A 230,686-nucleotide genomic window follows, 5' to 3' on the forward strand; every position below is an offset into this window, starting at 1 on the left:
CGCCGCCAAGGTCGGGTTCACGAGCACGAACGGCTACATAGTGGCGTTCCGGCGGCACTTCGGGCGCACTCCGGGGGCCTGGACCAAGGAGTGCGCGGAGCGCTCCACGGGGTGAACCGGGCCGGGTCCCGGCCCGACGGGCCGCCGCCGGGGGCGACTTGACACCCACCGTCCCCTAGGTGATTTTAGGTAAGCCTTACCTAAACGCCCAGTTCCCGGGCGCCCCCACCGACCCGACCCACCGGCCCCCCGCCCCCACCCCTCCGGGCGCGGCGCGCGGGGCCGCACCGGCGCGAGGAGAGACCCATGACCGCGACCAACCCCTTCGAGGACGACGACGCCCGCTACTACGTGCTCGTCAACGCCGAGAACCAGCACTCGCTCTGGCCGGCCTTCGCCGAGGTGCCGGACGGCTGGACCGTGGTGCACGGCGAGGACTCCCGGCAGGGCTGCGCCGCGTACACCGAGGAGCACTGGACGGACCTGCGTCCGGCGAGCCTCGCCGCCCGTTCCTGACGTCGCCGCACCCCCGGCCGGTCCTCCGGCCGGGGGTGCCCCCGGTCCGCCGCGTCACCCGAGGGGGCGGACCAGGACCCGGGAGCCGCGCGCGGGGTCGAGCGAGGCCCGCCACGCGGGCGGCGCGTCCTCCTCGCCGCCGAAGGCGAACCCGTACCGCAGGAACAGCAGTCCGCTGCCGGTGGTGGCGGTGAACACGCGGGCGGCTCCCCGCGCGCCGGCCTCGCCGAGGGCGGCGCCGAGCAGGGCGGAGCCGATGCCCCGCCCCTGATGCCCGGGCGCGACGCAGAAGTTGTAGAGCACGACCGCCGCCCGCCCCCGCGCGTCGGTGCGGGTGCGGAGCCCCACGCATCCCACCGGACCGGCGCGGCCGGCCTCCACGACCAGGAAGTCCGTCGCGCGGCGGGCGAGTTCGGCGACCGTCCGGTCCCGCAGGGATCCTTCGCGCACGAACGGCCGGGACAGCCGGTGGACCGCGCCGACGTCCTCGCTCCCGGCGGTCCGGACGGCGGCGGGGACCGACGGGAGTTCCGGGCGGGGCAGGGCAGTGCTCAACGTCTTCTCGCTCTCTGGTGACTGACGGCTCGACGGTTCGCCGTGACGCCACGGCACCCGTTTGACTCCACGATAGTGAGTTAGGTAAGCCTTACCTAACTAATGTTGATCCATCGGACGGGAAGAAGAGGACCCACCCATGGCCGACACGGCCGGACAGCAGACCTTCGCCCTGGAGCGGCTCGTGCGCGACGTCGCCGACGTGCTCTACGTCGAGGCCGAGGAGGTCGACCCGGACGAGAGCCTGCTCGACCAGGGCCTCGACTCCATCCGGCTGATGAGCCTGGTGGAGACGTGGCGCGCCGACGGCGCCGAGGTCGGCTTCGTCGAACTCGCCGAGCGTCCCACACTCCGCGAGTGGGCCGTGCTCCTCGGGCAGTCGGCGGGAGCGTCCCGTGCGAGCCGGTGACCTCCTGGTCGACATCGGCCCGCTGCGGACCAGCCGGGACTTCCGGGCGATCTTCATCGCCCGGATCGTGTCCCTCTTCGGCCTCGGCATGGCCATGGTGGCCCTGTCCAAGCAGGTCTACGACCTGACGGGGTCCACCTTCGGGGTCGCCGTCTCCAGCATGATCATGAGCGTCACCGTCCTGGCGGGCTCCCTCTGGGGCGGCTGGGCGGCCGACCGCATGGACCGGCGCAAGCTGATCCTGTGGGCCCGCGGCTCCGCCGCCCTCGCCTTCGCCGGCCTCGCGGTCAACGCCTTCACGCCCGACCCGCAGCTGTGGGCGGTCTACCTGTGCGTCGCGTGGGACGGACTCGCCACCGGGGTGAGCGTCACCGCCCTGATGGCCGTCGCCCCCACCCTGGTCCGCCCCGACCAACTGCCCGCCGCCGGCGCCCTGATCTCCCTCACCGGCGAGATCGGCTCGGTCGCCGCCCCCTTCCTCGGCGGCGTGCTGCTCGCCCTGGCCGGCCCCGCGCCGGTCTTCGCCCTCACCGCCGCCACCACCGCCGTCACCACCCTGCTGCTGCTCAGGCTCCGGCCGCTGCCCCCGGTCGTGGACGAGGACGACGAGGACGGCGCCGAGGACTCCGGATCGCCGCTCGCGGCCTTCCGGTTCGCCGTGCGCAACCGCGTCGTCGGCGGCCTGCTCGCCCTCGGCGGGATCAACGCGCTGTTCAACATGCCGATGGTCCTCTTCCCCGAGATGGTCGACAAGCGGTTCGGCGGCGGCGACGTCATGCTCGGCCTGCTCTACACCGCCCCGGCCGTCGGCGCGATCCTCGTCTCCGCCACCAGCGGCTGGATCACCCGCGCCGCCCGCCCCGGACGCCTGCTGCTCGTCGCCGCGTTCACCGGCGGCCTGGCCGTCATCGGCTTCGGCCTCAGCGGCAGCGCCGCCGTCGCCTTCGCGATGCTGGCCGTGGGCGGCGCCGCCGGCACGGTGTACGAGATCCTCGAGTACGCCCTCGTCCAGCACAACACCCCGGACCGGCTGCGCGGCCGCACGGTCAGCGTCCTCACCTCCCAGGGCACCACCGGCGACATCGTCGGAGACGTCGAAGTCGCCCTGGTGGCCAAGTGGTTCAGCCCGGCCGGCGCCGCCGTCGTGAACGGCGTGGTGTGCGCCGCGGCCGCCGTGGTCGTCGCCGTCACCGTCCCCGGCCTGCGCAAGGCCACCCTCCCCCGCGAAGAGGAGGAGGAGCCCGGGGACGACGGCCCGCCCGGCGAGGACACCGCCGCCCCGGCTCCCGTGGGCGCGGTCGTCTCCCCCGCGAAGCCCGCCCCCGCCGGGGGCGCCCCGTCGGCCATCGGCTGACACCGACCGGGCGGGGCGCCGCCGGTGCCACCGGCCCGGCACCGCCCCGGCGCCCCGCCCTCCCTCCCCCTTCTCTTCCCTCTCCGTCCCGTCCCGCCGCCGGCCCCGAGCCGCCGCGGGTGACCCCTGGAGCAAGATCCATGACCGAGCGTGCTCTGCGACGCCTCGCCCTGACCGGGGCCCAGACCGGAGTCTGGTACGGCCAGCGGCTCGACCCCGACTCCCCGGTCTACAACGTCGGACAGTACGTCGCCGTCGACGGCGCGCTCGACCCGGACCTCTTCGCGACGGCCCTGCGCCGCGTCGTCGGGGAGTGCGATGCCCTCACCGTCCGCTTCGAGGAGGACGCGAACGGGCAGCCGTCCCAGGTCCTCGCCGACGGGCCCCCGAGCGGCCCCGTCGTGGAGGTCGTGGACCACCTCGGCGCCCCGGACCCGGAGGCCGCCGCGCTCGCCGCGATGCGCGCCGACATGGCGACGCCCGCCGACCCGGCCACCGCCCCGCTGTTCGGCTTCGCCCTGCACAAGGTCGCCCCGGAGCGCACGCTCTGGTACCAGCGCGTCCACCACATCGCCCTGGACGCCTACGGCTTCTCGCTCCTGTCCCGCCGCACCGCCGAGGTCTACACGGCGCTCGCGCGCGGCGAGGAGCCCGCCCCCTCGCCGTTCGGCCCGCTGTCCGCCGTCGTCGAGGAGGAGGCCGCCTACCGGGACGGCGAGCGGTACGCCGCCGACCGCGCGTACTGGCGGGACCGGCTCGCGGACCGGGGCGACCACGAGCCGCTGGCCGGCGCCTCCTTCCCGGCCGCCCCCGACTTCCTGCGCGCCTCGGCCGCGCTCACGCCCGAGGCCACCGCCGGGGTGTTCGCGCTCGCCCGCGCCGCGAAGGCCACCTGGGCGGACGCCGTGACGGCCGCCTTCGCCGCCTTCCTGCACCGCTCGACCGGGCAGCGGGACGTGCTGCTCTCGCTGCCCGCGATGGCCCGCCTGGGCTCGGCCTCCCTCTCCGTCCCGGCGATGGTGGTCAACGTGCTGCCGTTGCGGGTCGCGGTCCGCCCGGAACTCCCCCTGGCCGAGCTGGTCGCCGAGGTCGCCGCCGGCGTCCGGGACCTGCGCCGCCACCAGCGCCACCGCGCCGAGGACATCCGCCGCGACCTCGGCCTCGTCGGCCGCGACCGGGGCCCGCTCGGCCCGATGGTCAACGTCAAGGCCTTCGACAACGCCCTCGACTTCGCCGGCGCCCCCGGCGCCGTGCACAACGTGGCCGCCGGCCCGGTGGACGACCTGACCCTGGCCGTCCGCCACGACACGGCCGCCGGCCGGATCGCCTTCGAACTCGACGCCAATCCGCGCGCCTACGACGCCGAGGGCCTGAACGCCCGCTGCGCCGAGTTCGTCCGCTTCCTCACCGAGGCCGCCACCGCCGGACCCGACACCCCCGTGGGCCGCCCCGACCTCCTGGACGACGCGCTCCTGGAGACGCTCGCCGGGCAGGCCGCCGCGACCGCCCGCGAGGTGGCGCCCGGCACCGTCGTGGAGGCCTTCGCCGCCCGGGTGCGCGAGCACCCCGAGGCCGTCGCGCTCGTCGCGGGCGCCGAGGAGCTCACGTACGCGGAACTCGACGCCCGGGTCCACCGGCTGGCCCGGCTGCTCGCCGCGCGCGGCGTCGGCCCCGAGCGGTTCGTCGGCATCGCCCTGCCGCGCGGTACCGAGCTGATCGTCGCCCTGCTCGCCGTCCTCAGAGCGGGCGGCGCCTATCTGCCGCTCGACCTCGAATACCCGGCCGAGCGCCTGGAGTTCATGGTCGAGGACGCGCGCCCGGTGTGCGTCCTCACCACCCTGGCCGCCGCGGCCGACGCCCCCGACGTACCCGGCACCGAGACCCTCGTCCTGGACTCCCCCGATGCCCTGTCCGCCCTCGCGGACCTGGCCGGCGAGCCCGCCGGGCCGCTTCCGGCCCCGGACGGCGCCCACCCGGCGTACGTCATCCACACCTCGGGCTCCACCGGCCGCCCCAAGGGCGTGGTGATCCCGCACTCCGCGCTCGCCAACTTCCTGCGCATGCAGGCCCACGAGCTGGCCATGGAGCCCGGCGACGGGCTCGTCGCCGTCACCACGGTCTCCTTCGACATCGCCGCCCTGGAGATCCACGTCCCGCTCATCAGCGGCGCGGCGGTCGTCCTCGCGGGCCGCGACACCGTCCGCGACCCGGCGGCCCTCGCCGCCCTGGTCGAGGCCCACCGGCCGACCGTCATGCAGGCGACGCCCTCGCTGTGGCACGCCCTCCTGGAAGAGGGCGCCCCGAGCGCCCTCACCCGCACCAAGGTCCTCGTCGGCGGCGAGGCGCTGCCCGCCGCCCTCGCCGAACGCCTCGCCCGCACGGCCGCCTCGGTCACCAACGTGTACGGGCCGACCGAGGTGACCGTCTGGGCCACCTCCTCCGTCCTCTCCCCCGAACACACCGGCACCCCGGACATCGGCCTGCCGTTCTGGAACACCCGCGCCCACGTCCTCGACTCGGCGCTCCGCCCCGTCCCGCACGGGCGCCCCGGCGAGCTGTACCTGTCGGGCGACCAGCTGGCGCGCGGCTACCTCGGCCGCCCGGCGCTCACCTCGGAGCGGTTCGTGGCCGACCCGTACGGCCCGCCCGGCTCCCGCATGTACCGCACCGGCGACCTGGTGCGCCGCCGCCCCGACGGTGTCGTCGACTTCCTCGGCCGCGCCGACGACCAGGTGAAGATCCGCGGCTTCCGCATCGAACTCGGCGAGATCGAGACCGCCCTGGCGGACCGTCCGGAGGTGGACCGGGCCGTGGTCGTCGTCCGCGAGGACATACCCGGCTCCCCGCTCCTGGTCGGCTACGTGACCGGCGCGGCCGGCTCCGCCCCGGGCGCGGCCGGGCTGCGCGCGGCCGTGGGCGAGCGCCTGCCCGCGCACATGGTGCCGTCGGCCGTGGTGGTCCTGGACGCATTCCCGCTCACCGCCAACGGCAAGGTGGACCGGCGTGCGCTGCCCGCGCCCGACCTGGCCGGGTCCGCCGCGACCGCCGGCCGGACCCCCCGCGACGCCCGCGAGGAGATCGTCGCCGGGGCGTACGCGGACGTCCTGGAGCTGGCCTCGGCCGGTCCCGACGACGACTTCTTCGACCTGGGCGGGCACTCGCTGCTCGCCGCCCGCGTCGCCGCCCGGCTGCGCACCGCGCTCGGCGCCGACTGCGGCGTACGGGACGTGTTCGAGGCCCGTACGCCCGCGGCCCTGGCCGAGCGGCTGGCCGCCCGCACCGCGTCGGGCGCCCGTCCGGCGCTCACCGCCGGGGAGCGGCCCGAGGTCCTTCCGCTGTCCGACGCTCAGCACCGCCTCTGGTTCCTGCACCAGCTCGAAGGCCCCGGCGCCACGTACAACATCCCGTTCGTGGCCCGGTTCCGTACGCTCCTGGACCCGGAGGCCCTGGACGCGGCCCTCGGGGACGTGGTGGCCCGGCACGAGGCACTGCGCACGGTCTTCGCGGAGCGCGACGGCGAGCCGTACCAGCGGATCCTGGACCCGGCCGACGCCGGGGTGCGGCTCCGCGTGGAGGAGACCGCCACGGGCGATGTCGACGCGGCCGTGGACGCGGCCCTCGGCCATCTCTTCGACCTGTCGGCGGAGGCCCCGGTGCGGGTCACCCTGGTGCGCGACACCGAGCGCGGCGCCGACGCCCTGGTGGTCCTGCTGCACCACATCGCCGGCGACGAGTGGTCGATGGGCCCGTTCCTGAACGGCCTCGAACACGCCTACGCGGCCCGACTCCGGGGCGAGGCACCCGAGTTCGCCCCGCTGCCCGTGCAGTACGCCGACTTCGCGCTCTGGCAGCGCGAGGCCCTGGGCGCCCCGGCGGACCCGGAGTCCCCCGCCGCCCGGCAGGCCGCGTACTGGCGCGAGGCGCTGGCCGGCCTCCCGGCCGAGGCGACCCCGCCCGCCGACCGGCCCCGGCCCGCCGAGCCCGACAACGCGGGCGGCATGGTGCACCACGAGGTGCCCGCCGCCCTCGCCTCCGGCATCCGGCGTTTGGCCCGCGAGTCCGGCACCAGCGTCTTCATGGTCGTGCACGCGGCCGTCGCCACCCTGCTCCACCGGCTCGGCGCGGGCGACGACATCCCCCTCGGAAGCCCCGTCGCCGGCCGCTCCGACCCGGCCCTGGACGGCCTCGTCGGCTTCTTCGTGAACACGGTGGTGCTGCGCGCCGACCTGTCCGGCGACCCGACGTTCGCCGCCCTCCTGGAGCGGGTGCGCGGCGCCGACCTGGCCGCGCTCGACCACGCCGACCTGCCGTTCGACTCGGTCGTGGAGGCGGTCAACCCGGAGCGGTCCCTCACCCGGCACCCGCTCTTCCAGACCATGGTGTCGCACAGCACCGTCACCCAGGACGTGCGCGCCCTGTTCGGCCTGGACGCGGCCGTGGACCGCACCGACCCGGGCGTCGCCAAGTTCGACCTCGACATCACCTTCTCCGACGGCGCCCACGGCGACGAACTGGACCTGGAGGTCTTCTACTCGTCCGCCCTGTACGACCGGGCCACGGCCGACGCGCTCGCCTCCCGCCTCCTTCGCCTCCTGGAGCAGGCCGTCGCCGCCCCGGAGACCCCGGTCTCCGCGTACGAGCTGCGCTCCGACGACGAGCGGGCGCTCCTGGAGCGGTGGAACGACACCGCCGTCGACCACCCGGGCGCGACCGTGGTGGAGATCCTGGCCGAGCGCGTCCGGCAGACCCCGGACGCCGTCGCCCTGGTCTGCGGCGACCTGCGCCTCACCTTCGCCGACCTGGACGACCGGGTCACCCGGCTCGCCCTGTTGCTCGCCGGTGAGGGCGTCGGCCCGGACGCCGTCGTGGCGCTCGCCGTGCCCCGCTCGGCCGAGTCCGTCGTCGCCGCCTTCGCCGTCCTGAAGGCCGGCGGCGCCTATCTGCCGCTCGACCTGGACCACCCGGAGGAGCGCCTGGCGTACATGCTGGACGACGCCTCGCCCGTCTGCGTCGTCACCACCCGGGCCGTGGACGGGCGGGTCCCGGACGCGGCCGGCGCGTCCCGGCTCGTCCTGGACGACCCGGAGGTACGGGACCGACTGGCGGCCGCCGAGGGCCCGGCGCCCCGCGCGCCGCAGCCGGACGACCTGGCGTACGTCATCTACACCTCGGGTTCCACCGGCCGCCCCAAGGGCGTCGGCCTGCACCACGCCGGTCTGACGAACCTGTACCGGGACCACGAGCGGCAGCTCTACCGCCCGGTCGCGGACCGGCTCGGGCGGCGCGTGCGCGCCCTGCACACCGCCTCGTTCTCCTTCGACTCCTCGTGGGAGCAGTTGCTGTGGCTGATCGCGGGCCACGAGCTGCACGTCCTGGACGAGTACGGGCGCCGCGACGCGGACGCCGTCGTCGCCCACGTGCGGGAGGCGCGGATCGACGCGCTCGACGTCACCCCGTCGTACGGCCGCCACCTGCTCGACGCGGGCCTGCTCGCGGGCGACCACCGGCCCCCGCTGTTCCTCCTCGGCGGCGAGGCCGTGCCGCCCGCCCTGTGGACGGAGCTGCGCGCGGTCCCCGGCGTGGAGACGGTCAACTACTACGGTCCCACCGAGTTCACGGTGGACGCCCTGGTCGCCCGGGTCACCGACTGCGCGACCCCGGTGGTGGGCCGCCCGCTCGACAACACCCGGGCGCACGTCCTGGACGCCCGGCTGCGGCCGGTGCCGCCCGGCGTGCCCGGCGAGCTGTACCTCGCGGGCGTCCAGAACGCCCGCGGCTACCTGGGCCGTTCCGTGCTCACCGCCGAGCGGTTCGTGGCCGATCCGTACGGCCCGGCCGGCTCCCGCATGTACCGCACGGGCGACCTGGCGCGCCGCCGCGCCGACGGCCTGATCGAGTTCCTGGGCCGCGCCGACGACCAGGTGAAGATCCGCGGCTTCCGCGTCGAACTCGGCGAGATCGAGGCCGAACTGACGGCCTGCGAGGGCGTCGCCTCGGCGGCCGTCCTGGTCCGCGAGGACGTCCCGGGCGTGCCGCGCCTGGTGGCGTACACGACCGGCGGCGCCGACCCGGACGCGGTGCGCCGCGAGGTCGCCGGGCGCCTGCCCGAGTACATGGTCCCGGCGGCGGTCGTCGCCCTGGACGTCCTGCCGGTGAACGTCAACGGCAAGCTGGACCGGGCCGCGCTGCCCGCGCCCGCCGTGACGGCCGCCGCGCCGTCCCGCGCCCCGCGCGGCGAGACGGAGGAGCGCCTCGCGGAGGCGTTCGCGGAGGTCCTGGGCCTGGCGTCGGTCGGTGCCGAGGACGACTTCTTCGCACTCGGCGGGCACTCCCTGCTCGCGACGCGCCTGGTGGCCCGGGTGCGGGCGGCGGGCCGGGCCTGCTCGGTGCGGGACGTGTTCGAGGCGCGGACGGTCGCGGCGCTCGCGGCCCGGCTCGCGGAGCGGACCGCCTCCGAACGGCCCGCCCTCGCCCCCGCCGTACGCCCCGAGCGGCTGCCCCTCTCGTACGCGCAGCGGCGCCTGTGGTTCCAGTACGACATGGACGGCGCCGGCTCCACGTACACCGTCCCGCTGGCCCTGCGGCTGCGCGAGCGGCCCGACGCCGACGCGCTGCGCGCCGCGTTCGGGGACCTGGTGGCGCGCCACGAGGTGCTGCGGACCGTGTTCGCGGAGGCCGACGGCGAGCCGTACCAGCGGATCCTGGCGCCCGGCGAGGCGCGGGTGCCGTTCGCGGTCCGCGAGGCGGCGCCCGGGGCGCTCGCGGACGCGGTGGAGGCGGCGATCGCGGAGCCCCTGGGCCTGGAGGACGAACTCCCGCTGCGGGTCACCCTGTTCGGCACGGCCGGCGACGAGCACGTCCTCGTCGTGCTCCTGCACCACATCGCGACCGACGAGTGGTCCACCGGACCGCTCCTCACCGACCTGGACACCGCCTACACCGCCCGCCTCGCGGGCCGGGCCCCGGAGTTCCCCGAACTCCCCGTCCAGTACGCCGACTACGCCCTCTGGCAGCGCGCACTCCTCGGCGACCCGGCGGACGCGTCCTCCCTGGCCTGCCGCCAGTCCGCCTTCTGGCGCGACGCCCTGGCCGGGCTGCCGGAGGAGCTGGCGCTGCCCACCGACCGGCCCCGGCCGGCCGTCCCGACCCACCGGGGCGACACGGTCACGGCCGAGCTTCCGGCCGACCTCGTGGCCCGCCTCGACCGGCTGGCGGCGGACTCCGGCGCGACCATGTTCATGGTGGTGCACGCGGCCGTCGCGGCCCTGCTGCACCGGCTCGGCGCCGGGGACGACATCCCCCTCGGCACCCCGGTCGCGGGGCGCGGCGACAGCGCCCTCGACGGGCTCGTGGGCTTCTTCGTCAACACGGCCGTCCTGCGCACCGACCTGTCCGGCGACCCGTCCTTCACCGAACTCCTCGACCGCGCCCGTACGGCGGGCCTCGCGGTCCTCGACCACGCCGACCTGCCCTTCGACGCCGTCGTGGAGGCCGTCGCGCCGGCCCGCTCGCTCGCCCGCCACCCGCTGTTCCAGACGATGGTGGCGTACGAGGGCGGCGGCCCGGACCTGTCCCGGCTGCTCGGCACGGACGCCGGGGAGTTCCCGGTGCGGGGCGGCGCGGCCAAGTTCGACCTGGAGATCCTGTTCCGGCGGACGCGGGGTGCGGACGGCGCCGGTATGACCTGCGGTCTGCGCTACGCGACCGACCTGTTCGAGCGGGCGGGCGCCGAGCGCCTGACCGAACGGCTCGTCCGCCTCCTGGACGCCGTGGCGACCGCGCCCGACGCGCCCGTGTCCTCGGCCGCGCTGATGGACGGGGACGAGCGGTGCCGGGTCCTGGAGGAGTGGAACGCGACCGGCCGTGTCGTGGACGGTCCGCAGACGTTGGCGGACCTGGTGGCGGCGGGTGCGTCCCGCGCCGAGGGACCGGCGCTGGTCTTCGAGGACGAGGAGCTGTCGCGTACGGAGTTCGACGCGCGGGTCAACCGGCTCGCCCGGCTCCTGATCGGCCGGGGCGTGGGACCGGAGTCGGTCGTCGCCGTGGCCCTGCCGCGCTCGCTCGACCTGCTCGTGGCGATCCACGCCGTCGTCCGGGCCGGTGGCGCCTACCTGCCGCTCGACCTCACCCTGCCCGCCGACCGCCTCACCCACATGACGGACACCGCGCGTCCGGTGTGCGTCCTGACCGACCTTCCGTCGCTCGGCGCACTGCCGGCCGGCGTGGAGGCCGAGCCGGTGGTCCTGGACGCGCCCGAGGTGCGTGCGGAGCTGGACGACCTGGCCGGCGCCGAGGTCACGGACGCGGACCGGCGGACGCCGCTGCTCCCCCGCCACCCGGCGTACGTGATCTTCACCTCCGGCTCCACCGGACGTCCCAAGGGCGTCATGGTCGAGCACGAGGCCATCGTCAACCGGCTGGCCTGGATGGAGGGCACCTACCGGCTGACCTCGGCCGACCGGGTCCTCCAGAAGACCCCGACCACCTTCGACGTCTCCGTCTGGGAACTGTTCTGGCCGCTCGCCCAGGGCGTGCCGCTCGTCATCGCCCGGCCCGGGGGCCACCGGGACCCGGAGTACCTCGCGGAGCTGATCCGTGGGCAGCGGGTCAGCGTCCTGCACTTCGTGCCGTCGATGCTCCAGGCGTTCCTGGATTCGGTGGACGTGGCGAACTGCCCGGGCCTCCGTCTGGTCGTGTGCAGCGGCGAGGCCCTGCCCACCGATCTGGTGAACCGTTTCCACACCTCCGCCGGGGGCCGGACGGTCGCCCTGGAGAACCTGTACGGCCCCACCGAGGCCGCCGTGGACGTCACCGCCGCCACCGCCCTCCCGGGCGCCACCACGGCCTCGGCCTCCATCGGCTCCCCCGTCTGGAACACCCGCGTCCACGTCCTCGACGGGCGCCTCCAGCCGGTCCCGGTCGGCGTCCCAGGCGAGCTGTACCTCGCGGGCGTCCAGCTCGCCCGCGGCTACCTCTCCCGCCCCGACCTGACGGCGGAGCGATTCGTCGCGGACCCGTACGGTCCGGCCGGCTCCCGCATGTACCGCACGGGCGACCTCGTCGTCCGGCACGTGGACGGCCGGATCCAGTACCTCGGCCGCACCGACGACCAGGTCAAGCTGCGCGGCCTGCGCATCGAACTCGGCGAGATCGACGCGGTGCTCTCCGGAGCACCCGGCGTGGCGCACGCGGTGACGCTGGTCCGCGAGGACCGGCCCGGCGTGCAGCGGCTCGTGGGGTACGTCGTCGGCACCGGCGACGGGCCGGTCCCCGTGGACGCGGTGCGCGCCCACGCGGCCTCCCGCCTGCCGGAGTACATGGTCCCGAACGTGTTCCTGGAGATCCCGGCCGTTCCCCTCTCCCCCAACGGCAAGCTCGACCGCCGTGCCCTGCCCGTGCCGCCGGACGCCGTCGCCGGACCCTCGCGGGCGCCGAGGGACGCGCGCGAGGAGATCCTGCTCGGGATCGTCGCGGCCGTGCTCGGCCTGGAGACGGCCGGGGTCGAGGACGACTTCTTCGACCTCGGCGGCCACTCCCTGCTCGCGGCCCGCGCGGCGAGCCGGATGCGGTCCGCCCTGGGCGTGGAGTGCTCGGTGCGGGACGTGTTCGAGGCGCGGACGGTCGCGGCGCTCGCATCCCGGCTCGCGGAGCGGACCGCCTCCGAGCGGCCCGTCCTCGCCCCCGCCGTACGCCCGGAGCGGCTGCCGCTCTCGTACGCCCAGCGGCGCCTGTGGCTCTTCGACAGCGTCCGGGGCCCGGGGACCGCGTACAACGTGCCCTTCGCGGTCCGTCTCGGCGGGCCCGTGGACGCGCAGGCCGTACGGGCCGCCGTGGAGGACGTGGTGGCGCGGCACGAGGTGCTGCGGACCGTGTTCGCGGAGGCCGACGGCGAGCCGTACCAGCGGATCCTGACGCCGGGCGAGGCGCGGGTGCCGTTCGCGGTGCGCCGCGTCCACTCCGAGGACCTGGCAGCCGAGGCGGAGGCCGCCTCCCGGTACGTCTTCGACCTGGCCCGGGAGATCCCGGTGCGGGTGACGCTGCTCAGCGCGTCCGACGACGAGCACGTGCTTGTGGTGCTCCTGCACCACATCGCGACCGACGAGTGGTCCACCGGACCGCTCCTCGCCGACCTGGACACCGCCTACGCGGCCCGTGCCACCGGCCGGGCGCCCGAGTTCCCCGAACTCCCCGTCCAGTACGCCGACTACGCCCTCTGGCAGCGCGAACTCCTCGGTGACGCCGAGGAGTCGGACTCGACGGCGGCGCGTCAGGCCGCGTACTGGCGGGAGGCGCTTGCCGGGATTCCGGAGGAGCTGGGGCTGTTCACCGACACCCCGCGCCCGGCGACGCCGACGCACGGCGGCGACGTGGTCCCGTTCGACGTGTCCGCCGCGACGGGCGCCGGGCTCGCCCGGATCGCCCGCGACTCCGGCGCGACGATGTTCATGGTGGTGCACGCGGCCGTCGCGGCCCTGCTGCACCGGCTCGGCGCCGGGGACGACATCCCCCTCGGCGCGCCGGTCTCCGGGCGCGGCGACGAACAGCTCGACGGACTCGTGGGCTTCTTCCTGAACACGCTCGTGCTGCGCGCGGACGTGTCGGGCGAGCCGACGTTCGCGGAGCTGGTCGGCCGGGTGCGGGACACCGGGCTCGCGGGCTTCGCCCAGGCCGATCTGCCGCTCGAAGCGGTGGCGGAGGCGGTGGGCGCGGCCCGCTCCCAGGCCCGCAACCCGCTGTTCCAGGCGATGGTGACGTACCACTCGGTGTCCACCGAGGTCTCCTCGCTCTTCGGGGTCGCGGCCCGTGAACTGCCGGTGGAGATCGGCGGGTCGAAGGTGGACCTGGAGTTCGCGTTCGGCGGCTCGGAGGACGACGGGCGGATCGAGGGCGGTCTGCGGTACGCGACCGACCTCTTCGGCCTGCCGGGTGCCGAACGGCTCGTGGAACGCCTTGTCCGGCTCCTGGACGCCGTGGCGGCCGACCCGGGCGCCCCGGTCTCCTCCCTGGACCTGACGGACGGGGACGAGCGGTGCGCCCTGGAGGGATGGAACGCGACCGAGCGGGTCGTGGACGGTCCCCGGACGCTGGCGGACCTGGTGGCGGCGGGTGCGTCCCGCGCCGAGGGACCGGCGCTGATCTTCGAGGACGAGGAGCTGTCGCGTACGGAGTTCGACGCGCGGGTCAACCGGCTCACCCGGCTGCTCATCGGCCGGGGCGTGGGACCGGAGTCGGTCGTCGCCGTGGCCCTGCCGCGCTCGCTCGACCTGCTCGTGGCGATCCACGCCGTCGTCCGGGCCGGTGGCGCCTACCTGCCGCTCGACCTCACCCTGCCCGCCGACCGCCTCACCCACATGTGCGAGACGGCCCGGCCCGTCGCCGTCCTCACCGACGCGGCCTCGGCGCCGGACCTTCCGGCGGGGCTCGCGGCGGAGCGGATCGTGCTCGACTCGGCCGCCGTGGCGGCGGAGTGGGCGGGCGCGGACGCGCACGCGGTGACGGACGCGGACCGGTCGGCCCCGCTCCTTCCCCGCCACCCGGCGTACGTCATCTTCACCTCCGGCTCCACCGGACGCCCCAAGGGCGTCATGGTCGAGCACGAGGCCATCGTCAACCGCCTCCAGTGGATGCAGGGCGCGTACGGACTCACGCCCGCCGACCGGGTCCTCCAGAAGACCCCGACCACCTTCGACGTCTCCGTGTGGGAGCTGTTCTGGCCGGTGGCGCAGGGCGTGCCTCTGGTGATCGCCCGGCCCGACGGGCACAAGGACCCGGAGTACCTGGCCGAGGCGATCCGCGAACGGCGGGTCAGCGTGCTGCACTTCGTGCCGTCGATGCTCCAGGCGTTCCTGGATTCGGTGGACGTGGCGGACTGCCCGGGCCTCCGTCTGGTCGTGTGCAGCGGCGAGGCCCTGCCCACCGATCTCGTGGACCGTTTCCACGCCTCCGCCGGGGGCCGGACGGTCGCCCTGGAGAACCTGTACGGCCCCACCGAGGCCGCCGTGGACGTCACCGCCGCCACCGCCCTCCCGGGCGCCACCACGGCCTCGGCCTCCATCGGCTCCCCCGTCTGGAACACCCGCGTCCACGTCCTCGACGGGCGCCTCCAGCCGGTCCCGGTCGGCGTGCCCGGCGAGTTGTACCTCGCCGGCGTCCAGCTCGCCCGCGGCTACCTCTCCCGCCCCGACCTGACCGCCGAGCGGTTCGTGGCCGACCCGTACGGGCCCGCCGGCAGCCGCATGTACCGGACCGGCGACCTGGTCGTCCGGCACGACGACGGGCGGCTCCAGTACCTCGGCCGCACCGACGACCAGGTCAAGCTGCGCGGCCTGCGCATCGAACTCGGCGAGATCGACGCGGTGCTCTCCGGGGCGCCCGGGGTGGCCCGTGCCGTCTCGGTGGTCCGCGAGGACCGGCCGGGCGTGCGCAGGCTCGTCGCCTACGCCGTCCCGGCGGGCGAAGGACCGCTCGACGCGGACGCGCTGCGGGCGCACGCGGCGACGCGGCTCCCGGAGTACATGGTCCCGGCCGTGATCCTGGAGATCCCGTCCGTGCCGCTCTCGCCGAACGGCAAGCTGGACCGGCGCGCCCTGCCGGTGCCGCCGGAGCCCCGCCGGGCGACGGCACCGACCGCGCCGGCCGCCGCCTCCGAGACCCCGGCCGAGCTGCTCGCGCGGCTCATGGCCGAGGTCCTGGGGCTGCCCGCCGCGGGGCCCGACGACAACTTCTTCGAGCTGGGCGGCGACAGCATCGTCTCCATCCGGTACGTCAGCCAGGCCCGCAAGGCCGGGTTCACGGTGACGGCCCGCCAGGTGTTCCAGCACCCGACGCCGGCCGGCCTGGCCGCCGTCGCCGCGCCCGCCGCCCCGGCGGGCAGGGCGACGGAGCGTCCGGCCGAACAGGCGACGGGCCCGCTGGTCCTGCCGCCGGTGGCGCACTGGTTCGCGGGGCGCGGCGGCGCGTACCGCCGGTTCTGCCAGGCCCGTCTGGTGCTGCTGCCCGCCGGGGTGCGGCACGCGGACCTGGAGACCGCGCTCCAGGCGGTCCTGGACCGGCACGACGGTCTGCGGCAGGTGCTGACCGTGGCCCGGCCCGGGGTGTGGAGCGCCGAAATCGCCCCGGTCGGCTCGCTGAAGGCGGCCTCGCTGCTGCGGACGGTGGACGCGGCCGGGCTCGACGCCGGAGCCCTGCGGGAGCTGGTCTCGCGCGAGTCGGACCGGGCCGCGGGCGAGCTGGACCCGGAGTCCGGGCGGACCGTGCGGGCCGTGCGCTTCGACGCCGGTCCCGGCGAGCCGGGCAGGCTGCTGCTCGTCGCCCACCACCTGGTGGTGGACGAGGTGTCGTGGCAGATCCTGCTGCCGGACCTGCGGGCCGCGTGCGAGGCTGCGGCGGAGGGACGGACGCCCGCCCTGGACGCTCTGAACGCCCTCGACGCCGTGCCGACGGCGCTGCGGACCTGGACGGCGGGACTGCTCGCCGAGGCGCAGAGCGCCCGGCGGACCGCCGAACTGGACCGGTGGCTGGCCGAGTCCGCGACCGGCGGGCGGCTCCTGACGGACCGTGCCCTCGATCCGGCGCGGGACACGGTGGCGACCGCGCGGCGGCTCACCGTGCGGCTCTCCGCCGAGCGCACCGAGCCCCTGCTGACCGCCGTGCCGCAGGCCTTCCACGGCACGGTCAACGACACGCTCCTGACCGCGCTCGCGCTCGCCGTGGGCGACTGGGCGGCCCGGCGGGGGAAGCCGGCGGACGGCCTGACCGTGGAGCTGGAGGGCCACGGCCGGGAGCAGGACCTCGTCCCGGGCGCCGACCTGACCCGTACGGTCGGCTGGCTGACCGGCGTGTACCCGCTGCGGCTCACGGCGGACTCCTACGACGCGCGGGCGGTCGTGGGCGGGACGCAGGACGCCGGAGCGGCCCTGAAGGAGATCAAGGAGCGGATCCGCGGGGTCCCGGACGGCGGGATCGGCGCCGGGCTGCTGCGGTACGCCAACGCCGCCACCGCCGGGCTGTTCGACCCGGAGGACCGCCCGGAGATCCTGTGGAACTACCTGGGCCGGCAGACCGCCGCCCGGCAGTCCGCCTGGGGCCCGGCCGAGGAGGCCGACGCGCTCGCCGTCGGCCCCGAGCCGGACGCCCCGCTCGCGTACCCCCTCCAGGTGGACGCGGAGGTCGAGCACGGCCCGGACGGGCCGGAGCTGGCCGCCTCCTTCCTGTGGGCGGGCGACGCCCTGCCCCAGGACACGGTCGCGGCGCTCGCGGACGGCTGGACGGCCGCCCTCGACGCGCTCGCGGCCTGGGCGGCGGGCGGGGTCACCGCCGGGCACACCCCGTCCGACCTCGACCTGCTCGACCTCGACCAGAACCAGATCACCATGCTCGAAGAAATGTGGAGGGCCCAGCAGTGACGCAGGCTCGTATCGAGGACATGCTGCCGCTGTCCCCCCTTCAGCAGGGCATGCTGTTCCACTCCGTCTACGACGACGGGGCCGCCGACGTGTACACCGTGCAGGTGTCGGTGGGGCTCTCGGGCCCGGTCGACGCCGACCGCCTGGAGCGGGCGGCCGCGGCGCTGCTGCGCCGGCACCCGAACCTGCGGGCCGGCTTCTGGCACGAGGGGGTGCCGCAGCCGGTGCAGTTCGTGCCGGCGGAGGTGCCCTTCGCCCTGGAGCGGGTGGACCTGACGGGGGGCGCTTCCGGTGCGTCGGGCCCGTCCGGCGCACCGGGTGCTTCGGGCCCTTCGGGTGCCTCGGTGGAGGACCGGCTCGCCGGGCTGCGCCGGGCCGAGCTGGCCCGCCGCTTCCAGCTGCACCGGCCGCCGCTCCTTCGCCTGGTCCTGGCCCGGGTGGGCGAGGACGACCACCGCCTGGTGATCACGGTCCACCACATCCTGGTCGACGGCTGGTCGATGCCGCTCCTCGTAGGTGACCTGCTCGCCCTGTACGCGGCGGACGGGGACGCCTCCGGGCTGCCGCCGGTGCGCCCGTACCGCGCGTACCTGAAGTGGCTGAAGGAGCAGGACGGTCCGGCGGCCGAGGCCGCCTGGCGCGGGGCGCTCGCCGGGGTCGAGGAGGCGACGCTGGTCGCGGAGCCCGACCCGGCGCGCACCCCGGTCCGGCCGGGCGTGCGGTCCCTGGAGCTGTCGGAGGAGGCCACCGCCCGTCTGACGGCGGCGGCCCGCCGCCTCGGCACCACGCCGAGCACCCTGGTCCAGTGCGCCTGGGGGCTGCTCGTCGGCGGTCTGACGGGCCGCCGGGACGTGCTGTTCGGTCTGACCGTGTCGGGCCGTCCGGACGAGATACCCGGTGTCGAGTCGATGGTCGGCCTGTTCATCACGACCGTGCCGGTGCGGCTGTCGGTCCGCAACGAGGAGACGGTCGAGGGGCTGCTCCGCCGCTTCCGCGACGAGCAGAACGCCCTCCTGGCCCACCACCACCTGGGGCTGCGGCTCATCCGCAAGCAGAGCGACGCGGGCGAGCTGTTCGACACCCTCGTCGTCATCGAGAACTACCCGGTGGACCCGGCGGCGCGCGAGACCGTCGCCGCCGGGGTGCGGGTGACCGGGGTCGAGGCGGAGGACGCCACCCACTACCCGCTGACCCTCGCGGTGTCCCTGGACGCGCGGGCCACGCTGCGCCTGGAGTACCGCCCGGACGTCTTCGACGACCGTCGCGCGGGCCTGATCGCGGACCGGCTCGCCCACGTCCTGGACCGGATCGCGGAGGAGCCCGGCACGGCGGTCGGGGCGCTGCCCCTGCTGCCCGAGGCCGAGTCGGCGCGGGTGCGCGGGAGCTGGCCGGGGACGGTGCGGGACGTGCCGGCGGGCACGGTCGCGGACGTGTTCGCGGAGCGGGCGGCCCGTACCCCCGACGAGGTCGCGGTGGTGTGCGGCGGGGAGTCGCTGACCTTCGCGGAGGTCTCCGCGCGGTCCGCGCGGCTCGCGTCGCTGCTCGCCGCGCGGGGCGTGGGCCCCGAGTCGGTGGTGGCGCTCGCCGTGCCGCGCTCGGCGGAGACGGTGGTGGCGATCCTCGCCGTCCTGCGGGCCGGCGGCGCGTACCTGCCGCTCGACCTGGACTATCCGGCGGAGCGGCTCGGTCTGATGATCGACGACGCGCGTCCGGTGTGCGTGGTGACCACCGCGCGCGGCCTGGGGCTGCTGCCGGAGGCCGGCGACGGGCCCGAGCGGCTGGTCCTGGACGCGCCGGAGACGGCCGCCGCCCTGGCCGCGGCCCCGGCGGAGTTCGCCTCCCCGGCCGTCGCGGACGGGCACCCGGCGTACGTCATCTACACGTCCGGCTCGACCGGGCGCCCCAAGGGCGTCGTGCTGACCCACGGCGGCCTGTCCAACCTGTACGCCAACCACATCGCGGACGTGTTCGGCCCGGTGGTCGAGGCGACCGGCGGCCGGCGCCTGCGGGCCCTGCACACGGCGTCGTTCAGCTTCGACACCTCCTGGGAGCAGCTGTTCTGGCTGGTCGCCGGGCACGAGCTGCACGTCCTGGACGAGGTGGGCCGCAGGGACGCCGAGTTCGTCGTGTCGTACGTGCGGGAGCACCGGATCGAGACGATGGACGTCACCCCGACGTACGCGCTCGGCCTGCTCGACCAGGGGCTCCTGGACCCGGCCGCGCACCGTCCGGCGCTGCTGCTGCTCGGCGGCGAGGCGGTGCCGGAGGCGCTGTGGTCGGCGGTGCGGGCGGCGACCGGCGTGATGTCGGTGAACCTGTACGGCCCGACCGAGTACACGGTGGACGCGCTCGCGGCGGATCTGGCGGCCTCGGCGACGCCGGTGGTGGGCCGGCCGATCGGCAACACGCGCGCGTACCTGCTCGACGCGGCGCTGCAGCCGGTGCCGGCCGGGGCGACCGGCGAGCTGTACCTCGCGGGGCACGGCACGGCGCGCGGCTATCTGGGCCGGTTCGCGCTGACGGCGGAGCGGTTCGTGGCCGACCCGTACGGGCCCCCGGGGTCGCGGATGTACCGCACGGGCGACCTGGCGCGGCTGCGCGCCGACGGGGAGATCGAGTTCCTGGGCCGGGCCGACGACCAGGTGAAGATCCGGGGCTTCCGGATCGAGCCGGGCGAGGTCGAGTCGGCGCTCGCGGCGGTCGACGGGGTCGGCGCGGCGGCCGTGGTGGTCCGCGAGGACACGCCGGGGGTGAAGCGGCTCGTCGGCTACGTGACGGGCACGGCGGACCCGGCGGCGGTCCGCGAGGAGCTGGCGGCGAGCCTGCCGGACCACATGGTCCCGGCGGCGGTCGTGGTCCTGGACGCGCTGCCGTTCACGGTCAACGGCAAGCTGGACCGGGCGGCGCTGCCCGCGCCGGTGTTCGGCGGCTCCGAGGGGTCGCGGGCGCCGAGCGGGGAGCGCGAGGAGGCCCTGTGCCGGGTCTTCACCGAGGTCCTGGGGCTCGCGTCGGTGGGCGTGGACGACGACTTCTTCGCCCTGGGCGGCGACAGCATCGTCTCCATCCGGCTGGTGACCCGGGCCCGCAAGGAGGGCCTGGTCCTGACCCCGCGCGACGTGTTCGAGCGGCGGACGGTCGCGGCGCTGGCGCTCGCGGCCCGGACGCCGGAGGAGAAGGCGGCGGCCACGGCCTCCCCGGACGCGGACGCCCCGCTGGTGGACCTGGACGAGGCCGGGCGGACGGTCCTGGCGGAGGTGTTCCCGGGCGCCGAGGAGGTGCTGCCGCTGGCGCCGCTCCAGGAGGGCCTGTACTTCCACGCGCAGTACGACGACCGGGCGCTCGACGTCTATCTGATGCAGAACTTCGTGGAGCTGCGGCACGCCGTGGACACGGCCGCGCTGCGCTCGGCGTTCGACGCGATGCTGCGCCGCCACCCGAACCTGCGCTCCGCGTTCTGGCACGAGGGCCTGCCGGGCCCGGTGCAGGTGGTGCCCGCCGCGTGGGAGCTGCCGTGGGAGGTCCGCGACCTGACGGGTCTCGACCGGGCCGCGCAGGACGAGGCGCAGCGGGAGTTCTCCCTCGCGGACGCGGCGACCCGGTTCGACCTGTCGGCGCCGCCGCTGATGCGCGTGACGCTGCTGAAGTTCGCCGAGGACCGCTGGATGCTGTGCGTGACGCAGCACCACATCCTCACCGACGGCTGGTCGGAGTCGCTGTTCTTCGAGGAGCTGTTCGCGCTGTACGGGGCGGGCGGGCGCGAGGAGATCCTGCCGCCGGTCACGCCGTACCGGGAGTACCTGCGCTGGCTCGCGGGCACCGACGGGGACGCGGCACGGGCCGCCTGGCGCGACCACCTGTCGGGCCTGGACCAGGCGACCCTGGTGGCGCCGGCCGACCCGACCCGGCAGCCGGTGACGGCCGAGGTGGTGGACATCGCGCTCGGCGCGGAGACCAGCGACCGGCTGCGGTCGTTCGCGCGGGGCTGCGGCGTCACCCTGAACACGGTCCTCTCGGCGGCCTGGGCACTGTCCCTGTCCGGGATGACCGGCCGGGACGACGTGGTGTTCGGCGCGACGGTCTCGGGCCGTCCGGCGGACGTGCCGGGCGTCGACCAGATGATCGGCATGTTCATGAACACGCTGCCGTTCCGGGTGACGCTGCGCCCCTCGGAGACGCTGCGGGACCTGCTCGTCCGGATGCAGGGCGAGCACGCCGACCTGCTGCCCCACCACTACCTGGGGCTCGGCCCGATCCAGCGGGGCACCGGGATCGGTCAGCTCTTCGACACGCTGTACGTGTTCCGGAACACGCCGCTGGACGACGCGGCGCGCGAGGAGGCGGTGGAGCGGCACCAGATCGGCTGGACGCACAGCGTCGACGGCACGCACTATCCGCTGACCCTGGCGGTCACCCCGGAGCGTTCGCTCGAACTGAGCCTGGCGTACCGGCCGGACCTGTACGACCGGGAGGCCGCCGAGCGGCTCGCGGGCCGGCTGCGGCTGCTCGTGGAGCAGTTCGCGGCGGGCGGGGCGACGCCGGTGGGCCGGCTGCGGACCCTGGAGAACGCCGAGCGGGCGGAACTGCTCGCCCTGGGCGACGACACCGGACACGACGTGCCGGACGTGCCGCTGGTGGACCTGTTCGCCCGGCAGGCGGCGCGGACCCCGGAGGCCACGGCGCTGGTCTTCGAGGACGAGCGGCTGACCTACGCGGAGCTCGACGAGCGGGCCAACCGGCTCGCCCGGGCGCTGATCGCGCGCGGAGCCGGTCCGGAGCGGACGGTGGCCCTGGGCCTGCCGCGCTCGGCGGACTTCGTGGTCGCGCTGTTCGCGGTGCTCAAGGCGGGGGCGGCGTACCTGCCGCTGGACCTGGACCACCCGGTGGACCGCCTTGCCGCGATGGTCGAGGACGCGGTGCCGGTCTGCCTGGTCACCGTGGACGCCGTACGGGGCCGGGTCCCGGTCGTGGACGGCGTGCCGCCGCTCGCCCTGGACGACCCGGCGGTCGTCGCCGAACTGGCGGCGCTGCCCGGCGGTCCGGTCGCGGAGGAGGAGCTGACCGGGCCGCGCGACGGGCGCCACCCGGCGTACCTGATCCACACCTCGGGTTCGACCGGCCGCCCCAAGGGCGTGGTCGTGCCGGGCTCGGGTCTGGTCAACATGCTGCTCAACCACCGGGAGCGGATCTTCGACCCGGCGGTGAAGCTGGCGGGCGGGCGCCGGATGCGGGTCGCGCACACGGTGTCGTTCGCGTTCGACATGTCGTGGGAGGAGTTCTTCTGGCTGGTCGACGGGCACGAGGTGCACGTCATCGGCGAGGAGCTGCGGCTCGACCCGGCGGCCCTGACGGCGCACTACGACCGGGTCGGCATCGACGTCGTCAACGTCACCCCGTCGTACGGGCAGCAGCTGGTCGACGCGGGCCTGCTCGACGCGGACCGGCACCGCCCGGCGCTCGTGCTGCTCGGTGGCGAGGCCGTGCCGGACTCCCTCTGGACGCTCCTGGAGGAGACCGAGGGCACGATGGGCTACAACCTGTACGGGCCCACCGAATACACGATCAACGCGCTGGGCGCCGACGTGGAGGAGAGTGTGTCGTCCTGCGTGGGCCGGCCCATCCACAACACCCGCGCCTATGTGCTCGACAGCGCGCTGCGGCCGGTGCCGCGCGGGGTGCCGGGCGAGCTGTACCTGGCGGGCGCGGGCCTGGCCCGGGGCTACTTCGCGCGTCCGGCGCTGACGGCTGAGCGGTTCGTGGCCGACCCGTTCGGGGAGCCGGGCACGCTGATGTACCGCACGGGCGACCTGGTGCGCTGGCGCGAGGACGGGCAGATCGACTACCTGGGCCGGGCCGACCACCAGGTGAAGGTCCGCGGCTTCCGGATCGAGCTGGGCGAGATCGAGTCGGCGCTCGCCGCCGCTCCCGGGGTGGCCGCCGCCGCGGTGGTCGTGCACACCGGGGCGAACGGCGTGAAGCGGCTCGTGGCGTACACCGTGCCCGCCTCGGAGGCGGTCCGCACCGACCCGGAGGCGGAGGCGGCGGAGCTGCGCGCCCTGCTGTCGGCGACGCTGCCGGAGTTCATGGTGCCGTCGGCGTTCGTCGAACTGGCGGCGCTGCCGGTGACGGTGAACGGCAAGGTGGACCGGGCGGCGCTGCCCGCCCCGGTGTTCGCGGACGCGGGCGGCGGCCGGCCGCCGAAGGACGCCCGCGAGGAGCTGCTCTGCGGGATCTTCGCGGACGTGCTCGGTCTGGATCGGGTCGGCGTGGAGGACAACTTCTTCGAGCTGGGCGGGCATTCGCTGCTCGCGATGCGGCTCGTGGGGCGCATCCGCGACGAGCTGGGCGTGCCGGTGCAGGTGGGCACGGTGATGTCGGCGCCGACGGTCGCGGACGTGGCGGCCCGGATCGGGTCGGACTCGCGCCGGGACGCGCTGCGGGTGCTGCTGCCGTTGCGCGAACGGGGCACGAAGGCGCCGCTGTTCTGCTTCCACCCGGCGTCCGGGTTCAGCTGGCAGTACACGGGCCTGCTGCGCCACCTGGACGCGGACCGGCCGCTGTACGGCGTGCAGTCGCCCGGTCTGGCCGGGGCGCTGCCGGAGGCGGCCGACGTGGCGGAGCTGGCCGAGCTGTACCTGGCGGCGATCCGGGAGGTGCAGCCGGAGGGCCCGTACCACTTCGCGGGCTACTCCTTCGGCGGGACGGTGGCGCACACCCTGGCGTCGATGCTCCGGGAGCGGGGCGAGGAGGTCGCCTTCCTGGCGCTGCTCGACGCCTATCCGCCGGAGCGGGACGACTGGTCGTACCTGGACGGGCCGGACTGGCGCGAGCGCCTGGAGCGGGAAGAGAACGGCTTCCTGCTCTCGGTGGCGGGCCTGGGCGCGGAGGAGTCCGGGCGCGGCGGGGTGACGCGGGAGGAGGCCGTCGCGGCGATCCGGGACAGCCAGGGCCTGCTCGCCGGGTTCGACGAGGAGCTGCTGCGGGCGATCGTGGACACCAACGTGCACTGCGTGCGGCTGCTCTCGCGCAGTACGACCCGTCACTTCGACGGCGACGTGCTGTTCTTCACGGCCTCGCGCACGACCGCGCCGGAGGACGCGCCGGGCACGGTGTGGCCGGCGTACGTGTCGGGGCGGCTCACCGAGCACGTCCTCGACCGGGGTCACGACGAGCTGATGGCCCCCGAGGCGCTGGCGGAGATCGGCCCGCTCCTGGACGGGGCGCTGCGCGCCGTCGCGGAGAAGCGGCCGGTTTCCGTGCGGGCGGGGGCGGTTCGGCGGGTTCCGGAGCCCGAGCGCCTTTGAACGCCCCTCGGGAACCGATGGGCAACCAGTCAAACTTAGGCTAGGCTTACCTAAGTACGAGGAGAGATCGTGACGGATATCAACGGACCGGGCAGACCCGGACCGGACGGAAGCGGGCCGGACGGCCACGTGCCGAACGGCACCGGTCCGAACGGCGAGTTCGCGGGCCGCGTGGCGCTGGTCACCGGCGCCGCCCAGGGCATAGGAGAGGCGGTGGTGCGCGCCCTCTCCGCGCGCGGGGCCGCCGTCGCGGCGACCGACCTCTCGGAGCGGGAGCTCGGGCAGAGCGTCGCCCGGCTGGCCGAGGAGGCCGGCGCGGACCCGGCCGCCGGGCCGGTCGTCCCGTACCGGCTCGACGTCACCGCGCCCGACGACGTGGCCGAGACCGTGGAGCGCGTCTCGCGCGAACTCGGCCCCGTGGACATCCTGGTGAACGTCGCCGGGATGCTGCGGACCGGCCCGGCCGTCGAGACGACGGACCGCGACTGGGCGGACGTGTTCGCGGTCAACACGACCGGGGTCTTCCACCTGTCCCGCGCCGTCGTCGCCGGCATGGCCGCCCGGGGCTCCGGCTCCGTGGTGACCGTCGCCTCCAACGCCGCCGGGATACCCCGCGCGGACATGAGCGTGTACGCCGCCTCCAAGGCGGCCGCCGTGGCCTTCACCAAGTGTCTGGGCCTGGAGGTGGCCGCCCGGGGCGTGCGCTGCAACGCCGTCTGTCCCGGTTCCACCGACACGCCGATGCAACGCTCCCTGTGGGACGGCGACTCCGTCCCCGACAGCGTCCTCGACGGCGATCTCGCCACCCACCGCACCGGCATCCCCCTGCGCCGCATCGCCCGGCCGGAGGACGTCGCGGAGGCGGTCGTCTTCCTCGCCTCCGACCGGGCCCGCCACATCACCATGCAGGACCTGTACGTCGACGGCGGCGCCACCCTGCGCTGACGGCCCGCGCGGCGCGGCCCCCGGGGCCCGAGCCGCCCACCCACCTCACCGAACCAAGGAGCCCACCCGTGTCGACGGTCCCCCAGGTCGCCGCGCACCCGCCCGCGTCCGCCCCCATACCCGCGCCCTCCCCCGCACCCCCGGCCGCTCCGGCCCCCGCGCCCGTCCGCGCCGCCACCCCCACGTCCTCGGCCGTCGGCGCCGCCACCGGGCTGCTCGACGCCTTCCGCGCCGGCGACCGCTTCCTCGCCACGCCCACCCGGACCCTGCTCGCCCACGGCGTCCTGAGCGAGGTCCCGCACGGCACCGACCCGATCGCCGAGCGGGTGGCCGACGCCCTCGCCGAGGCCCGCGCCGGACGCCACGCCGCCCCCGTCGTGATGGGCGCCGTCCCCTTCGACCAGGACGCTCCGGCCGCGCTCGTCGTGCCCGAGACGGTCCGCACCGGACCGGCCCTCGCCTCCGACCCGCTCGTCGCGCTGCCCGCCGACGCGCCCCGCGCCGGCGACTGGACGGTCCGCCCCCACCCGGAGCCGGAGGAGTACGCCAAGGGCGTCGCCGCCGCCGTCGACCGCATGTGGAACGGCGAGTTCAGCAAGGTGGTGCTCGCCCGCACCCTGGAGGTCACCGGACCCGACGAGCTGGACATCGCCGCCATGGTCCGCCGGCTCGCCCGCCGCGACCCCTGCGGCTACACCTTCGCGCTGCCCACCCACCCCGGCCGCACCCTGCTCGGGGCCAGCCCCGAACTCCTGGTCTCCCGGCGCGGCGACCGACTGGTCTCCAACCCGCTGGCCGGCTCCACCCCCCGCAGCGACGACCTCGCCGAGGACGTGCGCCGCGCCGCGGCCCTCCTGGAGTCCGCCAAGGACCTGCACGAGCACGCCGTCGTCGTCGACGCCGTGCACCAGGCGATGGCCCCGTACTGCTCCGCCATCGACGTCCCCACCCGGCCGTCGCTGATCCGCACCGCCGCCATGTGGCACCTGTCCACCACGGTCACCGGCACCCTCGCCCACCCCGAGGTGTCGGCCCTGGAGATCGCCTCCTCGCTCCACCCCACCCCGGCGGTCTGCGGCACCCCGACGCCGCTGGCCCGCGAGGTCATCCGGGAGACCGAGCCCTTCGACCGCGGCTTCTTCACCGGCATCGTCGGCTGGGGCGACGCGGACGGCAACGGCGAATGGGTCGTCACCATCCGCTGCGCCGAGGCCGAGGAGCGCACCCTGCGCCTGTACGCGGGGGCCGGCGTCGTCGCCGCGTCCGTGCCGGAGGACGAGTCCGCCGAGACCGCCGCGAAGTTCCGCACCTTCCTGCACGCCGTGGGAGCCGAGCTGTGACCGCGCCGACCCGTCCCGCGTCCCTCGGGGAGCCGTCCGGGGACGTCCCGTACACCACCCCCACCTGGCCGGCGGAGTTCGCCGAGCGGTACCGGGCGGCCGGCTGGTGGGAGGGCGTCACCTTCGGGACGATGCTCCGCACCCGGGCCGGGGCCCACCCCGACCGCGTCGCCGTCGTCGACCGCGCGGGCCCCGGCGGCGCCCGGCGCGCCTGGACCTACGCCGAGCTCGACCTGCGCGCCGACCGGCTCGCGGCCGGCCTCGCGGCCCGCGGGATCGGCGCCGGCGACAGGGTCGTCGTCCAACTGCCCAACGTCGCCGAGTTCCTCGAAGTGGTCTTCGCGCTCTTCCGCCTCGGCGCGCTCCCCGTCTTCGCGCTGCCCGCGCACCGCGAGTCGGAGATCTCCTACTTCTGCTCCTTCACCGGGGCCGTCGCCTACGTGATCCCCGACGTCCACGGCGGCTTCGACCACCGCGCCCTGGCGACCACGGTCCTCGCCCGCTCCCCCGAGCTGCGGCACGTGTTCGTCGTCGGCGAGGACGCCGGGCCCTTCGAGGCCCTGGCCGACGTCCCGGCCGAGCCGGTCGGGCTGCCCGACCGCGACCCCTCGGAGACGGCGTTCCTCCAGCTCTCCGGCGGCAGCACCGGCGTGCCCAAGCTGATCCCCCGGACGCACGACGACTACGTCTACTCGCTGCGCGGCTCCGCCGAGATCTGCGCGCTCGACGAGGACAGCGTCTACCTGTGCGTGCTGCCCGCCGCCCACAACTTCCCGCTCTCCTCGCCCGGTTCGCTGGGCACCCTGTACGCGGGCGGACGGGTCGTCATGTGCCCGCAGCCGGCCCCGGACGTGGCGTTCCCACTGATCCGGGACGAGGGCGTGACCATCACCGGTCTCGTGCCGCCGCTCGCGCTCGTCTGGATCGACGCCGCCCCCGGCTCCGCGTACGACCTCTCCACCCTGGACGTGCTCCTGGTCGGCGGCGCCAGGCTCGCCGACGAGGTGGCCCGCCGGGTCCGGCCCGCCCTGGGCTGCACCCTCCAGCAGGTCTTCGGGATGGCCGAGGGCCTGGTCTGCTACACCCGCCTGGACGACGACCCGGAGACGGTCGTCACCACCCAGGGCCGCCCCATCTCCCCGGACGACGAGATCCGGGTCGTGGACGACGAGGACGAGGACCTGCCGGTCGGCGCCACCGGGCACCTGCTGACCCGGGGCCCGTACACGATCCGCGGGTACTGGAACGCGCCGGAGCACAACGCCCGGGCGTTCACCGAGGACGGCTTCTACCGGACCGGCGACCTCGTCCGGCTCACCCCGAGCGGCCACCTGGTGGTCGAGGGGCGCGCCAAGGACCAGATCAACCGGGGCGGCGAGAAGATCGCGGCCGAGGAGGTCGAGAACCACCTCCTGGCCCACCCGTCGGTGCACGACGCCAACGTGGTGGCCGAGCCCGACCCGTACCTCGGCGAGCGCAGCTGCGCGTACGTGATCCGCCGCCCGGGGACGGAGGAGGTCGAGGCGCCGGCCCTCAAGCGCTTCGTGCGGGAGCGCGGGCTCGCCGCCTACAAGGTCCCCGACCGGATCGTCTTCGCCGACGCCTTCCCGACGACGGGCGTCGGGAAGATCTCCAAGAAGGACCTCCGCGCCGGCAGCGCGAGCGCCTGACATCCCCTCACCACCCCGCCCCCGCCGTCCCGCCCCTCCGAAACGGACCGTCATGAGCCTCCCCGCCGTCCCGCCCTATCCGATGCCCCGCCCCGGCGACCTGCCGGCCAACCGGGTGGACTGGACCGTCGACCCGGACCGCGCCGTGCTCCTCGTGCACGACCTCCAGAACCACTTCCTGACCCCGTTCGACGACGGCGCCGAGCCGCTCACCGCACTGCTCGCCAACCTGAACCGGCTCCGCGAGGAGGCCGCGCGGCTCGGCGTGCCCGTCGTCTACACCGCCCAGCCCGGCGGCCAGACGCCCGAGCAGCGCGGCCTCCAGCAGGACTTCTGGGGTCCCGGCGTCCCGGACGACCCGCACGCCGTGGCGATCGCGGACGCCGTCGCACCCGAGCCCGGCGACATCCGCCTCACCAAGTGGAAGTACAGCGCCTTCGTCCGCACCGACCTCCTGGAGCTGCTGCGCGAGCAGGGCCGCGACCAGCTCGTGGTCACCGGCGTGTACGCGCACATCGGGGTCCTGATGACGGCCTGCGACGCGTGGATGAGCGACATCCAGGCCTTCGTCGTCGCGGACGCCGTGGCCGACTTCTCCGAGCGCGAGCACCGGATGGCCCTGGAGTGGGCGGCGGGCCGCTGCGCCGTCGTCACCACGACCGAACGGGTGTTCTGACCCGTCGCGTTCCGCGAGGAGGCCCCGCACCTCTCCGTCACCGCCCGCTCGCGCTGCGTCGCCCTCCCGCATGGAACTTCCGGTTCCGGGAACTCGGGGGAGGGGAATGCGGGGGGCACGCGACGGAGAGAGAACCATGGCTTCTGAAGTGTCACGGCCCCCCGCACCGGGGCCCGGGGAATCGACGGTCACCACCGCCGTACCGGCCCGCCTCGACCGCCTGCCGTGGTCGCGGTGGCACTGGATGATCGTGATCGGCCTCGGCACCGTCTGGATCCTGGACGGCCTGGAGGTCACGATCGTCGGCAACGTCGCCGGCCGCATCGCCGAGGACGGCAGCGGCCTCGACATCACCGCCGCGCAGATCACCGGCGTCGCCGCCGCCCTGTACGTGGCGGGCGCCTGCTCCGGCGCGCTGTTCTTCGGCTGGCTGACCGACCGCTACGGCCGCAAACGCCTCTTCATGGTGACGCTGGTCGTCTACCTGGCGGCGACCGCGATGACGGCCCTGTCGTTCGAGTCCTGGTGGTTCTTCCTCTTCCGGTTCCTCACCGGCTTCGGCATCGGCGGCGAGTACGCGGCCATCAACTCCGCCATCGACGAGCTGATCCCCTCGCACTACCGCGGCCGGGTCGACCTCATCATCAACGGAAGCTACTGGCTGGGCGCGATCGGCGGCTCGCTGCTGTCCATCGTGATGCTGGACACCGACATCTTCCCGAAGGACCTCGGCTGGCGGCTCAGCTTCGCCCTCGGCGTCGTCCTCGGGCTGGTCATCCTGCTGGTGCGCCGACACGTCCCGGAGAGTCCGCGATGGCAGTTCATCCACGGCCGCGGCGAGGAGGCGGAGGAGCTCGTCGGCTCCGTGGAGAAGGAGATCGAGGAGGAGAAGGGCGTCCGGCTGCCCCCGCCGGACCGCGAGATCACCATCCACCAGCGCAAGAGCATCGGCTTCGGCCTGATCGCCAAGACGGTGTTCCACACCTATCCGCGCCGGGCGGTCCTCGGGCTCTCCCTCTTCATCGGGCAGGCGTTCCTGTACAACGCCATCACCTTCGGCTTCGGCACCATCCTGATCACGTTCTTCGACGTGCCCACGGGCAGCACCGGCTACTACTTCGCCGTGATCGCCGCGGGCAACTTCATGGGGCCGCTGCTGCTCGGCAAGCTCTTCGACACGGTCGGCCGCCGGATCATGATCTCGTCGACGTACCTGCTCTCGGGCATCCTCCTGTTCGGCACCGCCTGGCTCTTCGACCGCGGCTCGCTGAGCGCCACCACGCTGACCGCCTGCTGGTGCGTGGTGCTGTTCTTCGCGTCGGCGGGCGCCTCCAGCGCGTACCTGACCGTCTCCGAGATCTTCCCCATGGAGACCCGGGCGATGGCCATCGCCTTCTTCTACGCCCTCGGCACGGCGGCCGGCGGCATCAGCGGACCGCTGATCTTCGCCGAGCTCACCGAGTCCGGCGTCGTCGGTGACACGGTCCTCGCCTTCCAGATCGGCGCCGGACTGATGTGCGCGGCCGGGCTCGTCGCCGCCTTCCTGGCGGTGAACGCCGAGCGCCGCTCCCTGGAGGACATCGCGGAACCCCTGTCGACGGCACGGTCCGCCTCTCCCGCGGACAGGTGATGGCGCCGGGGGACGTTTGGATCCGCCGATTCCGCGTATGCGCTCCATATAAGCGTTCTATAAGCGCGGAACGGATCGAACAGCACACGCGAAGGAGACGGAAACCATGGGAATCATCGCCTGGATCATCATCGGACTGCTGGCGGGCCTCATTGCGAAGGCCCTCACCCCGGGTCGCGACCCGGGCGGGTTCATCATCACCACGCTGCTCGGCATCGCGGGCGGCCTCCTCGGCGGCTGGCTCGGCAAGGTGATCTTCGGGGTCGACTCCGTCGACGGCTTCTTCGAGCTGTCGACCTGGATCGCGGCCATCGTGGGTTCGGTGATCCTGCTCCTGCTCTACCGCCTCTTCACCGGCGGTTCGCGACGCCACGCGTAAGGACGTGAGGCCTGCTCATCCGGCCCCACCGACGATCCGCACACGGATCCGCGCACCCCGCGCACACGGCCCGCCACCGGGCCCCGCGCACGGCCCCGCCCTCGATCACGACGAGGACGGGGCCGCCGCACGTCCGGCGACCGACGGCCCGCTCCCCCGGCCCGTCCGCTACCGTGGGGCCCGCTCCACGCCCGGGCCCACCCCGTCCGGGCGCTCCGTCCCGCGCGCCGAGGAGGTCCGCGTGTCCCCCGTCCCTCCCGTCCGCGCGTGCGCGGACCGCGGCGCTCCACTACCGCCCCGAAGGACCGCCGGACGTGCCGGCCGACCCCCGCTTCCCGGATCTTCTCCGGAAAGCCGGGGGATTTCTGTTATCGGCCCGGCGCCCGGCGGTCTCCCATGTGTTGGCCCCCGAGGACGACCGGAACAGGCAGGGTGATTCGAGCATGAGTACACAGCAGCTCACGGAGCTGGTCAGGGCCGCGCAGAGCGGGGATCCGCAGGCGCAGGACCGGCTCCTCACCCACCACCTGCCGCTGGTCTACAACATCGTGGGCCGGGCCATGAACGGCCACCACGACGTGGACGACGTCGTGCAGGAGACGATGCTCCGGGCGCTCGGCGGGCTCGGCGGACTGCGCGCCCCGGACAGCTTCCGGTCCTGGCTGGTGGCCATCGCGATGAACGTCGTCCGCGCCCACTGGCACCGGCAGCAGACCGGGCTCGCCACGGGCGGCCTCGACGACGCCCGCGACCTGCCCCAGCCGGGCGCCGACTTCGTCGGCCTGACGGTGGTTCGCCTGAACCTGTCCGGGCAGCGGCGCGAGACCGCCGAGGCGACCCGCTGGCTGGAGCCGGACGACCGGGCCCTGCTGTCCCTGTGGTGGCTGGAGTGCACGGGCGACCTGACCCGTTACGAGGTGGCCTCGGCCCTCCAGCTCTCCCCGGAGCACACGGCGGTGCGCGTCCAGCGCATGAAGGCGCAGCTGGACGCCGCCCGGGTCGTCGTCCGGGCCCTTACGGAGAACCCGCCCTGCCCCGACCTGCGGTACGAGCTGGGCGGCTGGGACGGGCGCCCCTCCGGGCTCTGGCGCAAGCGAATAGCCAGGCACGCCCGCGCGTGCGTGTACTGCGCCGGCCTGTCCCACGGCCTCTACCCGGCCGAGGGCCTGCTCGCGGGGCTGCTGCTCGTCCCCCCGGCCGGACTGCTGCTCGCCTCCTTCCGCGAGCGGGCGGGCCTCGACCTCGCCACCGCGACCACCCCCGCGTACGGGACGGGCGCGTACGAACCGAACGCGTACGAGCCGGCCGGAGCCTCCGGATACGGGCACGAGTACGGGCACGAGCACGGTTACGGGTACGAGTCGCCCGACACATCGGGCATGTCCGGCTACGCGCAGGAGCCGGCGGCCACGACCGGGTACGCGTACGAGCCGGTGGAGGCGACCGGGTACGTGCAGGAGCCGGCGGAGTACGTGCACGAGCCGGCCGCGTACGCGTACGAGCCGGCCGGGGCGACCGGGTACGAGGCGGCGGGAACGCCCAGCGCGAGCCCCTCCCCCGTCGTCGGCGCCCGCAGCGCCCGCAACGCGCGGCGCCGCAGGCGGCAGGAGCAGCAGCGCGGGCGCCGCCGCGTGGCCATCGCCGCGGGCATGGCGGTGGCCGCCGTCACCGGCGGGGCCTTCACCCTGGTCGACGGCCCCGACGAGGACGAGCTGACGGCCCTGGACGCGCCGCGCGCCTCCACCGTGGACCTCACGGTCTCCGCGTCGGGCCCGGCCTCCTCCCCCACGGCGGCCACCGCCTCGGCCTCCGTCACCCCGACGGCCACGCCGTCGGGCACGCCCCGGCCCAGCAGAACCGTCTCCGCGAAGCCCTCGGCCAAGCCCACGGCGTCGGCCCCCACCGCCGCGCCGACCACCGCCGCGCGGCCGACCGCGGACCGGCCGACCCGCACGCCCACGCAGGCGCCCGCCACCAAGACGCCGACGACCCCGAGCAGCCCCACGGCCACGAAGCAGGACTCCGGTCACACCTCCGTCGAGGAGCAGGTGATCGCCCTGGTCAACGCCGAGCGGGCCAAGGAGGGCTGCGGTCCCGTCACCGGGAACTCCCTCCTGGCGCGGGCCGCCCAGGGCCACTCCGACGACATGGCCGCGCGGGACTTCTTCGACCACACCAACCCGGACGGCGCCGATCCCGGCGCGCGCGTCACGGCCACCGGGTACGGCTGGTCCACCTACGGCGAGAACATCGCGATGGGCCAGCGGACGGCGGAGCAGGTGATGGAGGCCTGGATGAACAGCCCCGGCCACCGCGCGAACATACTGAACTGCTCGTTCAAGGAGCTGGGCGTCGGCCTGCACACGGGCGACGGCGGCCCCTACTGGACCCAGGTCTTCGGCGCGCGCTGACCCGGGTTCCCGCGCCGGGTCCCGCACCGGGGTTACGGTCGGCGGCATGGCTGGTGATCGTCAAGGGTGGCTCCGGTGTCTGCTCGGCGGGGCCGTGTTCGTCGTGGGAATGGCCGGCACCACGCTGCCGACCCCGCTGTACCCGCTGTACCAGGCGGAGTTCGGGTTCTCCGAGCTGATCGTGACCGTGGTGTACGCCGTGTACGCCTTCGGGGTCATCGGGGTGCTGCTCCTGGCGGGCGACGCCTCGGACACGGTCGGCAGGCGCCCGGCGCTGCTGTGGGGCCTCGGGTTCGCGGTGGCGAGCGCCGTCTGCTTCCTGTGCGCCGACGGCCTGGGCTGGCTGTACGCGGGCCGGCTGCTCTCGGGCCTGTCGGCGGGCCTCTTCACGGGCGCCGCCACCGCGTACGTCATGGACCTGGCCCCGCCGGGCGGCGCGTCCCGGGCGACGCTCGTGGCCACGGCCGCCAACATGGGCGGCCTCGGCTGCGGCCCCCTGCTCGCCGGGCTGCTCGCGGAGTACGCCCCCGAGCCGCTGCTGCTCCCGTTCGCCGTGCACCTCGCCCTGGCGCTGCTCTCGGCCGTCGTCGTCCTGCGACTGCCGGAGACCGTGCGGGAGCGCCGTCCCCTGTCCGCCGTACGGCCCCGGTGGCCCGCCCTGCCCGCGCCGGTCCGGCCGGTGTTCGTGCCGGCGGCGCTCGCCTCCTTCGTGGGCTTCGCCCTGTTCGGGGTCTTCACCTCGGTCAGCCCCGCCTTCCTCGCCCGCTTCCTGCACGTGGACAACCACGCCGTGACGGGCCTGGTCGTGGCCCTCGCCTTCTTCTCCTCGACCGCCGGGCAGTTCGCCGTCGGCCGCGTCGGGGTGCCCCGGTCCCTGCCCCTGGGCTGCGCCGTGCTCTTCGCCGGTCTGGCCCTCCTGGCGGGCGCGCTCGCCACCGACCTGCTCGCGCTGGTCGTCCTGGCCGCCGTCGTCGGCGGCACCGGGCAGGGCCTGACCTTCCGCGCGGCCCTGTCCGCCGTCGCCGGGGCCGCGCCGGAGGACCGGCGCGCGGCGGTGATCTCGACCCTGTTCCTGGTCGCGTACACGGGGATCTCGCTCCCCGTGATCGGCGTCGGCCTGCTGACCGGCCCGCTCGGTCTGGAGCGGGCCGGTCTGGTGTTCACCGGCTGCATGCTGCTGCTCGTCGCCTGCGCGGGCGCCTATCTGCTCCGGCGGCCGGTGCGGACGGGGGCGCGGTAGGAGGGACGGCGGGGCCTCACGACAGGAGCTCGACGTATCCGTCGGTCCCGTGCACGCGGATCCGCCGCCCGTCCTCGATCAGCCGGGTGGCCCCGGCCACGCCCACGACGGCCGGCAGGCCGTACTCCCGGGCGATCACCGCGCCGTGGGTCATCAGGCCGCCCACCTCCGTGACCAGGCCGGCGATGCCGACGAACACGGGCGACCAGCTGGGGTCGGTGAAGGCCGTGACCAGGATGTCGCCCGCTTCGAGGTCGGCGTCCTCCATGTCGAGGACGACGCGGGCCCTGCCCTCGACGGTGCCGGCGGAGACCGGCAGGCCGGCGAGGGCGCCGTCCGGGACGTCGTCCCGCCGGTAGGCCCCGTCGAGGGCCTCGCCGTCCGAGGTCAGCACCCGGGGAGGGGTGAGCGCACAGTACGCCCGGAACTCCTCCTCGCGCCGCCGGACGAGCCCCTCCTCCACCCGCCCCGTGCGCACGGCCTCGTGGAACTCCTGGAAGGTGAGGAAGAAGACGTCCTCCGCCTCGGCGAGCACACCGGCCCGCACGAGCCGCCCGGCCTCCTCCATCAGGGCCCGCTTGTAGACGGCGTACCGGCTGACGATGCCGTACTTCGGGTACTCGCGGTATCCGGCGAAGGTCCGGACCCGGTCGATCATCCGCTTGGTCTCGGCGGCCTTCCGCTCCCCGTCGGGCAGGGCCCGCAGACGGGTCAGGACGTCCCGCTCCTTCTCCCGCGCCTCCTCCAGACCCTTCCGGAAGCGCCGCTCGGCGGCGCCCGGTCCGAAGTTCCTGACGTTGTCGAGGATCGCGGGCACGAGCGCGGCGGGGCGCTCGCGCCAGCGCGGCCGCGTGATGTCGATCTCGCCGACGCAGCGCATGCCGTACCGGTCGAGGTAGGCCTCGACGGCGTCGCGCGCCCCGGCCCCGCCCGGGAGCTTGGCCAGCCCGTCCGGGAAGTCGTCGTCCTCGACGCGCTCCAGGAACGCCACCACCTCCGGGTGGGGGCGGATCGCGTCGGCGACGTCGAGCAGGGCGAGGCCCATCTCCGACGTGACGTTGCCGGGGGCGGAGAGCGTGAGCGCGTCGGCCGCGTTCTTCTCGCCCAGCCATGCGAGGAGTTTGTCGTTGAGCCACCAGGTGGCCTCCATGCCCGCCATGAGCGCCCGGAAGCTCAGCGGGTCGGCGAGGACCCGCCTGTGCTCCTCGAAGGCTTCGAGGAGGAAGTCGAACAGCTCCGGCCCGCTCCTGGTCCGGACGTCGCGCTCCAGGGCGGCGACGGACGCCCGGCTGCGCTCGACCAGTGCGGTGACGATCGCCGGGTCGGCGTCGATCGGGGCGGGCGCGGCACCGGGTACGGGTGCGGGTCCGGCGGGGGCCTCGTCCGGGAGCGACGGGACGAGGTCGCCGCGGTCGAGGACGGTCTCCAGGGCGTCCCTGATCAGCGGGTCGCCCTTCCCGACGGCGTCCAGGAGGGCGGCGCGGCTCGCGGGCGAGGCCAGGCGCCGGGTGACGTCCACGAACAGCCGCCCGCCGGCCTCGTGCATCGGCACCATGGCGGTCAGCTGCCACATGGAGTACCCCAGGGGCTTCATGGCGTCGGTCATCATCTGCTGGTGGCCGACCGAGACGTAGACGTGGGGGTCCGTGTCGTCGGCCTCGGGCACGGGGAACAGCGTGGTGATCGGCCGGCTCTGGACGATCCGGAAGTCGTCGTCCACCAGGCACCACTCGATGTCCTGCGGGCGGCCGAAGTGCGCCTCGATCCGCCGGCCGAGCCGCACGAGCCGCACGACCTGCTCGTGCGTCAGCGCCGGGCGCTCCCGCCGCCGCGCGTCGACCTCCTCCTCCCGCGTGCCGCCGCCGGGCAGGGGCCGGAGGGCGCGCGGTTTGACGGCGATCGTCTCGGCGACGACCCGGTCGTCCCGCACGGTGAAGACGTCCGGGTCCACCAGGCCGGAGACCAGGGCCTCGCCGAGTCCGAGGCCGGCGTCCACCGTGGCGGTCCTCCGGTCGCCCGTGACGGGGTCGGCCGTGAAGAGGACGCCGGCCGCGTCGGGGAGGGCCATCCGCTGGACGACCACGGCCATGCGGACCGCGCGGTGGTCGATGCCGTGGTGGCGGCGGTAGGCGACGGCCCGCTCGGTGAACAGCGAGGCCCAGCACCGGCCGACGTGCCGGAGGACCTCCGCAGGTCCCACGACGTTCAGGTAGCTGTCCTGCTGGCCGGCGAAGGAGGCCGTCGGCAGGTCCTCCGCCGTGGCGCTGGAGCGGACGGCGTAGGCGTCGTGCGCGCCGGACCGGGCGAGCGCGCCCGTGATCGCCTCCGCGACGTCGTCCGGGACGGCGACCGCCTCGACGGCCCGGCAGATCTCCGCACTGAGCGTACGGAGCCCTTCCCGGTCGTCCGGGCCCAGGCGGGACAGCCGGTCGAGCAGGCCGTCGAGCAGCGGCGCCCGCTCCACGACCCGCCGGAAGGCGTCCGTCGTCACGCAGAAACCGGCCGGCACGCGGACGCCGTCGATCCGTGACAGCGCGCCCAGGTGCGCGCCCTTGCCGCCGGCGAGCGCGACCTGCGTCTCGTCGATCTCCTGAAGGTCCCGTACGTACCGCGCGTGCATCGCGCTCCTCTTTTCCGCAGGTCGTGGCCGAGGCCGCCGATTCTGCGCCACGACCGGGGCCTTGCCGCAAGCCCCCCGGTGCGCTATACCTTGAACATGGCGAGGAGAGCGATCTCCTCGCCTTCGTCGTTCCCTCTCCGGGCGGGTCAGGACGCCGGGGCGTTGTCAGTGGGGCGCTATAGCTTCGGAGTTGTTCGAGAAGCTGTGCGAGAGGGGCGGACTCGTGGGTGTCCGGCATGCGTTGAGAGTCGTACTGGTCGATGTGAACGCCGGGGTGGTGGCGGCCTGGCGGTCCGCGTTCGCGGACACGCCCGAGGTGGAGATCCGGCGGGGCTCCCTGCTCGACGTGGACGTCGACGCGTGGGTGTCCCCCACCAACGCGAAGGGGCGGATGGACGGCGGTGTGGACGCCGTCGTCAAGCGGTACCTCGGCGCCGGCATCCAGGTGCGGGTGCAGCGGGCGATCCGCGACCGGTTCGGCGGGAGCCTGCCGGTGGGCAGCGCGGTGTGCGTCCCGTCCGGGGCCGCCGTGCCCCGGTACCTGATCTCGACGCCGACCATGCGCCGGTCCTCGCAGGACGTCGGCGAGACCATGAACGTGGCCCTGGCGTGCGCGGCCGCGTTCCAGGCGGTGCACCTGCAGAACAGGGTGGAGCCCGGCAGCATCCGGTCGGTGGCGCTTGTGGGGCTCGGTGCGCAGACGGGGCGGGTGCCCGCGCAGGTGTGCGCCAATCTGATGTGGACGGGCTACACCCTGTTCCAGGACCACGGGTTCGCGGACTACGACGAGTTGAGGGCCGCGGTGCTGGGGCAGCTCGACGACATCCGGGGAGCGGGGTCCGCGCGGCGGGTCCGGATCGACGTGCCGCGGCGGCCTTCCTTTCGCCGCTGACCCGAAGGCCACGCAGGTTCCGCAGGGCGACGCCGCCCCCGCCGCTCCTGCCACCCCCGTCACCTCCACCACCTCCGTACCGAACCCCGGGAGTTCCGCACCCATGACCGAAGCCGGCGTTCCCGCCGACGGCGTTCCCGCCGCGGGCGACCCGCTGAACCTGGCCGAGCTGTTCACCGGCGGCGGCGAGCCGTGGCTGCCGCTGCTCGGGCCGGTGATCGAGGCGCGGCCGGGGGCCGCCGACTTCATCGGCCCGAAGCGGAGCCCGGAGGTGGTGCCGGTGCGGGAGCTGACGTTCCAGGCGCTGAAGCCGCACCCGCCGCACAAGTGGAAGGTGGTCGTCTTCGGTCAGAACCCGTACCCGCGGGCGGAGAGCGCGACCGGCATCGCGATGTTCGACAACACCTTCACCGACTGGAAGGACAGCCGGTTCGGCCGGGTGGTCAGCATCCGCTGCATCATCAAGGCCGCCGCGATGTGGAAGTACGGCATCGCCAAGAAGACGCCGGTCGCCGACGTCCGGGCCCTGCTGGAGAAGGAGGACACGGTCCCGCCGCCGGAGTGGTTCCAGTCGATGCTGGCCCAGGGCGTGCTGCTGCTCAACGCGTCCCTGACGGCGAGCGCGGACGGGGCGGTGCCGACCGACCGGCACACGGCGTTCTGGCGGCCCGTGGCCGAGCAGATCGTGGAGGAGGTCCTCCGGGCCAAGCAGGAGGCCGGGGAGGAGGACCGGGGCGTGGTGTTCGCCTGGTGGGGCGCGCACGCCCGGAGCCTGAAGCGGGTCGTCCAGCGGCTGGAGAAGAAGTACCCGGGGGTCGAGGTCCGGCACCTGGACCACGCGAACCCGGCGGCGCAGGGGGACGTCTTCTGCGAGGGCGACCACTTCGCGCGGGTGAACGACGCGCTGGCGGCGGTGGGGGCCGAGCCGGTCGACTGGCTTCCGGCGAAGGGCTGGGACCGGGAGGCGGCGGGGGCCGGCGGGTCGGAGGGCGGTGGTGTCGCGGAGCGGATGGGGGCGTTCATCGCGACGACGAGGGAGCTGCACCAGCTGTATCTGGAGCGGCTCACGAGCGTCAAGGACGAGGGGCTCGTCCTGCCGCCGATCACCGGTGTGTTCGACACTCCGCTGATGGACTTCCGCAAGGCCGTCGAACCGGTGGCGGGGGTGCTCCGGAACCTGGACGGGTACATCGAGCGGTCGAGCCTCTTCGGGGAGGCGAAGGCCGCGTCGGCGCAGGACTCCGGCGGGCTGTCCGCCGACGCGGTCGCGGCGCTCTACCTGTACACGTGCGAGTCGGCGTTCTACCGCGAGATCAACGCCGTGCTGCGGTCCCCGGACCGGGAGCGGCTGGTGCCGTACCTGCCGTACCTTCGGCTGCTGTTCTCGGCGGTGGCCGAGCTGCCGGTGCGGAAGGAGCCCCTGTGGCGGGGCGTGGCCCTCGACCTGCGGTCGCAGTACCCGGTGGGACGGACGGTGACCTGGTGGGGCGTGTCCTCGTGCACGTCGGAGCCGGCGGTGGCCCGGAGGTTCCTGGGGAGCCGGGGCAGGCGGACCCTGTTCGAGGTGACGCCGGCGCGGGCCGTGGGGATCCGGCGGTTCTCCGCGTTCACCGGCGAGGAGGAGTACATCCTCACGCCGGGCACCCAGTTGGAGGTGACGGAGGTGAAGGCCGAGCGCGGGGGCCTGTGCACCGTGCGGCTGACGGAGCTGGAGGGGACGGGCCCGGTGTCCTGAGCCGCCCGGCCCGCGAAGTCCGTTTCGGAACGGGCCGGTTCAGAGGAGGCCGGTTCAGAGGAGGCCGACGGTCCGGGGCGGGGCGTAGACGTGGCGGGCGAGGTGCTCGCGTCCGCAGCGGAGGTCGAAGTCCCGGTGCGGACCGGGTTCCCGCTCGCGGGCGATCCGCTCCCGGTGACTGGCGCAGGTGTCGCAGTCGGGGTCCCAGTCGGGCAGGAGGTCGGGATGGCGGGCGGCGAGGTGGGCGCCGAGGGCGATCTGGGTGGTGACGGTGCTGTCGAACGGGTCCCAGTCGACGCCGCGTTCGCCGGTGAGGCGGAGTTCGGCGATCCGGTCGCCGACGTTCCGCATGGTTCGGTAGAGGTCGGCGCACTCGTCGCAGTCCCACATCCAGGGCGGAGGCAGGGGCCACTCGTCGCCGGGGTCGATCTCGTCCTGGCTCATGGAAGGCACGATAGTCCGAAGGACCCGGGGCGCCGGGCCCTTTCCCCGATACTGGGGGCTACCGCCCGGTACCGGGGTGCGGCGGCCCCGGGCACGCTATGCCGTGCTTCCCCGGCCGGGCTACAGGTCCTCGCAGAAGGCGCGGGCCCGGTCCAGTTCCTTCTTGACCTCCGCGTTGAACTCGAAGGTCACGGCGTGCCGTTGCCGGGAGCCGCGGACGGCCTGCGCGAGCGGTGCGTACCGCGCGTCCCCCGCCGCCGCCGACGCGGAGAGCGCGTCGGCCGCCGCGTAGCGGTTGAGGGCGATCTCGCCGGCGGGGCCCTTCTCCGTGTACTTCGCCGGGTCGAATCCGTCGAGCGCCCGGCACGCGGCCTGCGCGTCCCCGGCCGGGCCCCCTCCGGCGGAGGCGGTGTCCCCGCTCAGCGTCCAGGCGACGCCCGTCCCCGCGACGCCGAGCACGAGCCCGGCCATGAGGGAGAGGGCCACGGTGCGGGTGCGGTTGCGGGACTGCGCGGGGGCCGCCGGCGCGGGGGCGGGGTGAGGCTGCTGTGGCTGCATCGGCCCAAGGTAGCCCGGCCCCTCACCCCCCGGGCAAGGGGTCGGCCGTCCCGGGCCGGTGACACGGGGAACGGCCTCACCGGAAGGGGGGGCGGTGAGGCCGTTCGGTTCCCGTGGGGGAAGCGGGGAGGGGGGCGTCACTCCATGGGGGCGAGCATGCCCTTGCGGAGGCGGGCGAGGTTGCGGGAGAGGAGCCGGGAGACCTGCATCTGGGAGATGCCGAGCCGCTTCCCGATCTCCGACTGCGTCAGCTCCTCGACGAACCGGAGGTGCAGCAGCAACCGGTCGCGCTCGCCGAGCTCGACGATGAGCGGGGCGAGGGCGTGGAAGTCCTCGAAGAGTTCGAGCGCCGGGTCCTCTTCTCCTATGAGGTCGGAGAGCATGGCGCCGCTCTCCTCCCCCTCGCCGCCGACCGCGGCGTCGAGCGAGGTGGAGTTGTAGCCGTTGGAGGCGATCCGCGCCTCGATCACCTCGTCCTCGGAGAGGTTCATCAGGGCCGAGAGCTCCGCCACGCTCGGCGAGCGCCCGAGGCGGGAGCTGAGCTCCTCCGTCGCCTTGGCCAGTTCCACCCGGGCCTCCTGGAGGCGGCGGGGGACGTGCACGGCCCAGGAGGTGTCGCGGAAGAACCGCTTGATCTCGCCGACGATGCACGGGACGGCGAAGGTGGTGAACTCGACCTCGCGGGAGATGTCGAAGCGGTCGATCGCCTTGATCAGTCCGATGGTGCCGACCTGGACGATGTCCTCCATGTCGTCGCCGCGGGCCCGGAAGCGGCCGGCGGCGTAGCGCACGAGCGACATGTTCATCTCGATCAGCGTGTTGCGGGCGTACTGGTACTCGGGGGTTCCCTCCTCCAGTACGGCCATCCGGTCGAAGAACAGCTTCGACAGTTCACGCGCGTCCTTCGGCGCCACCTTGTCGGGGGCTTCGAGCACAGGAAGGCCCCCCATGGTCCGCTCGGCGCCGGTCTTCGTCTCGGTCAGCACTGTGGTCGGCACTCCGATGACCCCCTCTTTCGTCGACAACCCGTCTTCCCCCGGACGGCCCGCATACCCCGGCCCTCACGGAGCATGCACACCTTCTCGAAAATTTCTCTCCGAGCGCGTGATCGCTTCCGCCGGACGGGTGTCAGACGAGGGAGAGGCGCGCCCTGACCCGCTTCCCGGACGGCTGCGGCTCCACGCTGACGCTCTCGCAGACGGCGACGACGATCTCGACGCCGTGCTGGCCGATGCGGCCGGGGTCGTGGCCCCGGGGGACGGGAGAGGCCTCCAGGCGGTCGAACACCGAGATCTCCAGAGCGTCCTCGAACAGTTCGAGCAGCAGGCGGCAGGGGCCGGGCGCGTGGCGCACGGCGTTGGTCACCAGCTCGCTGACCACCAGGCGCGCGAGGTCGACGCGCTCGCGCGGGACCCGCGGGTGCCCCGATGCCGGGGAGGCGGTGAGGAAGTCGGCGGTGAAGTCGCGGGCGGACGCGACCATGCCGTCGTCGGCGTCCGTACCGTCGTAGTCGACACTCGCGTACAGCAAGGGCCCCTGTGTCGCGCGCTCCGCGGCGATCGCGTCCGTCATCGGCCTGCCTCCCCTCACACGGCTCGGTGCCGTGCTCCGTACCTCATCCTGCGCACCTTCCCTCCTTTGCGATTTCCACACCGTCCGCATCCGAGAACGCGGACACGACCGTACTCATACGGCGGAAGGCCCGGGAAGGGCTTCGCGGTCCCCGTCGGCGACCGCGTGCCGCCCGGCGGGGCGGCGGCCGTGCCAGTCCAGACAGAGTACGAGAACGTCGTCCGGCAGTCCGCCGGGGGCTTCCTCGCGCAGCGTCCGGACGACGGCCCGGGGGGCGTCCGGGCAGGCGGTGTCCCGGGTCCGCTCGATCGCGCGGCGCACCGGGCGGTCGAGGGCCGGGTCGCCGCCGGGCGGGGGCTCGCCCCGGTCGCAGGCGACGAAGACGAGCCGGTCGCCGGGGAGGACGCGGAGGCGCTGGGCGGCGTAGACGGTGTCCTCGAACATGCCGAGGGGCAGCTGGCGCTCCAGGTCGATCCGCTCGGTCGCCTCGCCGCGGGCCCGCCAGACCGTGGGCGAGCCCGCGTCGACGACCTGCACCTCGCCGGTGGCGCGGGCGAAGCTCAGCAGGAGGGCGGAGAGGGACCGCTCGCCCCGGTGCTGCCCGTAGAGGGCCTGGTCGGTGAGGCTGGCCTGGCCGACCAGGTCGAGCCCGGCGCGCCGGGCGTTGCGGATGGCGTTCAGGGCGAGGCTGCCGACCAGGGCGGACGGGGTGTCGGGCCCGGTGCCGTTGGCGACGACCAGGGTGAGCTCCTCCTCGGTGACGTTCCAGTCCAGGACGTGTCCGCCCGAGGTGTAGGAGGGCTCCCAGTAGGCGTGCAGGTCGAACTCGGCGTCCGTGCACGCCCGCCCGGGGAGCAGGCCCCACTGCATCTCCGCCGGGACGCTGAGGGCGCTCGCCCGGCGCGTCCGGCGGTACAGGTCGGTGTGGCGGTCGGCGACGCGCAGGGCGTGTCCCAGCGTCTCGGCGACGTCGGCCAGCTCCTCGGTCGCCCCGGGAGTGGCCAGGTCCGAGGGGAGGACGACCACGAGGACGCCGCACCGCTCGCCGCGGACCGTCACGGGAAGGTACGCGGTCGCCGTGGGCCCGTCACCACCGAAAAGATATGGTTGCTGTGTGGAAAGTGCGCGACCTGCGGGCCCCGACCCCACGGTCACGTGCCGCATCCCGGCCGGAGCCTGCACGGGCTCGACGGGGCGCAGCGACGTGAGCCCGTAGTCGAGGAGCAGGAGATCGGCGGAGAGCACGGCGAACCGCCGTGCCAGATCGACGCGGAGGGAGTCCAGGAGGCGGTGTGGCGGCGCCCCGCGCAGAGCGCGTTCCACTGTCACGTGTCGATCCACCGGACCCGTACCGCCTTCTGGAGAGATGTGGAGATGACCGGAGCGTCGCGAGGCCGACGCCTTCCGCCCCGGACGCCTGAGGAGTGTCGGTAGCCATGGACACGAACCCCGCCCCGTCCCCGCGGGAGCCGCAGGAGACGGCACAGGCAGCCCGGGAGCTCATCGAGCTTCTGGAGGTGCTGTGGGAGCGCGGCCGGGACATGGTGTCGTCGACGCCGGTGTCGGCCTCCCAGCTCCGCGTGCTCTACAGCCTCGACCGCGAGGAGGGCATCAACCTCCGGTCCCTGGGGGAACTGCTCGGTTCCGCGCCGCCCTCGGTGAGCCGCATGTGCGACCGCCTGGAGGCGCTGGGGTTCGTGCAGCGGCTGCCCAGTCCCGTCAGCCGCCGGCAGCTCGAACTGCACCTGACCGTCCGCGGCAAGGCGTACCTGCGCGATCTGCGGGTCCAGCGGGAGGAGGCCCTGCTGGCCGTCATCTCCGAGATGTCCCCGACGAGCCGGAAGGCGCTGCTGCGCGGTCTGACGGGCTTCCAGGACGCACTGGACAAGGAGAGACCGTCGGCGCCCCCGGTGCGCCGGGGCGCGCCGCTCAAGGACGTCCGGTCCGCCTGACCCCCGTGCGCCGCGCGCGCCGCCCGGTCACGTAGCCCCTGTCCCACTTGTCACCCTCTGCCCGCCCATGACGCGTCCACCCCGGACACGAGCCAGGTGTTGCCCCAAGGATACAGTTGCCGCACGGCAACTGTTGACACCGGGTGTGCCGGTGAACCCCGGGGGCGGGTCAGGCGTCGGAGGCTTCCGGGAAGCCGGGGTCGTGCCCGTCCCGGCGTCCGTACCAGTCGAGGCAGACGACGAGCGCGTCGTCCTCCAGCGGGGCGTCGCCGTGGTACGCGGCGAGCTCGCGCAGGACCGCGCCCGGGACCTGCGAGGGCGGCAGCAGCTTCGTGGCGGTGAGCGCGCGGGCCAGCGCCCGGTCTCCGTAGCTCTCCCCGTCGGGGGAGGCCGCGTCGTACACCCCGTCGCTGCCGAAGAGCAGCCGGTCCCCCGGGCGGACCGCGAGGCGCTGCGTCTCGTAGACGGTGTCCTCGAACATGCCCAGGGGCAGCTGGGCCTCGAAGGAGACGGGCTCGACGGAGCGGTCCCGCAGCCGCCACAGGCGCGGCGATCCGGCGTCCACGGCCTCCACCTCCCCCGTGGCGAGGTCGAAGCGGAGCAGGAGCACCGAGACGAAGGCCTCGCCGCGGTACTGCGCGTACACGGCCTGGTCCGCCAGGGCCGCCTGGTCGACGAGGTCGAGGCCGGCGCGGCGGGCGTTGCGGAGGGCGTTGAGGGCGAGGTTCGTCAGGAGGGCGGCCTCGATGCCCTCCCCCATGCCGTTGGTGACCGTCAGGGTCAGGTGGTCGGCCGAGGCCGACCAGTCGTAGTTGTCCCCGAAGATCGCGTAGGCGGGCTCCAGGTGCGCGCCGAGGGCGAACTCGGGACGGACGCAGGAGCGGCCCGGCAGGAGCTGCCACTGCATCTCGGCCGCCAGCGTCAGCCGGGTGGCCCGCCGCGCGAGGTCGTACAGGTCCGTGTCGCGCTCGGCCACCAGGATCTCGTGGCCGAGCGCCTCGCAGACGTGCCGCAGCTCGGGCAGCAGGGGCACGAGGTCGCTGCCCGGCGGCAGGGCGGCGGTGAGGACCCCCATCCGGTCCCCCCGGACGGTGACCGGCAGGTGGACGGAGACGGCGTCGGCGTCACGGGTGACGTACGGCTCCTGGGCGCCGAAGGCGCGCCCCTGCGGGCTGTCGTGGATGAGGACCGGCGGGGTCGTCTGCGGCACGCGTTCGACGAGCTGGAGCGAGCGCAGCGCGTAGTCGGCGAGGCGGAGCTCCACCCGCAGCGCTCCGCACTGCTTGCGCAGGGCGTCCGCCACGACGCCCACCAGCAGGTGCGGAGCGGCCCGGCGCAGGGCCTGCTCGACACCGGTGATCTCGTCCACGTGTTCCGGCTTCTCCTTCTCGTCCCCGCCCGCGGCGCGGCCCTCTAGCCCTCGTGCCCGGCCGCGACGAGCGCGTCCGCCACGTCGGCGTGCAGGGGCGTCGTCATCGTCAGGCCCGTGATCTCCAGGATGCGCCGCACGGCCGGGGTCGGCGCGGCGAGGTGGAGGTCGCCCCCGGACTCCCGCGCGTCCCGCCCCGCCCTGATCAGGACGTTCAGACCGGACGAGTCCATGAAGTCCAGGGCGGAGAGGTCCAGGACGAGGTGGCGGCGACCGTGCAGGAACTGGTTGGCCAGGTGGTGGTGGAGCATGGTGGCCGTCTCGATGTCGAGCTCTCCTCCCACGGACACGACCGCCGTGTCGGCGTCGCGGATCTCCACTTCGACGTCCAGGTTCACTTCGCGCTCGGGCATGCTCCCTGCTTTCCACAAATGAGGTGTTGGTCGGTCGGGCACGGGGTCAGGTGACCCGCACTCCGATCAGGCACGTGTCGTCGTCGGTGTCGGACTTGCTGTGCGTGAGCAGCAGGTCGAGGCGCCGTTCGAGGCCGCCGGCCGGCGCCTGGGCCGTGGCGAGCAGCTGGTCGAGGGAGTCGTGCACGGAGGTGTCCCGCCGCTCGACGAGGCCGTCGGTGTACATCAGTACGGTGTCCTCGGGCTCCAGCTGGATCTCCGCCTCCTCGTACTCGGCCTCGGCGAGGGCCCCGAGCAGCAGCCCCTGGAGCAGCGGCAGCGTGGTGGCCCGGTCGCCCCGTACGAGCACGGGCGGGAGGTGTCCCGCCCTGGCCCAGCGCAGGGTGCGGGTCGAGGGGTCGAAGACGCCGCAGACGGCGGTGGCCGTGACCTGGGCGGTCAGGTGGTGGGCCACGTTGTTCAGCCAGGACAGGAGCTGTCCGGGGCCCGCGCCGGTCACGGCGAGGCCGCGCAGGGCGTTGCGCAGGACGACCATGCCGGTGGCGGCCTCTATGCCGTGGCCCGCGATGTCCCCGACGCACAGCAGGATCTTCTTGGACGGCAGGACGACGGCGTCGTACCAGTCGCCGCCGACCAGGGACTCGGTCTCGGCGGGCCGGTAGCGCACGGCGACGTCGAGGCCCGGGGCGTCGAGCGGGGCCGTGGTCGGCGGCATGATGGCGTGCTGGAGCTGGAGGGCCAGCCGGTTGCGTTCCGCCGACTCCTGCTCGGTGACGGCGAGTTGGTCGCGGGTGGCCGCCAGGGCGACCTCCGTCCAGTGCTGCGCGGAGATGTCCTGGTAGGCGCCCCGCACGGCGAGGAGCCGCTCGTCGGCGCCGAGGGAGGGCTCGGCGATCACCCGGATGTGGCGGGTCACCCCGTCCCGGCGCAGCATGCGGAAGGCGGCCGAGCTCGCCCGCCGCTGGTGCAGCACGGCCTGGAGGAAGCGGCCGATGGCGTCCTCGTCGTCGGGGTGGGCGTGGGCGGTGAGGTCGCGCAGGGAGACCGGGCCCTCGGTGAGGTCCCGCCCGAAGAGGTCGAAGAGCTGCCCGTTCCAGGTGATCTCCCCGGTCAGGACGTCCTCCTCGAAGCCGCCGATGCGGCCGAGGCGCTGGGCGTGCTGGAGCAGACTGGCGAGCCGGGCGGTCTCGTCCTCGATGCGCCAGATGAGGAGCACGCTGTCGCCGTGCCGGCTGATGCTGAGGTCGGCGGCGGACGCGAGCGGCACCTGGTCCACGAGGGCGGTGAGGCGGGTCCGCCGGGCGCGGAAGGGCTCCCCGGTGGCGTAGACGCGCTCGATCCGCTCGAAGAGCTCGTTCTCGCCGGCCGTGCTGGGGTACGCCTCCAGGAGCAGGGCCCCGTCGACGGCGCCGCGCGAGCGGCCCGCCGGGTCCTGGAAGTGCTCGTTGGCGTGGCGGATGCGGAAGTCCCGCAGGCGCCCCTCGCCGTCCAGGTGCGGGGTCAGGACCAGGGCGGGGTCGTAGAGGCCGTCGGCCAGCTCCACCAGCTCCGCCGCCCCGGCGGCCGCGGACGAGAGGGCCCGGGACCGCACCGGTTGGACGGGAAGGGTCTCCAGGGTGTGGGCGCACAGCTCGGCCAGGGCCTCGATCTGGCGCTCCACGGCCTGCGGCTGGGGTTCGAGGGGCCGGGGCCAGCAGATCTCCAGGACCCCGTGGATCCGGCCGCCGGTCCCGGCGGGCACCGCGACCCGGCCGCCGTCGGGGTGGCGGGTGTGGCCGATCGAGGGGAGGCCGGCGGTTCCGAGCGAGGGGAAGCGGACGGTCCGGCGGGTGGTGAGGGCCTCCCGGGCCACGGTGGCCACGCCGGGCGGCACGTAGCGCCAGCGGGCGGGCTCGTCGGCGCCGAAGCCCGCGTGGCCGCAGAGGGTCAGGGAGGCGTCGGGGCCGGTGGTCCAGATGGCGACGGCGCTGGCGCCCAGGGGCGCGAGGGCGTGTTCGAGGAGGGACTCGGCGACGGCCTGGCTGTCCCCGGCGTTGAGCGCGGCGCTCTCGGCCGTGCGCAGGCGCACGGCGACCGACCCGCCGGCCCTCGTTCCACCGGTCCCGTCGGCGCCTGCTTCACCGGTTCCGCGGACGTCCGTGCCCGTCCCGTCGGCCCCGGGGTCCGTTCCGGGTCCGTCCGGCTGCCGTACGGTCCTGACGAAGTCGCCGGCGACCTCGGCGACCCGGTCGTGGGCGGCCTGGTTGATGATGTCCGCGGCCAGCTCCAGCTGGGAGAGCCCGGCCTGGCCGGCCAGTTCGGCGAGCTGCTTCGCGGCCTGCGCCGGGCCGCAGCCGAGCCGCTCGACGATGACGCCCTTGGCGAGCTCGACCAGGGCCCGCCCCTCGGCCGCGGCGTGCGCGGCGCGCACCTCCTCGCGCAGCCGCTCCACCGTGGCGGCCAGCCGGCCGACGGCGGAGTGGTCGTCCGGCGACGGCTCCTCCCGGTCGGGAGGGAGGACCGGTCCGGCCGGTGTCGGAGCGCCGTCCCCTCGGGGACCGACGGCGGGGTCTCCGCCGTGGCGGTGGGGAGCACTCATGACGCGGACTCCTCGGGGACGGCGGCCTGGGCCGCGGGGCGGACGGGACGGGAAGGAAGGGGTGGTGGCACGGGGAGGGGTCGCGGCCTATCCGTCGTGCAGCCACCGGCGGATGCAGGCGATGAGGTCGTCGGCGTCGACCGGCTTGGTGACGTAGTCGCTGGCGCCCGAGGCGAGGCTCTTCTCGCGGTCCCCGGGCATGGCCTTGGCGGTGACCGCGATGACGGGCAGTCCGGCGTGGGCGGGCATCTGCCGGATCTTCGCGGTGGCGGTGTAGCCGTCCATCTCCGGCATCATGACGTCCATCAGGACCAGGTCGATGTCGGGGTGCGCGGCGAGCGCCTCGATCCCCTTGCGGCCGTTCTCGGCGTGCAGGACCTTGATGCCGTGCAGCTCCAGGATGCCGCTCAGGGCGTACAGGTTGCGGGCGTCGTCGTCGACCACGAGGACCGTGCGGCCGTGCAGGGCGGTGTCGATGGCCTGCGGCGCCGGGGGCCGGTGCTCGCCGCGCACCAGGGGCACGACGTCGCCCGGCTGGTCCGCCGACAGGTGCAGGGCGATCCGCTCGCGCAGTTCGTCGAGGCTGGAGAGCAGTTCCAGCGGGCGGCGGCGGGCCCGGGTCTGGAGGGCCCGCTCGTGCTCGGGGGTGAGCCTGCGGTTGTTGTGGGCGAGGACGGGGACGGTGCGCAGCGCCTCGTCGCCGTCCATGGCGTCGAGGAAGTGCAGGGCCTCGCCGTGGGCCATGTCGACCTCGAGGACGACGCAGTGGAACGGCTGGGTGGCGAGGGCGGTCGCGGCCTCCTGCGGGCCGACGGCCGTGATCAGCTCGATGTCCTCCCGGTCCGCGCGGTCCCGGCCGGCGGCCAGCTCCACGACGGCGTTCTCGGCGACGAGCGAGAGCAGCCCGCGCGGGCGCTCCTCGATGACGAGGAGGCGCCGGGTCTGCCGGGCCGGCGGGGCGGCGGGCAGGGCGGGGCGCGCGGCGGGGTCGGCGGCGGCGGAGAGCTCCGCGACCTCCTCGTCCGCTTCGGTCCGGAGGGCCGGGGCGTGGACGGACTGCTCCTTGAAGTCGGCCCGGGCGACGGGCAGGTAGAGGGTGAAGGTGCTGCCCTCGCCGGGCTCGCTGGCGACCGTGAGGGCGCCGCCGAGCAGATAGGCGATCTCCCGGCTGATGGACAGGCCGAGGCCGGTGCCGCCGTACTTGCGGTTGGTGGTGCCGTCCGCCTGCTGGAAGGCGCCGAAGATGGCGTCCAGGTGCTGGGCGGCGATGCCGATGCCGGTGTCCTTGACCCGGAAGGCGACGACGGGGCCGCCGCGGTGGACCGTGGCGGGCAGTTCGTCGTCCGAGGCGGGCTCGATGCGGAGCTCGACGCTGCCGCGCTCGGTGAACTTGACGGCGTTGGAGAGCAGGTTGCGCAGCACCTGCCGCAGCCGGGAGTCGTCGGTGACGAGGTCCACGGGGACGCCGGCGGCGGTGGAGACGGTGAAGGTGAGGCTCTTCTGCGTGGTGAGCGGCCGGAACGTGGCCTCGACGTAGTCGAGGAGGCGGCGCAGCGCCACCCGTTCCGGGTTGAGGTCCATCTTCCCGGCCTCGACCTTGGACAGGTCGAGGATGTCGTTGATCAGCTGGAGCAGGTCGGATCCGGCGGAGTGGATGATGCCGGCGTACTCGACCTGCTTGGCCGTGAGGTTGCGGGTCGGGTTCTGGGCGAGGAGCTGGGCCAGGATGAGCAGGCTGTTGAGCGGGGTGCGCAGCTCGTGGCTCATGTTGGCCAGGAACTCGGACTTGTACTTGGAGGCGAGGGAGAGCTGCTGGGCGCGGTCCTCCAGCTCCTGCCGGGCCTGTTCGATCTGGAGGTTCTTGGCCTCGATGTCGCGGTTCTGCGAGACGAGCAGGGCCGCCTTCTCCTCCAGTTCGGCGTTGGAGCGCTGGAGCTCCTCCTGCTGGACCTGGAGCTCCTCGGAGCGGGCCCGCAGTTCGTCGGCGAGGCGCTGGGACTCCCCCAGGAGCTCGTCGGTGCGCACGTTGGCGACGATCGTGCTGAGGTTGACGCCCACCGTCTCCATGAGCTGCTCCAGGAAGTCCCGGTGCACGGAGGTGAAGGGGGTGAAGGAGACCAGTTCGATGACGCCCAGGACCTGGTCCTCGACGACGATCGGGAGGACGATCAGGCTGCCCCCCGAGGCCTGGCCGAGGCCGGAGGAGATGTAGACGTAGTCGCCGGGCACGTTCTCGGCGGCGATGGTGCGGCGGCTGCGGGCGGCCTGTCCGACGAGGGACTCGCCGAGCCGGAAGCGGTCGCGGCTGTCGGCGGGGCGCCCGTAGGAGCCGACGAGCTTGAGCTCGACGCCCTCCGTGCCGTCCTCGGCGAGGTAGAACGCGCCGTACTGGGCGGACACCAGCGGGGTCAGCTCGTCCATGACGAGTTCGGCGACGACGGCGAGGTCGCGGTGGCCCTGCATCAGCTCGGAGATGCGGGCGAGGCTGGACTTGAGCCAGTCCTGCTCCTGGTTGGCGCGGGTGGTCTCGCGCAGCGAGCCGACCATCGCGTTGATGTTGTCCTTGAGCTCGGCCACCTCGCCGGAGGCGTCGACGGTGATGGAGCGGGTCAGGTCGCCCTCGGCGACCGCGCTCGCGACCTCGGCGATGGCGCGGACCTGACGGGTGAGGTTCCCGGCCAGCTCGTTGACGTTCTCGGTCAGGCGCTTCCAGGTGCCGGAGACGCCCTCGACCTCGGCCTGGCCGCCGAGGCGGCCCTCGCTGCCGACCTCGCGGGCGACGCGCGTCACCTCGGCGGCGAAGGAGGACAGCTGGTCGACCATCGTGTTGATGGTGGTCTTCAGCTCCAGGATCTCGCCCTGGGCGTCGACGTCGATCTTCTTGGAGAGGTCGCCGTTGGCGACGGCGGTGGTGACCTGGGCGATGTTGCGGACCTGGCCGGTGAGGTTGTTCGCCATCGAGTTGACGTTGTCGGTGAGGTCCTTCCAGGTGCCGGCCACGTTCGGCACCCGGGCCTGGCCGCCGAGGCGGCCCTCGGTGCCGACCTCGCGGGCGACGCGCGTCACCTCGTCGGCGAACGCCGACAGGGTGTCGACCATCGTGTTGATGGTGTCGGCGAGCGCGGCGACCTCGCCCTTGGCCTCCACGGTGATCCGGCGGGACAGGTCGCCCCGGGCGACGGCGGTGGCGACCTGGGCGATGGAGCGGACCTGGCCGGTGAGGTTGGACGCCATCACGTTGACGTTGTCGGTGAGGTCCTTCCAGGTGCCGGAGGCGCCCCGGACGGTGGCCTGGCCGCCGAGGTTGCCCTCGGTGCCGACCTCGCGGGCGACGCGCGTCACCTCGTCGGCGAAGGCCGAGAGCTGGTCGACCATCGTGTTGATGGTGTTCTTCAGCTCCCGGATCTCGCCGCGGGCGTCCACGTCGACCTTCTTGGAGAGGTCTCCCCTGGCCACGGCGGTGGCGACGTGGGCGATGGAGCGCACCTGGGCGGTGAGGTTGCCGGCCATCGAGTTGACGGAGTCGGTGAGGTCCCGCCAGGTGCCGGAGACGCCCTTGACGTCCGCCTGGCCGCCGAGGATGCCCTCGGTGCCGACGTCACGGGCCATGCGGGTGACCTCGTCGGCGAAGGAGGACAGCTGGTCGACCATCGTGTTGATGGTGTTCTTGAGCTCCAGGATCTCGCCGCGGGCGTCGACGTCGATCTTCTGGGAGAGGTCTCCCTTGGCGACGGCGGTGGCGACGTGAGCGATGTCACGGACCTGGGTGGTGAGGTTGCCGGCCATCGCGTTGACGGAGTCGGTGAGGTCGGCCCAGGTGCCGGAGACGCCGGGGACCTCGGCCTGGCCGCCGAGGGTGCCCTCGGTGCCGACCTCGCGGGCGACGCGCGTCACCTCGGAGGTGAAGAGGGAAAGCTGGTCGACCATGCCGTTGAAGACGCTGGAGATCTCGCCCATGAGCCCGCCCGCCTCGTCGGGCAGCCGGGTGCCGAAGTCCCCGTCGCGCACGGCGGTGAGGCCGGCCAGGAGCTGGCGCAGCTCCGCCTCTCCCACGGCGGCCGGCCCCGGCCGCCGTGCGGCCGAGGAGCCCTCGATCGTCTTCTCAGACATGCCTCATCCTCGTTCGCTCGCCAGGCACCACAGCGGTCCTGAGCACGGCCACGACCGTGGGCCGGACCACCGCTGCCCCGGTGCGACTCCGACCTGATCGTTGTCATACGACAATAAACGACGACCCTACTCTCCTGTGATCGTCACGAGGAGGGCGACGGAGGATCGGGCGGCCGGAACGCGCCGGTGCGGCGGGGCCGGCCGGTCCCGGGGGTGTCGTCTCCTCGCCAGGGTGCCCGGCCGGCCCGGCCGCATACAACGGGGAGGCCGGGGTATGCGGCGCATCGAACCGGGCGGTCGGCGCCCTGACGGCGAGGGGAGACCCACTGTGTTGATGGCCCATCCCGCGGTGTTGAGCAACCTGATCGAGCAGTACGAGACGCTGAGGGTGCTGCACGCGGAGGACGGAAGCCCCGAGGTGCGGCAGCGCATGGACGACATCGCGTACACACTGTGCGTCTCCACCGGAACGCGCGACGTGGACACGGCGCTGGTCGCCGCCCGCCACCGCCTGCCCGGTGCGCGCCCCGAGGACGACTCGGTGCTGATGGCCTGATTCCGTACGACGGGAACGACGGGAACCCGGCACACCCCTCCGTGGGGCGTGCCGGGTTCCGCCGTTTCCCGGGGCGTCTCGGACCAGGGCCGTTTCCCGGTTCCCAGGGTTCTCCGGCGTTTTCCGGGGGTTCCGGGGTTTTCCGGGCCGGACGCACGGCCGCGCCCGCCACCGGTGTCGGTGGCGGGCGCGATCGGTGTCGTCGGCGAGGTGCCGGTTACCAGCGGTACCAGCGGCCCGTGCCGCCCTTCGGCCGGGCCACGAAGCCGAGCAGCCAGAGGACGAGCACGATCACGGCCACCCACCAGAGGGCCTTCACCGCGAAACCGGCGCCGAAGAGGATCAGCGCGAGCAGCAGAACCAGCAGAAGAGGAACCATTTTCGTCGACCTCCGAATTCTCACGCACCCCTGCGCCCGTTTTCCCGACCGCCGGAAATCCCCGCCCCCATGGGCGGGAATCCGGGTCTTTCCTCACGGCGGCCGGAAAACGGATCCGGGGCACTGGACAAACAGTCAAAGATTGTGGGGAGCGCCTTCGGGGAAGGGCGGCGCTCCACGGGGAGGGACGGCCCCGGGGCTCCGGAGCCGCCCCTCGGCGCGTGTCAGATGCGGCCGCCGGTGAGCCGGGTGAGCGGGCCGCGCGAGCGCGTCCCGGTCCGGCGTCCCAGGGCGTACGCACCGGTGAGCGCGGCCGCGCCGAAGGCGGCGGTGCCGCCGGTGAGCGCCTTGCGGGTGCGTACGGCGTTCCACACGAGGCCGCCGGTGCCCCGGACGGCGTGGACGGCCGCGAGGGTCTTCTCGGCGAGGGGCGCGGGAAGCGCGGTCAGCGTTCCCGCCACCGCTCCTCCGGCCCCTTCGGAGCCCTTTTCCGTCTTTCCGGACGCCGCCGGTTTCTCGTCGTTCTTCTCCGATGCGCTCATGTTCTTCGTGTAGCCGGGCCGGGCGGGAACAAACCCTTTTCCACGGAGTTCGCCGGTCGTACGGCCCGGCCGTCGGCCGAGGGCTTCCGAGAGGCCTTCCTCTCCCTCTTCGAGGAGGCGGCGCACGCCCGGTTCGCCGCGGCGGACGGTCCCGAGCCTCAGGGGGACGGCGGTGGTCCGGCGGCCCGCCGCGGCCAGCACGCCGTGGTGGGCCCTGGCCATCCTCGCGAGCCAGTCCGGGTCCTCCAGCCGTTCGCGCAGGGGCGCCTCGCCGAAGTCGGCCGCCGGAACCGGTTCCACGAGGGCGGTGAGGCCCCGGTGCTCGACGGTGGTGAGCCCCCCGCCCAGGGTCACGTCGGGCGGGGGGTCGGCGGGCGGCCCGTCCACGTCGGCGGAGCGGACGACGGCGTACACGTACAGCAGCGGTTCGTCTCCGGTGAGCGGTCCCACGGGATTCAGGCCTCCTCGACGAAGCTGTACGGGGGCAGTGGCCCCATCACCTGCTCCCGCAGGTGCTCGTGCTCCTGGTGGAGGGCGCGTACGGCCTCCAGGAACTCGTCCCGCCGCTCGCGCTCCACGAGGAACGACAGGTCGGCGAGGCTCCCGGCGCCCTCCGGGCGGCGCACCGTCGCCGCCGCGTAGGGGGCGAGGGTCCGCTCGACCAGGTCGGCGTCGGTCCTCTCGCGGTCGGCGACGGCCCGCGCGAGCAGCTCCTCGGGGGTGCGCCCCTCCTCGTGGGCGCCGTCGCCCGGCGTGCGGCCGGCGGCGTGCCGGGCCATCAGGTCGGGGTCGTCGGCGAGCACCGCGTGGAGCACCGCCTCCTCGTCGTGGTGCACCTTGAGGTTGAACTCGTCCTTGCCGTCGAGCGCCCTCAGGCGTTCCGCGTAGACGTCGTGGTGCTCCTCCAGGATCGCGGCGACCGTCGCGTCGTCGGGGGAGATCCTGCCGAACCGCAGGGGCAGGACCGGGCCCTCCCGGCCGGCCTCGATCACGACGTGCTGGTGGGCGAGGAGGTCGCGGCGCTCCGCCCGCTTCCCGGTCGTCGCGTCGCTGCACAGGGCCACCAGGCCGCCGCCGCGCACGGCGCGCACGGGGCGCGGGGGGTCGCCGATGCCCTCGATGCCGTCGGGGAGCTTCCGGTCGGCCGGGGCGATGCCGTAGACGTAGGTGCTCATTGCTTCTCCTCCCGGTGGGGCGGAGCGCGGCGACGCGGCCCGTCGCCGCTGCTCCTGGTCCGCGTTGCCGGGTGTTCCCGCCCCAAACGGGGCGAAGGGGACCGGACTTGGCGGGGCGGATTCAGTCGAGGCCCTTCACCCGGGTCAGCGCGGCGACGCCGAGGGCGGCGAGCAGGACCTGCGCCAGCCACTCGGTCCAGTCCGGGCCGGAGGTGTCGGCGAGCCCCGTCACCCGCGCGAGCGCGGTCCCGACGAGCGCCGCCGCGATGCCGACGACGACGGTCCACAGCGGGCCGAAGCGCTGACGCCCCGGGACGACGAGCCGTCCGAGGGCCCCGACGACCACCCCGACGACCAGGGCGCTGACGACTCCTGAGATCTCCACGGCCGCCTCCTCGGTTCGCGGACGGTGTCCCGGACCCGTCTGCCCGCCGGGCGCGACTCCACGCCCGGACCGCGGCGGGCGGTCCGTCCGCTCAGTCGTCCGCCGTCTCCTCCTCCGCCTCGACCTCGGCCCAGATCGTCTTGCCCTCGGGCGTGTAGCGGACGCCCCAGTTCTCCGCGAGGGTGGCGCAGATGAGCAGCCCGCGGCCGCCCTCGTCGACGGCCTTGGCGTGGCGCAGGTGGGGCGCGGCCTGGCCGGCGTCGCTGATCTCGCAGATCAGGGTGGCGGAGTCGGTGATGAGGCGGAGGACGATCGGGGCGGCGCCGTAGCGGATGGCGTTGGTGACGAGTTCGCTGACGACGAGGGTCGCCGTGAACGGGTCGACGGGGTGGTTCCACTTCCGGAGCTGTTCCTCGACGTGCCCGCGCGCGATGCCGACGGCGGAGAAGTCGAAGGGGACGGTCCACTCGGCCAGTTCGTGCGACGACAGGTGCCGGGTGCGGGCGACGAGCAGGACGCGGTCGGGGGCGAGGAGCCGGGCGACGTCGTCCGCCATCGCCTCCGGGGAGCGCCCCGGGTGCGCGAGGGCGTTCACCAGGTCCTCCGTGCGCGGGCCGCCCTCGCCCGGCGCCATGCAGAGGGTGCTGCCCTCGGGGAGGACGAGGGAGGCGCAGGCGAAGGGCGGCCCCTCCCCGCCGAGCAGCGGGCCGTCGTCGACCGGCCGGGTGTCGACCGACCCGTCGGGGCGGACGACGGCGAACAGCGAGGTGCCGGCGCGCGCGACGTCGAGCCGTCCCCCGACCGGGTCGTGGACGGCGACCGTGCAGCTCGCCGTCGCGCCGTCTCCCCCGGGTCCGGTCTCCTGCTCCCCGGCGAGCCGGAGGGTCGTGGCGTGGAGGCGGGCGAGCAGTTCGTGCGGTTCGAGGTCGAGGGTGGTCAGGCTGTAGACGGCGGTCCGCAGCCGGCTCATGGTGGCGACGGCGCTGAGTCCGGCGCGGTCGACCTGGCCGACGACGAGCGCCACCCGGGCCCCCGACAGGGGGACGACGTCGTACCAGGAGCCGACGCCGCTGCCGTCGGGCTGGTTGCGCCGGGCGATGTCGACGGCCCTCTGGGTGGCCTCCTCCTGGCGCAGCGGCCAGCTCTGGAGCGCCGTCATGACGATGTGCTCGCGGGTGAACCGCAGGGCGTTCTCCAGGCAGGTCGCCGTGCGGGCGGCGATGCCGTCGGCCAGTTCGAGGTCGTCCTCGTCGTACGGTTCGGCACCTTCCGCGCGCTGGAAGACGACGGCCCCGAAGACCTGCCCCCGGACGAGCAGCGGGGCCACGAGCCGCGTCCCCCCGGCCCCGTCCTTCTCCGGGGAGAGCAGCCGGGGTTCCGTGGGCAGCACCTCCCCGAAGATCCCGGGGAGCAGGAGGGCGCCGGCCGTCGGGATCCGGGGACCGCTCTCCGTCCCGCCGGTCGCGGTGCAGCGCAGCAGGGGCGCCGGGTCGTGGGACCGGAGGCCGGGTTCCCTGCCCCGCAGTACGGCGTCGGTGAGGGCGACCACCACCGTGTCGGCGAACCCGGGCACCGTGACGTCGACCAGTTCCCGGGCCGTGCGCTCCACGTCCAGGCTGGAGCCGATCCGCTCGTGGGCGTCGTGCAGCAGCCGGAGGCGGGCCTGCGCCCGTTCGCGTTCGGTGACGTCCGTGGTGGTGAGGACCACGCCCAGGACCCGTCCGGCGGCGTCGAGGAGGCGGTGGGCCGCGACGGAGAAGACGTACTCGCTGCGCGGATCGGTGAACGGGCGTCCCCGGACGAGGTGGTCGAGCCTCGGCCGGCCGGTGGCGAGGACCTCACGCAGCATCTCCTCGTCGACGTCCACCCCGAGGGGTGCGTACGCCTCCGTGGCGGGCAGGCCGACGATCCGCTCGGACGGGATGCCGCGGACGCCGACGGCGACCGGGTTGACGCGGACGACGCGCAGCTCGGTGTCGAGGACGTGGAGGCCGACGTCCGACTGGGTGAAGATGGCGTCCAGGACCGCCTCGTCCCACTGGTCCGGGGTGGTGGGGCGGGGGGACCGTCCGGGGTCCGCGTTCATGCGTCCCTCTTCCGTGTCGGGCCGGGCACGTCAGGCCAGGGCGGTTCTCAGCGCGGACCGGGCGACCTCCGGGTCGGAGAGGCCGTGGTACATCGGCGGGATCCCCCGGTCGACGCCGAAGTGGTGGTGGACGGCGATCATGGCGGAGCGGACCGCGTACTCGACGGTGGAGACGGCGCCCTCGGGGATCTCGACGAACCGGCCGAGGAAGGCGAAGTTCACGGCGCCGTCCGGGACGACGAGGGGGCGGTCGGAGGCGGCGCGGCGCTGGAACGGGGCGCCGGCGTAGGGCATCTGGACGGTGGTGACCCGGGTGGTCTCCCGGACCTCGTCGGCGATGTCGTCGAAGCCGAGGTGGCCGAGGAGTTCGTCGAGGACCTCGGCGCCGGTGCAGGCGTCCATCGTCTTCGGCACGTGGTCGCCGGGGACGCCGCCGGACAGCGCGTACCCCCACAGGGTGTACGTGTCCTCCTCCTGGTCGCGGAAGTGGGGCTGGGGCGGCACCGCGACCGAGAGGAGCCAGCGGGAGTCCTTCCAGGTCATCAGGGCGCCCTCGCCGGGGACGTTGCCGGTGTACTTCTGGATGCGGTCCAGGAGGAGGCTGCCGGTGGTGGTGAGCGTGAAGGACTCCCGTCTGGTCTCCTCGATGTTCCCGCAGAAGGCGGTGGGGCGCCCGAAGTCGGGGGCGTTCCTGGCGATCGACTCCCACAGGCGCCAGGAGCCGTCCCGTCTGCCGCGGACCAGTTCGGGGACGGTGGTGCTGTCGCCGTAGGCGGTGTCGGCACTCGCCGAGCCGAGGGTCAGGAAGGCGTAGTCGTCCTCGCCCAGTTCGATCGTCCCGGCCTCGGCGCCGTCCCGACGGAGGTGCAGCCGGGAGAGGCGGCGGGCGGCGGGGCCGGAGAAGTCGGCGTCGGCGACGGTGACCCCGAAGTCGGTGCGCACTCCCCGGGCGGTGAGCCACTCCCGGATCGGGCGGACGACGGAGTCGTACGGGTCGTACCTGGTGCGCCGGACCCCGGACAGGGTGTGGAGGCGGTCGAAGTCCTGGACGAAGGCGAGGAGGTGCCGCTTGAGTTCGACGGCCGAGTGCCAGGCCTGGAAGGCGAAGGTCGTGCTCCACATGCACCAGAAGTGGGTGGTGAAGAAGTGCGGCCGGAAGAAGTCGTCGACGCGCCGGGTCCCGATCAGCCGCTCGGGCAGGGCGAGCAGCCGGGTCAGGTCGACGCGGTCGCGGGCGTCCAGGCCGAGTTCCGAGGCGTCGGCGATCGTGCGGTCGCCGTTGACGAGCCGGGCCCTGGCGTGCGTGGGGCGTTCGGCGTTGAAGGCGCGGATCTCCTGCCGTACGGAGACCGCCGGGTCGTCCGGGGTCGGGATCGTCTCCAGGAGGTTCCACAGGCAGACGCAGTGCTCGTCCTCGAACATCGGGTCGTAGCGGGTGACGTGTCCGCCCTCGCGCGTCGGGGCGCGGGCGCCGTCCGCGGCCGGCCGCTGTTCCAGGATGCGCACGTTCTCGCCGGGGACGCCCGCGTCCCGGACGAGGAAGGCGGCCGCGGCGAGCGAGGCGATGCCGCCGCCGACCAGGTGGACCTTGGAGTGCTTCGATGCCGGCACGGGCTGACCTCCGGTTTCGGTGGACGGACGCGACGCGGGCGGTCGGGCGGTCGGGCGCGGCCCTGGTGTCGACCCTGGCCCGGGGCGGCGGGGCGGGCGAGGCGGAAGGGGCCGTACGGGTGAGCCCCCCGTACGGACGGCCCCGCCGCACGGGCGCGCGTGCGGCGGGGCGGGGGCGCGCCGGTTACGACGCCGGGACGGTGTCCTCGAAGGCGGTGCCCGCCGAGCGGTAGGCGGCGACCTTGGCGGCCACCTGCGCCGGGGTCAGGACCTGGTCCTTGACGTGCAGGACGTAGTCGACCTTCTGGTCGTAGGAGCGCGGGGTGGTCGAGGTCTGGCCCGCGAGGTCGATCAGCCACTGGTTGAAGTTGATCGACATCGGGCGCTCGGGCAGGTAACGGGCGTCGTGGCGGCCGAACTCCTGGCCGTCGACGTAGTACACGATGCTGTTGTCGTCGATGGTCAGGACGAGGTCGTGCCAGCCCGCGTAGCTCGCCCGGACCTCGGAGTGCTGGTTGACGGCCTCCCAGGGATCGGGCCGGTAGGTCTCCCACGAAGTGGTGTAGAGGATGTTGGCGGGCTCGCCCCAGCCGCCGTTGGGCAGGTACTCGAAGTCGTACTCGGCGTAGTCGTCGGCCATCGGGGCCTTGAGGTCGTTGATGGTGAAGAAGGTCTGGACGATCCGGTCGCCGTCGGGACCCGACACGGGGGCGTCGGAGAAGCGGACCCGGGCGGCGTAGGTGCCGTTCTTGAACTTGGTGGCCTTCGTCAGGACCTCGGTGTGCCGGGTGGACTCGTTGGTGCCCGCGGTGGAGGACCGCAGGTTCATGATCGAGTTGGTGCCCTCCTTGGCGAAGGTGACGTTCTCGGGGGCCCAGGTGGCGCCGGGCACGCCGGGGCCGCCGGAGTTGGAGCGGACGCTCCAGCCGTGGGTGCCGATCGCCGGATCGGTGTGCCCGGTGTAGTCGAAGTCGTCGAAGAGGGTGGCCCCGGTGGGCGGCGGGGTCGTCGGGTCGGTCGGCGTGGGCGTCGGGGTGGGTTCGTTGCCCGCCGGGGCGGTGCCCCAGACGGGGACGCCGCCGACGGTCGCGGTGACCTTGGTCCAGTCGGTGTACGCGGTCTGCGCCGGGCCGAAGGAGTAGTCGTCGCCCTGGTTGAGCGGCTGCCAGTTGGAGCGGTGGAAGCGCAGCTGCATGTCGCCGGTGTCCGCGCCGGGGGCGAGGGTGCCGGCCCCGGCGGTGAAGCCGACCTCCAGGTAGCGGTCGGCGGTCGCGGTGGGGTGGGCGAGGGTCCCGAAGGTACCGGTGATGTTGGCGCAGCCCTTCACGGCCCAGGAGCAGGCGTAGGTGTACGAGGCTCCCGCGTCGGCCTTGAAGTAGTAGCGCACCTTGACCTGGCTCAGGGGCACGCCGGTCGTCCCGGTGTTGACCACCTTGAGCCAGGGCTCGACCTGGTCGCCGCCGGTGGCGCTCTGGCGGTACTGGACGGCGACGGCCTCGCCGGCGGCGGCGGCCGGGAGGGCGGTGAGGGCGGTGGCGCCGAGTCCGGTCACGGCGGCGACGGCGAGCGCGGCGCGGAGGCGCACGGTGCGCGTCCTGGTCTGGTCGCTCATGGGGTTCCTCTCCTCAGAGGTGGGGGACGGGGGTTGCGGTGGTGGAGAGACGGCGCGGCACCCCGAGGGCGTCGAGCCGGGTCCTGTGGTGGCGCAGGCGCTCCTGGAAGCCGGGCCAGTCGTGGCGGCCGGTCCAGACGACCTCGGCGAGGGCGCAGAGCCGGGGGAAGGTGAGGTACTCGGCGTGCGCGGCGGTGGGGACGTACTCGGTCCACAGCTGGACCTGGGAGCCGAGGACCCGGGCGGCCTCCTCGGGGCTCCAGTCGGCCGGGGCCGGGTCGTTGCCGTGGACGGTCCGCAGGTCGACCACCTCGCCGGCCTGGCCGGGGGGTTCGGCGGGACTGGTGGACTGGGGGTAGTCGAGGTACGTGGTGCGGTGGGGCGCCATGACGACCCGGTGGCCGCGGCGGACGGCGGTGCGGCCGTGGTCGGAGTCGCGCCAGGGCATGACGGTGAAGTACTCCGGGAGGTCGGCGCCGTTCTCGGTCCAGCTGAGCGGCCGGCGCCCGGCCCGCAGCAGGTGCTCCCCGATCCGCCCCATGAACCAGCCGTGCAGGGCGTCGGGCCCGGAAAGCCCCTCCTCGGCGACCCGCCGGAGGGCGTCCGGGGAGGTGTGCCACTCGGTGGTGGGGCACTCCTCGCCGCCGATGTGGACGTACGGGGAGGGGAAGACGTCCATCACCTCGTCCAGGACCGTGCGGCAGAAGTCCATGGCGGTGTCGTGGACGCCGAGGACGGTGTCGCACACGCCCCACCGGTCCCACACGTCGTAGGCGCGGCCCGGGGTGTTGCCCAGTTCGGGGTGGGCGGCGAGGGCGGCGCGGACGTGGCCGGGCATCTCGGTCTCGGGCACGACGGTGATCCCGCGCTCCGCCGCGTAGGTGACGAGTCCGGTGAGTTCGGCGCGGGTGTAGGCGCCGCCGTGGGGCTCGCCGCCGATCTCGGTGAGGCGGGGCAGGGCGGCGACCGGCATGCGCCAGCCCTGGTCGTCGGTGAGGTGCAGGTGGAGGACGTTGAGCTTGTGGAGGGCGAGGAGGTCGACGTACCGGCGCAGGTAGGAGACGGGCCTGAAGCGGCGGGCGACGTCGAGCATGGAGCCCCGCCAGGGGAAGCGGGGGGTGTCGGTGATCTGCACGCAGGGCAGGGTCCAGGCGACGCCCGCGACGGGCTCGTCGGCGAGGGCTTCGACGGGCAGGAGCTGGCGGAGCGTCTGGATCCCGGCGAGGAGGCCCCGGGGGTCGGCGGCCCGGAGCAGGACGCCCCCGGTGCCGACGGTGAGGCCGTAGCCCTCCTCGCCGAGGCCGGTGAGGGCGGGGTCGAGGGCCAGGACGACGGAGCCGTCCGGGCGGGCGGGCAGCGGCAGGCCGGTGGCCGGGCCGAGCAGGGTGCGCAGCAGCCGGGCGGCGCCCTCGGCACCGGGGGTGACCTTGAGGGCGGTCGCGGCGTCGAAGGTGAACCGGCCGGGCAGCGGCGAGAGGTGGGTGGGGTCGGGGACGAGGCGGGGCAGGGGCATCGCGGTGCGTTATCCCTTCACGGCTCCGCCGGTCATTCCGGCGGCGACCCGGCCCTGCAGGACCAGGAAGAGGACGAGGACGGGCAGGGCGAAGAGCGTGGAGGCGGCCATGGTGGCGCCCCAGTCGGTGCCGAAGACGTTGGAGAAGGACGAGAGCCAGACGGGCAGGGTGCGGTCGTCCTGGTTCTTGATGATGAGCATGTTGGCGAAGGCGAACTCGTTCCAGGCGGTGATGAATCCGAAGAGCGAGGTCGCGAGCAGGCCGGGGGCGAGCAGCGGGAGGGTCACCCGGCGGAAGGCGGCGGCCCGGGTGCAGCCGTCGACCTGCGCGGCCTCCTCCAGTTCGGCCGGGACGCCGGCCAGGAAGGAGCGGAGGGTGACGACGGTGAAGGGCAGGGTGATCATGAAGTAGATCAGGCTGAGGGTGGGGAGCCGGTCGAGCAGGTCGGCGTCCCGGGCGATGACGTACATCGGGATGAGCAGCGCCTCCCAGGGCGCCATCTGGGCGACGAACACCATGAGGAGGAAGGCGCGCCGGCCGCGCCAGCGCATCCGGGCGACGGCGAAGGCGGCGGCGAGGGCCACCACGAGGGCGAGCAGGACGCAACCGGCGGTCACGAGAAGGCTGTTGCGCCAGAAGGTCCAGAAGCCGTCCGCCGCGACGGCGCGCTCGAAGTGCTCCAGGGTGACGGAGAGGGGCAGGAAGCCGGGGGTCTCGGACTGGATGTCGCGGGTGGGCCGGAAGGCGGTGAGGACCATCCAGTACACCGGGAAGACGGCCACGAGGAAGGTGATCGCGGCGGCGGTGTTCAGGGGGAGCCGCCGCAGGGCGCGGGGGGTCGTCCGTCGTGCGGGGTTCACCCGTTGTACGGGGGTCACCGGTCGGCCTCCTGTCGGAGCAGCTGGCGGAAGTAGGCGATCAGGACGGCCACGAGGAGGAGGACGGTGAGGGTGGAGACGGCGGCCCCGAGGTCGTAGCGGTGCAGGGACCGGGCCACCCGGTAGGCGTAGACCGGCAGGGTGGTCGTCGCGTCGCCGGGGCCGCCCTTGGTGACGGCCCAGATCTGGGCGAAGCAGCGGAAGACCCAGATGACTTCGAGGCAGAGGACCAGGCCGAAGACCGGCCGCAGGAGGGGCAGGGTGACCGAGCGGAAGATCCGCCCGGCGCCGGCCCCGTCGAGCCGGGCCGACTCGTACAGCTCGGCGGGGACGGTCAGGAGCGCCGAGTGCAGGGTGATGGCGACGAAGGGGACCGACTGCCAGACCACGAGCAGCACCAGGACGGTGAACGCGGCGGGACCGTCGGCCAGCCACGAGTACCCCTCGAAGGACTCGAACCCGAGGCGGACGAGCACCCAGTTGACCACGCCCGTGCGGGAGGCGAAGAGCCACTGGAAGACGGTCGTGGTGGCGATGACCGGGCTGGCCCAGGCGAGGACGAGCCCGCTGGTCACCAGGATCCGCATGCGCCGGCCGAGCCGCTGCGTCATCAGGGCGACCAGGGTGCCGATCACCATGATCAGGGCGACGTTGACCAGGGTCCACCAGAAGGTGCGGCGGACGACCTCCCAGAAGACGGGGTCGGCCAGGACGGTCCGGTAGTTGTCGAATCCCGTGAACCCGGCGCCGCCGCGGATCAGTTCCCCCATGCCGTACTCCTGGAAGGAGATCAGCAGGTTGCGGGCGAGGGGGTAGCCGAGGAGGAGCGCTCCGCCGAGGACGGTCGGGGCGACGAGGAGGTAGGGCCACAGGGCGGGCCCGTGGGGGCGTCTCACGAGCCGAGGGTCCTGGTGATGCTCTCGGACGCGGTGCGCGCCGCGGCGGCGGGGTCGGTGCCGGTGAGCACGGCGGTCATGTACTGCTTGATCGGGTTGGTGGCCTCGACGGCCGCCCACTGCGGGGAGTTGGGGGTCGCCCGGCCCTGGGCGGCGCTGGCGGCCATGACGGCCGTGCCCTCGTCGTCCTGGACGGCCCCGGCGAGGGAGGTGCGGTTGGGGACGTAGCTCATCGTCCTGGCCATGTCCGTCTGCCACTTCTCGCCGGCCAGCGCCTTGACGACCTCGTAGGCGGCGTCGGGGTGGGCGGAGGCCTCGGGGACGATGAGGTCGGAGCCGCCGGTGAAGACCGCGCCGGGCTTGTCGGCCGTGCGGCCGGGGACGGGGAAGAAGGCGAGCTTGCCCTTGAGGGCGGGGTTGATCTCCTCGACGATCTTCGCGCCGCCGGGGACGGCGACGATCTGGGCGACGTCGCCCCCGGCGAAGACCTCGGCCTGCGGGGGCTTGGACTCGTCGGCGTCCTTGGGGCCCTTCCCGAGGGCCTGGAGCTTCCGGTAGAAGTCCATGCCGGCGAGGGCCTGCGGGGTGTCGAGCGCGCCCTTCCACTTCCCGCCGTCCTGGACGGCGAGGTCGCCGCCGGCCTCCCAGACGAAGCCGGAGAGGGTGTACCAGTTCTGGCCGGGGAGGTAGATGCCCTGGACCTTGCCCTTGTTGAGCTTGGCGGTGGCGGCGAGCCATTCGTCCTGGGTCTTCGGCGGGGTGACGCCGGCCCGGGCGAAGAGGTCCTTGTGGTAGATCACGACGCGGTTGGCCGCGTACCAGGGGATGCCGTACTGCCTGCCGTCGACCTTGCCGGGCTCGGCGAGGCCGGGGATCCAGTCGGCGCCGTTCAGTTCGGCGACCTTGTCGCTGAGGTCGCGGACGCCGCCGCCGGCCGCGTACTGGGCGACCTGGGTGTTGCCGACCTCGATGACGTCCGGGGCGTCCCTGCTGGCGAGGGCGGCCGTGACCTTCTCGCCGATGCCGTCCCACTCCTGGATCTGGATGTCGAGGTCGATGTCCTGGTGCTCCGCCTCGAAGCCGGCGCGGAAGCGGTCGAGGAAGGCGTCGGTGACGCTGTCCTTCATGATCCAGACGGTGACCTTCTCCGGCCCGCCGGAGGCCTTCGGGTCGTCGGAGCCGCCACAGGCGGTGGCGGCGAGCGCGACGGCCGCCGCGAGGGCGGTGGTCCTGCTGACGGCGGCGGTTCTGCCGAGGGGGCGGATCTGCACGGGGCACCTCGCTGCATGGTTGACCAATTGGTCAAGTGGTCAGGCGTGTGAGCAGAAGGTGACACGGACCGTTCCGGCCGTCAATCCCCGGTAAAACATGTCCCGTTCACTCGACGACAGGTCAAGTCGCCGGGTTACCATCGGACTTACCAGTTGACCAGTCAGGATCAACTGATCAGCCAGGGAGAACGGGATGTCAGGGAGAACGGGATGAAGGACGGCTCCTCCAGCGGGGTGCTGAAGCGGGAGCGGGTACGGGAGCACCTGCTCGGTCTGATCGAGGCGGGCGGTCCGGGCGACCCCATCCCGTCGGAGCGCACCCTCTGCGCCGCCCTCGGCGTCTCCCGGCCCACCCTGCGCGCGGCCGTCGACGAACTCGTCGCCACGGGCGCGCTCGTCCGGGAGCACGGTCGCGGCATGTTCGTCGCCCCCGCCAAGATCGTGCAGCAACTCGCCCCGGACGAGGCGGCGTTCACCGTCCCCCGCGCGGCGGGCAGCTGGTCCAGCACCGTCCTGGAGTCCGCCACGGTCCGGGCCGGCGCCCGCATCGGACGCCGGCTCCGCCTCTCCCCCGCCGCCGAACTGCTCTACGTCGCCCGGCTCCGGCTGGTCGACGGCTCTCCCATGGCCATCGAGCACCTGCACATCCCGGCGGACCTCGTCGGCGCCGCGCTCACCCCGGAGGAGCTGGAGGCCGGCGACCTCTACGACCACCTGCGGGAGCACCACCGGGTCCGGGTCAAGGAGGCGACCCAGTCGATCGAGCCGACCGTCGTCAGCGAGGACGAGGCCGCGCTCCTGGACGTCCCGGTCCTCTCCCCCGCGCTCCTCATCGAGCGCCTCACCCTGGACACGGCGGGCCGGCCCGTCGAGTACGTCCACTCGGTCTACCGGGGCGACCGGTACCGCATCGTCTCCCGCCTCGACTTCACCCGCGACGGCGTCGTGACCTCCTCCACCGAGGGGGATGCATACTGACCGGCGGACGGCACGGCGGGGAGGGGCGGGCATGGAGCTCAAGCGGGAACGGGTACGGGAGCACCTGCTGACCGTGATCGACGGGCGCCGCCCCGGCGACGCCATCCCCTCCGAACGCACCCTCTGCGCCGCCCTCGGCGTCTCGCGGCCCACCCTGCGCGCGGCCGTCGACGAGCTGGTGGCGACGGGCCTGCTGGTGCGGGAGCACGGCCGGGGCATGTTCGTCGCGCCCGACAAGGTGACGCAGGAGCTGGTCGCCGAGGACCGTGCGGCGGGCGCGCCCCGCAGCCGGGGCGACTGGACGAGCACGGTGCTCGACCTGCGTACGGTACGGGCCGGCGCCCGGATCGGCCGGAAGCTGGCGGTCTCCCCGGCGGCGGAGCTGGTGCACGTGACCCGCCTGCGGCACGTCGACGGCGCCCCGATCGCCCTGGAGCACCTCCACGTCCCCGCCGACCTGGTCCCCGGGCTCACCGCCGCCGACATGGAGGGCGGCTTCTACGCCCACCTGCGCGAGCGGCGCGGCATCCGCACGGCGCACGCGGTGCAGTCCATCGAGCCGACCGTCCTGAGCGAGGAGGAGGCCGACCTCCTCGGCGTCCCGGTCCTCTCCCCCGCCCTGCTCTTCGACCGGACCACCTCCGACACGACCGGCCGCCCCGTCGAGTACGTCCGCTCCCTCTACCGCGGCGACCGCTACCGCGTCGTCTCCCGCCTCGCCCTGGACACCCGCCTGCCCGACCACTCGGAGCCCGGGGCGGGGCGCGCGGGGGCGTGGTGGGGGACGGTGGACTGATCCCCCCGTACCCCGGGGGTGCCCGGCGACCGGCCCCCCGGGCGCCTTAGGGTCGCGTCCATGACCAGGACCACGCCCCCGCGCCCCCTCGACGTCGAGGCGCTCTTCCCGGAACTGGCCGCCTTCCGGGGGACCACGACCCGGCTCCATCCACGGCCCGGCACGCCGGGCCCCTCGGCCAGCTCCGTCGGCGGTCCCCTGCTGTGGCCGGCGGACGAGCCGTGGCCGGTGTGCGACGAGGCACACGGCCGCGGGCGCGGGCGGCGCCCGGCCGACGTCCACCGCTACCGGCAGGTCCTGGACGCTGCGTGGGCCCGCGACCCGGCGTCCGGTCCGACGGCCGAGGAGCGGGACCTCCTGGACGAGTTGCGCCGGGAGCACCGGATCCCCGGAGCCTCCGAGACCGACCCGCTGCCGCTGATCGGCCTCGCGCAGTTGTACCGGCGGGACGTTCCCGACCTGCCGGCGGGGCCGGACGACTGCGATCTGCTCCAGGTGTTCTGGTGCCCCTTCGACGCGCACGGCCCGAGCCGGTACGGCCTGGGGCTGCACCTGCGCTGGCGGCGGTCGTGGGAGGTCGGCGAGGTGCTGGCCCCGCAGCCGCGGCCGCCGGTCGTCGGGTCCGACGGTTTCGTGCCCGAGCCCTGCGTGCTGCATCCGGAGCAGGTGGTCACCTACCCGTTCGCCGGCCTCCTGCCCGAGGAGCTGTGCGCCCGGATCGACGCCTGGGAGGAAGCGCTCGAAGAAGAGGCGGAGGAGGCGGAGGACGAGGACGCGGAGGAGCCGCCCGGCTACCAGTACGACCTGTCCATCCCGCCCGGTTGGCGCGCGGGCGGCTTCGCCTCCTGGCACGCGACCGACCCGTACCCCATGGACTGTCCGGCCTGCGCGACGCCCATGCGCCTGCTGCTGACCGTCGACAGTTCGGAGTGGGACGGCGGCAGCGGCAGTTGGAGACCACTGGAGGACGGGGACCGGTCCGCTCGCGGCGGCGCCACTCCCACACAGGTCACCGTGGGCCGCTGGGGCGAGCTCAACGTGTTCGCCTGTCCCGCCGATCCCGGGCATCCGCACCGCTGGAGCATCCAGTAGCCCGCCGTACGCGAAGCGGCGCGTAGCCGAAAAGAGTCGTCTCCCGTCGGGCGTCGGGAGCCTTCGCGGGTTCGCGCGCGCCCACGGGAACCGTGGTCACCGGTCCCGGCGGTCCGGTGGGGGTCCGCGCCGGCAGGGCCGGTCGTCTCCCTGGACGGCACGTGAGGGGCGGTGGAGCGACCGTTCTTGCCCCTGGTTCATGGAAAGTGCACGGGAAGGACCGTTCCGTTCCGCGAGCGAACCTGTTCTGATGGTGGGTCAGCGATTGTTGGGTGATTGCCGGCCGTTCGCGACGGGCAGGTTTGGAGGGTCGTGGGGCGGGCACGGTCCGGCCTCGCGGCCGGGGCGGTCGTCGTCACGCACGGGCGCGCCGCGCGCCGCCCTCCCCCTGGCAGGCCGCCCGCATGGTGGTCCGCACACCGCGGCGGGCCGAGGAGAGTAGGAGGTCGGTCCCCATGACCGTGCGCACCGTCGAAGACCCGCAGTTGTGGATGCCCCATCCGCTGCGGGTGAACCCCCACCTGTCGGAACTGCACGAGGAGAGCGAGACCTGGGCGCGCGAGATGGGCATGCTGGAGGGGTACGGGGAGGTGCCCGGCCGCCCGGCCATATGGTCCCGGGCCAAGTTCCACGCCATGACCGTCGACCAGCTGACCGCCTGGACCCTCCCCGACGCCTCCCTGCCCGCCCTCCGGCTCAACCACCGGTTCAACATCTGGGCCCTGGCCTGGGACGACCACTTCGCCGCCGCCTTCAAGCAGACCGGTGACCTGGCCGGCGCGCGGCTCTTCACCGCCCGGCTGCACGGCTTCCTGCGGCCCGAGCCCGACGCCCGGCTGCCCGAGCCGGTGAACGCCGTCGAGCGGGGCATCGCCGACCTGCAGCGGCACCTCTTCCCGCCGGGCCTCGCGCACTGGCGGCACGACTTCAACCGGGCCCTGGCGAGATACGTCGACGCGGGGGTCGAGGAGCTGGCCAACAGCCGCACCGGCCGCGTCCCCCACCTGATCGACTACGCGCCGTTCCGGCGGGAGAGCTTCGCCGCCCACACCGCCCCCTACTCCGTCGAGCTGGCGACCGGCGCGCGCATACCCGAGCAGATACGGCACAGCCGGACCGTCCGCGCCCTCCTCGACGCCTTCATGGACTTCATGGGGCTCGCGAACGACCTCGCCTCCTACGAGCGGGAGGTGCACGAGGAGAACGACGTCAACAACCTGGTCGTGGTCGTCGGGACGTCCCTCGGCATCGCCCTCCACGACGCCGTGCCCGCCGCCCTGAACCTGGTGAACGCGCGGCTGCGGGACTTCGAGCACCTCCGGCGGAACGAGGTGCCGCTCCTCGTGCGGCGGGCCGGGCTGCGCCCGGACGAGCGGGCCGAGCTGGAGGCCTGGCTCCGGGGGGCCTGCGGGTTCCTCTCCGGGATCCACGCCTGGTACACCGGGGCGCCCCGCTACACCTCCTCGGACGTCTCGTACCCGGAGTGACGGCGGCGGGGGCCGGACCCCCGCCGCCCTCGGTTCCTACCGCCCGCCCAGCAGGCGCTTCAGGCGCGTCCACCACGAGGCGCGGGCCTCGGACCGGCGCGTCCCGCCGGGGGCGCCCGCCGGCACCGGCGGCACCGGCGGGACCCCGTCGCTCTGGACGGGCGGGGCCGGGAGCGGGGCCGGGCCGTCGTCGGCCCGGGGCGGGCGCGGGGAGAAGCCCACGGGCAGCGCCGTCAGGTGCCGGGCCCAGGTGGTGGAGCGCCAGGTGAGGCTCTCCTCCGGGACGGAGAGGGCGATGTCGGGCAGCCGGGTGAGCAGGATGTCGATGCCGGCGTCGGCGATGATGCGGCCGATGTCCTGGCCGGGGCACTCGTGGGTGCCGGCGCTGAAGGACAGGTGCGCCCGGTTGTGGTGCACGGGGGCCGCGGGGTCCGGGCGGATCGCCTGGTCGACGTTCCCGGCGGCCAGGCCGAGGAGGAGCATGTCCCCCGTCTTGATCTCCTGCCCGCCGAGGACGGTGTCGCTGTTGGCCCAGCGGCCCGGGCACACCATCAGCGGCGGCTCGTCCCAGAGGACCTGCTCGACGGCCTCGGGCAGGGTCATCTGACCGCCGGCCAGCGAGCCGCGGAACCGGGGGTCGGTGAGGACCATCCGCAGGACGTTGGACATGAGGTTGGCGGTCGTCTCGTATCCGGCGAGCAGGATGAGCCGCAGGTGGTGCTTGACCTCCTCGTCGGTGAGGCCGGCGGGGTGGGCCATCAGGGCGGAGGCGATGTCGTGGCCCGGGTGGGCGCGCTTGGCGGCGACGAGCCGTTCGAGGCTCTCCAGGACGAAGGCGTTGCTGGCGAGCGACGTCTCGGTGGCCTTGAAGAGGTCGCGGGCGGCGTGCACGAGTTCGGGCGCGTCCTCGTCCGACATGCCGAGGAGGTGGATGAGGGTGAGCATGGGCAGGTGTTCGGTGAACTGCCCGACCAGTTCCGCGTCGCCCTTCTCGCAGAACCCGTCGATCACCTGGTGGGCGAAGCGGATGACGTGGCGGCGCACCCCCCGGTGGTCGAACTGGCCGAGGCCGGCGGTGAGCGCGCCGCGCAGCCGCTGGTGCTCCTCGCCGTCGGCGCAGACGCAGTCGGGGCGCCAGCCGATCATCGGCATGAGCGGCGAGGTGGCGGGGTCGATCTCCCCGGTGCGCCAGCCGTGCCAGACGCGGGGGTCGCGGGAGAACTGGGTGGGGCGGCTGGCCACGTCGCGGTTCTCCAGGTACCCCAGGACGAGCCAGGCGCGCACGTCGCCGTCGAGGAGGACGGGCGCCACCGGGCCGTGGGCGGCCCGCAGTTGCTCGTACAGGCCCATGGGGTCCGTCGCCGCCGCCTCGCCGTAGAGCCGGGTCGGTCCGTCGGTTCCGGTGGCGGCGTGGGCCGGGCAGCCGGGGGGGCGGGACCCGGCCCGCCTGCGCGGTGGCGTGTTCGGCGGGTGGGAAGGTCATGCGGTCTCCTGGGCGGCGACGAGGGTGTGCAGGTAGTCCATCAGCGAGAGCAGGGCGTCGCGGCAGGACGCCCGGTCCCGTGCGTCGCAGGCGACGAGGGGCACGGACTCGCCGAGGGCCAGGGCGGCGCGCAGGTCCTCCACCGGGTACTGCGGGGCCTCCGGGAAGGTGTTGACGGCCACGACGAAGGGGACGCGGCGGTCCTCCAGGCGGGTGATGACCTCGAAGCAGACCTCGATCCTGCGCGTGTCGACGAGGACCACGGCGCCGAGCGCCCCTTCGAAGATGCCGTTCCACAGGAACCAGAAGCGCTCCTGTCCGGGGGTGCCGAAGAGGTAGAGGACCAGCTCCTGGTTGATGCTGATCCGGCCGAAGTCCATCGCGACGGTGGTGGTGTTCTTGCCCTCGGCGCCGGGGTTGTGGTCGATCCCGACGCCCGCCTGCGTCATGGTCTCCTCGGTGGTCAGGGGCGGGATCTCGCTCACCGCCCCGACCATGGTGGTCTTGCCGACGCCGAAGCCGCCGACGATGACGACCTTGACGCCCCTGGCGCTGTGCGGCAGCAGCATGTCGGTGCCGCGCGGGCCGGGAACGGACGCGGGCGCGTCGGAGCCGACGGGCGCGTCAGAGCTTGCGTAGTCCATGGATCACCGCCTCCAGTAGGCCGCGTTCGGGGTAGGCCGCCACCGGCACGGGTGCGATGGCCTCGACCCGCTCGTCCTCGACGAGTTGGGAGAGCAGCGCGGTGACGACGCTGAACGGAAGGCTGAGGTACGCCGAGACCTCGGCCACCGAGAGCGGGTAGGCGCACATGGTGAGGATGGCCGCCTGCTCGGGTTGCATCGAGGCGTCGGGCGAGGCCCGCGCCACGATGAGGGTGACCAGGTTGAAGCCCTTGGGCGAGGGACCGGAGCCGCCGGTGATGACGTAGAGCGGAACAGGGTTGCCTTCATTCCAGGGGCCCGGATTCTCCGATGTCACATCGCCTGCCTGACGTCCTGCCGGGGCGGGCTGGTCATGTGCTGGCCGATCCGGGCCACCAGCGTCCGCATGCGGTCGCCGAGCAGTCCGGCGTCCACCTCCTGGTCGGCGAGGACCGCGAGGTAGGCGCCGGGGCCGGCCGCCATCAGGGAGAAGTAGCCCCCGTCGGCCTCGATGCCGACCATCCGCGTCGAGCCGTCGCCGTGCGGGAACATCTGGGCGATGGCCCGGGCCAGGCTCTGGATGCCGGAGCAGGCGGCGGCGATGGCGTCGGCGGTGTCGGGCGCCGTGTTCGCCTGCCCGATGCTCAGGCCGTCCGCCGAGAGGATGACCACGTGGCGTACGAACGGAACGCTGCTGACGAGCTCCGTGAGCATCCAGTCCATGTTGGGCAGTGGCTGCATGTTACTCGACCTCATCTGAAGGCTCGCTGGGTGAAGGGGAAGGTTCGGCGGCCGCTCTCTTCTCGCCGTTGAACGCCTCCCACATCAGGCCGGGCTGGGGGGACGGCTTGGAGGAGGACGGTACGGCGGGGGGCGTGGGGCCCGTCACCACGACCGGGATCGGGACGGGCGTCTCGCGCCGCCGCTGCGGGAGGCCGTTGGGGGCCTTCCTGATCTCGCCGGTCTCCATGGCGAGGGCGGGGGACGGCAGGGGCGGGGGCGTCGGCGTGCGGACCGGCGCGGGCCGGGCCGGGCCGCCCGCGGTCCGGTGCGGGCCGGTCGGACCGTTCGCGCGCCTGCGGGCGAAGTCGCTGGGGCGCAGGGCGGACGGGGGCATGGTGGTGATCAGGTTCCGGGGGACGAGGACGACGGCCCGTACGCCTCCGTAGGCGGAGGTGCGCAGGTGGACCTCGCAGTTGTGCTCGCGGGCGAGGCGGCTGACGACGGGCAGGCCGAGCTGGGTCACCTCGCCGAGGCTGGCCAGCTGGATGGTGCGCTGCGACTGCGCCATGACGCGCTCGACGCGCTGCCTGACCTCCTCGGTGAGGCCGACGCCCCGGTCCTCGATCTCGACCACGACGCCGGAGGGCACCTCGTTGGCGGTGACCTCGACGGGGGCGTGCGGCGGCGAGAACGAGGTGGCGTTGTCGAGGAGTTCGGCGAACAGGTGCATCAGCGGCTCGGCGCCGGGGCCGGTCACGGCCACCTCCGCCACCGCCTGGAGCTTGACGCGGGGGTAGTCCACGATGCGCGACATGGCTCCGCGCAGGATGTCGTAGAGCGGGATCGACTTCGACCACTGGCGTCCGGGGCGGGCGTCGCCCAGGACGGCGATGCTGGCCGCGAGGCGTCCGATCAGGGCGTTGCGGTGGTCGACGTCCTGGAGGCCGCGGGAGACCACGATGTCGTTGCCGTGGAGGATCTGCATGGCGTGCAGGTCCTTGGCGAGCTGGTGCACGATCGCCTGGACCCGGCGCGCGATCGCCACGAGGGCGCGCTGGGAGGCGTCCCGGGTGTGCTCCTCGGCCTCCACCGCCTCCAGGAGGGTCCGCAGGGCTCCCTTGAGCGCTTCGGCGAACTCCTTGTCGAGGTGCTTGCCGAAGTCGACGGCGCGCAGGATGTCCGAGGTGGGGTCGCCCTTCTTCAGCCGGGCGACGGCGGCGGGCAGGAGTTCCTCGGCCAGCCAGACGGTGGTGGCCCGCTGGTCGGCGAGCCGCCCGAGCAGGGCGGCCTCGCGCTGCTCGTAGTACCTCTCCGCCTCGGCGGCCGCCCGTGTGTGCCGGGCCGCCTCCGCCGCGCGCAGCCGGCGCGCGGTCCCGGCGGAGGTGAGGGCCGTCAGGAGGACCGCGGCGAGACCGCACCAGGCGACCGGTGTCCGTATCTGTGCAGGGGAAAGGAGGAGCGCCAGCACGGTGGCTCCCGCCAGAACTCCCGGGGGGAGGAGCCATTCCCGGACGACCGGAGTCGGCCGGGCTCTGGAAATCGAACCTGCACGAACCATGAGGAGGGTCCCTAAAGAGTCTGGAATGAGCGGACCGTGGGGGTGTGGTGCGCCGGAAGGAGCGGAGGCGGACCTCATTCGGACACGCGTGCGCATGTCCGAATGAAAAACCCGACGGGCGGAAACCCGGGGGATCGCTCCGGGAATCGCGCTTACGGGCGCTTTCCCTCGCGGCCGTACTCCGTTCACGCGCCCACGGCGTTCATGACTCGCTGTGAGCGCGGCGCAACACACCGGTGAGCATAGTCAGTTCGGGTTCACCGTGTGACTTTGCCGAAAGGACAACCCCCACCGGTCATTCCGGTCGCACAAAGCGACTGACGGCCGTACCTGAAATGCAATAAACCGATCAAATTCTGTCGTTCGATCATCGGGACGCGGGGTGGAAGCGCCCCGTCCGGCGCCGCCGGTTCCGTCGCGGCCATTGACAGGTGCACACCGCCTCCCCATTCTTGAGAGCGCTCTCAAGCGCATCCCCCAGAGCGCGATCCCTCCCGGATTCCCCCCACATGGAGTCCCCCCACCCCCGAGGAGCCCCACGTGTCCGCACGTCACAGGCGCACGCGCGTCCGACTCGTCCCCCTCCTGGTGACCGCCGCGCTGGTCGGCACCGGCGTCACCGTCGCCGTCTCCTCCGACCCCGTCGAGGCCGCCGTCCCCGCCACCATCCCGCTCACCTTCACCAACAACTCCGGCCGCGGGGAGCAGGTGTACGTCTACAACCTCGGCACCGAGCTCTCGACGGGCCGGCAGGGCTGGGCGGACGCGAACGGCACCTTCCACCCGTGGCCGGCCGGGGGCTCCGTCCCCGTCCCCGCGCCCGACGCCTCCATCGCGGGCCCGGCCGCCGGGAAGTCGATGACGATACGGCTGCCGAAGTTCTCGGGCCGCGTCTACTTCAGCTACGGCCGGAAGCTGGACTTCAGGCTGGCGACGGGCGGCCTCGTGCAGCCCGCGGTCCAGAACCCGAGCGACCCCAACCGGGACATCCTCTTCAACTGGTCCGAGTACACGCTCAACGACGCGGGCCTCTGGCTGAACAGCACCCAGGTCGACATGGTCTCGGCGCCGTACTCGGTCGGCGTGAAGCGGCCGGACGGCTCCGTCGCGAACACGGGCCGCCTCAAGCCCGGCGGCTACCGGGGCTTCTTCGACGCGCTGCGCGCCCAGCCCGGCGGCTGGGGCGGCCTGGTGCAGACCCGCTCCGACGGCACGGTGCTGCGCGCGCTCGCCCCGGGCCACGGCATCGAGGCCGGCGCGCTGCCGGCGGGGGTGATGAACGACTACGTCAACCGCGTCTGGAGCAAGTACGCCACGTCGACCCTGACCGTGACGCCCTTCGCGCACCAGCCCTCCGTGAAGTACTACGGGCGGGTCTCGGGCAACGTCATGAACTTCACCAATGGGGCCGGGCAGGTCGTCACCTCCTTCCAGAAGCCCGACTCGGACAGCGTCTTCGGCTGCTACAAGCTCCTGGACGCCCCGAACGACCAGGTGCGCGGCCCCATCTCCCGCACGCTCTGCGCCGGTTACAACCGCTCCACCCTGCTCACCAACCCCAACCAGCCGGACGCCTCGTCGGCCGGCTTCTACAAGGACGCGGTGACCAACCACTACTCCCGCGCGATCCACGAGCGGATGGTGGACGGCAAGGCGTACGGCTTCGCCTTCGACGACGTCGGCGCGCACGAGTCGCTGGTCCACGACGGCAGCCCGCAGCAGGCGTACGTGACGCTCGACCCGTTCGACTAGGCCGTATCCCGGGAACGACGGAAGCCCGTACGACCGCCCCCACCGGGGTGGCCGTGCGGGCTTCCGCGGTGCGGGAGGGTCAGGGCGTCATCTCGTACGCGCCGGACAGCGCCTCGACGCGCTGCCAGACCCGCTCCGAGCGGGCCTCGTCCACGACGGGGCGGCGGACGGCGGCAAGCGCCCAGAGCTGCTGCGGCTCGGTCGCGGAGTCCTTGCCGTGCAGTTCGACGGCGTGCGCGGAGAAGTCGCGGACGAGGACGGCGAACAGCTCGCCGAGGACGTCCTCGTCGAGACCGGTCAGGGCGGCCTGCTCCAGGACCAGCTGTCCGTGGACGACGAGCGCGAAGAGCTGGCCGACGGCGAGGAGCAGGTCGAGGTCGCGGCTCTGCTCCTCGTCCGGGGCGGCCTTGAGGACGAACTCGCAGAGGGCGTCCGCCTGTTCGCGGAAACGGGCGACGTTGGGCACGTGGGCGTACGCGTCGTAGGCGGCGCGCCAGTCGTGGAAGCGGACCGAGCCGAGGCCGCGGGCCGGGCCCTGGCGGAAGAGGAACGCGTCGTCGGCCGCGTCGAGGCGGGTCGGGACGGGCTCGTAGGCGACCGGGTCCAGGAGGTGGTTGCGCATGAACTTGAGGATCAGCGCCAGGTTGACGTGGACGGTGCCCTCCAGCTTCGGCAGGCCCCGGATCTCGACGGCCGCCTCGGCGAAGTAGTTGTCCTTCTCGAAGCCCTTGGCGGCGATGACGTCCCACATCAGGTCGATGACCTTCTCGCCCTCCGTGGTCACCTTCATCTTCGTCATCGGGTTGAAGAGGAGGTAGCGGCGGTCGTCGGGTCCGGCGGTGCGGAAGTAGTCGACGGCCCGGTCGCTGAACAGCTTCATGCCGACCAGCCGGACGTACGCGTCGGTCAGCTCGCGCCGCACGTGCGGGAAGGCGGTGACGGGGCGGCCGTACAGGATCCGGTTCTGCGCGTGGGTGACGGCCTCGTACATCGCGTGTTCGCAGATGCCGATGGAGGCGGTGCACAGGTTGAACTTGCCGACGTTGACCGTGTTGAGGGCGGCGTCGAAGGCGGCGCGGCCGGTGTGCAGGACGTCCTCGGCGGCGACCGGGTAGTCCTCCAGGCGGAACTCGCTGACGTACTTCGAGGAGTCGACGACGTTCTTCACCAGGCGGTACGCGTCGTGGCGGCTGTCGGCGGCGAAGAAGACGTAGCCGTCGGGGCCCTCGACGTCGGTGCGGCGGCCGAAGACGGAGACGAGTCCGGCGGCGTTGCCGTTGCCGATGTAGTATTTGGAGCCGGTGGCGCGGAAGCCGCCCTCGCCGTCGGGCGTGAGCAGCATGTCCGTGGAGTAGATGTCGGCGCCGTGGGTCTTCTCGGAGAGGCCGAAGGCGAACACCTCGCCCTGCGCGAGGAGTTCGGCGGCGCGGGCGCGGGCGGCGGCGTTGTCGCTCTGCCAGACCGGGCCGAGGCCGAGGATGGTGACCTGCCAGGCGTACCAGTAGTCGAGGCCGTAGAAGCCGAGGATCTCGTTGAGGGCGGCGATGCGGGCGGTGTCCCAGCGCTTGTCGCCCTCGTCCTCGCCGGCGGCGGAGGACGGGGTGAGGAAGGTGGCGAAGAGGCCCTCCTCGGCGGCGAAGGCGAGGAAGTCGCCGAGCCAGGCGCGGGTCCGGTAGTCCTCGACGAGCCGGCGCTTGCCGCGCGCCTCGAACCAGTCGACGGTGGCGCGCAGGAGCCGGCGGGTCTCCGGGTCGAAGTGCGCGGGGTCGTAGGTGTGCGGGTTGAACAGCAGCGGGTCGGCCATGACGTCCGCCTTTCCGGCTCGGGATGAGGGTGGTGGTGACAGTGCGAGGAGGGTCGGGAGGGTGCCGGGGTCAGCGCCCGGTCCCGAAGCGGGCGAGCGTGGCGAGGACGTCGTCCAGCCAGGCGATCGTCATGCGTTCGTACGCGATGCCGCCCCGCAGCACGACGTGCTGGAGTTCCCGTTCCGCGTCCGGGGGGCCGTCGGCCGGGCCCGGTGCGCCGAAGTCGCGGGCCTCGCCCGCGAGGTAGTGGGCGAGGCGGTCCGTGTGCGCCGTCCGGTGCCGCTCGACCTCGCCGATCAGCGCGGCCGGGTCGTCGAAGGCGGCGCCCCGGATCTTCACGGCGAGCTCGTGCCGCATGCTCTCGGGCTCGATCGGCTCGCCCAGCCACGCGGAGAGGGCGTCGCGGCCGGACCCGGTGACGGAGCACTCCTTCTTGTCCGGGCGGCCCTGCTGGGGCACGTCCCGGACGTCGATCCAGCCGTCGCCCTCCATGCGCTTGAGCACGCGGTAGATCTGCTGGTGGGTGGCGGTCCAGAAGTATCCGATGGACCGCTCGAAGCGCCGGGCCAGCTCGTAGCCGGATCCGGGCTTCTCCAGCAGGGACACGAGGATCGCGTGGTCGAGCGCCATGCCCCCGATCTTGCTATGCAACGAGTTGCATAGCAAGGCCGTCCGGGGCCGGTGAGACGCGGCTCACCTCCGTGCCGCCGGGGGGCGGACGGGCGGTGGCCCCGCCCCGGGCCTCCCGCCGGGCTCCGCGTGCACGCCCGGTGGTCCGGGGCGACCATCGAGGTATGGCTGGTAACTCCACGGCCACGCGGGACGGCGCTGCCGCCTCGCGTGCGTCCCGCCAGAAACTGGCGCTCGCGGCCATGCTCTTCGCGGTGTCGATGACGTTCATCGACCAGACGATCGTCTCGATCGCCGCGCCGAACATCACGGCCGAGCTGGGCCTCTCCGCCTCCGGGATGCAGTGGGTCGTCAACGCCTACCTGCTCTCCCTCGCCGCGTTCTTCGCGCTCGGCGGGCGGCTCTCGGACATCCTCGGGCACCGCAGGATCATGCTGACGGGCACGCTGCTCTTCGTCGTCTCGTCGGTGCTCTGCGGCTGTGTGCCGTCCGGGGACTTCGCATTGACCTGGCTGATCGTCTTCCGCGCCACGCAGGGTCTGGGGGCCGCGCTGATGTTCCCGGCGGCGCTCGCCGTGGTCATCGCGGTCTTCCCGGTGGACCGGCGCGGCCGGGCGCTCGCCCTGTTCTTCGGGCTCTCCGGGGCCCTGACCGCCCTCGGTCCGCTGCTCGGCGGCTGGCTGACCGCCTGGACCTGGCGGGCGATCTTCTGGGTGAACGTGCCGGTCGCCGTCGTCGCGATCGTGCTCACCGTGCTGGCCCGGGTCCCCGAGAGCCGCCGCCGCGAACGCCTCGACGTCGTCGGCGCCGTCCTGGTCGCCGTCGGCATGGGCCTGGGCGTGCTCGGCTTCCAGCAGGCGTCGTCCTGGGGTTGGGGCAGCGTCGCGACCTGGGCCTGCGTCATCGGCGGCGCGGTCGTCCTGGTGCTGTTCTACGCCTACGAGCGGCGCACCGCGCAGCCGCTGATCAACTTCGACGTCTTCCGGGACCGGGCGTTCACGATCGACAGCCTCGTGCTGTTCTTCGCGATGCTCGCCTTCGTGCCGGTGTTCTTCTTCGCGTCGGTGTACGCCCAGGTGTCGCTGAGCGCCTCGCCGAACCAGGCCGCGCTGTTCCTGCTGTACTTCTTCATCGGCTTCGGCATCGCCTCCCAGTGGGGCGGCAAGATCCTCGACAAGCGCGGCGCCCGCCCGGCGATGAAGATCGGCTGCGCGCTGGGCGCGGTCGGCTTCTACCTGTGGGCCCAGAAGCTGACCGACCTGTCGATGCACGACCAGTGGCCGTACGCGGCCATGGCGGGCGCGGGCATCGGGTTCCTGCTGGCCCCCGCCTCCACGGACGCCGTGAACCGCTCCATCGGGGCCTCGTACGGCGAGGTCACCGGCATCACCCAGACCGTCCGCAACTACGCGGCGGCCATCGGCATGGCCGTCTTCAGCACCGTCCTCGCGCACGTCTCCGCCGACCGGATCACCGACACGCTCACCGGGCGCGGTCTGCCGCCGGCCGAGGCGGAGGCGACGGCCGGGAGGGTCTCGGAGGCGGTCACCGGCCATCCCGACGGCCGGGCGCCCACCGGGGACGGGCCGATCGCCGAGGCGCTCCGGGGCGCGGGCGACGCGATCCGGATGGACTTCGCCGAGGCGAACCAGTGGGTCTTCTACGGCATGGCGATCGCGCTGGCCGTGGCCTTCCTGTTCGCCCTCGCGCACCCGGGGACGCGGGTCACCGGGAAGCCGCCGGAGGACTGAGACCCGCCCTCCCCGGGCCCCACCGGGCCCGCTCCGGGGAAGCGGAACTCGTAGCGGTGGTCCCCCGGCGCCCCCACGGGCATCGGCCGGAAGCCGGAGCCCCACGAGCGGGCGGACCCGTACGGACCGGCTACGCCACGCCGGTCAGCGTGGCGTAGACGACCGTGTTGGCCCGGTAGCCGGTGTCGCCGGACCAGTCGCCGCCGCAGGTGATCAGGCGCAGCTCCGGGCCGCCGGAACCGCCGTAGACCTCGTCGTCGGGGAAGCGGTCCTTGGGGTACTCCTCCACCGCGTCGACCGTGAAGAGGGCCGTGCGGCCGTCCGCGCGCTCGACCGCGATCCCGGCGCCCCGCGTCAGGGCGCCGAGCCGGTGGAAGACGGCCGGCCCGGTGGGGGTGTCCAGGTGGCCCGTCAGGACGGCCGTCCCGGGCGAGCCCGGCGGGGTGCCCCGGGCGTACCAGCCGGCGAAGGCCGGGAGGTTCGGGGGAGGCGGCTCCAGTCTCCCCTCCTCGTCCAGCTCAAGGCGCATCAGACGGGCGTCGACCCCGATGGCCGGGATCCGGACCCGTACCGGATCCGACGCGGGGAGCGGCGCGGCGGCGGGGCCGGAGCGGGCCGGGACGTCCGCCGCGGCGGCCCGCGCGCCCTGCGGCCGGGCCTGCGCGGCGGGCGGCGGGGCGTCGCGGCCGGTCGTCGCGTCGACGAGCAGCAGCGAGCCGGCCAGCGCGGCCCAGACGAGCGGCTTGAGCGGCGGGACGTACCGGGGCCGCGGGCCGCCGGTCCGCGTCAGGCCCGGGCCCCCGCGCCCGCGGCGCGCCGGCGCATCCTGAGCGCCCCGCCCGCGACGGCCGCGCCCGCGAGGAGCCAGCCGAGGCCGAACTCGCCCTCCTTGCCGGCGGCCCCGCCGAAGCCGGCGTCGACGGCGCCGTTCGGGCGGCCGGAGATCCGGTACGTGGCGGTCATCTTCTTCCGGGGCGGGCACTTGAGCGTCACGGTGTCGGTGCCGGAGGCGGCGTCCTTCGGCAGCCGGTACTCGCCCGTCAGGACGCCCTTCCGGTCGCCCGGGAGGAGGTGGAACTTCCCGCCCGCCACGGACTCCCCCTTGCCGTAGGTCTCCTTGCCGCAGGCGGTCGTGCTGACGGTGACGGTGTCGCCGGGCGACGCCGTCCGGGGGGTGACGCGGACGTCCCCGGCCGCCGTGCCGGCGGCTTCGCCCTCGGCGGCCAGGGCAATGGGGGCGGGCAGGACCAGGGCGGCGGCGATCAGGGCGGCCGTGGCACCGGTACGGGCGTGACGCATGGTTTTCTCCTCGGACGGAGCGGTTCCCGCCCGGCTCGTCCGCGCGGCTCCTGTGCTGTGCTCCGAGCACGAGGGAAAGGCCGCCCGGTGATCGTCGCAACGCGAGCGACGCCCGGGGTTGTCGCCCGGTCGGCCGCCCGGCCACCGCCCGTGGCGCCGTCGCCGCAGGTCACGGCGGTGGGGTCGCCGTACCGGAAACGCCGGCGGACGAGGGGCGAACGGGTTAGGGCCCGTCCGGCGGACCGGGGTCGGGGTCTTTTCTTCGCAGCAGGGGCGCGACCCGGCCGTGATCCGTACGGCGGCCCCGGCGGCTGACGGCTCATCACGTGCCCTCCGGCCGGACGGGCGGCGTTCGGGGGACGGGCGGCACGGCCGGGTGATCAGCGGTGGCGGGGCGGTGGGGCCGCTCATAGCTTCGCCCTATGACAAGACGACAGATCGCCCTCGTGGCATGCGCCGTGGCCGCCGTGACGACGGGTCTGGGAGCCGCCCCGCCCACCACCCCCGAGGCCTCCGCCGCCTCCCGGAACGTGCACCGGGTGAAGCCCGGCGAGTCGATCCAGAAGGCCGTGGACGCCGCGAAGCCCGGAGACAGCATCGTCCTCGCCCCCGGCACCTACCGCGAGAGCGTCACCATCACCACCTCGGACCTGACCCTGCGGGGTTCGACCGTCTTCCCCACCGTCATCGTGCCCGGCAAGGCCGCCACCGGCGCGTGCGCCGAGGCCGGCCACGGCATCTGCGTGACCGGCACCGCCCAGCGCCCCGTCGAGGACGTCACCGTGCGCTCCCTGACGCTCCGGAACTTCACCCGGAACGGCCTGTGGGCCTCCCGCACCGACCGGCTGACGGTCCGCGGGGTGACCGCCGAGAAGAACGGCAACTGGGGCATCGCCCAGGAGCGGTCCGTGCGCTCCGTGCTCACCGGCAACACCGCCCGGGACAACGGCGACGCCGGCCTCTTCGTGTCCAACACCACCGACACGGAGGAGGGGGCCGTCGACGCGAAGGGCACCCTGATCAGCCACAACCGCCTGTCCGGCAACCGGATCGGCCTCACCGTGCGGCGGCTGCGGAACGTCACCGTCGACCGCAACGAGGCGACCGGCAACTGCGCCGCGGTCTTCGTGGTCGGCGACGAGTCCACCCCGCGCGCCGGGGCGATGAGCCTGCGCCGCAACCACATCCACGACAACAACAAGTACTGCCCCAAGACCCCCCGCCTGCCCTTCCTCCAGGGCTCGGGCATCGTCCTCACCGGCGCCGAGGAGACGCTGGTGGCCGAGAACCGGATCGAGGACAACAGGGGCACCTCCCCGCTGTCGGGCGGCATCGTGCTCTTCAAGAGCTTCGTGGGCGCCCTCAACGAGCGCAACGAGATCCGCGACAACGTCGTCCTGCGCAACGGCACGGCCGACCTCGCCAACCGCGACACCGGCAAGGGCAACACCTTCCGCGGCAACACCTGCGAGGTCTCCGAGCCCGCGGGCATGTGCTGACCCCGCTCTCTCTCCCCCACACACACACGCACTCCCCCACGCATTTCCCCCACGGCACGACAGAGAAGGCAAGGCGACAGATGACGACCGTTGACCCGGTGAGGACCGTCGACCCCGCTCCCCCGCCGCCCATGCGGCTGCGGGAGCTCGTTTTCGGAGCGGCGTGCGCCGCCGCCGTGCGGGCCGCCGCCCGGCTCGGCGTGGCGGACGCCCTCCAGGACACGCCCGCGAGCGTGGAGGACCTGGCGGAGGCGGTGCGGGCCGAGCCGCGGACGCTGCGCCGGCTGCTGCGCGCCCTGGCCTGCCAGGGGATCTTCGAGGAGCGGCCCGACGGCACCTTCGCGCACACCGAGATGTCCCGGCTGCTGCGCGAGGACGACCCGCACAGCCTGCGGTACATCGCCCTGTGGTGCACCGAGCCGTGGACGTGGGACGTCTGGCCGAAGCTGGACGAGGCGGTGCGCACCGGCGGCGGCGTCTTCGAGGACGTGTACGGCAGGGAGTTCTTCCCGTACCTCAACGAGGACGCGCCCGAGTCCGCGTACGTGTTCAACCGGGCCATGACCACGTCGAGCCGGCAGTCCGCGCAGGACGTGGCCGACCTGCTCGACCTGGCGGGTGCGGCGTCGGTCGCGGACATCGGCGGCGGCCAGGGGCACGTCCTGGCGAGCCTCCTGGAGCGGCACCCCGCCCTGGAGGGCACGCTGCTCGACCTGCCGGGCGTGGTGGGGAACGCCGACCCGCGGCTGCGGGAGGGCGGCTCGCTCGCCTCCCGGGCCCGGGTGATCGCCGGGGACTGCCGCGAGGACATCCCGGTCCAGGCCGACGTGTACGTCCTCAAGAACATCCTGGAGTGGGACGACGACAGCACCCGCAGGGCGCTCGCCAACGTCCGCGGGGCGGCGCGGCCCGGCGCCCGGGTCGTCGTGATCGAGAACCTGGTGGACGACACGCCCTCGATGCGGTTCACGACGGCGATGGACCTGCTGCTGCTCCTCAACGTCGGCGGCGCCAAGCACACCCGGGAGAGCATGGTCGAGCGCCTGGCGGACGCGGGGCTGGTCGTCGGCGAGATCCGGCCGGTGAACGCGTACCTCCACGCCTTCGAGTGCACCGTTCCCTCCTGACCGGAAAGACCCCCTCGTGACGGGGGAAAGTCCGAGGCCGCCGGCCCCGCTTCTCGCGGGGCCGGCGGCCTTCGGGTTTCCCGTGCTCCGGGTCCGGTCAGGAGGCGGGGTCCCGCTCCCAGCGGTAGAAGCACTGCGCCATGGCGTCCCTGGGGCTGCGCCAGGTCTCCGGGTGGTAGGCGCTGACGTACGTCGCCAGGCGGTCGCTGACGTCCCGGAACTCGGGGTGCCCGGTCAGCTTCGCGATCGCGGGCGCCGGGTCCCGCTCGGACTCGATGAGGTGCAGGTAGACGTCGTCGCCGAACTGGAAGAGGCTGCGGCGGGAGACGCCCACCAGGTGGGGCAGTTCACCGCTGTCCGAGGCGGCGAACACGTCGGCGATCGCCGGCGCCGAACCGGGCGCCATGCGGGCGACGATCAGGGCGTGGTGCATCGGGCGTCCTTCCTGGACGGCTCAGTCGGAGAGGACCGGGGCGGGCCGGCGCTCGCGGGCGGCCTGCTCGATGCGGTCCCGGATGAGGGCCATCTGGGTGCGGGAGTTGCGGTTGATGTTGGCGGTCATCCAGTCGTCGTCGACCGGGGCGTCCGGCTTCATCGCGAAGTCCTGCACCCAGCGCATGTGCACGCCGGCCGGGGTCTCCTCGTACTCCCACCGGATGTCCATGTGGGCGAAGGGGCCGGTCTCGACGCGGCGGGCGGTGACGGTCCGCCGCTCGCGGTCGGGGGTGCGCTCCGAGACCCAGCTCCAGACCTTCCCGGACTCGTCCGGGTGCATGGTCAGGCGGAAGGTCGTCGTGTCGCCCTCACGGGCGAGCACCTCGACGGAGGCGTACTCGCTGAAGAGGGAGGGCCAGTTCTCGAGGTCGTTGGTGATGTTCCAGACGAGGTCGAGGGGGGCGTCGATGGTGATGCTGTTGTCGGTGTGTCCTGACACGTCAGACTCCGGTGGTGAGGGTGCTGTTGACGAGGCCGAGGAAGTCGGCCGGGGTCTTGCTGCGCTCCGCGTCGGGGGGCAGCGCCACGCCGTGGCGGTTCTCCAGCTCGCCGACGATGCCGAGCAGGCCGAGCGAGTCGACGCCGAGGGCGCTGAAGGGGACGTCGGAGGCGTTGCGGAGGTCCTCGGGGGCGACGGTGACGCCCGCGGACTGCTTGACCAGCGCGGCCAGCTCTTCGAAGGTCAGTTCGGTGATGCTCATGTGTGCTCTCCTTCTCCCGCCCGGTCCTACCGGGCGGTCTCGTCGCCGCGGCGCACTACCAGCGCGGCGTTGGATCCCATGAGGCCCCTGCTGAGGACGAGGGCCGTCCGCAGGTCGGCGGGGCGGGCCCGGGTCACCACCAGGTCGATGTCGTGGCAGACGTCGAACACGTTCGGGGTGGGGGGCACCAGGCCGTGCTCCATCGCGAGCACCGCGGCCGCGACGTCCAGGACGGGGGCCCCGCAGTAGGCGCGGCCGATCCCGGTCTTGGGCGCCGTGACGGGCACCCGGGCGGCGTGCGCGCCCAGGGCGTCGGCGAGCGCCAGCGCCTCGGCGCGATCCGCCTCCGGTACGCCCAGGGCGTCGGCGAACACGACGTCGATCTCCTCCGGGGCGCAGCCGGCCTCGTCCAGGGCGACCCGGATCGCGCGGGCCAGTCCCTCCCGGGACTCGGCCCAGCGGGAGGCGCCGGTGAACGTGGCTCCGTGGCCGGCGACGACGGCCCGGACGGCCGTCCCCCGGTCCCGGGCGCGGTCCTCGTCCTCCACGACGAGCACGGCGCCGCCCTCCGCCGGCACGAAGCCGGAGGCTCCGGCGGTGAAGGGGCGGTAGGCCCGGTCGGGCTCCTCGACGGTGCTGAGCTCGGGATAGCCGAGCTGGCAGACCATCGAGTACGGGGCGAGGGGGGCCTCGGCGGCGCCGACGACCACCGCGCCCGTCCCGCGCCGTACGGCCCTGGCCGCGTGGGCGAGGGCGTCCAGGCCGCCGGCCTCGTCGCTGGCGACCACGCCGCACGGCCCCTTGAAGCCGCTCCGGATGGAGATCTGGCCGGTGCTGGCGGCGTAGAACCAGGCGATGGACTGGTACGGGCCGACGAACTTGGAGCCCTGGCCCCACAGCTTCTGCAGCTCCCGCTGGCCGAACTCGCCGCCGCCGGACCCGGCGGCCGTGACCACCCCGATGGAGAACGGGTCCTCGGGGGCGTCCCGGCCGAGGCCGGCGTCGTCGAGGGCGAGCGAGGCCGCCGCCATGGCGTAGTGGCTGAACCGGTCGGTCTGGACGAGGAAGCGGTCCTCGATGAGGGTCGAGGCGTCGAAGGACCGGACCTCGCCCGCCACCTTGAGGGGCAGGTGCTCGCACCCCTCGCGGGTGATCCGGTCCAGGACGCCGACGCCCTCCTGGACGGACTTCCAGTAGGTGTCGGCGCTCAGGCCGTTGGGGGCGATCACCCCGATGCCGGTGACGACGGCGCGCTTGGGCTGCTCCGTGCTCATCGTGTCCTCCCTGCCGGCTCCGTGAGGAGCACGGCGGACTGGAAGCCGCCGAAGCCGCTGCCGACGGAGAGCACGTTCCTGAGCTTCCGGGGGCGGGCGGTGCGCGGCACGTAGTCCAGGTCGCACTCGGGGTCGGGGACCTCGTAGTTCGCCGTCGGGGGCACCGTCTGGTGCTTGAGGGCGAGGACGCAGGCGGCCACCTCTATCGCCCCGATCGCCCCGAGCGAGTGCCCCACCATGGACTTGATGGAGCTCATGGGGGTGTCGTAGGCGTGGGCGCCGAGGGAGCGCTTGACGGCGGCGGTCTCGTGGCGGTCGTTCTGCCGGGTGCCCGAGCCGTGCGCGTTGACGTAGTCGATCAGTGTGGGGTCGAGCCTCGCCTGGTCGAGGGTGCTGTCGATGGCCCGGGACATCTCCAGGCCCTCTCCGGTGAGACCGGTCATGTGGTAGGCGTTGCCGAAGGTGGCGTAGCCGCCGATCTCGCAGTAGACGTGCGCGCCGCGCGCCCGGGCGTGCTCGTACTCCTCCAGGACGAGGACCGCCGCGCCCTCGCCCATGACGAAGCCGTTGCGGCGGTCGTCGAAGGGCTTGGAGGCGTGCTCGGGGTCGTCGTTGTCGGGGGAGGTCGCCTTGATGGCGTCGAAGCAGGCCATGGTGATCGGGGAGATCGGCGAGTCCGACGCCCCGGCGATGCAGACGTCCGCCCGGCCCTCCTGGATGGTGTGGAAGGCGTAGCCGACGGCGTCGAGGCCGGAGGTGCAGCCGGTGGAGACCGTCTGGACCGGGCCTCGGGCGCCGAAGCGTTCGGCGACGAACGAGGCGAGCGTGCTCGGCGAGAACGCCAGGTGCAGCTTCGGGTCGGCGGCGCGGTGGTCCACGTCCCACCGCTGTCCGCCCGCGCTGACCAGGACGTAGTCGTGTTCGAGCCGGGTGGTGCCGCCGACGGCGCTGCCCAGGGAGACCCCGACGCGCCACGGGTCCTCGGTGGCGGTGTCGAGCCCGGAGTCGCGGACGGCCTCCCCGGCGGCGACCGCCGCGAACTGGATGTACCGGTCGGCGTGCTGGCTCAGCTCGGGGTCGAGGCCGTGCGCCAGCGGGTCGAAGTCGCACTCGGCGGCGATGCGGGAGCGCAGGCCGGCCGGGTCGAACAGGGTGATGCCGCGGGTCGCGGTGCGGCCCTCGGAGAGGAGGTCCCAGAACGCCGCCGCACCGGTGCCGCCGGGGGCGACCACTCCGATCCCGGTGACGGCCACTCGCCGGTTCACTCGATGGCCCCGGTGCGTTCGGGGACCTGACCGGGGCCGCCCACGGTCAGCTGCGGTCCGACGGGGGCGTCCGCCGTCTCCTCGGTGTCGACGTGGCCGAGGCTCGGGTGCGGGGCGAGCGGGCCCAGGTGGAAGACCATGCGGGCCTCCTCGTCGCCGACGTTGCGGAAGCGGTGCCGCACGTCGATCGGGATCAGGAGCCCCTGGTCGGGCCGGAGCGCGTACGTCTCGCCGTCCAGGTCCACTTCGAGGGCGCCGGAGACGACGTACACGAACTCCTCGGAGTACGGGTGGTAGTGCTCGCCGATGCGCTCGCCGGGCTTGACGATGGCCAGGCCCATGAAGCCGCTGGTGGAGCCCACGGCGGCCGGCGTGAGCATGGCCCGCAGGTCACCTCCGCGCCTGCGGTTGGGCTCTGTCTCGTCCAGGCTCACGATGAGGGGCTGCTGGTGGGGCATGGGTGATACCTCCGGGTGGGGCGGTGACGTCCGGGCGGGGGCCGCGGCCGTCGGTCAGGAGTCCGCCGAGGTGCGGTCGGTGACGGGCAGCATGTCGGCGTGCGACAGGAGCCGGTTGAGGTTGCGGTCCGTCGTCAGGGCGCCCTCGACGCCGATCGCGGCGCCGTCGAGGAGGGCTTCCAGCTCCTCGGCCTTCCCGGGGCCCTTGAGGCCGAGGGAGGCGGCGGGGTCGAGGTCGACGTCGCCGGTGATGTCGACCAGGCGCACCACGATGTCGTCGCGGTGGAAGACGGTGCTGCCGTGCACCGGGCTGTCCGGGTCGTCGGCCGCGGTGGCGTCCTGGTGGGCGAGGAGCCGGGCCAGGTCCATGCCGCGGCCCTCCTTCGCCGGGTAGTACAGCGCGTGGCGCCGCAGGTCGGCCGGGGCGGGCCGGTCGGCGACCACGTGGTGCACGGCCGGGAGCGCCGCCCGGGTGAAGAAGACGCGGGCCGACTCGGGGTCGGTGAGGTCCCGGTCCTGCTCCAGGTACGGGTTCAGGGCCTCCTCGACGGCGCGGACCTCGGGCTGGCGGGCGACGTGGCGCAGGGCGGCGAGGAGGTCGCCCTCCACCTCCACCGCGCGGACGACGCGGTTGCCGTGCATGAAGAGGGAGGTGCGGCGCAGCCGGGTGTTCTCGTCGACCTGGGCGCGGGGCGAGTCGTAGCCGGCCAGGAGCTCGGCGACCTTCGACTCCGAGCCCGGCTTGACGGTGAAGGTGAGGGCGTGGCGCGCCACCCCGTCGCCCTCCCGGGCCGCGACCTGGTGGTCCGCCCGCGCCGTGTCCTGGGCGAGCGGACGGCCGCCGCCGGTCTCCCGCAGGACGCTGTAGCGCATCGAGCGGGTGTCCCGGACGCAGCTGTGCATCGGCTTGACGACCTCGACGTGCTCCTCGCTGTTGACCCAGGCGAGGAAGGGCGGGGCGCTCTCCCACTCGCTGGTGATGAGCCACTGCGAGGGGTTCTCGATGGACTGGCAGAGCTGGTCGCTGATGTGTCCGGGGACGGCGGCGACCTGCTTGCGCATCAGCTCGTACGCTTCGAGGAACTGCTGCTGGGCGCCTTCGTACAGGTCGAGCAGCAGGATCACCCGCAGCCTGGAGCCGTCGAACGCCGATTGCGAGACACGTGCCGAAACGGTCATCCGGCGCACCTCTTCTCTCTTCGGGGGTTTCCTTCGGGCCTCTTCGAGGCCTTCTCCGGGGATCCGCTTCGGGGAAGCCGGGAGGGGGCCGCCGTGCCGAGGAGGGCAGGGGCCGTCATGTGCCGATCGTCGGCGTGCCCCCGCGAGTCGCGCGACTCCCACGGGGCGGATGAGTGAACCGCGCGTCATTCGGGTGCCCCGAACGAACGAAGCGGCCGTCTCAGGGCATGGATCTCCATCCCACCCCCGACTCGCGTCACAGGTGACGCTGGAGGCACTCGATGAACCGATTCGAAGGGTCCGGCGAGGTCGTCGACACGCCCGTCCTCATCGTCGGCGGCTCTCTGGTCGGACTGTCCGCCTCGTTGTTCCTGGGCCGCCTCGGCGTGCCGCACGTGCTCGTCGAGCGCCACGCCGGCACCTCGGTCCATCCGCGCGGGCGCGGCAACAACGTGCGCACGATGGAGCTCTTCCGGGGCGCCGGGGTGCAGCGGCGCATCCGGGACGCCGCGTCGGTCCTGGCGCGCAACAACGGCATCCTGCAGGCGCCGAGCCTGGTCGGGGACGCCGGCGAGTGGCTGTTCAGGGAGATCGACCCCGGCGGCGGCCTCGCCCGCTTCAGCCCCGCCGCCTGGTGCCTGTGCAGCCAGAACGACCTGGAGCCCGCGCTGCGGGAGACCGCCGCCGGTCTCGGCGGGGACCTGCGGTACGCGACGGAGCTGATGTCCTTCGAGCAGGACGCCGAAGGGGTGACGGCCCGGGTCAAGAGCCGGGAGACCGGCGAGCACACCACGGTCCGCGCGGAGTACCTGGTCGCGGCGGACGGCCCGCGCAGCCCCGTGCGCGAGCGGCTCGGCATCGGGCAGAACGGCCCCGGCGACCTGTTCCACAACGTGAGCGTCACCTTCACCTCGCGGGGCCTCGCGGAGGTCGTCGGCGACCGGCACTTCATCGTCTGCTACCTGACGGACCCGGGGGCCGACGGGGCCCTCCTTCCGGTCGACAACCGGGAGCGCTGGGTGTTCCACGCGCCCTGGCACCCCGAGCGCGGCGAGACCCTGGAGGAGTTCACCGACGAGCGGTGCCGGGAGCACATCCGCCGGGCCGTGGGCGTGCCGGACCTCGACGTGGAGATCACCGGCCGGGCCCCCTGGCACGCCGCCGAGCGGATCGCCGAGCGGTACGCGGAGGGGCGGGTGTTCCTGGCCGGCGACTCGGCCCACGAGATGCCGCCCACCGGGGCGTTCGGCTCCAACACCGGCATCCAGGACGCCCACAACCTCGCCTGGAAGCTGTCCGCCGTCCTGGACGGCTGGGCCGGGCCCGGTCTGCTCGCCTCCTACGACGCGGAGCGGCGGCCGGTCGCGGAGGCGACCAGCGCCCGCGCCTCGTCCCGCTCGGTGGAGCACAGCCACCCGGGGTACGCGCCGGACCCCGGCATCAGCCCGGCGGGCCGCAAGGGCGGCATCCTCAACGTGGTCCTGGGCTACCGCTACCCCCGGGGCGCGGTCCTGGGCGCCGACGAGGCGGCGCCGGTCGTGCCCGACGGGCTGCGCCTCGGCGGCGAGCCGGGGACCCGGTCGCCCCACCTGTGGCTGGAGCGGGCCGGGGAGCGGATCTCCTCCCTCGACCTGTACGAGCGGTCCCCGGTGCTGCTGAGCACGGCGGGCGGCACGGGCGCGTGGCACACCGCGGCGGCCCGGGCGGCGGCCCGGCTCTCGGTGCCGCTGGACTCGTACCGGATCGGCGCCGGGCCGGACGCCGACCTGGTCCCGGAGGCGGGTGCGGATTGGGCGGAGCTGCACGGCGTCACGGAGGGCGGGGCGGTCCTCGTCCGTCCCGACGGGTTCGTGGCGTGGCGTTCCGAGGGGCCCGTGGAGGATCCCGAGACGGAGCTGCGGACGGTCCTCGCGACCCTCCTCGACCTGGCGTGAACCCGGAGGGGCCCTCCCTCCCGCCCGGTGTCCCCGGGCGGGAGGGAGGGCCCGCGCCCTTCGCACGGAGTCGGTCAGAAGCGGTCCGAGCGGCCCGGGAGGCCCGGGACCCCCCGGGGTGCCGACGGCGGGAGCCGCAGGGCGTCGGTCTTCCGGCCTGCCGGGGTCCGGCAGGTCACGTCGGCGGCCGGCAGCCTGCCCGTCACCAGGTAGGCGGTGCCGATGGCGTCGGCGCAGGACCCGGAGCCGTAGACGCCGTGGCCGAGGCCGTCGAGGACCGTGACCATGCGGGAGCCCTTCAGGGCCCGGCGCATGCCCTGGCCGCTGACCAGCGGCGTCTGGGGGTCCCACTCGTTCTGCAGGACGAGCGCGGGGACGGAGTTGCCGATCCTCGTCGCGGGCTCCGCGCCCCTGCCCCAGAACGCGCACGGCTTGATGTGGGACGCGAAGTCGCCGTACAGCGGGTACTTCGCCTTGTCGCGGATCGCGTCGCGGCGGTACTGCTCCGGGTCGCGCGGCCAGGCGCGGGTGTCGGCGCAGACCACGGACCAGAAGAGCGCGTCCCCGTTGTCGGCCGGGACGTCACGGGCGAAGGACGGCGGGACGGGCGCGGTCGGCAGGCCGCGCCGCGACGGCGACGCGCTCGGCGCCGGGGTCTTGCCGGCGGCGGCGTCCTTGAGCAGGACGACCGTCTCGGCGGCGTCCTGCACGGAGAAGAACATGGCCCGCCAGGAGCGGATGTCGTCGCCGGACACGCGCACGCCGTCGACGGGTATGGGCGTGCGGTTCGCCCCGGCCACCAGGTCCCAGAAGGTCTTGCGGACCTGGGCCGGGGTGCGGCCCAGCCCGTACGTGGCGTGCCGCGCGGCGGTCCACTCGGTCCACCGGGTGAACGCGGGCTCCGCGCCCTCCGCCCACATCTGGATCATGCCCCGCCAGACCCGCTCGGGATCGACCGCGCTGTCCAGGACGAACCGGTCGGTCCGCTTCGGGAACAGCTGGGTGTAGACCGCGCCCAGGTAGGTGCCGTAGGAGTAGCCGAGGTACGAGATCTTCTTCTCGCCGAGCACGGCGCGGATCACGTCCATGTCCCGCGCGGTGTTGCGGGTGCTGAGGTGCGGCAGGACGTCCCCGTTCGCCGCCCGGCACTTCTCGGCCACGGTCCGCGCCCACCGGACGTCCTTGGCGAACGTCGCGGCCTTGTAGGGGCGCTGCCAGTTCAGCTCGTCGTCGTTCAGGCCGCAGCCCACCGGGGAGCTCTGTCCGACGCCCCGGGGGTCGAAGCCGATCAGGTCGTACCGCTGCTTCACGGCGTCCGGGAGGTCGGGCCCCAGGTACACGGGCATGTCGAGCCCGATGCCGCCGGGACCGCCCGGGTTGAGGAGCAGGACGCCGCGCCGGTCCTCGGCGCTGGTCGCCCTCGTCCGGGAGATCGCGACGTCGAGCTTCTTCCCGTTCGGGCGGCTGTAGTCGAGCGGCACCTTGATCGTCGCGCACTCGTGGTTCGCCGGCCCCTCGGGCTCGCAGCGCTTCCAGAGCGGCTTCTGCTGCGTGTACTGCCCGAGGGGGTCGACGACCGCCGGGGCGGCGGGAGTTGTCGCTGAGGCGGTGGCGGGGGTGAGGGCGGGCAGGAGCGCCGCGGCGACCCCCATGGCCACGAGGGATGCTGTTCGCCTGTTTCTCACAGTGTGTCGGATCCTTGCGGGAGGTGGATGAGTGGGCCTCATGCACCTTTGCTCACAAGGGAGTTGGGCGAATCCTCCGTCCGGGCGGCTTCGTGTCCGACCTCAGGAGTAGCGCACGGCGCGGCGGATGGTTCCCGGGGTGGAGAACGCGACGGGCCGTTTCCCCGTCGCGGGGGCGTCACGGGGTGGCGCCACTAGGAGGGCGCGGGGCTGTTCGCGACCGGGCGGGTGGAGACGAGGACGCCGATCTTGTCGATGCGGTGCTCCGGGTTGCCCAGGGCGTCCCGCCAGTGGTTGCCGGCCGCGTCGTCCTCGGGCGTGGCACAGGTGGAGAGGGTGATCATCGCCCGGGTGGGCTCCTCCCCCGGCTTCCCGGGGACCGGGGCGCGCTGCTCGGCGAGGGACGCGGCGGACCGGAAGGAGGTCGAGCGGGTGGCGACGATCCGGTACTCGTACACGGCGTCGTCGGCCGTCACGACGACCGTGTCGCCCTCCTCGACCTCGGGGAGCAGGCGCAGGGGCCCGCCGGCCGAGAGCCGGTGCGCGGTCACCAGGTAGTTGCCGACGTCGCCCGGCCCGACGCCGCCCCGGTCGCCGTGGGGGCTCGCCGCCACTCCGCGGTCCTGGATCCGCGTGCCGGGGCGGTCGTCGCTGGTGCCCTCGTACGGGAGGACGGGCAGGTCCGCCACTCCGATGGACGGGATGTCCAGCTCGGCGCGGCGCGGCCGGGCCTCGGGGACGGGCGAGGGGGACGGCTCGGCGGGGGCGGTCGTGCGCTCCGGGGACGGGGACGCGGGCGGGGCGGCCGTGGGAGGGGGCGGGGCCGTCGTGGCGCCCGCCGTGCCGTCCGGAAGGGAGCCGCAGCCGAGGAGCGCGAGGGTCGCCGTCGCGGCGGCGACGGCGAGGCGGGTGCGACGGGTGCGTGCCATACGGGACGGGCCCTCCGGTGGCGGTGTACGGCTCACAAGGATTGTCCCGTACGAGGCGCCCGGGGGGCCACTGGATCATCCCCGGCCCCCACGCGGGCACGGCCCGGGCGCCGTGGGGAGCGGGCGTCCGGGCCGTGCGGGGGTCGTCGGGTCAGGGCAGCCGGTGGTTCTCGTCCAGCACGACGCCGCGTTCGGGGCGGTACAGGTCGAAGCCCCGGGTGTCGCACTGCAGGCCGCCGACGATGCAGTGGTCGACCAGGGCCTTGAGGGTGCGCTCCTCCCACGCGTTGAAGAAGTCGTAGTGGAAGGAGTAGCCGCGTCCGCTGGCGAGGCGGACCTGGCTCATGTCGCCGTTGACCGGCCACGCCATCTTGAACTCGATCATCGGCAGGGCGACCGGGTGGGAGGCCGGGCACATGTTGTCGTTGGTGCCGGGCTTGACGACCGGGTAGGCCATGTGGCTCTTGTGGTCGGGGGTGTCGAGGTACTTCCCGTCCCAGCAGCTGGGGGCCTGCATGCGCAGGTTGAGCTGGACGTCGGGGCGTTCCGGACAGCTCGCCGGGATGTCGGTGTTGAAGAAGCTGTCACCGCACTCCCAGCCCTCGACGAAGCCCTTGTGGGACCGGAACTCCTGGGCGGTCTGCATCGGGTTGCCGACGACGACCCGGAGGCCCTTGGGGAAGGGCCGTACGCTCCGGTAGTCGGTGACGCCCGCCTTGTAGTAGATGACCTGGGGGCCCACCGGCAGGATCTTCCGGTCGCCCTTGTAGAGCGAGGGCATCCAGTACGCGGAGGCGTCGGCGGGCGCCTTGCAGGTGGTGTTCCCTCCGTAGAGCGAGCCGGTGGTGCTGGCGGCGTCGGTGGAGGTGTTGCCCATGAACGTGTGGTCGTGGGACTTGCCGAACTGGCCCGGGTAGACGATCGGGTCGTCCGGGGCGGTGTGGGTGACGGAGCAGCCGGCCTGGAACTCGTGGTGGTAGGCCGGTGGCGGGGTGGCCGTGGACGGGACGACGCCGGTGACCTGGGGTACGGCGGGGATGTAGCCGTCCCCGTCGGCGTCGTCGCCCGACGCCTGGGTGGAGGCGGCCATCCGGTGGCCTTCGTGGTTGACGGCCGCGACGACGGCGGGCGGGAGGCCGCCGTCCGGGTCGGTGGCCTGGGCGATGGTGCCGATGCCGAGGGCGCCGGCGATGAGGGCCGTGCTGACGAGGAGTGCGGAGAGGCGCTTCGGACTCGCTCTCATGGGGATTCTCCTGCCCGTGGGGGTGGTGTCGCGTGCGCGCGAGGACGCCGCGCGACCGGTGTGGTGGGTTCCCGTGCGGTGGTGCCGGGGTGGCGGGGCCGGGAGGCGGGCCCCGCCACCCGTCATGGGGGGGTCGGCACCGTCAGGCGTAGACGCCGAACTCGTGGAGGGAGTAGCCCCAGCCGGTGCCGCGTGCGGTGAGCCGGAGCTTGACGTAGCGGGCTGTGGTGGCGGTCTCGACGGTGTCGATGTCGCCGTTGCCCGTGGTGGTGGTGTGGATGGTCCGCCAGGTGTTCCCGTCGTCGGAGACCTGGACCTCGTAGGACTTGGCGTAGGCGGGGTCCCAGACGAGCTGGACGGTGCGGATGGGCTTGGCCGAGCCGAGGTCGACCTGGATCCACTGCGGGTCGCTCCAGTCGCTGGCCCAGCGCGTCCCGGCGTTGCCGTCGAAGGCGTTGGAGGCGGGGCAGGGGCAGTCGCCGTACGAGGCCTGGGCGGAGGAGGCGGTGGCGGGCCTGTTCAGGGCGATGTTCGTGCCGCTGACGGGCGGGGCGACGACCTTGACGGACTTGGTCTCGATGCCGGCGTTGCCGCGGCCGTCCTCGGCCTGGACGTACACCTTCCACACGCCGAGCTTCTCGGGCGCGGTGACGGCGAAGGTGTTGTTGCCCAGGGAGCGGTACTGCGCGTCGATCAGGCGCTTGTCGCCGTTGGCGTAGTTCCCGCTGAGGTAGATCTTGGGGGTGACCGGGTCGCCGTCGGGGTCGCGGATGTCGGCGCGGACCGTGAACTCGCGGCCGGCCGGGGCGGCGGAGGCCGGGGTGACGGTCATGTTCGTGATGACCGGCGGGGTGTTGTCGCCGGCGGTGGAGCCGGCGTAGGCCTTCTTGACGGCGTAGTACGACAGGCGCTTGAGGCCGTCGGGGAGGAGGTTGAACCAGACGCCGCCGAAGTCGTGTTCGAGGCCGTAGTGGAACATCGTCGCGCCCAGGGCCACGCCCTGGTGCCCGGTGACGCAGTTCCAGGCCTTGGTGTAGCCCTCGGCCTTCTGGACGTCCGTCGGCTCGTCGGGGATGCCGTTGACGTCGTCGGGCACCTCCCATTCACCGGCGTTCCCCGTCTCGGTGATGATGTACGGCTTGTCGTACCCGCCGTCGATCCAGTCCCGGCGCACGCCGCAGACGTCGCCGTACGCGTTCATCGAGTACAGGTCGAGGTCGGGTGCGTTGCGCTTGTAGTACGGCCAGGCACCGGTCCAGGCGTCCGTGGAGGTGACGGGGTGGTCGGGGTCGATGGAGTGGATCTTCTTGGCGACGTCGTTGACGAAGGTGGTGTACGCGTTGCGCTGGGCTTCGAGCTCGGTGCCGCCGTAACAGTTCTGCAGGCCGAGGACGGACTCGTTGCCGACGTTCCACATGAGGGTGGCCGGGTGGGACTTGTAGGTGTCGACCCACTTGGCGAACTCGGTGAGCATGGTGTTCTTGTACGCGGTGTCCGTCACGTAGTTGACGCAGCCGCCGGAGCCGGGGCCGCCGCCGGGCTGGAGCCAGAATCCGTTCATCACCTTGAGGCCGTTGGCCGCCGCGGCGTCGAGCAGGGGCTTGCTGGAGGCGTCGGTCCCCCAGGTCCGGACGGTGTTGACGCCCATGGACCTCAGGTCCGGCATGTAGCGGGGGGCGTCGGCCATCGCCGGGCCCCAGGTGAGGCCCTTGACGGTGTACGGCTGTCCGCCGACGGTCAGCTGCCAGTTGCCCTGCGAGCCGGTGACGCGGACGGCGCCGCCGGGTTCGGGCTGGGTGGTGCCGCCGTTGCCGTAGACCCGGAACTCCCAGAGGGAGTAGCCGTATCCGGTGGCGCGGGTGATGCCCTGGAGGCGTACGTAGCGGCCGGCGCCGGAGACCGCCAGTTCGTCGGTGCCGCCGTCGCCGGCGGTCACGGACCCGGCGGTGCGCCAGTCGGTGCCGTTGTCGGAGAGCTGGATGGCGTAGGCCTTGCCGTAGGCGCCCTCCCAGTTCAGGACGACGCGGCTGATGTCCGCGCTCGCGCCGAGGTCGACCTGGAACCACTGGTCGTCGCTCCACTGGCTGGCCCAGCGGGTGCCGGTGAGGTCGCCGTCGACGGCGGCGGAGGCGGCGTAGGCGGCGCCCTCGGTGGAGGAGGCGGTGGCGGTCTTCCCCTGGGAGAGGAGGGTTTCGGCGGCGGTGGCGGGCGCCGCGGTCAGGACGGTGGCGGAGGTGGCGAGCAGGGCTCCGAGGGAGACGAGCGAGGCCGTGGTGCGGGCCCGCCGCCGTGCGGTCGGGGCGGTGGTCATGGGGGCTCCTGGACGGGCGGTGGAGGGGGTGGCCTCCCGGGCGGCGCGGCGGGGACCTGGAACGCCGCCCGCAAGGAGTGGGGGGCGCCGGGACGCGCCGGTCGGGCGCGTCCCGGCGGAACCGTCAGGGGAAGGAGACGACGGTCGAGGGCACGGTGGAGGTGCCGGCCGGGATCGTGGAGGCCCCGGTGTCGTTGATGACGTGGTTGTAGTGGCCCATGCCGCCGAGGGAGACGACCAGGAGGCTGTGGAACTTCACGCCCGGCTTGACGGGTGCCTTGAAGCCGTGGTCCTGGACGATGGTCGGGTCGACGTTGTAGTTGCAGTAGCTGCCGAGGCCCCACGCCTCGTGGGTGTTCACGGAGTCGTCGACCCGGTAGGCGGCGTACCCCTTGGTGGAGCCGTTCTGGATGGCGGCCTGGTTGGGGGCGTCGTACGCCTTCTCGTTCTGGTAGAAGATCGTGCGGCCGCGCTCGCCGTACCACTCGACGTCGTACTTGTTGAAGTGCTCGACGAACAGGCCGGTGGCGAGCACGTCGTCGCCGTTGACGCGGACGCCGTAGTCGGCGCGGTTGGTCTCCCAGCCCCAGCCCTCGCCGTGGTCGGCGCGCCACACCCAGGTGTGGTCGATGATGGCGTCGTCGCTGTTCACGACCATGCTGGTGGTGGCCTTGCCGACGTGGGCGCCGCCGATGCGGATGTAGACGTCCTGCACGGTGGTGGGGTTGGCGGCGTGGTCGGCGCCGGCGCCCTGCGGGCCGATCTCCAGCAGGGTCGGGGAGTTGACCGGGCCCGCGTCGATCAGGAAGCCGGCGAGGCGGACGCCGTCGACGTCGGCGACCTTCATCGCGGTGACGCCGTTGTCGGGGACGATCGTGGCGAGGCCGAGGCCGAGCACGATGGTGTTGGCGCGGTTCACGTCGATGGTCCGGTCGACGTGGTAGACGCCCGGGGTGAAGAGCAGGTGCAGGCCCTGGGCCAGCGCCTGGTTGATGGTGGCGGCGGTGGCGCCCGGCTTGACCACGTAGAACTGGTTCAGCGGGATGGACTCGCCCTGCGGGGTGCCGTTGGCCCAGCTGGTGCCGCGCGCATTGGTCCGCTTGGCGGGCGCGAAGACCTTGTACTCGTTGCCGTCGAGGTAGAGGTAGGGCTTCTCGCGGGAGATCGGGGTGGTGTCGAGGGTGGTGTAGCGCGGCTCCGGGAAGGAGGTGGCCGGGGCGCCCTCGACGCCCGAGAAGGTCTGGTTCCAGACGCTGTTGGACCAGCCGCCGATGGAGCTCTCGCGGGTGTACCACTGCTGCTGCGAGTAGTTCCCGACCTGGCCGTCGATCTTCGAGTCGGCGATGTAGCCGCCGCTGGCCCAGCCGTAGCCGTTCGGGGCGAGGTTGAGTCCGCCCTTGACGTGCATGCGGCGGAAGGAGGAGGCCTGGGAGACGGCCCAGCGGTTGGTGCCGTTCACCGGGTTGAGGGTCAGGCCCTCGGCGCCGCGCCAGAAGTTCTGGGTGGCGTTGCCGTTGAACCAGCCGGCGTCGACGGTCACGTCGCCGTTGATGGTGGTGTCGCCCGGGCGCAGGCCGAGTCCGGCGATCTGGGTGTAGAAGCCGATCTGGGCGTTGAGGTTGTTGTACGTGCCCGGCTTGAAGAGGAAGGCGTGCCGTCCGGAGCCGAACTGGGCCGACTCCTGCTCCTGGAAGACCTGGTCCAGCTTGCCCTGGATGTTGGGCGTGGAGGGGTCGAAGACGTGCACGTTGGGGCCGAGGTCGCCGCCGCCGGGGAGGACGGGGCCGGTGGTGTCGGTGGTGCCGTACACCTGGAACTCCCAGAGGGAGAAGCCGTATCCGGTGCCGCGGGTCACGCCGCTCATGCGGACGTAGCGGCCGGTGCCGGAGAGGGTGACGTCGTCGGTGCCGCCGTCGCCGGCGGTGACGGTGGTGACGGTCCGCCAGTCGGTGCCGTTCTCGGAGGCCTGGATCCGGTAGCTCTTGCCGTAGGCGGCCTCCCAGTTCAGGGTGGCGCTGCTGAGCGTGGCGCTGCGGCCGAGGTCGACCTGGAGCCACTGGTCGTCGCTCCACTGGCTGGCCCAGCGGGTGCCGAAGTCGCCGTCGACGGCGGCGGACGCGGCGAAGGGGCCGCCCTCGGTGGAGGAGGCGGTGGCGGTCTTGCCCTGGGAGAGCAGGGTGGGGGCCGCCTGGGCCGTCGTCGCGGGGGCGAGGGCGAGCAGGCCGCCTGCCAGGGACGCGACGAGTGCGCCGACGGTGGCCCGTCGGACGTTCTGTGCGGGACGCCGGTGGACCGGCGGGGACCCGACGGAGGACATGGGTCTCCTCTGGGATGCATGGGGGAAACGTGGGAGAGCGCTCTCCGAAACCTTGCCTGCAGGGCGAGTTGACGGTCAAGGCGTGTGACACGACTTTTCTTTTGGCTTTCATTAAGTCACGACACCGATGGCTTCCGGCCGGACCCCGACCGTTCCCCCACCGGACACGCGACACCGTTAAAGTGCGGAGGTGGGGAATCGAGTACCGACTCTGGAAGACGTCGCACGTGAGGCGGGGGTGTCACGGGCCACGGTGTCCCGCGTCGTGAACGGGGTGCGGAACGTCTCCCCCGACATCCAGCGGAGCGTGCGCGACGCCATCGCCCGCACCGGCTACACGCCCAACCAGGCCGCCCGTTCCCTGGTGACGCGGCGGACCGGGGCCGCCGCCCTCGTGCTCTCCGCGACGGACGGGGCCTTCGCCGCCCGGGTCTTCTCCGATCCGTTCTTCGGGCGCGTCGTGGACGGCGTCCTGCCCGTGCTGCGCGAGCGCGCGATCCAGCCGGTGCTGCTCGTCGCCGAGTCGGAGCGGGCCAGGACCCAACTCGTCGAGTACCTGCGGCGGGGCGCCGCGGACGGGGCCCTCGTGGTGCCGCTCGACGACGCGGACCCGCTGCCGGCGATGCTGGCCGCGGCGGGCCTCCCCACGGTCCTCTTCGGCAGGCCGCGCGACGGGGAGCGGTACGGCTTCGTCGACCTCGACAACGACGCCGGCGCGCGCCTCGCGGCCGAGCACCTGTGGGCCACCGGCCGACGGCGCCCCGCCACCATCGCCGCACCGGTCACCGCCCCCGCGGCGGCGGCGCGCCTGGACGGCTTCCGCCGGGCGCTCGCCGCCCGGGGCGTGACGGACGTGCCCGTCGTACGGGGCAGGTTCACGGTCGACAGCGGCAGGCGGGCCATGGCCGAGCTGCTGCGGGACCACCCGGACGTCGACGCGGTGTTCGCCGCGAACGACATGATGGCCGAGGGCGCCTGCCAGTACCTGCGCGAACGGGGCGTGGACGTCCCCGGCACGGTGGCCGTCGTGGGCTTCGACGACTCGGCGGCCGCACGACGCTCCCACCCCCGCCTGACCACCGTCCGCCAGCCGGTGGAACACATGGCGGCCGCCCTGGCCGGCCTCCTGGTCGAGGAGTTGGAAGGCCTCCGCCCCGGCCCCGCCTCACGGGTCTTCGAACCGGTCCTGGTCGTGCGCGAGTCCGCCTGATCCGGGCGTTCGTGCGGCCGTTCGTGCGGCCGGAAAACGATCTCCCCACGTACGACGGCGACGGTTGGAGCGAGGTCTCTGGTTACTGTGTGGCCGAGATCGGAAGGGCGGCCGGAGCACGGCTCCGTCGCAGTCGGCAGGGGGATCGATGAGGAACAGTGGACGCACGCGTCCGGCCCGATGGGTACAGGGCGGTCTGGTGCTGGCGTGCGGGGGTCTTCTGGTCGCGTGCGGAGGGCAGCCGCAGGCGGACCGGCCCGCACCGGGCCCGTCGGCCACGTCCGGGACCCCTGCCACGGCGAGCCCGTCGCCCTCGCCCTCGTCCTCGGACGCCTCGCTCGAGGGGCGCGGTCCGGTGCTGTCCGTGGAGCAGGGACCCTATCCGCACACGGTGCGGATCGTGGACGCCTTCGTCAGCCCCGACGCCCCGGAGTCCCCGGCGCCGAAGGACCTGACATACGTCCAGCTCGTACTGAAGGTCGCCGGCACTCCCGGCCGCCCCCTCAAGGCGCCGCACCCCAACGCGTACTGGGTGGTCCGGTACGACGGCTGCAAGACCGCCCAGGAAGCCGACAGCCAGGTCGGCTGCGGCGGCATGGATGACGGGACCGCCTACTTCACCGAGGAGGACATGCACTCCCCGGAGTTCGGCCCCGGCGTCCCCCGGCAGTTCGGCGACCTGGCGGCGGACACCCCGTACTGGACCCGCGCCTGGCAGCTGGTGCCGGAGGGGGCCGACCTGTCACGGGCCCGGCTGTGCGAGGGAGGACGCGCCGAGGACCCGGACAACTGCGTCCCGCTCGGAACGGTCCGCCGCGACGGCGGGCAGGGTCCGACGGCGGGCTGACAACCTCCCGGAAGGCCCTCCCCGGTCCTGACGGGAGGGCCTTCCGGAGGCGTACGGCGGTGCCCGGTCAGCCGGCGGTCGTCTCCCGGTGGGCGCGGATGATGTCCGCGTACCGGCGGCCGCTCGTCTTCACGGTCCGCTTCTGCGTGGCGTAGTCGACGTGGACCAGGCCGAAGCGCTTGTCGTAGCCGTAGGCCCACTCGAAGTTGTCGAGGAGGGACCAGGCGTAGTACCCGGCGAGCGGGACACCCTTGCGGACGGCGCGGGCGCAGGCCGCGAGGTGCTGTTCCAGGTAGCCGGTGCGCTCCGGGTCGTGGACGGAGCCGTCGGGGCCGACGGCGTCGGGGAAGGCGGAGCCGTTCTCGGTGACGTACAGCTCGCGCACGCCGTAGTCCTCGGTGAGGCGCAGCAGGAGGGCTTCGAGGCCGCCGGCGTCGATCTGCCAGTCCATGCCGCTGCGGGGCACGTCGGGCAGGCGCACCTCGCGGGCGTACGGGACGGGTCCCTCGGGGTCGTCGGCGACGGTGACCGGGAAGTAGTAGTTGAGGCCGTGCCAGTCGAGCGGGGCGGCGATCAGCTCCGCGTCGCCCGGCTTCTCGGGGAGTTCGACCCCGTACAGCTCGCGCATGTCGGTGGGGAAGCCGCGGCCGTACACCGGGTCGAGCCACCAGCGGTTGGTGTGACCGTCCATGCGGGCGGCGGCGGCGAGGTCCTCGGGCCGGTCGGAGGCGGGCGCGACGGTGGAGTGGTTGGTGACCAGGCCGATCCGGGCGCCGGGGGCGGCGGCGCGCAGCGCCTGGGTGGCGAGGCCGTGGCCGAGCAGCAGGTGGTACGAGGCGCGGACGGCGGCCGTGAGGTCGGTGAGGCCCGGGGCCATCCGGCCCTCCAGGTGGCCGATCCAGCCGGAGCAGAGCGGTTCGTTGAGGGTGGCCCAGCGGGTGACGCGGTCGCCGAGGCGCTCGGCGACGGCGGTGGTGTAGGCGGCGAGGTGCTCGGCGGTCTCGCGGACGGTCCAGCCGCCGCGGTCCTGGAGGGCCTGCGGCAGGTCCCAGTGGTAGAGGGTGACGGAGGGGGTGACGCCGGCGTCGAGGAGGCCGTCGACGAGCCGGTCGTAGAAGTCGAGCCCGGCCTTGTTGACGGGTCCGTCGCCGCCGGGGACGACGCGGGGCCAGGCGACGGAGAGCCGGTAGGTGTCGGTGCCCAGCTCCTTCATCAGGGCGATGTCCTCGCGCCAGCGGTGGTAGTGGTCGCAGGCGGTGTCGCCGTGGTCGCCGTTGTCGATCGCGCCGGGGACCCGGGAGAAGGTGTCCCAGATGGAGGGGGCCCGTCCGTCCTCGGCGACCGCGCCCTCGATCTGGTAGGCGGAGGTCGCCGTGCCCCAGGCGAAGGAGGGCGGGAAGGCCTCCAGGTCGAGCGCGGGGCGGGAACCGGTGGATTCGGACACGGGGAACCTCTTCGTGGTCGGTGTGGAGAGGGACGTCACTTGACCGCACCCGCGGTGAGGCCGGCGACGAGGTAGCGCTGGAGGAGCAGGAACCCGACGACGACGGGGAGGCTCACCACGAGGGAGGCGGCCATCACCTGGTTCCAGTAGACGTCGTTCAGGGTGGAGTAGCCCTGGAGGCCGACGGCGAGGGTGCGGGTGCTGTCGGTGGTCATGACCGAGGCGAAGAGGACCTCGCCCCAGGCCGTCATGAAGGCGTAGATGGCGACGGCGACGATGCCGGGCCTCGCGGCCGGGATGATCACGCGGAACAGCGCCTTGACCGGCCCGCAGCCGTCCACCTTGGCCGCCTCGTCCAGCTCGCGCGGAATCGAGTCGAAGTAGCCGGTCAGCATCCAGATGGAGAACGGCAGCGAGAAGGTCAGATAGGTGAGGATCAGACCCTCGCGCGAGCCGAAGAGCGCGATGCCGGTGGCGTTGCCGAGGTTGACGTAGATGAGGAAGAGCGGCAGCAGGAAGAGGATGCCGGGGAACATCTGCGTCGACAGGACCGTCACCGTGAAGACCCGCTTGCCGCGGAAGGAGTAGCGGCTGACGGCGTACGCGGCGAAGATCGCGACGATCACCGAGAAGACCGTGGCCGCGCCCGCGACGACGATCGAGTTCACGAAGTAGTCGGCGAGCGGGACGGTCTCCCAGATGTCGAAGTAGGGCCGGAGCGTGAGCCCGGAGGGGAACCACTCGAACTTCCCCGAGACGTCCTCGAGGGGCTTCAGGGAGCTGGAGACCATCACGTACACCGGCAGCACCACGAAGCCGGTGAGCAGGGTGAGGAAGATCCGCCGGGTCCACAGGAACGAGCGGGGTGCCGCCATGGGCGACCGGGGAACCGTGCGGCGGGCCGCGTGCTCAGACATCGGAGGTCTTCCTTCCGCGGGTGGTGAGCAGGAGGTAGACGCCCGTGACGACGAGGAGGAAGAGCAGCAGCAGCACGGACATGGCCGAGCCGGTGCCGAAGTTCCACGTCTGGAAGGACGACTGGTAGATGTGGAGCGAGATCAGGTCGGCGGCTTCGGGGGCCGCCTTGCCGAAGAGCACGAACGGCGTGTTGAAGTCGTTGAACGTCCACAGGAACAGGACGAGGACGAGGACCTGGTTGACGGAGCGCAGGGACGGCAGGGTGATGTGCCGGATCTGCTTCCACATGCCGGCGCCGTCGAGGGCGGCGGCCTCGTACATGTCCCGGGGGATGTTCTGGAGTCCCGCCATGACGGTGAGGAAGGCGAAGGGCCAGCCCTTCCAGACGGAGACGATGAGCAGGGCCCAGAAGCTGTTGTCGCCGATGAGCCAGAAGGCGGGGCTGTCGCCGATGCCTAGCTGGTCGTGCAGGACGTGGTTGATCATGCCGTTGTCGCGCTGGAACATGAACGCCCAGGTGATGACGGCCGCGTAGACCGGCAGGGCGTACGGGACGAGGAACAGGGTCCGCAGGAAGCCCCGGCCGCGGAAGTTCTCCTGGAGGAAGACGGCGGCGGCCGTCCCCAGGAGCCAGCACAGTCCGACGGACAGGACGGTGAACATGCAGGTCGTCAGGAAGGACTTGAGGAGCGCCTGTCCGACGGGGGCGTCGAAGTCGATGGCGACGCTGTAGTTGTCGAACGCCGACCAGGGCGCCTCGGACCAGTTCCGGATGTAGAACTGGGTGAGCTCGCGGAAGCTCATGGTGATGCCCATGAGCATCGGCACGAGGTGGACGAGCAGTTCGAGGAGCAGGGCGGGCAGGAGCAGCAGGTACGGCAGTGCGATGCGGCGGCGCCCGGAGCGGCGCGGGGTGCGCGCCTCTCCGGGTGCGGCCTTGCGCACCGCCTGCTCAGGGGGCTGAGCGACGGCGGTTCTGGTCATGGTGGGGCGGCCTACTTCTTGGGCATCTGCTGCTGGGCCTTTTCGAGCTTGGCCTTGACGGACTCCGTGGTGACCGGCCGGCCGGCGGCGGCGTCGGCGAACAGCTCCTTGACGGCGGTGCCGACGACGGTCTCGAACTGGGACTCCTCGGGGACCTGCGGCAGGGCGGCGGCGCTGGTGGCGAGGGTGTCGCGGATGACGGCGAGCGAGGGGTCGGAGAACGCGGCGTCCTGCTGGGCGCTCTTGACCGGCGGGACCGAGCCGTACGCCTTGTTGAGGGCGATCTGCTCCTCGTCGCTCGTCATGTACTTCACGAACTTCAGCGCGCCGTCGAGGTTCTTGGTGTTCTTGAAGACGGCGAGGTTGATGCCGGCGACCATGGAGTTGGTCTGCTTGCCCGTGCCGGGCTTGCCGGACGGGACCGGGGCGGGGGCGACGCCCCACTCGTCGGGGCCCATGCCCTGGGCGGAGAAGGTCTGCGACGGGGTCTGCCACAGGACCATGCCGGTCTTGTTCTTGGCGAAGTCGCTGAGGGACTGGTTCTGGGCGTACTCGGCGTTGCCGGGGGCCGCGATCTTCTGGGCGGCCATGAGGTCGACGTACTGCTTGACGGCGGCGACGGCGCCGTCGGAGGTGAAGTCGGGCTTGCCGTCGGCGGTGAAGAAGTCGGCCCCGTGCTGCTTGGCGAGGACGAAGACCTGGTGGATGTTGTTGGAGAGGTTGGAGCCCTCGACGCCGATGCCGTTCTTGCCCTTCGCGCCGAGCTTCTTGCCGGCCTCGGCCACCTCGTCCCAGGTGGTCGGCGGCTTGGCTATGCCCGCCTCCTTGAAGAGCTGCTTGTTGTAGTAGAGCGCGTAGGCCATGGAGTAGAGCGGGACGGCGGCCGGGTCCTGGCCGGGGGCGCCGGTGGAGCCGAGCGCGGAGTCCACGAAGCGGTCCTTGCCGCCGATGGCCCCGAAGTTCTTCGCGTCCCAGGGCAGGAGGGCCCCGGTGGACTGCAGGGAGGCGCTCCAGGTGTTGCCGATGTTGAGGACGTCGGGGCCCTGGCCGGAGGTGGTCGCGGTGAGGATCCGGTTGAGCAGGTCGGACCACGGGATCACCTCCAGCTTGACCTTGATGCCGGTCTCCTTCTCGAACTGGTCGAGTTCGGGCTGGAGGACCTTCTTGTCGACCTCCAGGCTGGCGCCCTGGTTCGAGGCCCAGTAGGTGAGGGTCTTCGGGGACGACCCGCTGTCTTCTCCCCCGCCGCAGGCGGTGGCGGTGAGGACGAGGGAGAGCGTGACGGCACCGGTGACAGCGGCTCTGATTCTGCGCATGGCTCCTGGGCCCTTTCGGGGACGAGGGGAGGGCCGATGCGGGGAGCCCCTGGACCGCTCTCCGCTGCATCGGCTTAATTTAGGATGTGAGTTAAACCCCATGAGAAGGTCGCGTCAAGGCCTGTACTGCGGGTATGTTGAAACGAACGACATGAGAGACGGGGACCAGAGTGCACGCGAGAAGTGGCCGCACGGTGCGTGACCTGCGGCGCGAGAACCGCACCGCCGTTCTGCGCAGGCTGTACTTCGACGGACCGATGAGCCGGCTCGCGCTCGGCCCCGCGACCGGACTCAGCTCCGGCTCGGTCAGCAACGTGGTCGCCGAACTCGTCGCGGAGGGCCTGGTCGAGGAGGCGGGCAGCGTCGACTCGGCCGGCGGGCGCCCCCGCACCCTCGTGCGCATCACGCCCGGCAGCGGGTTCATGATCGGCGTCGACATCGGCGAGACCCGGATCAGGATCGAGCTCTTCGACCTCGCCCTCACCGAACTCGCCCGCACCGAGCGCCCGTTGGCGAGCTCCGGTCCGCGCACCGCGCGGTACGACGTCGATCTCGTCGTGGCGCACCTGCGGGAGGGCGTCGCGGAGGTGCTGCGGACCGCCGACGTGCCCGCCGAGCGCCTGCTCGGCGTCGGGGTCGGCGTGCCCGGGATCGTGGCCCGCACCCCCGAGGACGGCGCCGTCGTGCACGGCCAGACCGTCGGCTGGAACGCCGTCCCGCTGGAGCGCCTGCTGCGCGAGCACGTGGAGCTGCCCGCCTCGGTGCCGTACTGGATCGACAACGGCGCCAAGACCCTCGGCCAGGCCGAGATGTGGTTCGGCGCGGGCAGGGGCGCGCGCAGCGCCGTCGTCGTCCTCTTCGGCTCCGGCGTCGGCGCCTGCGTCGTCACCGACCCCATGGGGCCCGGACGGGCCCTCGAATGGGGGCACTTGACGGTACGGGTACGGGGCCGGCGCTGCCGCTGCGGCTCGCAGGGCTGCCTGGAGGCGTACGCGGGCGCGGAAGCGCTCCTGGAGCGCTGGCGGGAGGCGGGCGGGCGGCCCCCGGAGGGTGCGGACGAGGAGACGGCCCTGACGGCAATGCTCACCGCCGCCTACCCGGCCGAGGCCGGAACCCCGCCCGACGCCACCGCCCTCGCCGTCCTGGAGGAGACCGCCGAATACCTCGGCGCGGGCTTCGCCGACCTGATCAACCTCTTCCAGCCCGAGCGCATCCTCGTCGGCGGCTGGGCCGGCCTCCAGCTCGGCACCCGCTTCCTGGAGACCGTGACCGGCTACGCCCGGGAGTACGCGCTGCGGTACCCGGCCAGCCGCACCGGGATCGGCCTGGGCACCCTCGGCCCCGAGGCCGTCACCGTCGGGGCGGCCCTGCTGCCCCTGGTCGACTTCTTCGCCCAGGGCGGCCGCCGCCCCGAGGCCGAGCCCACCCCTCCCTCACCGGCCTGGCAGACCGCCCTGCGGGACCGCGTGTCGCCCTGAGGGCGGGATCGCGGACCGCTCCTCGGAGTGGGGTCGCGTACCGCCCCGGGGCCGGCGGCGGTGTCCTCACCGGGCCCGGATGGCCCACCCGGGCAAACCACCTGATACTTAACGCATGGCAGACAAAACGGCGAAAGAACACCCGCCGTCGAGCGTGACGGTCAAGGGGCGGGACGTCCGGCTGCGCACCATCGGGTTCGTCGTGCTCGCGGCCCTGGCCATCTGGTTCATCGCCGCCAACACCGGCTCCGTCACCATCCGCATGTGGGTCCCCGAGGTCACGCTCCCCCTGTGGACCGTCCTGGCGGTCACCCTGCTCGCCGGGATCGCCCTGGGCCTGCTCATCGCCCGGCGGCGCGCCCGGCGCTGACAGCTGCTTTCCTCCGGCGGACCGCCTCCGAAGCGCCAGGGCCGACCCCGCTCAGCGGCGGGCCAGGACGGCCCGGGTCTCGCGGTCGACCTGCCGGGCCTCCCCCGTGGGCACGACGAGGACCGGGACCCGCGCGCCGGGCCCGCTGACGATCTCGGGGCGTTCGGCGACGAGCGGCCGCAGCCCGCCGGTGAGGCCGAGCACGGACAGCCCGGCGCACACCTCCTCGCGCACCTCGGGCTGGTCCTCGCCGATCTCGCCGGTGAGGACCAGGGCGTCGAGCCGGTCCAGGGACGCGGCCACGGCGGCGATGCCACGACGGCAGTGGTGGGTGAAGACGTCCAGGGCGAGCGCGGCCCGCTCGTCCCCCGCCGCCCGGTCGCGGACGAGGTCGCGGGTGTCGTCCGAGGTGCCGGAGAGGGCGAGCAGCCCGGACTCGTGGTTCAGCGCCTCCTCGACGGCGTCGGCCGTCAGGCCGTGCCGGGTCTGCAGCCACGTCAGGGCGCCGGGGTCGACGCTGCCGCTGCGGTGGCTCATCACCAGGCCCTCCAGCGGGGTGAACCCCATGGTCGTGTCGACGCTACGGCCGTCCCGCACGGCGCAGGCGGAGCAGCCGCCGCCGAGGTGCGCGATCACCAGGCGGAGCCGCTCGGGAGGGCGGCCGAGGAGGTCGGCCGCCCGGTCCAGCGCCCAGGCGTAGGACAGTCCGTGGAAGCCGTAGCGGCGCAGTCCGTACTCCTCCCGCCACGCGGCGGGCACCGCGTACTCCCGCGCGGCGGCGGGCAGGTCGCGGTGGAAGACGGTGTCGAAGCAGGCGACGTGCGGGACGTCGGGCAGCAGCTCCCGGGCCGCGTCCAGGACCGTGAGGGCCGGCGGGACGTGCAGCGGCGCGAGGTCGGCCGCCTTGTCGAGCCGGGCGCGTACGTCGTCGTCGACCGGGATGTGGTCGCGCAGTTCCGGCCCGCCGTGGACGATGCGGTGTCCGACGGCCGCCGGAGCGGGCGCCTCGTCGAGGAGTCGCCGCAAGGCGTCCGGGGCGTCCTCGCCCGGCGGGGCGTCGTCGTGGTGCTCGGCGAGGACCTCGCCGTCGCCGCCGAACACGGTCAGGCGCAGACTCGACGATCCCGCGTCGGCCACCAGGACCGGGCCGTCCTCCTGTACGGACACGTCGTCCCCTTCGCTCGGTGCGGATCGCTCGGCCTGTCGGCCCGCTCGGTGGCGGCCGTTCGGCCTGTTCAGGCCAGGGAGGCGATCAGGTCGTTGCACGCCCGCTCGCAGCGGCGGCAGGCCTCGGCGCACACGCGGCAGTGGTCGTGCCGGTCGGCGTGGCGCTCGCACTCCCCGGCGCAGACCCCGCAGACGGTGGCGCAGGCCTCCAGGACCGCGCGGGTGACGCGGGTGTCGTCGCCGGTACGGCGGGAGAGCACGGCCGCGGTGGCGGCGCAGACGTCGGCGCAGTCGGCGTCGGTGCGGATGCACGTCGTCAGCTCGCCGACCATCTCCTCGGACAGACAGGCGTCCGCGCAGGCGGTACACGCCTGCGCACAGGCGAGACACGCCTCGATGCAGCGGACGAGCTTCTCGCGGTCCACCCCGCCGAGGTCGGCGGGAAACGTGTCGAGCATGTCCTTCACCGTGGTGGTCACGGGTGCCTCCGGGGGTTCGGGTCGTCTGGTCGGCGGTCGCCGCTCTGTACGCGTAACACCGGAAAAGGGACGGGAAACCTCCCTTCGGCCGTTCGTCCACGGCCGGTCCGGCCGGCGGCGCCCGGGACGGGAGGGGACGGTCCGTCCGAACCGGCTGCTCCTACTCCTCGTCGCCGGAGCCGGGTTCGGCCATCCTCCGGTGCGCCTCCGCCTTCAGGCTGTCGGGCAGCAGCTTGTTGGCGGCGGCCTGCGCCTTGGTCCTGGCGGAGCCCGCGACGATCTTGTCCTTGCCGGCGAAGAGGGCGTCGAGGCCCTGGCGCGCGACCTGGGCGGGGTCGTCCTTGTCCTGCTGTCCGACCTTGGTGTCGTCCATTCCGGCGCGGCGGAAGAAGTCGGTCTCGGTCGGGCCGGGCATCAGGGAGGTCAGGGTGACGCCGGTGTCCTTGAGTTCGTTCTGCAGGGCTTCGGTGAAGGACTGCAGGAACGACTTGGACGCGTTGTACACGGCCTGGAAGGAGCCGGGCATCGTGGAGGCGATGGACGAGGTGACGAGGACGCGGCCCGCGTCGCGGGCGGTCATGTCGCGGAGGACGAGCTTGGCCAGGTGCACGGTGGAGCGGACGTTGAGGTCGACGACCTCCAGCTCGTCCGCCAGGTCGTTGTCGACGAACGCCCCGCCCCGTCCGACACCGGCGTTCAGGACGACGACGTCGAGCGGCCGGCCGAGGGCGGTGGCCCCGGCGAAGAGGCGTTCGGTCTGCTCGGGGTCGCGCAGGTCGGCCCGGACCGCCTCCACCCGCGCCCCGGCCGCCCGGATCCGCAGGGCCGCCCGCTGGAGCCGGGCGTCGTCCTCGGCGTTGACGACGAGGTCGTAGCCGCGTTCGGCCAGCTGCTCGGCCAGTTCGAGGCCGATGCCGCTGGAGGCGCCGGTGACGAGGGCGAGGGGCTTGGTGTCGCTCATGTGCGGTCGCTTTCGGTTCGGGGTCGGAACGGTGGACCCGGCGCCGGTCGCCCGGCGGGGACGCGGGACGACGGCCGGGCACGAGAAACCGATCGCACGGCGATCACCGGACGCTCGGAGCCGTAGGACGCCTGTTCCCGTTTTCCGGTACGTGACGGCCGGCGCGGAGGAGCCGTTCACTCCTACGAGCGGGCCCGGCGACCCGAAGGCCTCGGGAGGGCACGCCGACGGTGACACGATGGTGGGGCGACCGTGACAGTCCCGGCGTACGCGGGGCGCACCATGGCGTCGAGGAGGCCGACATGTCGATTCATTACCGCAAGCAGATCACGCTCGTCCCGAAGCTGCTCCGCCTGAACATCGGCACGCACGGCTGGTCGCTGAGCCTCGGCCCGCGCCGGGCCCACGTCGCCTTCCACAGCCGGGGCGGCCGCAGCGCGTCGGTACGCCTCCCGGGCGGCCTCACCTGGCACCGGCACTCCCGGCGCCGCTGAGAAGACCCCCTCGGCGCACGGTCGCCCCCCGGCGCCGCTGAGAGGAACTCCCCGGCGCCGCTGCCAAGAGCCCCCGGCGCGCGGCACGCGGTGTCCCCCGACTTCCCCGATGCCCCCGCGACGCCTCCCTCCGCGTCGTAGAGTCGCGCCGGGGGAGGAAGCATGCGAGCTGCGGTACGGGTGGGGATCGTCGGCGGTGCGAGCGCCGTGCTGGCCGGATGGGCCTGGGTGGCCGCCGTCGGCCGGGCGCCGGTGATGGTGGTGGCGCTGCCGGTGGTCGGGGCGGTGTGGCTGCTCGTCCTCCTCCACCACGGTTACCTGATCGGACGCGGGTGGGCGCACCGGCGGCGGCGCCGGAACAGCCGGGAGCGGCGGGCGGCCTGGGCCCCCGCCGCCGGCGTGCGCGCGCCGATCGACTATCCGAACGTCCTGCGGCGCCCGTCGGGCGACGCCCCGGTGGACCACCAGGGGCGCTACCGGGCCACCGGCGTCCGGCTCGCCGTCCTGCCCCTGCTGGCGGTCCTCTTCCTCACCGCGCACACCGTCCTCCCGGAGCACGGCGGCGGCCTCGGCATCGGGTTCGTGCTCGCCGAGTGCCTGCTGCTCGGCTCGCTGGTGTGGACGGTGTGGACGGAGCAGCAGCCGTCCCGGCCCTGGGTCACCAGCCGGGTCAGGGCCGAGCTCTTCCGCCGGGAGATGTTCCTGCTCCTGGCGGGCGTCGGGCCCTATCTGGGCCGTACCGACCAGGAGGCCGAACTGGTGCGGGACGCCCGGATCGGCCTGCTCGCCGACGCCGGTCCGTCCGCGCTCGACCGGTTCGCGCACCTCACCGACCAGGATCCGGACGGCGGGGAGCGGGACTGGCGGGACGAGGTGTGGCGCCGGGCCGACGACCCCGCCGTCCCGGCCCTCGGCGACCTCGGCGACCGGATGCGCACCTACCTGGACCACCGCATCAGACGCCAGCGGCTGTTCATGGAGCTGGCCGCCGAGAAGTGCGAGCGCTCGGAGGGCGTGCTCGGCCGGACCGTCAAGGGCGTGGTCCTGGCGGCCGTCGGGGTCGCCGTCTCGTACGCCGTGCTGCTCGCCGCCGTGCCCGACGGGCACCGGCCGCCCACCGCCACGGCGCTGATCGCGGTCCTCGCCGCCGGCCTGCCCCCGCTGTGCAACTCGGTGCTGGCCGTGCAGAACCTGCTCGCCGGACAGCGTCTGGCGGTCTCCTACCGGGAGACCCGGCTGGAGCTGCTCGGCCACGAGAACGCCCTGCGCCGCCTGCTCGGACAGCCCGAGGGCCCCGAACTCCTGCGTTCCTTCCGGACCTTGGTCGTACGCACCGAGTCGACCCTCACCGAGGAACTGCGCCGCTGGCGCATCACGGTCGCCAAGCCGGAATTCGACGCGGGTTTGTGAAACCCCCCACCCGGTGTCCGGCAATGGATCACAATCACCGGTGTGGGGGAAGTCTTCATCAGCCATAGTGCCCGGGGCGACGCGTCCGCCATGAACGTCCTGCGGAAGGTCGTGGAAGAACTGGAGGCCAAGGGGCACAGACCGCTCGTCGACCAGTCGGACATCCCTCCCGGCGAGGAGTGGCGGGCCGAGGTCGTCGACTGGCTGGCACGCTGCGACGCGGCCGTCGTCCTGCTCAACGAGAAGGCCCTGAAGTCGACCTGGGTACGGCGCGAGGTCAACATCCTGATGTGGCGCAGGGCCCTCGGCGCCCCGCTGCTCGTGATACCCGTGCTGCTGGAAGGCCTCGGGACCCGCGCCGTCAAGGACGCCGGGCTGGAGGAGCTGGGGCCGGTGCAGTTCGCCCGGACTCCGGCGGGCGCGGAACACGACGCCCTCGAGGTCGCCGGGAAGGTGCTGCGGCGGTTCTCCGAGCTGCCGTCCGCGGCGGTGGGCGACGATCCGATGCGCGGCTGGCTCGCCCGGATCGGCCTCTACCTCAAAGAGGCCCGTACGGACCCGCGGCTCCTGGCCGAGGCCGCGAAGGCGCTGGAGATCGAGGACCACCACCTGCCCGCCATCACCACGGGGCACGAGGGCTGCCTCTTCCTGGCGCACCAGTTCCTGGTCGCGCCCCCCGCGCGCATGGAACGGGCCCTCGACATCCTCGCCCCCGCGCTGTCCGACCAGACGATCTCGCGGCTCGTCGGCTCGCTGACCGCCACCTGGGTGCACGAGGAGGCGGCCAGGAACGTGCTGCCTCCGCCGGGCGGACCGCCGCACGCGATGACGCTCCTGCTCAACGCCCACTTCCCCGAGACCGCCGAGGACTACGTCCGGCGGGCGACGTGCGGCGCCCACCGGGGCTACGAGGTGCAGTCGACCGGGGCCCTCCCGCTGGGGGAGGACCGGGTCGGCGAGCGGGTGCGCTCCTGGGAGGACGCGGTGTGGCAGCTGTTCTTCGACGCCGAGGACGAGGACGACCGCTGGCTGCCCGACGACCTCCACGAGCGGAAGCACTACCTGCTCATCGACGAACGCCGGCCCGACGGGGACTTCGCCGACGCCGTCGGCCTCCTGCACGGACTGTTCTCCTGGCTGATCGTCCTCGTGACGACCGGTAACTCCGTCCCCGCCCAGCCGGTCCGGGACCGCTTCGACAACGCGGTGCTCCTGGAGCCGCTCCTCACCGTGGCCGAGGAGCAGACGGCCCGGCTGCGCAAGAAGAAGCTCGTCAAACTGCCCCGCCGCCTCACCGGAACGTACTAGGAGCCCCCGTGGCAGAGCAGACCGTGCAGGGACCCGATCCCCGGGACGGCCTGGTGTACGACATGTCGGACGACCTCCGGACGGCCGTCGAGGTCGCCCTGGCCACCGACCGGCCGCTGCTGCTGAGCGGCGATCCCGGCTCGGGCAAGTCGTCCCTCGCCCCGTACCACGCCCGCCGGAACGGCATGCGCTACTACGAGCACGTGATCACCTCCCGGACCCGGGCGACCGATCTGCTCTGGACCTTCGACAGCGTGCGCAGGCTGGCCGACGCGCAGGCGCACCGCGGCCGGCTGAACGACGGCGACTACGTCGTCCCCGGCGCCCTGTGGTGGGCCCTCGCCCCCGAGTCGGCGCGCAGCCGGGGCGGTCTGCTCTCCCCGGCCCACCACCGGGACCCCTCGGAGCGCTTCCTCCACCGCGAGGAGCGTCCGAGCGGCGCCGTCGTCCTGATCGACGAGATCGACAAGGCGGATCCCGACCTGCCCAACAGCCTCCTCGTGCCGCTCGCCTCGCACGAGTTCACCGTCGGGGAGACCGGCACGCTGGTACGGCGCGAGGCGGACGCCGGACCGCCGCTGATCGTCATCACCACCAACGGCGAACGGGACCTGCCGCAGGCGTTCGTACGGCGCTGCGTCACCTTCACCCTGCCCGGCCCCACCCACGAGGGGCTGGTCCGCATCGCCCGTCTGCACCTGCGGCACGAGAAACGGAAGATCTCGGACTCCGTCCACGAGCTCGTCGTCGCGCTCGCCGACGAACTGATGAGGGCGCGCGAGACCGCCGGCCTCGGCCACCAGCGGCGGCCCAGCACCGCCGAGTACCTGGACGCGCTGCGGGCCTGCCTGACGCTGGGCATCACCCCGGGCGATCCGCGCTGGCTCCTGCTCCGCAGTCTGACGCTGGCCAAGCCGGCGGAAGCCGGGCGGTGACCGGTGCGCGGGGAGATCTGGCTCGGTGACGTGGTCCGCGCCCTGGAGGCGGCGGGCACGGAGGAGGAGCGGGTGCGGATCGCGGGACTGCTGGGCTTCGCCCCGCGCTCCGTACCCGTGGACGACGCCCCGCCGTCCCGGGAGCCGTCGCCCCCGTCGGACGATCCCTTCCCCCGGCCGTCCCACGAGCCGGACCCCCGGGCCGACGACGAGCCGATCGCCCCGCCCGTGCCCGAGGAGCCGGCCGAGCCCGTGGACGTACTGGCGGAGCTGCCGCTGCTGCGGCCCGTTCCGCACGGGCCCGGCCGCGAGGGGGACGCCGTGCCGCGGGAGGCGGTGGAACCGCTGGCCAGGCCGACCGGCGTGCGCCTCCCGCTCCCCCACCAGCCCCTGCTCGTCCCGCAGTGGACCGGTGCCATCGTCCGCGCCCTGCTCTCCCGGCCGGTGCCCGAGGGGCCCGTGGACATCCCCGCCCTGATCGACACGCTGGCCCACGAGCGCCCCGTCACGTCCCTGCCGCGCCTCCCCGTGCCCACGCTCCGGTACGGCGTCCAGGTGCTGGTCGACCGGGGCGCCGGAATGCAGCCGTTCCGCCGGGACCAGGACGAACTGCTGAGGCGCGTCCGCGCCGTGGTCGGTGAGGAACTGGTCGAAGCGGGGTACTTCTCCGACGCCCCGCAGCGCGGGACGGGCCCCGGGCCGCGCTGGACCCGGACCGCCTACCGGCCGCCCCGGGCGGGCCGGCCCGTGCTGGTCCTCTCCGACCTGGGTCTGGGCGGCCCGCCCGGGCACCGCCGCCGGGGCACCCGCGAGGAGTGGACGGACTTCGCGTGCGCGGTGCGCCGGGCCGGATGCGAGGCCGTCGTCCTGTCGCCGTACCCCGCCCGCCGCTGGGCGGCGTGGATGCCGAGGACGCTGCCGCTGGTCGGCTGGGACCGGACCACCCGGCCCGGGCACGTCGGAAGGAGGCGTGCATGAGCGGCCTCCCCGACCACCTGCCGCCCGCGCCGCCGGAAGGCGCGCGGGAACTGGCCGAACTGCTCAGCTTCGCCACCCGCGTCGAACCCGAGCTGATCCGTGCCGTCCGGCTCCGCTTCCTGCCGTGGCTGGACGCCGGGGCCGAGGCCGACCTGTGGTTCAGCTCCTGGGTGGGCGCCCGGTCCCCGGAGGCCGTCGCGCTGCTCCCCGAGTGCCTGCCGCACCTGCGCGCCGGTCTGGTCGAGCGGCTGCGGTCCGATCCGGCGCTCGGCGAGGTCTTCGACGTCGTGGAGGCCCACCACCGCGGTCTGTCACCGGCGCTGCTGCTGGAGGAACGGGTCACCTGGCACACCCTGACCGGGGACCTGGAGGCCGCCGACCGGCAGCTCGACCGCGCCCTGCACGCGCTGGTCCGGGAGGAGCGGTCCGGTCTGGCGGGCTGGTTCGCCGAGGCGTGGCACCGCCTGCCGGACGAGGCCCGGTCGATCACCACCGCGTGGCGCCTCGCCCACGCCTCCCGGCCGCACGTCCCGGCGTTCGACGCGGGGCAGCCCCCGCACCTGGACCTCGCCGACATCGCCCCCATCACCGGCTCCGTCGGCGAGGTCCGGCTCGGAGTGCTGCGCGAGGGGACCGCGCTGACGCTGGGACAGGTGCGGGGACGGCACGCGGCGGCGGTCCTCGTCCCGGCCACCGACCCCCGCCTGGTCGAGGTCGTCACGGACTCCGGGACGCGGACGGTACGGGTGGACCGGAACGCGGTCGTACGGATCGAGGTGGGCGGCGGACGGGTGGAACTGCGCACGGGCGCGGGGGCGGTCTACCGGGTCGAGCCGGTGTCCGCACCGTCCGTGCCGAGGGGCGTCTGGGCCAGGGTGGACAGCGTGCTCCGGGAACTCGGCGACGCGGAGCCGGGGCCGGAGACCGTCGCGCGGGTGGGCGGCGTCCTGGAGGACCTGCTCGGACTGTTCCGTTCGGAGGACGACACGATCGCGCTGCACGCGGCGGTACGGATCGGCGACCGGGTGGCGGAAGACGGTCTCCTGCCGCAGGAGCTCCTCGGCCTGGGGCACCTCGTCGGCGAGGTGTACCTGGCGCACGGACTGCGTCTCGGCCACCGGCGTTCGCTCGAACGGGCGATGCGCGTCAGCGGGCAGCTGCTGGACCTGCCCGGCCACGAGGCGGACCCGGCCGCCCGCGCCGTCCGCGGGGGCGCTCTGCGCGGCCTGTTCTCGTACACCGGCGACGTCGGTTCGCTCTTCCGGGCCCTGGAGACGCTGACTCCGGTCCCCGTCCGCCCGACGGGCACGGAGGAGGAACCCGGCCACCGGCGGGTCGTCGCCGAGCTGCTGTCCACCTACGCGGTCCTCTACGAGACGACCCTCCGCGACGACCTCCTGCGCGGCGCGATGATCCTGGCCGACACGATCGTCGGCCGCCCCGAGGAGGAGGCGTCCTGCGCACTGCCGCTGGCCCGCCTCCTCCTCTCCCACCACGAGGCGACGGGGGCCCCGGGGGCCCTCCGCCACGCCGATCGCCTCGTCCGGACCGGGGAGTCGGCCGCCGAGCCGAGGGACGTCCGGGTCGAGAGGGAACTCCTGCTGGCCCGGTCCTCCCTGGCCCGGTTCCGGACGTACGGCGTGCGCGAGGCCTTCGAGGAGGCCCTGGAGCGCGCGCGCTGGGCCGTCTCCCTCGCCTCGCCGGACAACGAGCTCCAGTCGACGCCCCCGCGCCTGCTGCTGGCGGACGTGCTCCGTCTGCGGTTCGCCCTGACGCACGAGCCGGAAGCCCTCGACGAGGCCGTCGCCGTCCTGCGGGACGTCGCGGGGTCCCTGCCCGTGTCGTCGCCCTGGCACGGGGCCGCGCACCACGACCTCGCCCGCTGCCTGGTGGACGGCTACCGGCGGAGCGGCCGGGCCGACGAGCTGGAGGCCGCGCGCGAAGCCTGCCGGGTCGTCCTCTCCGAGGGCTGGAGCCGTGAACCGGCCCTGGCCCGCCGACAGGAGGCACAGTCCCTGATCGGCGAGTGCCTGCTGCTGGCCCACGTCGCGTCCGGGAGCCCCGAGACGCTCCGAGAGGCCGTCCAGGGCCTCCTGGAGATCGTGGAGAACTCCGAGACCGGGAACACCGGGAGGCCCCGGTTTCTCACCGCACACCGACCGGCCTGGTATCCCACGGCCGGGATCGTCTCCGCATTGCTGGAGATACCGGCCGACGCCCCGGGAGCCGTGGACCTGGTCGAACTGGTCGACCTGTGGGAGCGGGCGGTGCGGTCGTCGGAGACGGTCGATCCGACGCTCCGGGAAGCCGCCCTGTCGTCCCTCTTCCTGGTACGGTCCGGGCTCACGTCCGGCCCCCTCGCCTCCTCGCGCCACGCGCTGGTCGAAGCGGCCGAAGACGCGCGGCGGGCGGCCGAGGACGCCGTCCACCCCCTGTGGCGGCTCCGGGCGCTGCTCCACTGCGGCGAACTCGGCGTGCGACTGGGCGCCGGCGAAATCGTGGCCGATGTCCACGAGCGCGCCACCCGGGAGCTGGCGCCGCTGCGTTTCCTGCCGCCCGACCGGGCGCACGAGGCGCTCGTCACCTCGTGGGAGCGGCTGAGCCGGGAGGCCGCGGCCCACGCGATCGACGCGGGCCTGCCGACGAGGGCGCTGGACATCCTGGAGCAGCGCGGCAGGATGCTCGCCGAATACGGCGCGGACCGGCCGGAGGAGCCCTCGTCGGCTCCCGCCGCGGAGGTGCGGTGGCTGTGGGCGTACCTCCATCTCGACGTGGAACGCGTCTCGCAGGCCAACCCGCTGCGGAAAGAGGCCTGGCGCCGGGCGACCAGGTTCGCCGATGCCGCTCCGGCGGTGTCCGGTCCCTCGGGTTCCTTCGCAGCGGAGGCCGCGTCCCGTCCGGCCTCGGTCGCGAGCGAGGGCCCCGTCGTCGTGCTCAACGCCGCCGCTCGCCGCTGCGACGCCCTCCTGGTGACGCGCCAGGGCGTGACCGTACTGCCGTTGGACGTGCGGCTGGGAGAACTGCGCGAGCACGTACAGCGCTTCCGGACGGTCCCCCTGGAGGACCCGTCGGAGGGCTGGGCCGTCCTCGGCTGGCTGGGGGCGAGCACCGTGTGGCCCGTCCTGAACGCGCTCGGACTCGCGGACCACCGCCCCGCCCTGTACGCGCTCGAGCCCACGAACCACCGGCCCGCCCTGGAGGCAATCGGTCCCACGGACCACCGACCCACCGGGGACGCACCCGGGCCCGCGGACCACCGGCCCGCCGTGGGTCAGGACGGCCCCCCGGAGCCGGCGGTCCGCGCCGAGGACGAGACGCTGCCGCGGATCTGGTGGTGCCCCACGGGCCCCTTCACCATGCTGCCCCTGCACGCCGCGGGCACCCCCGAGCGGTCGGCCATGGACCACGCGGTCCACTCGTACACTCCGAGCCTCCACGCACTCGCCCGGGCACGGCACCGCGAACGGCGGGCGGACGAGGGCGCCGTGCAGTCCATGCTCCTCGTCCTGTCCGGCGAGGGGTTGCGGTGGGCGCGCGAGGAAGTCGGGCTGATCCGGGAACGGGTGCCGCACGCCCAGGTCCTGGAAGGGCCCCACGTCACCGTGGGAGAGGTCATCGCGCGTCTCGCCGACCACTCCTTCTTCCACTACAGCGGCCACGCCGGCTGGCACGCCGGAACGTCCCTGCTGCACATCTCCGAGGGCCTCGGCCGGCGGCACCTGCCGCGGGGCTTCGTCCCCGACGGAGCCCTCGCCTACCTCTCCGCCTGTGACACCGCCGGTGGTCACGCCGGCGGTGACGGCGCCGGGTGGACGATCGCCGCGTCGTTCCAGTCGGCGGGGTTCCGCCATGTGATCGGCACGGTGGGCGACGTGGAGGAGAAGACGGCCATGCTGGTCGCGACGTCCTTCTACCGGTCGCTGCGGGCGCCCTCCCGACGGCTGAGCCCGGAACACTCGGCGCGCGCCCTGCACGGGGCCGTGCGGAGCGCCAGGGCCCGCGGCCCCCTCGGCCTGCTCAGGGCCGCGGCGCTGGTGCACCTGGGGCCGTGAGCGTGCGGCGGGAGTACGAGAGAAAGGTCCCGGGGCGTGCGGCGCGGTCCGGGGCGGCGCGGGACCGCCGACGGGGCCTTCGTGCGGAGAACCGCTAGCGGGCCCTCCGTACGGAGAACTCGTTGCCGTCGGGGTCGAGCATCGTCACCCGGTCGTCGTCGCCCTCTTCGGCGCGCGTCGCGCCGAGGGACACCAAGCGGTCGAGTTCCGCCTCCCCGTCGGCTCCGGCGGGGAGCTCCAGCTCGAAGTACAACCTGTTCACACCCGTCTTCGGGGCCACCGGAGGGCCACCCCACGTGATCTTCGTACCGCCGTCCGGCGACTGGATCGCTGTCTCCTCGTCCTGGTCCCAGACCAGCGGCCACCTCAGCGCCTCGCTCCAGAAGTACCCGACCGCCCGGGTGCCGTCGCAGGCCAGTGCTCCGATGGAGCCGGTGTCGGCGAGGAACTTGTTGCCCGCCTCGATGACGCAGAACTCGTTGCCGTCCGGATCGGCGAGCACCACGTGCCCCTCCTCCGGGAGTTGGCCCACGTCGAGGTGTTCCCCGCCGAGCTCCAGCGCCCTGGCCACCGTCCGCCGCTGGTGTTCCGGGGAGTCGCTCGTCAGGTCGAAGTGCGCCCGGTTCCTGCCGGGCCCGGGCTGCGGGCCCGGCAGGAAGCGGATGCGGAATCCGCGGGCGTCGGGAGGCAGGATCGCGACGCCGTCGTCCGGGCCGCCGTCCGGCTCCCAGCCCAGGAGCCCGGACCAGAACCGCGCCAGCTCCGGCGGCCTGGTCGCGTAGAAGCAGATCGCGAACAGTCGACTGGTCATACCCCGTACGTCTCCGATCCCCTGACGGCCGGCACGGCACCCCGCCGCGCCCGCGGGCGCAGCCTAGGGCGGTCGCGCGGAACGCGCACCCGGGTTTCCGCCGCACCGGAGCCTTGTCTTCCCGACCGCCGCCACGGGGCGGGACGCGGTCAGCCGTTCGCGGCGACGGTCTTGGGGTCGACCACCTCACCGGCCGGCGGCTGCTCCACCTCGACCTTCTCGTTGTAGTCGCTGAACAGCGTCTCGCCGGGCTGCTCGCCGCCCTCGGAGACGGCCTTGAGGATGTAGGGGTCGCCCTCGGTGGCGACGTACAGGGTCAGCTTCTCGCCGTCGGCCTGCTGCTTGGTGAGCGTCAGGGCGTCCTCGCCGTCGACCTCGGTGACGGCACCGCGCCGCATGCCGTCGCGTTCGGACTTGTCGCTGTCCATGGCGGCCAGGAGCGCCTGCTTGTCGCACATGCCCTGGGTGGACTTGTCGCCGGGCTCGCTCTTGACCCACTTGCCCTGGAGCCGGTCGACGACGGTGTCCGTGCCGGGCCGGCCCTGCAGGGCGTTCTGCCAGAACCGTTCGTTGCCCCGGACGTAGACGTTCTGCCCGGCCTGCCGGACGTCGGCCTTCGCGTCGTTCATCGACAGCGTGCCGAGACAGTTGTCCTTCTCGTCGACCCGGAACTCCGTCTTCACGGCCGCTGGCGCGCCCTGCGCCCGCGAAGTTCCGGTGATCCGCACGGAGTCGGCGTCACGGGTCGCCTTCACGGCCTCGGCCGCGATGGCGTCGGCGCTCTGCCCGGCGAAGGCCTCGTCCGAGTCGCCGTCCCCGCAGCCGGTGAGAGCGGTGGCACCCGCGCAGACCAGTGCCGCGGCGAGAACGGCGTTCTTCCTCAGGATGCGTGCGGCCATGACGTCCCCTTTCTCTGCGGAAAATCGAATTCCGCTTCGCCCGGTTCGATTGTCGTGCGGCTTCGCGTACCCGCCTTTTCTGAGAAGAACGGAAATAATCCGGACATCGTTTTCGGCCACATGCTCCGGGGCGGTGTCCGAGACCACGTCCGGGCCGGTGTCCGAATCCACGTACGCCGGACGCCCTCCCCACCCGGCCAACCACCCCTCACACCAAGCCCCTTGCCCCCCGCGTACGACCCCTGCGCGCGACCCGTACGGCAGCCGCCGCGCGTCCGCTCGCCGGGGGCGCTCCTTTTGCGCGGGCGGCGCGGCGGGCGCAGTCTGACCGCATGACCTCTGACACCTCCGGCGGGGCGACGCCCGTTCCCGCGCACACCTCGGGCCCCGGCAACACCGTCGTGCTCTACGGCGACGAGGGCGCCGCGCACGTGCTCGGCGTGTACCTGGACCCGCGCTGCCCGTACTGCAAGCGGATGGAGAACGGGCTGGGCACGGTGATCCGGGAGGCGGCCGACGCGGGGCGCTTCCGGGTGGAGTACCACTTCGCGACGTTCCTCGACGACGCCGGCGGCAGCGGGTCGCTGCACGCCCTGGCCGCGCTGGGGGCGGCGCTGGACGAGGGGAGCGGGCCGTTCGCGCTCTACCTGAGGCTGCTCTACGCCGAGCAGCCGCCCGAGGGAGAGGACGGCTTCGCCGACGAGGAGACGCTGCTGAAGCCGGCCGGGGAGGTGCCGGGGCTGGCCACCGAGGCGTTCACGCGCAAGGTGTCCGAGGGTGTCTACCTGCCCTGGGCGCGCACCGTCTCCGCCGCCTTCGAGCGCACCGGGGTCGAGGCGACGCCGACCGTGCTCGCCGACGGCGACCCGGTCGCGGTGCTCGGCCCGGGAGGCTACGCGGTGACGCCGGAGGCGTTCTTCGCTCAACTGTCCGAACGCTGGGGGTGAGGCGGAGGCGGCCGGGGAGACCCGCTGCCGGCCGGGGCACCCGTTCGGCGGAACGCCCCGGTCACGGGCCTCGGGAAGTCACGCCACCTGACCAGCGAAAGGTTCAGTAGCGGCGGAGGCGGGCCTCGGATCCGTCGATGCGCACCACGCAGTCCTTGAAGAGCCGCAACGGAGGCTGCCGGCCGCCGGCCGGAGCCAGTGTGAGCCCCAGGTCCCGCAACGGCTCGGCCGGGGCGACGGGCCTGATCCCGTCCGGGTCGGGGCCACCGGAGGCCGTCCACGCTTCGAACAACGGCCTCACGCTCTCCCAGCCCGGCCCCGGGGTGAAACGCGCCAGGGAGAAGGGCTGGTCACAGCCGTACTCACCGAGCTCACCGATCAGGAATTCTCCCCGCAAGAGCCGCCACCGCGTCAACGGGTGTTCCCCTCCCCCACCCTCTGACCGAGTTCGCGTCATCGCAGCGCGCAACTCCCTGGCCAAGCACTCCATGCTGAAGTGATCAGTTATGCGCATGTCGATTCCAGAGGCGAGGCGGCCCTTGGCGCAGGAGACCGCGCCAAGAACCGGAAGGACTGTCCGGCGGCCGGGATCACGGAGCGGTCCCGACCCGGCCCGCCCCCCGGTGCCCCCAGCCAACACGGCCGACAGGAGCGGGACCATGCGGTTCCACCGGCAGAAGTGCCGCCTCGCGTACTTCTGCCGGTGACTCCGACGGCGGCCACTGGACGAGGCCGGGCGCGCTCGGGGGGGAGCGACCGCGCCGATCTGCCCGAGTGACCTCAAGGTCCCTCTCGCCGACAGGAACACCGGCTCGGTGAATGTGCACAAGGCCCGCCCGGGGCTCTCATGGCGGCCGAGCGCACTTGGTCGGCCTGAACTATGGTGTCCCACCACATACGCCCCTGACCTGCCACTTCCTACGGTGTGGCGACACCGAAACGTCCCCGCCCTTGCCTGGAAGTGGTGCACATGGCCGCCGCAACACCCTCCCCGACGCCACCCAACTCCCTCAAGAGAATCGTCGCCGCCAGCCTCATCGGCACCACCATCGAGTGGTACGACTTCTTCCTGTACGGGTCCGCCGCGGCGCTCGTGTTCAACAAGCTGTTCTTCCCCGAGTCCGATCCGCTGGTGGGAACCCTGCTGTCGTTCCTGACGTACGCGGTCGGGTTCGCCGCGCGGCCGCTCGGGGCGCTGGTGTTCGGGCACTACGGCGACCGGCTCGGGCGGAAGAAGCTGCTGGTGCTCAGCCTGCTCCTGATGGGCGGGGCGACGTTCGCCATCGGGCTGCTGCCGACGCACGCGACCATCGGGTCCGCCGCGCCCGTGCTGCTGACCGTGCTGCGGCTCGTGCAGGGCTTCGCGCTCGGCGGGGAGTGGGGCGGGGCCGTGCTGCTCGTGTCCGAGCACGGGGACGCGAAACGGCGCGGGTTCTGGGCCTCGTGGCCGCAGACCGGCGCGCCCGCCGGGCAGTTGCTCGCCACCGGCGTGCTCTCCGCGCTGACCGCGCTGCTCTCGGACGCCGCCTTCGCCTCCTGGGGCTGGCGCATCCCGTTCCTGCTCTCCGGCGTCCTCGTGATCGTCGGCCTGTGGATCCGGCTCTCCGTCGACGAGTCGCCCGTCTTCAAGGCCGCGCTCGCCGCCGCCGAGGAGCGCAAGGCGACCGCCGGACAGGTCGAGAAGATGCCGCTCGTGGCGGTGCTGCGCCACCACTGGCGGGACGTGCTCATCGCGATGGGCGCCCGCATGGCGGAGAACATCTCGTACTACGTGATCACCGCGTTCATCCTGGTGTACGCGACCACGCAGGTCGGGCTCTCCAAGCAGACCGCCCTGAACGCCGTCCTCATCGGCTCCGCCGTCCACTTCGCCGTGATCCCCCTGTGGGGCGCGCTGTCCGACCGGCTCGGGCGCCGGCCGGTGTACCTGATCGGCGCGGTGGGCGTCGGGGCCTGGATGTTCCCGTTCTTCACGCTCATCGACCGGGGCACCTTCGGCAGCCTGCTGCTCGCCGTCACGGTCGGCCTGGTCCTGCACGGGGCGATGTACGCGCCTCAGGCCGCCTTCTTCTCCGAGATGTTCGCGACCCGGATGCGCTATTCCGGCGCCTCCATCGGCGCCCAGTTCTCCTCCGTCGCCGCCGGCGCCCCCGCCCCGCTCATCGCGACCGCGCTGCTCGCCGACCACGGCACCTCGACCCCGATCTCCCTGTACGTGATCGCCGCCGCGCTGCTCACGGTCGTCGCGATCGTCTGTGCCCGCGAGACCCGCGACAGCGACCTCGGCGACGTCGCCGAGCGGGCCCCCGAGGACTCCCGGGTCCGCGCCGACACCTGATCCGCAGGACGCACGAAGGCCCCGGGCCCCGCTCTCCGTGAGCGGGGCCCGGGGCCTTTCCCGTACATCACTTCCCTCCGACCGCGTCCGAGAGGGCGTGCAGCCGCAGCGCCAGCTGGATCTCCAGGGCGCGCGCCGGGGACTGCCAGTCGGGGCCGAGGAGCCGGCCGATCCGCTCCAGGCGCTGGGCCACCGTGTTGACGTGGACGTGGAGTTCGTCCTTGGTACGGGCGGGGCTCATGCCGCTCGCGAAGTACGCGTCCAGGGTGCGGACCAGTTCGGTGCCGCGCCGCCGGTCGTAGGCGACGACCTGGCCGACGGTACGGTCGACGAAGCCGCCGATGTCCCGTCTTTCGGCGAGCAGCAGGCCGAGGAAGCCCAGGTCCTCGGCGGCGGCGCCCTGGCCGGAGCGGTGCAGGAGCCGCAGGGCGTCGAGGCAGCGGCGGGCCTCCTCGTACGCGACCGCCACCCGGTCCGGGTGGTCCAGGGGCGCCCGTACGGGGGCCGAGGCGCCGACGGTGACCTCTTCGCGCAGGGTGCCGCCGAGGCTCTTCGCGGTCTGCCGGGCGAGGTCGGCGGCGGTCTCGCCGGGGCCGAGCGGCAGCAGCAGGACCGTACCGCCGTCGCGCGCGGAGGCCAGCCCTCGGCGGGTGGCGGCCAGGTGGGAGGCGGCCGACCACAGGCGCTGCCGGTCGGCACTCTCGCGGCGGCCGGCGTCGGTGTCGCCGTCCCCGGCGGGCCGGTCGACGCGGGCGGCGAGCACGACGTGCGGGGCCTCGCTGTCGGTACGGAGCCGGGCGGCGCGCTCGCGCAGCAGGCGGCGGTCCCGGTCGGGGGCGTCGAGCAGGTCGTCGAGGAGTTCGCCCCGTACCCGCTGCTCGGCCTCGCCCGCCGAGCGGCGGGCGAGCAGCAGCAGGGAGGTGACCAGGGCGGCGCGCTCCAGGGTGCGCTGGTCGACGGGGTCGAGGTCGGGCCGGCCGTGCAGGACGAGGGTGCCCAGGGCCTCGCCGCCGGCGGAGACCGCGGCGACCCAGTCGTCCCCCTCGCGGACCGCGTGGCCCCCGGCGCGGCGCGCGGTGCCCGCGCCCGCCTCGGTGAACTCGACGGTCCCGCCGAGGACTTCGGAGACGGCGCGGGCCACGTCGTGGACGCCGCCGCCGTGCAGGACCAGCTCGGAGAGGCGGTCGTGGACCTCGGAGGCCCGCTCGATGACGCCGCTGTGCTCGCGGATGATGTCGTTGGCCCGCTCCAGCTCCGCGAGGGCCGAGCGGGTCTCGGCGAGGAGGTTGGCCGTGTCGATGGCGACGGCGGCGTGCGCGGCGAAGGAGCAGAGCAGCGCGACCTGCTCGCGTTCGAAGACCCTGGCCCTGCGGTCGGCGGCGAACAGCACCCCGATGACCTGGCTGCCGAGGCTGAGCGGCACCCCGAGGATGGCGACGAGGCCCTCGTCCCGTACCGCCGTGTCGATGGTGCGGGTGTGCTGGAAGCGCGCGTCGCCGAAGTAGTCGTCCGTGACGTACGGGCGGGCGGTCTGGGCGACGAGGCCGCCGAGCCCCTCGCCCATGCCCAGCCGCACCTGCTGGAAGCGGGCGGAGACGGAGCCCTCGGTGACCCGCATGTACGTGTCGCCGGCGGCCGGGTCGTTGAGGCTGAGGTAGGCGACCTCGGTGCCGAGGAGCGAGCGGGCGCGCTGGACGATGGCGCGCAGGACGGCGTCGAGGTCGCGGAGTCCCGCGAGGTCGTGGGCGGTGGCGAAGAGCGCGGACAGCTCCGCCTCGCGCCGCCGCCGTCCCTCCAGCTCGGCCCGGACCCGCAGGGCGAGCTGCTTGGCCTCTTCAAGCTCGGCCAGCGCCTCGGGGCCCGCACCGCTCGCGCGGGCGAGCAGTACGGGCCGGTCGTAGGCCTCCGGCGCGGCTCCCCGGGCGAGGAGTTCCAGGTAGGAGACGTGTTCGTGGGACATGGACACAGGGATACCTGCCGTACGTGTGGTCGCACCACCCCTGTGGACGACCTTCACAGGGGCACCTTCAGTGGGCGGTCCAGCCGCCGTCGAGGGTGAGGGAGGTGCCGGTGATGAACGAGGCCTGGGGGGCGCAGAGGTAGAGGACGGCCTCGGCGACCTCGTCGGGCTCGATGAGCCGCTTGAGCGCCGAGTCCTTGAGCAGGACGTCCGCGAGGACCCGCTCGGGCGGGATGCCGTGGGCGGCGGCCTGGTCGGCGATCTGGCGTTCGACGAGCGGGGTGCGGACGTAGCCGGGGTTGACGCAGTTGGAGGTGACCCCGTGCGGGGCGCCTTCGAGGGCGGCGGTCTTGGACAGGCCCTCCAGACCGTGTTTGGCGGCCACATAGGCGGACTTGAAGGCGGAGGCGCGCAGCCCGTGGACGGAGGAGATGTTCACGATCCGTCCCCAGCCCTGCCCGTACATGTGCGGGAGGGCGCCCCGGATAAGGCGGAACGGGGCCTCCAGCATCACCGTGAGGACGGTGTGGAAGACGTCCGGCGGGAACTCCTCGATGGGGCGGACGAGCTGGAGCCCGGCGTTGTTGACGAGGATGTCCGCGCCGGCGGCGGCCGTCTCCGCGGCGTCCAGGTCGGTCAGGTCGAGGAGGCGCGGTTCCAGCTCCCCGGGGAGCCCGGAGGCCTCTCCGGCCAGGGCCTCCAGGCCCTCGGCGGCCCGGTCGACGGCTCTGACCCGGGCCCCGGCGGCGGCCAGCCGCAGCGCGCAGGCGCGTCCGATGCCGCCGGCCGCGCCGGTGACGAGCGCGGTGCGGCCGGTGAGGTCGAGGGCGAGTCCGGCCGCGCGGGGCAGGGGTGCGGCGAGGTCGGTACCGGGGGCGGTGACGGGAGCGCTCATGCTCCGCACCCTATGAACGCCCCTCCCCCCCACCGATGTGCGTCGGGCCCATAGTTCAGCCGGTTGCTGTGGTGCGGAACCATGTGGGGTCGTCGGCGAGCGCCTTCTCGATCCGCAGGAGGGAGAAACGCTTCATCTCCGGCAGGTCGTCCACGTCGAACCAGCCGACCTCGGTGGACTCGTCGTCGTTGACGCGGGCCTCCCCGCCGACGGCCCGGCAGCGGAAGGTCACGTCCATGAACTGGCACTGGTCGCCGTTGGCGTAGACGACGGGCCTGCGGAGGGTCTCGACGAGCACGACCCGCTCGGCCTCGCAGCGCACGGCGGTCTCCTCGTACACCTCGCGGACCGCGCAGTCGGCGGGCTGCTCGCCCGGCTCGACGATGCCGCCGATGATCGCCCAGCTCCCGTTGTCGGCGCGCCGGCCGAGCAGCACCCGGCCCCGGTCGTCGAAGACGACGGCGCTCACGCCGGGCAGGAAGAGCAGCTGGTGACCGGCCGTCTCGCGCAGGGTGCGGATGAAGTCAGGAGTAGCCATGGGCCGACCCTAGATCATGTACGGGCGCCTCCGACCGGCCCGCCGTCACCGGCGCCCGGTACCGCCCTGGCCCCGGCACCGATCCGGTCCGGCCCGGTCGCCCCGGCTCACTCCGTCCGCGTGCGGCGGGCCCGTACGGAGCGGAGTGCCGACCAGCCGAGGCCGGCGGCGGCGAGCGCCGCGAGCAGGGCCTCGGGGAGGGTGCCCATGCGGGTCGCGGGGGTCTGCGAGGAGCGCAGCGGCACCTCCTCGACCAGGACGTCCGGGGTGAACATCCTCGTCTGCGCGACGACCTCGCCGTCGGGGCGGATGATCGCGCTGACCCCGCTGGTGACGGGCACGACGACCGCCCGGCTGTGCTCGACGGCGCGCACCCGGGACATCGCGAGCTGCTGGTAGGTCATCTCGCTGCGGCCGAAGGTGGCGTTGTTGCTGGGGACGGTGATGAGCTGCGCGCCGTGGGTGACGGTGTCGCGCACGGCCCAGTCGAAGGCCGCCTCGTAGCAGGTGGCGAGGCCGACCTTCGTCCCCGCGAGGTCGAAGACGCCGATCTTGTTTCCGGGGCCGAAGTCGCGGCTCACCCGGTCCACGTTGCTGTTGAAGATCCGGACGAGGGGCCGCATCGGGATGTACTCGCCGAAGGGCTGGACGTGCCGCTTGTCGTACGTGGCGACCGGGCCGCGTCCGGGCTCCCACTGGATGAGGGTGTTGCGGAGCTTGCCGGTCTCGGGGGCGACGACCGCGCCGATCACGGTGGGCGCGCCGATCGCGCGGACGGCCTCGTCGATGACGTCGGCGGCGTCGGCGTTCGCGTACGGGTCGATGTCCGAGGAGTTCTCGGGCCACAGGACGAAGTCGGGCTGCGGCTCGCGCTTCTCCTCGACGGCCTGGGCCAGCTCGCGGGTGCGGGCGGCGTGGTTGTCGAGGACGGCCCGGCGCTGGGCGTTGAAGTCGAGGCCGAGGCGGGGGACGTTGCCCTGGATCGCGGCGACGGTCGCGGTGCCGTCCTCGGCGGAGTCGTCCACGAGCGGCAGCGCGGCGAGCGCGCCGGTGACCGGGACGAGCACGGCGAGCGCGGCGGCGACGAGCGGACCGCGGGGGACGGCACCGATACGGGACGGGGCGCCGCCGGTGCCGGCCCGGCCGGCGGTGGTGCCGGTACGGGGCGGTGCGGTGCCGGTCTCGACGTCGGTGGCGGTACGGGGCGGGGCGGCGTCGGTGGCGGGCGAGGTGCCGTCGGGGGCGTCCGGGGCGGAAGCGCCCGCGGCGGTGGCGCCGGAAGCGGAGGCGTCGGAAGCGGCGGAGAAGGTGCCCGGAGTAGCGGTGCCGGAAGCGGCGGCAGGGGCGCCCGGAGTCGAGGACCCCGGAGCGGTGGCCGGGCCCCCGGAGGCGCCCAGGGCGCATCGGGCGCGGGCCAGGCGGGCCGCCTCGTACAGGCCGAAGCCGCAGAGGGCGACGGCGAAGCCGAGCAGGGGGGTGCCGCCGACGGCGGCGAGCGGCAGGAAGAGGCCGTCGGCCTGGCCGAAGGCGATCTTGCCCCAGGGGAAGCCGCCGAAGGGCACGCGCGCGCGTGCCCCCTCCGCGAGGATCCACACCCCGGCGGCGAAGAAGGGCCACCACGGGAGCCGGGAGACGGCCGCGATGCCGAGGCCCGCCGCGGCGACGAAGAGCGCCTCGACGGCGGCGAGCGCGAGCCACGGGACGGGGCCGACCTCCTCGCCGGTCCACACGAGGAGCGGGAGCAGGAAGCCGAGCCCGGCCAGGTACCCGAGGCCGAAGCCGGCGCGCAGCCGGCGGCCCCGCAGGGCCCAGCCGAGCAGGGCGAAGGCGGGCGGCGCGAGCCACCACAGGGGGCGCGGCGGGAAGCTCAGGTAGAGCACGAAGCCGGACAGCAGGGCCGCCGCGGGCCGCGCGAACCGCCGGAGCCGGTGGGCCGGCGCGGGTGCGGTGTCGGTTTCGGACGCGTCCACGGGAGTGTCGGAGGCGTCGACGGGGGTGGTGGTGGCGCTCACCCTGCGGAGTCTACGGGGCGCCCCTGTCGGGCGGGCGTCCGGTGCGGCCCGGCACGTACCCCTCCGACCGGCTCGCGACCTGCTCGGACGCGGCCTCCCGGGGAGGCGGAACGCCCGCCTCCGGAGGCGGGCCCCGTCGGGCCTCCGCCCGCCGGTCCCCCGCTCCGTCAGGCTCCCGTCGCCGCGGGCGGGCCCGGCGGGGTGAGGCGGCGCAGGCGGTCGCGGATGACGCGGACGGCAGACTCGGCGCCGTCGACGGTGACCGTGAAGGTGTGCCCGTCGTCCAGGCGCAGGACCAGCCCCTCGCCCCGCCGGACGATCACGGCCGTGCCCTTCTCGGGGCGCCAGCGGTAGCCCCAGCCGCCCCAGTGGCGCGGGGTGACGCTCGGGGCGAAGTCGGCGCCGACGACGTGGGAGAGCGGGATGCGGCGGCGCGGCAGGCCGATGTGGCCGCAGCGGACCTCCATGGCCCGGTCGTCGACCTTCACGGCCACGTGGACGAAGGCGAGGGTGCCGAAGAGGACGAGCAGTCCGACCGTGACGCAGCCGATCACCGCCATGAGGAGGGCCGCGACGCCCGAGGTCCACTGCAGCCGGACGGCGAGGGCGATTCCCAGGGCCACGCAGGCGGCACCGGCCACGGCGGCCACCCACTGGAAGCGGTTGGTCGCGCGACCGGTCCAGACGTCGGGCGTCCGTTCGTCGGCGCGATGATTCCGGGAATATTCCCTCATATCGGAAAGAATACCCAGTTTCGATCCGGGCAGCGCGCCGGAAAGAAACGTTTCCGTCACGCTCAGTGAGCTGACGCGGTCTCCGTGAGGCCGCGGCCCTCGGCGTAGGCGAGGGCGGCGGCGGGGAGTCGGCCGGGGCGTCCGCTGAGGAGGACGGAGAGGGTCCCGGTGGGGGCGGCGCCGGGGGCGGGCTCGGCGCCGATCCGCCGCAGCGCCTGGGCGGCGACGGCGTCGGCGGAGCCGTGGAAGACGAGGGACGGGAGGTCGTCCGCCCGGCCGCGCGCCTCCAGGGCGGCGAGGATGCGCTCCTCGACCAGCTCGTAGTGGGTGCAGCCGAGGACGACGGCGCGGACGTCGGCCGGGGTGAGGACGGCCGCGGCGGCGACGGCCCGGTCCACGGCCTCCTGGTCCGCGTGCTCCACGGCGTCCGCGAGGCCCGGGCAGGGCACCTCGGTGACCTCGGCGTCCCCGGCGAAGTCACGGATGAGGCCGCGCTGGTAGGCGCTGCCGGTGGTGGCCGGGGTGGCCCAGATGGCGATCTTGCCGCCCCCCGCGGCGGCGGGCTTGATCGCGGGCACGGTGCCGATGACGGGGATGTCCGGTTCGAGGGCGGCGCGCAGGGCGGGCAGGGCGTGCACGGTGGCGGTGTTGCAGGCCACGATCAGCGCCCGCGGGCGGTGCTCGGCGGCGGCGAGCGCGACGGCGAGGGCCCGTCCGGTGAGGTCCTCGGGGGTGCGCGGTCCCCACGGCATGCCGTCGGGATCGTTGGAGAGGAGGAGATCCGCGTCCGGCCGGAGCCGGCGCACCGCGGCCGCCGCCGGGAGGAGGCCGATTCCGGAGTCCATGAGCGCGATCTTCACCCGGTCACCCTAGCCGATGAGCCCTGCGTACCCCGCGTTCTGGGGCAGACTGCCGCGAATGGACACCCTTGCCTGGCTCGCGTTCGCCTCCCTGGCCGCCTGGGCGTGGCTGCTGCTCGGCCAGGGGTTCTTCTGGCGCACGGACCAGAGGCTGCCGCCGCCGACGCGCGGCATGGGGCACCCGCGGGGGGAACCGCTCGGGGAGCCGGGCGCTCCCATCGGGGGGCACGTACGCGAGGAGCCGGCCGGGAAGCCGGACACCTCCGCCGGCCGACACGCGCGCGAGGAGCCGACCGAGGGACCGAGCGCCCCCAGCGACGGGCACGTACCCGAGGAGGCAGCCGGGAAGCCGGACGCCCCCACCGTCAGGCACGCGCGCGAAGAGCCGACCGCGTGGCCGCGTGTGGTGGTCGTCGTGCCCGCGCGGGACGAGGCCGGGGTGTTGCCGCTGAGCCTGCCGTCGCTGCTCGCGCAGGACTATCCGGGGGTCGCGGAGGTGGTCCTCGTCGACGACGGCAGCACGGACGGCACGGGAGCGCTCGCCGTCGAGCTGGCCAGCCGGTGCGGCGGACTGCCGCTGACCGTGGCGTCGCCGGGCGAGCCGGAGCCGGGCTGGACGGGGAAGCTGTGGGCGCTGCGGCACGGCATGGCGCTGGCACGCGCGCGTGGACCGGAGTTCCTGCTCCTGACGGACGCGGACATCGCCCATGAGCCGGACAGCCTGCGCCTCCTCGTGTCGGCGGCGATGGAAAACGACCTGGACCTGGTGTCGCAGATGGCCCGGCTGCGGGTCGAGAGCATGTGGGAGCGCCTGGTCGTGCCGGCGTTCGTCTACTTCTTCGCGCAGCTCTACCCCTTCCGCTGGATCAACCGGGCACGACCCCGGGCAACGGCGGCCGCGGGCGGCTGCGTGCTGCTGCGGACGGAGACGGCGGTGGCGGCGGGGGTGCCGGAGTCGATCCGGCAGGCGGTGATCGACGACGTGTCGCTGGCGCGGGCGGTGCGGCGGGCCGGCGGGCGGATCTGGCTGGGCCTCGCGGAGCGGGTCGACAGCGTCCGTCCGTATCCGGGGCTCGGCGAGCTGTGGCGGATGGTGGCCCGGAGCGCGTACGCGCAGCTCCGGCACAGTCCACTGCTGCTCCTGGGGACGGTCGCGGGGCTCGTGGTCGTCTATCTGGTGCCGCCGGTGGCCCTGGTGGCGGGTGCGGCGACCGGAAACGCGCCGGCGGCCTGGGCGGGAGGCGCGGCCTGGGCGGCGATGGCGGGGTCGTACGTGCCGATGCTCCGCCACTACCGGCAGCCGCTGTGGCTCGCCCCGCTGTTGCCGTTCACCGCGTTCCTCTATCTGCTGATGACGGTGGACTCGGCGGTGCAACACCACCGGGGCCGGGGCGCGGCGTGGAAGGGGCGGACGTACGCGCGCCCGGAGGCGGCGCCGGACCGGTGAACGCGCGTGCCCACCAGGGGCCTTGGGGGAAATGGCATTTTCGATACGGGCGGTAGCGATTTCCCTTACGGGGAGTAGTGCCGTCAATTCGGCGCGTGCGCATCACCCTCCGGACACCGGATTGACGCCGAATCAGGGCACCCGAGGGGCGGTCAATCAAGGGCGTCCAATCATGCCCATGATCAGCCCCCGCACCTTCCCGGCACTTTTTCTTTATGTGCTCTTCATGCCGGGGGGGACCGCGCGACGCCACCGGGCCCCGACCCGCCGGTAACCCCCTCCGAACTCGGCTTTTACGTGATCTTGAGACAAGAGGGCGTCCGTTTTTGTCACGTTCGCTCGGATTGCGGATCCAAGGCTCCACGAAGCCCGTCAAACAACCTTCTATTCGGTCTCCCCAAGCAGCACATCGTGGGCTTAACTTATGGCCATGACCTCCCCCCGCTCCTCCTATGGAGGCGGTTACCACACCGCGCCGTCCTTCCCGGACACCCCGATCTACGACTCCCTGGTCGCGGAGCGGGGCACGCCTCAGATCGCCCCGATCCGAGTGCCCGCCGCCTACGACACCGGCAGCAGCTTCCCCACCGGTGGAAGCGGCTCCTACCTGCCGGCGCTCTCCTCGGCGCTGCCCGCCCTCCCGGCGGCGCCCACCCCTCAGCCCGCCCCCGCCTACAACGGCGGTTACGGCTACCCGCAGCCCTCGCCGCAGATGGCCCCCGTGCCCCTGCAGCAGGCCCCGGCCCCGTACATCCCGCAGCAGCCGTCGGCCCCGCGCGGCTACCCGGGCGGTCCGTACCCGCAGCAGCAGCCCCGTCCGGCGGCCGCCGGCTACGAGGCGATGCGTCCGGCGGCGCCCCGGCCCGCTCCGGTCCCGGCGCCCGCTCCGTACGCCGACCCGTACAACCGCCCTTACCAGGGCGGGGGTTACTGACCGGCCCGGCGAACAGCCCCGTAAATCGGCGGGCTCCCCGGCCGGGGCGGCTGGCAGGATGACTCCATGTCCACTCCCGCGCTCCGCTCCGTCCACGTCCACCCGGTGAAGGCCATGCGCGCGCTGACCCTCCCGGAGGCCGAGGTGCAGCCCTGGGGGCTGGCCGGGGACCGCCGCTGGACCGTCGTCGACGCGGCGGGCAGGGTCGTGACCCAGCGCCGTCACCCCCGGACGGCGCTGGCCACCGCCGAACGGCTTCCCGGCGGCGGGATCGTCCTGTCCGCACCGGGGCACCCGCCGCTGACGGTCGAGGTACCGCACCCCTCGGCCACCGTCACGGTGGACGTGTTCGACAAGCCCGTGGAGGCGGTCCCGGCCGGACCCGACGCGGCCGCGTGGCTCTCGGCGTTCCTGGAGGGCGACTTCCGGCTCATCCACATGGACGCGCCCGAGCACCGGCGCCCGGTGGACCCCGTGTACGCGCTGCCCGGCGAGACGGTGAGTTTCGCGGACGCCTATCCGCTGCTCGTCACCACCACCGCCTCGCTCGACGCCCTCAACTCCCTGATCGCCCTGGGCGACCGGGCCGAGGAGGGCCCCCTGCCGATGAGCCGGTTCCGGCCGAATCTCGTCGTCGAGGGGACCGAGCCCTGGGCGGAGGACGCCTGGACCCGGATCGGCGTCGGAGAGGTCACCTTCCGGGTCGCCCGGGCCTCCGGGCGGTGCGTCGTCACCACGACCGACCAACTCACGGGCGCGCGCGGCAAGGAGCCGCTGCGGACCCTCGCCCGGCACCGGCAGCGCGACGGGCGGCTCGTCTTCGGGCAGAACCTCGTCCCCGAACACCCCGGCACGGTCCGGGTCGGCGACGCCGTCGAGATCCTGGACTGACCCTTTCTCCGGGCGGGGCTCGCGTCGCCCCCACCGGCGCCGGAAGCTGACCGGGTCCGACCGGTCCCGACCGCTCCGGACCGGCCCGGACCGGCGGTGACGCACCCCGGGCACCAGGTGCGTTCCCGGTGCGGACGGGGGTACGCGACCCGTCAACCCCACGCCGCCGCGCGCGCTACGGTGGGGCATCGGATCAGCGGCGAGGCATGAGGCGGGGGCAGGACACACCCATGGCACAGGGCACGGTCCAGGTGACGCACACCGGCACATCGCGGTGGCGGCGCCGCACGGGTGAGTACCCCTCCCTCGCCGCCGCCCTGGAGGCCGCGGGCGACGGGGACGTGCTCACCGTCGCCCCGGGGACCTACCGGGAGAACCTGGTGGTGCGGCGGGCCGTCACCCTGCGCGGCCCCGAGGGCGGGGCGGGACCGGTCCGGATCGCGCCCCCGGACGGCGTGCCGCTGACCGTGCGCGCCTCCGCCGTCCTCCAGGACCTGCACGTCGAGGGCCAGGACGTGGCCGCGCCCGCGCTGCTCGTCGAGGAGGGCACGCCCGAGCTGCTCGACCTGCGGATCATGACCCGCTCGGCCGCCGGGATCGAGGTGCGGGGCGCCGCCCGGCCCACGGTCCGCCGCTGCACCGTCGACAACGCGGCCGGGATCGGCATCGCCGTACTGGACGGCGCGGGCGGGGTGTTCGAGGAGTGCGAGGTGGTGTCCGCCGGGCAGGCGGGCGTCTCGGTGCGGGGCGGCGCGCACCCGCGCCTGGAGCGCTGCCGGGTGCACCACGCCTCCGGCGCCGGGATCGCCGTCACCGGCGAGGGCAGCGCGCTGGAGGGCGTGGGCTGCGAGGTGTACGAGATCAAGGGCGCCGGTCTCCAGATCGCGTCCCGTGCCACCGCCCACCTCACGGACTCCTCGGTGCACCGCACGTCGGCGGACGGCATCACCCTCGACACCGACGCCGTCCTCACCCTCGCCGACTGCGACATCCACGACGTCCCGGAGAACGCGGTGGACCTGCGCTCGCGCTCGGTCCTGACGCTCACCCGGTCGACCGTCCGCCGCTTCGGCCGCAACGGCCTGTCGGTGTGGGACCCGGGGACCCGGGTGGACGCCGACCAGTGCGAGATCCACGACAGCACGGGCGACTACCCGGCGGTGTGGGTGAGCGACGGGGCGACCGCCGTCCTGGACGCCTGCCGGGTGCACGACGTGCCGGACGCGCTGTTCGTCCTCGACCGGGGCTCGCGCGTGGACGTGGTCGACAGCGACCTGTCCCAGGTGCGGAACACGGCGGTGTCGGTGAGCGACGGGGCGACCGCCCAGCTCGACGACTGCCGCATCCGGGAGGCGTCCACGGGCGCCTGGTTCCGGGACCACGGCAGCGGCGGCACCCTGGCCGGCTGCACCATCGACTCCGTGCAGACCGGGGTCATCGTCACCAAGGGCGCCGACCCCGCGATCGAGCGGTGCACGGTCACCTCGCCCGCCGAGGCCGGCTTCTACGTGTCGGCGGAGGGCCGGGGCACCTTCCAGGGCTGCCGGGTGACGGGCAGCGGAGGGTACGGCTTCCACGTCACGGACGGCTGCCGGACGACCCTGCGCAAGTGCCGTACGGAGCGGTGCGCGCGCGGCGGTTACGAGTTCCCGGAGGAGGGCGCGGTCGCCGAGGAGTGCACCAGCGACGAGAGCGCGGTCCGCTCCTCCGTCCCCGACTCCTCCCCCGCCGGCGGCGGTGCGGTCCTGACGGAGACGCGGACGGCCGGGCTGCTCGGCACCGTACCGGCGTCCCGGCCCCCGGCGGCGGCCCCGGCGCCGGAGCCCGCCCCGGAGGCCCGCTCCTCGCAGGACGTGCTGGGCGAGCTGGACGCCCTGGTGGGCCTGGAGAGCGTCAAGCACGAGGTGCGGACCCTCACCAACATGATCGAGGTGGGACGCAGGCGCCAGGAGGCCGGGCTCAAGGCGGCCTCGGTCCGCCGCCACCTGGTCTTCACGGGCAACCCGGGCACGGGCAAGACGACGGTGGCCCGGCTGTACGGCGAGATCCTGGCCTCGCTCGGGGTCCTGGAGCGCGGGCACCTGGTGGAGGTGTCCCGGGTGGACCTGGTCGGCGAGCACATCGGCTCGACGGCGATCCGCACCCAGGAGGCCTTCGACCGGGCGCGCGGCGGGGTGCTGTTCGTGGACGAGGCGTACGCGCTGTCCCCGGAGGACTCGGGCCGCGACTTCGGGCGCGAGGCGATCGACACGCTGGTGAAGCTGATGGAGGACCACCGGGACGCGGTGGTGGTGATCGTCGCCGGGTACACGGCGGAGATGCAGCGGTTCCTCACCGTGAACCCGGGGGTGGCCTCGCGCTTCTCACGGACCATCACGTTCGGCGACTACGAGCCGGAGGAGCTGCTGCGGATCGTGGGGCAGCAGGCGGACGAGCACGAGTACCGGCTCGCCCCGGGCACGGACGAGGCGCTGCTCGCCTACTTCGCGAAGCTGCCCAAGGGTCCGGCCTTCGGCAACGGGCGCACGGCGCGGCAGACCTTCGAGTCGATGGTGGAGCGGCACGCGGGGCGGGTCGCCGCGCTCGACGAGCCGAGCACGGACGACCTGACCCTGCTCTATCCGGACGACCTGCCCGAGCTGCCCTGATCCATCCCCTCCCGGCCGGAGGCGTCCTCCTCGGGAGCCGTCGGATCGCAGGTCCCCGGCCCTGAGGACGCCTTCCCTGAGGGTGCCTTCCCGGAGGGCTCCGGCGGTTCCCCGGTCCCGCGCTGCCGGGGGACGGCGGGCGGGAGGCGGTCGAGGAGGCCGGTGCGGCAGTGGGAGAAGCCCGGGTCGGCCTGGTAGTCGGAGTGGCCCAGGATCGGTTCGGGCAGCGGGTGGTCGCGGGTGCGTCCGTAGGCGACCGGGTCGAGCAGGACCGGCTCGTCCACGGCGGGCCGCCCGTCCTCGCCGGCGACCCGGACGGGCCCGCCGATCGGGTCGGTGGCGCGGTAGAGGTTGCTCCAGCAGTACACCGTGCGGTTCAGGGAGTCCAGCGCCTCGGGGCCGAAGTAGGCCGGGAACCAGCGTCCGTAGAGCCGCTCCAGGGGTGAGCCGTAGGTGAGCAGGGCGACCCGGCGGCGGGTGGCCTGCTCGAGCTGCCAGACGGCGGCCGCGGCGAGGACGCTGCCCTGGGAGTGCCCGGAGATGACGAGCCGGCCGCCGGTGCGCCGGGTCCAGGAGCTCATCCGCCAGGTGAGGTCGGGGACCGCGCGCTCGGCGTAGCAGGGCGGGGCGAAGGGATGGGCGGCGCGGGGCCAGAAGGTGCCGACGTCCCAGAGGATGCCGATGGTGCGGCGGGCGGAGGGGTCCCGGTAGGCGCGCCGGCCCCAGGTGACGAAGAGCAGGAAGCCGAAGCCGATCATCCAGGAGCCGAGGGCCTGGGTGGCGGAGGCCAGGGCGGCGACGGCGGGGTGGGCGCCGTCGAAGGCCCGGCCGGGCACGTTCCCGCTGGCCCAGGCGCCGGCGACGGAGGCGGCCCCGAGGAGCAGGGTGGCGCCGGAGACGACGCCGACGAGGACGGGCGCGGAGTCGGTGAGCCCGGCCCGGGCCCGGACGGTCGCGATCCGTCCCGTACGGACCGGGTCGCGCTCGTCGCCGGCCCCGTAGTCGGCCTCGACCTCGGGGCGCAGGCGCCGGGCGGCGAGCACGGTCCGCGCGACGAGGAGGGCAGCGGGCACGGCGAGGAGCAGGAGGAGGACGGGGATGACGGACGCCTGCCAGCTGAGCAGGACGGGCGGGCTTATCCGGGGTCCCGGGTCGCCCATGCCGGGGGTGGCCGGTCCGTCGAGCCAGTCGGCGACGCGCTGGGCGACGCCGCCGGACATGACCCCGCCGAGGGCGCAGGCGAGCATGGCGACGGCGGGTCCGCCGAGTCCGTACAGGGCGGTGCGGGGGTCGCGGCGGGGGCGCTGGAGGAGGAGGGCGACCGCGCCGAGGGCGACGACGAGGGCGCCCTGGGCGACGGTGAGGGCGGTGAAGACGGCGTCGCCGGGGAGGGTGCCGGAGGAGGTCCAGCCGGGGCGGGACCAGCCCGCGTAGAGGGCGGCGGCGGCGAGCAGGGCGAGGGAGGCGCCGGGCAGCCAGGAGACCAGGGCGCGTTCGAGCCGCAGGTCGAGGTGGTTCTCGCTGCGCCCGCGCCGGCAGACGACCCAGAGGAGGACGACGGCGAAGGCGGCGACGGCGGCCTGGAGGGTCCGGCCGAGGACGGCCCCGGTCCCGGGGGCGGCGGTGTCGTGGCGGGCGGCGGCCGTGACGAGGGCGGCGGCGACGGTGAGGAACCCGGCGGCGGTGTGGGCGGCCCTGAGCCGGGCGACGAGGCGGCGGCCGTACCAGAAGCCGGGGCGGCCGAGGGCGGCGCGGGGTCCGGCGGGGCCGGGGACGTCCTGCGGTTCCGCCGGGGTGTCGTGTCCGGTGGGCGGGCGCTGGGCCTCGTACGCGCTCCAGGTCCGGTTGGACAGGTACCAGAGCAGGCCGACGAGGGCGGTCGGGACGAGGGCGGCGACGGCGAGGCGGCGGCCGGGCGCGGACCACCAGCCGCCGCGCTCGGCGGAGAGGAAGCCCAGCCAGGAGGCGGAGTCGACGCAGGCGGGGGCGGCGGCGCACTGCCAGGCCGTCAGGTCGAGCGCGACCTCGCAGACGGCGGCGGTGAGCAGCACGGTGAGGGTGAGGGCGACGAGGCGGACGAGGACCCCGTAGAGCCGGGCGAGCCGGTGGCCGCTCGGGGCGGGCGGACGCATCCAGTGCGCGAGGTTGGCGACCATGAAGGGCAGGAGCAGCAGCCATAACGCGCGGGTGCCGTCTCCGGAGGTGAGGTTGGACCAGCAGTACGCCTCCGGGACCGGGCGCCCGGCGTACCGCTCGGGATGGTCCTCGGCGTCGGCGTCCTCGGTCCGCCGGTACACGGCGGCGGTCCGGTCCCCGGTGATCCGTACGGTCCTGGGGTCGTCGAGCATGTCCTGGGGGGTGGCGCCGCCGACTCCGTGGACGAGGAGTTCGAGCGCCGCGTCCCCGCTCTCCGGGGCGGGTGTGGCAGGGGACACTGGGGCGGCTCCCTCATGGGGTGGGAAGATGCGACGTCGGAGACAGGATCGCGGACGGTCGTGCGGCCGCGCACGGTCCCTCACCGAATTTCACCCTCATCCCCATATCCCTTGTCCCCTGCGGAAGGACCGGCCCCGGCGGTGACTGACAACCAGAACCTCCTCGCGGAGCAGCGGCGCGCCCTGATCCTCGACGAGGTCCGGCGGCGCGGCGGTGTACGGGTCAACGAGCTGACCCGCCGTCTGAGCGTCTCGGACATGACGATCCGCCGCGACCTGGACGCGCTGGCCCGGCAGGGCGTGCTGTCGAAGGTGCACGGCGGGGCCGTCCCGGTGGTCGAGGCGAGCACCCACGAGCCGGGCTTCGAGGCCAAGTCGGTGCTCGAACCGAGCGCCAAGGACGAGATCGCGCGGGCGGCGGCGGCCCTGGTGGCGCCGGGCACGGCGCTGGCCCTGTCGGGCGGGACGACGACCTACGCGCTGGCCCGGCACCTGCTGGACGTGCCGGACCTGACGGTGGTGACCAACTCGGTGCGGGTCGCGGACGTGTTCCACGAGGCGGGGCGGGCGGGCGAGGCGCGGCGGGGGGCGGCGACGGTGGTCCTGACGGGCGGGGTGCGCACGCCGTCGGACGCCCTGGTGGGGCCGGTGGCGGACCGGGCGATCCGCTCGCTCCACTTCGACCTGCTCTTCCTCGGGGTGCACGGCGTCTCGGTGGAGGCCGGTCTGTCGACGCCGAACCTGGCGGAGGCGGAGACGAACACCTGCCTGATGCGTTCGGCGCGCCGGGTGGTGGTGGTCGCCGACCACACCAAGTGGGGGACGGTGGGCCTGAGTTCGTTCGCCGCCCTGGACGAGGTGGACACCTGGGTGACGGACGGGGGCCTGCCCGGGGAGGTGCGGGCGGAGGTGGCGGAGCACGTGCCGGGGCTCGTGGTGGCGGGCGAGGAGCGGGCGTGAGCCCGTTCCGGGTCGAGCGGACCGTGCCGCTGGCGCCGGAGGAGGCGTGGCGGCGGCTCACGGACTGGCCTGCGCACGGGCGCCTGGTGCCGCTGACCCGGACGCGGGTGCTGACGCCGGGACCGAACGGCGTGGGCACCCGGTTCACCGCCCGGACCGGGATCGGCCGCCTGTCCTTCGACGACCCGATGGAGGTCGTGCGCTGGGAACCCCCGACGGCGGGCCGTCCCGGCGCGTGCCGCCTGGAGAAGTACGGCCGTTTCGTACGGGGTTGGGCGCTGATCGAGGTGGCGGAGGCGTCCGGCGGGGGCTGCCGGGTGGTGTGGACGGAGGAGCTGACGGTACGGGGCGTGCCGCGGGTCCTCGATCCGGTGCTGGCCCGGGCGGGCCGGGTGGTGTTCGGGCGGGCGGTGGACGGGCTGCTGCGGGAGGGGTGAGGCCCGGGTCTCGTACGCCTTTTCCTCTCAACCACGCCCGCTGTATGGGTTGTTGACGAAAAGTCAGTTAAGGTGCTCCTTCCACCCGCGTCCCCGGAGGTCCGGTCCATGGCACGCCGACTGAGGCCGGTGGAGCTCGACTTCACCGCGTCCGCGCCCGTCCGCCTGGTGTTCACGGCGACGCTGGCCGCCCCGCCCTCGGCCGTCTACCGCTCCCTGGCGGTGGAGGTGGGGAGTACGCCGTCCTGGTTCACCGCCCTGGTCTCCGCCGTCCCGACGGGCGACGGGGCGGGCCGCAGCGTCCGGCTGCGGGGCGGGATCGCCTTCGAGGAGACGGTCCTGGCCGCCGAGCCCGAGGTCCGCTACGCCTACCGGGTGGACACGGCGAACGTCCCCGGGGTGACGGCGATGGCGGAGGAGTGGGCCCTCTTCCCCGCCGGGCGGGGCACGCTGCTGCGGTGGACCATGGCCGCCGACGGCCCGGCCCCGTTCCGGCTCGGGCTGCGGCTCGCGCGGCCGGGCCTCGGCCGGTCCTTCCGGGGCGCGGCGCGCCGGCTCGACCGGCGGCTCACTCCGGCCAGGCCCCTGTCGCCAGGAAGCTCTCGATAGCGGCGGCGTACGGGGCGATGTCGAGGCCCTGGGCGGCCAGCCAGTCGTCGGAGTAGTACTTGTCGAGGTAGCGGTCGCCGGGGTCGCAGATCAGGGTGACGACGCTGCCGGTGCGCCCCTGCCCGACCATCTCGGCCACGATCTTGAAGGCGCTCCACAGGCCGGTGCCGGTGGAGCCGCCCGCCTTGCGGCCGATGGCGGTCTCCAGGGCGCGGACGGCGGCCACGCTCGCCGCGTCGGGGACCTTCATCATGCGGTCGACGGCCCCGGGCACGAAGCTCGGCTCCATGCGGGGGCGGCCGATGCCCTCGATGCGGGAGCCGCAGTCGGCGGTGGCGTGCGGGTCGTGGTGGGTCCAGCCGTCGAAGAAACAGGAGTTCTCGGGGTCGGCGACGCAGATCCGGGTGTCGTGCTGCATGTAGTGCACGTAGCGGGCGATGGTCGCCGAGGTGCCGCCGGTGCCCGCGGTGGCCACGATCCAGGCCGGCTCCGGGTACCGCTCCAGGCGGAGCTGCTGGTACATCGACTCGGCGATGTTGTTGTTGCCGCGCCAGTCGGTGGCCCGCTCCGCGTAGGTGAACTGGTCCATGTAGTGGCCGCCGGTGCGCTCGGCGAGGGCGGCGGACTCCTCGTACATGGTGCGCGAGTCGTCGACGAAGTGGCAGCGCCCGCCGTGGAACTCGATGAGCCGGCACTTCTCGGGGCTGGTCGTGCGGGGCATGACGGCGATGAAGGGGACGCCGATGAGCTTCGCGAAGTACGCCTCGGAGACGGCGGTCGAACCGCTGGAGGCCTCGATGACGGGCTTGTCCGGACGGATCCAGCCGTTGCACAGGCCGTAGAGGAAGAGGGAGCGGGCGAGCCGGTGCTTGAGGCTGCCGGTGGGGTGGGTGGACTCGTCCTTGAGGTAGAGGTCGATGCCCCAGCGCTCGGGGAGCGGGAAGCGCAGCAGGTGGGTGTCGGCCGAGCGGTTGGCGTCGGCCTGGACCTTGCGGACGGCCTCCTTCAGCCAGGCCCGGTAGACGGGGTCGCTGCGGTCGACGTCGACGGTCGCCACGGCGGTGGCGGCGCCTCCGGCGGTGGCCGACGAACCGTTCTGCGCACTGCGCTCGGTGATGCTCATCCGCGCTTCTCCTCGATCGCTTCCCCGGGGGTGCTCCCCCGGGTGCTCCACTGCCGACGATACCGCTCTCACCTGGGCAAACGTTCCCTTTGACCTTCCATAGGGAAGACTTGCGAAAGGGTGTGCGGAAGGGCCACTGGTGCGGTCGCGGACGGCCCGGCACACTGGGAGCGGCAACCCGGGGGAAACGGGTGGGAAGGGGCGGATCGGCGTGAAGGAACCCGAGTTCAGCGCCAGGGGCGTGGAGATCAACCGCTGGCTGCGCTCGCTGACGCGCGCGGGCGAGGTGCGGATCGAGGACGGGCGGCTCGCCCTGCTCACCAGTTACGGCAGCGAGATCGACAGCGCGCCGGTGACGGCGGTGCGGGCGGGGCGCCCGTGGTTCGCGGGGCCGGACGAGGCGGTGGCGACCGTGAACGGCACCCGGTACCGGCTGACGCTGCACAAGAACGGCCGGGACGGCGGGGCCGCGGCCTCCGGGGACTCCGGAAGCTCCGCAATCTCCGGGGACTCCGGGAAGTCGGAGGAAGCGGAGGAGACGGGGCGCTTCCTGGCCGCGCTCAAGCGGGCGGCGGGGCGGCGCTGACGCCGGGGGTGCGCGGCGCCCCCGACCTGGTACGGCTCGCCGTGAGTTGCGGGACGGTCACCTCTGGCCCACGCTGGAACCAGCTCACCGAGGGTTGACGGGCGGTGACAGTACGTCGTGGCCACCGCCCCGCTGGACCGCATGAGAGATCCGCACCTTCGTCTTCTTCCGGACTACTTCGGGGAGTCGCAGCCGTGATCAGCGAACCGAGCAGGTACTACGCGGTGGAGCTCCAGGCCCTGCCGCAGCGGATCGGACAGATCCGCAGGATTGTCTCGGCGCATCTGCGCCACTGGCATCTCGACGCCCTGGTCGACCATGCCCTCCTGGGAGTCACCGAGCTCCTGACCAATGTCCACCGGCACGCCCGGCCGGACAAGCGGTGCACCGTGGAGGTCGAGCTGCTGCTCGACCGCCTCACGGTCTCCGTCAGGGACCACGACCCGCGCCTGCCGCGGACCGAGGGTCCGTTCGGCGACCCGGCCGACGGCTCCGTCGGCGGACCGGCCGACGGCCTCGCCACGTCCGGCCGGGGCCTCGCCCTCGTCGGGGCGGTCAGCGAGAGCTGGGGCGTCCGGCCGTGCGGGGACGACGGGAAGGTCGTGTGGTTCACCCTCGCGGCGCCGCCCGCGGGCGGTCCCGTCGAGACGCGCGAGGAAGTCGTGTGCGGCGCCGCGACCGGCGGCCCCTTCACCGGGTACGAGCGGGTCCCCGCCGTGCCCCTCGGCACCCCTGCCGAACCGGTTCTGAGCCCCGCCCCCGCGGTGGCGGCCGCCCGCCCGGTCCTGGCGGGCCGGGCGGGCTGAGGCCCGCGGGGGCGGCGGAAGCGCTCAGTCCTCGGCCACGGCCACGAGGGTCAGATAGGCGATGCCGAGGACGCCCCGGTAGCCGTTCAGCCAGCCGGAGCGCTGCCGGTCGACGCGCTCGCGCGTCTCGGCGGCGAGCGGGTGGCCGGGGTGCGCGGCGAGCCAGACCTCCGTGTCGTACCGGTAGCCGGACTCGAACTCCTCCCACTCCTCGGCGCTCGCCGTCTCGATCCACGCGGGCCGGAACCCGGCCCCGATCGCGAGGTCGACCAGGGCGCCGAGGGAGAGGTGGTCGTCGGCGCGGGCGCCGGGCCACATGCCGGCCAGTTCGGCCCCGGTGGGGGTGCGCTCCCAGAAGCCCTCCCCCAGGACGACGCGGCCGCCGGGCCGGACGAGCCGGCGGAGCTCGCGCAGGGCGACGGCGGGGTCGTGCGGCAGGTCGGGGTCGCAGAGCGCCTGTCCGGAGCCGAGGCAGAGGACCGTGTCGACGGGGCCCCGGCCGGTGCCGAGCGCCGACTCCTCCACGAAGGCCACGCGGCCGGCGAGCCCGCGCTCCTCGGCGAGGGCGCGGCCCCGGGCCAGGTCCTCGGCGTCGATGTCGATCCCGACCCCCTCGGCCCCGGGAGCCGCTTCGAGCAGGCGCAGGAGCAACTCGCCCCAGCCGCAGCCGATGTCGAGCACGTCGGCGGGTCCGGCGGCGGCGAGCCGCCCCAGGATGCGGGCGGCGCGAGCCTCGGAGAGCGGGCCGTGGAAGGTCAGGCTGCCGAGGCGCGGGGGGAGGGCGTGGTCGGGAGAGGTCATGGGGCGGAACGGTACGTCGTCCGGTCGGCCGGGCCCACCGGTTTTCGGTCCGCTCCCGGCCCCCGGCCTCGGGTACGGGCGCGAACACCGCAGGGGCCCTAGCCTGGGAAGGGTGTACACCACGCGCGTGTCCCGCCACGTCGACGCCCCGCCCCTGACCGTCTACCGGACGCTCCTCGACCCGGAGGCCGTCGCACGCTGGCGCGTGCCGTACGGCATGACCTGCCGGGTGCACGAGTTCGACGCACGCGAGGGAGGCGCGTTCCGGGTCTCGTTGCGGTACGAGGGGGAGGACGGCACCGGGAAGTCGGGGCCGCGCACCGACACGTACCACGGCCGTTTCGTGGAGCTCGTACCGGACGAACGGGTCGTCGAGGTCGTCGAGTTCGAGACGGCGGACCCGCTGCTGCGCGGCGCCATGACCCTGACGACGACCCTGGTCCCGGACGGCGGCGGCACCGAGGTCCTGGTCGTCCACGAGGGCGTCCCGGACGCGATCCCCGCCGCCGACAACGAGACCGGCACCCGCATGGCCCTGGACCGGCTTGCGGCGCTGCTCGAAGGGCGCCGGGAGTAAGTCGGGCGGCTTCCTCAGACCGGTTCGCGGGAGAGGGCCGTCAGGGGGTCGTCCAGGACCGGCTGCCAGGCCAGTTCGGCGGCGCCCACGAGGCTGTTGTGGTCCAGGGTGCAGGGGAGGATCGGCACGCCGCCGCTGCGGCCCCAGAGGCTGCGGTCGGCGACGACCGCGCGGAGGCGCTCGGGATCGGCGTCGAGGAGTTCGCGGTGGAGGCCGCCGAGGATGATCCGGTCCGGGTTGAGGATGTTCACCAGACCGGCGAGGCCGAGTCCCAGACGGTCGATCAGCTCCCCGACGGCGACCCGGACGCCCGGGTCGTCCGGGCTGGTGCGCAGCAGGTCGCGGGACTGCTGGAGCAGCGAGACCTCGGGGCCGGGGACGCGGCCGGCGGCCGTGAGGAAGGCGAGCGGGTCGGTCTCGACGTCGAGGCAGCCCCGGCCGCCGCAGTGGCACGGGCCGCCCTCCGGGTTCACCGTCAGGTGGCCGACCTCCAGGGCGAGGCCCGCGCTGCCGGTGTGCAGGCGCCCGTCGAGGACGAGCGCGCCGCCGACGCCCCGGTGGCCGGTGGCCACGCAGAGCAGGTCCCGGGCGCCGCGCCCCGCGCCGTGGCGGTGCTCGGCGAGGGCGGCGAGGTTCACGTCGTTGCCGGTGAAGGCGGGGCCCTCGATGCCCGCTTCCCGTACCCGTTCGGCGAAGATCTGGCGGACCTGCGCGCCGGCGGGCCAGGCGAGGTGGAGCGGGTTGAGGGCGGTGCCCTCGGGTTCGGCGACCGCGGAGGGCACGGCGAGGCCGGCGCCGACGCAGCGGCGGCCGCTCTCCGCCAGGAGGGCCGCTCCGGCGTCGACCACGGCCCCGAGGACCTGGGCGGGGTCGGCGGAGACGACGACGCTGCCGGGGGCCGTGGCGACGATCGTGCCGCCGAGGCCGACGAGCGCGGCCCGGAAGCCGTCCGGGTGGACCTGCGCGGCGAGGGCGACGGGGCCCTTCTCGTCGACGGCGAGCCGGTGCGAGGGGCGGCCCTGGGAGCCGGCCGCGGCGCCCGGGTTGGAGTCGACCCTGATGAGGCCGAGGGCCTCCAGCTCGGCGGCGACGGCCCCGGCGGTGGCGCGGGTGACGCCGAGTTCGGCGGTGAGGACGGCCCGGGTCGGCGCCCTGCCGGTGTGCACCAGCTCAAGGGCGGGGCCGAGCGCGCTGCGCCCCCTGTCCAGCCGTGTCCGGGTCGTCGTCGCCTTGCCGTTCATGGGGGCGAGTCTCCCATGATCGGACGGCGCTCCCGACCTCGCGGGCCGGTTGCTTCCCCCGCCCCCCGCCCCTATCCTGACTTTGTGCCGCTACTGAACAAAGTACGGACGGCCGCCTCGGGGGGCTCCGGCGGAGACACCGCCGCCCGCTCCCTGTCCCGCCTCCGCTTCGCCCTGACCCTCTTCTTCGCCCTCGACGGCTTCCTGTTCGCCGGCTGGGTGGTCCGGATCCCCGCCGTCAAGGAGCAGACCGGCGCCTCCGCCGGCGACCTCGGCCTGGCGCTCCTCGGGGTGTCGGCGGGCGCCGTGGTGACCATGACGCTGACCGGGCGGCTCTGCCGCCGGTACGGCTCCCACGCCGTCACCGTCGCCACCGCCGTCCTCCTCTCGCTCTCCGTCGCCCTGCCCGCGCTCACCCGTTCCCCGCTCGCCCTCGGGCTCGTCCTGCTGGTCTTCGGCGCCGCGTACGGCGGCATCAACGTCGCCATGAACAGCGCGGCCGTGGACGTCGTGACCGCGCTGCGGCGCCCCGTGATGCCGGGCTTCCACGCCGCGTTCAGCCTCGGCGGCATGCTGGGGGCCGGGCTCGGCGGGCTGCTCGCCGGGAGCCTCTCCCCCACCGTCCACCTCCTCGGGCTCACGCTCGTCGGCCTGGCCCTGACGGGCGTCGCCGGACCCGTGCTCCTGCGCCACCCCTCCCCCGCCCCGCCCGAGCCCCTGCCGGCACCGGCCGCCGCCTCCGGCCCGCGACCGGGCACCCCGGCCTCGCGCCGTACGGTCCTCCTCTTCGGCACGATCGCGCTCTGCACGGCGTACGGCGAGGGCGCGCTCGCCGACTGGGGCGCCCTCCACCTCACCCAGGACCTGCACGCGCACCCCGGGGTGGCCGCCGCCGGGTACTCCATGTTCGCGCTGACCATGACCGTCGGCCGGCTCTCCGGCACCGCGCTCCTCGAACGCCTCGGCCAGACCCGCACCCTGGTCGCGGGCGGTGCGACCGCCGCCGCGGGCATGCTGCTCGGTGCGCTCGCGCCGACCGTCTGGGCCGCGCTTCTCGGCTTCGCCGTGACCGGCCTCGGCCTCGCCAACATCTTCCCCGTCGCGGTGGCCCGCGCCGGCGCGCTCGCCGGGCCCGGCGGGGTGGCGACCGCGTCCACCCTCGGGTACGGCGGGATGCTGCTCGGCCCGCCCTCGATCGGGTTCCTCGCCGACTGGTTCTCCCTGCCGACCGCGCTCACCACGGTCGCGGCGCTCGCCGCCGGGGCGGCGGTGATGGGGTACCTGGCCAGGGAGGCCGGGGCCACCGGGGCCGCCGGGGAGCCTCTGACAGCCGGCGGACGCTCCGGTGCGGGCCGGGCCGTGCCCGACACCGTCACGGCCCGTCCTCCGGCGCCGTAACGACCGCCCCGGCTCTGCGACGGTCGCCTCCCGGCGCCACAGGAACCGCCCTCGGCACCGCACCGATCGCCCCCTACCGCACCGGGGTCAGCCGCCGCGGACCACCCTCAGCTGCTGGGCCGACCCCAGGTGCGTACCGTCCCGTCCCCAGGTGTCGACCCACTCCGAGGACCAGCCGGAGGGGTCGGCCTGCCGGGTCGTGGCCCTGAGCAGCAGCCAGGGCGAGGACGCCGCGGCCAGGCCCGCCGCGGGGCGGACCGTGATCTCCACGGTCGGCACGGGCGCGAGCGTCGAGAGCACCGCGGAACAGGAGGGGGCGAGCGCGTCCACGAGGAAGACGAAGCGCAGGGCGTCGGGCGGAAGGTCGTCCTCGGTCAGTCTGACCCAGGCGACCAGCTCGGCCTCCGCGCCGCCCGCGCAGGGGCGGGCGGAGCCCACCGGTCCGATCTCCGTACTGGTCGAGATCGGCACGAATTCCTTCGGAACGGCGAACGTTTCGCACTCCCCGGGGCCCGGCACTTCCGGAGCGGGTAACTCCACGACGGGCCAGGAAACGCCTCCGGATTTCCCCGCGAAGACCGCCCGGGAGTCGAGCAGCGGGCCTCGTTCGGATTCGATGCGTCCGGACACGGTCGCACTCGACCGGCCGGTGTGACCCGGCACGGTCTCGACCCGGAAGGGGGCGTCGATCGCCCGCCCGAACCGGCCGGTCGCACTGACCAGTTCACGCCCCTCGGCGTGCTCGCCCATGGCTCCCGCGACGAGGGGGAGGGCCAGACCGCCGTGCAGACCGCCGAATCCCCTGAGGTGTTCCGGAACGCCGGTGCACTCCGTTCGCGGACCACGCAGAAACCTTCCCGGACCAGCATCCGGGTCAGGACCTCGCCCATCGCCGGCCGGTTCGTCAGCGGCCGTCCGGCGCTTCGGCGACCGGGCGGCCGCGCGGTGCCGACCGCGCGACGGCGCACACCATCGGCACGGGCCCCCGATGGAGGGGGCACCGTCGATGGGGTGGGCGGGTTCAGCCGCGCGGGAGCAGGCCCACGTCCTGGCCCAGACGGCGGGCGGCGGCGGTGAAGAAGGCGTCACGGTCCTCGACGACGCGGTGGAACTGCCCGAAGACCTCGAAGGAGACGAGGCCGAAGAGCTGCGACCAGGCGGCGACGAGCGCGACGGCGAGGGCCGGGGGGAGGTCCGGGGCGATGTCGGCGGCGATCCGCCCGGCCTCGGGGCGCAGGGCGTCCGGGAGCGGGGGAAGGGCGACGCCCTCGCCGGTGTGGGCCAGGCGGACGATCTCGATCAGGGCGAGGCCGACGCGGGCGGCGGGGGCGACCGTGTCCCGGGGCGCGGTGTAGCCGGGGACCGGGGAGCCGTAGATCAGGGCGTACTCGTGGGGGTGGGCGACCGCCCAGACGCGGACCGCCCGGCAGACGGCCGTCCAGCGGTCCAGCGGCCGCTGCCCGGCGGAGTCGGCGGCGGCCTGCTCGGCGGCGGCGCCGACGGCGTCGTAGGCGTCGACGATCAGGGCGGTGAGGAGGTCGTCGCGGCTCGGGAAGTAGCGGTAGAGCGCGGAGGAGACCATGCCCAGCTCCCGGGCGACGGCCCGCAGGGACAGCTTGGCGGCACCCTCCGCCGCGAGCTGGGCGCGGGCCTCGTCCTTGATGGCGGCGGTGATCTCGATGCGGGCGCGGGCGCGGGCTCCTCGAACGGTCGTCATGGAGAGCAGTGTGCCACTTCCGGAGCACTGGAACGGAATGAGAGCGCCGAACTAAAGCGAGAGCGCCGAACTAAAGCAAGAGCACTGCTCTTGAATGTGAGCACGGAACCGTGCACACTGATCTCAAGCGAGAGCAGTGCTCACGCTTTACTCGTCACCGCCCACCACCGCTCGCCGTCGCCCCGCCCCGCCCCGAGCCCACAGGAGGCAGTCATGTCCGCCCGGCCCACCGACTCCACCACCCCCGCCGACCCCTCCGCCCACGTCATGAAGCCCGGCTGGTTCACCGTGAACGTCCTCAACCGTCTGGTCGCCTGGACGACCCGCCGCGGCATCAGCGTCTGGGGATCCCGCGTGCTCGCCGTCCGGGGGCGCAAGAGCGGCGAATGGCGCCGCACCCCCGTCAACCTCCTGACGGTGGACGGCGCCCAGTACCTCGTGGCCCCCCGCGGCCACGTCCAGTGGACCCACAACATGCGGGCCGCCGGGGGCGGGCAGTTGCACCTCGGCAGGCACGTGCAGGAGTTCACCGCCGTCGAGGTCCCCGACGACGCCAAGCCCGCGCTGCTCCGCGCCTACCTCAAGCGCTGGAAGGCCGAGGTCGGCGTCTTCTTCGACGGGGTCGGCCCGGACTCCTCCGACGCCGAACTGCGCGCCGCCGCGCCGAAGCACCCCGTCTTCCGCATCACGACGACGGGCTCCGCCGCCCCGACCGCGTGAGCGGACCGGGCCGACGGAGCCCGTACGAGTCGATCGCGATTCCCGGCGGCCGTACCGAACCGCCCCACACCGAACCGCAACACACCGAACCGCAACGCGCGGAGGGTCAGACGCCCGTCTCCGTGCCCTTCGTCTCCCCCGCGCCCTCCGCGCCCTCCGCCGTGCCCCGCACGGCCCCCGGCTCGTCCGTGCCCTCCGGTTCCGACGCGTCCCGCTCCTTCGCCGTGACGCCCCGGCCCGCCGGGCCGACGCCGGACGAGGTGTCCATCCGCTTGTCCAGGAGTTCGAGGGCGCGCCGGGCCAGACCGTTCGAACGGACCATGCCGCCGAGGGTGGCCGAGCCGCGGGTGATGTCGGCGAAGGCGTTCCAGGCCGGCCGCAGGCCCGTGAGCGTGGCGTGCAGCAGCCCCGGGCGCCGCTCGAAGACCGCGAGCATCCGCCGCCCGACCGCCATCTCCACGCCGAGGCCGGCCTTGATGGCGAAGGCGTAGTTCAGGGCCTGGCGGCGCGCGTCGACCGCGTCGTTCGCCTCGGCGACCCGGACCGCCCACTCGCCCGCGAGGCGGCCCGAGCGGAGCGCGTACGAGATGCCCTCGCGCGTCCACGGCTCCAGGAGACCGGCCGCGTCGCCGCAGACCAGGACCCGGCCGCGGGAGAGCGGCGAGTCGTCGGTGCGGCAGCGCGTCAGGTGGCCGGAGGAGATCGAGGGCTCGAAGCCGGCCAGGCCGAGCCGGGCGACGAAGTCCTCCAGGTACCGCTTGGTGGCGGCCCCCTCGCCGCGCGCCGAGATGACGCCGACGGTCAGCGTGTCGCCCTTGGGGAACACCCAGCCGTAACTGCCGGGCATCGGTCCCCAGTCGATGAGGACGCGGCCCTTCCAGTCCTCGGCCACGGACGGCGGCACGGGGATCTCCGCCTCGAGGCCCAGGTCGACCTGGCCCATCTTCACCCCGACGTGAGCGCCTATCCGGCTGGCGCTGCCGTCGGCGCCGACGACCGCGCGCGCCAGGATCGTCTCGCCGTCGGCCAGGACGACGGCGGCGGTCCGCCGGTCCGGCACCGACGGCCCGTGCTGCTCCACCCGGGTCACCGTGGCGCCGGTCCGCAGCTCGGCGCCGGCCTTCTGCGCGTGCTGGACGAGCTGCGCGTCGAACTCGGGCCGGTTGATGAGCCCGAAGAGCATCCGGCGCGAGCGGCGGGTGCGGGCGAAGCGTCCTTCGAGGGAGAAGGTGACGGCGTGCACCCGGTCCTGGAGGGGCAGTTCGAAGCCCGGCGGGAGCGCGTCGCGGGAGGGGCCGATGATGCCGCCGCCGCAGGTCTTGTACCGGGGCAGCTCCGACTTCTCCAGGAGGAGCACCCGGCGCCCGGCCACCGCCGCCGCGTAGGCCGCGGACGCGCCGGCCGGTCCGGCGCCGACGACCACGACGTCCCAGACGTCCGCCGCCCCGTCCGCGCCCGTGTCCCCGTCCGGGCCCTCACCGGCCACGACGGAAGCCGCGCCCGCGACATCGCCCGTGGCATCCCCCGTCACACCGCCCGCGACGTCTCCCGTCACACCGCCCGCGACATCGCTCGCCGCGTCGTCCGCGACGTCTCCCGTCGCACCGTCCGTGGCGTCGTCCGCGCCCCCGTCCTCCACCGTGTCCGGGTCGCCGTCCCTCGCCGCCTCCGCGCCGGTGCCCTCAGGAGCCGCGCCCTCGGGCTCGGTGTTCTCCGGACCGGCGTTCCCTGCGTGCTCGCTGCTCACGATGTGCTTCTGCTCCTGATCCGACCGGGGGTCTGCTCCTGACGCATCCTACGGCGCGGTAGCCGGAGCCCCGGCCGTAGGATCGACGGTGCGTTCGCCGCGCCACGACACGCGACGACGCCGTCCACACCGTCGTAACGTCGCACCCACCAGGAGCGTGCCCATGACCGCGAATCCGATCGCCGAGACCGTACGGTCCCTGATGCCCCGCGCCAGGACGGAGCTCACGGAGCTGGTGGCCTTCGAGTCGGTGGCGGACGAGAACGTGGCCCCGCGCAGCGAGTGCGAGGCGGCGGCGAACTGGGTCGCGGACGCGCTGCGCGCCGAGGACTTCCAGGACGTGGCACTGCTCGACACCCCGGACGGTTCGCAGGCCGTGTACGGCATACTGCCCGGCCCGGCCGGCGCGCCGACCGTCCTCCTCTACGCGCACTACGACGTGCAGCCGAAGCTGGACGAGTCCGCGTGGCTCTCCCCGCCGTTCGAGCTGACCGAGCGCGACGGGCGCTGGTACGGGCGCGGCACGGCCGACTGCAAGGGCGGGGTGATCCTGCACCTGCTCGCGCTGCGCGCCCTGAAGGCGAACGGCGGCGTCCCGGTGACGGTCAAGGTGATCGTCGAGGGCTCGGAGGAGCAGGGCACCGGCGGCCTGGAGCGGTACGCCGAGGAGCACCCCGAACTGCTGACCGCCGACGCGATCGTGATCGGCGACGCGGGCAACTTCCGGGTGGGCCTGCCGACGGTGACCGCGACCCTGCGCGGCATGACGATGATCCGGGTGCAGATCGACACCCTGGAGGGCAACCTGCACTCCGGCCAGTTCGGCGGCGCCGCCCCGGACGCGCTCGCCGCGCTGATCCGCGTGCTCGACTCGCTGCGCGGCCCGGACGGTTCGACCGTCATCGACGGCCTGCCGGGCGACAGGGTGTGGGAGGGCCTCCAGTACCCGGAGGAGAACTTCCGCCAGGACGCCAAGGTGCTGCCGGGCGTGGACCTGCCGGGCGGCGGCACGGTCGCGGACCGCATCTGGGCGCGTCCCGCCGTCACCGTCGTCGGCATCGACTGCCACCCGGTGGCCGGCGCCACCCCGTCCATCCCGAAGACGGCCCGCGCGCAGATCAGCCTGCGGGTGCCGCCGGGCCAGGACGCGGCCGAGGCGACGAAGCTGCTCTTCGCGCACATCGAGAACCACACGCCGTGGAACGCCCGGGTGACCATGGAGCAGGTCGGCCAGGGCCAGGCCTTCCAGGCGGACACGTCGAGCCCGGCGTACGCCTCGATGGCCGAGGCGATGGAGGTCGCGTACCCCGGCCAGGAGATGCAGACGGCCGGTCTGGGCGGCTCGATCCCGCTGTGCAGCACGCTGGCCTCGCTGTACCCGGAGGCGGAGATCCTGCTGATCGGCCTGAGCGAGCCGGAGGCGCAGATCCACGCGCCCAACGAGTCCGTGTCGCCGGAGGAGCTGGAGCGCCTGTCGGTGGCCGAGGCGCACTTCCTCCTCAACTACGCGCGCTCGAAGCAGGCCTGACGCCCTTCCGTTCCTGATCGGGTTCAGCGTTCGGCGAAGCTCGCCGAGAGCGTAGAACCGGGCGGCGGACCCGCGCGGACGCGTAGGTTCGCCGCATGGAACCCCTCATGGTGACTTCGCGGCTGCACGTGCTCGACCACTCCATCGGCCAGGCCTACCTCTGGCGGGACGAGGAGGAGCTGACCCTGATCGACGCGGGCTGGGCGGGTACGGCGGACGCGACGGCGGCGGCCGTACGGGCGGCCGGCCTGGACCCGGACCGGCTGCGCCGCATCGTGCTGACCCACTGCCACCGGGACCACGTGGGCGCGGCCCAGGAGCTGGCGGACCGCCACGGGGCCGAGATCGTGGCGCACCGCCTGGACGCGCCGGTGGTCCGGGGCGAGGCCCCGGTCCCCGAGCCCGACCTCCTGGAGTGGGAACTCCCGCTGTACGAGCACGGCCTGACCGTGCCGGAGGCGCCGCCGACCCGGGTGGACCGGGAGGTCGAGGACGGCGACGAACTCGGCTTCGGCGACGGGGCCGTGGTGGTCCACACCCCCGGCCACACCCCGGGCTCGATCGCCGTGCACCTCCCCCGCCACGGCGTGCTGTTCACCGGGGACACGGTGGCCTCGGTCCAGGGCGTCACCTTCGGCGTGTTCCACGTCGACCGCGCCCTCGCCCTGGAGTCGATGCGGAGGCTGGCGGAGCTCGACCCGTCGGTGCTGTGCTGCGGTCACGGCGCGCCGGTGGTCACGGACACGGCGGCCCGGCTGCGGGCGGCGGCGGAGGCCGGGGCGGCCCCGGCCTGAGCGAGCCCGGTCCGGGACCGCTCAGGCCGGTCGGGGTCATCCCGCCGGAACCCCGGCCTCCAGGTTGAGCACCGTGCCGCGTTCCCGTGCGCGCAGGGCCCAGCGCAGGCGCTGGTAGCGGACGGGCGGCAGCAGGTCGGCGGCCTCCTCCTCGGTGACGAAGCGCCAGTCGCGCAGTTCGGCGCCGGGCAGGCTCAGCCGCTCGGTGTCGGCGGCGCGGAGGGTGCCGCCGTCGAAGAGGAGCCGCAGCCCTCCGTACTTCGGGGGCTCGGGGCGCTCCCAGTCGACCAGCAGCAGCCGGGGCACGGCGTCGAGCGCGAGGCCGACCTCCTCGGCCACCTCCCGCATCCCGGCCCGTGCCGGGGGCTCCCCGAGCTCCACGACGCCGCCGGGGAACTCCCAGCCGGGCTTGTAGGTGGGGTCCACGAGCAGGAAGCGGTCCTGTTCGTCGAAGAGCAGCACGCCGGCGGCGACGGTCTCGCCGGTCGGCTCGGGCGTCTGGACGATCCCGCAGGGGGCGGCGAGCCCCGTCCGTATCGCGTCGGCGACGTTCCGGGCGGTCCCGGCAGCGGTGAGCGCGGAGTTGTCGACGGCGTGGGCGTCGGCGGCGAGCCAGCCGAGGGCGGCGCGGTACGGGTCCACGTGGGCGTGGCACCACTTCCGTACGCGGGCGTCGACCTCGGGGTCGCCGTACTCCTCCCGGGTGTCGATCCGCTGACGCAGGATCGTTTCCTCAGGGGTGAGCACGATGTGGCGCACCTCGATGCGGCGGGCGGCGAGCCCGCCGAAGATCTCGTCCCGGTAGTCCTGGCGGAGCAGGGTCATGGGGACGACCAGGACGCCGCCGACCTCGGCGTGCAGGGCGGCGGCGGTGTCGACCACGAGCCGCCGCCAGATCGGCAGGTCCTGGTAGTCCTCGACCTCGGCGAGCCGCTTGGCCGGAAGGAGCCGGCGCACCGCGTCGCCGGTGGCCTCGGGGTCGTACAGGGTGCTGTGCGGGATCAGATCGACCAGTTCACGCGCGGTGCTGGACTTCCCCGCGCCGAACGCCCCGTTGATCCAGACGATCACTTTTTCCCCCTCTTCGGTAGCCCCCTGTGGCTTGCCCGCAACACCCTGCCACGGAAACCACGAACGTATGGATCGACGGCGGGACCGGCATGCGCGTGACACTTCCGGGAAACCGTCGTTGGGAACGGCAAGCACGAGGGGTGTGGAAATGAGTCGTACGGTTCTCGAACGTTTTCCGGCCGGCGGTCCGCGGGGCAGCTGGCCCGCCGAGGAGTTCGCCGGCGCGCGGCGCGACGAAGGGGTACCGGCCCGGGTCGTGATGGACCTGGAGTCCGACGCGTTCCTGGTGGTCGTGGAGCAGAGACCGCCGGAACGGCGGAAGGCCGAGGGCAGACTGGTCGGGCAGCGGACGGCCGAGCGGGCACGGGAGTAGACGGGTCACGGGGGGAGCCGCTGCACGCTTCCCCCGTCGTACGCGGCGCCTGCGGCCCGAAGCCCCCTCAGGTACCGCCGCCGGCGCCCGCGTTCGCTCCGGCGTACGCCCCTTCTCTCCACGCGTGCGCGGCGGCCGCCGCCGCGCCGAGGAGGCCGGCGTCCGTGCCCGTGACGGCCGGGACGACCGTCAGGTTCCGTACGAAGGAGAGCGTGGCGTAGTCGCGGAGGCTGCGCCGGAGCGGGGCGAAGAGAACTTCCCCGGCGCCCGCCACCCCGCCGCCGACGACCGCGATGTCGATCTCGACCAGGGCCGCCGTGGCGGCGATGCCCGCGGCGAGCGCCCGGGCCGCGCGCTCGAACGAGGCGGTGGCCACCGGGTCCCCGGCGCGCGCGGCGGCGGCCACCGCGGCGGCGGAGACGTCGCCGTCGGGCCCCGGCCGCCAGCCGTTCTCCAGGGCGCGGCGGGCCAGGTGCGGGCCGCTGGCGAGGCGTTCGACGCAGCCGCGTCCGCCGCACGCGCAGGGCTCGCCGTCCAGGTCGACGGCGATGTGACCGATGTGGCCCGCGTTGCCGGTGGGGCCCGGGTGGAGGCGTCCGTCGAGGACGAGGCCGCCGCCGACGCCCGTGGAGACCACGAGGCAGAGGGCGTTGTCGTGGCCGCGGGCGGCTCCGAGCCAGTGCTCGGCGGCCGTCATGGCGACGCCGTCGCCGACGAGGGTGACCGGTCGGCCGCCGGTGGCCCGCCGGACCCGTTCGACGAGCGGGTAGTCGCGCCAGCCGGGGACGTTGACGGGGCTGACGGTCCCCCGGGCCGCGTCGACCGGGCCCGCGCTGCCGATGCCGACGGCGCCGGCGGCCTCCCACAGCGGGGAGGCGGCGAGGTCGCCGAGGACACCCTCGACCGCCGCCATCACCGTCTCGCCGTCCTCACGCGCGGGCGTGGGCCGCCGGGACCGGACGCGGACGCGCCCCTCGCCGTCGACCAGGGCGCCGGCGATCTTGGTGCCCCCGATGTCGAGGGCGGCGACGAGGCCCGTGGCGGGGTCGGTACACATGGACGGGGAGCCTCCAGGGGGCGGCCGGGGACGGTGCGGCGTTCCTCATCCTCTCACGCACTATGACAACGTTGTCCAGGCCCTATGCTCGTCCGGAGTCCGAAAGACGGCCCGGCCACGGCGGGGTCCCGACACGACGGAGGAACCGCAGACCGTGGCCGACACCGCCCACCGCCCCGAGCACCGCTACGGCAACCGGCCCACGATGAAGGACGTCGCCGCCAAGGCGGGCGTGGGCCTGAAGACGGTGTCCCGGGTGGTGAACGGCGAGCCGGGCGTCACCGCCGACACCGAGCGGCGGGTCCAGGAGGCCATCGAGGTCCTCGGTTTCCGCCGCAACGACAGCGCGCGGGTCCTGCGCAAGGGCAGGACCGCGACCGTCGGCCTGGTCCTGGAGGACCTGGCCGACCCCTTCTACGGTCCGCTGAGCCGGGCGGTCGAGGAGGTCGCGCGGGCGCACGGGGCCCTCCTGATCAACGGGTCGAGCGCCGAGGACCCCGACCGGGAGCAGGAGTTGGCGCTCGCGCTGTGCGCGCGCCGGGTCGACGGCCTCATCGTCATCCCGGCCGGCGACGACCACCGGTATCTGGAGCCCGAGATCAGGGCGGGCGTCGCCACGGTGTTCGTGGACCGGCCCGCCGGGCGGATCGAGGCCGACGCGGTCCTCTCCGACAGCTTCGGCGGGGCGCGCGAGGGCACGGCCCATCTGATCGCGCACGGCCACCGCCGGATCGGCTTCGTCGGCGACCGCCCGCGCATCCACACGGCGGCCGAGCGGCTGCGCGGCTACCGCGCGGCGATGGAGGACGCGGGGCTCCCGGTCCGGGAGGAGTGGGTCTCGCTGGGCCCGACGGATCCGGAGCGGGTGGACGCGGCGGTACGGGGGATGCTGAGCGCGCCGGAGCCGGTGACGGCCCTGTTCGCGGGGAACAACCGGGTCACCGTCACGGCCGTCCGGGCCCTCGCCGCGCGGCCCCGGCCGGTCGCCCTGGTCGGCTTCGACGACATCGAGCTGGCCGATCTGCTGGGCATCACGGTCGTGGCCCAGGACGCCGCCGCCCTGGGCCGGACGGCGGCGGAGCGGTTGTTCCGACGCCTGGACGGGGCCGACGGGGCGCCGGAACGGGTGGTGCTCGGCACGGCGCTCCTCGCCCGGGGCTCGGGCGAGATCGCGCCGCCGGCCGCCTGACACCGGCCCCGGCAGCCGCCCGGTTACTCGGCCGAGGCCGTGAGGTCGCCGCGGCGCGGGGCCGCGAAGCGGTCGAGGTCCGCGCGGGTCAGGCCGGTGAGGGCGCCGACCTCGGCGGTGTCGAGGGCGCCGCAGTCGATGCCGCGCAGCAGGTAGGAGCTGAGCGCCTTGGCGGTGGCGGGCTCGTCCATGACGTCGCCGCCCGCGTGGTTGGCGTAGGCGGAGAGGCGCTTGGCGGCGGTCTCGAAGCCCTCGCGGTAGAAGGCGAAGACGGCGGCGTAGCGGGTGGGGATGTGGCCGGGGTGCATGTCCCAGCCCTGGTAGTAGGCGCGGGCGAGGGCGCGGCGGGTGAGGCCGTAGTGCAGGCGCCAGGCCTCGTGGACGTGCGCGGTGGGGCCGACCGGCAGGACGTTGGTGGAGCCGTCGGAGACGCGGACGCCCGTACCGGCGGCGGCGACCTGCATGATCGCCTTGGCGTGGTCGGCGGCCGGGTGGTCGCTGGCCTGGTAGGCGGCGGAGACGCCGAGGCAGGCGCTGTAGTCGAAGGTGCCGTAGTGCAGTCCGGTGGCGCGGCCCTCGGCGGCGCCGATCATGCGGGCGACCGCGGCGGTGCCGTCGGCGGCGAGGATGGCCTGGCTGGTCTCGATCTGGATCTCGAAGCCGAGGCGGCCGGCGTCGAGGCCGTGGGCCTTCTCGAAGGCCTCCAGGAGGCGCACGAAGGCGGTGACCTGCTCGGGGTAGGTGACCTTGGGGAGGGTGAGGACGAGTCCTTCAGGGAGACCGCCGTGCTCCAGGAGGCCGGTGAGGAAGACGTCGGTGGTGCGGATGCCCCGGTCGCGTACGGCGGCCTCCATGCACTTCATCCGGATGCCGGTGTACGGGGCGGCGGTGCCCTGCTCGTACGCCTCGGAGATCAGCCGGGCGGCGCGGGCCGCGTCCCGGTCCTCGTCGTCGCCGCCGTAGCCGTCCTCGAAGTCGACCCGGAGGTCCTCGATCGGCTCGCGCTCCAGCTTGGCCCGCACGCGGCCGTACACGTCCTCCGCGAGGTCGTCGGAGAGGCCGAGGACGGCGGCGAAGGAGGCGGCGTCGGGGGCGTGTTCGTCCAGGGCGGCGAGGGCCTGGTCGCCCCAGGAGCGGACGGTGCCGGCGTCGTAGAGGTTGCCGGGGACGTAGACGGTGTGGACGGGCTGGCGGGTGCCGGGGTCTCCCGGGTAGCGGCGGTCCAGCTCGGCGTCCACCGCGGCGAGGGAGGCGCTGATGCCCTCGCTGACCGCGCCCGCGAGGCTCGTCGACACCTTCTCCTGCTGACCCATCCCATACCCTCCTGTTTTCCGCTGCACGGAATCAACAATCCGTATGGCGAAGTTAACGGGCGGTCGGAGCTGAGTCAATGGGTGTCCGAAACGGCCGGGGGCCGCACGGTGAGAGTTCACCGTGCGGCCCCCGGTCCGACAGAACCGCAGGTCAGCCCTTGCGGGTCTTGACCTCTTCGGTCAGCTGCGGGACGACGTCGAAGAGGTCGCCCACCACGCCGTAGTCGACGAGCTCGAAGATCGGCGCCTCGGCGTCCTTGTTGATCGCGACGATCGTCTTCGAGGTCTGCATGCCCGCGCGGTGCTGGATCGCGCCGGAGATGCCGGAGGCGATGTACAGCTGCGGCGAGACCGACTTGCCGGTCTGGCCGACCTGGTTGGCGTGCGGGTACCAGCCGGCGTCCACCGCGGCGCGGGAGGCGCCGACGGCCGCGCCGAGCGAGTCGGCCAGCGCCTCGATGATCGCGAAGTTCTCGGCGCCGTTGACGCCGCGGCCGCCGGAGACCACGATCGCGGCCTCGGTCAGCTCGGGGCGGCCGGTCGACTCGCGCGGGGTGCGCGAGGTGACCTTGGTGCCGGTGGCCAGCGGGCCGAAGGAGACCGACAGGGCCTCCACCGTGCCGGCGGCCGGGGCCGGCTCGACGGGGGCCGAGTTCGGCTTGACCGTGATGACCGGGGTGCCCTTGGAGACGCGGGACTTGGTGGTGAAGGAGGCGGCGAACACGGACTGCGTCGCCACCGGGCCCTCCGCGCCGGCCTCCAGGTCCACGGCGTCGGTGATGACACCGGAGCCGATGCGGACCGCGAGACGGGCCGCGATCTCCTTGGCCTCGGCCGAGGAGGGGACGAGCACGGCGGCCAGGGAGCCCCCGGCGGACACAGACTCGTAGGCGGCCTGGAGGGCGTCGACCTTGGGGACGACGAGGTACTCGGCGAACTCGGGCGCGTCGGCGGTCAGGACCTTGACCGCGCCGTGCTCGGCGAGGACCGGGGCGGTGTCGGCGGCGCCGTTGCCGAGGGCGACGGCGACCGGGTCGCCCAGGCGGCGGGCGAGCGTCAGCAGCTCCAGGGTGGGCTTGCGGACGGCTCCGTCGACGTGGTCGACGTAGACGAGGATCTCAGCCATGGGGATTCAATCTCCTGCGAAGGTGAGGGGGAGGTCTGAGCGGCGCGCGAGGCCCGGGAAGGCCCCCGGCCCGCGCGGCTGAAGCCTTAGACGAACTTCTGGCTCGCGAGGAACTCGGCGAGCTGCTTGCCGCCCTCGCCCTCGTCCTTGACGATCGTGCCGGCCGTGCGGGCCGGACGCTCGGCGGCGGAGTCGACCGCGGTCCACGCGCCCTCCAGGCCGACCTCCTCGGCCTCCAGGTCGAGGTCGGAGAGGTCCAGGGACTCCACCGGCTTCTTCTTGGCGGCCATGATGCCCTTGAAGGACGGGTAGCGCGCCTCGCCCGACTGGTCCGTCACGGAGACGACGGCCGGCAGGGCGGCCTCCAGCTGCTCGGAAGCGGCGTCGCCGTCGCGCCGGCCGGTCACCTTGCCGTCCTCGATCTTGACCTCGGAGAGCAGCGTGACCTGCGGGACGCCCAGGCGCTCGGCCAGGATCGCGGGCAGGACGCCCATGACGCCGTCGGTGGAGGCCATGCCGGCGATGACCACGTCGTAGCCGGTCTTCTCGATCGCCTTGGCCAGCACCAGCGAGGTGCCCATGACGTCGGAGCCGTGCAGGTCGTCGTCCTCGACGTGGACGGCCTTGTCGGCGCCCATCGACAGCGCCTTGCGCAGCGCGTCCTTGGCGTCCTCGGGGCCGACCGTGAGCACGGTGACCTCGGCGTCGTCCGCCTCCTCGGCGATCTGCAGCGCCTGCTCGACCGCGTACTCGTCGAGCTCCGACAGCAGGCCGTCGACGTCGTCGCGGTCCACCGTCAGGTCATCGGCGAAGTGCCGGTCGCCGGTGGCGTCGGGCACGTACTTCACACAGACAACGATCCTCAAGCTCACGCCGGCTCTCCTACTGCATCGTCATAACTGGGCTGCCTTGTTGCTCGCAGCATAGGCGCCTGAAGGGCGGGTTTCCGGTCGGGGCGCCGGACGCCCCGACCAAAATATTACTCGCCAGTACACCCAGTTCGTTACCACTGAGCAAGCGCTCAGCCGTGTGACCTTCCCAACGCGCGGAGAGCGGCGCGCGCGGGAACCCTCAGTCGCGCAGCGCGTTGAAGCGCCCGTGGTGGTAGAGCAGCGGTCGGCCCGCTCCGTCCGGGTCGCCCGCGACCGCCTCCGCGATCACGATCCGGTGGTCCCCGGCGGGCACCCGGGCCACGACGCGGCACACCAGCCAGGCGAGGACGTCGTCGAGGACGGGCACGCCCTCGGGGCCGACGCTCCAGCGGGTCCCCTCGCCGAAGCGGTCGGCGCCGCTGCGCGCGAAGGTGGCGGCCAGGTCCTGCTGGTGCTCGCCGAGTATGTGCACGCCGACGAACTCGGCCTCGGAGACCACCGGCCAGGAGGAGGACGCGGTGCCCACGCCGAAGGAGATCAGCGGCGGTTCGGCGGCGACGGAGCTGAGCGAGGTCGCGGTGAAGCCGACGGGGCGCTCGCCGTGGGCGGTGACGACCGCGACGCCGGCCGCGTGCCGGCGGAAGACGGAGCGGAGCAGATCGGGAGAGGCCTGCCGGGGCGCGCCGATCGTGGGAACGGTGCGGAGCTCGGGCGAAACCGTCATGGAGTTGTCCTTCTGCGAGGGCGGCATGGAGGAGTCCTGGGGTGGGTCAGACGCCCGGACAGCGCGCGCTCGCGTTGCGGGCCAGGTCCACGTGGGCCCGGCCGTGGAGAAGGAGTTCCAGAGTCACTCCGTCAGGGTGACGATCGGTGGCGGGTGCAGTCAAGTGCGTACCGGGATGTGGGAGGAGTGTCACGGCGTCAGACCACCCGTCCCAGGGCGGCGATGACGTCCGCCCTGCGGGGCTGTCCGGCGGCCCGGCGGACGACGCGGCCGGTCCGGTCGAGGACGAGCACGGTGGGGGTGCGGGCGATGCCGAGCGCGCGTACGAGGTCGAGCCGCGCCTCGGCGTCGATCTCGACGTGCCCCACGCCGGGCACCATCGCGGCGACCTCGGCGAGGGTGCGGCGGGTGGCCCGGCAGGGCTGGCAGAAGGCGGTCGAGAACTGGACGAGGGTGGCCCGCTCCCCCAGTTCGGCGCCGAGCGCCTCCGGTCCCAGGACCTCGCTCATCCTTCTCCGCTCCTCCTCGTCTCCGCGCGCCCGTTCCGCGCGCCCTGGGATACAGCACCGCAGGACGGGTATCCGATTCCCGTTCCGGCCACCGCGAGTGACGAGAATCTCCCCTCGCGAGGCCGCTGAGGCTGGTCACAGCGTCCCTCATGGGGCACGATCTGCCCAAAGCCGAAAACCTACGGCCGCGTAACTTCGCCGGGAGAACCCTCCCCGGACAAGCAGGAAGAAGGGGTTCCTCTCCGATGGCAGAACTCGTCTATCGGCCGGTCGTCGGCGCCGCTCTGACCATGTTCAAGGCGCTCGACCTGAAGATCGACACACAGGGTTCGGAGCACATCCCGCGGACCGGCGGGGCCGTTCTGGTCAGCAACCACATCAGCTACCTGGACTTCATCTTCACCGGTCTCGCCGCGCTGCCGCAGAAGCGCCTGGTGCGCTTCATGGCGAAGGACTCGGTCTTCCGGCACAAGATCTCCGGCCCGCTCATGCGCGGCATGAAGCACATCCCGGTGGACCGCGCCCAGGGCGAGCACGCCTACAAGCACGCCCTGGAGTCGCTGCGGGCCGGCGAGATCATCGGCGTCTTCCCCGAGGCGACCATCTCCCAGTCCTTCACGCTGAAGGGCTTCAAGACGGGCGCGGCGCGCCTCGCGCAGGAGGCGGGCGTCCCGCTGATCCCGATGGCGCTGTGGGGCACCCAGCGGATCTGGACGAAGGGCCGGCCGCGGAACTTCAAGCGGAACCACATCCCGGTGACGATCCGGGTCGGCGAGGCCGTGGAGGCCCCCGCCGACCAGTACGCGGGCGCCATCACCCGGCGGCTGCGCGAGCGCGTCCAGGAGCTCCTGGAGGCCGCGCAGCGCGCCTACCCGGTCCGCCCCAAGGACGCGGCCGACACCTGGTGGGTGCCCGCGCACCTCGGCGGTACGGCTCCGACGCCGGCCCAGGTCAAGGAAGCGTGACCGGCTCCGGCCCGATCGGCTCCAGCCCGGCGGGGAGGGTCCGGTCCAGGTGCGGCCGGTCGCGGGCGGCCCTCAGGGCCGCCAGGACGGCCGGGTGGGGCTCGGCGTGGAGCTGCGGGTAGTCCACCTCGCCGAGCTCCGGGCGTACGGTCCTGACGAGGCTCTCCGGCCCGAGGGAGAAGCGGGTGTCGACGCCCGGCGCGTTGCCCCTCGGGTCCTGGCGGGCCCACGCCCGCTCCCCCGGCAGCAGGACGGCGGTGAGGCCGTGCACCACGGGGTGGGATCCGTCGTCGTCGGTGAGCCGCTGGTAGCAGAGGGCGGCCGGGATGCCCCGGGCCCGCAGGAGCGCCGCGTACGCGACGGTCTTGGCGTAGCAGATGCCGGTGCGCTGCTCCAGGACGTCGGAGGCGCGCCAGGTGACGCGGAGGTCGCCGGAGTCCATGGAGTGCGGGATCGCGTCGCGTACGTACGCGAAGGCCGCTTCGGCGTATGCGTGTGCGCCGGGGTGCGCGGCGGAGAGCCGGTCCGCCACCTCCCGTACGACCGGGTGTTCGTGGTCGACGGCCTCGCTCGCGGCCACGTAGGCGTTGATGCCGGGGTCCTGCTGGATGAGTTCCATGCGGGACGACCCTAGGGAGACGGCCGGACAGAGTCAATGACTTTCCGCCCGGCCGTATATTCATGCAGCCCGATTCAGCGGGCCAGCTCTTCCTTCAGGGCCTGGAGGAAGGCGTCCACGTCGTCCTCCGTGGTGTCGAAGGCGCACATCCAGCGCACGTCGCCGGCGGCCTCGTCCCAGAAGTAGAAGCGGAAGCGCTCCTGGAGCCGGCGGCTCACCTCGTGCGGGAGGCGGGCGAAGACGGCGTTGGCCTGGACCGGGTAGAGGATCTCCACCCCGTCGAGGGCGCGCACCCCGGCCGCGAGGCGCTGGGCCATCGCATTGGAGTGGCGGGCGTTGCGCAGCCACAGGTCCTTCGCGAGCAGGGCCTCCAGCTGCACCGACACGAACCGCATCTTCGACGCGAGCTGCATGGACAGCTTGCGCAGGTGCTTCATGTGGCTGACCGCGTCCGGGTTCAGCACGATCACGGCCTCGCCGAAGACCATCCCGTTCTTGGTGCCGCCGTACGAGAGCACGTCCACGCCCACCGCGTTGGTGAAGGCGCGCATGGGCACGTCGAGCGAGGCGGCGGCGTTGGCTATCCGGGCCCCGTCGAGGTGCACCTTCATGCCCTTGGCGTGGGCGTGCTCCACGATCGCGCGGATCTCGTCCACCGTGTAGACGGTGCCCAGCTCGGTGTTCTGGGTGATCGAGACGACCTGGGGCATGGCCCGGTGCTCGTCCTCCCAGCCCCAGGCCTGCCGGTCGATCAGCTCGGGGGTGAGCTTGCCGTCCGGGGTCGGCACGGTGAGCAGCTTGAGGCCGCCCATCCGCTCCGGCGCGCCGCCCTCGTCCACGTTGATGTGGGCGGACTCGGCGCAGACGACGGCGCCCCAGCGGTCCGTGAGCGCCTGGAGGGCGGTCACATTGGCCCCGGTGCCGTTGAAGACCGGGAAGGCCTCGGCGCTCGGACCGAAGTGGCTGTGCACGATCCGCTGGAGGTGGTCGGTGTACTGGTCCTCGCCGTAGGCGACCTGGTGGCCTTCGTTGGCGAGGGCGAGGGCCGCGAGGACCTCGGGGTGGGCGCCGGCGTAGTTGTCGCTGGCGAAGCCCCGGACCGACGGGTCGTGGTGACGACGCGCGTCGGTCCTGGGGCCGAGGGCCGCGGTCACGGCTTGGGGGTCAGCCACAGACGCTGTCCATTCACTTCCTGGGCGGGCTTGTCCCACAGGCCGGCGATCTCTGAGGCCAGGTCGTCGACGTCGGTGAAGCCCGCGAACTTCGCGTTGGGTCGCTCGGCGCGCATGGCCTCGTGCACCAACGCCTTGATCACCAGGATGGCAGCCGCCGCCTGCGGGCCGTCGTCGCCCCCCAGCTTGCGGAAGGAGTCCGCCATGGCGAGGGTCCAGGCCTCGGCCGCCGCCTTGCCCGCGTTGTACGCGGCGTTGCCCGCGACCGGCTTGTGGGCGCCGGCCTGGCTGATCAGGGCGTAGCGGCCGCGGCCGCCCGCGCGGAGCAGCGGGTCGTGGAAGGCGAGCGAGGTGTGCTGGACCGTGCGGATCAGGAGCTTCTCCAGGAAGTCCCAGTCCTTGAGCTCGGTCTCCGTGAAGGAGGGGCTGCCGCGCCAGCCGCCGACGAGGTGGACCAGGCCGTCGATCCGGCCGAACTCCTTCTCGGTCTTGGCGGCCCAGTCGCGGGTGGCGGCGAGGTCGAGCAGGTCGACGGTGTCGCCGACGACCGTGGCGCCGCCGTGCGCGTAGCGGGCGGCGTCGACGGCCTCCGCGAGGCGGGCCGGGTCGGCGTCGGACGCGATCACGGTCGCGCCCGCCTCGGCGAGCCGCAGCAGCGTGGCGCGGCCCGCGGGACCGGCCGCGCCGGCGACCGCGATGACGGCGCCGTCGAGCGGCCCGCCGTTTCCTTCGGCGTTCATGGACACCGTCTCCTCCGTGCGCTCGGCGTTCTCCGGCTTCTCGGCAGGAGCGCTCACGCGGCGGCCCGCTCGGTGCGCGGGGCGCCGGCGGCGGTGATCCCCTTGGTGTCGGCGATCACGCCCTTCAGCTTCTTGGCGAGGGCCTCGAAGAACATGCTGAGCGGAAACTCGTCCGGAAGCACGTCGTCCACGAGTTTGCGCGGCGGCAGGGACAGGTCGAGTGCGTCGGGGCCCTTGGCCCACTTCGAGCCCGGGTGCGGGGCGAGGTAGGTGGAGACCAGCTCGTACGCCTTGAACCAGTGGACGAGCTTGGGGCGGTCGATGCCGTCGCGGTAGAGCTTCTCGATCTCGGCGCAGAGCTGGTTGGTGACCTCGGGGGCCCGCTGCCAGTCGATCTTGAGGGTGTTGTCCGTCCAGCGCACCACGTCGTGCTTGTGGAGGTACGCGAAGAGGAGCTGGCCGCCGAGGCCGTCGTAGTTGCGGTTCCGGTCGCCGGAGAGCGGGAAGCGGAACATGCGGTCGAAGAGGACGGCGTACTGCACGTCACGGCCGTGCGTGTTGCCCTCGGCCTCCAGCTTCACGGCCTCCTTGAAGGCGGTGAGGTCGCAGCGGAGCTCCTCCAGGCCGTACATCCAGAAGGGCTGGCGCTGCTTGATCATGAAGGGGTCGAAGGGCAGGTCGCCGTGGCTGTGGGTGCGGTCGTGGACCATGTCCCACAGGACGAAGGCCTTCTCGCAGCGCTCCTGGTCCTCGATCATCGCGGCGATGTCGGCGGGCAGCTCGATGCCCAGGGTGTCGACGGCGGCCCCGGTGACCTTGCGGAAGCGGGCGGCCTCGCGGTCGCAGAAGATGCCGCCCCAGGTGAAGCGCTCGGGGGCCTCGCGGACGGCGATGGTCTCCGGGAAGAGGACGGCCGAGTTGGTGTCGTACCCGGCGGTGAAGTCCTCGAAGGTGATGCCGCAGAAGAGCGGGTTGTCGTAGCGGGTGCGCTCCAGCTCGGCGAGCCACTCGGGCCAGACCATGCGGAGCACGACGGCTTCGAGGTTGCGGTCCGGGTTGCCGTTCTGCGTGTACATCGGGAAGAGCACGAGGTGCTGGAGCCCGTCGGCGCGGTCGGCGGCCGGCTGGAAGGCGAGCAGCGCGTCCAGGAAGTCCGGCACCGCGAAGCCGCTCTCGGCCCACTTGCGCAGGTCGGAGACGAGGGCGCGGTGGTAGGCGGCGTCGTGCGGGAGCAGGGGGGAGAGCTGCTCGACGGCGGCGACGACCCGGTCGAGGGTCGGCTCGACCTGGGAGCGGGCGGGGGCGTCCTCGGCCTCGAAGTCGATGGAGCCGTCCGCGCTCTGCCAGGCGCGGATCTCCTCCACGGCATTCTTGAGCTCGGGCCAGGCCGGGTGGTCGATGACCCGGGCGTCGGTGGATATCCCCCCACCGGTCACGTCCTGCACAAGAATTTCCGTCATGCCTCTTCCTCCACAGGAGAACCTTGCGTCAAGACACCGTATACATCGACGCTTCTCCCCCACAAGAGGAGCAAGGGAAATTATCCTGCGTGACCCCCCTATCGGCAGAAGTTTTTCCTGCCGCCGGGGGGTGAGGCCACGCTTCCGCCCTTCGGGTGGTTTCGGGACCGCGGGCCCGCCGGACCCCGGCTCACACCAGCGGCTTGACCAGCAGCTCGAACTCCAGGTCGTCGCGCTGGGGCACACCGAAGCGCTCGTCGCCGTAGGGGAAGGGGGTCGTCAGGCCCGTCCGCCGGTAGCCGCGCCGCTCGTACCAGGCGATCAGCTCCTCGCGCACGGAGATCACCGTCATGTGCATCTCGCGCACGTCCCACAGCTCGCGCACCCGGCGCTCGGCCTCCGCGATGATCCGCTTGCCGAGGCCCGCGCCCTGGAGCTCGGGGCGGACGGCGAACATGCCGAAGTAGGCGGCCTCGCCGCGGTGCTCCAGCTGGCAGCAGGCGACGGCCTCGCCGTCCCTCTCGACCACCAGGAGCCGGCTGCCGGGGGCGGTGATGACGGCGGCCACGCCGTCGGGGTCGGTGCGCTGCCCCTGGAGGATGTCCGCCTCCGTGGTCCAGCCGCCCCGGCTGGCGTCGCCCCGGTAGGCCGACTCCACGAGCGGGACGAGGACGGGGACGTCCTCCAGGACCGCTTCGCGGTAGCCGATCCGGCCGGTCTCCTGGGACGTGGCGGTGTCCATGTACGGGGCTCCCCTCGGGCTTCGGTGATCGGCGTGCGCGATCGTCCCGAGCCTAACGCGCGCCTCTTCGCTCCCCCTCGTACGCCTGTGCGCCCGCGTACCCCTCCGGAGGCACGGGCATCCCTCCCCCGAGGGGGACGGTGTCGAGGGGGAGGTGTGCCGTGCACGGACCGGCTCTGTCCGGCTGGTTGATGGTCGCCCTGTGCGCGGTGACGGGCGTGTACTGCCTGCTGCGGATGCGCGCGTGCGCCGGGGAGGAGCGGCGGACGGCCGGCGGCGAGGCGGTGATGGGGTTCGGGATGGCGTTCATGGCGCTGCCCGCCGCGGTCCTGACACCGCCGGGGTGGAGCTGGATGGTGTACGCGGCGGTGTTCGGCGCGACGGCGCTGCACGGTCTGGCCGCCGTCCGGCACGGCGGCCACCACGTCCACCATCTGATGGGCTCGCTCGCCATGGTCTACATGGCGGTGGCGATGGCGGCCCCGGGGAGCGCCGGGGCGCACGCGGGGCACACGGCGGCGGGCGCCGGGGGCATACCCGTGCTCACGGGCGGGCTCCTCCTCTACTACGCGGTGTACGTGCTGCGCGCGGGGGCGGGGCTCGTCCCGGTGACGGCGGGCGGTCCGGGGAACGGCCCGGCGGGCGGTGCGGACCGGACCGGCGGACCGGAGATGACGCTGGCGTGCCGCCTGTCGATGGCGCTGGGCATGGTGGCCATGCTCGTGACGCTCTGAGGGGGTACGGGGCGGAGGGGGCCGTGGCGCGCCGGCCGTGGGGCGTCGGCGCCGTGCCGTCGCACTGCCGTGCTGCCGGCTGCCGTGCTGCCGTGCTGCCGTGGCAACGAAACCGTGGCGTACGTCACTTGCTCTCCGCACCCGTACCCCCGACCGGTACCGCGCTCATAGGCTGGCGCCATGTGGGTCTCCCTCGTGCTGTTCCTGCTCGGCCTCCTGACCGCCCTCATGGCCCCCCGGCTGCTGTCCAGGGCGGACTGGGTCGAGCGAGAACCCGTGGTGGCCCTGTGGGTGTGGCAGTGCGTGGTGGCCGCCGTACTGCTGAGCTTCGCGCTCTCCATGACGTTCAGCGCGTCCGTCGCCTGGCAGGCCGTGCGCGGCCAGGTCTTCGCGCCCGCGCCGAGCACCGTGATCGAGGCGTACGAGCTGGGCACGAGCGGCCCCTGGTCCGCGGTGCTCGCGGTGGCCCTCGCGGCCGGCGGGGTGTGGTCCGGGGCGATGCTGGGCCGGGAGATCGGCCGGGCCCGCGCCCGGCGCCGGCAGCGCCGCTGCGACCTGCTGGTCCGCGCGCCCCTGATGCCCGGGGAGGAGCCGGGCGGCGAGCGCCTGGTGGTCCTGGAGGGCGAGCGGGCGGACGTCTGGTGGCTGGCGGGGCCGACGCCCCAGCTGGTCATCACCACGGCGGCGCTGCGCCGCTTGAAGGGGCGTCAGCTGGACGCGGTCCTGGCGCACGAGCAGGGCCACGCCCGCGCCCGGCACGACTGGCTGCGGCACTGCTCGGCGGCGCTGGCCGCCGGCTTCCCGGGGGTTCCCGTCTTCACGGCCTTCCGCGAGGAGATGCACCGCCTGGTGGAGCTGGCCGCCGACGACGTGGCCTCGCGCCGGTTCGGGCGGCTGACGATCGCGCTCGCGCTGGTCGGACTGAACGAGGACCGCGGGGTGTTCGGCCCCGGTCCGGGCCCGGGCGCGGACCTGCCCCGGCGGGTGAACCGGCTCCTGACCGCGGCGCCCCGGCTCACGGCCGGACGCCGGCTGCGCCTGACGGCGGCCGCGGCCCTGGTCCCCGTGGTCCCGGTGCTCGTGGCCTTCGTCCCGGCGCTGCGCGCGCTGGGTTAGGGCCTGCCCGGCAGAGTGTCCCGGACCGAGCGCCGGGAGGCGCGCGGGGCGTGTGAGGGGTCGTACGGGGCCGATCCTGGGGCAGGATCGGCGCATGCGATCCTCCGCCGTGGTCTCCGGAGTCCTGTCCGCCCTGCTGCTCGTGCTCGTCGCCGTCGGCTGGTCGCCGCTGCTCTCCTGCGACCGGGCGGTCGCCGAGGAGCTGCACCGCGGTGCCGTCGCCCACCCCGGCCTCACCCGGGTCAACCGCGTTCTGAGCGACTGGGTGTGGGACCCGCTGACCATGCGCGCCCTGGCCGCCGGGACGGCGGTGCTGCTGTGGTGGCGGAAGGAGCGGCGGCTCGCCCTGTGGGTGGTCGGAACGACCGTCCTGGCCCTGCTCCTCCAGCAGGGGCTGAAGGCCCTGGTGGGGCGGGAGCGGCCGCAGTGGCCCGATCCGGTCGACTGGGCGCGCTACGGGGCCTTCCCGTCCGGGCACGCGATGACGGCGACGGTCGTCTGCGGGCTGCTGCTGTGGGTCCTGGCGCTGCACTGGCGGGACGGACGGCGCGGCTGGGGCGCGCTCGCGAGCGCTGCGGTCGTGTCGGTCCTGGGAGTGGGCTGGACGCGGGCCTACCTGGGCGTCCACTGGCCCTCGGACGTCGTCGGGGGCTGGCTCCTCGGCTGGTTCTGCGTGGCCGTGGCGATCCTCGCGTACCGCAGGGGCGAGCGGCGCGGACCGCGGACCGTCCCGGGGACCGGCGGCACGGACGGCGGGAGCGGAAAGGCGGGAGAACGGTGAAGCCGCCTGTTCTGGACGATCCCCCGTGTCGCCCAGAACAGACGGCGTCCCCGGCGGTCCGCCACGGGGGCAGGCCGACGGGATGCGCCGAGTATATTGGCCGGCAGCCAGTCAACGCAGGAGTCCAGCATGTCCCCGCGTAGCCCGTCGGTCAATGAAGAGCTTCGGCGTCGGTCGCGGGAGCGCATTCTGCGGGCCACCGTGGAGCTCGTCGACACCAAGGGCTACGAGACGACCACGCTCGGCGACATCGCGGAGCGGGCGGGGACGGCGCGGGGGCTGATCTCGTACTACTTCCCGGGCAAGCGGCAGCTGCTCCAGTCGGCGGTGCACCGGCTGATGCACCTCACCCTGGCGGCGGCGCTGGAACGCGAGCCGCGCACGGAGGACGGCCGGGAGCGGCTGGCCCGCGCGATCGACGCGATCCTGGGGCTCGCGGTGGAGCGCCCGACCCTGATGCGGACCCACATGGCGGGCATCCTGCAGGCCGAGGGCTTCGTGCGCTGCGAGGAGCAGCAGCGCCTCGCCTTCCTGCTGCGGGACACGGTCGAGCGGTACGGCTCCGAGGACGTGGACACGGACTATCCGCTGCTGCGGGCCCTGCTGATGGGCGCGGTGGTGGCGGTGCTGCTGCCGGGGGCCCCGATGCCGTGGACGCGGCTGCGGTCGGAGCTGTTCGCGCGGTACGGCCTGGACTGGGAGCTCGGCGTGCCGCCGGACGGGGGTCCGCCCGGCGGCGCGCCGTCGTTCGGGTCACCTGCGGGCCGCGAGGGGCGCGGCGGGCCGGATCAGTCGAAGTAGTCCGGCTGCGTCTGGACGTTGAGCTCGTCCAGCCGGACCCGCTTAGCGGGGTCGGTGAGGCGGTCGGAGATCTTGAGGACGTCGAAGCCCTTGGCGATGTCGTTCGAGTAGATGTGGCCGTTGTAGTAGTACGCGGACCAGGAACCGCCGACCGACAGGGTGGTGTCGGAGAGCGGGCCGCGCTCGAAGTGGGCGATCTCCTTCGGCTTGGCCGAGTTCGTGAAGTCCCAGACGGAGACGCCGCCCTGGTACCAGGCCTGGACCATGAGGTCCTTGCCCTTGACCGGGATCAGGGAGCCGTTGTGGGCGACGCAGTTCTCGGTGGCGGCCTGGTGGCGCGGGATCTTGAAGTAGCTGCGGAAGACGAGCTTGCTCCGCTTCCCCTTGCCGACGACGTCGTAGATGCCGTTGGCGCCCCGGTTCGGGCCGACCTCGGCGTTGCAGGTGGCCGCGCCGCCGCCGCCGAGCTCGTCGGTGAAGACGATCTTGTTGGCCTTCAGGTTGAAGGTGGCGGAGTGCCAGAACGCGAAGTTGACGTTGTCCTGGACGCGGTCGATGACCCGCGGGCGCTCGGGGTCGGAGATGTCGAAGAGGATGCCGTCGCCCATGCAGGCGCCGGCCGCGAGGTCCTTCTCCGGCAGCACGGTGATGTCGTGGCAGCCGGTGGTCTTGGAGACGCCCGGGTTGGTGGGGGCGCCCGGGTTGCCGCCGCCGTCCGGGCCCTCGCCCGGGAAGAGGACGGGGAAACCGACGAGCCTGGCCTTCTCGGGCGCCTTGCGGGGCACCTTGATGACCGAGATGCCGTCGTGCGGGCGCCGGCAGTCCGGGAACGTGTCGCCGGGGCCGTAGGACGAGACGTACACGTACACGTCCTTGCGCTGCGGCACGAGCGTGTGGGTGTGGGAGCCGCAGGCGGTCTCGACGGAGGCGACGTACTTCGGGTTCCTGATGTCGCTGATGTCGAAGATCTTCATGCCCTCCCAGGACTCCTTGACCGTGGCGGGCTGGGTGGTGCTCGCACAGGAGTCGTCGCTGCGGGAGGAGTCGGTGGAGAGGAAGAGCAGGTCCCCGGAGACCGAGATGTCGTTCTGGGAGCCGGGGCAGAGGACCTGGGCGACGGTCTTCGGGGAGCTCGGCCTGCTGATGTCGAAGATCCGGAAGCCGTCGTAGTTGCCGGCGAAGGCGTACCTGCCCTGGAAGGCGAGGTCCGTGTTGAAGCCCGGCAGGGCGTCCTTGGGGATGTTGGCCAGGTGTTCGATGTTCCCGGAGTGGACGATCTCGTCCACTCCGGGTATCTCGCCGCTCCGGATCGCGGAGCGCGCGTCCGCGGCCTCCTCCGAGGAGACGGTGGCCCGGGCGGGGGCGTCTCCGGGGTCGGGGGTGGCGGCCACGGGTCCGGCGGCGAGCAGGGTGGCCAGCAGCCCGGCCGCGGCGGATGCCACGCCCAGGCGTCTGATCCGGCCGCGCGGATCGCGCGCGGCGGTCGTGGTACGCGGGGTACGCAACGAAGTCACTCGTCCTCCCTGGTGTCCGTTCGGCTCTGAACGGTGTTGGACCCCGGCAGTATGTTCCTTGCCGTGCACATATCAACAGATGGCAACGGAGACGTAATGAAGGATTCCGGTCGGCGCCCCGGAGAAAAGTGCTAGGAACGGTCCTTGTCCCCGCAAGAACACCTGGAGGTCGCGTTGTTGATCCGCCGTCAGCGTGCCGTCGTCGTGACCCTGACCGCCGCCGCCGTACTCGCCCTGGGCGCCTGCGACGCGGAGCCGGAGAAGAACGCGCCGCGGGCGGCCTCGACCGGGGGGACGGTGATCGCGCCGGGGAAGCCGGGTGAGCCGGCCCGGCGGGTCACCCCCGAGGAGGCCGCCCGACTGCTCCCCGACGAGAGCCCGAACGGCGCGGACTTCCGGTACGTCCAGATGATGATCGTGCACCACCGCCAGGCCCTGACGATGACGGAACTGGCCCCGGGACGGGCGGAGTCCGACGGGGTCAGGAAGGTCGCCGAACGCATCTCGGCCGCGCAGAAGCCGGAGATCGGCGCGATGGAGGGGTGGCTGAAGAACAACGGCGGGCCGCGCGACCAGGGCGGGCACGCCCATCACACGATGCCGGGCATGGCCACGGAGGCACAGCTGGCCGAGTTGCGGAAGGCGCGGGGCAAGGCCTTCGACGCGCTCTTCCTGAAGCTCATGATCACGCACCACCAGGGGGCCGTGACGATGGCGGCGGAGCTGCTGGGCGCGGGCAACAACGGCCTGGTGGAGGAGATGGCGAACGACGTGATCGCCCAGCAGACGTCGGAGATCGGCCGGATGCGCTCGCTGTAGGGACGGGCGCTCCCCGGCGGCGGCCGTCAGGCCGTCGTGCCCCCGGCCGCCTCGCCCCCGGCCCCTCCCTCGCGCCCGTCGCGGTCGGCCTGGGCCGTGGCCGCCGCGAGGACGGTGTCGAGGAGGCCGGGGAAGAGGGCGTCGAGGTCCTCCCTGCGCAGGACGTTGAGCTTCGCCGTCCCCCGGTACATCTGCCGGACGACTCCGCTCTCGCGCAGCACCCGGAAGTGGTGCGTCGTCGTGGACTTGGTCACCGGCAGGTCGAAGTACGAACAGCTCAGCCCGGTGCCCTCGCGCGCCATGTCCCGCACGATCCGCAGGCGCACGGCGTCCGCGAGCGCGTGCAGCACGTCTTCGAGGCGGATCTGGTCGCGCGCGGGGTGTTCGAGGACGCGCGGGCTGGTGGTGGTCGTCATGGCGGCTCCACTTCTCCGGGAAGGACCCATTGTACGATGATCCTCGTAGTTTGACAGTCGCCGTAGTACGGTGAGTATCGTACGAACATCTTCGCGGCATCCCGTCACCGAGGCACCCCGAAACGGAGTCCGTCATGAGCGTCGCCCTGTTCGAGCCCTACACCCTGCGGTCCCTGACCTTCCCCAACCGGGTCTGGATGGCGCCCATGTGCCAGTACTCGGCGGAGGCGACCGGCCCGGCCGCGGGTGTCGCCCGTGACTGGCACTTCGCCCACTACGCAGCCCGCGCCACCGGCGGCGCCGGACTGATCCTGGTCGAGGCGACCGCCGTCGCCCCCGAGGGCCGCATCAGCCCGGCGGACCTCGGCCTCTGGAACGACGCCCAGACCGAGGGGCTGCGGCGGATCGCCGGCTTCCTCAAGGAGCACGACACCGTGCCCGGCATTCAGATCGGGCACGCCGGGCGCAAGGCCTCGACCAACCGCCCCTGGGAGGGCCGCGGGCCCGTCGCGCCCGGCGGCGACGGCTGGCAGCCCGTCGGCCCCAGCCCGGTCCCGTTCGACGAGGGCCACCCGGTGCCGACCGAGCTGACCGTGGAGCGGATCCGGGAGATCACCGGGCAGTTCGCGGACGCGGCCCGCCGCGCCCTGGACGCCGGGTTCGAGGTGATCGAGGTGCACGGCGCCCACGGCTACCTCATCGGCGAGTTCCTCTCCCCGCACAGCAACCGGCGCACGGACGCGTACGGCGGCTCCTTCGAGAACCGGACCCGTTTCGCCCTGGAGGTCGTGGACGCGGTGCGGGCCGTGTGGCCCGAGGACCTGCCCGTCTTCTTCCGGATCTCGGCCACCGACTGGCTGGAGGAGCAGGGCTGGACGCCCGACGAGACCGTGCGGTTCGCCGCGCTGCTGCGCGAGCACGGCGTGGACCTGCTGGACGTCTCCAGCGGCGGCAACGGCGGACCGGCCCGGATCCCGGTGGGCCCCGGCTACCAGGTGCCCTTCGCCGCCCGCGTCAGGGCGGAGACCGGGCTGCCCGTGGCCGCCGTCGGCCTCATCACCGAGAGCGGGCAGGCCGAGAAGATCGTCGCCAACGGCGAGGCCGACGCGGTCCTCCTCGGCCGCGAACTGCTGCGCGACGCCTCCTGGCCCCGCCGCGCCGCCCGCGAGCTGGGCGCGGAGGTCCAGGCGCCGTCGCAGTACGCCTGGGCGATCTGACGAGGTCACGGGGGTGGCGGGGCGCGTCCCGGAGGCGTTGTCAGTGGGCGGGTGCAGACTGGCCGTATCCGTGACAAGGACGTCCTGGAGGTGGCAGTCATGCCCGGTGTACCCGACGCACTCCTCACCGTGGGGACCCGCAAGGGCCTCTTCATCGGCCGCAGGCACGACGGGCGGTGGGAATTCGACGATCCGGCGTTCCCCGCGCAGGCGGTGTACTCGGTCGCCATCGACACCCGAGGGCCCGCGCCGCGCCTGCTCGTCGGCGGGGACAGTGCCCACTGGGGCCCGTCCGTCTTCCACTCCGACGACCTCGGCCGGAGCTGGACGGAGCCGTCCCGGCCGGCCGTGAGGTTCCCCGAGGACACCGGGGCCTCGCTGGAGCGCGTCTGGCAGCTGCACCCGGCGCCGGAGCACTCCCCCGGCGTGGTGTACGCGGGGACGGAGCCGGCCGCGCTCTTCCGGTCGGCGGACGGCGGCGAGTCCTTCGAGCTGGTCCGCCCGCTCTGGGAGCACCCGACCCGTTCGCGGTGGGTGCCCGGCGGGGGCGGCGAGGCCGTGCACACCGTGGTCACCGACCCCCGCGACCCGGACGCGGTCACGGTCGCGGTGTCGACCGCCGGGGTGTTCCGGTCACGGGACGGCGGGGCGGCGTGGGCGCCCTCCAACGAGGGCGTGTCCGCGGTGTTCCTGCCGGACCCGCACCCCGAGTTCGGGCAGTGCGTCCACAAGATCGCCCAGGACGCGGGCGATCCGGACCGGCTCTACCTCCAGAACCACTGGGGCGTCTTCCGCAGCGACGACGCGGGCGCCGTCTGGTCCGACATCGGCGCGGGGCTCCCGTCCGACTTCGGGTTCGCGGTCGCCGCGCACCCCCACCGCCCGGACACCGCCTACCTCTTCCCCATCAACGCGGACTCCGACCGGGTGCCCGCGGGCCGCCGGTGCCGGGTCTACCGCACGACCGACGCCGGGGGCACGTGGGAGCCGTTGTCGGCCGGGCTGCCCGGGGGCGACCACTACGGCACGGTGCTGCGGGACGCGCTGTGCACGGACGACGCGGACCCGGCGGGCGTCTACTTCGGCAACCGGAACGGCGAGGTGTACGCGAGCGAGGACGACGGGGACACCTGGCGGCTCCTCGCCGAGCACCTGCCGGACGTGCTGTGCGTGCGGGCGGCGGTGCTCTGAGACGTACGGGCGGTGGCGGTCCGGTGCATGCGCGCGGGCGGTGGCCCGGGGCGTGCCGCCGCCCGCGCGTCGGGTCAGGGCAGGCGCCAGTCCACCGGCTGCGCGCCCAGGCCGAGCAGGAGTTCGTTGGCGCGGCTAAAGGGCCGGGAGCCGAAGAAGCCCCGGTCCGCCGACATCGGGGAGGGGTGCGCGGACTCGACGGCCGGGAGGCCGTTCAGGAACGGGCGGGTGTTGCGGGCGTCGCGGCCCCACAGGATCGACACCAGGGGCTTGCCGCGGGCCGCGAGGGCGCGGATCGCCTGCTCCGTGACCTCCTCCCAGCCCTTGTCCCGGTGGGCGCCCGGCTTGCGCGGGGCGGTGGTCAGCGCCCTGTTGAGGAGCAGAACGCCCTGGCGGGTCCAGGGGGTCAGGTCGCCGTTGGACGGCCGTGGCAGGCCCAGGTCGGTGTGCAGCTCCCGGAAGATGTTCTCCAGGCTGCCGGGCAGGGAGCGGACCTCGGGCGCGACCGCGAAGCTCAGCCCGATCGCCATCCCCGGCGTGGGATAGGGGTCCTGACCCACGATCAGGACCCGTACGTCGTCGAAGGGCTGCTGGAAGGCCCGCAGGACGTTCGGCCCGGAGGGCAGGTAGGTCCGGCCCGCGGCGATCTCCGCCCGCAGGAAGTCGCCCATGGCCGCCACACGTCCCGCGACGGGGCTCAGGGCCTCCGCCCAGCCGGGCTCCACCAGTTCACTCAAAGGTCGCGCTGTCACGGTCCGTCACTCTACCGGCCTACAGTGACAACGGCCCCGGACGCCCGCCCGGGCCGCCCCTCACACCCCGGCGCGAGGACGGTGCACCTTGGTCTCCGTGAACGAACCCTCCAACGGCCCGACCGTTCCCGGCGTTCCTGACGTTCCCGGCGTTCCGGCCGGTCTGGTCGTCGGTGTCGACTCCGGCGGTTCGGGGCTGCGGATCGCCCTGGCCGACGCCGCGACCGGCGCGGTCCTCGACACCCGCGTCTCGAACGAGCCGGTGCGGACCGGGCCGGGCGGGATCTCCGCCGCCCACTTCCTGGAGCAGGTCCTGCCGGCCGTCCGCGCCCTGGTCGAGCCCCACGGCGGACGGCCGCTGCTCGCGGCGGCCGTGGGCGCCGCCGGCATGGCGACCCTCGGGGACGAGCTGCGGGCCGGACTGCCGGGCGCGCTCGCGGAGGCCTGGGGGGTGCGGCGGCTCGCGCTCGCGGCCGACGCGGTCACCGCGTACACCGGGGCGCTCGGGCAGCGGCCGGGCGCGGTCGTCGCGGGCGGGACGGGGATGATCGCGCTCGGCACGGACCTGGCGTCCTGGCGGCGGGCCGACGGCTGGGGGCACCTCCTGGGCGACTGCGGCAGCGGCGCCTGGATCGGCCGGGCCGGCCTGGAGGCGGCCATGCGCGCGTACGACGGGCGGCGCGGCGGCTCGGCGGCGCTCCTGGACCGGGCCGAGAAGCTGTTCGGACCGGCGGCGGGCCTCCCGGGCGCGCTCTACCCGCGGACGGACCGGCCCGCCGTGCTGGCCTCCTTCGCGCCCGAGGTGGGGCGCTGCGCCCCGGAGGACCCGGTGGCGGCGGACATCCTGGCGCGGGCCGGTGCGCACGTCGCGGAGGCGGCCGGGGCCGTGTGCCCGGCCGGGCCCGGGGCGGTGGTGGCCCTGACCGGGGGCCTGTTCCGGATGGGCGACCCCCTGCTCGTACCCCTGCGGGCGGCGCTCGGGGAGCTGCTTCCGCACGCCCGGACGGTGGAGGCGGCGGGCGATCCGCTGGCCGGGGCGGTCGCCCTCGCCTCGGCGCTCGCCACCGGGACGCTCCGCCTGCCGGGGGACCCGGCGCTGCTCCGGCTGTTCGGCGAGGGGGTGTCGTAGAGCGTGCCCGGCCGGGGTGCGCCGGACTGGCCCTGGCGGGGTGTCCGCGCAGGTGGGGGCCGGTGCGGCGGGTCGGAGGGCGGCCGGAAGGAGACGGAAGCGGCGCCGGGGACCGGACATAGGGGGACAGAAGGCGCGTGACCGCACCTCAGCGAACGGCGGCGGGGGTGAAACCAGTAGCATGCGGCGCCATGAGCTCCCCCACTGGGCCTGCTTCCGGCCTGCCTGTACGAATGCCTCGACCCCGCCAGTCCGGGCGGCACCGTCGCCCCGAACCCGCGGCGGCGCCCGAGGGCGCTCCCGCACTGGTTCTCGCCGTCCCCGGCGTGCCGTCCGCCGCCATACGCTCGCTGGCCGAAGAGGTCGTGAGCATCGCCCGTTCCGAGCTGCCCGGCCTGGAGGCCGTGATCGGCTTCCTGGAGGGCGACGACGTCGAGTTCCCGTCCCTGGCGAACGTGCTGAAGGCCGTCGAGACGCTGCGCACCGAGCGGTACGAGCTGGCCCTGGCCGCCGGCCGCGAGGTCGCCGCCCCGACGGGCCCGGCCGCGGTCGTCGTCCCGCTGCTCGCCGGTCCGGACAGCGCCCAGACGCGCCGGGTCCGCCAGGCCGTGATGGACGGCGGCAACACCGCCGAGCTGACCGACGTCCTCGGTCCGCACCCGCTGCTCGCGGAGGCGCTGCACGTGCGCCTGTCGGAGGCGGGCCTGGCCCGCGCCGACCGCGCCCGCCTGTTCACGGTCACGACGGCCGCCGACGGCATCATCCTGGCCACGGTCGGCGGCGAGGAGGCCGTGCAGGCCGCCGGGATCACCGGCATGCTGCTCGCCGCGCGCCTCGCCGTGCCGGTGATCGCCGCCGCGCTCGACCAGGAGGGTTCGATCGCCTCCGTCGCCGAGCAGCTGCGCGCCGCCGGCTCGGAGCAGCTGGCCCTCGCGCCGTACCTGATCGGTCCCGAGCTGGCCGAGGGGCTCCTCGACGAGGCCTCGAAGGAGGCCGGGTGCGCCTCCGCCGAGCCGCTGGGCGCCTACCCGGCGATCGGCAAGCTGGTGCTCTCGCAGTACTCGGCCGCGCTCGGCATCCCGCCGCAGCAGCCGCAGGGCGCGCCCGCGTCCTGAGGGCCGCGACGCCGTTCGCCGCCCACGGAAGGGCCCGCACCGGACGGTGCGGGCCCTTCGGCGTGTCCGGGGCTTTCGCGTTCGGGGCTGGAAGATCAGCCGAGGACGACGCAGGAGGCCGCCGGGGCCTCGATCGCGCCCGCGCGGGACGGGACGCCGGTCTCGGGGTCGAGGGCGAACCAGGTGACGTCGCCGGAGCGCTCGTTCGCCGCGTACAGGTGCCGTCCGGAGGGGGCGAGGGTCAGGTCGCGGGGCCAGGTGCCGCCGCAGGGCACGGTGGCGGTCAGCGCGGCCTTCGACCCGGACGGGTCGAGGGCGAGGACGGCGAGGGTGTCGTCGCCGCGGATCGCGGCCCAGAGGAAGCGCCCGTCGGGGGCGGCGACCACCTCGGAGGGGTAGCTGGGGCCGGGGGTGCCCTCGGGGACGACGGGGGTCTCGCCGAGCGGTTCGAGGGTGCCGGTCTCCGCGTCCCAGCGGCAGACGGTGAGGACGGGCTCCAGCTCGTGCAGGACGTACGCGTGCGTGCCGGACGGGTGGAAGGCGAGGTGGCGGGGACCGGTGCCGGGGCGCAGCGCGGTCTCGCCGTGGAGGGTCGGCGTCCCGGTCGCGGGGTCGAGGGAGTAGATCCACACGGAGTCGGTGCCGAGGTCCGTGCTCAGGGCCCAGCGGCCGCTGGGGTCGGGGAGGACCTGGTGGGCGTGCGGGCCGCTCTGGCGGTCCGCGACGGGCCCGCTCCCCTCGTGGCGCAGGACCGCCGCGGCGGGGCGGACGGTGCCGTCGACGGCCAGGGGCAGGGCGGTGACGCTGCCGGAGGTGTAGTTGGCGGTGAGGACCTGTCCCCCGGCCAGGGCGAGGTGGGTGGGTCCGGAGCCGTCGACGGGGACGGGCGCGCCGAGCGGCCGGGGCGCGGGCCCGGTGGCGTCGAAGGCGGCCACGGCGCCCGCGTCGGTCTCGGACACGGCGTACAGGAGGGGCCCGGCGAGGGCGAGGAAGGAGGGGTCGGCGACGGCGTCGCTGGCGCCGGTGACGGTCAGCGCGCCCGTGTCGGCGTCGACCTCGGCGGTGAGGACCCCGCGTCCGCCCGCCGAGGTGAAGGAGCCGATGTACGCCCGTACGGCGTCCTCGTGCTCCCGGTTCCGGACCGTCCCTGCGTCGCCCACGGCGTCTCCCCTGTTCCGGTGCCGGCCGCGTTCGGCCGGCCGTTCGCGGCCGACGGTAGCAGGGGTCTAGACCAAAGGGCCGGAACCGGGGTCGGTTCCGGCCCCGCGTCGGGGCGTTCCGGCTCAGGCGGCCGGGACCAGGGGCGCGCGCGGGGAGGTGCGCAGGGGGGCCGCGAGGTCGACGAGGGCCTGCTCCAGACCGTGCAGGTGGCCGAGGGCGGCCTCGGCGCCGGGGTGGTGGCGCGGTGTTCCGGCCGCTTCGGCGACCGCGGACCGTACGGGCTCCGCCGGGGGGACGAGGGCGTGGACGGCGGCCTCGACGCGCCAGGCGGCGGCCGCGAGCCGGGCGTCGTGGGAGGCGTCCGGGTCGGCGGCGACGGCGGCGAGGCCCCTGATCTCGCGGGCGCAGTCGTCCAGGAGGGCGAGCACCCGGCGGGCGCGGGCCTTGCGGGCGCGCAGCGGGCTCAGCGGGTGCACGAGCGGCGCGAGGGAGAGCCGGACCCGGCCGAGCAGGAGCTCCAGTTCGGCGGCGTGCGGCGCGGGGTCGGCGTCCGGGTCGCCGGCGAGCCGGCGGGCGGCGGCCGTGGTGCAGGTGTGCACGCAGGTCACGGCCCGCTCGATCCAGGCGTTGGTGGCGGCGTGCGTGGTCACGGGCAGCAGGGCGACGCCGATCGCGGCGCCGATCGCGCCGACGGCGGTCTCCTGGAAGCGCAGGACGAGGAGACCGGGGTGCAGGACGCCGAGCAGGCCGTACAGGAGTCCGGCCATGACGGTCACGAAGAACATCATCCAGCTGTACGAGAGCGGGGCGGTGTAGAAGATCCCGAAGACGCACACGGCGACGAGGAGGGCGGTCGGGGCGGGCGCGCCGCCCAGGGGGACGGCGATCAGGAGTCCGGCGGCGATGCCGGTGACGGTGCCGAGGACCCGGCGGAAGCCCCGGACGAGGGTCTCGCCGCGCGAGGCGGTGTTGACGAAGATCCACCAGGCGGTGCCGACGGCCCAGTACCAGCGCTCGTGGGAGATCAGCTGGCCGGCGGCGAGGGCGACGGCGCAGGCGGCGGTGGCCTGGAAGGCCTGGCGGGTGGTGGGGCGGGCGAGGCCGGCGCCCGGCAGCGGGGTGGGCGCGGCGGGCGGCGGGACGCGCCGCTCGATGCACCAGGCGCCGAAGCGGACGGCGCCGGAGGCGAGCAGGGCGAGGGCCACGGCCGCGTACAGCTCCGGGAGCTGCGCGGGGAGCGCGTGGAGGAACTGCGTCACGAAGAACTGCATGAAGGCGAAGATGCCGAGGGCGTGCCCGCGCGGTCCCCAGCGGCGGGCGTAGACCCCGGCGAAGACGACGAGGAGCCAGGCGGTGTCGCGCAGGAGGGGGACGTCGTGGAGGACGGTGGCCAGGGCGAGGACGGGGAAGCCGGCGGCGGGCAGCAGGGCGGTGGTGACGGCCTGGCGGCGCACGGTCGGGTCGCCCACGGTGAAGAGGGCGAGCAGCGCGGCGAGGCCGGCCGTGATGGAGGCGGTGAGGGAGAACCCCGCGAGCTCGGCGAGCGCGACCGCGAGGCCGATGCCGAGGACCGCCCGCAGGGAGACGCGCAGTCGGACGAGGCCCGGATCCGGGGCCACGAACATCTTCTTCACGGCCAAGGCCGCCCCCTTGTCTTGCCTTCCGCCGGCCGCGCGGCGCCCCGGGGTGGTGGGGTCGTGCGGACACGACGAAGGCGCCGCGGTCCGGACCGGCCTCGTCGCCGCCCCGGCGCTGCGCGGCGCCGAAAGTACGTGGATACGACACAGGAAAACATCCCGAGCCCATTGGCTCAACTCATCGCCGATCCACTGGACCATCTGCCCGGCTCGGGGGCCGTCACATGCTCCATTGGTGGGCCAACGGACCATCTTCGCCGGGGCGTCGCCGTTCCGGTGGACGCGGGAACCCGGCCGAATACCGGAAGGGTGGGGTCCGGGTCTCGACGGCTTGCCCCGCGCACGCCTATCCTCACTGCTTACTTACTCGTCAGTAACAGACTGGCGCCGTCGTTTCGGAGGTCCCTCATGCCCCGGCCCGCACGTTCCGCCCTCGCTCTCGCCGGCCTGCTGGCCGCCGCGGGCACCGCCCACTTCCTCGTCCCGAGGCCGTTCGACTCGATCGTGCCCCGCGCCCTGCCGGGCAGCCCGCGGACGTGGACACGGGCCAGCGGGGTCGCCGAGCTGGCACTCGCCGCCGGCCTCGCGGTGCCGGGGACGCGCCGGGCGAGCGCCCGGGCGACCGCCTTCTTCTTCGTCGCCGTCCTCCCGGGCAACGTGAAGATGGCGTACGACTGGCGCCACCGCTCCACGGCCGCCAAGGCCGTCGCCTACGGCCGCGTCCCGCTCCAGCTCCCCCTGGTCCTCTGGGCCGGGCACGCGGCCCGCGCGGAGGACTGACGCGCAGGAGGCGGGGGCGCGGAGGTCCGGGGAGCGTAGAGTCGGCCCGGGGCAGGCGGGACGAAGGAGGCCGGCGGGGCATGGCGGTGGACGAGCTCGACACCCGCATCCTGCGGCTGCTGATCGAGCAGCCGAGGACGAGCGTGCGCGAGTACGCGCGGATCCTGGGCGTGGCGCGGGGCACCGTACAGGCCCGGATCGACCGCCTGGAGCGGGACGGCGTGATCACGGCGACCGGGCCGGTCCTCTCCCCCGCCGCCCTCGGCCACCCGGTGCTGGCCTTCGTCCACGTCGAGGTGACCCAGGGGCACCTGGACGAGGTCGGGGACGCCCTCGCGGCCGTGCCGGAGATCGTGGAGGCCTTCTCGATCACCGGCGGCGGCGACCTGCTGACCCGGGTGGTGGCGCGGGACGCCGGGCACCTGGAGGACGTCATCCAGCGGCTGATCCGGCTGCCCGGGGTGGTCCGCACCCGGACCGAGATCGCCCTGCGCGAGCGGGTGCCGCACCGGCTGCTGCCGCTGGTCGAGGCGGTCGGGCGGAGGCCGGGGACCTCCTGACCTCCCCACATCGGGTCGCACATGCGGCCAAATAGGCCGCGATTCCCTTGCATATGCGGCGACTGGGCCCCTAATCTTGCGCGCATGCAGTCCTACACCATCGGGCAGGCCGCGCGTCTGCTGGGCGTCAGCTCCGACACGGCGCGCCGCTGGGCCGACGCGGGCCGGGTCACCACCCACCGCGACGAGAACGGCCGGCGGCTCATCGACGGCCGCGACCTCGCCGCCTTCTCCGTCGAGGTCGGCCAGGGCGCCGCCGGGGACGGCGAGGAGGCGTACACCTCGGCGCGCAACGCGTTCCCCGGGATCGTGACCGCCGTCAAGCTCGGTGACGTCGCGGCCCAGGTCGAGATCCAGGCCGGTCCGCACCGGCTCGTCTCGCTCCTCACCCGGGAGGCCGTGGAGGAACTGGGACTCGAGGTCGGCATGCAGGCCACCGCCCGCGTGAAGTCGACCAGCGTGCACATCGACGTGACCTGACCGCGTACGGGCCGGGGGCGGCGGGCTCAGCGGAGGCTCCGGGCGACCAGGATCGCCACGTCGTCCTGGGCGGATCCGCCCAGGAGCCGGGCGAGGACCTCGTCGCACAGTGTGTCCAGGGGCCGGTCGAGGGGCCGGAGCGCGTGGGCGAGCTGCCCCATGCCCTGGTCGAGATCGCGGTCGCGGGCCTCGACCAGGCCGTCCGTGTAGAGGACGAGCAGCCCGCCCGCGGGCAGGACCACCTCCTCCGTGCCGAAGTCGTGGCCCCCCGTGCCCAGGGGGGTGCCCGGCGGTCCGTCGAGGAAGCCGACGTTCCCGTCCGGGGTGGCGACGACCGGCGGCGGGTGTCCCGCGCGGGCGATCGTCCAGCGGCCGGTGGCCGGGTCGTGGACCGCGTAGACGCAGGTCGCCATCTCGTCCTCGTCCAGGTCGGCCACGACGGCGTCGAGGGAGCTGAGCATCCGGGCCGGCGGGATGTCGTGGCGGGCCAGGGTGCGGACGGCGGTGCGCAGCTGTCCCATGACGGCCGCCGCGTGGATGCCGTGGCCCATGACGTCGCCGATGACGAGCCCGGTCCTGCCGCCCGGCAGGGCGATGGCGTCGTACCAGTCGCCGCCGACGTCGTGGGCGCTCGCGGGGAGGTAGCGGCCGGTGAGTTCGAGGCCGGCGACGGCGGGGAGCGCGTTGTTGGTGAGGGAGCGCCGGAGGGTGAGGGCGGCCTCCCGCTGGGTGGTGTAGAGGCGTGCGTTGTCGATGTGGAGGGCGGCACGGGCCACGACCTCGTCGATGAGGACCCTGTCCTGGGCGTCGAAGGGCTCGCGGCCGCGCAGCCGGGTCACCGTGATCGTGCCGAGGACCTTGCCCCGGGCCACGAGGGGGACGAGCCGCGCCGAGCCGATGCGGGCGGCGAAGTAGGTGCGCAGCGGCTCGGCGCGCGGGCCGCCGAAGAGGGCCGGCAGGTCGGACGTGTAGAGGTCGGTGGGCCGCCCCTGGGCGACGGCCCGCTCGTACGCGGAGTCGAGCGGGATCTGGAAGGTCTGCCCCGGTAGGAGCTGGGACGTGGGGGCGGCCGGTTCGGGGAAGCGGGCGGCGAGCCGACGCAGGACGCCCCGGGTGGAGGCGGCCGACTCGTCCGGCGCGAGGACCGACTCCAGCATCTGCACGTCGGCGGAGTCGGCGAGCTGGGGGACGAGGAAGCGGACGGCCTCCTCGGCCGTCCGCGCGAGGTCCAGGGTGGTGCCGATCCGGGCGCCGGCCTCCGAGAGCAGGGCGAAGCGGTGGCGGGCCCGCTCGACCTCGTCGTGCGCCTCCTGGCTCTCGGTGATGTCGACGAGGGAGGCGATGAGCCCCAGGGGCCGGCGGTCGCCGCGACCCAGGAGCGGGGCGTACGAGCAGGACCAGAAGCGGTCGCGGTCCGGGTCGGCGGGGGTGCGGCCGACCCGGCGCGCGTCGACGACGGCGGTGCCGCTGTCGAGGACCCGGCGCATCAGGGCTTCGAGCGAGTCGGCGTTGACGCCGGGCACGACCTCGGTGAGGCGCCGGCCGACGTGCTCGGCGGCCGGGACGCCGTTCATCCGGGCCAGGGTGTCGTTGACGCGCAGGAAGCGCAGGTCGGGGCCGAGCAGGGCGAGGCCGATGGGCGACTGGGTGAAGAGGCTCTCCATCGCCGCCAGGTTCTCGCGCATCCGCAGGACCTCGGAGGTCTCCACGGCGATGAGCATCGCGCCCGTCCGCCCCTCCGGGTCGGCGGCCGGCACGATCCACATCTCCATGGCGACCGTGTGGCCGTCGCGGTGGCGGACGGGCAGCGTGCCCATGATGGTCTCGCCCGCCTGGACGCGGAGGGTGAGCCGGTCGGCGAGCTCCCGGTTGGCGTCGGGAACGAGGAGCGGGGTGGCGAGCCGTCCGAGCACGTGCTCGGGGCGGTGGCCGAGGAGGTCCTGGGCGGCGAGGGACCATTCGACGACGCGGCCGTCGGCGTCCTCCCGCCAGAGGGCGATCGGCAGCAGTTCGCGGAGCACGCCGGCGTCCCCCACGGCCGCCCGCGGCGGCTGCGGGACCCTGTTCGACGACTGGTGAGTCTCCAACGCATCGCCCCACGCCTCGGCCGGCCCCTGGGGGCGCGATCCCTACTGAATCACCCTATCCGAGACATAGGCGACGGGCGCCGCGCATGCGGCCGTTCGATGCCCCGGGCCACCGGGCGGCCGGAGGTGACAGGTGCGGCCGGGAGCGGCGAAGATCTGCACGGACGCCTCCGGGCGGCCCGGTACGCGTCCTCGCCACCGGGTCCGTACGGGACGCCGGCGGACGGATGGGAACGCGTGCGGCCGTGGACGTGGACCGGACGTGCGCGGATGTGGATGCGTACGGCCGTGGACGTGTGCGGACGTGCGCGGATGTGGATGTGTACGGCCGTGGACGTGTGCGGCGAAGCGGGCGGCGGACCGGCCGGGGCCGGCGCCGCTCCGAGGACCAGGGAACGACCCGAGTACAGGGGTGCGCGCGTGAGCAGAGTGATCGACGGCCGTTTCGAGCTGGTGGAGCGGCTGGGCGGGGGTGGCATGGGGACGGTGTGGCGCGCCCGGGACCTGGCCCTCCACCGCGACGTGGCGCTCAAGGAGGTGCGCCCGCCGGACCCGGCGATGGCCGAGTACGACACCGAGGGCGCGCGGACCCTGCGCGCGCGGGTGCTGCGGGAGGCCCGCGCGCTGGCCCGGATCGACCACCCCAACGTGGTGACGATCCATCACATCGTGGACGCGGGCGAGGGCACCTACCCGTGGCTCGTGATGGAGCTGGTCACCGGCGGCTCCCTCCAGGACCGCCTCGACCGGGGCACGATGACCCCCGCCGAGGCCGCCGCCCTCGGCCGCGAACTGCTCTCGGCGCTGCGCGCCGCCCACGGCCTGGGCATCGAGCACCGCGACGTGAAGCCCGCCAACGTCCTGCTGCGGCCCGACGGGCGGCCGGTCCTCACCGACTTCGGCATCGCGGCGATCCGCGAGTCCACCGCCCTGACCGCCTCGGGCTCGATCATCGGCTCGCCGGACTACATGGCGCCCGAGCGGATCCGGGGCGGCGCGAGCGGCCCGGCGGCCGACCTGTGGTCGCTGGCCATGCTGCTGTACGTGGCGGTGGAGGGGCACCACCCGCTGCGCCGGGAGAACACCCTGGCGACCCTGGCGGCGGTCATCTCCGACGACGTGCCTCCCCCGGTCCGGGCCGGCGCGCTGACCGGCGTACTGACCCGGCTGCTCGTACGGGACCCGGCGGCGCGCCCGGACGCGGCGGAGGTGGACCGGGCGCTGGCGTCCGTCGCGACGGGGGCGCCGGGGGACGACGGGGCGGTACGGGACCGGGTGCCGGGGTTCGGAGCGTCCGGCTTCGGGGGGCCGGGCTCGGGAACGCCCGCCTCAGAGGTGTCCGGCCCCGAGATGTCCGGCTCCGGGGGAACGACCTCGTTCCGGCTCGCACCGCCGGCGGCGGGCGGCCCGGCGGGGCCGACGGGCCCGACGGGCACTCCGGCAGGGGCTCCAGCGGCGGGCGCTCCGGCGGGGTTCCCCGGCGTATCGCCCGCGACCGCGCCGGTGGCGGGCGGCGCTCCCGGGCGGCGCGGGCGCCGGGTCGCCGTGGCGGCCGCCGTGGTGGCGGTCCTGGCGGTGGGGATACCCGTCGCCGCCGTGACCTGGGACCGGGGCGCGGACGACCGGAACGGCGGGCCGGCCGCCGCCCCCTCGCAGCAGGGTCCGGGAGCACAGCGGCCCTCGGGGTCCGCGGCGCCCACCACGGTGCCCTCGAAGGAGCCGGCGGCGGAGGCGACCGCCGGGAAGCTCGACCTGCTGACGCCCGCTGGGATCCGCACCGCCGTCGCCGCCGTCAAGGAGGCCTCGGGCGGCGCCAAGGTCAGCAGCTTCGTCGTGTACCCGGAGTACGCGGTGGCCGAGGCGATGGTCGAGGGCAGCACGACCCGGTACGACCGGTACATGTACCGGGGCGGGGACGTGGCGGTCCGGCAGGGCCCCGGCGGCACCGCCTTCCCCGGCTCGGTCCCGGTCGACCTGGACACCTTCGCGTGGGACGCACTGCCGGCGCTCCTGAAGCGCGCCGACAAGGAGCTGGGGGTGGAGGAGCCCGTCAACCGCTACCTGGTCGTCAGCCCGGCCTCGACCCTCAGGGGCAGCGATCCCGAGATGAGCGTCTACCTGTCCGACACGTACGGGTCCGCCTATCTGGCGGCCGACGCGAAGGGCCGGGTGACCGCCGTCCATCCCCGCGAGGACTGACGGGCGGGGAACCGACGGTCGGGGCCGCCGCGACGGAGGACCAGGAGGCCCGGGTCCACCCGCTCGGCCGCCTCGTGCGTCTCCTGGACGGCCGCCGCGACCGGTCCGGCCCCGGACCTCCGAGGCACACGGACGCACAAGTTCCCGACCTCGGAGGGCCCCGACGGCCTGCGCTTCTTCGAGGAGGTGGGCGTGATCGCGGTGAACGACGACGAGGTGGGCGTCTTCTGGTCGTTCGGGGCGTGCTGACGACGTCCGGGGAGGAGCGCCCGGGGGATGCGGATAAGGTGGCGTTCGCTTCCGGATTCGACCCTGCATTCGATCTCGCATTCGAGCCCGGATCCCTTGCCCTCTCCTGGGAATTGAGGTAGCCGGACCATGGCCGCGAGCCGCGTAACGGGGGAGTCGGACGTACGTCGGCGGGGTGGCCATGCACACCGAACGGCCCCTCCGCGTTCCCGTCGGGCGGGACGCCGAGCGGTGGCGGACCTTCCCCGGTGAGCGGACGCTGGTCGTCGCCGCGCGGACCGTCGTCTCCACCACCCGGGTCCTGGAGTGCCTGCCCGCCGTGCTGCGCGACGACAGCCGGGTGAGCGTCGTCTTCGCGTACGACCCCACCTCCGCGTTCAACGACGGCGTCCTCGACCTGCTGCACGACTCCGGCTGCCGCGTGATGCCCTGGTCGCAGCTGGGCGACGTCTCCCCCGACCCGGTCCTCACCGCGAGCGAGAACGTCGACCTGCCCGAGGGCACGTGCCCCGTCCAGGGCCAGTTCGCCGAGCGCCGACGTGCTGGTGACGAGGACGGCGCTGCCGGGACCCTTGGGCACGAGGGGCCGGACCTGGGCCGGGTCGCCCACGTCGTCCAGGACGACGAGCAGGCGCCGGTCGGCGGTGCGGGTGCGGAAGAGCGCGGCCCGTTCCTGGAGCGAGGCGGGCATGTACGTGTCGAGGACGCCGAGTCCGCGCAGGCACATGGCGACGGCCTCGGAGACGTCGCCGCCGGACTGTCCGCGCAGGGCGGCGAAGTCCACGTACAACTGGCCGTCGGGGTAGCGCTCCCGGGTGCCGGCGGCCCAGTGCCAGGCGGTCGCGGTCTTGCCCACGCCGGGCAGTCCGTGGAGGACACCGATGCCGACCGGGGGCGACGCCCCGGAGGCGGACGGGGCGGGCGGACCGAACCAGCGGTCGAGTTCGGAGAGGTCGGCGGTGCGGTTGACGAAGACGGCGGTGAGCGCGGGCACCTGGTCGGGGCGCGGCCGGGGGGCGGGAGGTTGCGGCACGTACACGTTGATATCGCCGTGGACCGACGATCCCTGGAAGACCGGGCCGTGGTTCACCCCGCCGTCGACGTACGCGACCGTGCCCGGCGTCCCGAAGGCGGCGACGATCTCCTGGCGTTCGGTCACGGGCGTATCGGATCCCCGCCGGCGGAACAGGCGCCAGTTCCGCGCCTTCGTCTGCTCCCAGAGGTCCGAGACGACGAGACCGAACACGGTCGTCACCCCCGCCGTGGCGAGTGCCACCAGCTCTTCCACCGCTTCCCCATCGTGTCGCGCGGAGCGCCGACGAGGCGCTCCGGATCCACCGGAGAGAGATCGACAAGCCTTTGAACAGCCCGCTCGCCGTCGTTCCGGGACGAGTTCGTGGCGCGTTCCGCTCGCTCGGGGCCGGGCGGTCAGGCCTTCCCGGGGGCCGTGAACGCGACCCCGGCGGCCGGTACGGTGACCTCCGCGTCGCTGCCGAGGGAGTACGCCGCCACCCGTGAGACCACCGCGGCCGGAACCATCTCGGCGACCCCCGGCACCGCCGGGGCGTCCTGGGTGGCGTGCGCGTCGTACGGCACGACGACCCGGTAGTGGCGCTCCAGGGCCGTACGGGCCGTGGCCCGCACGCACATCTCCGACATCACCCCGCAGACGGCGACCGCCCGCACCCCGGCGTCGGCGAGGACGCGGCCCAGCGGCGTCCGCCGGAAGCCGTCGTCCTCGGGCTTGCGGATCACCAGCTCCAGAGGGCCGGGCTCCACCGGGTGGTGCAACTCCCAGCCGGGGGTGTGGGGTTCGTCCTCGGATCCTGGCGGGCCGTCGTTCTGGAGGTGGACGACGAGCGCCCCGGCCCGCCGGGCCCGTGCGATCAGCTCCGCCGTCCGGTCGACGAGCCGGTCCGCGTCGGGCACGGCCCCGCCGCCGGTGACGAACGCCGCCTGCACGTCCACGACGATCAGGGCGTCGACGGGCGGGACCGCCGCGGGCGAGGCGTCGACGGGCGGGGGCTCCACGGGCTGCGTGCTGTCGGTCATCCCGCCATCCTCGCCCCCACCGGCCCCCGCCACCACGGGATTTCGGCCCCGGGGCGGCGGACGGTCGGCCGGCCGTCGCGCGGACGCCCGTGATCAGGGCCGTCGCCCGGATGATGCCGAGCACGAGGGGGAGGAGGGCGTGGTCGACCGGACTTCAGGCATGCGGCGACCGTACCCCGGCCCTATTCCGCCCGGCGGGCCCGCGCCGTGGCGGCCTCGGAGACCGCCCCGTCCGGCTCCGGCCGCGGCGCGGGCCCGTCGGCGGGGGCCGTCTCCGGGCGGAGGAGGTCGTCGAGCGCGGTCAGCCGGATGAGCCGGAGGATGCGCGGCTGGTCGCAGAGGAGCCGCCAGCGCGCGCCCCGTTCGCGCGTGCGCTCGGCGCAGCGGACGAGGAGGCCGAGCCCGGTGGCGTCGCAGAAGGCGAGCCCCCGGATGTCGAGGGTGAGGACGTCCGACTCCCGGGCGAGGGCGTCGAGTTCGGGCCGTAAGCGCCGCACCAGGACGAGGTCGAGCTCGCCCCGGAGGACGGCGACGGTGTGCCCGTCGGACGAACGCGCTTCCAGATGACGACCTTGACGGGGGATGAGCTGCATCGGCCTCTCCAGGGGGTGGCTCCGCTTGTCACACCGAGCGTGACCTCCTCATACCCGGAGGGGACGTTTCACCTGTCACGCAATCACCCGAATCGGTGAATATCAGGCCCGCTCTCCCGTGGTGGCCTCCTCCTGAATGCGGTCGAACTGGGCGCCCATGGCGGCGGCGAGCGCCTGGGCGGCGGAGAGGGGGCGGACCATGACGGTGAACTCGTCGATCTTCCCCTCCTCGTCGAAGTGGAGGAAGTCGCAGCCGTTGATCTCCTTGTCCCCGACCTTCGCGGTGAACACGAGGGCGTGGTCGCGGCCGTCCGCGCCCTCGATCTCGCGAACGTACCGGAAGTCGGTGAAGACGCGGAGGACCCCGCGCAGGATCGCGGTGGTGAGGGCCTTGCCGGGGTACGGCTTGAAGGCGACGGGGCTGGTGAAGACGACGTCCTCGGCGAGCAGGGCCTCGACGGCGTCGAGGTCGCGGTTCTCCACGGCGGTACGGAACGGATGCACGGCGCGACTCCATAGGCAACTAGTTGAATAGGTGCGAGTGCAGCTAACCGTATGGAGTGCGCCGCGTCCAGAGGCTCCGGGGGAGGACCGAGAGGGCCGTCAGCCCGCCACCCGTGCCATCCACGCCTCGACCTCGTCCGCCGAGCGCGGCAGGCCCGCCGACAGGTTCTCGTGGCCGTCGTCGGTGACGAGCAGGTCGTCCTCGATGCGGACGCCGATGCCGCGCCACTCCTCGGGCACGGTCAGGTCGTCGGCCTGGAAGTACAGGCCCGGCTCGACGGTCAGGACCATGCCCGGCGCGAGGACGCCGTCGACGTACTCCTCCGTGCGCGCCCGCGCGCAGTCGTGGACGTCCAGGCCGAGCATGTGACCGGTTCCGGCCATGGTGAAGCGGCGCTGGAGCCCGAGGGCGTACGCGCGGTCCACCGGCCCCTCGATGAAGCCCCATGCGACCAGGCGGGCCGTCAGGCTGCGCTGTGCCGCCTCGTGGAAGGCGCGGTACGGCGCGCCCGGCTTCACCGCCGCCATCCCGGCCTCCTGCGCCTCGTACACGGCGTCGTACACCCGGCGCTGGACGGGGGTGAAGGTGCCGCCGATCGGAAGGGTTCGGGTGACGTCGGCGGTGTAGAGGGTGCGGGTCTCCACTCCGGCGTCGAGGAGGAGCAGGTCGCCGGGGCGGACCGGGCCGTCGTTGTCCGTCCAGTGCATGATCGTGGCGTGCTCGCCGGCGGCGCAGATCGATCCGTAGCCGACGGAGTTGCCTTCCAGGCGGGCCCGGCGGAAGAAGGTGCCCTCGATCCAGCGCTCGGAGGAGGCGACCGCGCGGGAGAGCTCCGCGACGCAGTCGGTGAAGCCGCGCACGGTCGAGTCGACGGCCTTGCGCAGCTCGCCGATCTCCCAGGCGTCCTTGACGAGCCGGAGGCCGCTCAGCGCGTCCTCCAGCTCCCCGTCGCGCTCCTCGTCGGTGTTGACGGCCGCTTCGAGGGCCGGGTCGATGCCCCGGACGATCCGGGTCGGGACGCCGGAGCCGGCGGCCAGGTCCTCGGCGGCGGTACGGACGTCGCGGCAGGGCAGCCCGAGGACGGCGCCGGACTCGGCGAGGGAGCGGCGGCGCCCGGTCCACAGTTCGGCGGTGTAGCCGGTCCAGAACTCGTCGTCGTCCCGGCTGTCGCGGGGCAGCTGGTAGCAGTACGCGTCGTGGCCGCCGCCGGCGCGGGGTTCGAGGACGAGGGCGCCGTCGCGGGCCTGGTCACCGGTCAGGTGCACGTAGCCCGAGTACGGGCGGAACGGGTAGGCGTCGTCGTTGGAGCGGTACTTCAGGTTCCCCGAGGGGACGACCAGGCGCTCGCCGGGGAAGAGCGCGGAGAGCGCGGCGCGGCGGCGGGCCGCGTACGGGGCCTGCTCGCCGGCTTCGAGCCCGCGCCGCTCGGTGTCGGCCCATCCCGTCCTCATCAGGGCGGAGAGTTCCTCGGAGACGCCTTCGTAGAGGCCGTTCTTGCGACCCTTGGCCACGTCCTGCTCCTTCTTCCGGAGGGGTTCCACGGCCGCCGTGCGTCGGCGGCTCCCGGACGGTACTGCGATCGGCGCCCGTCGGCGGCCGGGGTCCGCCAGTGGCACGGATCGGACACGGCGGGGTGCGGCGGGCGCCGATAATGCGGGCATGGCGAACGACGCGAAGCTCGGCGAGGCGCTGCGGCTCCTGGGAATCGGGGAGGGGGCCCGGCGGCTCTATCCGCACCTCCTGGAGCTCGGGCCCGCGCCGCTGGGCGCGATCGGCGCGGCGGCCGGCCTGGCGGGCGACGGGCTCGCGGCGGCGTACGGCGAGCTGGTCGACGCGGGTCTGGCGAGCGCGGTCGCGGACGGCGGGGACCCGGTGGCGCCCGTGCCCCCGGCGGCGGGTCTGGAGATCCTCGGCCGGCACCGGGCGGCCGAGCTGGACGAGTCCCGGATCACGGTCGGCGGGGCGTTCGAGGCGTTCCGGCGGCAGCGGCTCGCCGCGTACCACGACGACCTGGTCGAGGTGGTGACCGGGGAGGCGGTCGGGCCCCGGATGCGGCAGGCCTGGGCCAGCGCGCGGGAGCAGATCCGGCAGCTGGACTCGCCCCCGTACTTCCCGCTGCCGGGCGCCACCGACGACGCCCTCGCGACCCTGGCGCGCGGGGTGACGCAGCGGGTCGTCTACTCGCAGGCGTCCCTGGAGTTCCCGGGGCAGCTGGAGGAGTCGATCGAGCCGTGCGTGGAGGCGGGCGAGCAGGCGCGGGTGCTGCCGTCGGTGCCGGTGAAGCTGCTGGTCATCGACGAGGCGTACGCGCTGGTGTCGCTCTCCATCCGGGAGGCCGACGTCCACAACAGCATGCTGGTGGTGCAGCCGTGCGGTCTGCTCTCGGCGCTCGTGGCGCTCTTCGAGCAGACCTGGCGGAGCGCGCTGCCCCTGCACGGCCGCTCGGTGCGGCCGGCGGGGCTGCTGCCCGCCGACCGCCGGCTGCTCCGGCTCCTCGCGGCCGGGGCGGGCGACGACGTGGTCGCCCGGGAGCTCGGGATCAGCCGCCGCACGCTCTTCCGCCGGATCCAGGTCCTGATGGCCCGGCTCGGTGCTACGAGCCGGTTCCAGATGGCGCTCCAGGCGCAGCGCTCGGGGTGGCTGTGAGGCCACCGGGGGCGGGCGTGAGGTTCTTCCACAGGAAGGTGTGCAGGAGGGCGCTGTTGTGGGCGGCCTGCTCGTTGTCCCCCGCGCCCGCGTGGCCGCCGCCGGTGTTCTCGTGGAACAGGACGGGGTGGCCGAGCTCCCGGAGCCGCGCCGCCGTCTTGCGGGCGTGGCCGGGGTGGACGCGGTCGTCGCGCGTGGAGGTCATCAGGAGGACGGGCGGGTAGGTCCGGTCCGCCTCGACGCGGTGGTACGGGGAGAGGTCCCGCAGGTGCGGCAGGTCGGCCTCGTCGTCCGGGTCGCCGTACTCGGCGATCCAGGACGCGCCCGCGAGGAGCTTGTGGAAGCGGGTCATGTCGAGGAGCGGCACCTGCGCGACGATCGCGCCGAACAGCTCCGGGTACCGGGTGAGCATCGCGCCCATGAGCAGGCCGCCGTTGCTGCCGCCCACCGCGCCGAGCCGGTCCGGGGTGGTGACGCCCCGGGCGACCAGGTCCTCGGCGACGGCCGCGAAGTCCTCGAAGGCGCGCGGCCGTTCGGCGCGGAGTGCGGCCTGGTGCCAGGCGGGGCCGTACTCGCCGCCGCCCCGGATGTTGGCGATGACGTGGGTGCCGCCATGCTCCAGCCAGGCCCGGCCCCGTACGGCGTTGTAGGAGGGGGTGAGGGAGACCTCGAAGCCGCCGTAGCCGTAGAGCAGGGTGGGGCCGGGGCCGGTGGCCACCCGGTCGGGGCCGATGACGAAGTACGGCACGCGCGTGCCGTCCCGGGAGGTCGCGAAGTGCTGGGCGACGGTCAGGCCGGTCGTGTCGAAGCGGTCCGGGGCCTGCTTGAGGACCTCCGCGTCCCCGCCGACGCTCCCCCGGTGGAGGGTGGAGGGCTGGAGGAACCCCGACACGTCGAGGAAGTACTCGTCGGAGACGTCCGGGTCCGTGTCGACGACGTCGACCGCGGAGAGGGGCGGGACGCCGACGAGGGGTTCGCGGCGCCAGGGGCCCTCGTCGGCCGGGGTGAGGACCTCGATGCGGGTGCCGACGTCGCGCATCGTCTCCAGGATCAGGTGGTGGCGGGTCCAGGAGTGCCCGGCGAGGGCGGTCCGCTCGTCGGGGGTGAACAGGACCTCGTGGGCGCGGTCGCCCGCGAGGAAGGCGTCGAAGTCGAACGCCAGGAGGGAGCCGCTCGGCCGCCCCAGCCAAGCGGACCTCGGGGTGACGATCAGGTGCCGGCGGTGCGCGTAGGCGGAGGCGTCGTCGGGCACGTCGATCCGTACGGGCGTCCCGTCGGACTCCAGGAGGTACGTCTCGCCGCGGAAGAAGTCCAGGGAGCGGCCGACGAAGTCCCGTTCGAAGCCGGGGGTGTCGTCGTGGTAGCCCCAGGCCGACACGTCCCCGGCCTCGGCCTCGAAGACCGTCGCGGCCTCTTCGAGGGGGGTGCCGCGCCGCCAGCGGCGGACCGTGCGGGGGTAGCCGGAGTCGGTCAGGGAGCCCGGTCCGGTGTCGGTGCCGACGAAGACGGTGTCGGCGTCGATCCAGTCGATCTGCGTCTTCGCCTCCGGAACCCGGAAGCCGTCCTCGACGAACTCCCGTGTGGTCAGGTCGAATTCGCGGACCACCGTGGCGTCGGCGCCGTCCCGCGACAGCTCCACCAGGGCCCGGTCGTGGTCGGGCCGGAGCACGGACGCCCCGCTCCACACCCACTTCTCGTCCTCCTCGGCGGCGAGCGCGTCGACGTCGAGGAGGACCTCCCACTCGGGCTCGTCCTTGCGGTACTGCTCAAGGGTCGTGCGCCGCCATACTCCGCGCACGTGCTCGGCGTCCTGCCAGAAGTTGTAGAGGTGCGCGCCGCGCCGGGTGGTGTACGGGATGCGGTCCGAGGCGTCGAGCACCTCCCGCAGGCGCTCCTTCAGCGGGGTGAACCCGGGGTCGGCGGTCAGGGCCTCCGCCGTCTCGGCGTTCCGCTCGGCCACCCACGCGAGGGCGGCGTCGCCGGAGACTTCCTCCAGCCACAGGTACGGGTCGTCATCGCTCATTTCCGTATTGTGCGGGACCGGCGCGCACGACCGAAGGGGGCCTCCGGTCTCAGGCGGTCCGGTGGAGCCGTGCGCCCAGGTGGTGCTGGAGCGGCCGGCCGACGGCCGCGAGGTCGTGGACGAAGTCGAGGGTGTCCGGGTCGGCGAGGGTGTAGCGGCGGCGGGTGGCGTCCACCTGCTTGGCGGTGGGGGCGAGGGCGACCTCGTGGGTGGCGAGGTCGACCGTGGCGCCGTCCGCGCGGCCGACGGAGAGCTCCGCGATGCCGGTGGGCTGGGTGATCAGGGCCTCGACGCGCCCCTCCGCCCGGAGCCGCCACCAGCCGCTCTCCCGCGCCGAGGGCCGCAGCGGGGCGCCGTCCCCGTCGATCAGCCAGGCCCGTGTCTCGTACTGGAGGAAGGGCCGCCCGTCGTGGCTGAAAACTACCTCCTGCTCGTACGCGAAGTCCTCACCGAGCGACGGATACCCGCCCCGCCCCCGGCCCCTCCAGACCCCCAGCAGCCCGAGGACCGGCGCGAGCAGCGGGTGCGGCGCGGGCTCCGCGTCCGGCCGGAGGGCGTCGGGGTAGGGGTAGTGCCGGTCGGGGTCGGTCATGGGGTGTGTGCTCCTCGGTCGCGGGTTGGGGGCGTGGGCGTGGGGCGGGGGCCGTACCGGGTGGCGGCCGGAAGGTCGGCGAGGCGCCCCGGCCGGGCGCGGATCGCCCGCGCACCGTAACCCGTGCGGCCGATGCGGTGCGGGGGCGGCACGCGGAGCGAGGAGGTGGTGCGGGACGGCCCGGGGTTACGCAGGACGCGCGCCCGACCGCGAACGGGGCGGCGGGGGTCATCCGTGGGAGACGACGCAGCGGGAGTCCGCCTCTCCCCCCGAGCAGAAGATCCCGTGCGGTCGGCCCGCCACGGTCATCCGGATCGCCTCGTAGGGCTCCCGCCGCAGCTCGACGGCCGCGTTCTCGCGGTAGCCCTCCTCGTCCGGCCTGTTCGTCGTCTCCAGGCGGCCGCGGAGGCGTCCCGAGGCGTCGGGCGCGAGCTTCCCCGTCGCCTTCCCGCCCCATTCCGGTCCGTTGTCGCACGGCGCGGGTTCCGTGGCGCAGTCCCGGTACAGACGCCACCGGTAGGTGAACCGCCCTTCGGGATCGATCACGATGCTGCCGTGGCTCCATGTCCAGGTCCCCACGAAGGGCGCGAGCCCCGACGGCCGGCCGAGTGCGGGCCGGGCCCCGTAGCGGCCGATCCAGAGACGTGTCGGCGCGGGTTCCTCGCTACTGTCGGGCGCGGCTCCCACGCCCAGCGCGATGACCGTTCCGTCGAGTTCCGCGGCACCGTACAGGTCGTAGACCTCGTGGAAGAGGTTCTTCCCGGTGGGCGCCTTGGTCCAGCGCCGGCCGTCCGCCGACGTCCACAGGGCGCCGACGGGCTGCCCGTGGAGGGCGTCGAGGGACCGGCCCGAGGCGACGTAGCCACCGGTGACGGCACTCACCCCGTTGACGGACTGGAGTTTCCGCGGGGTGACCCCACGGTCGGGGAGGCGGCCCACGTCCATCGGCTCACCGGCGGTCCAGGTCTCCTCGCCGCCGCGGCTCCAGAAGGTGGACACGTACACGCCCGGTTCCTCGTCGCTGCTCTCGGGGTGGCTGATCAGGACGCTGCCACGGGGGCCCGTCGCCCCGGCGCCGTTCAGCTCTCCCCGGAAGAGCTCGGGACGGCTCTTCCAGGCCGTGCCGTCGGCGGAGGTCAGGACGACGCGCTTCGACTCGAACGCGTCGTCGGTGCACTGCGCCGACACGACGAAGCCGTGCGCGTCGGCGAGGACCGACACCTGGGGCTCCAGGGCCGGCCGCGCGGGGCAGGGCACCACGTGGGGCCGGCCGAAGGACCCGCCGTCGGCGGCGGTCCACAGACGCAGGGACTCGCCGCGGTAGGAGTCGTCGGAAGGTTCCTCCTCGCCGAACGGTCCGCCGTCGTGCGCGACCACGACGGTGCCCCGGGGGCCCCGGGCCAGGCCCAGCACCTCGTCGGACGGGCCGCCGCCGGCCAGGATCTCCGCGGGGCCCCACTTCCCCCGCCCGGTGGACCGCCACACGGCCGGCACGACCGTGTCGGCGTTCGGCACGGTGCCCGCCAGGGTGGCGCCGTCGGCGGTCGCGGCGACACGGTCCACGAACGCCGCTTCGGGGCCGGTCTCGTACCAGGTCCGGCCGTCCCGGGAACCGTAGAGCCCGCCCGTCCTCCGGTACGGGATGCCCAGGACGAGGAACTCCGTCGAGGTCGCGGTGACCTGGAGGGGCTGCAGGCCGTGGAAGACGTACGACGTGTCCTCCTGGGGCACCCGGACCCACTGGATGCTCGCGGGGTCCGGCTCGCGGTCCTTCCGGGAGCCCTCGGATCCCTGGCACGCCGGCACCAGGAGGAGAACCGCCGCCACCGGGGCCAGGAACCGTCCGCCGCGGCGGGGGCGGAACCGGCCCTGCGCGGCCGGTGCGGCGCGCATCAGCTCTTTCCCGGGCAGCGCGGTGACGCCGCCGGCAGATAGCGGTAGCCCCCGTCCTGACCGGGGACCGCGCACAGCGGATCGGCGGCGGTGGTGGCGGTGTAGCGGAAGGGCTTGCCGTGGTCGTCCAGGACGACCTCCCCCTTGGACCCGCCGCTGCTCCAGCGGACGACGATGCGGAACTCCGTGTCGTACTTCATGGTCTTCGGGCTGATGACGAAATGTTCCGCGTCCCCCTCCTTGATGGCGTACGGCCATCCCGTGACGGTCTTCTTCGGGGCTTTCGGGCGGGGGTCGGGGACGGGCACCAGGGGGGCGCCGTCGATGTCGAGGTCGACTTCGAAGGCGCGGACGGGGACCTCCGACGCGCAGACGGCGGCCAGGTGCGTCCCCTCGACGGGCGGACGTCGGGAAACGATCACCGTGCGTGCCCCGGTCAGGACGAGTTCCTCCTGCGTGGTCCCCTGGAGGGTGACCGTGATGACGCTTCTGTCGGCCTGGACACCGTCGCGGGGGAACGCGCGCACCACGGGCAGGCCTTCGGCTCCGACCCGGAGACCGGGCACGACCGCGGAGTCGCCGCACTCCCAGTTGTTCGTGGTGGTGTCGGCCACGGCCTCGGTCTTCACCGCCTCGCCGTCGGCGGGGAGCGGTCCGGCGTCCCCCCGCCCGGCGGCCAGGACGCCGCCCACCGTCGCGAGCGCGGCGAGGACGGGCAGGCCGACGAGCAACAACCACCTCTTGCGCGGCGGGGGGTTGACGACGGTCCCGATCTGGGTGACGTCGCCGTAGACCTTCCCCCTGAGGTCGTTGCGGGTGCCGGAGTCCTCCTCCTTCCGCAGGTCCATACGTCTCGCCTCTCCTCGTCGGTGACGGTCCTCGCACGCGGGCGCGTGGCTCCGGAGGTCACGCGTCCGTTCGTCCGCCGCCGTCGGGAGGCGATGCCTCGCCGAAGGTGTCGCGGGACTGCGTGAGATCGCCCCGCACCGTCGAGTTCTCCACCGAGTTCGAGACGCCGCCGGCCTGCGGGGCGCCTCCGCAGGGTCCCCGTCCGAACGTCATGTCCCGCCCCTGACGGACCGATCCGCCCACCGTCGCGTCGCGGATGACGTTGGTGACGTCGGTGGCGCCGGTGGCGTCCCCCTGGTGCCCGGCGGGCGGGGCGGACGGCGTACGGCGCGTCTGCGCCGTTCCGTAGGCGGCCAGCGCCAGGCCGACGATTCCCACGAACACCCCGATGACACTGGCCAGACGATCGGCGGACTCCAGTCCGGCACGGAAGAAGAGGACGCCCAGGGCGACCAGGCCGATGCCGAGCAGAACCGCCCCGGCCCACGCGCGCGCACGCCGCGATGCCACAGTGTCCCCCGTTCGACGAACTCCGGCGTTCATTCTGGCCCGGCCACGGCTCCGGCGTTCCGCGAATGCCGCAATCGGTTCCGTCCCGGGCCGTGTTCGGGGGGGCCGAACACGGGACAGGGCACACCCCGTTCCAGTCCTTGGGACTGCACGTCCGACCTCCGAGAAACCGTTGACCCTGTACGGGCGGCCGCTACGTTCGCGCCATGTTGCGTACAGCCCTGCTCACCACGCGCGGTCACATCGACCTGCCGCGGGTGGCCTCCGCCGCGTGTCGCCGCGGCCGCTGACGCCCTTTCACCGCTCTCCGCGTCCCTGACGCGTTCTTCTCGGTTCCCCCGACCGGTTTCTCCTGTCGGTTGTCCCGATCGATTTCTCGGACCGGTCATCCCGGTCCGCTTGTCCGATCGGTTCTTCCGACACGCTCTTCGTGCCCCTGACGCCCTGACCACCGCATGTGCGCCGCCTACGGAAAGGCCCCCTGATGAGCGTCCATCCGCACTGGTTCCTGCCGACCGGCGGCGACGGCCGGACCCTCGTCGACCGGCACGCGTACACGGACGGCGGGATCACCCGGGACCGGGCCGTGTCCGGGGTGCGCGCGCCCGACATCGACTATCTGGCCCAGATCGCCAAGGCCGCCGAGCAGCTGGGCTTCGAGGCGGTGCTGACCCCGACCGGCACGTGGTGCGAGGACGCCTGGCTGACCGCGGTCGCGCTCGCCCGGCACATGGAGCGCCTGAAGTTCCTGGTGGCGTTCCGGCCGGGGGTGATCTCGCCGGTGCTCGCGGCCCAGATGGCGTCCCCGTACCAGCGGATCACCCGGGGCCGGCTCCTCCTCAACGTGGTGACCGGCGGCGACTCTGCCGAGCAGCGCCGCTTCGGCGACCACCTGCGGCCGGTGAAGGCGGCCGGCAGGAGCCGCCGGCGGGGTGGGGCGGGAAGATCCGCACTCCCGCCCCGGTTGGTAGAAACGTGAACGATTTTGTGAGGGACGCAGCGGCGGTCGGGAACGTGCGCGCGGTGGACGTCGTCGTCATCGGCGCCGGGCAGGCGGGGCTCTCCGCCGCCTTCCACCTGCGGCGCAACGGCCTGGAGCCGGACCGGGACTTCGTCGTCCTGGACCACGCCCCGCGCCCGGGCGGCGCCTGGCAGTTCCGGTGGCCCTCCCTCACGTACGGCAAGGTCCACGGGATGCACGCGCTGCCCGGGATGGAGCTGACCGGCGCGGATCCCGCGCGCCCCTCCTCCGAGGTGATCGGAGGCTACTTCGACGCGTACGAGCAGGCCTTCGGCCTGCGGGTCCACCGGCCCGTGGACGTGACCGCCGTCCGGGAGGGCGAGGACGGGCGGCTGCGGGTGGAGACCTCGGAGGGCGTCTACGGGACCCGGGCCCTGATCAACGCCACCGGCACCTGGGACCGCCCCTTCTGGCCGCGCTACCCGGGGCAGGAAACCTTCCGGGGCCGTCAGCTGCACACCGCCGGATACCCGGGCCCGCGGGAGTTCGCGGGCGAGCGGGTGCTCGTGGTGGGCGGCGGGGCCTCCGGGACCCAGCACCTGATGGAGATCGCGGAGGTCGCCGCCGACACGTTCTGGGTGACCCGGCGCGAGCCCGTCTTCCGCGAGGGCCCGTTCGGCGAGGCGGAGGGGCGGGCGGCCGTCGCGCTCGTCGAGGAGCGGGTACGGCGCGGGCTGCCGCCGCGGAGCGTCGTCTCGGTCACCGGGCTGCCCCTCAACGACGCGATCCGGGAGGCACGCGCGCGCGGGGTCCTGGACCGGCTCCCGATGTTCGACCGGATCACCCCGACCGGGGTGGCCTGGGACGACGGCCGGAGCGTCGACGTGGACGTGATCCTGTGGGCGACCGGCTTCCGGGCGGCGATCGACCATCTGGCCCCGCTGCGGCTGCGGGAGCCGGGCGGCGGCATCCGGGTGGAGGGCACGCGCGCGGTACGGGACGAGCGCGTCCACCTCGTGGGCTACGGCCCCTCGGCCTCGACCATCGGCGCGAACCGGGCCGGGCGCGCGGCGGTCTCCGGCGTCCGCCGGCTCCTGCGCCGCGAGAGGGAGCGGGCCGCCGTCCCGGCGGGCTGACCCGTTCCCGCCCGGTCGGTGTGCCGGGGGCGCACACGGAACCGGCCCGTACGGACCCCGCGCACACGGCGCCGGTCACTGCGATCGTCAGACGAGCCGGCCCAGGAAGTGCAGGACGCCGGCGAGCAGATCGGTGATGACGTTCATGGTGGTGCTCCTCCTCGTACAGGTACTTCAGTGGGACGCGTGCGGTCGCGGTCTGCAGCCCGTCGCTCGCACTCCGTGACCCTCCGGCTCCGTACGGGAGTGGGGCCATGATTCCCGGGGCGATCACGCGCTCCGGGGAACAACCGCTCCCACGTTCGCCTGTTCGGCTTCCGGGGTCGTGCGGGCGTCCCGGCGGACCAGGGCGGCGTACCGCCCGTCCCGGGCGAGCAGCTCCTCGTGCGTCCCGCGCTCGGCGATCCGCCCCTCCTCCAGGACGACGATCTGGTCGGCGTCGCGGACGGTGGAGAGCCGGTGGGCGATGGTGATCGTGGTGCGGCCGGCCGACAGGGCGTCGATGGCCCGCTGAACGGCGTGCTCGGTCCGGGTGTCCAGGGCGCTGGTCGCCTCGTCGAGGATCAGCACGGGCGGGTCGCGCAGGATGGTGCGCGCGATGGCGAGGCGCTGCTTCTCGCCGCCCGAGAAGCGGTAGCCGCGCTCGCCGACCAGGGTGTCGTAGCCCTCGGGGAGCGAGGCGATGTGGTCGTGGATCTGGGCGGCGCGGGCGGCGGCCTCGATCTCCTCGTCGGTGGCGTCCGGCTTGGCGAAGCGCAGGTTGTCGGCGACGGAGGCGTGGAAGAGGTACGTCTCCTGGGAGACGACGCCGACCGCGCGGGCGAGGGTGTCGAAGTCCAGGTCGCGCACGTCGACGCCGTCCAGGGTGACGCGCCCCTCGGTGACGTCGTACAGCCGGGGCACCAGGTAGCTGAGGGTGGACTTGCCGGAGCCGGTCGGGCCGACGACGGCCAGGCTGCCGCCGGCGGGGACGGTCAGGTCGACGCCGTCCAGGGTGGCGCGGCCGGGGGCCTCGGGGTCGTACCGGAACCCGACCTTCTCGAAGGAGACCTCGCCGCGGATCTCCGGCAGCCGGACCGGGTCGGCGGGCTCGGTGATGTCGACGGGCAGGTCCAGGTATTCGAAGATGCGCTGGAAGAGCGCGAGGGAGGTCTGCATCTGCACGCCGGTGGAGAGCAGGCTGACGGCGGGCCGGAAGAGGCCCTGCTGGAGCGAGACGAAGGCGACGAGCGTGCCCAGGGAGATCGCGGTGCCGCCGGCTCCGACGGCCAGGCCGGCGGCCCAGTAGATCAGGGCGGGCATGGCGGCCATGACGATGCCGATGATGGACATCCGCCAGCGCCCGGCCATGGAGGAGCGCACCTCCAGGTCGACCAGGCGCTCGGACTCCTCGGCGAAGGACCTGGTCAGCGAGTCGGAGCGGCCCATGGTGCGGCCGAGCAGGATGCCGCTGACCGAGAGGGACTCGGTGACGGTCGCGGCCATGGCGGCCATCTGCTTCTGGCGCCGGGTGGTGATCCGCTTGCGCTCGCGGCCGACGCGGCGGCTGATCCAGACGAAGACCGGCAGCAGGAGCAGCGAGACGAGGGTGAGCCGCCAGTCGAGGGCGAGCATGGCGACGACGGTCGCGACGACGGAGGTGAGGTTGGAGACGAGGGAGGTGGCCGTGGAGGTGACGGTCGCCTGCATGCCGCCGATGTCGTTGGCGATGCGGGACTGGACCTCGCCGGTACGCGTGCGCGTGAAGAAGGCGAGCGGCATCTGCTGGAGCCGCTCGTAGACCGCGGTGCGCAGGTCGTGCATGACGCGCTGGCCGACGGTGGTCGAGATGAAGGTCTGGAGGACGCCGAAGACGCTGGTCAGGACGGCGGCGACGATCATGCCGAGGGCGAGCAGGCCGAGCAGGCCGGTGCGGCCCTGGGGGATCGCGACGTCCAGGATCTCCCTGAGCAGGAACGGCGAGGCGACCGTGACGAGCGAGGCGGCGCCGACCAGGAGGCCGACGAGCGCCAGGCGCGCGCGGTAGGGGCGGAAGAGCCGCAGGATGCGCCGCACCTGGGCGGGCTCCTCCGGTTCTCCCGGATCACGGGGTGGGGGCGTCCATTCGGACTCGTCGTGGGGGCGCATGGGCTCCTTCGGTGGATTCGGCGTCGATCAGAGCATAGGTCACTGTTACCTATGCTCACAATGAACGGCGTCCTGATATTGTTCCCGTCATGAGCACTACCGACCGTACGAGCGATCCGGACGCCCTCGCCCGCGCGGACGACGCCGGTGGTGTCCCCGCCCGCGCGGACGACGCCGGCGCTCCGGACCGCGCGGGCGTCCCCGGCACCCCCGGCGTCCCCGGTGCCTCCGACGCCGACGGGCTCCTCGCCGAGCAGCTGCTCCGGCTCACCCGCCGGCTGCACCGCATCCAGAAGCGCCATCTGGAGCCGGTCGGCATCACCCCCGCGCAGTCCCGGCTCCTGCGCACGGTCGCGGCCTTCGGGGAGCCGCCCCGGATGGCCGACCTCGCGGCCCGCCTGGAAGTCGTCCCCAGGGCGGTGACCAGCCTCGTCGACGGCCTGGAGACGGCCGGGCGGGTGCGCAGGGCACCCGATCCGGACAACCGCCGCGTGATCCGGATCGAGCTCACCGACGCGGGCCGCGCCACGCTGCGGGAGCTGCGCAGCGCGCGCCGGGCGGCCGCAGAGGACATCCTTGCTCCATTGACCGCCGAACAGCGCGAGGTGCTCGGAGGCCTGCTGACCGCCCTGGTCGACCCCGGCCCGGAGGGCGGCTGCTGACCCCTCGGGGACGGGATCGCGCCGAAGGGGAGCCGTGACATGCCGCTGCTGGAACCGGACCCGCAGGCCCTCCGTCCCGGTCGGGAGCGGACCCCGGCCCCGGACCGGGTCCCGGCGCTGCACGCCAAGGGGACCTCGCGCCGGCTGCGCGAGGAGCTGACCGCGCTCCTCGGCCCCGGGAAGGTCCTCGGCAGGATCTCCGACCTGGTCCGCTACGCCTCGGACGCCAGCCCCTACCGCTTCGTCCCGCAGGTCGTCGTGGTCGCCGAGGACCTGGACGACGTCTCCGCCGTCCTGTCGTACGCGCACGGCAAGGGCCGCGAGGTCGTCTTCCGGGCCGCCGGGACCAGCCTCAACGGGCAGGCCCAGGGCGAGGACGTCCTGGTGGACGTGCGCCGCCACTGGGCCGGCGTCGAGGTCCTGGACGGCGGCGCCCGCGCCCGGATCCGGCCCGGCACCACCGTCGTCCGGGCCAACGCGGCGCTCGCCCCGTACGGGCGGGTCCTCGGCCCCGACCCCGCCAGCGCGATCGCCTGCACGATCGGCGGGGTCGTCGCCAACAACGCCTCGGGCATGACGGCCGGAACGGCCCGCAACTCCTACCGGACGGTCGCCTCGCTCACCGCCGTCCTGCCGAGCGGCACCGTGGTCGACACCGCCGACCCGGACGCCGACGAGGAGCTGGCGCGCGCCGAACCGGCGCTCTGCGCCGAACTGCTCGCGCTGAAGGCCGAGATCGAGGCGGACGCCGAGCTGACCGCCCGCATCCGGGCCAAGTACACCCTCAAGAACACCAACGGCTACCGGCTCGACGCCTTCCTCGACGGGGACACGCCCGTCGAGATCCTGCGGGGCCTCATGGTGGGCTCCCAGGGCACCCTCGGCTTCCTCTCCGAGGTCGTCTTCGACACCCTGCCGCTGGACCGCGAGGTCTCCACGGCCCTGCTCTTCTTCCCCTCGCTGCCGGCCGCCGCCGCTGCCGTGCCGCTGTTCAACGACGCCGGGGCGATCGCCGTCGAGCTGATGGACGGCAACACGCTGCGGGCCTCGGTCGGCGTGGCGGGCGTGTCCGCCGACTGGGCGGAGCTGCCGAAGGACACCACGGCGCTCCTGGTCGAGTTCCGGGCCCCGGACGCGGCGGCCCTGGACGCGTACGAGCGGGCGGCGGACGCCGTCCTCGCCGGGCTCGACCTGACCGCTCCGGTGGCGTCCGTGGAGAACGCGTTCACCCGCGACCCGGGGCGGATCGGCGGGTACTGGAGGGCCCGCAAGGCGTTCGTGACGGCGGTCGGCGGTGCGCGCCCCTCCGGCACGACCCTGATCACCGAGGACTTCGCGGTGCCGCCGGCCCGGCTCGCGGAGGCCTGCGCCGCGCTGCTCGACCTCCAGGAGCGGCACGGCTTCGACGCGGCCGTGGCCGGTCACGCGGCCCACGGCAACCTGCACTTCCTGCTCGCGTTCGACGCGGCCGACCCCTCCGACGTCGAGCGGTACGCGGCCTTCATGGACGAGTTCTGCAAGCTGACCGTGGAGCGCTTCGACGGCTCCCTGAAGGCCGAGCACGCCACCGGCCGCAACATCGCGCCCTTCCTGGAGCTGGAGTGGGGGACGCGGGCGACCGAGCTGATGTGGCGGATCAAGGAGGCCTTCGACCCGGCCGGGGTGCTGGCCCCGAGGGTCGTCCTGGACCGCGACCCGCAGGCCCATCTGCGCGGTCTGAAGACGATCCCGACCGTGGAGCGGATCGCCGACCCGTGCATCGAGTGCGGCTTCTGCGAACCGACCTGCCCCAGCCACGACCTGACGACCACTCCCCGCCAGCGGATCGTGCTGCGCCGGGAGATGCTGCGGCAGGACGACGGCTCGCCGGTCGAGACCCGGCTCCTGGAGGAGTACGGGTACGACGCCGTCGACACCTGCGCCGGGGACTCCACGTGCGCGCTCGCCTGCCCGGTCGGCATCGACACGGGCGCGCTGATGAAGGAGTTCCGGCACGAGCGGCACTCGCCGCGCGAGGAGCGGATCGCCGCCCTGGCCGCGAGGAACTTCCGGGCCGTGGAGGCCTCCGCGCGGCTCGCGGTCGCCGCCGCCGACCGGCTCGGCGACCGGGTCGTGGAGTCGGTGACCGGTCTCGCCCGCCGGGCGGTCCGCCCCGACCTCGTACCGGAGTGGCTGCCGGAGGTCCCCGGCGCCGCGCCGCGCCGGCTGCCCCGCACCCACCGCCCGGCGGCGGTCGCCGTCTACTACCCGGCCTGTGTGAACCGGATCTTCGGCGGCCCGGACGGCGAGCCCGGCCCCTCGCTGCCCGAGGCCGTCGTCGCGGTGTCGGCGCGGGCCGGGCGGCCGGTGTGGATCCCGGACGACGTGGCCGGCACCTGCTGCGCCACGATCTGGCACTCCAAGGGGTACGAGCGGGGCGACGAGGTGATGGCCAACCGGATCGTCGAGGCGGCCTGGGGCTGGACGGCGGGCGGGCGGCTGCCGCTCGTCGTGGACGCCTCCTCGTGCGCGCTCGGCATCGCGCGCGAGGTGGTGCCGTACCTGACGGAGGAGAACCGGGAGCTGCACGCCGGGCTGACGGTGGTGGACTCCCTCGTGTGGGCGGCGGACGAGCTGCTCCCCCGGCTCGACGTGCGCCGCCGGGTCGGCTCCGCCGTGGTCCACCCGACGTGCTCGATGCGGCACCTGGGCGACGAGGACCGGCTGACCGCGCTGGCCGGTGCCTGCGCGGAGGAGGTCGTGGTGCCCGCCGACGCGGGCTGCTGCGCCTTCGCGGGCGACCGGGGCATGCTGCACCCGGAGCTGACGGCGTCGGCGACGGCACGGGAGGCGGCCGAGGTCACGGCCCGGCCGTTCGACGCGCACCTCTCGGCCAACCGGATGTGCGAGATCGGGATGGACCGGGCGACGGGCCGCACCTACGTGTCGGCGCTGATCGCCCTGGAGCGCGCCACGCGCCCCTGACCAGCCGTCAGCACCCCCGGAAGCCCCGGGCGGTGGAGACCTTGGTACGTTCGGGTGAGGCGCGACGGGCGGTACGGCACCGCGCCGGAGCCGGAACGTACAGTCCGACTGTCCGACTCCGGCTCCGGGAGGTTCCGTGAACGAGCAGACGCCGCACGCCCCGAGCCGCCGCGAGGTCCTCAGGACCACCGCCGGAGCGGCCGGGGCGGGGCTCGGTCTCACCGCCGCCGGCACCGGGGCGGCCCATGCAGCCCCCGCCGCCGCACCGGCACGCCGGGGCGCCACCATGGCCGGCGTCCCCTTCGACGCCCGCTCCACGGTCCGGGTGGGGATCGTGGGCTTCGGCAACCGGGGCGCCGCCATGATCGGCCACTTCCTGGCCCATTCCTGGGTGCGGGTCGTCGCCGTCTGCGACCCGGTGCGCGCGAAGGCCGAGCGGGCCGCCGCGCAGGTCGTCGCCGCCGGGCGCCCGGCCCCCGCCCTGTACGTCAACGGCGAGGAGGACTACGCGAACCTCTGCGCCCGCACCGACCTCGACTTCGTGTACGTGGCCACCCCCTGGGAGAGCCACTTCGCGATCGCCCGGTCCGCGATGCTGAACGGCAAGCACGTCGGCGTGGAGTGCCCGGCCGCCCTGACGATCGACGAGCTGTGGGAGCTGGTCGACCTCTCGGAGCGGACCCGCCGGCACTGCATGCAGCTGGAGAACTGCTGCTACGGCCGGAACGAGATGCGGGTGCTGCGGATGGCGCACGCGGGGAAGTTCGGCGAGCTCCTGCACGGGGCGGGGGCGTACCACCACGACCTGCGCGCCCTGATGTTCTCGCCGACGTACTACGAGGGGCCCTGGCGCCGGCTGTGGCACACGCGGCTGCGCGGCGACCTCTACCCCAACCACGGCTTCGGCCCGGTCGCGAACTACATGGACGTCAACCGGGGCGACCGGGCCGTGAGCATCAGCAGCCTCGGCACCCCGGCGCTCGCCCTCGCCGAGTACCGGAAGGAGCACGTGCCGCCCGGCGACCCGAGCTGGAAGGAGACGTACATCGGGAGCGACCGGACAGTCAGCCTGGTCCGGACGGCGAAGGGGCGGGTGATCCGTCTCGAACACGACGTCTCCACCCCGCACCCGTACAGCAGGGTCAACAGCCTGGGCGGCACCCGGGGCGTCTTCGAGGACTATCCGCCCCGGATCTATCTGGAACCGGACCACCGGGACGACCAGTGGGGCGACTTCTCGGCCTACGCCGCCGCGTTCGACCACTGGCTGTGGAAGGAGCACGCCGACCCGCCGGGCGCGCACGGCGGCATGGACTACCTCATGGTGTACCGCCTGGCGCAGTGCCTGCGGGAGGGACTCGTGCCGGACTTCGACGTGTACGACGCCGCCGTCTGGACGGCCCCGTTGCCGCTCAGCCACGCCTCGATCAAGGCGGGCGGGGCGCCGCAGGAGATCCCTGACTTCACTCGCGGGGAGTGGCAGCGGGCCCGGTCGGGCGTGGACTCGGTGAAACCGGTCTGAGGGAACGTCCTGTGCCCGGCCCCGTACGCGAAGGGGGCCGGGCACGGCCATGGCCGGATCTGTTCCCTCCGCGTGGAAAATCGTTTGCCGGTTCCCGGGGAAAAAGCGAACCTTGCACGGTTTCCGACGCCGCCGCACATCCTCCGGCGCGCGTTTCCCCCGCCCGACCCGGAGACCCTGGGACGCCATGCAGATTCGAGATCTTCCCTACGCCGATCCCGGGGTACCCGACGTCCGTTCGGGCACGCGGTTCCTCGTCTGGCTCGGCCGTCAGCAGCTCGGCGGGCAGGTGAAGTCCCTGCTCTGGGGGCTGCTGCACCATCTGGGCATCGCCGGGCTGCCGTTCGGCGTCGGGCTCGCCGTCCAGGCGGTGGTGGACCGCGACGGCGACCGGCTCGCGCTCGCCGGGGTGCTGCTCGCGCTCCTCGGCGCGGCGCTCGCGACCGGCGACGTGATGCTGCACCGGACCGCCGTCACCAACTGGATCACCGCGGCCGCCCGGGTGCAGCAGCTCCTGGCCCGCAAGACCGCCGAGCTGGGCTCGGTCCTGACCCGGCGGGTCGCCGCGGGCGAGGTCGTCGCCGTCTCCACCGGCGACGTCGAGAAGATCGGCTGGTTCGTCGAGGCCCTGTCGCGGTTCGCGGCGGGCGCCGTGGTCCTGGTGGCCGTCTGCGTGGGCCTCGTCGTCTACGCGCCGGCCCTGGGCGCCGTGGTGGCCGTCGGCGTCCCGGTCCTCGCCCTCTCCGTGCTGCCGCTCCTCCCCCGCGCGACCCGCCGGGCCGACGTCCAGCGCGAGAAGGCGGGCCGGGCCACGGAGCTGGCCTCCGACACCGTCGCCGGGCTGCGCGTGCTGCGCGGCATCGGCGGCGAGGAGCTGTTCCTCGGCCGCTACCGGGCCGCCTCCCAGGAGGTCCGCCGGGCGGCCGTGCACAGCGCCCGCATGTGGGCGCTGATCGCCGCGATCCAAGTCGTGCTGCCCGGTGTCCTGCTCATCGTGGTGGTGGCGTACGGGGCCCGGCTCGCGCTCGACGGGCGGATCACGGTCGGCGAACTGGTCACCGTCTACAGCGCCGTGGCCCTGACCCATCACCCCTTGCGCAACGTCGAGGAGATCGCGATGGCGTTCTCCTTCTCCCGGCCGTCCGCGAAGCGGGCCGCCCGGGTCCTCGCGCTGACCCGGACCACGACGACCGTGACCACGGACGCCGGGGACGGGGAGCCGAAGGCCGGTGGCGACCTGTACGACCCGCTGACCGGGCTGCGCGCCCCGGCCGGTCTGTTGACCGCCGTCGTCTGCGGCGACCCGGACGCGGCCGGGCGGCTCGCGGACCGGCTCGGCGGCCACCCGGCCGAGCCGGAGGCGGACCACACCTCGGTGCTCCTGGGCGGGGTCCCGCTCGACGAACTGCCCCTGGAGGCCGCCCGTACCGCCGTCCTCGTCCAGGACAAGGACCCGGTGCTGCTCTCCGGCACCCTCCGCGAACTGCTCGACGTGCCCGCCTCGGGCGCGGTGCGGGCCGAGGACGCGCTGGCCGCCGCCCGCTGCGAGGACGTCCTCGACGCGCTGGCCCAGGCCTCCGTGGACACCGGCGGCGACCCGATGCGCACCCGGATCACCGAGCGGGGCCGGTCGCTCTCCGGCGGGCAGCGCCAGCGCCTGGCGCTCGCCAGGTCCCTGGTGGCCGACCCGGAAGTACTGGTCCTGGACGAGCCGACCTCGGCGGTCGACGCGCACACCGAGGCGCGGGTGGCCGCCGGGATAGCCGGCCTGCGCGCGGGCGCCACCACCGTCGTCCTGGCCTCCTCGCCGCTGCTCCTGGACCGGGCCGACCGGGTGGTCCTGGTGCACGAGGGCGCGGCGGTCGCGGTCGGCACCCATCGCGAGCTGCTCGCCCGGGAGCCCCGCTACCGTGCGGTCGTCACCCGGGAGACGGACGAGGAGCGGGCCGCCGTTCCCGCTCCCGGGGACGCGCTCGACGCGCTGGAAACGGAAAAGGCGCCGGAAGCGGAAGAAGCACTGGAAGGGCAGAAGGCACTGGAAGGGGAATCGGCATGATCGGCCTGGCTCCGCCGGAGTACGACCCGGGGGCCCCGACGACGGCGACGACGCTGCCCGTCGCCGCGACCGCGACCGTCCGCGCCTACGTGCGCGACCTGCTCCGCCGCCACCGCCGGGCGTTCGCCCTGCTCGTCGGGGTGAACGCGGTCGCCGTGATCGCCTCGATGGTCGCTCCCTACCTGCTGGGCTCGGTGGTGGACGACCTGGCGGCCGGGGCCCGCGAGCTGCACCTGGAGCGCACGGTCGCGCTGTTCGCGGGCGCGCTCCTCGTCCAGACCGTCTTCGTGCGGCTCGTCCGGCTGCGCGGGGCGATGCTCGGCGAGGAGATGCTCGCGGACCTGCGCGAGGACTTCCTGGTGCGCGCGGTCGGGCTGCCGCCGGGCGTGCTCGAACGGGCCGGGACCGGCGACCTGCTCTCCCGGATCACCACGGACGTCGACCGGCTCGCCAACGCGATGCGCGAGGCCGTGCCCCAGCTGGCCATCGGCGTCGTGTGGGCGGGGCTGCTGCTCGGCGGCCTCGCGGTGACCGCGCCGCCGCTCGCCCTCGCCGTGCTGCTCGCCGCGCCGCTCCTGGTCGTGGGCTGCCGGTGGTACTTCAAGCGGGCGCCGTCGGCGTACCGCTCGGAGTCCGCGGGGTACGCGGCGGTGGCCGCCGCGCTCGCCGAGACCGTCGACGCGGGCCGCACGGTCGAGGCGCACCGCCTCGGCCGGCGCCGGATCGCCCTGTCGGACCGGCGGATCAAGGAATGGGTCGCCTGGGAGCGGTACACGCTCTTCCTGCGCTCGGTGCTCTTCCCCGTCGTCAACCTCACCCACATGACGGTGCTGTGCGCCGTGCTGCTGATCGGCGGGGTGTTCGTGCTCCGGGGCTGGATCGACGTGGGGCAGCTGACCACCGGTGCGCTGCTCGCGCAGATGCTGGTGGACCCGATCGGGATCGTCCTGCGCTGGTACGACGAGCTCCAGGTCGCGCAGGTGTCCCTGGCCCGGCTCGTCGGCGTCCGGGACATCGAGCCGGAGGCGGGCGACGGGGCGGTGCGGCCCGAGGGCCGGACGGTGCGGGCGGACGAGGTGCGGTTCGGCTACCGGGAGGGCGTCGACGTGCTGCACGACGTGTCCCTGACGGTGGCGCCGGGCACCCGGATCGCCCTGGTCGGCCCGTCGGGGGCGGGCAAGTCCACCCTGGGGCGGCTGCTCGCGGGCGTCTACGCCCCCCGGGCCGGTTCGGTCACCCTCGGCGCGGCCGAGCTGGCGCGGATGCCCGCCGAGCGGGTCCGCGAACACGTGGCCCTGGTCAACCAGGAGCACCACGTCTTCGTGGGCTCCCTCCGGGACAACCTGCTGCTCGCCCGGGCCGGGGCCGGCGACGCCGAGCTGTGGGCGGCGCTCGCGGCCGTGGACGCGGAGGGTTGGGCCCGGGGCCTCGACGGGGGCCTGGACACCGAGGTCGGCTCGGGCGGCCGGGCGCTGACCCCGGCGCAGGCCCAGCAGATCGCCCTGGCCCGGCTCGTCCTGGCGGACCCGCACACCCTGGTCCTGGACGAGGCGACCTCCCTGCTCGACCCGCGGGCGGCCCGCCATCTGGAGCGGTCCCTGGGCCGGGTCCTCGACGGGCGCACGGTCGTGGCGATCGCGCACCGGCTGCACACCGCGCACGACGCCGACCTGATCGCCGTGGTCGAGTCCGGCCGGATCGGCGAACTGGGCAGCCACGACGAACTGGTCGCGGCGGACGGGGCGTACGCGGCGCTGTGGCGGTCCTGGCACGGGTGACCGGCCGTAGGAGATGCGCGAGGGCCCGCACCGGCGATCCGGTGCGGGCCCTCCCCCGTACGGGCGGGGCTATATGTAGCCGAGCGCGGAGGCTCCGCCGAGGCCGCCCAGGAGCATGAAGGCGGGCATGAGGACCTTCAGCTCGACCCAGCTGCCGGCCCGGAAGCGCATGCCCTTGGGCGGGCCGACCGGGTACCAGCGCTTCCGGCCGACGGGGATGGGCCAGAGGATCGGGCAGCCGGAGACGGTCAGGGCGTCGCCGATGTCGTGGACGAGGGCGCCGAGGACGATCGGCAGGCCGAGCCACAGGTACTCCTGGCCGGGGCCGGTGAAGAACCAGTTCGCGCCGTTGCCGGGGTCGTCGAGGACGTCCGCGAGGATCCAGGCGCTGGTGGCGCCGAGCAGCCAGACCAGGACGTCGCTGGAGACCCGGGCGGCCTTCCAGAGCAGGCCCTCGACGGCGAGGACCAGGTGGACGAAGAGGATCGCGAGGACCGCCCACCGGCCGCCGGAGACGGCCGCGGCGGAGCATCCGGCGCCGACCAGGACCGCCCAGAGCCAGGTGTGGGTGAGGGTCCGGTGGCCGCCGGTCCGGCGGGGGTCGGCCTTGGAGCGGGTGGCCTTGTAGACGGCGTACGACAGCTTGTCGACGACCTCGCACAGCCACTTGGAGAGGGGTCCGAAGGCACGCGAGATGGTCGCGGACTTGTGGTCGAGGTCGGGGGCGAGGGCGGCGCCCGCGCAGATGAGCGCGCCGACGACGAGGACCGGCCAGGGCATGGGCCGGTCGAAAGCGGCCGCGGCCGCTCCGACCCCCAGCCAGGCCGCCGCTCCGGACAGCGAGTGCGCCGGTCCCATCATGGTTGGCCCGCCCCGTTTCTCCCCTGCCGGCGCTCGGTTGGCGCCCGGTCGACGGACGAGCCTACCGCTCGTGATCAACACCGCCGGTGGCCGGTTCCCTGCTCCGGACGGAATCCAGGCAAGATGGGGGCGTGACCCTTATCGACCAGCTGCCGCCGACCGCCGACCCCGACGCCCTCTTCGAGGCCTTCTCCTCCTGGGCCGAGGAGCGGGGCATCACGCTCTACCCGGCCCAGGAAGAGGCGCTGATCGAGGTCGTCTCCGGTGCGAACGTCATTCTGTCCACCCCCACCGGATCGGGAAAGTCGCTGGTCGCGGCGGGTGCGCACTTCACCGCGCTCGCGAACGACCAGGTGACCTTCTACACCGCGCCGATCAAGGCGCTGGTGTCGGAGAAGTTCTTCGACCTGTGCAAGCTCTTCGGCACCGAGAACGTCGGCATGCTGACCGGCGACGCCTCCGTGAACGCGGACGCGCCGGTGATCTGCTGCACGGCGGAGGTCCTGGCCTCGATCGCCCTGCGGGACGGCAAGTACGCCGACATCGGCCAGGTCGTCATGGACGAGTTCCACTTCTACGCCGAGCAGGACCGGGGCTGGGCCTGGCAGATCCCGCTGCTCGAACTCCCCCAGGCGCAGTTCGTGCTGATGTCGGCGACGCTCGGCGACGTGTCGATGTTCGAGAAGGACCTGACCCGGCGCACGGGCCGGCCGACCTCGGTGGTCCGCTCCGCGACCCGGCCGGTGCCGCTGTCGTACGAGTACCGGCTCACGCCCATCACGGACACCCTGACGGAACTCCTTGAGACCAAGCAGGCGCCCGTCTACATCGTGCACTTCACGCAGGCGCAGGCCGTCGAGCGCGCGCAGTCGCTGATGAGCATCAACATGTGCACGCGCGAGGAGAAGGACAAGATCGCCGAGCTGATCGGCAACTTCCGCTTCACCACCAAGTTCGGTCAGAACCTCTCGCGGTTCGTGCGCCACGGCATCGGCGTGCACCACGCCGGCATGCTGCCGAAGTACCGGCGGCTGGTGGAGAAGCTGGCGCAGGCCGGTCTGCTGAAGGTGATCTGCGGGACGGACACGCTGGGCGTGGGCGTGAACGTGCCGATCCGCACGGTGCTCTTCACGGCCCTCACCAAGTACGACGGCAACCGGGTGCGGACGCTGCGCGCCCGTGAGTTCCACCAGATCGCGGGCCGGGCGGGCCGGGCCGGCTTCGACACGGCCGGTCTGGTCGTGGCGCAGGCCCCCGAGCACGTCATCGAGAACGAGAAGGCGCTCGCGAAGGCGGGCGACGACCCGAAGAAGCGCCGCAAGGTGGTCCGCAAGAAGGCCCCGGAGGGCTTCGTCGCCTGGAGCGACACGACGTTCGAGAAGCTGATCGCGGCCGAGCCGGAGCCGCTGACCTCGCGCTTCAAGGTCACCAACATCATGCTGCTCTCGGTGATCGCCCGGCCGGGCAACGCCTTCGAGGCGATGCGCAAGCTCCTGGAGGACAACCACGAGCCGCGCAAGGCGCAGCTGCGGCACATCCGCCGGGCCATCGCGATCTACCGCTCGCTGCTCGACGGCGGCGTGGTGGAGCAGCTGGACGAGCCGGACGCGGAGGGCCGGACGATCCGTCTGACGGTCGACCTCCAGCAGGACTTCGCGCTCAACCAGCCGCTGTCGACGTTCGCGCTCGCCGCGTTCGACCTGCTCGACCCCGAATCCCCCTCGTACGCCCTGGACATGGTGTCCGTGGTCGAGTCGACGCTCGACGACCCGCGCCAGATCCTCGCCGCCATGCAGAACAAGGCGCGCGGCGAGGCCGTCGGGAGGATGAAGGCGGACGGCGTCGAGTACGAGGAGCGGATGGAGCGGCTCCAGGAGATCTCGTACCCGAAGCCGCTGGAGGAGCTGCTCTGGCACGCGTACAACGTCTACCGGACGTCGCACCCGTGGGTGGGCGACCACCCGGTGTCGCCGAAGTCGGTCATCCGTGACATGTACGAACGGGCGCTTTCCTTCACCGAGTTCACCTCGTGGTACGAGCTGGCGCGGACCGAGGGCATCGTCCTGCGGTACCTGGCGAGCGCGTACAAGGCGCTGGACCACACCATCCCGGACGACCTGAAGACCGAGGACCTGGAGGACCTGATCGCCTGGCTGGGCGAGATGGTCCGCCAGGTCGACTCCTCGCTCCTCGACGAGTGGGAGCAGCTGGCCAATCCGGAGGTCCAGACGGCCGAGGAGGCCCAGGAGAAGGCCGACCAGGTCAAGCCGGTCACGGCCAACGCCCGCGCCTTCCGGGTCCTGGTGCGCAACGCCCTGTTCCGCCGGGTGGAGCTGGCCGCCCTGGACAACGTGGACGCGCTCGGCGAGCTGGACGCGGAGTCCGGCTGGGACGCGGACGCGTGGGGCGAGGCGATGGACGCGTACTGGGACGAGTACGACGACCTCGGTACGGGACCGGACGCGCGCGGCCCGAAGCTGCTGGCCATCGAGGAGGACGCGGCGCACGGCCTGTGGCGCGTCCGGCAGACCTTCGCCGACCCGAACGGCGACCATGACTGGGGCATCGGCGCGGAGGTGGATCTCGCGGCCTCCGACGAGGAGGGGCGCGCAGTCGTCCGCGTGACGTCCGTCGGACAGCTGTAGAGGGGAGTGCCGTGGTGACCAATCCCGCCGAGAGACTGGTGGACCTGCTCGACCTGGAGCGGATCGAGGTCGACATCTTCCGGGGCCGCAGCCCGCAGGAGTCGTTGCAGCGGGTCTTCGGCGGGCAGGTCGCCGGGCAGGCCCTGGTGGCGGCCGGCCGGACCGTGGAGGACGACCGGCCGGTGCACTCGCTGCACGCCTACTTCCTGCGGCCGGGCCGTCCCGGGGTGCCGATCGTGTACCAGGTGGAGCGGGTGCGCGACGGGCGCTCGTTCACGACCCGGCGGGTGACGGCGGTGCAGGAGGGGCGGACGATCTTCAATCTGACGGCCTCCTTCCACCGGCCGGAGGAGGCCGGGTTCGAGCACCAGCTGCCGCCCCGGCACATGACGGACCCGGAGAGCCTGCCGATGCTGGTGGACGAGATCCGCGACCACCTCGGGGCGCTGCCGGAGGCCCTGGAGCGGATGGCCCGCCGGCAGCCCTTCGACATCCGGTACGTGGACCGGCTGCGCTGGACGAAGGAGGAGGTCGAGGACGCGGATCCGCGCAGCGCGGTGTGGATGCGGGCCGTGGGGCCGCTGGGCGACGACCCGCTGGTCCACACCTGCGCCCTGACGTACGCCTCGGACATGACCCTCCTGGACGCGGTCCGGATCCCGGTCGAACCCCTCTGGGGGCCGCGCGGTTTCGACATGGCGTCGCTCGACCACGCGATGTGGTTCCACCGGCCGTTCCGGGCGGACGAGTGGTTCCTGTACGACCAGGAGTCCCCGATCGCCACGGGCGGCCGGGGACTCGCGCGGGGCCGGATCTACGACCGCGAGGGCAGGCTCCTGGTGTCGGTGGTCCAGGAGGGCCTGTTCCGCAAGCTGTAGGTCTTTTCGGCGCCGGTCACTCGAACTCGGTGCCGCCCTTGCGGGTGAGGTAGGCCGGGCTGACCGCCTTGGCGATGGCCCGGCCGCCCAGGACCGGGCTGTACCGCTCGGTCGCGGACCGGACGACGACGCCCTCCCGCAGGTGCGCCTCCCGGCCGGAGACCGTCTCCCGGCCGCTCGCGTGGGCGAGGACGGTGTCCAGGTCGTACGGGCCGGAGTACAGGCGCGGGACGAGCGGGGCCTCGCCGGGCTCCAGGACCTCGGCCGGGTCCAGCCAGCGGACCTGTCCGTCGATCTCGGCGGACACGTCGAACAGCGCGTACCCGACGGTCTCGCTGCGGGCGTCGGCGCCGTACGCCAGGTCCTGGACCCCGGAGCCGTACACCTCGCCGAAGAGGCCGACGCGGCGGGCGCCCAGGCGCTTCGCCAGGCGCTCGGCGACGGCGGCCAGGCCGTGGCCGTGGACGGCGCGCCAGTACAGGTTGCGCGGGTCCTCCTTGAGGGCGAGGCCCTTCGCGCCGAAGCCCTTGGAGGAGACCTGGACGCGCCCGTCGCCGGCGTTGTACGTCAGCAGGCAGGCCGTGCCGTGGAGCTTCTCCGTCAGGACGACGGGCTCGCCGGGCTCGAAGACGTCGGGGTAGCGCTGGAGGTTCTCGACGTCGACCCAGGGCAGCAGGTCGGGCGCGCTCTCCACGTCCCCGCTCATGTGCGTCGGTATCGGCGGCGCCCACTTGACGATGCCGAGGCGCTCCGCGAAGTCGGTGCCCTCTGCGGCGGCCCGTACCAGGTCGGTGTCCGCGAGGGCGGCGGGCCGGCAGACGAGTCCCTGGGACAGCTCCCCGCGCAGCCGCACGGCCTTGACCCGGTCCGCGTTCCCTCCGGCGAGGCGCCCGGTCAGTCCCAGCTCCTCGATGAGCGCGGCGGGCAGCACCGCCTGCTCGGGGATGTAGACGGCGGCGTCGCCGGTCGTGTAGGCGCCCTTGGCGACGACGGCCCGGTAGAGGCCGACCTGGGCCAGTTCCAGGGCGTCTGCGTTGGGATGGGGGTGGACGGTCAGGACTTCGGCGGTGACGCGCAGGGTCGACACGGTTCAGGACTCCGGTTCCGGTGGCTCGGGTGGCGTTCTCATCCCGGCCAGCCTGCCGGACCGGGAAACCGCTGGCCCACCCGTTTTCCCGGCTGGTAGCGTCGCGCGGCTCAGACCTCCGGCGGGTCCAGGCCCGGCAGGACGTCCTGCTCCACCTCGTGGCGGCGGGTGCGGATGTCCGGGCCCGGCGGGTGGAGTTTGGCGTCGCAGGTGGGGCCGAGACCGGTGCGGCGCGAGTCCGCGCCCGTCAGGGGGCGGCCGCAGAGCCGGCAGAGGACCCGGCGCGGCGCCGGTCGTGCGGTGGAGTCGATCGGGATTGCCAGTGGTTCGTCGCCCATGGTCAGATCAAACCCCATCCCCCCGTGCGTACGAGGAGCGGCCATGAGCCTGTACGACATCCCGCTGAAGACCCTGACCGGCGAGCCCGTCTCCCTGGCCGACTACCGGGACCGCGCGGTCCTGGTGGTGAACGTCGCCTCCCAGTGCGGCCTGACCCCGCAGTACGCGGGTCTGGAGCGGCTGCAGAAGGAGTACGGGGAGCGCGGCCTCACCGTGCTCGGCGTGCCCTGCAACCAGTTCGCGGGCCAGGAGCCGGGCAGCGCGGAGGAGATCCGGACGTTCTGCTCGACGACGTACGGGGTGTCCTTCCCGCTCCTGGAGAAGACGGACGTCAACGGCCCGGACCGCCACCCGCTCTACGCGGAGCTGGTGAAGGTCGCGGACGCCGGGGGCGAGGCCGGTGACGTGCAGTGGAACTTCGAGAAGTTCCTGATCGGCCGGGACGGGCGGGTCACCCGTTTCCGTCCGCGCACCGAGCCGGACGCCCCCGAGGTCGTGGCGGCCATCGAGGCCCAGCTTGTCTGACGTGGTGGACGGCGCGGGGGTGGTCGAGCGGCTGCGGGCCGCCGGGTGCGTCTTCGCCGAGGAGGAGGCCGCGATGCTGCTCGCGGCCGCTCGCGGGCCCGCCGAGCTCGATCTGATGGTCGAGCGGCGGGCCTCCGGGCTGCCGCTCGAACACGTCGTGGGGTGGGCGGAGTTCGCCGGGCTGCGGATCGCCGTGGACCCGGGGGTGTTCGTGCCCCGGCGGCGGACCGGCTTCCTGGTCGAGCGGGCCGTGGCCCTCGCCGCGCCCGGTGCGCTCTGCGTCGACCTGTGCTGCGGCTCGGGCGCGGCGGCCGCGGTGCTGCTCGACCGGGTCGCGGGCGCGGAGGTGCACGCCTCGGACGTCGAGCCGGCGGCGGTGGCCTGCGCCCGGCGGAACGTCGAGCCGCGCGGCGGCCGGGTGTACGAGGGGGACCTGTTCGCGCCGCTGCCGCCGGAGCTGCGGGGCCGGGTCGAGGTCCTGGTCGCCAACGTGCCGTACGTGCCCACCGGGGACATCGGCCTGCTGCCGCCCGAGGCCCGCGACCACGAGCCGCTCGTCACGCTCGACGGCGGCCCGGACGGACTGGACGTGCTGCGGCGGGTCGCCGCCGGGGCGCCGGAGTGGCTGGCGCCGGGCGGCCACCTGCTGGTGGAGACCAGTGAGCGGCAGGCCGGTGCGGCGGCGGAGGCGGTCTCCGCGCACGGCCTGGAGGTCCGGATCGCCACGTGCGAGGAGCGGTACGCGACGGTGCTGGTCGCCGCGCGGGCCGGGTGAGGCCCGCCGGCGGCGTCCCAGCGGCTCAGCGGCCGAAGGTGTCGATGTTCTCGACGAGCCAGCGGCCGTCCCGGTGGACCACGTCCACGGCGAACATGGCGCCCGCGTACACCCCCTGGTCCTGGACCTTCTGCTGCTTGCCGCCCTTGGCGGTCCCGGCCGTGCTCACGCTGCTCTGGTCGGCGTAGACCAGGACCCGGGCGCGGTCGCCGTCGATCCGCTCGACCGCGCTGTCGGTGACCGCCGTGGTGATCACCGTCTTCTCCTCGGCCGCCCGGGCGAGCACCCCGCCGAGCAGCGTCCGGTGCTGCTCGACGGCCTTCCCGGTGAGGAGGGTCTTCCCGGCCTTCTCGAAGGCGGCCGGGTCGGCGTGGTCGTAGGAGAAGAGCGCGGCGACGGCCGCGGTGGTCTGCCCCTTGATCTCGCTGGTACGGGCGAGATCGGTGAGGGCCGTGTTGCCGCGCGCGGAGTCGTCGCGGAGTTCGCCCGCCCGGCTGTGCGCCCAGCCGGCGAAGCCGCCGAGGAGGAGGGTCAGGACGCAGAGGACCACGAGGGGGACGGGCCCGCGCGACCGGGTCCCCTTCCCCGCGGTTCTCCGGTCCGGCTGCCCGGCCTTCTCTTCGGCCTCCTCCCGTACGGCCTTCGCTCCGGCCTTCCCTTCGGCCTCCTTCTCGGCCTTCTCCCGTACGGGCTTCGCCGCCGTCCGCCGCCGGGGCTCGGAGGCGGGCTCGGTCAGGAGGCCCACGGACGTACGGGGGCGGGGGGCCGTGTCCTCGGGCGCGGCGGCGAGGGCCTGACGGCGGCGCTGGCGGTTGAGGTGGTGGCGGGGCGTGGGCATCGTGCGTCGTCCTTTCGCGTGCGGGCGGCTCTCGCTGGTACGGGCCGGTCAGCCGGCCGCCGTGCCGCCCACGGGGGCCTGCCCCAGGGCACTGAGCTTCCACTGCCCGTCGGTCCGGGTCAGTTCGCCCAGCATGCGGCTGTCCTTGTCGGTGCTCTTGCTGTCGGGCGTCGTGACGGTGATGCGCAGGGCGACCAGCAGCCGGGCCCGTCCCGCGCGGTCGTCGAGCTCCGTGACGGCGCCGGACAGCACCCGGGCCGTGGTCACCGTCTTCGCGGCCTTCACCTGACCGGCGAACTCCGTGCGCCCGTCCACGAGTTGCTGGTGGAGTTCGCCGGTCGTGGAGGACTCCCAGAGGTCGAGGCCCTGGTCCACGCGCCGGTGGTCGAGCGTGTTGAGGTTCTGCACGGCCTGCTCCCCCGCCGCGAGGGCCCGGTCGCGCTGCACGGCGTACGCGGCGGAGTCGTCGTGGGCCGCGGCGTACCAGTCCCGGCCCGCCCAGGCCGCGAGGACGCCCGCGACGAGGGTGAGGACGAGGGCCACGGCCAGGGCCGGCCGGATGCCCGCCGGGGTGCGGACCGCGCGTGTCATGGAGTGCTCCCGTCTCCCGCTCGTGCGCATGCGCACGCTCGTGCCCATGGTCAGCGGGCCTTGATGTCGACGATCAGCCACCGGTCGTCCCGGAACTCCGCGGTGACGGTGAGCTGGGCGGCGGCGGACGTGGCGGGTGCCGCGTCCCGTTGCGAGGTCTGGTCGAGGAACACGAGCAGGCGCGCGGTGTTCCCCCTGAGTTCGATCACCCCGGTGCGGACGGCCTGGGTGGTGAGGGTGACGCGCTGCTCGACCAGGCTCGCGCGGACCTGGGCGAACAGGTCGGCGTACTGGCGGGCGGCGCGTCCGGAGAGGGCGGTCCTGGCGGAGCGCTCGGCGGCGTCGGCCTGGGCGGGCGCGTAGGAGAAGACCCGGGCGAGGCCTTCGCCGACGTCGCCGCCGACGCGGGTGGTGGCCGCGGTGTCGGTGAGCGCGTGGTTGCGGGCGGAGGGGGTCGAGCGGAGCTGGTGGGCCCCGTAGAAGAACGCGCTTCCGCCGAGGAGGAGGGCGACGACGGTCGCGACGAGGACGGCTTTCCGGCGGCGGGGGGTGAACGGGCCGGCGTTGCCGCCGTTGCTGTCGCTGTCGTTGTCGCCGTCTTCCGGTGTACCCGGTGCGTCCTGGGGCTCCTCCCCGTCGCGCTCGGAGATCTCCGGGGTTTCCGGGGCTTCAGGTGCTTCCGGGGTCCCGTGGGCCGTTTCGCGCAGCAGTCGCGTCACTCGTCCCCGCCCTCCTTCTTCTCGTTCTCCTCCGCGCCGGCGACGGGGACCGCGCTCAGGGCCGCGACCTTCCACGTGTTCTCGCCGGTGCGGTTCAGGACGGCCTCCAGGCGCTTGCGGTCGGAGGTCGCGGCGGCGCTCCCGCGCGGGGTGACGTCGACGCGTACGGTCGCGATGAGCTTCGCCGTGCCGGCGCGCACGTCGAGCGCGGTGAGCGCGGCCTCGGTGACCTCGGCGCGCGCCGAGGCGCCCACCGCGGGCGCGGTGCGGCCCAGTTCGGTGCGGAGCGGGCCGGTGGAGGCCTCGCGCCAGGCCCGTACGCCCGCTTCGGCGCGCTCGCGGGTCGAGGCGTCGAGCGTGTTCAGGACGGTGAGGCGCTGCCGGCCCTCGGCGAGCGCGGTGTCCCGTTCGCGGCCGAAGGAGAGGCCTTCGTCGGAGCGGGCCTGCGCGTAGGTCCACGCGCCGGTGCCGCAGAAGCCGAGGGCGACGACGAGGGCGCCGGCGCCGAGGATCCTCGCCCGCCTCATCGCGTGCTCCCGGTGCCCAGGCCGAGGAGTCCGGCCATGTCCGTCGGCCCGCCGCCCTGGCCGGGCAGTGCGAGCGCGCCGGGCAGGGACTGCCGCTGCGGGTCCGCCGTACCGCCGCCCGTGCTGCCCGAGGGCAGGGAGCCCGGCTTGGCCGGTACGGGTACGGGGCCGCCCCTCGGGGCGTGCGCCGAGCCGCGCACGTTGACCCCGGTCGCCGCGGAGGCCGTGCAGGCCGCGCCGGTGTTGAGGGCGGGCGCGGTGCCCAGGTCGAGGCCGTTGCGGTAGCGCGTACCGCCGTACCCGGAGGTGCAGGGCAGGGGTTTGAAGAAGGTGACGGCCATGCCGAAGTTGACCTTTCCGCCGTCGACGGCGGTGGCTCCGGCCGAGACGGCCGCCGGGTACTTGACGAGCAGTTCCTCGATGCCGCGCTGCCGGGTGACGGCCACCTCGGAGGTGGTGAGGAGGTTGGCGAGGACGACGCTCAGGCTCGGGTCGAGGTCGCGCAGGAGGCCGCTGACCTGGCCGGCCGCGTCGGGGGTGACGGTCAGGACGCGCCGCAGGTCGGCGTCGGAGCCCTTGAGGGCGGCGGCGAGGTCGCGGGCCCCGGTGGCGAAGCCCCGGATGGCACGGCTCTCGTCGGCCTGGGTGCGCAGGACGACCTCGCCGTCGTCGATGAGCCGGACGGTGGACGGCAGTGCCCGGTCGGCGGCCTGGACGAACGCGCTGCCGTTGTCGAGGAGGGCCTGGAGGTCGTCGCCGTGGCCCTCGAAGGCCTTGCCGAACTCGTCGACGACCGTGCGCAGGGAGTCGAGGGGTACGGAGGTGGTGAGGTCGTTCATGCTCGCGAGCACGTCGGTGACCGGAGCCGGCACCTGGGTGTCGGTCTGCTCGATGCGGGCGCCGTCGGCGAGGTAGGGACCGCCGTCGCTCTCGGGGCGCAGGTCGATGTACTGCTCGCCGACGGCGGAGAGCCCGGCGACCACGGCCTTCGCGTCGGCGGGGATCCGGGGGGCCGACTTCTTGATGCGCAGTTCGGCGACGACGCCTTCGGCGGTGAGGTCGATGTCGCCGACGCGTCCCACGGAGACGCCCCGGTAGGTGACGTCGGAGTGGGTGAACAGGCCTCCCGTACGGGCGAGGTGGACCTTGACGGAGTAGTGGTCGGCGACGCCGACGTGGCGGCCGAGGTCCGCGTAGCGGATGCCGACGAAGCCGAGGACGAGGACGGCGATGACGAGGAACGCGAGGTTCTTCAGCCGTACGGTGCGGGTGATCACCGGTTCTCGCCTCCGTGCGTCGGGGTGCCGCCCGTGCGGACGGGGGGCAGCGGCAGGGTCGGTCCGGCGCTCGGGCCCTGACCCTGGCTTTGGCGGGCGCCCGGCTCGGGCTCCGGCTCGGGTTCCGGCTCGGGTTCCGGGTCCGTCGTCTCCGGGGACGACGGGGTGGGTTCGGGGTCGGTCTCGGTCTTGGGGATCAGGGGCGGGATGATCTCGGTGCCGGGGGCGGCGGCGAGGTGCAGATAGGTGTTGAGGTAGTCGCCCTTGATGCCCCGCATCACCTCGTCGGTGAAGGGGTACGTCAGCAGGACCTGGAGCGATTCGGGCAGGTCGGCGCCGGCGTCCGCGAGCGCCTGCAGGGTCGGCGCGAGGGCCTTCAGGTCGGCCACCATGTCCTTCTTGCTCGCGTTGACGGTGGAGACGGCGACGCCGGACAGGGTGTCCAGGGCGCGCAGCATGGTCAGCAGGGAGCCCCGCTGGTTCTCCAGCGTCTTCAGGCCGGGCGAGAGGCCGGTGAGGACCGTGTCGACGTCCTTCTTGCGGCCGGCGAGGGTGGCGGAGAGGCGGTTGACCCCGTCGAGGGCGCGGGTGATGTCGCCGCGGTGCGCGTCCAGGTTGGTGACCAGGGTGTTCACCCGGTTGAGCATCGAGCGGACCTCGGGCTCGCGGCCGCCGAGCGCCGCGTTGAGTTCCCGGGTGATGGTCTTCAGCTGGTTGACGCCGCCGCCGTTGAGCAGCAGGGACAGGGCGCCGAAGACCTCCTCGACCTCGGTGTTCCGGCTGGTGCGCGCCAGCGGGATGACGCTGCCGTCGGCGAGGTCGCCCCCGCTCCGGCTCGCGGCGGCCTGCCGGACGCCCGCCTTGCCCGTACCGCTACCGCTTCCGTTCCCGTTGCCGCCCGGTGCGACGAGCTGGACGTACTTCTCGCCCAGGAGGCTGGACTGCTCCAGGCGGGCGCCGGAGTCGGCGGGCAGCCGGACGTCGCCGTTGATCTTCAGGGTGACGCGGGCGGTCCAGCTGCCGGGCACCAGCTCGATGGCGGTGACGCGGCCGACGGCGACGTCGTTGACCTTGACCGCGGACTGCGGCACGAGGCTCAGGACGTCCTCCAGTTCGGCGGTGACCGTGTACGGGTGGGGGCCGAGGTCGGCGCCGCCGGGCAGCGGCAGGTCCTCGATGCCGTCGAACCGGAGCGGGTCGGCCGGGACCACGCCGAGGACGACGGCGATGCCCAGGCCGAGGGCGATCGTGCCGACGGCCCCGGCGCCGAGGAGCTTCCCGGAGGGTGAGGTGCCGCGGCTCATCGCTCCCCCTTCCCGGTGCCCGCCGCGGAGCCGCCGGCCACCGGCAGCGGGAGCAGCGGGCCGCCCATGCTGATCTCGTTGAGGTTGGCGCGCCCGTCGAGGGTGCGGGTCTTCGGGTTGTACGTGTTGACGAGGTTGCCTGCGGCGAGCGGGGCGACGTCGAGGGCCTCGGCGAGGGAGGCGCGCTGGTCGACGAGGGTCTGGGTGAGGGGCACGAGCCGGTCGACGTTCTTCTTCAGTTCGCCGCGGTTCTCCTTGATGAAGGTCTTGACCTGGGCGAGGGCCTTGCCGAGCTCCTTGAGGGCGCCGGTGAGGTCGTCCTTGTTGTCGGCGAAGTAGCCGACGACCTCGTCCAGGCGTTCCTGCGCGGTGCGGACGTCGCCGTCCTTCTTCTTGAGCATGGTGGTGAAGGTCTGGAGCTGTCCGAGGCTGGTGAACAGCTGTTCGCTGCTGCCGTCGAGGGTCTTGGCGGCCTTGCCGAACTCCTCGATGGAGGTGCCGATGGAGGCGCCGTTGCCCTTGAGGTTCTTCGCGCCGGTGTCCAGGAGCGCGGACAGGGCTCCGGCGGAGTTGGCGCCGTCGGGGCCGAGGGCCTCGCTCAGGTCGGTGATCGACGCGTAGAGCTGGTCGATCTCGACGGGGACGCGGTTGCGGGAGGCCGGGAGTTCGGCTCCGTCGGCGAGGGCGGGGCCGCCGCTGTAGGCGGGGGCGAGCTGGACGTAGCGGTCGGCGACGATGCTCGGGGCGACGACGACGGCCCGGGCGTCGGCGGGGACGCGGACGCCCTCGTCCAGGTGGAGCCGGACGCGGACGCGGGTGCCCTGCGGTTCGACGGACTCGACCTCCCCGACCCGTACGCCGAGGACGCGCAGGTCGGAGCCGGCGTAGACGCCGACGGCCCGGTCGAAGTAGGCGGTGACGCGGGTGCCGTCGGGTTCGAGGACGCGTACGGCGACGAATCCGCAGGCGGCGAGCACCACGAGGGCGAGGCCGGCGGCGAGGGGCGTTCTGGGCTTGGTCATCATTCACCGCTCCCCTTGGCCGTCGCCGTCTGTTTCGGCGGCAGGCATCCGGTCGTGGGCTGCGAGGCTTCGGGCAGATAGGTCCGGGGCACCACGCCGCACAGGTAGCTGTCGAACCAGCGGCCGTTGCCGAGGGCGTTGCCGACGAGCCGGTAGTACGGGCCGACGAGCGCGAGGGTCTTGTCGAGCTGGCCGCTGTTCTTCTCCAGGACGGCGGTGACGCGGCCGAGGGCCTTGAGGGTGGGGCCGAGCTGCCGGTCGTTGTCGCCGACGAGGCCGCCGAGCTGGACGCCCAGCTCCCTGCTGCCCTTGAGCAGGGCGCGGATGGCGTCGCGGCGCTTCTTGAGCTCCCCGAGCAGGGAGCCGCCGTCCTCGATGAGCGTCTCGAAGCTGGACTTCCTGCCCTCCAGGGTCTTGGTGAACTTCTTGCTGTTCTCCAGGAGCCGGGCGAGTTCGGTGTCGCGCTTGGAGACGGTCCTCGACAGTTCGGAGAGGCCGGTGGCGGCGTTGCGGACGTGCGGCGGGGAGTTCTTGAAGGTGTCGGAGATGGTCTCGAAGCTCTCCGCGAGCTTCTCCGTGTCGAGGGAGTCGACGGTGCCGCTGAGGTCCTGGAAGGCCTGTGTCACGTCGTACGGGGAGGTGGTGCGGGACTGGGGGATGCGGGTGCCGGGGTCCTGGGGGGCGGAGCCCAGCGGGTCGAGCGTCAGGTACTTCTCGCCCAGGAGGGTCTTGATGGCGATGGCGGCGGTCGACCGGTCGCCGACCCAGGCGTCGCCGACCTCGAACGTCACCTTGACCTTGGGTCCGTCGAGGGAGACTCCGGTGACCTTGCCGACCTTGACGCCGGCGATGCGCACCTCGTCGCCCTCGTCGAGTCCGGCGGCCTCGGTGAAGTCGGCGCTGTAGGCGGTGTCGCCGCCGACGAGCGGGAGCCGTTCCACGTTGTAGGCGAGGGCGGCGAGGAGGGCGAGGAGGAGGAGTCCGACGAGGGCGACGGCGACGGGGCTGCGCTCCTTGACCGGCTTGAGCCGGGGGCGGGGGCTCATCCGCGGCACCTCGATTCGGTCACGGTGACGCCGGTCGGGGGCTTGGAGCCGTCGGAGGTGGCCACGCCGCTCACGCGCGCCTCGCAGAGGTAGAGGTTGAACCACGACCCGTACGAGGAGAGGCGGGCCAGGGCGGTCATCTTGGCGGGGGTGTTGGCGAGGAAGGACTCGATGCGGGGGGTCCGGTCGGCGAGGTTCCCGGAGAGCCGGCCCAGTTCGCGGATGTCCTTCTTGAGGGGGGCGCGGCCTTCCTGGAACAGTCCGGCGGTCGTGGTGGTGAGGTCGCCGATGGCCTGGACGGCCTGGCCGAGGGGCTTGCGGTCGGCGTTGAAGCCGGTGACGAGCTTCTGGAGGGTGACGACGAGGTCGTTGAAGCCGGCCTCGCGGTTGTTGAGGGTGGTCAGGACGGTGTTGAGGTGGGTGACGACCTGGCCGATGACCTTGTCCTTGGCGGCGACGGTCTTCGTGAGGGAGCCGATGTGCCGCAGGAGGCTGTCGACGGTTCCGCTCTCGCCCTGGAGGACCTGGACGAGGGAGCCGGCGAGGTCGTTGACGTCGGCGGGCGAGAGGCCCTC

The 230,686-nt window shown here is 73.9% G+C and carries 186 protein-coding genes and 3 pseudogenes (2 of these 189 running past the window's edge); 82 read left to right on the plus strand and 107 right to left on the minus strand.

Annotated features, from left to right (window positions below):
* A protein-coding gene (locus tag CP977_RS04035; RefSeq protein ID WP_229991546.1) for a helix-turn-helix transcriptional regulator crosses the window boundary here: on the plus strand, positions 1 to 115 show its 3' portion. Its footprint begins 632 nt before the window's first position; 115 of the gene's 747 nt are visible here — the last part of the coding sequence; the start codon falls outside the window, past its left edge; its stop codon occupies positions 113 to 115.
* A 191-nt stretch (positions 116 to 306) separates the two neighbouring features.
* Positions 307 to 516 carry an MbtH family protein gene (locus CP977_RS04040; protein WP_053642930.1) on the plus strand — a complete coding sequence of 70 codons (210 nt, stop codon included), beginning with the start codon at positions 307 to 309 and terminating at the stop codon, positions 514 to 516.
* Between the two features lie 54 nt (positions 517 to 570).
* Here the strand turns inward: CP977_RS04040 and CP977_RS04045 are convergent, their stop codons facing one another.
* On the minus strand, positions 571 to 1,071 hold the full coding sequence (locus CP977_RS04045) for a GNAT family N-acetyltransferase (protein WP_152369629.1): 501 nt from the start codon (positions 1,069 to 1,071) through the stop codon (positions 571 to 573).
* Positions 1,072 to 1,210: 139 nt separating this feature from the next.
* Here CP977_RS04045 and CP977_RS04050 point away from each other — a divergent pair, with 139 nt between their 5' ends.
* The 12 genes from CP977_RS04050 to CP977_RS04105 all read left to right on the plus strand — a co-directional run bounded on the left by CP977_RS04050 (position 1,211) and on the right by CP977_RS04105 (position 34,831).
* On the plus strand, positions 1,211 to 1,480 hold the full coding sequence (locus CP977_RS04050) for a phosphopantetheine-binding protein (protein ID WP_109186458.1): 270 nt from the start codon (positions 1,211 to 1,213) through the stop codon (positions 1,478 to 1,480).
* Positions 1,467 to 2,834, plus strand: a complete 1,368-nt coding sequence (entS, locus tag CP977_RS04055) for an enterobactin transporter EntS (protein WP_152369630.1) — start codon at positions 1,467 to 1,469, stop codon at positions 2,832 to 2,834. Before CP977_RS04050 ends, entS begins: the two co-directional genes overlap by 14 nt.
* A gap of 140 nt (positions 2,835 to 2,974) precedes the next feature.
* Positions 2,975 to 17,239 (plus strand): non-ribosomal peptide synthetase, encoded by a 14,265-nt coding sequence (locus CP977_RS04060; protein WP_152369631.1) that lies wholly within the window; start codon positions 2,975 to 2,977, stop codon positions 17,237 to 17,239.
* 20 nt (positions 17,240 to 17,259) lie between these two features.
* Positions 17,260 to 24,540, plus strand: coding sequence for an amino acid adenylation domain-containing protein (locus tag CP977_RS04065; RefSeq protein ID WP_152371497.1), 7,281 nt, complete (start codon positions 17,260 to 17,262; stop codon positions 24,538 to 24,540).
* A gap of 69 nt (positions 24,541 to 24,609) precedes the next feature.
* Positions 24,610 to 25,485, plus strand: a complete 876-nt coding sequence (locus CP977_RS04070; RefSeq protein ID WP_372460778.1) for a 2,3-dihydro-2,3-dihydroxybenzoate dehydrogenase — start codon at positions 24,610 to 24,612, stop codon at positions 25,483 to 25,485.
* Between the two features lie 68 nt (positions 25,486 to 25,553).
* Positions 25,554 to 26,825, plus strand: a complete 1,272-nt coding sequence (gene dhbC / locus CP977_RS04075; protein ID WP_372460777.1) for an isochorismate synthase DhbC — start codon at positions 25,554 to 25,556, stop codon at positions 26,823 to 26,825.
* Entirely contained in the window at positions 26,822 to 28,495 is a 1,674-nt protein-coding gene (locus CP977_RS04080; RefSeq protein ID WP_152369632.1) for a (2,3-dihydroxybenzoyl)adenylate synthase, read from the plus strand. The genes dhbC and CP977_RS04080 overlap by 4 nt, the downstream gene beginning before the upstream one ends.
* A gap of 52 nt (positions 28,496 to 28,547) precedes the next feature.
* The gene (locus tag CP977_RS04085; protein ID WP_062757595.1) at positions 28,548 to 29,171 is read left to right on the plus strand and encodes an isochorismatase family protein; all 624 of its coding nucleotides are present in this window, start codon (positions 28,548 to 28,550) and stop codon (positions 29,169 to 29,171) included.
* Between the two features lie 136 nt (positions 29,172 to 29,307).
* Entirely contained in the window at positions 29,308 to 30,801 is a 1,494-nt protein-coding gene (locus tag CP977_RS04090) for an MFS transporter (RefSeq protein WP_062757598.1), read from the plus strand.
* Positions 30,802 to 30,907: 106 nt separating this feature from the next.
* Positions 30,908 to 31,180 (plus strand): GlsB/YeaQ/YmgE family stress response membrane protein, encoded by a 273-nt coding sequence (locus CP977_RS04095; protein ID WP_062757600.1) that lies wholly within the window; start codon positions 30,908 to 30,910, stop codon positions 31,178 to 31,180.
* 443 nt (positions 31,181 to 31,623) lie between these two features.
* Positions 31,624 to 33,591 (plus strand): sigma-70 family RNA polymerase sigma factor, encoded by a 1,968-nt coding sequence (locus CP977_RS04100; RefSeq protein WP_152369633.1) that lies wholly within the window; start codon positions 31,624 to 31,626, stop codon positions 33,589 to 33,591.
* Positions 33,592 to 33,637: 46 nt separating this feature from the next.
* Complete coding sequence (locus CP977_RS04105; RefSeq protein WP_062757604.1) at positions 33,638 to 34,831, plus strand: MFS transporter; 1,194 nt, start codon at positions 33,638 to 33,640, stop codon at positions 34,829 to 34,831.
* Between the two features lie 16 nt (positions 34,832 to 34,847).
* On the opposite strand, the gene rph is transcribed toward CP977_RS04105, so the two are convergent.
* Positions 34,848 to 37,451: a rifamycin-inactivating phosphotransferase gene (rph, locus tag CP977_RS04110; protein ID WP_152369634.1), complete on the minus strand. Its 2,604-nt coding sequence runs from the start codon at positions 37,449 to 37,451 to the stop codon at positions 34,848 to 34,850.
* Between the two features lie 241 nt (positions 37,452 to 37,692).
* Between rph and CP977_RS04115 the strand changes: the two genes are divergently transcribed.
* Positions 37,693 to 38,343 (plus strand): macro domain-containing protein, encoded by a 651-nt coding sequence (locus CP977_RS04115; RefSeq protein ID WP_229991544.1) that lies wholly within the window; start codon positions 37,693 to 37,695, stop codon positions 38,341 to 38,343.
* Positions 38,344 to 38,446: 103 nt separating this feature from the next.
* Positions 38,447 to 40,078, plus strand: coding sequence for an ADP-ribosyltransferase domain-containing protein (locus CP977_RS04120; protein ID WP_152369635.1), 1,632 nt, complete (start codon positions 38,447 to 38,449; stop codon positions 40,076 to 40,078).
* Between the two features lie 54 nt (positions 40,079 to 40,132).
* Here CP977_RS04120 and CP977_RS04125 read toward each other — a convergent pair whose 3' ends face one another.
* The 5 genes from CP977_RS04125 to CP977_RS04150 form a co-directional block, all read right to left on the minus strand.
* Positions 40,133 to 40,522 carry a hypothetical protein gene (locus tag CP977_RS04125; protein ID WP_062757610.1) on the minus strand — a complete coding sequence of 130 codons (390 nt, stop codon included), beginning with the start codon at positions 40,520 to 40,522 and terminating at the stop codon, positions 40,133 to 40,135.
* 120 nt (positions 40,523 to 40,642) lie between these two features.
* The gene (locus CP977_RS04130) at positions 40,643 to 41,080 is read right to left on the minus strand and encodes a hypothetical protein (protein ID WP_062757612.1); all 438 of its coding nucleotides are present in this window, start codon (positions 41,078 to 41,080) and stop codon (positions 40,643 to 40,645) included.
* Between the two features lie 137 nt (positions 41,081 to 41,217).
* A complete protein-coding gene (locus CP977_RS04140; protein ID WP_062759198.1) occupies positions 41,218 to 42,030 on the minus strand; it encodes an RNA polymerase sigma factor SigF in 813 nt (270 codons plus the stop codon).
* A gap of 178 nt (positions 42,031 to 42,208) precedes the next feature.
* On the minus strand, positions 42,209 to 42,652 hold the full coding sequence (locus tag CP977_RS04145) for an ATP-binding protein (protein WP_062757614.1): 444 nt from the start codon (positions 42,650 to 42,652) through the stop codon (positions 42,209 to 42,211).
* A 114-nt stretch (positions 42,653 to 42,766) separates the two neighbouring features.
* Entirely contained in the window at positions 42,767 to 43,981 is a 1,215-nt protein-coding gene (locus tag CP977_RS04150) for a PP2C family protein-serine/threonine phosphatase (protein ID WP_229991543.1), read from the minus strand.
* A 107-nt stretch (positions 43,982 to 44,088) separates the two neighbouring features.
* Between CP977_RS04150 and CP977_RS04155 the strand changes: the two genes are divergently transcribed.
* Positions 44,089 to 44,604 (plus strand): MarR family transcriptional regulator, encoded by a 516-nt coding sequence (locus CP977_RS04155; protein ID WP_062757616.1) that lies wholly within the window; start codon positions 44,089 to 44,091, stop codon positions 44,602 to 44,604.
* Positions 44,605 to 44,773: 169 nt separating this feature from the next.
* Here the strand turns inward: CP977_RS04155 and CP977_RS04160 are convergent, their stop codons facing one another.
* The 4 genes from CP977_RS04160 to CP977_RS04175 form a co-directional block, all read right to left on the minus strand.
* On the minus strand, positions 44,774 to 45,973 hold the full coding sequence (locus CP977_RS04160; protein ID WP_062757618.1) for a PP2C family protein-serine/threonine phosphatase: 1,200 nt from the start codon (positions 45,971 to 45,973) through the stop codon (positions 44,774 to 44,776).
* A 44-nt stretch (positions 45,974 to 46,017) separates the two neighbouring features.
* Positions 46,018 to 46,386 (minus strand): STAS domain-containing protein, encoded by a 369-nt coding sequence (locus CP977_RS04165; protein WP_062757620.1) that lies wholly within the window; start codon positions 46,384 to 46,386, stop codon positions 46,018 to 46,020.
* A gap of 46 nt (positions 46,387 to 46,432) precedes the next feature.
* Positions 46,433 to 48,964 carry a SpoIIE family protein phosphatase gene (locus CP977_RS04170; RefSeq protein WP_062757622.1) on the minus strand — a complete coding sequence of 844 codons (2,532 nt, stop codon included), beginning with the start codon at positions 48,962 to 48,964 and terminating at the stop codon, positions 46,433 to 46,435.
* Between the two features lie 87 nt (positions 48,965 to 49,051).
* Complete coding sequence (locus CP977_RS04175) at positions 49,052 to 53,074, minus strand: HAMP domain-containing protein (RefSeq protein ID WP_062757625.1); 4,023 nt, start codon at positions 53,072 to 53,074, stop codon at positions 49,052 to 49,054.
* 328 nt (positions 53,075 to 53,402) lie between these two features.
* Here CP977_RS04175 and CP977_RS04180 point away from each other — a divergent pair, with 328 nt between their 5' ends.
* On the plus strand, positions 53,403 to 53,630 hold the full coding sequence (locus CP977_RS04180; RefSeq protein ID WP_030213745.1) for a DUF5133 domain-containing protein: 228 nt from the start codon (positions 53,403 to 53,405) through the stop codon (positions 53,628 to 53,630).
* Positions 53,631 to 53,847: 217 nt separating this feature from the next.
* Here the strand turns inward: CP977_RS04180 and CP977_RS04185 are convergent, their stop codons facing one another.
* The 11 genes from CP977_RS04185 to CP977_RS04235 form a co-directional block, all read right to left on the minus strand.
* Positions 53,848 to 54,009 (minus strand): DUF5670 family protein, encoded by a 162-nt coding sequence (locus CP977_RS04185; protein ID WP_030213748.1) that lies wholly within the window; start codon positions 54,007 to 54,009, stop codon positions 53,848 to 53,850.
* A 224-nt stretch (positions 54,010 to 54,233) separates the two neighbouring features.
* The gene (locus CP977_RS04190) at positions 54,234 to 55,001 is read right to left on the minus strand and encodes a GvpL/GvpF family gas vesicle protein (protein WP_152369636.1); all 768 of its coding nucleotides are present in this window, start codon (positions 54,999 to 55,001) and stop codon (positions 54,234 to 54,236) included.
* 5 nt (positions 55,002 to 55,006) lie between these two features.
* Complete coding sequence (locus tag CP977_RS04195) at positions 55,007 to 55,726, minus strand: GvpL/GvpF family gas vesicle protein (protein ID WP_062757627.1); 720 nt, start codon at positions 55,724 to 55,726, stop codon at positions 55,007 to 55,009.
* Between the two features lie 121 nt (positions 55,727 to 55,847).
* Positions 55,848 to 56,111 (minus strand): GlsB/YeaQ/YmgE family stress response membrane protein, encoded by a 264-nt coding sequence (locus tag CP977_RS04200; protein WP_062757629.1) that lies wholly within the window; start codon positions 56,109 to 56,111, stop codon positions 55,848 to 55,850.
* A gap of 91 nt (positions 56,112 to 56,202) precedes the next feature.
* Positions 56,203 to 58,197, minus strand: coding sequence for a SpoIIE family protein phosphatase (locus tag CP977_RS04205; RefSeq protein WP_152369637.1), 1,995 nt, complete (start codon positions 58,195 to 58,197; stop codon positions 56,203 to 56,205).
* 30 nt (positions 58,198 to 58,227) lie between these two features.
* A complete protein-coding gene (locus CP977_RS04210; protein WP_152369638.1) occupies positions 58,228 to 59,808 on the minus strand; it encodes an oleate hydratase in 1,581 nt (526 codons plus the stop codon).
* A gap of 184 nt (positions 59,809 to 59,992) precedes the next feature.
* Positions 59,993 to 61,420, minus strand: a complete 1,428-nt coding sequence (locus CP977_RS04215; protein ID WP_152369639.1) for a cellulose binding domain-containing protein — start codon at positions 61,418 to 61,420, stop codon at positions 59,993 to 59,995.
* 13 nt (positions 61,421 to 61,433) lie between these two features.
* A complete protein-coding gene (locus tag CP977_RS04220; protein WP_062757636.1) occupies positions 61,434 to 62,933 on the minus strand; it encodes a beta-N-acetylhexosaminidase in 1,500 nt (499 codons plus the stop codon).
* 9 nt (positions 62,934 to 62,942) lie between these two features.
* Positions 62,943 to 63,692: a carbohydrate ABC transporter permease gene (locus CP977_RS04225; protein WP_308017230.1), complete on the minus strand. Its 750-nt coding sequence runs from the start codon at positions 63,690 to 63,692 to the stop codon at positions 62,943 to 62,945.
* A 116-nt stretch (positions 63,693 to 63,808) separates the two neighbouring features.
* Positions 63,809 to 64,708, minus strand: a complete 900-nt coding sequence (locus CP977_RS04230; protein ID WP_229991542.1) for a carbohydrate ABC transporter permease — start codon at positions 64,706 to 64,708, stop codon at positions 63,809 to 63,811.
* Positions 64,705 to 65,979 (minus strand): extracellular solute-binding protein, encoded by a 1,275-nt coding sequence (locus tag CP977_RS04235; protein WP_229991541.1) that lies wholly within the window; start codon positions 65,977 to 65,979, stop codon positions 64,705 to 64,707. Before CP977_RS04235 ends, CP977_RS04230 begins: the two co-directional genes overlap by 4 nt.
* 210 nt (positions 65,980 to 66,189) lie before the next feature.
* Between CP977_RS04235 and CP977_RS04240 the strand changes: the two genes are divergently transcribed.
* The 4 genes from CP977_RS04240 to CP977_RS04255 all read left to right on the plus strand — a co-directional run bounded on the left by CP977_RS04240 (position 66,190) and on the right by CP977_RS04255 (position 70,332).
* Positions 66,190 to 66,957, plus strand: coding sequence for a GntR family transcriptional regulator (locus CP977_RS04240; protein ID WP_062757641.1), 768 nt, complete (start codon positions 66,190 to 66,192; stop codon positions 66,955 to 66,957).
* Between the two features lie 31 nt (positions 66,958 to 66,988).
* Entirely contained in the window at positions 66,989 to 67,753 is a 765-nt protein-coding gene (locus CP977_RS04245; protein WP_062757643.1) for a GntR family transcriptional regulator, read from the plus strand.
* A gap of 60 nt (positions 67,754 to 67,813) precedes the next feature.
* Positions 67,814 to 68,845: a hypothetical protein gene (locus tag CP977_RS04250; protein ID WP_062757644.1), complete on the plus strand. Its 1,032-nt coding sequence runs from the start codon at positions 67,814 to 67,816 to the stop codon at positions 68,843 to 68,845.
* Between the two features lie 455 nt (positions 68,846 to 69,300).
* Complete coding sequence (locus CP977_RS04255) at positions 69,301 to 70,332, plus strand: terpene synthase family protein (RefSeq protein ID WP_062757645.1); 1,032 nt, start codon at positions 69,301 to 69,303, stop codon at positions 70,330 to 70,332.
* A gap of 36 nt (positions 70,333 to 70,368) precedes the next feature.
* Here the strand turns inward: CP977_RS04255 and CP977_RS04260 are convergent, their stop codons facing one another.
* The 5 genes from CP977_RS04260 to CP977_RS04280 all read right to left on the minus strand — a co-directional run bounded on the left by CP977_RS04260 (position 70,369) and on the right by CP977_RS04280 (position 74,650).
* A complete protein-coding gene (locus CP977_RS04260) occupies positions 70,369 to 71,682 on the minus strand; it encodes a cytochrome P450 (protein ID WP_183953341.1) in 1,314 nt (437 codons plus the stop codon).
* A gap of 129 nt (positions 71,683 to 71,811) precedes the next feature.
* Positions 71,812 to 72,459, minus strand: coding sequence for a GTP-binding protein (locus CP977_RS04265; RefSeq protein WP_062757649.1), 648 nt, complete (start codon positions 72,457 to 72,459; stop codon positions 71,812 to 71,814).
* A complete protein-coding gene (locus CP977_RS04270; protein WP_062757651.1) occupies positions 72,440 to 72,796 on the minus strand; it encodes a DUF742 domain-containing protein in 357 nt (118 codons plus the stop codon). The genes CP977_RS04265 and CP977_RS04270 overlap by 20 nt, the downstream gene beginning before the upstream one ends.
* On the minus strand, positions 72,793 to 73,200 hold the full coding sequence (locus CP977_RS04275; RefSeq protein ID WP_229991540.1) for a roadblock/LC7 domain-containing protein: 408 nt from the start codon (positions 73,198 to 73,200) through the stop codon (positions 72,793 to 72,795). The genes CP977_RS04270 and CP977_RS04275 overlap by 4 nt, the downstream gene beginning before the upstream one ends.
* Position 73,201: 1 nt before the next feature.
* Positions 73,202 to 74,650 (minus strand): sensor histidine kinase, encoded by a 1,449-nt coding sequence (locus CP977_RS04280; protein WP_062757653.1) that lies wholly within the window; start codon positions 74,648 to 74,650, stop codon positions 73,202 to 73,204.
* Between the two features lie 675 nt (positions 74,651 to 75,325).
* Between CP977_RS04280 and CP977_RS04285 the strand changes: the two genes are divergently transcribed.
* Positions 75,326 to 76,492 (plus strand): glycoside hydrolase family 64 protein, encoded by a 1,167-nt coding sequence (locus CP977_RS04285; protein WP_208421443.1) that lies wholly within the window; start codon positions 75,326 to 75,328, stop codon positions 76,490 to 76,492.
* A 79-nt stretch (positions 76,493 to 76,571) separates the two neighbouring features.
* On the opposite strand, the gene CP977_RS04290 is transcribed toward CP977_RS04285, so the two are convergent.
* Together CP977_RS04290 and CP977_RS04295 are read right to left on the minus strand one after the other, a co-directional pair.
* Positions 76,572 to 78,296 carry an acyl-CoA dehydrogenase family protein gene (locus tag CP977_RS04290; protein ID WP_062757657.1) on the minus strand — a complete coding sequence of 575 codons (1,725 nt, stop codon included), beginning with the start codon at positions 78,294 to 78,296 and terminating at the stop codon, positions 76,572 to 76,574.
* Positions 78,297 to 78,366: 70 nt separating this feature from the next.
* Positions 78,367 to 78,927 (minus strand): PadR family transcriptional regulator, encoded by a 561-nt coding sequence (locus CP977_RS04295; RefSeq protein ID WP_062757659.1) that lies wholly within the window; start codon positions 78,925 to 78,927, stop codon positions 78,367 to 78,369.
* A gap of 164 nt (positions 78,928 to 79,091) precedes the next feature.
* Between CP977_RS04295 and CP977_RS04300 the strand changes: the two genes are divergently transcribed.
* Entirely contained in the window at positions 79,092 to 80,678 is a 1,587-nt protein-coding gene (locus CP977_RS04300; RefSeq protein WP_062757661.1) for an MFS transporter, read from the plus strand.
* Between the two features lie 130 nt (positions 80,679 to 80,808).
* On the opposite strand, the gene CP977_RS04305 is transcribed toward CP977_RS04300, so the two are convergent.
* Both CP977_RS04305 and CP977_RS04310 read right to left on the minus strand, forming a co-directional pair.
* On the minus strand, positions 80,809 to 81,546 hold the full coding sequence (locus CP977_RS04305; RefSeq protein WP_152371502.1) for a class F sortase: 738 nt from the start codon (positions 81,544 to 81,546) through the stop codon (positions 80,809 to 80,811).
* Positions 81,465 to 81,977: a hypothetical protein gene (locus CP977_RS04310; protein ID WP_062757663.1), complete on the minus strand. Its 513-nt coding sequence runs from the start codon at positions 81,975 to 81,977 to the stop codon at positions 81,465 to 81,467. The genes CP977_RS04305 and CP977_RS04310 overlap by 82 nt, the downstream gene beginning before the upstream one ends.
* A 422-nt stretch (positions 81,978 to 82,399) precedes the next feature.
* Here CP977_RS04310 and CP977_RS04315 point away from each other — a divergent pair, with 422 nt between their 5' ends.
* Entirely contained in the window at positions 82,400 to 83,476 is a 1,077-nt protein-coding gene (locus CP977_RS04315) for a right-handed parallel beta-helix repeat-containing protein (protein WP_062757666.1), read from the plus strand.
* Between the two features lie 80 nt (positions 83,477 to 83,556).
* On the plus strand, positions 83,557 to 84,603 hold the full coding sequence (locus tag CP977_RS04320) for a methyltransferase (protein WP_062757668.1): 1,047 nt from the start codon (positions 83,557 to 83,559) through the stop codon (positions 84,601 to 84,603).
* Positions 84,604 to 84,700: 97 nt separating this feature from the next.
* On the opposite strand, the gene CP977_RS04325 is transcribed toward CP977_RS04320, so the two are convergent.
* The 7 genes from CP977_RS04325 to CP977_RS04355 are packed head-to-tail and all read right to left on the minus strand — an operon-like array spanning position 84,701 to position 89,975.
* Positions 84,701 to 85,036, minus strand: coding sequence for a TcmI family type II polyketide cyclase (locus tag CP977_RS04325; protein WP_062757670.1), 336 nt, complete (start codon positions 85,034 to 85,036; stop codon positions 84,701 to 84,703).
* A gap of 21 nt (positions 85,037 to 85,057) precedes the next feature.
* Positions 85,058 to 85,537 (minus strand): SRPBCC family protein, encoded by a 480-nt coding sequence (locus CP977_RS04330; protein ID WP_062757672.1) that lies wholly within the window; start codon positions 85,535 to 85,537, stop codon positions 85,058 to 85,060.
* 1 nt (position 85,538) lies between these two features.
* The gene (locus CP977_RS04335; protein ID WP_030213838.1) at positions 85,539 to 85,799 is read right to left on the minus strand and encodes an acyl carrier protein; all 261 of its coding nucleotides are present in this window, start codon (positions 85,797 to 85,799) and stop codon (positions 85,539 to 85,541) included.
* Between the two features lie 26 nt (positions 85,800 to 85,825).
* Entirely contained in the window at positions 85,826 to 87,073 is a 1,248-nt protein-coding gene (locus CP977_RS04340) for a ketosynthase chain-length factor (RefSeq protein ID WP_109186476.1), read from the minus strand.
* Positions 87,070 to 88,338 (minus strand): beta-ketoacyl-[acyl-carrier-protein] synthase family protein, encoded by a 1,269-nt coding sequence (locus CP977_RS04345; protein ID WP_062757676.1) that lies wholly within the window; start codon positions 88,336 to 88,338, stop codon positions 87,070 to 87,072. Before CP977_RS04345 ends, CP977_RS04340 begins: the two co-directional genes overlap by 4 nt.
* Positions 88,335 to 88,796 carry a cupin domain-containing protein gene (locus CP977_RS04350; protein WP_030213847.1) on the minus strand — a complete coding sequence of 154 codons (462 nt, stop codon included), beginning with the start codon at positions 88,794 to 88,796 and terminating at the stop codon, positions 88,335 to 88,337. Before CP977_RS04350 ends, CP977_RS04345 begins: the two co-directional genes overlap by 4 nt.
* A 54-nt stretch (positions 88,797 to 88,850) precedes the next feature.
* Positions 88,851 to 89,975: a SchA/CurD-like domain-containing protein gene (locus CP977_RS04355; protein WP_152369640.1), complete on the minus strand. Its 1,125-nt coding sequence runs from the start codon at positions 89,973 to 89,975 to the stop codon at positions 88,851 to 88,853.
* 281 nt (positions 89,976 to 90,256) lie between these two features.
* Here CP977_RS04355 and CP977_RS04360 point away from each other — a divergent pair, with 281 nt between their 5' ends.
* A complete protein-coding gene (locus tag CP977_RS04360) occupies positions 90,257 to 91,909 on the plus strand; it encodes an FAD-dependent oxidoreductase (protein WP_062757682.1) in 1,653 nt (550 codons plus the stop codon).
* 74 nt (positions 91,910 to 91,983) lie between these two features.
* Here CP977_RS04360 and CP977_RS04365 read toward each other — a convergent pair whose 3' ends face one another.
* The 5 genes from CP977_RS04365 to CP977_RS04385 all read right to left on the minus strand — a co-directional run bounded on the left by CP977_RS04365 (position 91,984) and on the right by CP977_RS04385 (position 100,394).
* On the minus strand, positions 91,984 to 93,594 hold the full coding sequence (locus CP977_RS04365; RefSeq protein WP_229991539.1) for an alpha/beta hydrolase: 1,611 nt from the start codon (positions 93,592 to 93,594) through the stop codon (positions 91,984 to 91,986).
* Between the two features lie 194 nt (positions 93,595 to 93,788).
* Entirely contained in the window at positions 93,789 to 94,523 is a 735-nt protein-coding gene (locus CP977_RS04370; protein WP_109186479.1) for a class E sortase, read from the minus strand.
* A gap of 151 nt (positions 94,524 to 94,674) precedes the next feature.
* Positions 94,675 to 95,766, minus strand: coding sequence for a DUF1996 domain-containing protein (locus CP977_RS04375; protein ID WP_152369642.1), 1,092 nt, complete (start codon positions 95,764 to 95,766; stop codon positions 94,675 to 94,677).
* Positions 95,767 to 95,908: 142 nt separating this feature from the next.
* A complete protein-coding gene (locus tag CP977_RS04380; protein ID WP_152369643.1) occupies positions 95,909 to 98,077 on the minus strand; it encodes a discoidin domain-containing protein in 2,169 nt (722 codons plus the stop codon).
* Positions 98,078 to 98,201: 124 nt separating this feature from the next.
* A complete protein-coding gene (locus CP977_RS04385; protein ID WP_152369644.1) occupies positions 98,202 to 100,394 on the minus strand; it encodes a discoidin domain-containing protein in 2,193 nt (730 codons plus the stop codon).
* A 190-nt stretch (positions 100,395 to 100,584) separates the two neighbouring features.
* Here CP977_RS04385 and CP977_RS04390 point away from each other — a divergent pair, with 190 nt between their 5' ends.
* Positions 100,585 to 101,604 (plus strand): LacI family DNA-binding transcriptional regulator, encoded by a 1,020-nt coding sequence (locus CP977_RS04390; RefSeq protein WP_109186482.1) that lies wholly within the window; start codon positions 100,585 to 100,587, stop codon positions 101,602 to 101,604.
* Positions 101,605 to 101,968: 364 nt separating this feature from the next.
* On the plus strand, positions 101,969 to 102,451 hold the full coding sequence (locus tag CP977_RS04395; protein ID WP_152369645.1) for a hypothetical protein: 483 nt from the start codon (positions 101,969 to 101,971) through the stop codon (positions 102,449 to 102,451).
* Between the two features lie 67 nt (positions 102,452 to 102,518).
* Here the strand turns inward: CP977_RS04395 and CP977_RS04400 are convergent, their stop codons facing one another.
* From CP977_RS04400 to CP977_RS04415, 4 genes are read right to left on the minus strand one after another with little or no spacing between them, the layout of a single operon-like run.
* Positions 102,519 to 103,895, minus strand: coding sequence for a GH1 family beta-glucosidase (locus tag CP977_RS04400; RefSeq protein WP_152369646.1), 1,377 nt, complete (start codon positions 103,893 to 103,895; stop codon positions 102,519 to 102,521).
* A gap of 35 nt (positions 103,896 to 103,930) precedes the next feature.
* On the minus strand, positions 103,931 to 104,770 hold the full coding sequence (locus tag CP977_RS04405) for a carbohydrate ABC transporter permease (protein ID WP_062759209.1): 840 nt from the start codon (positions 104,768 to 104,770) through the stop codon (positions 103,931 to 103,933).
* 34 nt (positions 104,771 to 104,804) lie between these two features.
* Positions 104,805 to 105,797 carry a carbohydrate ABC transporter permease gene (locus CP977_RS04410; RefSeq protein WP_062757700.1) on the minus strand — a complete coding sequence of 331 codons (993 nt, stop codon included), beginning with the start codon at positions 105,795 to 105,797 and terminating at the stop codon, positions 104,805 to 104,807.
* 11 nt (positions 105,798 to 105,808) lie between these two features.
* Entirely contained in the window at positions 105,809 to 107,113 is a 1,305-nt protein-coding gene (locus tag CP977_RS04415; RefSeq protein ID WP_109186483.1) for an extracellular solute-binding protein, read from the minus strand.
* A gap of 170 nt (positions 107,114 to 107,283) precedes the next feature.
* Here CP977_RS04415 and CP977_RS04420 point away from each other — a divergent pair, with 170 nt between their 5' ends.
* Together CP977_RS04420 and CP977_RS04425 are read left to right on the plus strand one after the other, a co-directional pair.
* Positions 107,284 to 108,591: an ROK family transcriptional regulator gene (locus tag CP977_RS04420; RefSeq protein WP_152369647.1), complete on the plus strand. Its 1,308-nt coding sequence runs from the start codon at positions 107,284 to 107,286 to the stop codon at positions 108,589 to 108,591.
* A gap of 115 nt (positions 108,592 to 108,706) precedes the next feature.
* On the plus strand, positions 108,707 to 108,961 hold the full coding sequence (locus CP977_RS04425; RefSeq protein WP_062757707.1) for a lipopolysaccharide assembly protein LapA domain-containing protein: 255 nt from the start codon (positions 108,707 to 108,709) through the stop codon (positions 108,959 to 108,961).
* Positions 108,962 to 109,012: 51 nt separating this feature from the next.
* Here CP977_RS04425 and CP977_RS04430 read toward each other — a convergent pair whose 3' ends face one another.
* The 3 genes from CP977_RS04430 to CP977_RS04440 all read right to left on the minus strand — a co-directional run bounded on the left by CP977_RS04430 (position 109,013) and on the right by CP977_RS04440 (position 111,568).
* Positions 109,013 to 110,128, minus strand: a complete 1,116-nt coding sequence (locus CP977_RS04430) for an acetate/propionate family kinase (RefSeq protein ID WP_152369648.1) — start codon at positions 110,126 to 110,128, stop codon at positions 109,013 to 109,015.
* A gap of 68 nt (positions 110,129 to 110,196) precedes the next feature.
* Entirely contained in the window at positions 110,197 to 110,607 is a 411-nt protein-coding gene (locus tag CP977_RS04435) for a four-helix bundle copper-binding protein (RefSeq protein WP_062757712.1), read from the minus strand.
* Positions 110,608 to 110,767: 160 nt separating this feature from the next.
* Positions 110,768 to 111,568, minus strand: a complete 801-nt coding sequence (locus CP977_RS04440) for an SDR family NAD(P)-dependent oxidoreductase (protein WP_109186487.1) — start codon at positions 111,566 to 111,568, stop codon at positions 110,768 to 110,770.
* Positions 111,569 to 111,870: 302 nt separating this feature from the next.
* Here CP977_RS04440 and CP977_RS04445 point away from each other — a divergent pair, with 302 nt between their 5' ends.
* The 6 genes from CP977_RS04445 (at position 111,871) to CP977_RS04470 (ending at position 120,745) form a co-directional block, all read left to right on the plus strand.
* Positions 111,871 to 112,062 carry a DUF4236 domain-containing protein gene (locus CP977_RS04445; protein ID WP_062757716.1) on the plus strand — a complete coding sequence of 64 codons (192 nt, stop codon included), beginning with the start codon at positions 111,871 to 111,873 and terminating at the stop codon, positions 112,060 to 112,062.
* A 162-nt stretch (positions 112,063 to 112,224) separates the two neighbouring features.
* The gene (locus tag CP977_RS04450; RefSeq protein WP_152369649.1) at positions 112,225 to 113,472 is read left to right on the plus strand and encodes a hypothetical protein; all 1,248 of its coding nucleotides are present in this window, start codon (positions 112,225 to 112,227) and stop codon (positions 113,470 to 113,472) included.
* A 42-nt stretch (positions 113,473 to 113,514) separates the two neighbouring features.
* Positions 113,515 to 114,780, plus strand: a complete 1,266-nt coding sequence (locus tag CP977_RS04455; protein ID WP_063915225.1) for a toll/interleukin-1 receptor domain-containing protein — start codon at positions 113,515 to 113,517, stop codon at positions 114,778 to 114,780.
* Between the two features lie 8 nt (positions 114,781 to 114,788).
* Positions 114,789 to 115,715, plus strand: a complete 927-nt coding sequence (locus CP977_RS04460; RefSeq protein ID WP_062757723.1) for an AAA family ATPase — start codon at positions 114,789 to 114,791, stop codon at positions 115,713 to 115,715.
* Positions 115,716 to 115,718: 3 nt separating this feature from the next.
* On the plus strand, positions 115,719 to 116,693 hold the full coding sequence (locus CP977_RS04465; RefSeq protein ID WP_109186489.1) for a hypothetical protein: 975 nt from the start codon (positions 115,719 to 115,721) through the stop codon (positions 116,691 to 116,693).
* On the plus strand, positions 116,690 to 120,745 hold the full coding sequence (locus tag CP977_RS04470; protein ID WP_152369650.1) for a CHAT domain-containing protein: 4,056 nt from the start codon (positions 116,690 to 116,692) through the stop codon (positions 120,743 to 120,745). The genes CP977_RS04465 and CP977_RS04470 overlap by 4 nt, the downstream gene beginning before the upstream one ends.
* Positions 120,746 to 120,839: 94 nt before the next feature.
* Here the strand turns inward: CP977_RS04470 and CP977_RS04475 are convergent, their stop codons facing one another.
* Positions 120,840 to 121,556 (minus strand): VOC family protein, encoded by a 717-nt coding sequence (locus tag CP977_RS04475; RefSeq protein WP_062757729.1) that lies wholly within the window; start codon positions 121,554 to 121,556, stop codon positions 120,840 to 120,842.
* Between the two features lie 149 nt (positions 121,557 to 121,705).
* Positions 121,706 to 122,455 (minus strand): hypothetical protein, encoded by a 750-nt coding sequence (locus CP977_RS04480; protein WP_152369651.1) that lies wholly within the window; start codon positions 122,453 to 122,455, stop codon positions 121,706 to 121,708.
* A gap of 332 nt (positions 122,456 to 122,787) precedes the next feature.
* Between CP977_RS04480 and CP977_RS04485 the strand changes: the two genes are divergently transcribed.
* A complete protein-coding gene (locus CP977_RS04485; protein ID WP_109186492.1) occupies positions 122,788 to 123,402 on the plus strand; it encodes a thioredoxin domain-containing protein in 615 nt (204 codons plus the stop codon).
* Positions 123,403 to 123,505: 103 nt separating this feature from the next.
* Here CP977_RS04485 and CP977_RS34730 read toward each other — a convergent pair whose 3' ends face one another.
* A complete protein-coding gene (locus CP977_RS34730; protein WP_229991538.1) occupies positions 123,506 to 123,694 on the minus strand; it encodes a hypothetical protein in 189 nt (62 codons plus the stop codon).
* A 678-nt stretch (positions 123,695 to 124,372) separates the two neighbouring features.
* Here CP977_RS34730 and CP977_RS04495 point away from each other — a divergent pair.
* Complete coding sequence (locus CP977_RS04495) at positions 124,373 to 125,740, plus strand: MFS transporter (protein WP_152369652.1); 1,368 nt, start codon at positions 124,373 to 124,375, stop codon at positions 125,738 to 125,740.
* A gap of 67 nt (positions 125,741 to 125,807) precedes the next feature.
* Here the strand turns inward: CP977_RS04495 and CP977_RS04500 are convergent, their stop codons facing one another.
* The 6 genes from CP977_RS04500 to CP977_RS04530 form a co-directional block, all read right to left on the minus strand.
* Positions 125,808 to 127,700 (minus strand): helix-turn-helix domain-containing protein, encoded by a 1,893-nt coding sequence (locus tag CP977_RS04500; protein ID WP_109186494.1) that lies wholly within the window; start codon positions 127,698 to 127,700, stop codon positions 125,808 to 125,810.
* 67 nt (positions 127,701 to 127,767) lie between these two features.
* Positions 127,768 to 128,595, minus strand: a complete 828-nt coding sequence (locus CP977_RS04505; protein WP_062757779.1) for a 3-hydroxybutyrate dehydrogenase — start codon at positions 128,593 to 128,595, stop codon at positions 127,768 to 127,770.
* Positions 128,596 to 128,650: 55 nt separating this feature from the next.
* Positions 128,651 to 129,133: an NUDIX hydrolase gene (locus CP977_RS04510; RefSeq protein ID WP_109186495.1), complete on the minus strand. Its 483-nt coding sequence runs from the start codon at positions 129,131 to 129,133 to the stop codon at positions 128,651 to 128,653.
* Positions 129,134 to 129,240: 107 nt separating this feature from the next.
* Positions 129,241 to 131,145 carry an apolipoprotein N-acyltransferase gene (gene lnt, locus CP977_RS34735; protein ID WP_222987561.1) on the minus strand — a complete coding sequence of 635 codons (1,905 nt, stop codon included), beginning with the start codon at positions 131,143 to 131,145 and terminating at the stop codon, positions 129,241 to 129,243.
* 167 nt (positions 131,146 to 131,312) lie between these two features.
* Positions 131,313 to 131,879, minus strand: coding sequence for a hypothetical protein (locus CP977_RS04525; protein WP_062757783.1), 567 nt, complete (start codon positions 131,877 to 131,879; stop codon positions 131,313 to 131,315).
* A gap of 62 nt (positions 131,880 to 131,941) precedes the next feature.
* Positions 131,942 to 132,739, minus strand: a complete 798-nt coding sequence (locus tag CP977_RS04530; protein ID WP_162603115.1) for a glutamate racemase — start codon at positions 132,737 to 132,739, stop codon at positions 131,942 to 131,944.
* A 58-nt stretch (positions 132,740 to 132,797) separates the two neighbouring features.
* Between CP977_RS04530 and CP977_RS04535 the strand changes: the two genes are divergently transcribed.
* From CP977_RS04535 to CP977_RS04550, 4 genes are all read left to right on the plus strand, one after another.
* The gene (locus CP977_RS04535) at positions 132,798 to 134,186 is read left to right on the plus strand and encodes a glycosyltransferase (protein ID WP_229991537.1); all 1,389 of its coding nucleotides are present in this window, start codon (positions 132,798 to 132,800) and stop codon (positions 134,184 to 134,186) included.
* 430 nt (positions 134,187 to 134,616) lie between these two features.
* Positions 134,617 to 135,120 (plus strand): DUF6643 family protein, encoded by a 504-nt coding sequence (locus CP977_RS04540; protein WP_062759224.1) that lies wholly within the window; start codon positions 134,617 to 134,619, stop codon positions 135,118 to 135,120.
* A 66-nt stretch (positions 135,121 to 135,186) separates the two neighbouring features.
* Complete coding sequence (locus CP977_RS04545; RefSeq protein WP_109186498.1) at positions 135,187 to 136,011, plus strand: MOSC domain-containing protein; 825 nt, start codon at positions 135,187 to 135,189, stop codon at positions 136,009 to 136,011.
* Between the two features lie 230 nt (positions 136,012 to 136,241).
* Positions 136,242 to 138,659, plus strand: a complete 2,418-nt coding sequence (locus CP977_RS04550; RefSeq protein ID WP_152369654.1) for a right-handed parallel beta-helix repeat-containing protein — start codon at positions 136,242 to 136,244, stop codon at positions 138,657 to 138,659.
* Here the strand turns inward: CP977_RS04550 and CP977_RS04555 are convergent.
* Positions 138,629 to 141,094: a hypothetical protein gene (locus tag CP977_RS04555; RefSeq protein WP_152369655.1), complete on the minus strand. Its 2,466-nt coding sequence runs from the start codon at positions 141,092 to 141,094 to the stop codon at positions 138,629 to 138,631. The two genes, CP977_RS04550 and CP977_RS04555, sit on opposite strands and share 31 nt — an antisense overlap.
* 141 nt (positions 141,095 to 141,235) lie before the next feature.
* On the opposite strand from CP977_RS04555, the gene CP977_RS04560 reads away from it, so the two are divergent.
* From CP977_RS04560 to CP977_RS04570, 3 genes are all read left to right on the plus strand, one after another.
* Positions 141,236 to 142,054: a DeoR/GlpR family DNA-binding transcription regulator gene (locus CP977_RS04560; protein ID WP_062757793.1), complete on the plus strand. Its 819-nt coding sequence runs from the start codon at positions 141,236 to 141,238 to the stop codon at positions 142,052 to 142,054.
* Positions 142,051 to 142,491, plus strand: a complete 441-nt coding sequence (locus tag CP977_RS04565) for an SRPBCC family protein (RefSeq protein ID WP_062757795.1) — start codon at positions 142,051 to 142,053, stop codon at positions 142,489 to 142,491. The genes CP977_RS04560 and CP977_RS04565 overlap by 4 nt, the downstream gene beginning before the upstream one ends.
* Before the next feature lie 108 nt (positions 142,492 to 142,599).
* Positions 142,600 to 143,100 carry an SRPBCC family protein gene (locus CP977_RS04570; RefSeq protein ID WP_109186500.1) on the plus strand — a complete coding sequence of 167 codons (501 nt, stop codon included), beginning with the start codon at positions 142,600 to 142,602 and terminating at the stop codon, positions 143,098 to 143,100.
* On the opposite strand, the gene cds1 is transcribed toward CP977_RS04570, so the two are convergent.
* Entirely contained in the window at positions 143,060 to 144,223 is a 1,164-nt protein-coding gene (gene cds1 / locus CP977_RS04575; RefSeq protein ID WP_208421377.1) for an L-cysteine desulfhydrase Cds1, read from the minus strand. The genes CP977_RS04570 and cds1 overlap by 41 nt on opposite strands.
* A gap of 211 nt (positions 144,224 to 144,434) precedes the next feature.
* Here cds1 and CP977_RS04580 point away from each other — a divergent pair, with 211 nt between their 5' ends.
* Together CP977_RS04580 and CP977_RS04585 are read left to right on the plus strand one after the other, a co-directional pair.
* Positions 144,435 to 144,809 (plus strand): hypothetical protein, encoded by a 375-nt coding sequence (locus tag CP977_RS04580; protein ID WP_183953342.1) that lies wholly within the window; start codon positions 144,435 to 144,437, stop codon positions 144,807 to 144,809.
* A gap of 194 nt (positions 144,810 to 145,003) precedes the next feature.
* Positions 145,004 to 145,615, plus strand: a complete 612-nt coding sequence (locus CP977_RS04585) for an ATP-binding protein (RefSeq protein WP_109186502.1) — start codon at positions 145,004 to 145,006, stop codon at positions 145,613 to 145,615.
* 24 nt (positions 145,616 to 145,639) lie between these two features.
* Here the strand turns inward: CP977_RS04585 and CP977_RS04590 are convergent, their stop codons facing one another.
* Positions 145,640 to 146,416 carry an SAM-dependent methyltransferase gene (locus CP977_RS04590; RefSeq protein WP_062757805.1) on the minus strand — a complete coding sequence of 259 codons (777 nt, stop codon included), beginning with the start codon at positions 146,414 to 146,416 and terminating at the stop codon, positions 145,640 to 145,642.
* Between the two features lie 112 nt (positions 146,417 to 146,528).
* On the opposite strand from CP977_RS04590, the gene CP977_RS04595 reads away from it, so the two are divergent.
* Positions 146,529 to 146,993 (plus strand): SRPBCC domain-containing protein, encoded by a 465-nt coding sequence (locus tag CP977_RS04595; protein WP_062757808.1) that lies wholly within the window; start codon positions 146,529 to 146,531, stop codon positions 146,991 to 146,993.
* A gap of 14 nt (positions 146,994 to 147,007) precedes the next feature.
* Here the strand turns inward: CP977_RS04595 and CP977_RS04600 are convergent, their stop codons facing one another.
* Positions 147,008 to 148,234, minus strand: a complete 1,227-nt coding sequence (locus CP977_RS04600; RefSeq protein ID WP_062757810.1) for an ROK family protein — start codon at positions 148,232 to 148,234, stop codon at positions 147,008 to 147,010.
* 84 nt (positions 148,235 to 148,318) lie between these two features.
* Here CP977_RS04600 and CP977_RS04605 point away from each other — a divergent pair, with 84 nt between their 5' ends.
* Positions 148,319 to 149,632, plus strand: a complete 1,314-nt coding sequence (locus tag CP977_RS04605; protein WP_152369656.1) for an MFS transporter — start codon at positions 148,319 to 148,321, stop codon at positions 149,630 to 149,632.
* 87 nt (positions 149,633 to 149,719) lie between these two features.
* Here the strand turns inward: CP977_RS04605 and CP977_RS04610 are convergent, their stop codons facing one another.
* Positions 149,720 to 150,481, minus strand: coding sequence for an acyl-CoA thioesterase (locus CP977_RS04610; RefSeq protein WP_260321855.1), 762 nt, complete (start codon positions 150,479 to 150,481; stop codon positions 149,720 to 149,722).
* A 172-nt stretch (positions 150,482 to 150,653) separates the two neighbouring features.
* Complete coding sequence (locus CP977_RS04615; RefSeq protein ID WP_062757812.1) at positions 150,654 to 151,349, minus strand: TetR/AcrR family transcriptional regulator; 696 nt, start codon at positions 151,347 to 151,349, stop codon at positions 150,654 to 150,656.
* Between the two features lie 213 nt (positions 151,350 to 151,562).
* Here CP977_RS04615 and CP977_RS04620 point away from each other — a divergent pair, with 213 nt between their 5' ends.
* Positions 151,563 to 152,069, plus strand: coding sequence for a nitroreductase family deazaflavin-dependent oxidoreductase (locus tag CP977_RS04620; RefSeq protein ID WP_152369658.1), 507 nt, complete (start codon positions 151,563 to 151,565; stop codon positions 152,067 to 152,069).
* A 106-nt stretch (positions 152,070 to 152,175) separates the two neighbouring features.
* Here CP977_RS04620 and CP977_RS04625 read toward each other — a convergent pair whose 3' ends face one another.
* Entirely contained in the window at positions 152,176 to 153,819 is a 1,644-nt protein-coding gene (locus CP977_RS04625) for a geranylgeranyl reductase family protein (protein WP_372460787.1), read from the minus strand.
* A gap of 160 nt (positions 153,820 to 153,979) precedes the next feature.
* On the opposite strand from CP977_RS04625, the gene CP977_RS04630 reads away from it, so the two are divergent.
* Together CP977_RS04630 and CP977_RS04635 are read left to right on the plus strand one after the other, a co-directional pair.
* Positions 153,980 to 155,344 (plus strand): dipeptidase, encoded by a 1,365-nt coding sequence (locus tag CP977_RS04630; protein WP_062757816.1) that lies wholly within the window; start codon positions 153,980 to 153,982, stop codon positions 155,342 to 155,344.
* A gap of 95 nt (positions 155,345 to 155,439) precedes the next feature.
* Positions 155,440 to 156,138, plus strand: a complete 699-nt coding sequence (locus CP977_RS04635) for an MBL fold metallo-hydrolase (protein WP_152369659.1) — start codon at positions 155,440 to 155,442, stop codon at positions 156,136 to 156,138.
* 36 nt (positions 156,139 to 156,174) lie between these two features.
* Here the strand turns inward: CP977_RS04635 and CP977_RS04640 are convergent, their stop codons facing one another.
* Positions 156,175 to 157,209, minus strand: coding sequence for an NUDIX hydrolase (locus tag CP977_RS04640; protein ID WP_152369660.1), 1,035 nt, complete (start codon positions 157,207 to 157,209; stop codon positions 156,175 to 156,177).
* 148 nt (positions 157,210 to 157,357) lie between these two features.
* On the opposite strand from CP977_RS04640, the gene CP977_RS04645 reads away from it, so the two are divergent.
* On the plus strand, positions 157,358 to 157,582 hold the full coding sequence (locus tag CP977_RS04645; RefSeq protein ID WP_062757822.1) for a hypothetical protein: 225 nt from the start codon (positions 157,358 to 157,360) through the stop codon (positions 157,580 to 157,582).
* 67 nt (positions 157,583 to 157,649) lie between these two features.
* On the opposite strand, the gene CP977_RS04650 is transcribed toward CP977_RS04645, so the two are convergent.
* Positions 157,650 to 158,639: an ROK family protein gene (locus CP977_RS04650; RefSeq protein ID WP_152369661.1), complete on the minus strand. Its 990-nt coding sequence runs from the start codon at positions 158,637 to 158,639 to the stop codon at positions 157,650 to 157,652.
* A gap of 154 nt (positions 158,640 to 158,793) precedes the next feature.
* On the opposite strand from CP977_RS04650, the gene CP977_RS04655 reads away from it, so the two are divergent.
* Complete coding sequence (locus CP977_RS04655; protein ID WP_152369662.1) at positions 158,794 to 159,828, plus strand: LacI family DNA-binding transcriptional regulator; 1,035 nt, start codon at positions 158,794 to 158,796, stop codon at positions 159,826 to 159,828.
* 23 nt (positions 159,829 to 159,851) lie between these two features.
* Here CP977_RS04655 and CP977_RS04660 read toward each other — a convergent pair whose 3' ends face one another.
* From CP977_RS04660 to CP977_RS04680, 5 genes are all read right to left on the minus strand, one after another.
* Entirely contained in the window at positions 159,852 to 161,141 is a 1,290-nt protein-coding gene (locus CP977_RS04660; RefSeq protein ID WP_062757828.1) for a DUF6986 family protein, read from the minus strand.
* A 151-nt stretch (positions 161,142 to 161,292) separates the two neighbouring features.
* Entirely contained in the window at positions 161,293 to 162,267 is a 975-nt protein-coding gene (locus CP977_RS04665; RefSeq protein ID WP_109186509.1) for an electron transfer flavoprotein subunit alpha/FixB family protein, read from the minus strand.
* Between the two features lie 86 nt (positions 162,268 to 162,353).
* Complete coding sequence (locus CP977_RS04670) at positions 162,354 to 163,139, minus strand: electron transfer flavoprotein subunit beta/FixA family protein (protein ID WP_079131397.1); 786 nt, start codon at positions 163,137 to 163,139, stop codon at positions 162,354 to 162,356.
* Between the two features lie 199 nt (positions 163,140 to 163,338).
* Positions 163,339 to 163,863 (minus strand): flavin reductase family protein, encoded by a 525-nt coding sequence (locus CP977_RS04675; protein WP_062759228.1) that lies wholly within the window; start codon positions 163,861 to 163,863, stop codon positions 163,339 to 163,341.
* 197 nt (positions 163,864 to 164,060) lie between these two features.
* On the minus strand, positions 164,061 to 164,372 hold the full coding sequence (locus CP977_RS04680) for a TlpA family protein disulfide reductase (RefSeq protein WP_062757835.1): 312 nt from the start codon (positions 164,370 to 164,372) through the stop codon (positions 164,061 to 164,063).
* A 245-nt stretch (positions 164,373 to 164,617) separates the two neighbouring features.
* Between CP977_RS04680 and CP977_RS04685 the strand changes: the two genes are divergently transcribed.
* Entirely contained in the window at positions 164,618 to 165,337 is a 720-nt protein-coding gene (locus CP977_RS04685; RefSeq protein WP_062757837.1) for a lysophospholipid acyltransferase family protein, read from the plus strand.
* On the opposite strand, the gene CP977_RS04690 is transcribed toward CP977_RS04685, so the two are convergent.
* From CP977_RS04690 to CP977_RS04710, 5 genes are all read right to left on the minus strand, one after another.
* Complete coding sequence (locus CP977_RS04690; RefSeq protein ID WP_152369664.1) at positions 165,324 to 165,956, minus strand: transglutaminase-like domain-containing protein; 633 nt, start codon at positions 165,954 to 165,956, stop codon at positions 165,324 to 165,326. The genes CP977_RS04685 and CP977_RS04690 overlap by 14 nt on opposite strands.
* A 74-nt stretch (positions 165,957 to 166,030) precedes the next feature.
* Complete coding sequence (locus CP977_RS04695; protein ID WP_062757841.1) at positions 166,031 to 167,110, minus strand: threonine aldolase family protein; 1,080 nt, start codon at positions 167,108 to 167,110, stop codon at positions 166,031 to 166,033.
* Positions 167,107 to 167,868, minus strand: coding sequence for an SDR family oxidoreductase (locus CP977_RS04700; protein WP_152371504.1), 762 nt, complete (start codon positions 167,866 to 167,868; stop codon positions 167,107 to 167,109). Before CP977_RS04700 ends, CP977_RS04695 begins: the two co-directional genes overlap by 4 nt.
* A gap of 53 nt (positions 167,869 to 167,921) precedes the next feature.
* Entirely contained in the window at positions 167,922 to 169,328 is a 1,407-nt protein-coding gene (locus CP977_RS04705; protein WP_062757843.1) for a DUF6421 family protein, read from the minus strand.
* A 190-nt stretch (positions 169,329 to 169,518) separates the two neighbouring features.
* Positions 169,519 to 170,070 carry a GNAT family N-acetyltransferase gene (locus CP977_RS04710; protein ID WP_152369666.1) on the minus strand — a complete coding sequence of 184 codons (552 nt, stop codon included), beginning with the start codon at positions 170,068 to 170,070 and terminating at the stop codon, positions 169,519 to 169,521.
* Positions 170,071 to 170,231: 161 nt separating this feature from the next.
* On the opposite strand from CP977_RS04710, the gene CP977_RS04715 reads away from it, so the two are divergent.
* From CP977_RS04715 to CP977_RS04730, 4 genes are all read left to right on the plus strand, one after another.
* A complete protein-coding gene (locus CP977_RS04715; RefSeq protein WP_109186511.1) occupies positions 170,232 to 170,804 on the plus strand; it encodes a DUF5134 domain-containing protein in 573 nt (190 codons plus the stop codon).
* A 180-nt stretch (positions 170,805 to 170,984) separates the two neighbouring features.
* Positions 170,985 to 171,920, plus strand: coding sequence for a M56 family metallopeptidase (locus CP977_RS04720; protein ID WP_062757850.1), 936 nt, complete (start codon positions 170,985 to 170,987; stop codon positions 171,918 to 171,920).
* A gap of 94 nt (positions 171,921 to 172,014) precedes the next feature.
* The gene (locus CP977_RS04725) at positions 172,015 to 172,701 is read left to right on the plus strand and encodes a phosphatase PAP2 family protein (RefSeq protein WP_152369667.1); all 687 of its coding nucleotides are present in this window, start codon (positions 172,015 to 172,017) and stop codon (positions 172,699 to 172,701) included.
* A gap of 129 nt (positions 172,702 to 172,830) precedes the next feature.
* Positions 172,831 to 173,502 (plus strand): TetR/AcrR family transcriptional regulator, encoded by a 672-nt coding sequence (locus CP977_RS04730; protein ID WP_062757854.1) that lies wholly within the window; start codon positions 172,831 to 172,833, stop codon positions 173,500 to 173,502.
* Here the strand turns inward: CP977_RS04730 and CP977_RS04735 are convergent.
* Positions 173,490 to 175,016, minus strand: coding sequence for an LVIVD repeat-containing protein (locus CP977_RS04735; protein WP_152369668.1), 1,527 nt, complete (start codon positions 175,014 to 175,016; stop codon positions 173,490 to 173,492). The two genes, CP977_RS04730 and CP977_RS04735, sit on opposite strands and share 13 nt — an antisense overlap.
* 144 nt (positions 175,017 to 175,160) lie before the next feature.
* Between CP977_RS04735 and CP977_RS04740 the strand changes: the two genes are divergently transcribed.
* Entirely contained in the window at positions 175,161 to 175,835 is a 675-nt protein-coding gene (locus CP977_RS04740) for a DUF305 domain-containing protein (protein ID WP_372460742.1), read from the plus strand.
* A gap of 26 nt (positions 175,836 to 175,861) precedes the next feature.
* On the opposite strand, the gene CP977_RS04745 is transcribed toward CP977_RS04740, so the two are convergent.
* The gene (locus CP977_RS04745) at positions 175,862 to 176,251 is read right to left on the minus strand and encodes an ArsR/SmtB family transcription factor (RefSeq protein ID WP_104860592.1); all 390 of its coding nucleotides are present in this window, start codon (positions 176,249 to 176,251) and stop codon (positions 175,862 to 175,864) included.
* A 134-nt stretch (positions 176,252 to 176,385) separates the two neighbouring features.
* Here CP977_RS04745 and CP977_RS04750 point away from each other — a divergent pair, with 134 nt between their 5' ends.
* Together CP977_RS04750 and CP977_RS04755 are read left to right on the plus strand one after the other, a co-directional pair.
* The gene (locus CP977_RS04750; RefSeq protein ID WP_152369669.1) at positions 176,386 to 177,468 is read left to right on the plus strand and encodes an NADH:flavin oxidoreductase/NADH oxidase; all 1,083 of its coding nucleotides are present in this window, start codon (positions 176,386 to 176,388) and stop codon (positions 177,466 to 177,468) included.
* Between the two features lie 99 nt (positions 177,469 to 177,567).
* Positions 177,568 to 178,659 (plus strand): WD40/YVTN/BNR-like repeat-containing protein, encoded by a 1,092-nt coding sequence (locus tag CP977_RS04755; protein WP_062757863.1) that lies wholly within the window; start codon positions 177,568 to 177,570, stop codon positions 178,657 to 178,659.
* Positions 178,660 to 178,733: 74 nt separating this feature from the next.
* Here CP977_RS04755 and CP977_RS04760 read toward each other — a convergent pair whose 3' ends face one another.
* On the minus strand, positions 178,734 to 179,411 hold the full coding sequence (locus CP977_RS04760) for a uracil-DNA glycosylase (protein WP_062757865.1): 678 nt from the start codon (positions 179,409 to 179,411) through the stop codon (positions 178,734 to 178,736).
* Positions 179,412 to 179,499: 88 nt separating this feature from the next.
* Here CP977_RS04760 and CP977_RS04765 point away from each other — a divergent pair, with 88 nt between their 5' ends.
* Both CP977_RS04765 and CP977_RS04770 read left to right on the plus strand, forming a co-directional pair.
* The gene (locus CP977_RS04765) at positions 179,500 to 180,540 is read left to right on the plus strand and encodes an N-acetylglucosamine kinase (protein ID WP_208421374.1); all 1,041 of its coding nucleotides are present in this window, start codon (positions 179,500 to 179,502) and stop codon (positions 180,538 to 180,540) included.
* 191 nt (positions 180,541 to 180,731) lie between these two features.
* On the plus strand, positions 180,732 to 181,655 hold the full coding sequence (locus tag CP977_RS04770; RefSeq protein ID WP_079131401.1) for a sirohydrochlorin chelatase: 924 nt from the start codon (positions 180,732 to 180,734) through the stop codon (positions 181,653 to 181,655).
* A 95-nt stretch (positions 181,656 to 181,750) separates the two neighbouring features.
* Here the strand turns inward: CP977_RS04770 and CP977_RS04775 are convergent, their stop codons facing one another.
* Both CP977_RS04775 and CP977_RS04780 read right to left on the minus strand, forming a co-directional pair.
* Entirely contained in the window at positions 181,751 to 182,815 is a 1,065-nt protein-coding gene (locus tag CP977_RS04775; RefSeq protein ID WP_152369671.1) for a lactonase family protein, read from the minus strand.
* A gap of 123 nt (positions 182,816 to 182,938) precedes the next feature.
* Positions 182,939 to 184,441 (minus strand): FUSC family protein, encoded by a 1,503-nt coding sequence (locus CP977_RS04780; RefSeq protein ID WP_062759232.1) that lies wholly within the window; start codon positions 184,439 to 184,441, stop codon positions 182,939 to 182,941.
* A 420-nt stretch (positions 184,442 to 184,861) separates the two neighbouring features.
* On the opposite strand from CP977_RS04780, the gene CP977_RS04785 reads away from it, so the two are divergent.
* From CP977_RS04785 to CP977_RS04795, 3 genes are all read left to right on the plus strand, one after another.
* Positions 184,862 to 185,233, plus strand: a complete 372-nt coding sequence (locus CP977_RS04785; protein WP_062757870.1) for a DoxX family protein — start codon at positions 184,862 to 184,864, stop codon at positions 185,231 to 185,233.
* A gap of 80 nt (positions 185,234 to 185,313) precedes the next feature.
* Positions 185,314 to 185,793 carry an Lrp/AsnC family transcriptional regulator gene (locus CP977_RS04790; protein ID WP_062757872.1) on the plus strand — a complete coding sequence of 160 codons (480 nt, stop codon included), beginning with the start codon at positions 185,314 to 185,316 and terminating at the stop codon, positions 185,791 to 185,793.
* An 84-nt stretch (positions 185,794 to 185,877) separates the two neighbouring features.
* The gene (locus tag CP977_RS04795; protein WP_062757874.1) at positions 185,878 to 186,273 is read left to right on the plus strand and encodes a TOBE domain-containing protein; all 396 of its coding nucleotides are present in this window, start codon (positions 185,878 to 185,880) and stop codon (positions 186,271 to 186,273) included.
* Positions 186,274 to 186,299: 26 nt separating this feature from the next.
* On the opposite strand, the gene CP977_RS35475 is transcribed toward CP977_RS04795, so the two are convergent.
* Positions 186,300 to 186,869 (minus strand): PP2C family protein-serine/threonine phosphatase, encoded by a 570-nt coding sequence (locus tag CP977_RS35475; RefSeq protein WP_375790331.1) that lies wholly within the window; start codon positions 186,867 to 186,869, stop codon positions 186,300 to 186,302.
* 216 nt (positions 186,870 to 187,085) lie between these two features.
* Positions 187,086 to 188,309, minus strand: a pseudogene (locus CP977_RS35480) (PAS domain-containing protein); the annotation flags it as partial.
* 528 nt (positions 188,310 to 188,837) lie between these two features.
* Between CP977_RS35480 and CP977_RS04805 the strand changes: the two are divergent.
* Together CP977_RS04805 and CP977_RS04810 are read left to right on the plus strand one after the other, a co-directional pair.
* Positions 188,838 to 190,559 (plus strand): serine/threonine-protein kinase, encoded by a 1,722-nt coding sequence (locus CP977_RS04805; RefSeq protein WP_229991552.1) that lies wholly within the window; start codon positions 188,838 to 188,840, stop codon positions 190,557 to 190,559.
* A 430-nt stretch (positions 190,560 to 190,989) separates the two neighbouring features.
* Positions 190,990 to 191,322 (plus strand): annotated as a pseudogene (locus CP977_RS04810) (hypothetical protein); the annotation flags it as partial.
* 914 nt (positions 191,323 to 192,236) lie between these two features.
* On the opposite strand, the gene CP977_RS04815 reads toward CP977_RS04810, so the two are convergent.
* From CP977_RS04815 to CP977_RS04830, 4 genes are all read right to left on the minus strand, one after another.
* A complete protein-coding gene (locus CP977_RS04815; RefSeq protein ID WP_152369672.1) occupies positions 192,237 to 192,860 on the minus strand; it encodes an isochorismatase family protein in 624 nt (207 codons plus the stop codon).
* 182 nt (positions 192,861 to 193,042) lie between these two features.
* The gene (locus CP977_RS04820) at positions 193,043 to 193,453 is read right to left on the minus strand and encodes an STAS domain-containing protein (protein WP_079131403.1); all 411 of its coding nucleotides are present in this window, start codon (positions 193,451 to 193,453) and stop codon (positions 193,043 to 193,045) included.
* Between the two features lie 102 nt (positions 193,454 to 193,555).
* On the minus strand, positions 193,556 to 193,957 hold the full coding sequence (locus CP977_RS04825; RefSeq protein ID WP_152369673.1) for a nuclear transport factor 2 family protein: 402 nt from the start codon (positions 193,955 to 193,957) through the stop codon (positions 193,556 to 193,558).
* Positions 193,958 to 194,056: 99 nt separating this feature from the next.
* On the minus strand, positions 194,057 to 195,469 hold the full coding sequence (locus tag CP977_RS04830) for an aminopeptidase P family protein (RefSeq protein ID WP_152369674.1): 1,413 nt from the start codon (positions 195,467 to 195,469) through the stop codon (positions 194,057 to 194,059).
* Between the two features lie 148 nt (positions 195,470 to 195,617).
* On the opposite strand from CP977_RS04830, the gene CP977_RS04835 reads away from it, so the two are divergent.
* A complete protein-coding gene (locus tag CP977_RS04835; RefSeq protein ID WP_062757884.1) occupies positions 195,618 to 196,604 on the plus strand; it encodes a helix-turn-helix domain-containing protein in 987 nt (328 codons plus the stop codon).
* On the opposite strand, the gene CP977_RS04840 is transcribed toward CP977_RS04835, so the two are convergent.
* The 5 genes from CP977_RS04840 to CP977_RS04860 form a co-directional block, all read right to left on the minus strand.
* Positions 196,552 to 198,627, minus strand: a complete 2,076-nt coding sequence (locus CP977_RS04840) for a prolyl oligopeptidase family serine peptidase (protein WP_152369675.1) — start codon at positions 198,625 to 198,627, stop codon at positions 196,552 to 196,554. The two genes, CP977_RS04835 and CP977_RS04840, sit on opposite strands and share 53 nt — an antisense overlap.
* Before the next feature lie 49 nt (positions 198,628 to 198,676).
* On the minus strand, positions 198,677 to 199,219 hold the full coding sequence (locus CP977_RS04845) for a heme-binding beta-barrel domain-containing protein (RefSeq protein WP_062757888.1): 543 nt from the start codon (positions 199,217 to 199,219) through the stop codon (positions 198,677 to 198,679).
* A 228-nt stretch (positions 199,220 to 199,447) separates the two neighbouring features.
* Complete coding sequence (locus tag CP977_RS04850) at positions 199,448 to 201,112, minus strand: hypothetical protein (protein WP_152369676.1); 1,665 nt, start codon at positions 201,110 to 201,112, stop codon at positions 199,448 to 199,450.
* Positions 201,112 to 201,960, minus strand: a complete 849-nt coding sequence (locus CP977_RS04855) for a hypothetical protein (RefSeq protein WP_152369677.1) — start codon at positions 201,958 to 201,960, stop codon at positions 201,112 to 201,114. The genes CP977_RS04850 and CP977_RS04855 overlap by 1 nt, the downstream gene beginning before the upstream one ends.
* A 58-nt stretch (positions 201,961 to 202,018) precedes the next feature.
* Positions 202,019 to 202,471, minus strand: coding sequence for a hypothetical protein (locus CP977_RS04860; protein ID WP_152369678.1), 453 nt, complete (start codon positions 202,469 to 202,471; stop codon positions 202,019 to 202,021).
* 484 nt (positions 202,472 to 202,955) lie between these two features.
* Between CP977_RS04860 and CP977_RS04865 the strand changes: the two are divergent.
* Positions 202,956 to 203,366 (plus strand): annotated as a pseudogene (locus CP977_RS04865) (LLM class flavin-dependent oxidoreductase); the annotation flags it as partial.
* 119 nt (positions 203,367 to 203,485) lie between these two features.
* A complete protein-coding gene (locus CP977_RS04870; RefSeq protein WP_152371506.1) occupies positions 203,486 to 204,568 on the plus strand; it encodes an NAD(P)-binding domain-containing protein in 1,083 nt (360 codons plus the stop codon).
* Between the two features lie 270 nt (positions 204,569 to 204,838).
* Here the strand turns inward: CP977_RS04870 and CP977_RS04875 are convergent, their stop codons facing one another.
* Positions 204,839 to 206,695 (minus strand): ABC transporter ATP-binding protein, encoded by a 1,857-nt coding sequence (locus tag CP977_RS04875; RefSeq protein ID WP_062757898.1) that lies wholly within the window; start codon positions 206,693 to 206,695, stop codon positions 204,839 to 204,841.
* Between the two features lie 89 nt (positions 206,696 to 206,784).
* Here CP977_RS04875 and CP977_RS04880 point away from each other — a divergent pair, with 89 nt between their 5' ends.
* From CP977_RS04880 to CP977_RS04900, 5 genes are all read left to right on the plus strand, one after another.
* On the plus strand, positions 206,785 to 207,357 hold the full coding sequence (locus tag CP977_RS04880) for a MarR family winged helix-turn-helix transcriptional regulator (protein ID WP_079131404.1): 573 nt from the start codon (positions 206,785 to 206,787) through the stop codon (positions 207,355 to 207,357).
* Positions 207,358 to 207,396: 39 nt separating this feature from the next.
* Positions 207,397 to 210,321 carry an FAD-binding and (Fe-S)-binding domain-containing protein gene (locus CP977_RS04885; RefSeq protein WP_152369679.1) on the plus strand — a complete coding sequence of 975 codons (2,925 nt, stop codon included), beginning with the start codon at positions 207,397 to 207,399 and terminating at the stop codon, positions 210,319 to 210,321.
* Positions 210,322 to 210,457: 136 nt separating this feature from the next.
* The gene (locus CP977_RS04890; protein ID WP_152369680.1) at positions 210,458 to 211,843 is read left to right on the plus strand and encodes a Gfo/Idh/MocA family protein; all 1,386 of its coding nucleotides are present in this window, start codon (positions 210,458 to 210,460) and stop codon (positions 211,841 to 211,843) included.
* 187 nt (positions 211,844 to 212,030) lie between these two features.
* Positions 212,031 to 213,899 (plus strand): ABC transporter transmembrane domain-containing protein, encoded by a 1,869-nt coding sequence (locus CP977_RS04895; RefSeq protein WP_152369681.1) that lies wholly within the window; start codon positions 212,031 to 212,033, stop codon positions 213,897 to 213,899.
* Positions 213,896 to 215,677: an ABC transporter ATP-binding protein gene (locus CP977_RS04900; protein ID WP_062757907.1), complete on the plus strand. Its 1,782-nt coding sequence runs from the start codon at positions 213,896 to 213,898 to the stop codon at positions 215,675 to 215,677. The genes CP977_RS04895 and CP977_RS04900 overlap by 4 nt, the downstream gene beginning before the upstream one ends.
* 69 nt (positions 215,678 to 215,746) lie before the next feature.
* On the opposite strand, the gene CP977_RS04905 is transcribed toward CP977_RS04900, so the two are convergent.
* Positions 215,747 to 216,538, minus strand: a complete 792-nt coding sequence (locus tag CP977_RS04905) for a metal-dependent hydrolase (RefSeq protein ID WP_062757909.1) — start codon at positions 216,536 to 216,538, stop codon at positions 215,747 to 215,749.
* Positions 216,539 to 216,669: 131 nt separating this feature from the next.
* Here CP977_RS04905 and CP977_RS04910 point away from each other — a divergent pair, with 131 nt between their 5' ends.
* Both CP977_RS04910 and CP977_RS04915 read left to right on the plus strand, forming a co-directional pair.
* The gene (locus CP977_RS04910) at positions 216,670 to 219,183 is read left to right on the plus strand and encodes a DEAD/DEAH box helicase (protein ID WP_062757912.1); all 2,514 of its coding nucleotides are present in this window, start codon (positions 216,670 to 216,672) and stop codon (positions 219,181 to 219,183) included.
* Positions 219,184 to 219,197: 14 nt separating this feature from the next.
* Entirely contained in the window at positions 219,198 to 220,061 is an 864-nt protein-coding gene (locus tag CP977_RS04915; RefSeq protein ID WP_079131465.1) for an acyl-CoA thioesterase, read from the plus strand.
* A gap of 16 nt (positions 220,062 to 220,077) precedes the next feature.
* Here the strand turns inward: CP977_RS04915 and CP977_RS04920 are convergent, their stop codons facing one another.
* Together CP977_RS04920 and CP977_RS04925 are read right to left on the minus strand one after the other, a co-directional pair.
* Positions 220,078 to 221,148 (minus strand): RNA ligase (ATP), encoded by a 1,071-nt coding sequence (locus CP977_RS04920; protein ID WP_062757916.1) that lies wholly within the window; start codon positions 221,146 to 221,148, stop codon positions 220,078 to 220,080.
* 110 nt (positions 221,149 to 221,258) lie between these two features.
* Positions 221,259 to 221,486, minus strand: coding sequence for a DUF6011 domain-containing protein (locus tag CP977_RS04925; protein ID WP_062757918.1), 228 nt, complete (start codon positions 221,484 to 221,486; stop codon positions 221,259 to 221,261).
* A 43-nt stretch (positions 221,487 to 221,529) separates the two neighbouring features.
* Between CP977_RS04925 and CP977_RS04930 the strand changes: the two genes are divergently transcribed.
* Positions 221,530 to 222,012 (plus strand): glutathione peroxidase, encoded by a 483-nt coding sequence (locus CP977_RS04930; RefSeq protein WP_062757920.1) that lies wholly within the window; start codon positions 221,530 to 221,532, stop codon positions 222,010 to 222,012.
* Entirely contained in the window at positions 222,005 to 222,787 is a 783-nt protein-coding gene (locus tag CP977_RS04935) for a putative protein N(5)-glutamine methyltransferase (protein WP_152369682.1), read from the plus strand. Before CP977_RS04930 ends, CP977_RS04935 begins: the two co-directional genes overlap by 8 nt.
* Positions 222,788 to 222,812: 25 nt before the next feature.
* Here the strand turns inward: CP977_RS04935 and CP977_RS04940 are convergent, their stop codons facing one another.
* The 9 genes in view from CP977_RS04940 to CP977_RS04980 are tightly spaced (at most 50 nt apart) and all read right to left on the minus strand, a layout consistent with a single transcriptional unit that may run on beyond the window.
* Entirely contained in the window at positions 222,813 to 223,625 is an 813-nt protein-coding gene (locus CP977_RS04940; protein WP_152369683.1) for a hypothetical protein, read from the minus strand.
* Positions 223,626 to 223,673: 48 nt separating this feature from the next.
* Positions 223,674 to 224,216: a nuclear transport factor 2 family protein gene (locus CP977_RS04945; RefSeq protein ID WP_062757926.1), complete on the minus strand. Its 543-nt coding sequence runs from the start codon at positions 224,214 to 224,216 to the stop codon at positions 223,674 to 223,676.
* Positions 224,217 to 224,266: 50 nt separating this feature from the next.
* Positions 224,267 to 224,935, minus strand: coding sequence for a hypothetical protein (locus CP977_RS04950; protein ID WP_062757928.1), 669 nt, complete (start codon positions 224,933 to 224,935; stop codon positions 224,267 to 224,269).
* Entirely contained in the window at positions 224,932 to 225,462 is a 531-nt protein-coding gene (locus tag CP977_RS04955) for a hypothetical protein (protein ID WP_062757931.1), read from the minus strand. Before CP977_RS04955 ends, CP977_RS04950 begins: the two co-directional genes overlap by 4 nt.
* Positions 225,459 to 226,739 carry an MCE family protein gene (locus CP977_RS04960; protein ID WP_152369684.1) on the minus strand — a complete coding sequence of 427 codons (1,281 nt, stop codon included), beginning with the start codon at positions 226,737 to 226,739 and terminating at the stop codon, positions 225,459 to 225,461. The genes CP977_RS04955 and CP977_RS04960 overlap by 4 nt, the downstream gene beginning before the upstream one ends.
* The gene (locus CP977_RS04965; protein ID WP_152369685.1) at positions 226,736 to 228,043 is read right to left on the minus strand and encodes an MlaD family protein; all 1,308 of its coding nucleotides are present in this window, start codon (positions 228,041 to 228,043) and stop codon (positions 226,736 to 226,738) included. Before CP977_RS04965 ends, CP977_RS04960 begins: the two co-directional genes overlap by 4 nt.
* Positions 228,040 to 229,068 carry an MCE family protein gene (locus tag CP977_RS04970; protein WP_183953347.1) on the minus strand — a complete coding sequence of 343 codons (1,029 nt, stop codon included), beginning with the start codon at positions 229,066 to 229,068 and terminating at the stop codon, positions 228,040 to 228,042. Before CP977_RS04970 ends, CP977_RS04965 begins: the two co-directional genes overlap by 4 nt.
* Positions 229,065 to 230,111 carry an MCE family protein gene (locus CP977_RS04975; RefSeq protein ID WP_152369686.1) on the minus strand — a complete coding sequence of 349 codons (1,047 nt, stop codon included), beginning with the start codon at positions 230,109 to 230,111 and terminating at the stop codon, positions 229,065 to 229,067. The genes CP977_RS04970 and CP977_RS04975 overlap by 4 nt, the downstream gene beginning before the upstream one ends.
* Positions 230,108 to 230,686, minus strand: the 3' portion of a protein-coding gene (locus CP977_RS04980) for an MCE family protein (RefSeq protein ID WP_062757942.1). 477 nt of this gene lie beyond the right edge of the window; only the last 579 of its 1,056 coding nucleotides appear in the window; its start codon lies beyond the right edge, outside the window — the gene reads right to left on this strand; the stop codon is at positions 230,108 to 230,110. Before CP977_RS04980 ends, CP977_RS04975 begins: the two co-directional genes overlap by 4 nt.

Origin of the sequence: Streptomyces cinereoruber (assembly GCF_009299385.1) — a bacterium.
GTDB lineage: Bacteria > Actinomycetota > Actinomycetes > Streptomycetales > Streptomycetaceae > Streptomyces > Streptomyces bikiniensis.

Coding starts and splice junctions, on each gene's coding strand:
- CP977_RS04040 (WP_053642930.1), top strand. CDS start 307: ATGACCGCGACCAACCCCTTCGAGGACGACGACGCCCGCTACTACGTG.
- CP977_RS04050 (WP_109186458.1), top strand. CDS start 1,211: ATGGCCGACACGGCCGGACAGCAGACCTTCGCCCTGGAGCGGCTCGTG.
- CP977_RS04060 (WP_152369631.1), top strand. CDS start 2,975: ATGACCGAGCGTGCTCTGCGACGCCTCGCCCTGACCGGGGCCCAGACC.
- CP977_RS04065 (WP_152371497.1), top strand. CDS start 17,260: ATGCTGCCGCTGTCCCCCCTTCAGCAGGGCATGCTGTTCCACTCCGTC.
- CP977_RS04085 (WP_062757595.1), top strand. CDS start 28,548: ATGAGCCTCCCCGCCGTCCCGCCCTATCCGATGCCCCGCCCCGGCGAC.
- CP977_RS04090 (WP_062757598.1), top strand. CDS start 29,308: ATGGCTTCTGAAGTGTCACGGCCCCCCGCACCGGGGCCCGGGGAATCG.
- CP977_RS04095 (WP_062757600.1), top strand. CDS start 30,908: ATGGGAATCATCGCCTGGATCATCATCGGACTGCTGGCGGGCCTCATT.
- CP977_RS04100 (WP_152369633.1), top strand. CDS start 31,624: ATGAGTACACAGCAGCTCACGGAGCTGGTCAGGGCCGCGCAGAGCGGG.
- CP977_RS04105 (WP_062757604.1), top strand. CDS start 33,638: ATGGCTGGTGATCGTCAAGGGTGGCTCCGGTGTCTGCTCGGCGGGGCC.
- rph (WP_152369634.1), bottom strand. CDS start 37,451: ATGCACGCGCGGTACGTACGGGACCTTCAGGAGATCGACGAGACGCAG.
- CP977_RS04120 (WP_152369635.1), top strand. CDS start 38,447: ATGACCGAAGCCGGCGTTCCCGCCGACGGCGTTCCCGCCGCGGGCGAC.
- CP977_RS04125 (WP_062757610.1), bottom strand. CDS start 40,522: ATGAGCCAGGACGAGATCGACCCCGGCGACGAGTGGCCCCTGCCTCCG.
- CP977_RS04130 (WP_062757612.1), bottom strand. CDS start 41,080: ATGCAGCCACAGCAGCCTCACCCCGCCCCCGCGCCGGCGGCCCCCGCG.
- CP977_RS04140 (WP_062759198.1), bottom strand. CDS start 42,030: ATGGGGGGCCTTCCTGTGCTCGAAGCCCCCGACAAGGTGGCGCCGAAG.
- CP977_RS04145 (WP_062757614.1), bottom strand. CDS start 42,652: ATGACGGACGCGATCGCCGCGGAGCGCGCGACACAGGGGCCCTTGCTG.
- CP977_RS04155 (WP_062757616.1), top strand. CDS start 44,089: ATGGACACGAACCCCGCCCCGTCCCCGCGGGAGCCGCAGGAGACGGCA.
- CP977_RS04165 (WP_062757620.1), bottom strand. CDS start 46,386: ATGCCCGAGCGCGAAGTGAACCTGGACGTCGAAGTGGAGATCCGCGAC.
- CP977_RS04170 (WP_062757622.1), bottom strand. CDS start 48,964: ATGAGTGCTCCCCACCGCCACGGCGGAGACCCCGCCGTCGGTCCCCGA.
- CP977_RS04175 (WP_062757625.1), bottom strand. CDS start 53,074: ATGTCTGAGAAGACGATCGAGGGCTCCTCGGCCGCACGGCGGCCGGGG.
- CP977_RS04185 (WP_030213748.1), bottom strand. CDS start 54,009: ATGGTTCCTCTTCTGCTGGTTCTGCTGCTCGCGCTGATCCTCTTCGGC.
- CP977_RS04195 (WP_062757627.1), bottom strand. CDS start 55,726: ATGAGCACCTACGTCTACGGCATCGCCCCGGCCGACCGGAAGCTCCCC.
- CP977_RS04205 (WP_152369637.1), bottom strand. CDS start 58,197: ATGAACGCGGACCCCGGACGGTCCCCCCGCCCCACCACCCCGGACCAG.
- CP977_RS04215 (WP_152369639.1), bottom strand. CDS start 61,420: ATGAGCGACCAGACCAGGACGCGCACCGTGCGCCTCCGCGCCGCGCTC.
- CP977_RS04220 (WP_062757636.1), bottom strand. CDS start 62,933: ATGCCCCTGCCCCGCCTCGTCCCCGACCCCACCCACCTCTCGCCGCTG.
- CP977_RS04225 (WP_308017230.1), bottom strand. CDS start 63,692: ATGGTCCTCACCGCCTTCCGGCCCACCCGCGACATCCAGTCCGAGACC.
- CP977_RS04240 (WP_062757641.1), top strand. CDS start 66,190: ATGAAGGACGGCTCCTCCAGCGGGGTGCTGAAGCGGGAGCGGGTACGG.
- CP977_RS04245 (WP_062757643.1), top strand. CDS start 66,989: ATGGAGCTCAAGCGGGAACGGGTACGGGAGCACCTGCTGACCGTGATC.
- CP977_RS04250 (WP_062757644.1), top strand. CDS start 67,814: ATGACCAGGACCACGCCCCCGCGCCCCCTCGACGTCGAGGCGCTCTTC.
- CP977_RS04255 (WP_062757645.1), top strand. CDS start 69,301: ATGACCGTGCGCACCGTCGAAGACCCGCAGTTGTGGATGCCCCATCCG.
- CP977_RS04260 (WP_183953341.1), bottom strand. CDS start 71,682: ATGGGCCTGTACGAGCAACTGCGGGCCGCCCACGGCCCGGTGGCGCCC.
- CP977_RS04265 (WP_062757649.1), bottom strand. CDS start 72,459: ATGGACTACGCAAGCTCTGACGCGCCCGTCGGCTCCGACGCGCCCGCG.
- CP977_RS04275 (WP_229991540.1), bottom strand. CDS start 73,200: ATGCAGCCACTGCCCAACATGGACTGGATGCTCACGGAGCTCGTCAGC.
- CP977_RS04290 (WP_062757657.1), bottom strand. CDS start 78,296: ATGGCCGACCCGCTGCTGTTCAACCCGCACACCTACGACCCCGCGCAC.
- CP977_RS04295 (WP_062757659.1), bottom strand. CDS start 78,927: ATGGCGCTCGACCACGCGATCCTCGTGTCCCTGCTGGAGAAGCCCGGA.
- CP977_RS04300 (WP_062757661.1), top strand. CDS start 79,092: ATGGCTGGTAACTCCACGGCCACGCGGGACGGCGCTGCCGCCTCGCGT.
- CP977_RS04310 (WP_062757663.1), bottom strand. CDS start 81,977: ATGCGTCACGCCCGTACCGGTGCCACGGCCGCCCTGATCGCCGCCGCC.
- CP977_RS04315 (WP_062757666.1), top strand. CDS start 82,400: ATGACAAGACGACAGATCGCCCTCGTGGCATGCGCCGTGGCCGCCGTG.
- CP977_RS04320 (WP_062757668.1), top strand. CDS start 83,557: ATGACGACCGTTGACCCGGTGAGGACCGTCGACCCCGCTCCCCCGCCG.
- CP977_RS04325 (WP_062757670.1), bottom strand. CDS start 85,036: ATGCACCACGCCCTGATCGTCGCCCGCATGGCGCCCGGTTCGGCGCCG.
- CP977_RS04335 (WP_030213838.1), bottom strand. CDS start 85,799: ATGAGCATCACCGAACTGACCTTCGAAGAGCTGGCCGCGCTGGTCAAG.
- CP977_RS04340 (WP_109186476.1), bottom strand. CDS start 87,073: ATGAGCACGGAGCAGCCCAAGCGCGCCGTCGTCACCGGCATCGGGGTG.
- CP977_RS04350 (WP_030213847.1), bottom strand. CDS start 88,796: ATGCCCCACCAGCAGCCCCTCATCGTGAGCCTGGACGAGACAGAGCCC.
- CP977_RS04355 (WP_152369640.1), bottom strand. CDS start 89,975: ATGACCGTTTCGGCACGTGTCTCGCAATCGGCGTTCGACGGCTCCAGG.
- CP977_RS04360 (WP_062757682.1), top strand. CDS start 90,257: ATGAACCGATTCGAAGGGTCCGGCGAGGTCGTCGACACGCCCGTCCTC.
- CP977_RS04370 (WP_109186479.1), bottom strand. CDS start 94,523: ATGGCACGCACCCGTCGCACCCGCCTCGCCGTCGCCGCCGCGACGGCG.
- CP977_RS04375 (WP_152369642.1), bottom strand. CDS start 95,766: ATGAGAGCGAGTCCGAAGCGCCTCTCCGCACTCCTCGTCAGCACGGCC.
- CP977_RS04380 (WP_152369643.1), bottom strand. CDS start 98,077: ATGACCACCGCCCCGACCGCACGGCGGCGGGCCCGCACCACGGCCTCG.
- CP977_RS04385 (WP_152369644.1), bottom strand. CDS start 100,394: ATGTCCTCCGTCGGGTCCCCGCCGGTCCACCGGCGTCCCGCACAGAAC.
- CP977_RS04405 (WP_062759209.1), bottom strand. CDS start 104,770: ATGGCGGCACCCCGCTCGTTCCTGTGGACCCGGCGGATCTTCCTCACC.
- CP977_RS04410 (WP_062757700.1), bottom strand. CDS start 105,797: ATGACCAGAACCGCCGTCGCTCAGCCCCCTGAGCAGGCGGTGCGCAAG.
- CP977_RS04415 (WP_109186483.1), bottom strand. CDS start 107,113: ATGCGCAGAATCAGAGCCGCTGTCACCGGTGCCGTCACGCTCTCCCTC.
- CP977_RS04425 (WP_062757707.1), top strand. CDS start 108,707: ATGGCAGACAAAACGGCGAAAGAACACCCGCCGTCGAGCGTGACGGTC.
- CP977_RS04440 (WP_109186487.1), bottom strand. CDS start 111,568: ATGAGCGACACCAAGCCCCTCGCCCTCGTCACCGGCGCCTCCAGCGGC.
- CP977_RS04445 (WP_062757716.1), top strand. CDS start 111,871: ATGTCGATTCATTACCGCAAGCAGATCACGCTCGTCCCGAAGCTGCTC.
- CP977_RS04450 (WP_152369649.1), top strand. CDS start 112,225: ATGCGAGCTGCGGTACGGGTGGGGATCGTCGGCGGTGCGAGCGCCGTG.
- CP977_RS04470 (WP_152369650.1), top strand. CDS start 116,690: ATGAGCGGCCTCCCCGACCACCTGCCGCCCGCGCCGCCGGAAGGCGCG.
- CP977_RS04475 (WP_062757729.1), bottom strand. CDS start 121,556: ATGACCAGTCGACTGTTCGCGATCTGCTTCTACGCGACCAGGCCGCCG.
- CP977_RS04480 (WP_152369651.1), bottom strand. CDS start 122,455: ATGGCCGCACGCATCCTGAGGAAGAACGCCGTTCTCGCCGCGGCACTG.
- CP977_RS04485 (WP_109186492.1), top strand. CDS start 122,788: ATGACCTCTGACACCTCCGGCGGGGCGACGCCCGTTCCCGCGCACACC.
- CP977_RS04495 (WP_152369652.1), top strand. CDS start 124,373: ATGGCCGCCGCAACACCCTCCCCGACGCCACCCAACTCCCTCAAGAGA.
- CP977_RS04500 (WP_109186494.1), bottom strand. CDS start 127,700: ATGTCCCACGAACACGTCTCCTACCTGGAACTCCTCGCCCGGGGAGCC.
- CP977_RS04505 (WP_062757779.1), bottom strand. CDS start 128,595: ATGAGCGCTCCCGTCACCGCCCCCGGTACCGACCTCGCCGCACCCCTG.
- CP977_RS04510 (WP_109186495.1), bottom strand. CDS start 129,133: ATGGCTACTCCTGACTTCATCCGCACCCTGCGCGAGACGGCCGGTCAC.
- CP977_RS04525 (WP_062757783.1), bottom strand. CDS start 131,879: ATGAGGGAATATTCCCGGAATCATCGCGCCGACGAACGGACGCCCGAC.
- CP977_RS04535 (WP_229991537.1), top strand. CDS start 132,798: ATGGACACCCTTGCCTGGCTCGCGTTCGCCTCCCTGGCCGCCTGGGCG.
- CP977_RS04540 (WP_062759224.1), top strand. CDS start 134,617: ATGACCTCCCCCCGCTCCTCCTATGGAGGCGGTTACCACACCGCGCCG.
- CP977_RS04545 (WP_109186498.1), top strand. CDS start 135,187: ATGTCCACTCCCGCGCTCCGCTCCGTCCACGTCCACCCGGTGAAGGCC.
- CP977_RS04550 (WP_152369654.1), top strand. CDS start 136,242: ATGGCACAGGGCACGGTCCAGGTGACGCACACCGGCACATCGCGGTGG.
- CP977_RS04570 (WP_109186500.1), top strand. CDS start 142,600: ATGGCACGCCGACTGAGGCCGGTGGAGCTCGACTTCACCGCGTCCGCG.
- cds1 (WP_208421377.1), bottom strand. CDS start 144,223: ATGAGCATCACCGAGCGCAGTGCGCAGAACGGTTCGTCGGCCACCGCC.
- CP977_RS04590 (WP_062757805.1), bottom strand. CDS start 146,416: ATGACCTCTCCCGACCACGCCCTCCCCCCGCGCCTCGGCAGCCTGACC.
- CP977_RS04600 (WP_062757810.1), bottom strand. CDS start 148,234: ATGAACGGCAAGGCGACGACGACCCGGACACGGCTGGACAGGGGGCGC.
- CP977_RS04615 (WP_062757812.1), bottom strand. CDS start 151,349: ATGACGACCGTTCGAGGAGCCCGCGCCCGCGCCCGCATCGAGATCACC.
- CP977_RS04620 (WP_152369658.1), top strand. CDS start 151,563: ATGTCCGCCCGGCCCACCGACTCCACCACCCCCGCCGACCCCTCCGCC.
- CP977_RS04630 (WP_062757816.1), top strand. CDS start 153,980: ATGACCGCGAATCCGATCGCCGAGACCGTACGGTCCCTGATGCCCCGC.
- CP977_RS04635 (WP_152369659.1), top strand. CDS start 155,440: ATGGAACCCCTCATGGTGACTTCGCGGCTGCACGTGCTCGACCACTCC.
- CP977_RS04645 (WP_062757822.1), top strand. CDS start 157,358: ATGAGTCGTACGGTTCTCGAACGTTTTCCGGCCGGCGGTCCGCGGGGC.
- CP977_RS04650 (WP_152369661.1), bottom strand. CDS start 158,639: ATGTGTACCGACCCCGCCACGGGCCTCGTCGCCGCCCTCGACATCGGG.
- CP977_RS04660 (WP_062757828.1), bottom strand. CDS start 161,141: ATGGGTCAGCAGGAGAAGGTGTCGACGAGCCTCGCGGGCGCGGTCAGC.
- CP977_RS04665 (WP_109186509.1), bottom strand. CDS start 162,267: ATGGCTGAGATCCTCGTCTACGTCGACCACGTCGACGGAGCCGTCCGC.
- CP977_RS04675 (WP_062759228.1), bottom strand. CDS start 163,863: ATGACGGTTTCGCCCGAGCTCCGCACCGTTCCCACGATCGGCGCGCCC.
- CP977_RS04680 (WP_062757835.1), bottom strand. CDS start 164,372: ATGAGCGAGGTCCTGGGACCGGAGGCGCTCGGCGCCGAACTGGGGGAG.
- CP977_RS04685 (WP_062757837.1), top strand. CDS start 164,618: ATGGCAGAACTCGTCTATCGGCCGGTCGTCGGCGCCGCTCTGACCATG.
- CP977_RS04690 (WP_152369664.1), bottom strand. CDS start 165,956: ATGGAACTCATCCAGCAGGACCCCGGCATCAACGCCTACGTGGCCGCG.
- CP977_RS04700 (WP_152371504.1), bottom strand. CDS start 167,868: ATGAACGCCGAAGGAAACGGCGGGCCGCTCGACGGCGCCGTCATCGCG.
- CP977_RS04705 (WP_062757843.1), bottom strand. CDS start 169,328: ATGACGGAAATTCTTGTGCAGGACGTGACCGGTGGGGGGATATCCACC.
- CP977_RS04710 (WP_152369666.1), bottom strand. CDS start 170,070: ATGGACACCGCCACGTCCCAGGAGACCGGCCGGATCGGCTACCGCGAA.
- CP977_RS04720 (WP_062757850.1), top strand. CDS start 170,985: ATGTGGGTCTCCCTCGTGCTGTTCCTGCTCGGCCTCCTGACCGCCCTC.
- CP977_RS04725 (WP_152369667.1), top strand. CDS start 172,015: ATGCGATCCTCCGCCGTGGTCTCCGGAGTCCTGTCCGCCCTGCTGCTC.
- CP977_RS04730 (WP_062757854.1), top strand. CDS start 172,831: ATGTCCCCGCGTAGCCCGTCGGTCAATGAAGAGCTTCGGCGTCGGTCG.
- CP977_RS04745 (WP_104860592.1), bottom strand. CDS start 176,251: ATGACGACCACCACCAGCCCGCGCGTCCTCGAACACCCCGCGCGCGAC.
- CP977_RS04750 (WP_152369669.1), top strand. CDS start 176,386: ATGAGCGTCGCCCTGTTCGAGCCCTACACCCTGCGGTCCCTGACCTTC.
- CP977_RS04755 (WP_062757863.1), top strand. CDS start 177,568: ATGCCCGGTGTACCCGACGCACTCCTCACCGTGGGGACCCGCAAGGGC.
- CP977_RS04770 (WP_079131401.1), top strand. CDS start 180,732: ATGAGCTCCCCCACTGGGCCTGCTTCCGGCCTGCCTGTACGAATGCCT.
- CP977_RS04780 (WP_062759232.1), bottom strand. CDS start 184,441: ATGTTCGTGGCCCCGGATCCGGGCCTCGTCCGACTGCGCGTCTCCCTG.
- CP977_RS04785 (WP_062757870.1), top strand. CDS start 184,862: ATGCCCCGGCCCGCACGTTCCGCCCTCGCTCTCGCCGGCCTGCTGGCC.
- CP977_RS04790 (WP_062757872.1), top strand. CDS start 185,314: ATGGCGGTGGACGAGCTCGACACCCGCATCCTGCGGCTGCTGATCGAG.
- CP977_RS04795 (WP_062757874.1), top strand. CDS start 185,878: ATGCAGTCCTACACCATCGGGCAGGCCGCGCGTCTGCTGGGCGTCAGC.
- CP977_RS04805 (WP_229991552.1), top strand. CDS start 188,838: ATGGGGACGGTGTGGCGCGCCCGGGACCTGGCCCTCCACCGCGACGTG.
- CP977_RS04815 (WP_152369672.1), bottom strand. CDS start 192,860: ATGACCGACAGCACGCAGCCCGTGGAGCCCCCGCCCGTCGACGCCTCG.
- CP977_RS04820 (WP_079131403.1), bottom strand. CDS start 193,453: ATGCAGCTCATCCCCCGTCAAGGTCGTCATCTGGAAGCGCGTTCGTCC.
- CP977_RS04835 (WP_062757884.1), top strand. CDS start 195,618: ATGGCGAACGACGCGAAGCTCGGCGAGGCGCTGCGGCTCCTGGGAATC.
- CP977_RS04840 (WP_152369675.1), bottom strand. CDS start 198,627: ATGAGCGATGACGACCCGTACCTGTGGCTGGAGGAAGTCTCCGGCGAC.
- CP977_RS04845 (WP_062757888.1), bottom strand. CDS start 199,219: ATGACCGACCCCGACCGGCACTACCCCTACCCCGACGCCCTCCGGCCG.
- CP977_RS04850 (WP_152369676.1), bottom strand. CDS start 201,112: ATGCGCGCCGCACCGGCCGCGCAGGGCCGGTTCCGCCCCCGCCGCGGC.
- CP977_RS04855 (WP_152369677.1), bottom strand. CDS start 201,960: ATGGACCTGCGGAAGGAGGAGGACTCCGGCACCCGCAACGACCTCAGG.
- CP977_RS04875 (WP_062757898.1), bottom strand. CDS start 206,695: ATGCGCCCCCACGACGAGTCCGAATGGACGCCCCCACCCCGTGATCCG.
- CP977_RS04880 (WP_079131404.1), top strand. CDS start 206,785: ATGAGCACTACCGACCGTACGAGCGATCCGGACGCCCTCGCCCGCGCG.
- CP977_RS04885 (WP_152369679.1), top strand. CDS start 207,397: ATGCCGCTGCTGGAACCGGACCCGCAGGCCCTCCGTCCCGGTCGGGAG.
- CP977_RS04895 (WP_152369681.1), top strand. CDS start 212,031: ATGCAGATTCGAGATCTTCCCTACGCCGATCCCGGGGTACCCGACGTC.
- CP977_RS04900 (WP_062757907.1), top strand. CDS start 213,896: ATGATCGGCCTGGCTCCGCCGGAGTACGACCCGGGGGCCCCGACGACG.
- CP977_RS04905 (WP_062757909.1), bottom strand. CDS start 216,538: ATGATGGGACCGGCGCACTCGCTGTCCGGAGCGGCGGCCTGGCTGGGG.
- CP977_RS04925 (WP_062757918.1), bottom strand. CDS start 221,486: ATGGGCGACGAACCACTGGCAATCCCGATCGACTCCACCGCACGACCG.
- CP977_RS04930 (WP_062757920.1), top strand. CDS start 221,530: ATGAGCCTGTACGACATCCCGCTGAAGACCCTGACCGGCGAGCCCGTC.
- CP977_RS04940 (WP_152369683.1), bottom strand. CDS start 223,625: ATGCCCACGCCCCGCCACCACCTCAACCGCCAGCGCCGCCGTCAGGCC.
- CP977_RS04945 (WP_062757926.1), bottom strand. CDS start 224,216: ATGACACGCGCGGTCCGCACCCCGGCGGGCATCCGGCCGGCCCTGGCC.
- CP977_RS04955 (WP_062757931.1), bottom strand. CDS start 225,462: ATGAGGCGGGCGAGGATCCTCGGCGCCGGCGCCCTCGTCGTCGCCCTC.
- CP977_RS04965 (WP_152369685.1), bottom strand. CDS start 228,043: ATGAGCCGCGGCACCTCACCCTCCGGGAAGCTCCTCGGCGCCGGGGCC.
- CP977_RS04970 (WP_183953347.1), bottom strand. CDS start 229,068: ATGATGACCAAGCCCAGAACGCCCCTCGCCGCCGGCCTCGCCCTCGTG.
- CP977_RS04975 (WP_152369686.1), bottom strand. CDS start 230,111: ATGAGCCCCCGCCCCCGGCTCAAGCCGGTCAAGGAGCGCAGCCCCGTC.